Genomic DNA, 230,686 nt, shown 5'->3' with positions numbered 1-230,686 from the left:
GGCAGGTCGATATTGTTTTCAATACGTTCAATTTGTTCGATAGCGAGCCCTGAACGTTGTGCCAACTCTTCCATGCTAATGGATTGGCTTTCGCGGAGCGACTTGATCTTTTCTCCTACAATCTTACTTGTATCCATAATTTGATAGTATTTTCAGCCTAAAAGGTTATAATTAATAACAGTAAGTTGCAAAAATAAGATATTCTTTTACTTGGTGCAACATTCTGCGGCGAAAAGTTTGAGAAATAGCTATATCTTTGTACGGGAGAATAAGACAACTCCTTGCTTGGATCATGGTATATATTGAAACACCGCGTTTGTTGTTACGCGATTGGGAAGAAGAGGATTTCGTTGTTTTCTCAGAGATGAACAGCAGCCCCTCTGTGATGAAGTACTTTTTGCACCCTTTGTCCGAAGAAGAGTCACTCGTTCTTTTTGATGCTGTCAGGAGTGATTTTCTCCGATATGGTTATGGGGGATATGCTGTGGAACAAAAGTCGGACGGGGCTTTTGTCGGCTTTACGGGCTTTCATAATTTTTCGTTCGATGTTGATTTTGCTCCGGGAATTGAGATAGCGTGGAGGCTGAAGCAGGAATATTGGAACAGGGGGTATGCTACTGAAGCTGCAAAAGCCTGTTTGGACTATGCAAAGGAGAATCTTCCGTTTACTACGGTTTGGGCCTTTACCGCATTGCCCAATAAACCTTCACAGCGGGTTATGCAGAAAATAGGAATGGAGTTTGAGAAAAATTTTATGCATCCTTCCGTAACCGACGGGCATCCGTTGAAAGAACACGTACTCTATAAGTCATTGTTGTAGTCTTCCGCACAAGTAAAATCTTTCCACCACGAGGCAAGTTTCTTTCCACCACGATGGAAAGAAACTTGCCTCGTGGTGGAAAGAAACTTATCCCATGGTGGAACGGAATGGAAAAGGCAAGAAAAGTGCTTAAAAAGCAAAGCGGGGAAATCTCCTATTGAGACTTCCCCGCTTTAATAAGTTTACCGCAAGTAAATTACTTACGCAAGCCGAGCTCTTGAATGATGGCACGATATCTGTTGATGTCGCGGTCCTTCAGGTAGTTCAGCAGCGCGCGGCGCTTACCTACCAACATTGTCAAGGCTCTTTCTGTACTATAATCTTTTCTGTTGAGCTTCATGTGCTCAGTCAGGTGAGCAATACGGTATGAAAACAAAGCTATCTGGGCCTCAGCTGAGCCAGTATCAGAGTTAGACTTTCCGTATTTGCCGAAGATTTCTTGCTTTTTAGCAGCGTCTAAATACATAGTGTTTAATTAAAAAAGTTGATAAATTTTTCTCTTTCGAGCGTGCAAAGATAGGCATTATCTTTTATATTGCAATGATATTCAGCAAAAAAAACTTTTCTCTGTGATGTATATGCTGTAAAATTCGTACCTTTGCTACGCGAAAAGAGGCTGCACCTTAGCAAATTGCAAATTAATTTGCATCTGCTTTCGGTTTGCACTATCTTTGCAGCCAAATAATAGGTATTATATGCAAAATATTAGAAACATTGCAATTATTGCCCATGTCGATCATGGAAAAACGACGCTTGTCGATAAGATGCTTCTGGCCGGAAATCTTTTCCGCAATAACCAGAGCACAGGTGAATTAATGTTGGATAACAATGATTTGGAGCGTGAGCGAGGAATAACAATCCTTTCCAAAAACGTTTCTATCAATTATAAAGACACTAAGATTAATATTATCGACACTCCGGGGCACAGCGACTTCGGCGGTGAGGTGGAACGCGTATTGAACATGGCCGACGGATGTATCTTGTTGGTGGACGCTTTTGAGGGTCCGATGCCGCAGACGCGTTTTGTATTGCAGAAAGCTTTGCAGATCGGCCTGAAACCCATCGTTGTTGTGAACAAGGTGGACAAGCCGAACTGCCGTCCCGAAGAAGTCTATGAAATGGTATTCGACTTGATGTTCAGCCTGGAAGCAACGGAAGACCAGTTGGATTTCCCCGTTATTTACGGTTCGGCAAAAAATAACTGGATGAGCACCGACTGGCAGAAGCCGACGGATAATATTTATCCTTTGCTGGATTGTATCCTGGAGAATATCCCGGCTCCCACGCAGCTGGAAGGTACGCCGCAAATGCTGGTGACATCATTGGACTATTCCTCTTATACCGGTCGTATTGCCGTAGGCCGTGTGCATCGCGGCACTTTGAGAGAAGGCATGAACGTATCTTTGGCGAAACGCGACGGTTCGATCGTCAAGTCAAAGATTAAGGAACTGCATACTTTTGAAGGCATGGGGCGTGTGAAAGTTGCGGAAGTTTCTTCCGGTGACATTTGTGCGCTGGTAGGTATCGAAGGATTTGAGATCGGAGATACGATCTGCGACTATGAAAATCCTGAGGCATTGCCGCCTATCGCCATTGACGAGCCGACAATGAGCATGCTGTTCACCATAAACGATTCTCCGTTCTTTGGTAAGGAGGGCAAGTTCGTTACTTCCCGTCACATCCACGACCGTCTGATGAAGGAGCTGGATAAGAACCTCGCACTTCGCGTACGCAAAAGTGAGGAAGACGGTAAATGGGTGGTTTCCGGTCGCGGTGTCCTCCACCTCTCCGTATTGGTTGAGACGATGCGTCGTGAAGGATATGAATTGCAGGTGGGGCAGCCACAGGTGATTTTTAAGGAGATAGACGGCGTGAAGAACGAACCTATCGAAGAACTCACAGTCAACGTTCCCGAAGAATATGCCAGCAAGATCATTGATATGGTGACCCGCCGTAAGGGTGAAATGGTGAAAATGGAAAGTGCCGGAGAGCGCGTCAACCTTGAATTCAATATGCCGTCACGCGGTATCATCGGTCTGCGTACGAATGTGCTGACTGCATCTGCCGGTGAAGCTATCATGGCGCACCGCTTTAAGGAATACCAACCTTATAAAGGCGAAATTGAACGCCGCACTAACGGTTCTATCATAGCTATGGAGTCCGGTACGGCTTTTGCTTATGCCATAGACAAACTGCAGGACCGCGGAAAGTTCTTCATCTTCCCGCAGGAAGAGGTGTATGCCGGACAGGTTGTAGGCGAACACTCTCACGACAACGACCTTGTGGTGAACGTAACCAAATCCAAGAAACTGACCAATATGCGTGCTTCCGGTTCTGACGAAAAAGCACGCTTGATTCCACCGGTACAGTTCTCTTTGGAAGAAGCGCTGGAATATATCAAGGGAGATGAATACGTAGAGGTTACTCCCAAGTCCATGCGCATGCGTAAGGTTATTCTGGACGAAACGGAGCGTAAACGTGCCAATAAGAATTGATTCTAATATTTTAGTTGTTATATATGGAAAGGAGTGCTTCACTGAAAGGTGGGGCACTCCTTCTTTTGTTGTACGTCAATCTATGTATTTCACCTTGGCGGTATCTCTCGGTTTGGCGGCAGGCGCTTCGTCCGGATAGCCGAAAGCGATGCAATAGAGCAGCTTGTAGCCTTCGGGGAATTCCAGTCTTTTGAGGTATTCGGCAGCTTCGGGCGTGTCGGCGATGAAGCGTGTGGGGCTTGCCAGGCAACAGGAACCTATTCCCATAGACCAGGCTGCCAATACCATATTCTCACCCAGCAGCCCGCAGTCAATCTGGGAACAGTCATAGGAGGTGTCATGGCCGATGAACACCACAGTGGGCGCATTGCGGAACATATTCTTGAAATTGGGATCTCCCGCCGCTTGGGGGTTCTTCTGTTTGAACACTTCGCTCACTCCGTTGAGAAACTCCGGACTGTCCACCACGCGTACTGCCCAGGACTGTTTGTTCTGTCCGTTGGGGGCATTGATGCCACAGTTCAGGATGATTTTCATTGTGTCGCGATTTACTGCTTCCGGTTTGTACTTGCGGATGCTGCGGCGTGACATGATTGTTTCAATCACCGCGTCCGAGTTGCTTTTCTCTGTAACGGTGCTTTCGCTCTCTTTCTGTGCCTGCGGCCCGCATGCGGACAACATTAATAGGCCTGCGCCTAACAGCATAAACTTTAAACTCTTCATATTCTGTATTATATTGGTGATTCGCTTCGTCGCAAATCTAACAAAAAAAGCGGCTTCCGAAAACGGAAGCCGCCTTAAAAATATGTAATCCGGTTTTATTAGAGTTTCGGACCGGCAGCAACCAAAGCCTTACCGGCTTCGTTACCTGTGAACTTAGCGAAGTTCTTGATGAAGCGTCCTGCCAAGTCTTTTGCTTTTTCTTCCCACTTGCAAGCACATTCGTAAGTGTCGCGAGGATCGAGGATCTTCGGATCAACACCCGGCAATTCTGTCGGAACAACGAAGTCGAAGTAAGGGATAACCTTTGTCGGAGCCTTGTCGATGGAACCGTCAAGGATAGCGTCAATGATACCACGAGTATCTTTGATGGAGATACGCTTGCCGCTACCGTTCCAACCGGTGTTAACCAAGTAAGCCTTAGCGCCAACCTTGTTCATCTTCTTAACCAATTCTTCTGCATATTTAGTAGGATGCAAGCTCAAGAAAGCAGCACCGAAGCAAGCAGAGAATGTCGGAGTCGGTTCAGTGATACCGCGTTCTGTACCTGCCAACTTAGCAGTGAAACCAGACAGGAAGTAGTACTGAGCTTGTTCCGGGTTCAGGATAGATACCGGAGGCAATACACCGAAGGCATCAGCAGACAGGAAGATTACCTGATGAGCGTGAGGACCTTTGGATACCGGCTTAACGATGTTGTTGATGTGATAGATAGGATAAGAAACACGAGTGTTTTCAGTAGTGCTCTTATCTGCGAAGTCGATCTTACCGTTGGCATCAACTGTTACGTTCTCCAACAGAGCGTCACGTTTGATAGCATTGTAGATATCGGGTTCGCTGTCTTTGTCCAAGTTGATAACCTTAGCATAGCAACCGCCTTCGTAGTTGAATACGCCTTCGTCGTCCCAACCATGTTCGTCGTCACCGATCAGCAGACGTTTCGGGTCGGTAGACAAAGTAGTCTTACCTGTACCGGACAGACCGAAGAAGATAGCAGAGTCAGTGCCTTCCATGTTGGTGTTGGCAGAACAGTGCATAGAAGCGATGCCGCGAAGCGGGTTCTTGTAGTTCATGATAGAGAACATACCTTTCTTCATTTCACCACCATACCAAGTGTTCAGGATAACTTGCTCGTTGGTTTTCAAGTTGAATACAGTAGCTGTTTCAGAGTTCAGACCCAGTTCCTTGTAGTTGTCAACTTTTGCTTTGGAAGCGTTGAATGATACGAAATCAGGTTCTCCGTAGTTAGCAAGTTCTTCAGCAGTGGGGCGGATGAACATGTTAGTTACGAAGTGAGCCTGCCATGCTACTTCCATGATGAAACGTACTTTCATGCGGGTAGCTTCGTTGGCACCGCAGAAAGTATCGACAACGAACAGACGCTTGCCGCTCAACTGGTTTACAGCCTTAGCTTTCAGATCGGCCCATGCTTCTTCAGAGCAAGGTTTGTTATCGTTTTTGTATTCTTCGGAAGTCCACCATACAGAGTCCTTGCTGGCTTCGTTCATTACAAAGAATTTATCTTTAGGAGAACGTCCGGTATAGATACCTGTCATTACGTTCACAGCACCCAGTTCGGTTACTTGACCTTTTTCGAAGCCTTCCAGACCCGGTTTGGTCTCTTCAGCGAACAATACATCATAAGACGGGTTGTGGAGGATCTCCTTCACGTCTTTGATACCGTACTTGCTTAAATCTAAATTTGCCATTTCTTTTAAGATTTTAAAAATTGGTATTTGGTTTATAATTCGTTTCTTTTCGCCTTATCACAAGGGGGGAGGATTCATGAAAAACGCACCTTTTGGTAAGCCCCTTGTTTTTGCGACTACAAAAGTAATACTTTATTTTAAAAGAAACATCCAATTAGAGAAATTTTTCTGTAATAGGAAATCTTTTATAAAACCATAACAATATCTGCAAACTGAATGTTGCAAATTGGACAGAAATCATTTACTTTGCAATGAAATTGATGTCCTACTATGAGAGTTATAAACTTTGCCGAGACTAACTCGGTCTTGAACCAATACATGGCGGAGATACGTGACGTGCAAGTGCAGTCCGACCGTATGCGTTTCCGTCGCAACATCGAACGTATCGGAGAAATCATGGCGTATGAAATGAGTAAGGAACTGGCCTATTCCGAGAAACAAGTGCAAACGCCGTTGGGAATAGCTCCTGTCAGTACGTTCGACGATGATGTAGTGATTGCTACCGTTTTTCGCGCCGGACTTCCTTTGCATGCCGGTTTTCTGAATGTATTCGATCGTGCGGACAACGCTTTCGTTTCTGCTTACCGCTACTATAAGGATAAAGAGTGCCGCACCGTGGATGTGCATATCGAATACATCGCTACTCCCGACCTCACCGGCAAGACCCTGTTACTGGTGGACCCTATGCTTGCTACGGGCGAGAGTATGGAACTTGCCTGGAAGGCTTTCCTCACCAAAGGTACGCCTGCTAAATTGCAGATTGCTTGTGTTATTGCCAGCCGGCAAGGGGTGGAGCATTTGCAGAATCTGTTTCCCGGTGATGAGGTCTCTTTATGGTGCGGTGCCATTGATCCGGAGATGAACGAACATTCGTACATTGTTCCGGGATTGGGGGATGCCGGAGACTTGTCATTCGGAGATAAGTTGTAATCCGTATTGATGTCTTACCTTGCCCGGATGGGGAGCTTATGTCTCCCTATTTAGCCCAAAACAGTTTTTCCGTATAGGTGTCTTTGTCGGCTACGTCTTTATAGTAGGGATTATAATTCACCTCTGTGCTGGGATATCGCCAGCGGTTCGGTACGCGGGGGATGGTGCCCGATACTTCGGGAAATATTAGTCCTGAGGGATAACCTGTACGGCGGATGTCGCTCCATGCCTCGCGGCTGGTAAGAAAACCGAAGTGCAGCCATTTTTGCGTAATGATGGCATCCAACTTGTCCGCATACGCAGCACTGTTCCATTTTGCATCGGCAAAGTCTGCAATCTCTTCGGAGGCAGGGGCATCGTAGCGACGGCAGTTCTCTCCCGAACCGATTGAGTCATAGTAGTAATAGAGCGTGACGGACTGGCTGACAGCCGTCTTGAATTCTTCTTCTGCTTTCGACATGTCTTGTGTCACCCCATATCCCATGGCATAAGCCTCTGCTTTCAGAAAGTGTATCTCGGGTGAAGCCATTATCAGCATGTCGAATTTATCGTTTTCCCAAAAGAACCCTCTTTGAGTGATTTGTGAGAAGCCTTTGTTGGCTGTATTCACCTCATCCTGTGCCTGGGCATTGTAATACTCTGTCAGTTCATCTGCCACAGTGAGGTCTGTACCGAGATAGCGGTGCTCGTCTACTTGTCCGGTTTGGCGGTTGGTGATGCTTACGGGATTGTAGTTCAGCAAAATGCGGGGATCGTCTTCACCTTTGATATAAACACCGCTTTGCGGGTCGCTGCTGTTCATGTCATAGTTGCCATGGCTTAACATGCGGTCTATGATAGCGCCGGAAGCGAGGCGGTTCGTTGTCCAGTCGCCTAACCCGCTGCCGGCGGTAAAGTTCAGTTGTCCGGACTTTTGGTTGATGATGAAGATATTGTTTTCCTGCTCCTCTACCAATGGATAACCGGCAGGGTTTTCCAGCATTTCCTTGATGGCTGCACGTCCTTCTTCCTGTAAAGCCCCCTGTGTAGCTACACGCATGGCAAGGCGTAGACGCAGGGAGTTTGCATAGCGTTCCCATTTCTCCATATTCCCTAAATTGATGAAGTCCTGAGTGCTGAAATTTTTTGGTACGGTTACCAAACGGAAACGCGGGGCAATTTCTTTCAGTTCGCCAAGAATTGTTCTGTAAATATCTTCGGCTTTGTCGTAAGGGGCGTAGGAACCGTTAACGTCGTTGGTTAGCGGCAGGGTACATGCTTTGGAGAAGGGCATATCCCCGAAAATATCTACGGTAGCGGCAAAGAAATCATACAACTGCACTTTGGCTGCCAGCATGAACGCCTCGTCCTGCGCTTTTTGAGTGTCGTTTTCCTCATTATACAGTGACTCCATTTTGCGGTATTGAGTCAGTGCCGAATACAGGTTGTCCCATTGCCCGTCTATGGCAGGTGTATATCCCGGACTATACATGCCGCCGGAGTAACTGTAACCGAATGTTTGCGCATATTTGCCCACAAATTGTGAGTCGAAGCCGAAGAAACGTCCGTATTCATAGACATCATAATCTTTCACTTTCTGGAAGACTCCTACCATCAGATTGCTGATGGTGACTTGGTTGACCTTTGAAGGATCTTCATATTTGCTGTCAAAGTCGGACTCCGTACAGCCGGAAGCTGCCAATAACAACCCTCCCGATACTACGAAAGCCCCTATATTCATCTTTTTCATATCTATTTTCATTAACTTTCAATTTTTATTCTTCAATTCTCTATCCTTTATTTCCTAAAAGCTCGCCCGCAACGAAACACCGAAGTTACGTGTCGCAGTAGTAGAGCCGCCCACTACTGCCTGGCTTGCCCAGGATGTTCCTACGGAAGATTCTGCATCATAATTCTTCAGTGCCTTGTAGAAATAGAACAAGTTACGTCCGAATATGGAAACGCTCAGTCGGGTCATTCCCAATTTGGCTGTCAGCTTCTCCGGGAACTGGTAGCCGATAGTCAGTTCGCGCAGTTTGACATACGTATTGTCGAATACTGAGTGGCGGTATGTGAGTTGTTCAGACTGGGTACCCCAATTATAAGTTTGGTTGTAGTAGTAGCCGGCGGGGATGATGCGTGTGTTTTTTTCACCCGTAGAAGCCACCACACCCGGCAGAATAATGCCGTCATGATAAATAATCTCTCCGTTCGGACCGACGCCTGATGAAGGATCCACCTGTACAGGTGTGCCGCTGGCATTGTTGTTTCCCGGATAGTAATAAGACAAGCCTCCATGCTCTGTATCGCGGTATTGCAAGGATTCCGGTGTCAAACCCGATGCGGTGGAGTACTGGTACATTTCATTGATTACATCGCCTCCTATGCGGAAGTCGATGCTGAAATCCAGGAATATATTCTTATATGAGAATGAACTGAACAAACCGCCTACGCCGTCAGGATTGATATTACCCACTCTTTGCAGATCTGTCTGGTTCAGGTAAAGTCCTTTGTCCGATACAAGATAATCGCCGTTTTCGTTCATTTGAGGCATCTGTACATAGATATCACCCATTGGGCGGCCTTCTACGGCTTGTATCTTGGCACCTCCTCCGCCGATGTTGGATATTTCGAGGTATGGCACGCCTTCGGCAAGTTTCACAACCTTGTTGCGATAGATGCCGTAGTTGGCTGTCAAGTCCCAGCGGAAGTTTTTGGTCAGTACAGGAGTGGCGCTGACGGAGATGTCCCAACCTTCATTGGCTACTTCTCCCACATTCATCAGCACATACTTCACACCCGAGGATGAAGGCTGTGGAGTGGACAGTATCTGGTCTTTCACCCGGTTGTTGTAGTATGACACGTCAAAGCCCAGGCGGTTATTGAGGAACTTGCTTTCAAGACCGATTTCGTATTCGTACTTTTTTTCAGGGCGGATGTTGGCATTGCCCCATGAAGAAGGCACATAGTTCCATGTGAAGCCGTTGTCCGAGCCTTGCTCGTAGATGATATTGGCGGCATAGGTTTCCGGTGCGTTACCCACGATTCCGTATGAAAGGCGGAGCTTGCCATGATTCCACCATGCCGGCATGCGGAAAGCGTTCGAGAACAGGAAACTAAGGTTGGCGGAAGGATAGAAGAAACTTTTGTCTTTCAGTGTGGAGGAACGCTCTTGTCGTCCGGTCAGTTCGAGGAATAGGTAGTTGTCCCAGCCCAGACTCAGTGTACCCATGTAGCCTGTCTTCAACAGTTCCATACGTTGCAGTGTGCTGCTGGCGGTGTAACGGCTGGCGTTGAGGTCAAACCAGTTTTCCGTAACCAGACCGCCGTTGGTGGAAACGCGCATGTTATTCATGTTTTCGTAACGTCCTGTCCAGCCCAGCGTAGCGGCAATGTCGAAGCGGCGGATATTGTAGTTGAAATTCAACATTACATCACCGTATACGATGTCGTAACGGCGGTTGATGCTTTGGAAACTGCCGCTGGGGTCGTATAGTGAGTTAGGGCGTTCTGTTTCATATTCCAATGTCTGCTTGGTGTCTGTTATATCTGTGGCAAGTTGGGCGCGGAGACTCAACCAATTGGTAATCTGCCAGGTGGGGCGTACCATACCGATGAGGCGGTTCTCCGTTTCCTTGCTGTGATGATGGTACATGTTCCAAAGCATATTCGATACGCCATTCAAATATCCCGGATTGTATGCCCATGCCTCGTCCGGAGTGAGTGTGGCGTCACCACCTACGGCATAGGTGTTGCGATAGCCCAGGCTGGTGACATAGCTCTGTTTCAAATAAGGAATATCCATGAAAGAAGAGAACATATTGCTGAAACTGCCATATAGGTTCAATGATGTTTGAGGACGGTTTTTTACGTCTTGTATGATATAGTTCAGTGAGTATTCCAATGTCAGCGGTTTTGCCAGCTTGTAGGAACCGGTCAATTTGAAGTTGTGCTTTGTAAAACTGCCGGTCAGTGAATTGGGCATCTCGTCCATAAAGGTATATGAGAAGCGGTTACTGCTCGTCTCCGTACCTTGCGAAATGGCGAGGTTGTACGTTTGATTCCACCCTGTACGGAACAATTCTTTCCAGGGATTGTCCGTAGTCGGAAGATAGGGGCGAACCTTACCGTCCCAATATAACACGTCGCTTCCGTCATATTTCGGGCCGAAGGACATGGTTGTGCTATACAAGCTTTTGTAACTTTCACCATTCATTGTACGCTGGTAGAAACCGCCTGTCTGCTTCTCGTAATCGCTATATTCTGTGTTGTAACGTCCCGGACCGTATACGGTCTGCACTTTCGGCAGGTAGGCGGGCAGATTGGCGGTTACCTGTGCTGTGAAATCCACTGTCAGCTTACCGCTTTTGGCGCGTTTACTGGTGATGACTACTGCACCGTTTGCAGCTTCTGAACCGTAGAGCGCCGTAGCTGAAGCTCCCTTCAACACGCTCACGCTTTCGATGTCCTCTGGATTAATGTCTACCAAACCATTGGAACGTATCTGTCCGTCGTTACCGAATTCAGCGAAATCGGTGCTCTTGCCCGTTCCGCCGTTACGGATAGGTACGCCGTCCAGAATGATGAGCGGTTGATTGTTGCCTGTAATAGATGTCAGTCCGCGTACATTGATAGATACTGCGCCGGCAGCACCTCCTTGTGTCTGTGTAATGCGGATACCCGGCGCTTTGCCGTACATGGCGGATGCGAAGTTGGTTGCTCCGGCCTTTACTATTTCATCCGATTCGATGGTGCTGACGGCATAGCCTAATCGTTTGGTGTCTTTCTTGATGCCCATGGCTGTAACAACTACTTCTTTCAGCTGTTGCGAGTCTTCTCTCAACGTCACTTTCAGATCACCTTGTTTTTTTCGTTTTGCCAATCTGATTTCGCGGGTGGCATAGCCCATATAGGCAATGGATAATGTTGCGTCGGTGGGGACTGTCAGTATAAAACTCCCCTCCACATCCGTAATGACGCCGTTGTTAGTGCCTTTCTCTATGACACTGGCGCCGATAAGCGGCTCACCTGTCGCATCTCTTACAACACCTTTAATTGTCTTGCTTTCCTGTGCATTGGCATTTCCGGTCAATAGGAATGCCAATGCTACAATCATAATACCTAATACCTTTTGAAAATGTAGCTTGCAATGTGAAGCACAGCTCCATTTTTTTTTGATAGACTTCATATTTCCACAAATTATTGCTTGTATAATTAAAATCCGTTGGATTTTTTGCTGATATTATGGGACAAGCGGTATGCCAAAATGGTATGGGGCGTTTTTTTGATAGTTTATGTATGTGATATTCAGATGTTTATTTTTTTATAAATACTTATAATATGTGTATGCATGGTGTGGAATGTTGTGGAGAAAATCCACAGGATGCGCCGTCATTCCACAGCTATGTTTCTTCAGTTCCTGAGTTTCGTGTAAGGCATAAAAAATCCCCTTTCATCTTTCATATTCCCTTGTTTATAAGGGGATATGAAAGATGAAAGGGGAATGAATATAGGTTGAAAACTTGTATCGGGAAAGGCTATTTCACTTCCCAGGTGTCATTTGTCATCAGTAATTCCTCGAAATTATGATACTTCTTTTTGGCGGATACCTCTTCGATCTGTGTATGTACGGCATCGTCGTAGGTAGGGGCTTCCACATCGCGGATTACGCCGAGGGCTATCGGAAAATCAGGACCTTCCATTAGGGCAAGTTTCAGTTGCAAGGTATTATCTTCGCAATGAGCATCGTGGATAAGGATGTCCTTTTCAGTAATACCGTTTTCACCGAGTTTCACCACTTTCAGGCCGAAACCTTCTTGCATTAGTCCATATTCGTTGTTCTCGCCGAAAAGCATAGGCTTGCCATGCTCTAAGTAGATAGCGTTCTTGGCCCGGTCTTCTTTTTTGGCAACGGAATCGTGTGTTCCGTTATTAAAGATTACACAATTTTGGAGAATTTCGCAGACACTGGCGCCTTTATGGTTGTAGGCTGCTTTCAGAATCTCTATTGTTCCGGCTGCATCTGTCGCTACTGCACGCGCAAAAAAGTGTCCTCGTGCACCGAAGCAAAGCTCTGCCGGCTGGAACGGATCCTCTACCGTGCCGTAAGGGGATGACTTGCTGACGAAGCCGCGAGGAGATGTTGGGGAGTATTGTCCTTTCGTCAAACCGTAGATGCGGTTGTTTAGCAGAATCATATTCAGGTTGATGTTACGGCGGTTGGCATGGATAAAGTGATTACCGCCAATGGCAAGTCCGTCACCGTCTCCACTCACTTGCCATACGGCGAGCTCCGGATTGGTAACCTTGCAACCTGTGGCAATGGCTGCAGCTCGTCCATGAATGGTATTCATGCCATACGTATTCATATAGTGGGGTAGACGGCTGGAGCAACCTATACCTGAGATTACTGCTGTTTGGTGCGGTGGAACGCCAATTTCGGCCATTGCCTTATGCAGAGATGCGAGGAAAAAGTGGTCGCCGCAACCCGGACACCAACGGGGTTGCCCTTTCTTGAAGTCTTTTGCTGTATATTCGCACATAGTTCTTTTCGTTTTTAGTTTTTGATAATCTCCTCAAATGCTTGTACTAACTCATTTACCAGGAAAGGCTGACCTTTTACCTGATTGAACTGGTAGGGAACGAAACCATCTATTTTCATACGCAGGTATCCGGCAAACTGTCCCATGTTCTGCTCTGCCACCACTACTTTCTTGTAGCGTTTCATCACTTCTTCCGTATTCTTGGGCAACGGGTTGATGAATTTGAAGTGGGCGAGAGCCACTTTGTTGCCAGCTGCGCGAAGTTCGTCCATAGCCGCGTGCAGATGTCCGTAAGTACCGCCGAAACCAACGATCAGCAGGTCGGCGTCGTCTTTGTCGCCTTCCACTTCCACATCGGGAACTTCAATTTTGGCAATCTTTTCGGCGCGTAGTCGGGTCATCAAATCGTGGTTTTCGGGGTCGGTAGAGATGGCTCCTGTCTTGTTATCTTTCTCCAGACCACCGAGGACGTGAGTGAAACCTTCTGTTCCGGGGATAGCCCAATAGCGGCTGCCGGTCTTTTCGTCACGCTGGTAGGGAGTCCATGTACCCTGCATGTCGGGACGTACATAAGGTGGAACGATAGCGGGATAATCGGCAAGCTTGGGCAGTTTCCAGGCAGCTGAACCGTTGGCTACGAAAGCATCTGTAAGCAATACAACGGGAGTCATATGCTCCAAAGCTATTTTGGATGCCATATAGGCACATTCAAAGCAGTCTGTCGGTGAGGTAGCGGCAAGTACGGGCATGGGGCTTTCGCCATTGCGTCCGAAAAGTACTTGCAGAAGGTCGGTTTGTTCGGACTTGGTGGGCAGACCTGTTGCAGGACCACCGCGCTGTACATCAAGCACAACAAGTGGTAACTCCATAATAACAGCCAGATTCATCGCTTCCGATTTCAGACAGACACCCGGTCCGGAGGTGGAAGTGACAGCCAATGCCCCAGCAAAGGATGCACCGAGGGCAGATGCGCAGCCGGAAATCTCGTCTTCGCATTGTACAGTCATTACTCCCAGTGACTTATGCTTAGACAACTCATGCAATACATCGGTTGCCGGAGTAATGGGATAGGAACCCAGATAAAGTTTCAGACCCGCTTTTTCGGCAGCGGCAATGAAACCGTAAGCTGTGGCTTTGTTGCCGGTGATGTCCATATAGCGTCCGGGCGTTTTTACTTTACTTTCAATCTTATAAGTATGTGCAACGGATGCATGGGTGTTATGTCCGTAGTCGTATCCGGCGCGGATAACCTTGATATTGGCTTCTGCAATTTCGGGTTTCTTGGCAAATTTCTCGCGTATGAAGTCTTCGGCTATTTTCAAGTCGCGGTTGAACAGCCAACACACCAACCCCACTGCGAACATATTGCGGCATTTCAGCATGGATTTGTTGTCCATACCAGTGTCGGCAAGGCAGTCTTTTACCATTTTGGAGATAGGAGCGGCAATGACATCCTGCTTGATTCCCATTTCTTCAATGGGATCGTCTGTCTTGAAAGCCGCCTTTTCCAAATCCGACTTTTGGAATGCATCTGTATCAATGATGATACATGCGGTAGATTTGGCAAACTTATATTGCGTTTTCAATGCTGCAGCGTTCATAGCTACCAGCACATCGCATTTGTCACCGGGGGTATAGACTTTCTTTGCACCGATGTGCACCTGAAAACCGGATACGCCTGTCAGCGAACCTTGCGGTGCGCGGATGTCTGCCGGATAGTCAGGGAATGTGCTGATGTCATTACCTACCGTAGCCGAAACTGTTGAAAAGATGTTGCCGGCGAGCTGCATACCGTCGCCGGAGTCTCCGGAGAAGCGGACTACCACTTGCTCCAGTTCTTTGACCATCATGTCATTTGCCATAACTTACGAATTACTATATGTTACATTAAAAAATGTGATATTATCATTTTGTTGACGGACAAATTTCGTAAAGTTAATCGGATTAACAAAACTTTTTTCGGAAAATCGGCAGAATACACTATCTTTGTACCCGCATTCTATTGTTATATACAGAAAGTATGCATAAAGGCCTTGTAGTTCAACGGATAGAATAGAAGTTTCCTAAACTTTAGATAGGGGTTCGATTCCCCTCGAGGCTACGAAATGACTTGTTGATTGAGGTTGTTAAACAAATACTCCCCGGATATTCCTATTTTGGATAGGAGATACCCGGGGAGTTCCTTTTCAGAGTATAATAGTTGAGAGAATTATTTTATGGCACGTGTCCCGTTCATTATGTCTTCAGGAACTTTTTCGCATCGCACATAGACGGATACATCTTCGGCATCCTCTAAAACAGTCCATACCATACGGTCAGCTTCGAGCTCGCTAATCAGGTAAGAGTTATTCCAGAAGCCGGCAGCGTGGTCGTAGATGCCGCTGATAATCGAACCTAAGTCCTCGTTTTCTTCCAGTTCATACGTAGATGTCAGCAGATGAGATTTGTCGCTGTCTATGTTTGTATAAATTTCCAAAGCGCGTTTTCCGGTTTCTTCATCGGCTTTGCGTTTGATAACCAAATAGCAGTAACGTCCTTCGCTCATTTCAACTCCATTCCATTCCGCAAGTTGCCAAGTACCTGCAATGTTGGCATAGGTGACGGGAAGATACGATGGTTCTAACATCTTTTCGTCTTTATCGCAAGCTGACAACAGGAATGTAGCCGCAAGCATCAAGTAAACAAGTATATTTTTCATTTTATCGAATTATTTGTATAAATATTAATCTAACTTAATGACCAGTGTAATGGTCCGTTGTTCCGGAGCGCCTTCCAATCCTGTCAGTACTACGGGCAGGGTTATTGTGCCTTTTTCTTCTACCGGGAGTTTGGAACCGTCAAACAGAAATATCAAATCCGCTTCTTTGCCTGCTTCAATTACCGGATGACTGGTACGGAACGTCAGGTAGGGAGGCAGACCTGCTGCCGACAAAGATAAGGGAACTTTACCGCTGTTGCCGCAAGCTATAACTTCCGCTAACTTTGCCGAACGGTCTGTTACGCCGAAAGAGACAGTTCTCTGCCGGGTGCGCAGCGCTCCTAACTTGTGCGGATAGCCGCGCCATGCATCGGTGGAGGCAATCACTTCGCCGGTCAAGGTGAGCCTTACGGTGGGACGATCGGCCGACAGGGACGTATAGACGAGTACCTGACGGTAGATAGGTCCGGAATAACCTTTGGGCTTGAAAGAAACTTTGATTGTACCTTTTCCGCCGGCAGGAATAGGCAGCTTGTCATAATTTACAGCAATACAACCGCAGGAAGCTGTCACTTTATTTATGGTAAGCGGCTTATCACTTCGGTTGACGTAGCCGTATTCCACAGTGACCGGTTCATGCTCTTCAGGTATCTTCGGAAATTGCGCTTCTGTGATATTGAAGAACAAGGCTGATTGCTGTAAGGGCTCCGGTTCTGCCAACTCTTCTAAAGCACGACGGGAAATGCCTTCCTGCGCTTGTATCTTCCAGGGATACAGCGTGCAGAAAAGGCATAAGCAATAGAGGTTGTACAAGCATTTCATATTTCTGTTTTTTTGTATTACAGCCAGCCGTTGTCATTGGCTTTACGTCGCACAGTGATGTCGGCGGTTTGTTTTTCGCCGTTGGAAGCTGTTACCGTATAAGAGGTGCTGCCGATGGCAGTACCTCTTATAATTATCTTGTTTCCTTCGATGGCAACTGTCGCAATTTCTGGGTTGGCCGACTCTACTGTGAAAGTCATGCTCTCACCTCCGTCAAAAAAACGTGCCGGTTCCAAGGTCTGTCTGTTTTTTTCTCCGGTTGCAAGATAGATGTTGGGGAGTTCCTGTTTTACGCCGTTTCCTTCGACCAGCGTGAGCAGTTTGTTGGCGTCAATAAGTCCGCTACCCATTTGTCCCTGATAGTATTTGTTCATCTCCATTAAAACCGGTGTGGATTCCCCTGCCAGTGCATAATATTTATAGTAGAGCTTACTGCCCGACATATAAGGAGAAAGGTCTCGCGTAGATTGCAGGATTAACTCTTTGAATTGTTTGGCAGTGAAGTGCTTGTGCAGTTTGGCAGCATACGACAATCCTAAGGCTGCTACACCTGAAACGTGCGGACAGGCCATGGAAGTTCCGTCCATGTATCCGTATCCTACACCGTCGCTCAGCAGGGGAGGCATAGTGGAGTAAACGCTACCTTGTACGCTTTTATGGTAGTCGGAGTCGCCGCCCGGTGCTGTGATGTCTACTCCCCGACCATAGTTGGTGTAGGAAGAAGGCATGAAACTTGCATCCATGGCTGCCACACTGATAAAATCACCATAAGCACCGGGATATCCTGCTGCTGCAGCATATTCGTTGCCGGATGCAAAGATTATCAAGCCGCCTTCTATGGTGCCATTCGGCGAACCCGCATTGTGAATAAAGTAATCCATAGCTTCCTTTTCCAGCGGGCAATTTTGTGCCCATTCTTCATCGGTGGCAAAACCACGCATCGAAGTGGCGGCATCAGCCAGTGCGGAGTTGTAACCCCAACTGCATTGCAGGATAACCGCCCCGTTGTCGGCGGCATATTTGATGCCTTGCGCTTCGCTATATGGGCTGGTGCCATAGTTTCCTGAGAAGATTTGGATAGACATGATCTTTACACCGTCACCATTGCCGGAACCTCCGGCAATACCGCATACACCTTCGCCGTTGTTGTTTACGGCTGCAATGGTACCGGCTACGTGAGTGCCATGTCCTGTATCACCCTCGGACGACCAGTCTATGGTAGGAGTCTGCTGTGCAAAATTGTATCCGTAGACATCGCCCTTGTATCCGTTGCCGTCGTTGTCTTTGTCCGATTTATAGATTTCGTCCTCGTTTATCCACATATTGGCTTGCAAGTCGGGATGTGCCCACATTACACCTTCGTCCATTACGGCAACGATGATTGATGGGTCACCCGTACATTTTTTCCAGGCTTCGGCACAATTAACGTCAGCGCCTTGCTTGGAGTTAGGAACTAATGTTTGATCGCCGTCATTGATGTAGTGCCATTGTTTGCTGAGTCCCGGATCGTTGAATATGGAGGCTTTTTGCATCATACGTGTAGCAGCATCAGTTGGAGGAACTATTACGGCAGGACGTTGGTCATCACGACGTTTCAGTTCGCGGTTGTATTGAATTTTTGCAATTTCTCCTACTTGGGCCAACTCTTCGGCGGCCTTGCGTACGTCCGTTTTTTCGTCAAAGCGGACAATATACCATAGGTTGAGTCCCGCCTTACAGGTTAACTCTTCCTGGCGGTTGACAGGGAAAATACGTTCTATGTTGTAAGAACCGATAATTTCCAAGGCGCGGTCCATATCAGGAATACCCGAACGGGTGGCAGTTCCATAAGCATTGGTGCTTCTTGTCAATGCTCTGTTCAATAATTCTGTCACTTCCGGACGGAATTTAATCATCAATTCTCCGCTAATGGCCTCGTCGGGCGTATTTACGATAACTGCGCTTTTGGGAGTTTCCGGGGCTGTCGGTATCTCCACCGGCGAATAAGTGTCCGTACATGCTCCGAAGAGGAGTATGGCACCTACCAATATGATGAGATTCTTTAGTTTCATAAAATTCTGTTGTTTCATTGGTTTTAATATTTAGGCTTCAATATCGGATAAAGCTCGTAGAAATATTCAAATGATGTTGGAACATTACTGAATCCAGGCATTATCCCTTGGTCATCTTTGCCTCTGTTCTGATTGAATATACTGATTTCAGGTGACCAGAACATTAGGTAGGGGTGGTGTAAGAGCCAATCGGGAAGGTCTCCATGCAGGTAGTTTAAGCCGATACGTAAATCCTTGCAATGGGGCAATACTTTGGGTTTGCCTACCAATACACTTGCGGCGGTTTTCAGTGTATCGTTTGCTTCCACTTCCTCTTTTGTATATTTGGGTACGCCGTAAGCCATTTTAGGCAATGTCCCTTTGATAATATTATTGGAAAGCACCAGTGATTCCAGGTTTTCCCATTTGAAGAGTCTTTCCAACATCGGATTGGATAGATTAGAGTTATTATTATTGTTTGAACCATACAATCCTCCCCATTCTTCTTTGGGATATTTGTTTGTACCTGTCAAATCTATCTCATGACTGCGACGGTTGGTTGCCAGTGACAGGTGTCTCAGGTTCGGGAAGTTCTCTGGAGTAAGAATGGCAGGTACTTCCTGGAAATTGTTGCTACTCAAGTCCAGCGTCACTAAATTCTTCAGATTCACAAATTCGGGTGGCAATGTGGTAAGTCCGAATGAATAGATGCGCAGGTTCTTGAGTTTCGTCAGTTGGGTAATGGCGGTTCCCGTATCGAATGAATACATGAACTTGTTACCATTGGAGAAGAAACTTAAAGTTTCGAGCTCTGTAAGATAACGTATTTCATCGGGAATACCTTCTTTAGTAATAAATTGGCTGAATTCAACCGCGCGTACACGTCCGAGATTCTCCGGAGTACACCCCTTGTCCTGCTCTTCCCACAATTTTACCTGTGGCCAATTCATTAAGGACTCATTTTTATCCCACTTGACAGCTACGTTCAGCTTGCGTTCAATGATGACTAAAGCCAATGAGTCACCTTCGCGTGTAGGGGTTATTTCGGGTGCACGCTCCTGACTGATGAGTAGTGCATCATGCTTCATCATGTCTTCATTGCCTTCTGCTACGAGGAAGTTGATTTTGGCTTCTCGATTTGTAGCATCCGTATTTCCTTCCCAATTGAAACGGATAGTGGTTTTGCGGGGGCGGGCGCCACAGTCAAGCGTAAATTTATATTTATCGTAAGAAAGCCAAGTGGCTGCATCCTGTGGTATGTCCACTTTGAAGTCTACATTGGAAGTGACCTCTACATCAAAATAGCGTTTACCATAATCGGCGTAGTTCTCCAATTCAACAGAGGTGGTAGAAAGGGTTAAAGCCTTGTCAAACCCGGCTTGTACGATTTTAAGAGAACGTGTTTCGGCATCGTTACGGGTCTTGAAGTTTATTATGGCTTCGCGTTGTTTGTTGGCCAATATAGTGGTATCTACTTTGATGACACAAATCTCCGAACTTTTGCCGTTGGTGGGCGAAACCTGTACCCATGATTCGCTGGGGGTGGCTGTCCAGTTGCCCGGTACTGAGACGCGTACTTCACGCGTTCCGCCTACGGCTTCCATTTGGATCTCTTTCTCGTCCAAAGTAAACCCGGGTGTATTCTCATTGTCATCCGAACAGGAGGCACCTATCAGAAGTGCCATTATGCTAAGAATATATTTTGCTTTCATATATCTGTATCTATTAAGTTATCAGTATTTAGGAACTACTGCATCGCAGCCGCGTACGTCTTGTCCAGGATCAAACAGGAAACTTGCCAAACCGGCTGTTATGTATGGACAGGCTGTAGTCAGGTCTATCGAAATATTCGGATTATCTGTCAACTCGACACCGAAACGTATTTTATCCAGGGTGTAATCAACTACTCTGCGGATGTCGTTCGACCCCAAGTAAAGCACTCTCAGCCCTTGGTGTGCATAAACAGCGGTAGGCCATTCTTTCATGCAGCGGTATCCGTTGTCATCACGCTGACCGCGGAAGATAAACTGCTTCAGATTGGGAAGATCCAGTGCGCGATAGGCAAATCCATCGAAGGCATTGCCCGTTAAATCCAGTCCACTCATATAGGGGAACTTGAGGGCGTTGAAGTTCTTCGGCAATGTTTTGATTCTGTTCGCTGCCAGGTCGAGTGCCATTGTGTAGAAAACATAGTCTCCCTCCAATGCCTCTTCTGGAAATTCCCGGATATTGCAGGCACGCAGCACCAGGTAATTGACTTTGGTTCCGGATTCATAGATACATTCGGGGAAGCTGCCTAATGGATTGAACGACAGATTCAGAATCTCTACATTAAGACCATGGAACTTGTCACCGCCTCGTTTTTCAAACGAAGTAATTTTGTTCTGTGAGAAGTTAATGGTACCTATCAAGAAAGGAGAGTCTGCATCGAATATATCCGGGAACTCCGTAAATTCATTGCCGGCAAATGACCATGTCTCTACCGCTTCAAATCCGGCAAAATATCCTTGGTCATCGCGTGGAAGAGCTTTCAGGTGGTTGTTGCTTAAGTTTAGTGTTCCCAGGTTATGGTCTTTGCCGAATGGTGCTTCAAATTCTTCAATCTGATTGTTCTGCATATCGAGGAAGCCTAACTTCTTCATGGGCCTCAGGTCGGGTACTCTCTTCAGGTTGTTGTTCATGAAGTACAATCCCTGTAAGCTTTCTTTGGACGCGCTCTTTGTCCACTCTACCATTCCTTCATAGAGCTTATCGCTTGTGATACCGTTGTTGTTGACGAAATAGACCATTTGTAACTTGGGCATGTTCATAAAGCCTTTAGGAATTTCCTTCAGGTTGGGGCAGTTGTATATTTCTACATCCGTACAGTTTTCCAGCTGGGACAACTCATCGGGCAGAGAGGCTATCGGGCTGTTGGCGATGAAGAGACTTGTCAGTTTCTTTAATTTGCCGATACTTGCCGGTAATGAGTAGATGGCAGTATAGAAATTGTTGGGGTTGTTGGCATACATATTCAATCCGGTCGCGGAACGGTTACCGCAATTGTTAAAGTCCTTGATGTGCTCGTTTAACTTATCAGGCAGGACATTCCACATTTCGGGAGCCATTTCTGCCAGACTGCAGTCCAAAGTCATTTGCTTGAAGTCGGCGCGTTGGGCAGCTATCAGTTCGTCCGGATCGTCTATTTTATTGATAGGAGAGGAGTTGATGGCATCGTTGTGTGAACCGAGAATCAGGCTGCGCAGTTCACTCAGTTCTCCCAATTCTTCGGGCATATGACCGCGTGCACCGAATCCTCCCAAAGAGATAGAAGCTACGTGACCGTCGTCCAACACCATGACACCGGGTTGTGCAATCCATAAATCGATGTCCCGGTCAAATTCCCAGTTACAGCCTTTATTGAAAACAACACCGCGGAAGCTCCAGTTAGGACCGTCGAGCGCTTCCCATATTTTCTTCAGGATAATGCCGTCGTGAATACTGGGGGCTGTTTCCTGCATGGTGATAGGCACATCGGCAACGGTCTCTTTGTTGTCTGCTATGGAAAAACCGTTGGGGGCAGTTACCTTGGCTGCTTCCAGAATTTGGTCTTTTTGGTCTTTAACAATGAAAGAAGTGGCGATGTAATCGCCTGCTTTCAGAGCAAGAATTGTATCGCACACCAACTTGCTGTGATAGGTTTTTTCACTCTCGCTTTCATAGTAATACTCTATATTGGTGCGCATATTTTCGAAAGTGATTAATTCACCGGTCTGTTTGTGCTTCACAGTGATATTTGCTTTGGCTACCTTATCCATACGGTAGGCTTCAGCAGTACGTGTGATTGCTGAAAAGTCTTTCACAAGTTGAAATTTGACTGTTCCGCGTGGGCGGACGTTGACATTGATTGTTTCCACTACCATGCCGCCTGAAACCACTTCGAATGTTTTTTCTGATTCTACGTCATAAGTAAGCAGAGTGTTACCCAGATTGTCGAGCAGTTCGTAGCCTGCAATGTTGTAATGGTCTGCCAACAGTTGGCATTTCTCGCTCCACAGTCCCATTTCAGTATCTGAACCGTTGGTTGCCGAGAGTGCGAGTGTTTGCTCTATTACGTCGTAGGCCGACTTCAGGGTTATTTTGATCTTTTTTGCATCTGCCAGTGAATCGAGAATGTCGGCATTGGCGGCACGTGAAGTTATTTCTTTGTCGGCCGTTAATCCACCATTCTTCACCAGCTTGAATTGTACGAATCCATAGCCTTCTGCCGGAGCGTCATACGTATCGTCCGTACAACTGAAAGTGAGAGCCAAGAGTGCCAAGGCTCCTACCAGTTTGATTAAAATATTTGTAATTCTCATATAGCAGCGTTTATTTTATAGTGGCTTCATTGTTTTTGCGGATAACAAAGGTTCCTAAATCTTTGTCGTTATTGTCGCGGATTACGATGTACAGGCAATCGTCAGTGATATTGTCAAAGGGGATACGATTCTCAAATTTAATGGATGGATAAGCTTTGTAGGCTTCGTCATATACATTACCGTTGCCACAAGATGCCGCCCATTTTATAGCACTCGTTCCTAAAGATTTGTAATTCTCATCGAACAATTCAAATTTTCCATGCCATGAAATCATCCCAAGCGGTGTAATGTGAAGTCTTTCGGACATATCCCACTGTTCTTTGGTAAAAGAGTATTCAAAAATATTATCAGCATTTTCCAAACCTAAATTTTCTGCAATCGCCTCTGCATTTGCTGCCTTGGTCGCCTCTGCCATATATTCATATTTCATGGAATTGATTTGTTTCCATACCTTGAATGTAATGGCACCGTATTGGTTTAATTCTATTCCATAACCTTTTGTATTGAAATTGAAGGTACCGTTATATTTAGTGAAATGTGAATCATAGTCTACTTCCGTATTTTTAGGGACAAGGAACAGAACCATCTTACGTACATCTATGTTAGTGTTCTCTTTTGCTTTTAAGGTTAATACTCCTCCCTCTTTTTCTACTTCCACCCAGATATCTTCAGCCGGTATTTCTTTTGCTGTCCTTTCGATAGGGTCCCATTCCATAAATCGATACTCGAAGTCGTTGTCACGAATCACAACGTGGCATGCTGCCAATTCATCTGTAACGGAAATGACGTCTCCGCTTCCTGGATCCAGAATGAGTTTTTTCCCTTTATCATTCCAAGTAATTCCTCTGCGTAAATTTACAACTTGCCCTATCCACATTATCTGTCCGGCTTCTATACCCGGAGCGCTTACCGGAAATTGGCATGTGTAATCGCTTTCAATGTCACGAATGGTGATATATCCGCTAAGATCTTTATAGCGTTCTTCTAATTTTATGTCTATACTGCCCATTCTGTTGTGACTGATGGTTTGACCGGCTTCTCCACATAAATTCTCGATGAGACTGCTTTCTGCGCCTTCGCTGAGAATCCAGCCGGGTAAAGAAGCCATATCAATCTTCCAGTCGAAATTGGCTTCAAAGCCAATTTGTTCCGTACGGTTGAATGTTTTATCGACAAATTCATTAATCTCGATAATGTCAGATCCTTTTACAGTGTACATCTTCGCTACACGTTCTTTTGCAGCACGATTCATCTCGGCAATTGTTTGTGTTTTGCCGCCCATAGTCAGCTTCACTTGCGCTTTGTCATCTGTAAATCCAAGAGCACCGTTCGTTGCGGTTACTTTTACCGTTTGTTTTCCGGCTTTTCCTGTGAGCGACTGAAATTTACCTGTTTCATCTATAAACTTCAGCCACTGTTTGTCAGTAGTCACTCTCCATTCTGTGGAAGCTTCAAAGCTGATTTCGCATACCTGATCAGGTATGATTTCGTAGGATTGGCTTTCCGGGAAAACGGGGTCAACGACACCCGCATTCTCATCATCGGATGAGCAAGCTCCCATTGCGAAGCCCACTAATAGGCCTAAAAGTATATATTCTAATTTTTTCATATTCATCATCTGACTGGTTTAAAATCCACTATGCAAAATATCTTCTGCCTCAGCGTCGCTGATCCAGCGAATCACAGTGACATAAGCACCCAAAAGGCCTACATCTTTTACATAGACCATGGAGTAGAGTACAACTGTGTCGCGGCAGGGGAAAATGGTTGAGGGGACTGCCGTATAATCTGTGATGCGCAGCATGTTGTCATTGTACAAGCTGCCGAGGAATTCTTGTGTGGTACCGATAATATCTCCGGTATGTACACTGGCCGAGGGAACCATCGGGTCACTATGATCCAGCGTTACTTTCACATCGTAGCCGTCGCACAGGAAGTCGTGAAGCATTATGCTGTTGTCTTCGCCTTCTACCCGGTCGGTCATAATCAGACGCTTGTTGGTGCTATATGGTTTGAATTCGCTGAGGAAAGAGGACTGCACTACGGCATAACGCGTGAAGTTGTTGATGTCGAACGGGCACATTTTTTGCAGACGAACATTGGCGGTCACTCCATAGTAAGGCCATTCCACATCTTCGAGTGATACAATACGCATGCGGATGTTCAGTGAATCGTCGTCTGCTATGTTTTCATAGATACCGTTGATTTCGACGGATGTAGCCAGTTCTCCGGCAGGAATTGTTACGGTGTTCGACTTGATGGAATAGTGATAGCCTTCAATGGCATTACTTTCTGTTTGGAGGATTTCAATACCGAATTTCCGGTCGTAAGGGACACTTTTCGTTGCCGAAAGCGCCACTTTGTAGTCATTGTTCTCCTGGAATACAGGACAGACATTCAGCGAATCGGTAAACATTACGTAGGACGGGCCGTCATAGGTCTGCTCTTCGCTGCTGCACGCCGCCAGCAAGGCAAGGGAAAGCAGGGCGGTGGCAATTAATACATTATATATAGATAGATGTTTCATTATAACACGCATCAAAAATTAGTTATTACTATCATTAGGTTGCAATTCTGAACCTGGTGCATCAAGCTCATGTTGTGGGATGGGCCATACAAAGAGCGGATGGTCGGCTTCTATCTTCAACGAGTTGGCCGCCTCTACGGTGTTGGATTGCGGTTCGCGTTCGAAGCCTTTATGCCAGCGTTTGAGGTCGTGCAGGCGGAAACCTTCCATAAAGAGTTCTCGTACCCGTTCTTCGGAAATGGTTTCCAGCCAATTATCTTCACCTATGGCGGTGGTGCCGTAGGTCTTATAACGTGCCGAACGCAAGGTTGTTATGTCTTTCCCCGCTTTGGTGTACTCTTTCAGGTGGCAATAGGCTTCGGCTCTGATGAGGTATTGCTCGGAGAGACGGAATACTTTCGGCATGTTTACATGATAGATATTCAGCTTGATGAAATCTTCATTGCCATGATATTTGACGAGCAGAGGCCATGTGAGACCATGTGCATATCCTGTAGTCTTTTGTGCAAAGAAGCTTTCGGAACGCAAGTCGTTCTGATCATATAGGTTCAACGCCCAACTGGCGGGTACATAGTCCGGTTTATAGGAGATGTTGTCGTAATTCAGGAATACACGCCCCAGTGCGCCGCCGTAGGAAGTGGTATTGAAACCTACCTTCCAGATAATCTCGGATGCACTGTCGTACTTCCACATATATTGGTAGTGCGTCAGCTTGGAGGTGTATTTCGTTTTTGCACTCGACAGTTGTAAGTAGTCATCCTCAATGACTTGGGTGGCATAGTCGCGTGCTTTTTCCCAATCTTGCATGTAGAGGTAGACACGTGCCAGCAATGCTTTTACGGTACTCTTGGTGATGTACGGAGAGTTATTGGTTTCATCGAGGGTCACCAGGTCGAGTGCCTTTTCCAAATCGGAAATGACGAAAGCATAAGAGTCTTTCAGTGAAGAACGGATCATACGTTCGGGGTTGTAGTAGCTTGAAATCAGCGCTACGCCCAATTCGTTTTCGGCGGTGGCGGGTTCGTAGGCTTTGCAGAAACATTTGATGAGTTCCGAGTAGGCTAATGCACGTGCAAAGTATGCTTCTCCTTTCAAATCTTGCAGCTTGTCGAGTTGTTCGTCGTCTGTGAGTGTGTTTTCCAAATCGACAATGCTTTCGAAGAAATAATTGCACCGGCCTATTGTGGTATAAAGAGCGCTGTAAACTGCCTCTATTTCCCGGTTGGTGGCAAGGATGTCCCATCTCCATATATCACCGTAGGTGTTGCTGAAGCCTTCTACCGCATATACTAAGTCGGCTTGAATATCAGGGAGCAAAGTCAGATATCCGCTGTATAATGCAGAACTTTTGTAGCTGGCGTAGATACCGATAACCGCCTGATTTGCATCGGATACCGACTGGATGGCTTCCTTGTCGGGAATGGCGTTATCCGGGTATTTATCTAAACAACCGGTAAAGACGAGCGAAAGCATCGCCACCAGTCCTATTTTTGTAAATGATTTCATTATTGAATAATTAAACGTTAAAATGTGAATTCCAAACCAAATGTAAACTGACGTGTCATAGGATATTGCGCCTTATACACATTTGAACTTGATTCCGGATCCATGCCGGAGAAATCAGTAAACGTAAAGAGATTCTGCGCTTGCACATAAACGCGGGCAGACGATAAAACTTTTGTGCGCTCAAGTAGGGACGCAGGTAGTGTATAACCGAGCGACAAATTCTTCAGGCGCAGGAAAGATGCGTTCTCTAACAGGTGCGTATCAAACTGTGGCGTTACTCCATAGCGTGGAATGGAGGTAACGTCACCGGCTTGTTTCCAACGGTCGTAGAGCATACGGCGAGAGAGGTTGTAGTTGTCGAAGGTTGTGTTTTCCTCGAAATAGCGGTCGTTGTTTATCATCCAGCGGTCGGCCACCCAACTGAACTGTGCGCCGAGCGAAAGTCCTTTCCATGATACGACGGTACCGAAACCGCCCTGCCAAGGGGCGATATAGCTGTGTCCTACAAGCACTTTGTCGGACTCGTTCATTACAGGAGTTACTTCTCCGTTCTTGTCATACCACAAAGGGTCACCCGTTGCCGGATTGACGCCTGCGTAACGGTTCAGGTAGAACTCACCGTAAGAGTGACCTACTGCCAGCTTCATGCCGGTGGTGGCCATTACATATTCCTGCACTCCGTTATAGAGTTCGGTAATTTCATTCTTATTATAGGAAACATTGGTGTTGATGTTCCATGTGAAGTCTTTGGTACGGATGATGTCGGCACTCAAGTTCAGTTCCGCACCGCGGTTTATCATGCCGCCCACATTGTCCCAACGTGAACCGTAACCGGCATCTGCATAGGCCACAGGTACAGCCATAAGCATATTGGTTGTTTTCTTGTTGTAGAACTCGGCGTCTAAGTTGATGCGATTGAAGAAACCTAAGTGGATTGCGATATTTGTTGTCCACAACTTCTCCCATTTCAGCTCTTCGTTTCCTTTTGTCAAAGGTGCCAAACCGGCATCGCCGAGATAGTTGCCTCCACCGCCTACTAAAGCAAGGTGGTCGTAATTGGGGATTTCGGAGTTACCGGATGTTCCCGTACTAATTGCCAGTTGTGCAGTGGTCAGCCATTCACAGCCTTTCATGAATTTCTCATTAAGCAGGTTCCACATCAAACCCACTGACCAGAAGGTAGCCCACCGGCCTTTGACACCGAAGCGCGATGAACCGTCGGTGCGCAGAGAGAAGTCTGCGTAGTAGCGGTTGTCATAGTTATATTCGCCGCGGCCGAAGAACGAAACGTAAGAATAGGCCGTACTGCTGTTTCCCCAAGAGGTGGCACGTGTTCCGGTGGCTATGTCTGCCAGCTTGTCGTTGTTTTGTCCTGCAGTAGCCACCGAGAAACCTTCCGACTGATAGTCTATTCCTTCTTGTCCGATCAGGAAATTGAAGTCGTGGACGTGATTCAGGTTAAAACGGTATTCGGCAGTATTGGTGATAGACAAGTTATAGGCGTGACTGTTGGAACGAGCTGCCTTACCCTGATCCTGATTGGGGCGGTAGGAAGGCATGCTGAATGTTTCATCTCCTATATCAGTATAATTTAAGCCGGCTTGCGAACGTATTTTCAATCCCTCTATCGGAGTTACTTCAAAGAATATATTACCGATGAGTTTGTTTTTCTTGCTGCTGTATGGATTGTTCATAATCCATTCCAGTGGGTTTTGGTTGAGGCCTTTCCATGAACCGTCGTTCACCGAAGCCAGCGAACCGTCTTCTTTGTACGGATTCCAGTAAGGCAACATGAAACGTGCGGCCGAAATGGGAGTTACGGTAGAGTATGCGCCCTGGTCAGCTTGCTGTATTTTTTCATGGGTCATCATGATGTTGGTTCCTAACTTGAGCCATTTCTTGGCTTGTGCTTCCACATTGGCGCGGGCGTTGTAACGCTTGAAGTAGGACTCAATGGCAACGCCGTCCTGATCGTAAAAGTTACCGGAAACGTAATAGCGTATTTTGTCCGTAGCTCCGTTTACTTGTACTTCATAGTTCTGTAGCAGTGCAGATTTGTTGAACACTTCGTCAAACCAGTTTATGTTGATTTGTCTTAATTTGTCGTAATCTTTACCGGTGTCCAGACCCACTTCTTTTTCGTAAGCAATGCGTTCTTCGGTATTCATCAGGTTCCAATTTTCTTGGGCCAGCTGTGAGATGCCGAGTTGGGTACGGAAAGTAACCTTTGCATGTTGATTGCTTAGGGCTCCCCGTTTGGTTGTGATAACAATGACACCGTTGGCTGCACGTGCGCCATAGATAGAGGTGGAAGAAGCATCTTTCAGTACGGAAATGGATTCGATGTCCGACGGATTGATAGCGTTAAAGTCTCCACTGGAGATAGGCATGCCATCCATGATGAACAACGGAGTAGTACCGGAATTAATGGAGTTGGTTCCTCGAATGGAGAATACGGCAGGAGCGCTGGGCTCTCCCGATTGGGACAATACGGTCAATCCCGTTGCCTGGCCTTGCAGCGCTTGGTCAAAACTGGGAGCAGGCACATCTGCCAGCTTCTCGGATTTTACCGTAGATACTGAGCCGGCAATAGTACCTTTCTTACGCACACCGTAAGCCACTACCACTACTTCATCCATTACTTGCGCATCTGATTTCAGTGTGATGTTCAGCGTTTTAGTGCTTGCTGTTACTGTATGCTGCTGTTGCTGCATACCTACATATGAGAAAGTCAAGGTAGCTTGTTCAGCTCCTTTAATTTCAATGTTGTAATTCCCGTCAATATCGGTAATTACGCCATTCCCGCTGCCCTCTTGTACAATAGCTACACCAATCAACGGTTCGTTTCCTTCTTCGGAAATGACCTTACCTTTCACGCTGAAGTTCTGCGCAGAAAGTGATTGCATGCTGATAATTGCTACGAGGGAGAGGAATAAAAGAGTTACTCTTTTCATTTCTACTATTTTAAATGTTTGAATTTTACCGGAAATGGAATATTATCATACTTGATTGTGTTTGATGGGGACTGGATGAACCAATGAGGCTGAAGTATTTGTGCATCGTTTTGAGGTTTTAGTTAATATTCTGTTTATTTTATATGTGTTTAGACTTCTTTTTGCAAAGGAAATAAGTGTTTGTGAGAAAAAGTTTATACTATATTAAATTATGCTTTTTTTGTTTTCGCTTTAACAAAAAAGCACTGAATACAGTTTTATTTAGTTTTGAACTTCGTTTAGTACAGGATTTTTCTTTTCCGTTCTGTCTGCTGTTTGCGGTAAGGGGGAGATTGTATGTAACGGATAGGGTTTGACGTTTGTTGGAGAGGCTGGTTCTGCGAGGCCTTTTTTATTGAGGTATAGTCAGAATGTAGTGAAGCATCTGTTTTCCTAATCACAGGGAGAACAGATGCTTCACTACATTTCGTATGGCGGTATGATGTAGAGTTTTGCCTTTCGTTATATGTTCTTTAATTGCTTTTTTAGCAGGCTGAGATAGGGTTGTGTGATACCCAAATAGGAGGCAATGTGCTTCAAGGCCACTTTTTCTATGATCTCAGGACGTTTATGAATCAGGGATATGAATCGTTCTTTGGCATTGCCGTTTATCACAGAGTCTTTCTTTTCGAGATAGAAAAGCTGTCCTTGTGCATATCTCAATGCCCATTGAGCAAATTCGTGTGAGGATGAGACCAGATGGGCGTAGTGACTTTGGGGAACTTTAAATACGGTTGATTTGCAGCAGGCTTCGATTTGGTAGAAGGCAGGGAGATGGGCGTAATAAGAGTGCATGGCAATCATTACGCTACCCGGCAATGCAAAAGCGAAAGTAACCTCTCGTATTCCGTTCATATAACTGTATCGCATCACTCCACTTTTTACAATGTAGACATTAGGGTCGAGCCGGCCGCTCATAATCAAAACTTCATTCTTTTTCAGCTCTATGCTTTCTGCCGGTGCCAACAGTTCATCCAATAATTTACCGGATGGCCTGAATGAACATTCATTCGCTAATAACTCTTTTAATTTCTCCATTTGTCTATCCTTTTCATTCTAAGTAGCGTAACATCTACAAATATAATGCTTTTACATTAGAATTTTCTGAAAAAGGTTATCAATTATAGCTCTTTACCTATGGTAGGTATCCATATACATAAATCAGGCACATATTACAGGTCTCATGAAACTCAAAAGCCATGGAATTCCTATAATATGTGCCTGAAAAAGACTATAAGTGTTTGTCAAAACACTTTATAGTTTGTTTTATATTGTTGTTGCAGCAGCCGGCTCTTCGTCTTTGCTATGTTTCATCAACATGTAAGCGATAGGAGAGGCAACGAACAAAGAGGACAGTGTACCGAATACAACACCCAGAATCATTGCGAATGCAAAACTGCGGATAGAGTCACCACCGAGGATGAAGATACACAGCAATACAATTAATGTGCTCAGTGAAGTGTTGATAGTACGTGCCAGAGTAGTGTTCAGTGAATCGTTGAACAATACCTTCTTGTTTCGTTTCGGATACAAGCTGAAGAATTCACGCACACGATCGAAGATTACCACCTTATCATTGATTGAGTAACCGATAGCCGTCAGGATAGCGCCGATAAATGTCTGGTCGATTTCCAAAGAGAACGGCAGGACACCCCAGAACATGGAATATGCACCCAAAATGATAATAGTGTCACAAGCCAATGCGCATACAGAACCGATAGAATAGGCAATGTTACGGAAACGGAGTAGGATGTACAAGCCGATGGCAATCAAAGCCAGCACAACAGACCAAATGGCCGATACCTTGATGTCGTCTGCAATACTTGGACCTACTTTTTGTGAACTAATGATACTGCCGCCCGTATGGTTCTCGCGGTCGATGAATGTTTCCAGCGTGATATTCTGAGTCAGCAACGGTTTCAGTGTTTCATACAGGTAGGCTTCGATTTCTGAGTCGATGTTATTGCCTTCTTCTTCAATACGATAGTTGGTGCTGATACGCACAGTCTTGCCGTCTGCACCGATGGCGATAACACTGACGTTGGCGTCACCGAACTTGCTGGCAATCAGTTCGCGTACTTGTTCGGGCTCTACTTTGTTTTCGAACTGTACCTTAAAGTTACGTCCACCGGTAAAGTCGATACTTTGGCTTAAACCGCGCATGCTGAGGAATGCGATGCAAACTACAACACCTATACCCGTCAACGTCATCCAGAGTTTGTTTCTGCCCATGAAATCGAAGTGTACATTTGCCATCAGGTTTTTGGAAATACCCGTAGAGAATGTCAGGTTCAGCAATTTGTCTTTGCTCATGAAGTGCTCGTAGAACAAACGCGTCATGAACACTGCGGTAAAGAATGAAATCAGGATACCGATAATCAATGTAGTAGCGAAACCGCGGATAGGTCCGGTACCGAAGTTGAACAGGATAATACCTGTAATGATAGATGTCAAGTTGGAGTCGAAGATTGCAGAGAAGGCATTTGCATAACCATCGGCAAGTGCTTTCTTAACACCCTTACCCGCGCGTAATTCTTCTTTGGTGCGTTCGTAAATCAATACGTTGGCATCCACAGCCATACCCAGTGATAACACCATACCGGCAATACCGGACATTGTCAAAGCTGCCTGGAAAGATGAAAGGATACCCAATGTGAAGAACATGTTCAACACCAAAGCACCGTTGGCAACCATGCCAGGAATGAAACCGTACATGGAGCACATGTAAACCATTAACAGTATTAATGCCACAACGAATGACATGATACCGGCATTAATGGACGCTTGTCCCAAAGACGGACCTACAATGTCTTCCTGTACAATATGGGCAGGAGCCGGCATCTTACCCGATTTCAATACATTGGCTAAGTCTTTTGCCTGTTCGGGAGTAAAATGTCCGGTGATTTGTGAGTTACCGCCGGTGATTTCCTGATTTACGTTCGGTGCGGAATATACATAGCCGTCCAATACAATGGCAATGGCTTTACCTACATTCTGCTTGGTGAGCTGTGCCCAGCGACGTGCACCGTCCGTATTCATAGACATGCTTACGGCAGGTTTGCCATAGTGGTCAAATTCGTCTTTGGCATTTACAACTACGTCACCTTCCAGCGGAGCACGTCCGTTACGTTCGGTTGACTTGATTGCATACAATTCAAAAGTTTGAGCTTTCGGATCGTATTCATAAGGAGAAACACCCCACTTCAAACGCAGGTCTTTCGGCATTTCCGCCTGAACTTCCGGCATGGAGAGGTACTTGTTGATGTCTGCGGTATCTTTGTAGTTTGCATAACCTACAACAGGACCTTGACCGCTGGGGTTGACTTGCAGAACTGCCAATAACGGATGTTCTTTCTTGATTTGCTCCAGGTTGGCAGCTTGCGCCTGGCTTTCGCCTTTCAGTGCTGCGGCAAGGCTGTCGGCGGTGCTGGTAGCTTGTGCTACGGCAGGAGTCTCAGCGGCTGTACTGTCTGTTGCTTCCGTACTGTCTTCTGTGGTTGCCAAAATAGCACGCAATTTGGCATCAGCCGATTGCAGGTATGAAGCTACATCTTTTGCATTGTATGTTTCCCAGAATTCCAGATTGGCAGAGCCTTGTAATAATTTTCTTACACGTTCAGGCTCTTTGATACCCGGAAGCTCCACCATGATGCGTCCCATTTTGTCTTCCAGACTTTGGATGTTGGGCTGAACCACACCGAAACGGTCGATACGGGTACGGAGAACGTTGAATGAGTTGTCAACGGCTGCCTTTACTTCTTCGCGCAATACTTTTTCAACTTCTGCGTCGGAAGATTTCTGGTTTACTTTGTCTTTTAATTGTTGGGTTGCGAACAGTTGTGAAAGTGAAGCATCCGGAGCGAGCTTATGATACTCTCTGATGAACAGCGTGATTACGTCGTCCTGACTGGTAGTAGCCTGTTTGGCGGCTGTTGCCAGCGCTTGGTTGAATGTCTCGTCAGACTTGTTATCCGCCAATGCTTTGATAACATCGGGAACCGATACTTCAAGAATGACGTTCATACCGCCCTTTAAGTCCAAACCTAAACTGATCTCCATTTCACGACATTGTTTCAGCGTCCAATTGCCGAACCACACTTTCTCGTTTGACAGAGAATCGAGGTAGTCTTGTTCCACTTTCACATCACCTTTTGCGAACTCTTTTGCCTTGTTGGTATAGTGGCGAGTCACAAAAGAGAAGGAGAGATAGAACACACATACCAATGTGAGCAATATCGCAAAAACCCTTACAAATCCTTTGTTTTGCATGTTACTTTTAGTTTATTATGATTACTTTTTAATTGATTTCTATCGTATATAAGGCTGCAAATATAGCTTTTTTTTCACAATTCTTACTTCATACCGCGATTTTTTAACATCGGCTCTAATTGAGGTTCTGCTCCTCTGAAATTCTTGTAGAGGGTCATCGGGTCTTCACTGTCTCCTTTTTCCAGAACGTTGCGACGGAAAAGGTCTGCGGTTGTCTTGTCAAAGATGCCATGTTCCTTGAACGCTTCAAAAGCATCATTGTCCAAAACATTCGCCCATAGATAGCTGTAATAGCCTGCTGCATAGCCGCCTATGATATGGTTGAAGTAGGTAGTACGATAGCGAGGGGCTATTTCGGGAATTAAACCAAGCTTGTCCATTGCTTCTTTTTCGTAGGCCACTACATCGATATTTTCAGTGTCTGTCAGGTTGTGTAGATTCATATCGAGAATGGCTGCTGCGAGTAACTCAGTAGTCATAAAGCCTTGGTTGAAGGTTTTTTGTTTTAGAATTTTTTCAATGAGATTATCAGGAATGACCTCGCCGGTTTGATAATGTTTGGCATACATTTTCAGAACTTCAGGTTCTGTGGCCCAGTGTTCGTTAATTTGCGATGGAAGTTCTACGAAATCGCGCACGACATTCGTACCGGAAACGCCCAAATAATTGCATTTGGTCAGCAAACCATGCAGGGCATGGCCGAATTCATGGAACAGGGTTTCCACTTCATCAATCGTAAATAAAGAGGGAGTGTCACCGACAGGCTTGGTGAAGCTGGCTACGTTGCACACCAGGGGGCGGATATCACCTTTCTGTTCGCGGTAGTTACTCATCCATGCTCCACCACTTTTACCTGCACGTGGGAAGTAGTCTACATAAAAGATACCCAGTTGGGAACCGTCTGCATCTTTTACTTCAAAGACTTCTACATCGGGGTGATAAACAGGGACATTGTTGAGCTTTGTCAGGGTGATACCATAAAGTTTGTTGGCAACGGCAAATGCTCCTTCGCGTACGTTCTCTAATTTGAAGTAAGGCTTGATTTGATCCTCCTCAAGGTCATATTTCTCTTTGCGAAGTTTTTCAGTGTAATACCACCAGTCCCAAGCCTCCAGTTTCTCGCCTTTGCCTGCTTGATCCATTAGTTTTTGCAGTTCGGCTGCTTCGGCTTTAGCTTTGGGAAGGGCATATCCCCACAAGTTGTTCAGAAATTCCATTACTGTATTTGAGTTCTTTGCCATAGTGTTGTCCAATACGAAATTGGAATAGCAGTCGAAACCTAATAAACGGGCTTTTTCAAGACGCAAGCTCACGATGTCTGTAATGATTTTCTTGTTGTCGTTCTTGTCGTTGTTGTTGCCGCGGTTGATGTAGGCTTTATAAATCTTTTCACGTAACGAACGATTATCGGAGTATTGCAGGAATGGGATACGGCTTGCGTTATGCAATGTGAATAGCCATTTGCCTTCCTGGCCGGCAGCTTTGGCCTCTTCGGAAGCGCTTTGGCAGAACCATTCGGGGAGACCGGCAAGATCTTCTTGTTTGTCTACGAAGAGCATAAACTCGTTGTTCTCATTCAAGATATTATTGCTGAAAGTGATGCCCAGCGTAGAAAGTTGCTTGTTCACTTCACGCAGGCGGGCTTGTTTTTCGGCAGAAAGATTGGCTCCGGAACGTACGAAGTCTTTGTATGTTTTGTCCAAAAGCCTTTGCTGTTCAGTTGTCAACCCTAAAGAGTCCTTTTGCAGGTAGACGGCTTTTACTTTGTCGAACAGTTTCTGGTTGAGCGAGATATTGTCTTCATGTTCGGACAATACCGGAGCAAGCTTTATGGAAAGAGCGTTCAGAGAGTCATTGGTCTCGGCATCCGTCATATTGAAGAAAATGGCGCCTACCCGATTCAGTATGGGAGAGCTGTTGTCCAAAGCAACGATTACATTTTCAAAGCTCGGAACTTCAGTATTGTCAATAATGGCTTGAATATTGGCGTTTTGTTCTTCTATTCCTTTAAGGAATGCAGGTTCATAGTGTTCCAGCTTGATTTTATCGAAAGGTGGAACGCCGTTCGGGGTTTGAAACTCGGTGAGGAACGGATTACTTTCCGTCTGGTTAGCACAGGAGTACATCATACAACTTGCAGCTAAAATTAAAATACCTTTTTTAAACATAAATGTCAGAGTATTAGATATTGATAGTTTATAAATAGTTGTTCAACTTTAAAAAAGTGGATTATTGCCGTTTGGCTATATAACACCATATGGGGTAATGATCAGACTCTTTTATGGATTGGTCCACCGTACAGTTATAGGACTGTAGGTTCTTGCTGATTAATATGTTGTCTATTCGAAAATAGAATTTATTCTGGTTGTAGGAAACTCCCAAACCGCGTCCCGACTGGGTGAAGGCGTCATTTAGGTTTTGTGCAATGACGCGATGGGTGTATGAAATGGGAGTGTCGTTGAAGTCTCCGCAGACTATGATAGAAGGATGTCGGGAAGAAGCGATCTCCTTTGCAATAGTATCTGCCTGTGGGGCGCGGATAGCGGAGGCTTCTGCCAGTTTGCGCACCAATAATCGTGCACCGCTTTTTACCTTTTCCTTCTCAGGGGCTTTCAGCATATCCTCATAGATGTCTTTGTCGGTTTTTGTCAGCTTATTGGATTCCAAATGATTGTTGATAAGGGTAATTGTGTCTTCATCCAGCTTGAGTTCGTATAATACGGAGCCATTGTAGTTGCTCGTGTAGTTCAAGACCCGGGCGGATAGAATGGGAAACTTCGAATAGCATGCTATCTTGTTGCTATAACCGCTACCACTGCCCACAACATTGATGCGGTGGTAAGGATAGTCTTTCAATTCTCGTTCTATGTCTTTTTGGGTGAGATGCCGGTGAGATTCGTCGGAGGCATATTCTTGTAGACATAGGATGTCAGCATTGCTTTCTTTTAAGTAGGTGAGTATCGGATTCTTCCCGTTTCTTTTATTAGCCCCGTCAAATCCCATGATATTGTAAGAAAGGAATTTTATACTTTTTTCCGGGAGGTTGGAGGTATGGAAATTAAGGGGAAGATACGTCCGTAATTGCGAATAGCACAGCAAAAAGCCGACTAGAGGTAGTAGAGCAGTTTTGTATCGTTGTATAACGAGCCAGAAAATCAGGAAGCCTCCGTTGATTAACGCAAAAACAGGAAAAGCCAGTCCGAAACAAGATTGTACCGGGTGAGATGTCGGCTGGATATAAGGGCTGTATGCTACTAATAGCAAGAGACCTGTAAATAAAGCATTGACCGCTAAAATCAGGAGCGCGACAAAATTACCGAAATGCTTCATACGTACACCTCATCGTTTACTTGCATCGAACAAGCTCTTTTTCTCTTCTGTTGTCAGACTTTCATATCCGGACTTTTTCAATTTGTCGAGGATGCGGTCTATTTCATCGGATTGAGCTTTTTTCCGGGCATTGTAGTTATAATCTTTCTGCTTGTCAGTCCCATAATGGACTTTCATTTTAGGCTTTCGGGGCTTGAAACTGAATAAAGAAATAATGGAATCCAAAAATTTGTTGATCCATGAGGTAATATCCGTTCCTTTGCTAAGGCTGGCTGCAAACCATAGTCCCGCCAATGCTCCTCCTAAATGGGCTATATGTCCGCCGGCATTGCTGGAGGTGATGAACAATAAATCCATTCCGACAACAATCAATGCCAGATATTTCAAGCGTATCGTTCCGAAAAGGAAAAGGCGTATCGGGTAGTTGGGTTCCCGGTAGGCTGTTGCAGCAACGATCGCAAGAACAGATGCCGATGCCCCCAGCATGAAAGAATATTCTGTCATTGGTTGGAAATAAGGGAAGATATTATAGGCAGCCATGTAAAGAATTCCACCGCAAATGCCGCCTAAGATATATACTCCCCGTAGGTGTTTCGCAGAAAAGAAATTTAAGAACAGGGCGCCAAACCAATACAGCCAAAGCATGTTGAAAAGGATGTGCAATACTCCTGCATGCATAAACATATAAGTCAGGATAGACCAAGGCTGTACAATGAAGCGGGAAAGCGAAGCCGGCAGCTCCAGCCATTCGAACATTCCTCCAAGGCTCCGGTTGAATAATTGCAATATAACTTCTGTCAGTGTAGTCAGGACAAAGACCCCTACATTGATATAAATCAGCTGTATGTAAATGTTTCCTCTGCGGAACGATTCTTTTAAATCAGTTATAATAGTAGCCATTTCCTCTGTTCTTTTTTCTCCAGTACATTATTAGTATAAAACCGAATATCATGCCGCCCAAGTGCGCAAAGTGTGCGACGTTGTCGCCCGGATTGTTGGCAAAGCCGGAATATAATTCTATCAAGGCGTATCCGATGACAAAATATTTGGCTTTGATGGGGAAAGGCAGCGGGAAGATAAACATGGGTTGATTGGGGAATAGCATGCCGAACCCAAGTAATATGGCATATACGGATCCGGAAGCTCCGACAGTGGTCATCATGTTAAGGTATTCTTTCATCGGGATGACAGAATATCCGGTGTTAACACTGTCGTATGCTGAAAGTACCGTTTCATAATGGATATATTGCACGAGTTCCTGAATAAGTCCTGCGCCAATGCCGCATACAAGGTAATAGAACAGAAAACGCTTCGGCCCCCATACCTGTTCCAGAATACGGCCGAACATCCATACGGCGAACATATTGAAGAACAAATGGGTAAATCCTCCATGCATGAACATATAAGTAATCAGCTGTGCTGCATTGAAGTCTCCGGCAAGGAAGAAATGCAGGCCTAAATATTGGTTTAGGTCGATGCCATAGCTTTGGGCTACAACGGTGCCGAGAAACATCAGCACATTAATGATTAAAAGGTTTTTGGTTACTGTCGGTATAGCATTCATAATCTGATTTTTTCGCTTTATTTGGCAAAAATACGAATAAATTCTGTTCTATAACAGAAAAAGGAACTCCTATTCCTTTTTTTTCTCTATTTTCCAGCCTTTTTTTAATGTTTTTATTTGATATTCAGAATTATTGCTCTATTTTTGTAGGAAGTAGCATTAGAATTTTTCTTTTGTGTAACATATTAATTAATCATTTTGTATTATGAATAAGTCAGAACTTATTAGCGCAATGGCAGCTGAAGCCGGTTTGTCAAAGGCCGATTCAAAAAGAGCATTAGATGCATTTATCGCATCAGTAACAAAAGCGTTAAAGGCGGGTGATAAAGTGGCATTGGTTGGCTTCGGCACTTTTTCTGTAACGGAGAGAGCCGGACGCGTTGGTATAAATCCGGCAACGAAGAAGCCCATTCAGATTCCGGCAAAGAAGGTTGCCAAGTTTAGAGCAGGTTCAGAATTGACTATCGAATAAGTAGTTCATAAATAAAACTTGATAAAAGGAGACGCATACAACGTCTCCTTTTTTATGGAATTAAAAATAGTTCGTATCTTTGCACACCGAAGTTACGAAAAGAGTGTAATTTATTGGAAATGAGCGTAGGTTAATTGCTCTTGATAGTAATAGGTTACGATTTAGTTAGTTATCTACTGCATTATCCTTCTGCGCGTTGCGTAACCTTCAAAGAACTCTTCGTATGCAAAAGTAGCTATTTAATTCGAGATTTTGATATAAACTCCCGTTTTTTATCCCCTCATTCATAAGAATTTTCCGTAAAAGCGGTATTGTCCGTCGGCACACCATTGCCCAAAACGAGTTTGGAACAAACGTGTGCCGACTACCGCATAGCTGGAGAAAAGGGCATTGCCTCACGCCTAAACGATGTTTAGACAGATGAAGCAATGCCCCTTTCTTTTGCGCCTATGCCAAGAGGTGCTTTTACGGGTTTTCAAATGATTTTTCTTTTTTCGCTGTCTCTTTTGCCGGAAGCGGAAAGTGAATGCAGAGTGTGTCAGCCTGCCCCATGAATGAAACAGGCGCCCACACACAGCCGGACAAACCGGGAAGAATGATTGTTGCCACCCGGCTGAACAAGTTCCGTCGGATCGGAAACAATCATACTTCCTTTGTTGTGGTTTGCCCTTTTCACGCTTCCGGTGATGTCTTTTTCCTTTTGGTGATTCTTTTTTTTACGGATTTTCCCCTGAAGTTTTTTTCTACACAATCTGCCTCTGTTTTCGTTTACCTCCATTTTGCGCCTTTCAGTAAGCCGCATCAGTCAGTCATTTTCGTTCTGGGCGCAAAGGTAATTCCGGGATTGGACGGGAAAGCAAGGTCAAGCCTCCTGTTTTCGGTAAAAATCTCCAGCCCTGCGGGTAGTATTTTGACCGAAAAACCTTGCATTCCCTAATCCCTACCTTTTCAAGCACCCGAAACGAAAACGACCGATGCGACAGAAAGACGCATAAAAAAAATGTCGGATAAACGAGAGGCAGATAAGATAGTTTGAAACTCAACTCCCTCAGCTCTTGAATCCGCATTAAAAACAAAAAAATCAAAAACAGCGAAGATATGACGGCAACGGCAAATTTCAGACAAATGGCGCAACACATCGGGTTGGCGATATGCGGCTTGATGATGCGCACCGCCTTCGGGGTGTTCGGCATCCTTTGGGGCATCATCAGAGAGATTGTAAACGGAGTGTTCCGAGTGGCGATAGGTGTAATCGTGGCTATCCTTTCCACCATTGCCTTCTTTGGCTTCATCCTTTGGTTATTCACCCTTTAACCCTTACCGACATGGCAAAAAGAAACAGCAAGACGGCAGCGCAGCAGTGCAGATATTACGAGGTGGACAACATCTTCGTGTATATGGTGGAAACGTACATCAACGGCAATTTTGAAACTTTCCGAAGATTGTACCACGAACTGAACAAGGACGCACGGAGGGATTTCATGGACTTCCTTCTCAGCGAGGTAGAGCCGACCTATTGGAGAGAGATACTGAAACAGATAATCTAAAAATGACAGCGATATGAAAGGAACAGACCATTTCAAGAGAACGATATATATGTACTTGGAACAGCGTGCGGAGGAAGATGCGCTATTTGCAAAGAAGTACCGCAACCCTGCCAAGAACATGGACGAGTGCGTGACCCACATTCTGAACTATGTGCAGAAAAGCGGTTGCAACGGTTTCACGGACGGAGAGATATTCGGGCAAGCCATCCACTACTATGAGGAAAACGAGATAGAGGTGGGCAAACCGATGGACTGCCAAGTGGTTGTGAACCACGTTGTGAAACTCACGGCAGAGGAAAAGGCGGAGGCACGTCAGAACGCTGTCCGCAAATACCAAGAGGAGGAACTCCGCAAGTTGCAGAACCGCCACAGACCGTCAGCGAGAAAAGAAAACCAACCCCAACCCTCATTATTTGATTTAGGCTTATGAAACCGAAGACCAAGATACAGAAAGAGGTGGCAAGACTTTCCGCCAACCTTCGCCCCATATCAGCGACACAAATAGATTGGGCATACCGCCACTGCGTTGAGCATATCGGCTACCGCACCAAGAAAGGGAACATCACCTGTTCCGACTGCGGTCACGAGTGGCACAGCGACAGCGGACTATGCGACACCCTTGAAGGCTGCACCTGCCCCAAATGCCATGCCGAACTCAAAGTGCAGGACACACGCAGACGCATCTACAAGGAAACGCAGAATTTCAGCGTGATAACCACCTGCAAAGGGTATCAGGTAATCCGCGTGGCGCAGGTCAGATGCGAGAGCAGGAAAGGCGAACCGATGCGTTTCTACTGCCACGAGGTCGTGCAGCGTTGGATTTCACCCGACGGCAAGGTTACGGACATGGCGTTGCTCCGTGGCTTCCTTTTCTGCTATTGCGATGTGTGGGCATTAGGCAGCGATATGGAGGTAAGACCGCACAACAGCCTATACGATGATGTGGTGGCAAGAAGCTGTGCATATCCAAAGATGAGGATATTGCCCCAACTCAGACGTAACGGCTTCAAGGGCGATTTCCACGGCATCTCCCCCGTGCGTCTTTTCAAAGCCTTGCTTTCAGACCCAAGAATTGAAACCCTTATGAAAGGCGGTGAGATTGAGGTCATGAAACACTTTCTTTTCAATACCCGTACTGCCGATGAATGTTGGGCATCATATCTGATTGCCAAGCGTCACAAGTATCAGATAGACAACCTCTCAATGTGGTGCGACTATCTGCGTATGCTCAAAAAACTCGGTCAAGACCTCCGTAACCCGAAGAACATCTGTCCCGAAGATTTCATGGCGGCACACGACAACGCAACCCGAAAAATTGAAGCCATACACGAGAAGGAAAGAGCCGCAGAGCAACGCCGTTGGGAGATTGAAAGGCGTGAGCGTGAGCAACAGCGACAACTCCAACGAAAGAAAGATGCGGAGGATTTCATCGCCAACAAATCCAAATTCTTCGGCTTGGTAATCACGGACGAGGAAATAATCGTCAAGGTGCTTGAAAGCATAGACGAGTATTACAACGAGGGCAAGACGCAGGGCATCTGCGTGTTTGGCAGTGGATACTACAAGAAAGCCGACACCCTCATACTATCGGCAAGGATTGGCGATGAGATTATTGAAACCGTAGAGGTGGACTTGCGAACCCTCGAAGTGGTGCAGTGCCACGGCAAGCACAACCAGGACACCGAATATCACGAGCGCATCATAGACCTTGTGAACAAGAACGCCAACCTTATCCGTGAGCGGATGAAAGCGGCATAGCATAACCCCTAAAACAACATTGATATGGAAGTAAGAATTGAAAGTATGATTTGTGTGTGGGATGATGCAATCCCCACGATGTTCCTTGAATTTGTGAACCTCCTCACTCTCACAACGAGTGAGGGGGAATTGAGAAAGAGCGTAAAGGAGTTTGCCGAGAAGCACGAACTTGACAAGTTTTTCCTTTACGGCTTCGGCTCACACCATTTCTACCTGCACCAACGCTACACAAGCAACCCCGAAATGGTGATGAAGAACAGAGTTCTGTCAGTACATTTTTAACCATCTAAAAAGCAACATTATGACAACACGAATGACCATCAACGGAGTAAGCACCTGCGCGGAAGCAGGTACGGAGAAATACGAGCGTTTCCAATCGGGTATCGGAAGACGCAGGCGGACACTTGTGCAGTACGACTACCGCCACCCCATAGACAGAGAATTGTTCTCTTGTGTCAAACCCACGTTGGACGAGTGCCGAGCCGCACGGGACAAGTGGCTGAACGCAAAGAAGGGAAAGGAGGACAGACTATGAACACGACCTATCAAACGCTGATAGTCAAGTTCAGCGAACCTATCACGGCATTGGACGGTATCTTTGACGATACCGGAGCGTGGGGAACGGACACCCTCAAGGGGTGGATAGATGATTACGAAAGCACACGTTTCACCGCCACCGACAGCCATACGGCAGTCATCACGAGCGAGTACAATATGGAATGTGTGAAAGAGTGGCTACAACGGCAGACCCCCATTTCCGAAATGCGAGAATTTTGAACGGGATGGCGGTGTCCGCACCGCCAATACTTAAAACCCTAAAAACAAAAGATATGATAGCCAAGACGATATTACAGCAGATAGGCGGAAAACGCTTCACCGCCATGACAGGTAGCCGTGATTTCATAGATATGGGCAACGGCTTACGGATGAGCCTTGCAAGGAACAAAACAAGTGCCAACCGCCTTGACATCATCTATGACGAAGGGGCAGACCTCTACAATATGCGCTTCTACCGCAGGACGTTCAGCAAAAAGACCTTTGAGTGCAAGACAAAGGACATTGCCGTACACGAGGGTATCTATTTTGATATGCTGGAGGAAATGTTCACGATGGTGACGGGACTTTACACACGCTTTTGAGTGGCGGGGCGGCGAGAGCCGCCCTACTTTCTTTCAGTGAGCATGATGGCGGACAAAGAAAGTAGCAAAGAAACCTTTGTCCAATCTGCGATAACTAAAAAATCCGCAAGTAAAACTTGCGGAGGCTATATATTGGGTCGTTATTTTTTGGTGGAGGGGAATGATAATCTCGAACCGTTGAACTACACATTTCTGCTTCGTCTCCATTTCCCCCAACGATTTGATACGTTCAATCATTTTTGTTGTTCCTTTCTGAATTTTCCTAAATACTTTCTTCATAATTTCGCTATACTTTTTATGGTTAATAACTATGTTTTGTATTGCTCTCACAACACTTACAACTTGAAGTGTTATTTGGAAACCGATAGGCAAAAATGGCTCAACGATGTCAATTAACGAGAAAATCCTACGATAATCTATCAAGTGATAGAGCAAAAGACGTGCCAAGTTAAATATGGCACGTCTTTTGCCAGTTTTGTCAGTCCTTTTATGGGATATACAACAGCGCAAACTCCGCCTTTCTCCGTTTGAGCAGCATGGCGTGGCGTTTTCCTTTGTAGTTGCAGAAGGCTATATACTCACGGTAGATGTTCCTGTCACCAGCTTCCAGCTTCTTGATTAAGGTGCTTTTGGGGATTGTTTTGCTGCCTAACAGCTTCGCCGGTCCCACATTGTAAGCTAACGTGCCAAGCAAAATCGAATCAACCCCGAATTTACGGAACATGGCGACAAATTTGCGCAGGTCTTTCCGCAAAAGTTCATCCGCATCCCGTTTTGTCATGGTTCGTGCCGAATACTTCTCGTTTGGCAAAAGTTTGTGACCCCAACCGACGTATGGGTAGTGTTTTTCTGAGTGCCAGCCTTCAAAGTAGCGGCAGCATAAAAAAGCACGTTCCATAAGCGGCAGTCGGTAGATTGCCGCCTGCCCGTCCGTTCCCTCTTGGCGGCTGATCTGCGCGGACACAGAACAGACCGTCAGAAGTGAACAGAGCATTGTCATGAATACACGCATCATTTCAACAAGGGGCTGAAGTTGCCGATGGGAACGATGGTAAGATCGTCGTCCTTTACATTCCTGTTGTTGAAGTCAAATTCCAGTTCGTAGGAGTTGCTAAAGTTATCCTCCACCACCACGATGAAATTATGCGCCTCATCACCCGCCGCCGTGTAGTACAGGCGGAATTTTTCGTTCTCCAGCAGGTAGCGGTCGTTAGGCAGGAAGGTGATGCCGTTATCCATTTTGAGCGAGCCTTCCCCCTCGAACTGGAAATAGCGGATGGTATAGAGCGTACCCGAAAAGTCGCCCTCCTTTTTCAGTTCACAGCGGATTTCCACTGTCTGCCCCTTTACTACCTTGTTCGGCACGGGCATGACCTCCACCGTGAAGGGATAGGACTGCTGGATGTCCATGTCATCGTCACATGACACGAGGGTGAATGACATGGCGGCTATCAGGCATAACGCCACTGCCTTGAATATTGATGTTCTCTTGTTTCTGTTGTTCAGTATGTTCATTGTTCTTCGATTTTTAGATGGTTGTTTTTCTGTTTTTTCGTTGTCAGTTGCAGGTACTCGTTCAAGTCCTTGCAACCGTCATAGAGGGAGGAACGGTCGGTGACACGTTCCCCGTATCGCATGGTAAGTGCGGCAAGCGTCCGCCGTCCGGCTTCGTCACGGTCGAGGAAGCAGCCGATGCGCCCGTATCCGTCCAGCAATCCCGCCGCCTTCTCCACGTTGGCGACTGAGTTCAGCACAAGACAGTCAGCGTTACCGGTTACACCAAGCGTCACGGCAGAGAGAAAGTCCATGAAGCCCTCGAACACGAGGCACTCGTCAGCCGGGATGTCATTCGCCTTTACCAGTGATACAGACTTCGGAGGTATGCAACCCTTGAAATATCGGCTTCTGACTTCATAGCCACCTGCCATGTTCGGAAAGCCAACGGCAAAATACCGTTTCCCACGCACACCGTAGTTCAAGCGGCAGCAGTGACGGGATGCGATGGCGTAAGGGATGCCCCGTTCCTCTAAATACTCCGTCAGCAGTGAGCGGAGCAGCGGAGCGACCTCCACATCCTCAAAAACGGATTCGGTCGGCTTCGAGAGATAGACGGGCTTTTCCCATCCGGCAACCGTCATATTGGCGGCTTCCGCTATGAACTTCGCTTGCTTCATGAAGTCATCGCTTTGCAGAAACTCCCCGGCAAGCGTGAAGATGTCGCCGCCCTTGCCCAAACCGAAGTCGTACCAGAGCTGTTTCGCCACGTTCACACGGAAAGAGGATGTGCGCTCGCCCCTGTACGGGGCAAGATACCACAGCTCGTTACCGCTCCTTCTGACAGGCTCATGCCCCAGCCGTGCGAGAAAATCCGCAAGCGGCATCCTTCTGACAGCATCTATTTCCGTCCTTTCCATGCCCGTGTCAGTTGATGATGAACTTGATACCGACCCCGAACTGCGTGTGGAACTTCCGTGTGTCGCCACCCCAAAGGCAACGCTCCCGCAGGTTGGCAAGCAGGGCGATACGGTCTGCCACGTAACACTCCACATCGAGCGTCAGCGCACCGCCGTAGATGAAGGCGTCCCGGTCGTGCAGCGTGGAGCCGTCATGCAGCACCTTCTTCCCCCAATTTACCGCCTCATATCCGGCGAGAGCCGAAGCCCCGGCATAGACGAAAACAATCTTTCGGGCGTCCGACAGTATCTTGAAGTAATAGCCGCCCTCCGCCGTGAACTGCGCCACGGGTATCTTGGTGTCCTTGTAGGGATTGTTCTTCAACAGGTATTCGCCACCGAACACCCACTTGTTCCCCTTCTTCGTGTAGGTGGAGAGAGCCGCCCCGAAGCTGTACCCGCCGTCCTTGCCGCCGAGATTGAAGCCGTCCGCCATGTCCGCCCTCACCTCGATGCCCTGCATCTTCGGCAGACACCGCTGGGCGTGCGCCTGCCCTGTAAAAAGGGCAAGCGACGCGATGATTATTGCGATGTACTTTCTCATGGTCAGCGTACTTGAAGTTCGTTGATGGTACCCGCGCGTACCAAATCCTCGTTCTCAATCACGAAGGACTGGTGACGGCCGCCGTTCTTCTCGTTCAATTCCACCACGAGGCACTTGTCATCGGGGATGGTGAACTTCGCCATCGTGAAGACCGTGCGCTCGCTCTTTTTGCCCGGCACGAGGGTGGCGTAGTTCTGCGCGCGGAGCGGCAGAATAATCTGCTCCTGCACGGCAGTACGCTTCGCAACCTTCTTGTCCACGATTTTCCAAGTGATGTAGTCCACATCGAAAGGCACGTTGCTCTGGTTCTTTATCTCCGTGTGGAAATAAAGCAAGCCGTTGTGCGTGTAGATGCCTTTCAACAGGTATTGGATGCCGAAACGCTTGCAGCCGATATGCTTCACCTCGCGCTTGTTCTGTTTGTGGATGGACTTCATGATAAGGCGCACCAGCATCGGGCTTTCGCTGCCCAGCTCTTTCAGATAGATTTCCTGCGCGTTGTTCGGGCGGTTCACCGTGCTGCCGTCATGGATGAAGTCGCACATCTCCACGTTGAGCAACAGCGGTTCGGCGGCGTACTTCACGTTGAAGGTGTAGAAACTGCCGTCCTCCGTGATGACGGACATATTCGTTTCGTTGGGAAAATTCCTTACGGTAGCCTTCACACGGATGATGTTCTCCGCTCCGTCGGCTTTCCCGGCAATCAGGTCGGGCGAGCCTAAATCGACATAGCGCACCTCCGCCGGAAAAATGACGTGGACGGTCTTGTCGTAGGTCACTTCCAGACCGTGCGGCGGTATCATGCGGTCGAAGGTCAGCTTGCGTGACAGCCCGTGATATAGGTCGCCGTCCGCCTCCTTCTGCGGATAGACCTCCTTCGTCAAGGTCGGTTGTTCACTTCCGTTGGTCGTTTCAACGGTTACATTCTCCTGCGCGTTGGCAGTTATGATGCCCATAGCGAGGGCAAACATGATGATTACTTTTCTCATTACTTTTGGATTTTAGTGGTAATTTTTATTGTTTTCAATATTTTTCTTGGTAAAGCATGACCCTGTACCCGGCTTTCAGATGCACCTTGACGGTTCGCATCTTTTTGGCGATGTACTGGCTCGTGCCTTGTATCAGCCCCTTGCCCAAGTCGGAGGCGAGCTGCGCCCCGGCATTGGTGGAGATGTTGATGCTGCTTCCCAGCGAGCCGCCCATGTTGGCGGCGACCTCCCGGACGGCGTTCATCTCCATCGAGTTCGGGATGAAGATGCCGGGCTGTCCGTCCGTGTCATAGACCGCAAGCTCCACGGGGATAATCGTGCCGTCGTATTCCAGCGAGGTAATCTCGATGTCGAGCCGCTCACCCTGTATCTTGCCCGTGCCGACCACCACCGCACCCCGGGGTATTGTCCTGCCTGCCACCGCCATAGGCTCCAGCAGGCGCAGCCTTACCGTCTGCCCGTCCGTCACGCTCTGCGCCCCATGCACGCACGCCGGTATGGTGTTCCTGTCCAATACCTCCGCCGTGCCGACAGCCGTGTTGAAACCCCGGTTGCGTTCCTGCGATAAGGCGGCGACAAACTCCGCGTTACTCATAGGCTGTGAGAGTGAAGAAACTACTTGATGCTCCACCTGTCTGATAGGCATTGCCTTGTTCTTCTTCCCTTTCTGCACGGTAGTTGGCTCTGCCCTCTGTTCCGCCGATGGCTGTCCTCCGTTCTGACCGCCCATGTACTTTGCCGCCAGCTCGTAGGACTTCTCCATAAGAGCCACCTGCTCGTCCATAGAGGAAGCCTTGCCCCTCTCGCTTTCCAGTTCCGACTCCAGCGATGCGATGCGCTCCAACAATTCGTCCATCTCCGCATTGTCGTTTTTCGGCTGGTCGTAGAAGTTTCCGAGCGTGGCGTTCAGGTCACGGTAGGCGGCTGCGGAGGACTGGATGGTCTGCGGCGTGGCTGGCTTTGCCCTTTCTTCCTTGCCGCCCGGATTGGCGAGGTCGAAGTCCACTCCGTTCTCCGTTCCCGCTATCTCGCGGTCGAACATGTCGCCCAGCTGCCCGATGGCACGGTTGCGGCTCTCCTGACGCTCTTCCATCTCCCCATGCTCGTAGGCTTTCAGCTTGTCGCCGATAATCTGCCGGTTCGCCTTGTCAGCGTCGGGCATCTCGGTGTTGTATCCGTCCGTTCCCGGCGGTTGCTCCTTGCCGGAGGACGGGGCGAATATCAGCCACATCGCCCCGATGAACACCAACACCATAGCGGGCAGCACGATCATCTTCTGCCGTTTCAGCCGTTGCGCCTCTGTCAGCGGTTCGCGCTCCTTTTTCGGTTTCCCCGTTTCGGGAGCAGCTTTGTTCTCTTTCGTCGGTTCATTCTTTGTCTGTTCCATATAAATAAGGTGTTAAGTGATTGCCTGTTTCCGCCGGGGTCGGCAGTTCCACCCGTCCGGCGTGTCCCGTTTCCATATGTGAGCCGTCGTTCCTGCCGATGTCATAGACGGCTCTGCCGAAGGTGTAAAGGGCAAGCACCGCGAAGGCGGCGAACATCCCCAGCACGATGCGGCGGCGTGTTTCCGGCGGCAAGCCGTCCAGATACCCTTTGAGACTTGCCGCCAAGCGTTTCCGTTTGTCGTGGAGTTTCCAATACATGCCCCACATTGATTTTCTGATACTTTTCATGTCCTGTTACCGTTTGATAGTCTGTAAATCCTTGTTCTCAATGATGGTGAAACCCTCGATGGTAAAACCGTTCGGGTTGTCATCCGACCGCGATGCGTTCAGCAGGCGGCAGGTGGTCACGAGGCTGCGCTCGGTGACGTTGCTCTGCCGGATGATTTTCTGTGTGGCGTAGGTCACGGCACGGTAGGGATAGGCGTTGAAGTCGCACACCACGCTGTCCACCTTCAGCACTTGGTTGATGTTCCCGGCGATGATGCGGTTGTAGTACCCCTTCTCCGCGAAGTCCGAATAATAGTGGTACACGCTCTTGTCCGCCAGCAGCAAGGCACGTTTCACGTTGTGTTCAATCGCGCTTTTTTCAGGTGATAGCGTGAAGAACATCTCGTGGAAACGGCGCACATGTTCCCGTGCCTCCGCCGGGCGGTTCTGCGACAAATCCTGAGACAAGGCGAGCATCAGGCTCTTGCCGTTGTCCAGCACATAGATTTTCTCCCGTTGCTTCTCTGCGAAACGGTAGGAGTTCCACACGCTCCACACCGTCACCACGGCGCACAGCGAGAGGAAGACGATACCGAACAGGCGTATCTGCCTGAACGACGATTCGATGTTTCTAAGTGATTTGAATTCCATTTATATTTTCCAATTTATGATTGCACATTGATTATTTCAGCAATTTGCCGACACGTCCGACTGCGTTTCCTGCGGCTGCACCCGCCACGCTGCCCGCCATGCTTCCGGCTCGTCCCGCCATCTGGTTCACGTTGCGACCGTAACCGCCCATGCCTCCGGCTTGGATAATCCAGCCCGCAACGGTGGGAATGGTAAAGTAGCCGATGATGCCGATGCAGAGGAATACGATATACACCCCGTCGCTCGAATCCAGCGAGAAGTTCGGGTCTGCCTGCATCCGCTCGATGTCGTTTTGCAGCATCAGAACCTGTATCTTCGCCAGTATGGTGCTGAACATGTCCGATACCGGTAGCCACAGATAGACCTGTATATAGCGGCATATCCACTGCGTGAGCGTGTTTTGGAAACCGTCCCATACCGACAGGGCGAAGGCTATCGGACCGAGAATCGCCAGCACCACGAGAAAGAAGGTGCGGACGGTGTCTATCACGAGGGCGGCGGCTTGGAACAGCAGTTCGAGTATCTCGCGGAAGAAGTCGCGGATGCTCTTCTTCATGTTGTACATTCCCCGGTCGATATACATTCCCGCCATCGTCACCATGTCGGAGGGCGACCAGCCGAGTTCCTCCAGTTGCTTGTCAAATTCCTCGTTGGACACGAGGTAGGCGGTTTCGGGGTTGCGTACCATCGCCTCGTATTCCAGTTTGTCCTTCTGCTCCCGGTATCGGTTCATGTCCAGCGTTTCCGCCTCCAGCATCTTTGCCGTGCCCTGTACGACGGGTGAGAGGATGCTGTTTATCGTGCCCAGCACCACAGTCGGGAAGAACATGATGCACAGACCGATGGCAAAAGGACGGAGCATCGGGAATACGTCTATCGGTTCAGCTCTCGCCAGCGACTGCCATACCCGGTAGGCGACGTAGAACAGCGCACCCAGCCCGGCGATGCCTTTCGCCACACCAGCCATGTCCCCACACAGCGGCATCATCTGCTCATAAAGTGAACGTAAAATCTGATGAAGGTTGTCGAACTTCATAGGCTACCAGTATCTTTCGTTCATGTTCCCGTACAGCCCCATGATGCGGTCGAGGTCGTTCTTCTTTTTCGCACGCAGGTAACTCACGGAGATGTTCTTGTTCGTGTAGTAGCTCACGAGGTTGCGGTAACGCTTCATCTTCGAGTGGCAGCGTTCCACCACGTCCATGCGCTCCTTGTCGGTCATGGAGAGCGTGGTGATGTTCACCACGTTCCTGAGTTCCGTCAACACTTCGTTGCTTTCCTCCAGCAGTTTCGTGTAGCCGAAAGCGATTGCGGAAAGCTCTTCGGGTCTGAAATTCCCGTCACGGAGCATCCGTTGGAAACTGTTCACATAGATGTCTGTGATGTCGCCCACCATCAGGATGGTCTGCTGCACCTTGCGGGCGTCCTTGACCAGATTGTTCACCGATTTGAGGGCATCGTAATACTTCTTGCCCTGCTGATAGATTTTCACCGTCTCCTGAAAGTTGCTCACCATGTTCGTGGCGGTCTTGGAGGTATGGATGATGTTTTTGGAGGCATTGATGATGCCCTGCGCTAGATTGCCCGGATCGCTTACGACCCACTGTGCGCTTGCCCTGCCCGCGAAAAGCAGGCACAGGCAGATAATCATTGTTATTCTTGTTCTCATGTTACTTTGGATTTTAGTGGTTGTTATTCTTCGGTCGGATGTCCCGGCTGCGGCTTCACCCGCACATAGTCCCCGTTTGGCGAGAAAGTCAGCACATCCGTGGCCTCGTTGTAGGACACGTCGATGCGGAAGCCGGTGTTCATGAACAGGTTGCCGTTCTCCTCCTGCAAGAGATAGGTTTCCGGCTTGAGCTTGCGGCGCAGACCGCTACGACGGAACACCGTCACTTTGTAGGCTTCGCCCTCCTTGTAGATAAGCACGTCAGGTTTTCCCTCCACGCTCTCCCAGTTCCCGCACAGCATGTCGCGGCGGTTGTCGGCCACGTCGCAGGATTGCAGCATCATGACCGCCAATCCGATAAGGCACTTGCTGACTTGCAGCATTTTCACTTTTGGTAAATTCATACGCGTTTTTCTTTTTTGGTTGATACATTCTGTTTTTTAGTTATTCCTTGTTTCTCCGCCTTTCGGCAAGCTGCCGGATGGCGGCTTCGATGTCGTCGCCCAGCTTCTCCGCCAGACGGTAAACCTCCACTTTTTCCGTTTCCTCGGTGGTGTACGCCAGATACTCTTCCGCGCTGACCTCCGTGGCATAGACCGCCGACTGCGTGCCGCCCAAGCCTATCCACACCTCCTTGTAGAGCCGTGAAGGGTTGTTCGCCATGTTGATGGAGAGTATCTGCGACTTCTCCTTTTCCGTCAGTCCGAGCAACGCCTGTATCTGGTCGAACTTGTTCATATATTTCCTTTGGTCAAGCAGGATTTTACAATCCGAGTTGTTGATAATGCTCTCTTTGACCACCGGAGAACTGATAATGTCGTCCACCTCCTGCGTCACCACGATTGCCTCGCCGTAATATTTTCTGACCGTCTTATACATATAGCGCAGATATTCAGCCATGTTCGCCGATGAGAGGGCCTTCCAAGCCTCTTCCACGATAAGCTGTTTCCGCACGCCTTTCAGCCGCCGCATCTTGTTGATGAAGGCTTCCATGATGATGATGGTCACGACGGGGAACAGTTCGCGGTTTTCTTTAATCGAATCTATCTCGAAGACGATGAACCGCTTGCCGAGCAGGTCGATGTTCTCCGTGGAGTTGAGCAGGAAATCGTAACGCCCGCCCCGGTAATACTGCCGCATGGTGGTGAGCATGTTGTCGATGTTGAAGTCGGACTTCTCCACCTTGATGTCACGCTGTGCCAGTTCCTTGCGGTAGTCGTCACGCATATACTCGTAGAAGGTGTTGAACGACGGCACGATGCTACGGTCGGATTGGATGCGCTCAATATAGGCACTCACGGCACTGCCCAGCTCGCCGCTCTCCGTCTTTGTCACCTTGTCGTCCTCCGACTTCCAGAGCGTCAGCAACAGGGTCTTGATGCTGTCCTTCTTCTCCACGTCGAAGATGTAATCGTCGGTGTAGAACGGGTTGAAGCTGATGGGCTTATCTTCCGTGTAGGTGAAATACACACCGTCCGCTCCGCCTGTCTTGCGTCGGATCATGCCGCACAAGCCCTGATAGGAGTTTCCCGTGTCCACCAATACCACATGTGCGCCTTGCTCATAATATTGGCGCACGAGGTGGTTCATGAAGAAAGACTTGCCGCTGCCCGAAGGACCCAGCACGAACTTGTTGCGGTTGGTCGTGATACCTCGCTTCATGGGCAGGTCGGAGATGTCAAGGTGCAGCGGTTTTCCCGTGAGCCTGTCCACCATCTTGATGCCGAAGGGCGAGAGCGAGCTGCGGTAGTTGGTTTCCTCTGTGAACAGGCACACCGCCTGTTCGATGAAGGTGTGGAAACTCTCTTCCGCCGGGAAGTCCGCCGCATTGCCGGGTATCGCCGCCCAGTAGAGTGTCGGGCAGTCGATGGTGTTGTGGCGCGGCACGCATTCCATGCTTGCCAACTGGCTGCCCACGTCGTTCTTGATATGCTTCAGTTCCTCCGCATCGTCGCTCCACGCCATGACGTTGAAGTGTGCCCGTACCGAGGTCAGTCCGTAGGAATGGGCTTCGTTCAGGTATTGGTCTATCCACTCGCGGTTGATGCTGTTGCTCCTTGAATAGCGAGATAGCGACTGCATGTTACGGGCGGACTTCTCGAACTTCTGCAAGGTTTCCTCACTGTTGTCTATCAGCACATACTGGTTGTAGATATGGTTGCAGGAGAGCAGAAGCCCCACCGGGGAGGCGAATGACAGTCGGCAGTCACTCCGGTCGGTGGAGAGCTTCTCGTAACGGGTGTCGGTAGCCACCTTGCCCGGCAGGTCTTCCGCGTCGGAGAGGGTGTGCAGACACAGGCGGTTGTCGCCGATGCGCATCTCCCTTGCCGAAAGCTCGATGTCCTGCAAGGTGGTGTCACCTTCCGGCATGAGCGAGAAGTAGCGTTCAATAAGTCCCGTCTTTCCCTCAGTACCCACAATCTCATCGGTGGAGAGGCGGCGCAGCCTGACAAGCCCGCTGTCGTTCATGATGCGCTCGAACTGTTCGCAGGCTTCCAAGAACTTGGTCGTGGTTTCCCTGTCCAGCTCCTTCGGGATGATATGTCCCCGGCACAGCGTGCTGAAATTGCTCTGCATCCGGTTACGCTCCTTTGTTGTCTTGGTCAGGTAGAGGTAGCAGGTGTGTTTCAGGTACGGACGCTCGTTGAAGTGACGCTCGAAAGAGCGGCTTAAAAAGCTCATGTCGTCCTTCTGAAGCTCCGGTTTGTAGCGTTCCTTGATGAACCAGTCCTGTTTGTGGACGACGGAGTAGTCCGGCAGCACCTTGATAGCCTTGCACCAGCAACTGTGTATCGCCTCGTACTCCGCACCCGTCACGGTGTAAAGTTCCGGTAGTTCCACCTCGAAAGCCACCGTGATGTCGGCGTCCTTTGAGATGATGCAGCCATGCTCCACCGCTAAAAGTGGGAACCTGTTTTCCAGTGTTGTCATTTTCGATGTATTCCTCATTGTCTTTCTTCCTTTCGTTGTCGTTTGAACAGACGGGTTATCCGCCGCCGGTTGATAAGGTATCGGGGATGGCTCCGTGCCGCTCCTAATTTCATCAGCCCGTGTTCACCGTACCGGGCGTTCAGCGCGAAGGTCTGCCATACAAGGAGGGAGGACGATGCCGCGCCGAAGCCGATACATATCCACTGGTCGATACCGACCATGTAGAGGATGACGAACAGGACGAAGAGAGCCAGCAGACCTCCGCAGAAGATGAAGAGGTACTGTGCCTTCAAGCCCTTGAACTCTACCGGACGGCCGATACCCTTGTTGATTGGGTATTCAGCCATACATTATTTATTAAAGGAAGAATGAGCGCAGGATGGTGGCGGCAACAATCAGGAAGATGCACGCGCCGAACCACGAGGCGGCTGTCTTGCTGGTGTCGGGGTCGCCCGATGAAAACTTGCCGTACACTTTTACGCCCCCGATAAGCCCGACGACTGCACCGATGGCGTATATCAGTTTAGTTCCGGGGTCGAAATAAGAACTCACCATAGAGGTGGCTTCGTTGATGCCCGCGATGCCGTTTCCCTGCGCGAAAGCGGAGGCGGTTGCGGCGATGACAAGTGCCGCGGAGAGGATTGCTTTTCTGTTTTTCAAGATGTTCTTGTTCATAAACTGTTCTTGTTTTTTGCCGTCAAAAGGGTGGATGGTCCTTTGTCGGGCGGTTGATACTTTGTTTCTTTACTTTGGTTTTAGTGGATGCCCGTTTGTTTCCACGGACGTGGGCGTGTCCGTTGCGGATGGGGATGCGCCTTGCGTTTCCTCGCCGCGTGGGTTGATGTCATTCTTTCATGTTCATTTCTTTTATTGTTGTCATACATAGTTGCGAATGTCGAACTCCTCGATGTTGTCCGGCACGACGAACTCCTTTTCAGATTTCTTCAGCCGAATCTCGATAAGCCCCTTGATGCGGATGCCTATCTCCGAAGAGCCTTCCATCATTTTCTCGTACAACTCCGTGCCCTCCATGTCGGTGAACACCTTAGCCGCCTTTTCACGTTCCGCCTGTGTCGCGTCCGGGTTTTTGGCGGTCTTGCAGGCGTCGTCAATCTCGTCAAAGCTGCTGCCCGAAGCCCGTGGCGTGTCCGAGGCGTCCTCTTCCGGTTCGTCGTCCCCGTATCCCAGTTCCTCCGGCGGTATGCTCGTGAAGGTCTCATCGAGTTTTTCCTCCGGGACTTGTGCCGGGCGGGATGCGTTTCCCGTTTTTCCGTCGTCAAAAGTAGCCTCTTCCTCCGACAGCTCAATGCCTTTTTCAATAGTGGCGGCTTCTTGCGTCGGTATGGCAGCGGTTGTCCGGGTGGATGCCATCCTGAAACGGCTCTTGCCGATGATGTCCGCCTTTTCCGCAGGGACTTCCTCGTGTGCCGCTATGCGTTTAGCCTCATTCCCGTCCAGTGACCGCCATAATCCGACAATGCCCTTGAAGAAGCGGACAATCCGCGTGTCCATGATGCGCTCGTAAAGGAGCAGGAACAGGAACCAGAGGTTGCAGCCGACCGATACCGCCAGCAGAATGTCTGTCATGCTGATTGTGTAATTCATATCCTTCCGTTTTTGGTTAGAATACTGAATTGTAATTTCGGGCATAAAGGCTCTTTATCGCATCTTCGCACTGGTTGAAGTGGTGCGTCAGCACATGGTCGATGTAAGCGGACAGCGTAAGCCGGTCATGCCCGATTACACGGGTGATACGCATGATACGCTCGTGGTACTCCGGGCGCACATACGCCATCTTCCCCTCACGTGCCTTTACTTCCGGGTCGCGGATGAACAGGCGTTCATAGTCCTTCTCACTGCATTTGCCGCTTACCGGGACAGGCGACAGTATTTCCACACTCGCCTGCACTTGGGTAAACATACCTCCGCAGTCTTGCTGTGGTCTTTTTTCATTCGGTGTCATTTCTTTTTCCATTTTCAAATCAGATCTTCACGTTGTTTCTTGTACAGTTCGTTGATTCTCTCCTTGTGCTGTTCCAGATGCTGGCGCAGCACGGTATCCACATATCCGCCTACTGAGATTTCCCCTCCGGCGATGTCGTTCACGATTCTGAGGATCTTGCCGTGGACGTCACGGCTGATATAGACACATTGGCGGGTCTTTATCTCGTTGCGGCGCAGGAATAGCTCGTTGTAGTCCTCGTCCTGCCTTTTCCGGCGTCCACTTTCCCTCTGCGCTTTTTCCCGTGTTACGGGTTGCACAGGAGATGGTTCCGGTGCGGCGGTGTCCTCTTCGGTCGGTGCAGCTGCGGGTACTTCCTGTGCGGGGCGCAGTGTCCCGTCCTGTGTGCGCCGCCCGATGGAGGCTAACAGCAGTTCCTCGTCGATGCCTTCCGTGTTCACTTTCCTGCTGCCCATGCTCACTGCGGTCTGATGATGTCGCTTATCTCTTCGGAAAACTCCCGGATGCCACTCCCTTTCAGCAGTGCCGTGTCCATCGGGAAGATGGTGGAGCGGAAAACGCTCTTGCGCTCTTCCGAAAGGTCACGGCGGAACTTCTTGCTGTCGGGCAAGCGGGTGGAAAGTACCGGAAAGCCCATTTCGGCTATCACTTCCTCGTAGATGCCGTACAAGTCGTTCCTCTCCCTGCCGTCCACCATCGTCCAGAACAGATGCAGCCCCTTTGTTTTCGCCTGTCCGGTAGTCATCAGCCTGTCGCGGAACATCGTGACGAATTTCAGGGTACTCTCCACGACAAAGCGGTCGGCACTCAGCGGAGTGAAAATGTAGTCCATCTGCGAGAGCGTCTTTATCACGCCGTTGCTTCGGAGTGTGCCGGGCATGTCGAAGAACACCACGTCGGGTTTCACGTCCTCAGTGGCAATCATCCTCTCGGCATCGTCGAGGGCGTTCACCGCATTGCTTTTGACGATGGTGTAGGCGTTCTTTTTGATCCGGCGGAAATGGTCGCAAGCGAGAGCCTTGAAGTAGGTGCTGCTGTCGATAAGCCCCATTTCGTGTTCGCGCAGCCCGTGGATGCTGTGCTGCGGGTCGTCGCAGTCCACGACGGCGACATTGTAGCCTTTCACGTTGTGCAGGTAGCTGGCGGCAAGTGCCGTGACAGTGGATTTGCCGATGCCACCTTTCTGTGTTGCGAATGCAACGAAGATTTCCTTACTCATAGTTCCATTTATTTTAATTGTTGATGATTTGTTTTTCTGTTTCCATACGGATTTGGCTGTCGCACCATCCGCTTCCGTGACTACACACGCAGGCGGGTCGTCGCGTATCCGGTTCTGTGGTGAAGCGGTGCGTCGGACAAATGGTGATTGACGACATTGCGTCATGAAGTCATTGAATCCATACGTCACCGAATTGTCGGAGAACCGGGTTTCCGACGGTTCGGGTATCCGTTTCGGCAAGTATCCGAAGAAGCGGATTTCCGGGTATTTGAATGTTCCGTTTATCATATCTTCAAATCGTTCGTTTCTTGAATCATGCTGCAAATAAACAAGTATATTTTGGAACCTGTATCACTTCTCCGGCAAGTGGCGGCACGTTGCGCCGGTTGGCAGTCATTGACCGGGTCAAGCATCTGTCCGATACCGCTTTAAGGGCGTAACTTTGCACCCGGACAGCAGGGTTCGCCGATGACGCGCGGCCCGGAGTCCTGAAAGGTATTTTCCCAATCCGTCCCCTGACGGATTTTTATGTTCACCTGAACATAGCAAGATGTCTTTTCAGCCGCTCAAAATATTTTGAGCAGCCACGAAAAGCACTTGCCCTTGCAGGGGGCGGGCTTTCCCTCCGAAGTCGGGAAGCCTTTCAGAACTGCGGTGCTGTAATCCGAAGCGGCGGCTTATGCCGTCAATCCGCTAAATCCAAAGTAATATGAAAGAGAAAAGGAAAAGCAAATCAGGGAGAAATCCCAAACTTGATCCGGCGGTGTACCGGTACACCGTCCGTTTCAACGAGGAGGAACACAACCGTTTCCTCGCCATGTTCGGAAAATCGGGTGTCTATGCACGGTCTGTTTTCCTCAAAGCGCACTTCTTCGGGCAACCGTTCAAGGTGCTGAAGGTGGACAAGACGTTGGTGGACTATTACACCAAACTGTCGGATTTTCATGCACAATTCCGTGCCGTGGGTACGAATTACAACCAAGTCGTGAAGGAACTGAGGCTGCATTTTTCAGAGAAAAAGGCGATGGCGTTGCTCTACAAATTAGAGCAACACACCGTCGAACTCGTGAAACTGAGCCGCCGGATTGTGGAACTTTCAAGGGAAATGGAGGCAAAATGGTCGCAAAAATCAGTGTAGGAAGTTCGTTGTACGGCGCGATTGCCTACAACGGGGAGAAGATTAACGAGGCGCAGGGGCGGCTTCTCACCACCAACCGCATCTACAATGACGGTTCGGGAACGGTGGACATAGGCAAGGCGATGGAGGGTTTTCTCACCTTCCTGCCACCGCAGATGAAGATCGAGAAGCCGGTGGTGCATATCTCTCTCAACCCGCACCCGGAGGATGTGCTGACCGATATTGAGTTGCAGAATATCGCCCGCGAGTATCTGGAAAAACTCGGTTTCGGAAACCAGCCTTATCTTGTATTCAAGCACGAGGACATCGACCGCCACCACCTGCACATCGTGACGGTCAACGTGGACGAGAACGGGAAAAGGCTCAACCGGGATTTTCTCTACCGCCGCAGCGACCGTATCCGCAGGGAACTGGAACAGAAGTACGGATTGCATCCGGCAGAACGTAAAAATCAGAGATTGGATAATCCGTTGCGCAAGGTGGCCGCATCGGCAGGTGATGTGAAGAAGCAGGTAGGCAACACCGTGAAGGCTCTGAATGGGCAGTACCGTTTCCAGACGATGGGCGAATACCGTGCGCTCCTTTCCTTATATAATATGACGGTGGAGGAAGCGAGGGGCAACGTGCGCGGACGGGAGTATCACGGGCTGGTCTATTCCGTCACGGACGACAAGGGTAACAAGGTGGGCAACCCGTTCAAATCCTCGCTTTTCGGGAAGTCCGCAGGCTATGAAGCCGTACAGAAGAAGTTTGTCCGTTCCAAATCGGAAATCAAGGATAGGAAACTGGCAGACATGACGAAACGCACCGTCCTTTCCGTGCTGCAAGGCACTTATGACAAGGACAAATTTGTATCCCAACTCAAAGAGAAGGGCATCGACACCGTACTGCGCTACACAGAGGAAGGGCGCATCTATGGGGCTACCTTCATCGACCACCGCACGGGATGCGTGCTGAACGGTTCGCGCATGGGTAAGGAGCTTTCGGCGAATGCCTTGCAGGAACACTTCACCCTGCCATACGCCGGACAACCGCCGATACCGCTATCCATCCCTGTGGATGCTGCGGACAAGGCACACGGGCAGACCGCCTACGACAGTGAAGATATATCGGGCGGTATGGGCTTGCTCACTCCCGAAGGTCCGGCGGTAGATGCCGAGGAAGAGGCTTTCATCCGGGCGATGAAGCGCAAAAAGAAGAAAAAACGCAAGGGCTTGGGTATGTAATCAGAGTATCAACAATTAAAAAATCAATGTATGTCACAACAAGAAGACGATTTGAGGGCATTGGCGAAAATCATGGATTTTCTGCGTGCCGTGAGTATCATTTTAGTGGTCATGAACGTGTACTGGTTCTGCTACGAAGCCATCCGGCTGTGGGGCGTGAACATCGGCGTGGTGGACAAAATCCTTCTGAACTTCGACCGCACGGCGGGGCTGTTCCATTCCATTCTCTACACGAAGCTGTTTTCCGTCCTTTTGCTTGCCTTGTCCTGTCTGGGTACGAAGGGTGTCAAGGGTGAGAAAATCACTTGGGGGAGAATCTGGACAGCATTTGCCGTCGGGTTCGTGCTGTTTTTCCTGAACTGGTGGTTGCTGCCCCTGCCGCTGCCGCTTGAAGCGGTGACGGGACTGTATGTCCTTACCATTGGAACGGGCTATGTCTGCCTGTTGATGGGTGGTCTGTGGATGAGCCGCCTGTTGAAACACAATTTGATGGAGGATGTTTTCAACAACGAGAACGAGAGTTTCATGCAGGAAACGAGGCTTATCGAAAGCGAGTATTCGGTCAATCTGCCGACACGTTTCTATTACAGGAAACGCTGGAACAACGGTTGGATCAATGTAGTTAATCCCTTCCGTGCGTCCATCGTGTTGGGTACGCCGGGCAGCGGCAAGTCCTATGCCGTGGTAAACAATTTTATCAAGCAACAGATTGAAAAGGGCTTTAGTCAATACATCTACGATTTCAAGTATCCCGACCTATCTACTATTGCCTACAACCATTTGCTGAACCACCCGGACGGCTACAAGGTAAAGCCGAAGTTCTATGTGATCAACTTCGACGACCCGCGACGCTCTCATCGGTGCAATCCCATTCACCCGGATTTTATGGAAGATATTACGGATGCCTATGAGAGTGCCTACACAATAATGCTCAACCTCAATAAAACGTGGGTGCAAAAGCAGGGCGACTTCTTCGTGGAGTCACCTATCATTCTGTTTGCCAGTATTATCTGGTATCTCAAAATCTATCAGAACGGGAAGTTTTGCACGTTTCCCCATGCTATCGAGTTTCTGAACCGCCGTTACGAGGATATATTTCCGATACTGACCTCTTATCCGGAGCTGGAGAACTACCTTTCGCCGTTCATGGATGCGTGGCTTGGAGGGGCTGCGGAGCAGCTCATGGGTCAGATAGCGTCGGCAAAAATCCCGCTTTCGAGGATGATTTCACCGCAGCTCTACTGGGTGATGTCAGACAGCGAGTTTACGCTGGACATCAACAATCCCGAAGAGCCGAAAATCCTCTGCGTGGGTAACAATCCCGACCGTCAGAATATCTACGGTGCGGCACTCGGTCTGTATAATTCCCGTATCGTGAAGCTCATCAACAAGAAGGGGATGCTGAAGTCATCGGTCATCATCGACGAGTTGCCCACAATATACTTCAAAGGGTTGGACAATCTTATAGCTACCGCCCGAAGCAACAAGGTTGCCGTGTGTCTGGGCTTTCAGGATTTCAGCCAGTTAGTGCGTGACTACGGGGACAAAGAGGCGAAAGTGGTGATGAACACTGTCGGCAATATTTTCTCCGGTCAGGTGGTGGGGGAAACAGCCAAGACGCTCTCCGAGCGGTTCGGTAAGGTGTTGCAGAAACGGCAGTCCATCTCCATCAACCGGCAGGATGTTTCCACCTCCATCAACACGCAGATGGACGCGCTCATTCCACCGAGTAAGATTTCCGGGCTTACGCAGGGAATGTTTGTCGGTTCTGTATCCGACAACTTCAACGAGCGTATCGAGCAGAAGATTTTTCATTGCGAGATTGTGGTGGATGCCGAAAAGGTGAAACGGGAAGAAAGTGCCTACAAGAAAATTCCCGTCATTACAAACTTCACGGACGAGGACGGCAACGACCGCATGAAGGAAACGGTGCAGGCGAACTACCGGCGCATCAAGGAAGAGGTGAAGCAGATTGTGCAGGAGGAACTGGAGCGTATCAAAAACGATCCGGTGCTGTGTAAACTGCTACCAGATAATGAGACTGTCTAACAAGTCCCCAAAATTGAAAATTATCCCTATCGAAGTTTGAAGTGACCCCCAAAAGTTGGATACAATTTTTTTGGGGGGCACTTCAGTTCTGACGGGTAAAATCGTAAAATTCGGACTTGTTAGACAAATACTTACGCGGTTTCAACCTCAGGTACTGAATCTATCGAATTGACAAATTTAACCAATTGCGGATCTGAATCTTTTTGTATGAGGTTTCGGAGACTCTTTTTCAATTCATAAGCATCATCCCCTGCTGTATTTATTAAATCCATATAAAAATCTTTGTTTTGCAGAATCAATGAACGGCATGCCCCATCGGAAATTACAGGTTTCACTATTTTATCAATAACGTCTCCAGCTTGACTTTTCAAATTACCATGCGATCTAAGCCATGTTTCGAAAAATTGAAACTTTATTGCATTGATAGTCTTTTTACCGATGCAGAAATCATTTCTTATATCGGTAACTGTCGATTTAATTTTTCGTTTATCCAATCTTTCAACTATATTCTTGAAACAATTAGGGAAAGGATTCAAACTTTGAGTTCCAGAAGCAATATCCATCAGAATCTTTTTGCCAAATTCAGTCAAGTTATCTGGCAAGGATTTGATTTTAGCCAGTAAATGTTTTATTGCGACAAACCAATAATATGATGTATGTGCTGTTCTTTGGGCGTATAATGTATCAACACTTATTTCAGACAACGCTTCGAACGCTATTTTATTGATATGATCGGTCAGGACATTGCTTATTTTAGTGGTCAAATCGTAAAAAGATGCGTCAGGAATTACATCTTTAATATTGTTCTTAGTGATATACTTATCCAAATCGGTATTCCACTCTGCTAAATGCTCGATAAATACCTCATCCGTTACACCTATTCTGTTCTTAATATCTTCAAATTGGGGCAATATGTCTGAGAGCAATAATTTATAGCCAAGTTTATGATTTACCATGTATTGTAGTGTTTCATTTAATAGCGGTATATTCCATCCCACACTATTTACTAATAAGTCTCCATGATCCACATAATAGTCCATGAGTTCTGCAACATATTTTATATCTCCACCCTCTATTAAGGAAACGGAATGACCATGTGCCAATTGCATGGCGACTAAATCGTAATATCCAGACTCTTTAATGTTTCGGCCATCAGTTTCTAATTCAGAATGCAACTGATTTATGTAGGTTGAATCTAACGTTACAGGTAAAGGTCTTTCTTCGTCAGATGCCAATAAACGATAGGTTGTAAATATAGCCCCTATATTATCTTTATTTACATTCTGTTCATCAATGCAATTCGTGATCGCTTGCAAAAGCGTTGGAAACGTATAGGTAGAATTATCTTTTAACGTTTTTACAATATCTGCATGGTCGAAATTATCGGGTAGTAAGTTTGCCAAATAATTATCGAGCGCCTCCGAATTTGTTGCTACTTGATAATATTTATATGCTTTAGTTGTCGCGTTATCCCGATAGGCAGCATCTGTTGCATTTGCAGCTTGAATATAATCGATAAATGTATTTGGCTTGACTGTTTTTGCTTCAATCAATGACGTAAAATCGCACGCCAACTTATTTTGCGCAATAAACCTGTCTATTGCATCTAACGTTTTGAAATAGTCGCCGCCATTGAAGTCATTGAACCGAACTATCTTCTTATATAATTGAGCAATCACATGGTTTTGGCTTTCCGTGTCTAAATGCAACAGCAGTTCTTGGTATTCGACAGGGAACACCTGCTTCTCTATGGATTCTTTTAATTTCAATTGTGCTATTCTTTGCCATACACGCAGAATAACATCGCTCTTTCGAGTTAATTTATGCAAACAATGTATAATCTTATCGATAAGCGCATTGTCCATACATTGTATAACTTCTTCTAATACAGTGTCAAATTGTTTATTAGTCTCTGCATATTGATTTATGTCGTGGTCTTCTTCTCCGTTGATGCAGCCTTCAATATATTTTTTCAATGGAATTTGTCGAGCATCTTCAACATCGACACCATATACCAAAGCTGCAATTTCGCGTTGTGTTTGCAGATCATTGTTAATTATTGTTTGAATGCCATTCAGATAGTCGCCGGACAATATTTGTTCTACTGGATTTGCCAGAATATCCGTCTTCTTCAAACAGAACAATGCTATGTTTATCATCAAAATTTCGTTACACCACTCTTGTTTAAGAGCGACCATCTCATTGATATATGATATAATTTCCCTAACATTGGCATTAGGATTTACCAATCTGAATATCCGATTTATAGTTTCTTTCGCTTCATTTTCTGTTTCTCCAAATGCTTCAACAAACAGTTTGTTGAATATACTTCGATAGTCGGTAATAACAGGAGGAGCAACACGATAAACAATAGGGAAAGTTTTATTGATAAAATACTTGGTCAGTTGTTTCGTTTGTTCGTCGGTCTCATCTCCGAATGCACAAGCTAAATGTGTTTCATCGAAAGGAATAACAGCCCAAACATTTTCAAAACCGCTATCGGCGAAGAACGTATGGATAGAAGACCATAATTCTTTTACTTTTTCAGCGGGGAGACGATCCATGTTGTCAAAAACAAGGACTAATTTACGTTGTCCTTTTTCCTTGATAAAATCAGAAATGTCTTGCATCCATGTTTTGAACTCGTAAACCGTTGGTTCGTCTTCGCTCAAAGTCTCATAGCAAACGTCCTTTTCGACTTTATCTTGATAAATAGCTAACATATAACTCCATCCATATTTATGATCTTTGCTATATGCCCATTTCCAAACGCACAATGCAATAAGAACTGGCAGTGCAGCTATGATAATAGACAATAAAGAAAACCACCATGTTGTGGGTGTAGGTTTTACTGCATACGCAATAAATGTAAATATCGGAGTTAAAACTGCAACCAAAAATGCCGCAACCATACCATTACTGATAAGGGGATATTTTTCGGTTACGGTCTCCGTTTTACGGGCTAATAAATATTTCAGCTTTTCAGACCATGATACGGTTTTCGTACCTCCACCTTTGACTTTTATTGTTGCATTTCCAGATAGGATACCATCATCAATAAGTTTGCTTGTAAGCAATTCCAATATAGAGCGGCGTTGCAAGTCCTCTTGATGTCCCCATGCGTCATACTCAAAAAAGTAATAGTCGTCTGATAATTCACGTTCCAACATTTTAACCACGTTGGATTTTCCAGATCCCCAAATACCTTCGATGCCGATAATTCGAGGTAAAGTACATTCCTCATCCAATGAATCATTCTGACAAAAATGGCGAGCAATAGTTTTTGCCAACCTTTCTTGCGAACCTCCATCGAATTTGTCAATACCACACGGTTTATTTTGGATAAACCGCGGATATTGCTGTTTGGATTGTAGTTTTGTTTCCATATACGTAATTTATTGATTATACGAACTCCAAATAATTCTCCCGATTTACCACATGAAACTCGGCATAGGGATAGGCTTCTTGGAAGGCTTTCGGTGCGGCCGGCATTTTATTTCCCCACTTGAACTCCAAGGCGGTAAGACTGTCGGCACTCTCCTCAATCAGGTCGATTTCCTGTTTGTCGTAGGTGCGCCAGAAATAGAACTCCCTGTGCAGTCCCTCATTGAAGTTCGCTTTGCGCCGCTCTCCGATGATGTAGTTCTCCCACAGCGCACCGACATCCTGCCGAATGGCCAGCGGTGAGAAAGCCCCGATAATGGCATTGCGAATGCCGTTGTCGTAGAAGTACCACTTGCCAGCTTTTGTAACCTCCTTGCGTAGGTTACGCGAATAAGCCCCCAGACGATAGATAACGAAGACCTTTTCCAATAGGTCGAGGTATTTTTCAACGGTCGTCTTGCTCATGCCGAGTTGTTTACCTAACTCTTCGTAAGAAACTTCGCTGCCCAACTGAAAAGCTATCAATCGCAGTAGATCGCGCATCTTGCTCGAATTTTTTAAGCCGTCAATTGCTAAGATATCTTTAAGCAGGTATGCACCGACAATATCACGTAGGTAGTCTGTTTTACGTTCATAGTTCTCCATCATTACTACTTCGGGATAGGAACCGTAAATCAAGCGCGCTTCGAGGTTCTGGCGGGTTTCAAGTGCCGTTTCCGTCTGTGCGATTTCCCGTTGCGAGAATGGTGTAAGGAGAAATTGCGTACTGCGGCCGACCAACGGTTCACCAGTCTTATTCAGCAAATCGAATGACGAAGAACCACTTGCCAAGACACTTATTCCCGGTATTTCATCAACTATCAACTTCAGAATACTACCGATTTGTGGTATGTTCTGTGCCTCATCAATAGCCAGCAAATCAATACCATCCAATAAATGCCGATAATTGGCTATTGAGCGATTCTCCAATAGTGCTAATGTGTCGTAGTCTTCGCCGTTGAGCATCATCGTCCTACCTGAATAGTTGTCCACAATTTTACGCATCATTACCGTTTTACCAACACGGCGAGCACCAAAAATCAGTACTGCTTTATTGGGCGCGATTCGTGCTGTAATCTTCTCTTGAAGTATTCTATTTACTGTTTCCATACCTTATAAAATATAATGCAAAGATAATCATATTTTTTTAATTGGCGAATTTTACAAAAAAAACGGGCTATTAAATGGCGATTTTTACAACCACAATCTTATGGAAGTTGTTTCATTGTTTTTAGTAATGATATATGTTCATACTATGATGACTCAATAATTTACCAGACATACGTTTCTGAAATTTGTCCTTATAGGAATGAAAAACTCACATATATTGTGCTAATTAATATATAATTAAATGAAAATAAAAAGACAGGATACGAGTATTCCTGTCTTCTCATATGTAATGGATATTTTTTTATTTTCTCATCCGCTCCAACTCCTCATCACGCAACATTCTCTCGTTCAGTTTTTCCTGCATCCTGTCAATGAAATAGGTGCGGCTTTCGTTCTTCCGGCGTTTGATATCAGTGTAGAAGCGGTAGCAGTCTTTAGAATCAACCCCGAATATCTTATAGAGAAGTGGGGCGAGCTGTTTGAGCGGCATATTGCCGTTGTTGATGCAGCCCATCACGTCTATGCCGTAGATAAGTTCCACGAGGTCGATGGCATTGCCCGTCCATTGAAGAAGGCTGGCGGTGGTTTCTGTTGCGTTGTTGGCGGATATTAGTGGTGGCACTTGGGGCGTGGCAAGGAATTTCTGCATCTTTCTTACGAAAGACAGAGCCTTGCTGACGTAGGCGGCAATCTCTCTTTTTTCTTCTGACAGATTACGTACGGGATGGTGCTGCAACTCGATTTCGATGTAGGCAAGCGCGATGACGGTAAGGTTCATGTCCATGCCGCCGTTGCACAGTTCGATCACTTGGGTGGCGAAAGCCGTGTATGCCGTTTCCATATTGCAGTCGCCGGCTTCGTTTATCAGGCGGAAAAAGTCGGTTTCCGCCAGCAAGAAATAATTCATGGTTCTGTCAATTTTGAAAATTACACTTTGTTTTCTGCGTGCGCACATGAATATAATTGGCAAAAAACGCGGCAGAAAATAAAAAATCCAACACTCAATTTTACAAAGTGCTGGATTTCAGAGGTATAAAATTCAGTATTTTTTCACAAGGACAAATTATCTCCGACTTAAATTGTTTGTAATCGGAACATTTATTCTATTCCTGAAAATAGAAATGTATGCTTGCCGCACATTTTGGCTATCTTGCTTTTTTATCAAGGATATAGATAATGCGACATACACCGTTGGGATAGCTTTTCAAAGAGGAAAGCGTCCAGTGTTGCTCTGGCAGAGCCGACTTAAAAAAATGTCGTCCGCTTCCGGATATGAAAGGAACGGTGTATAGTATGATTTCATCCACAGCGTGCATCCGCAGCAGTCCGTTTATATAGTCTGCCGTGTCCGGTGTGGCTTCCGCGAGGTAACGGATGTTTGTGCAGTCTTTTCTCCATTCGTGCAGCATTGAAATGGAATAGTCCGGTGTCACACGGTAAAAGGCTTTCTTCCTGATTTCATCAAGACCGCAACGGTCAAGGCACAAATCCTGATGTGCTTTATCATATAACTCTGAAGAAAGACATCCGTCCATCGTCAGTACGGCGAGAATCTGAACTTTACCCATAATCGTTTCCTTTCGTTAGGCAAGGGTAAAAAAGTAGCGTGCAATTCACACTACCTTCAAGCGATGGCTCTGGTAAAGCCTTTACGGAGAGTACGTGAATGCACGCTATGCGTAAGCATAGCATAAGCATCACGCAATCGTCTCCGTAGTTCCAATTTACCAGATTTTCGCTTGAAACGCCTTGCGGTCTTATCCTATATGTTGGCGGCGAAAAGCTCCTGCCAATCGCCGTTTTTCTCAAATGTTATGCAAAGATAGCCAAATTCAGTGAATTACGGGCTATGATTGCTTGAATTTATATTTAAGTCCATACTCTTCAAGTTTGCTGTATAGTGTTGTCCTGCCTATGCCGAGCAGTTCTGCGGCGACACTCCGGTTGCCGTTTGCCTGTTTCAACGCACGCAATATCCGCTCCTTATCCTCCGCGTCATTGCGCAAGGCGAAGCTGACAGTAGAGGTCGGTTTCGTCACGGCAAGTTCCAGATGCTCTTTCATGACAACACCTTCCTGCGCCTGCAATACAGCACCCATAACTTTCTGCCGAAGTTCCCGCACGTTGCCCGGCCATGCGTGTGTCAGCAACGCTTTACGTGCTTCGGAACTGAACCCGCTCACGCTACACTCCAGCTCTCTGTTTGCCATATCACGGAAGAACTCTGCCAGCGGCATAATGTCTTCTTGACAGTCACGCAACGGAGGAACGGTTATCCCGAAGTCGTGCAGGCGGTACAGAAGATCCTGCCGAAAACGCTTTTCATTCACCGATACCTCCAAATCTTCATTGGTAGCAGCGATGATGCGGACATTGAAATTCCGGTCTGCCTTGTCTCCGACCGGGCGATACCGCCTCTCCTGTATGGCACGGAGCAACATCTGTTGGGTTTCCAACGCGAGGTTTCCTACCTCGTCCAGAAACAACGTGCCGCCTTCCGCCTCATGGAAATATCCTTTCTTGGCATTGTCCGCACCTGTAAATGCACCTTTGACGTGTCCGAAGAAAGCCGACGGTGCAAGCTCTTTGGAGAGTGAACCGCAGTCCACCGCCACAAATGGCTTGCCTGCACGTTTGCTCTTGTCATGCAACAGGTGGGCAATATGCTCCTTGCCCGTGCCGTTCTCACCAAATATCATCACGCTCATATCGGTGGCGGCTACCAGCCTTATGCGGTGCATGATTTTCTGAAAGGCGGAACCTTCACGGGCGAATATAGGCATACGGCGTTGTCCTGCCTGACGTTCTTTCAGTATGGAACGGATCAGGGGGACAAGTTTATCCTCCACAAGCTGTTTGGGAATATAGTCTATCGAGCCGAGTTTCATGCTTTCCACGGCGGTATTAACTTCGGCGTAGTCGGTCATAATGATGAAGGGCTGCATCTTTCCCTCCTTTCGCATCCAGCACAAAAGGTCTATGCCACTGCCGTCAGGCAGACGCAGGTCGGCAACCACGATATCATTATCTGTTGCCTGTTGCAGATGTTTCTTCGCGGTTGAGAGGTGGTAAGCCTTCATATTGCGGTAGCCCTCCCGTGACAGCATATTGCAGACATATTCGCAATACACGATGTTGTCTTCCACCACAATTATTTTTGTCTTATTCATCTTCGTATTTTCTCCTTTCCTCTTCTGCCAACCGTATTATTTCCACTCCCTTATCCAGCACGGCAGTCACGGCATGGCTTAACGCTTCACCATCCGGGAGAGCATCGCCACGAAGCAATCCGTAAAGTACATTCAGCGGTTGGTCGGCACGGAGCACCTCCCACGAACTGCGCAGGTGGTGGATCAGGGAATCCAGCTTTTGCAGGTCTTTTTCTTTTGCTGCATCCCGTACCGCCTGCATTTCCTTTTCTGTTTCAGTTATCAACTTTTCCAGCATGACGGCTTCATTGCCATAGGACAATAAGGCGGAAAAGTCCGGTTTCCCGTCCGGTGTCGCTTTTATGGCACACCTGTCGGAAACCTCCATCAGTTCCGATATGGAGAACGGTTTGAACAGGCATCCGGCAAAGCCTTTTGCCAATAGTTCCCCTTTGTTACAACTGCCCGAAGCGGTTGCCACAACCACCGGGATTGTTGGTGAATTGCCCACGTTGGACGAACGCAACAGTTCCAGCAATTCGAAACCGTTTATATCGGGCATATTCAAGTCTGTCAGCAACAGGCTGTATTCTTTCTGGCGTATCATTTCCATCAGTGCCGCAGCATCGGTGCAAGTGTCGCAGTGTATTCCTTCTTGGGAATACATCTCTTTCAGCATCAGAAGTAATACCTCATCATTGTCAATGGCGACAACATCATGGAATTTATTGTTATGATAAACAGGTGTATTGCTTGTATATCCAAGCTGTTCTTCAGCTTCCTGCATAGAAATTTCAACTGTGAAACGACTGCCTTTCCCTTTCTTGCTGTCTAAACGGATTGTTCCGCCAAGCATCGACACAATATTACGCATTATGGCAAGCCCAAGCCCGAAACCCTCCTTTGCGGCGGCATTTGATAGACGTTCAAACGCACCGAACGCTTGTTTCTGTTCCTCTTCTGTCATGCCTGTACCTGTATCTTCAACGACCAGTGTCAGAACTCCATTATCATATTCAGTAATCAAAGAAACACCGCCTTCTTCTGTGAACTTGACAGCGTTTGACAGCAGGTTATTCCCGATTTGTATTATTCGCTCTTTGTCGGTCAATACAATGGCATCGTGTCCAGTCTTCACGGACAAGGACAGCCCTTTGTTCACGGCAACAGGCATGAACTCCGTTTCAAGTGTGTGCGTGATTGCTGAAATCCGGCAGGGTGACAGACGGGGCTGTTCCTTGCCGTTGTCCAGGCGGAAGAAGTCAAGCAAAGTGTTAAGCATATCCCGCATACGGTCGGAGGATTGCAGTATGTTTTGGATATACTGCCCGGACTTATCCTCACACTGTTCTTTCCGTATCAGTCCGGCATAGCCTGTTATTGCTGTCAGCGGTGTGCGCAGTTCATGGGTGATAGTATGTACCGCCTTCTTCCTTGACGTTATCAGTGCCTCGTTCCGTTGTACGGATTGTTCCAGTTGCCTTATCAAATCAGTTGTCTTGTGCTTGTATTGTTTAATGCTTTTTGCATCACGATGTATGATGATGTAGGAAATTAACAACAATAGAAGAACGAATCCCATTAAACCGCCTACTTGCATAAATGACTTTTCACGCATGGCAACTATTTCGTTTTCCCGGCTTTGCAGTTCGGTTTGTACCTTTTCTTCTATTTGGCAAATCAATTCTTGCAGTTGTCTGTTAAGTTCTGCATTACGAGCTGCAAGGCTGTCGGCTTGTTCCGACAATTGGCGATCCTGCACTTTCTGTTCGCTGATTACGTTTCTATTGACCGAATGAAGGATAGTGGTTGATACTGCTGGAGTTACTTCCTTTTTTTTGCCGAATATGCCTAAGAAACCTTTTCGTTTTGGCTTTTTGGACTGTTCCTGCACACTTTTCTGTACAATAACCGGAATTTGATTGGCTATCTTCTTGTTAATAGATTGTTGTTCATCCATTAACCGGACTATCTGGAACATCTGTCGTTCCTTATCCTCTAAAAGACTGCGCACACTATCGATGCGCTCTGCTGGATAGGTGGCCTTGAAACGGCAGAGCATACTGTCCATTGCCATACGCCGTGCATGGTAATGCTCGATATCTTTATCGTTCCATTCCAGTATTGTTTCACCCAATAGAGAAAATTTTATCATTTGAATATTGATATTGTTTATTTCTTTTCGGAGCTCGTCTATTTTTTTATTGCCAAGTTCTAATGCTTCTATCTCCTGCCATTCATAGAGGCTATTATATGCCATACATCCGATAAGAATGGAGATAAGTATATATCCCAACCGTATTGCCTTATAGAAATTTCCTGACCGCTCCATTATTTTAATGACATTGATTTTTGGAACATGAATAAAAGTTTATCTTTTTCGTTCATGCGGATATTATCAGAATAACCGTCTTTTGTTATTTGATACCCACATGGCTTAACCATAAAAATGCCTAAGCCCTTAGTGTACGAACTTACTTCTGAGGCATAGTCTTTACTTGTATTTAATGGAACTTTCCCTTTAATATGACACCACTCATTATTACAACTGATGTCTTCAATCTCAGACATCAGTTTTTGCAAATCTGTAATAGCTTTGGAACTCGCTACTTGGGGTATCTGCAACTCAAAACAGAGCATCGGTTCGAGAATGTCCACACCTGACTGTTGCAAAGCCAGCCTGAAGACATAAGGGGTCAGCTGTCTGAAATCAGCAGGTGTACTTACCGGGCTATAATACTCGGCTTGAGTAAAAGTTACTTTCAGATCTGTCACTTCCCATCCATGTAAACCAGATTGGCAAGACATACGAATCCCTTCAAAAACGGCATTTTGAAAAGAATGGTTCAGATAACCATAGGAGATGTCACTTTCGATTTGCAACCCTGCCCCTAACGGTAAGGGTTCAAGAGTCAGCCCTATTGTGGCCCAGTAAGGGTTGGGTGGTACTTCGATCTGAATAATCTTATTGACCTTTTTTATAGGTCGTTCTTTGTAGATAGTCTTGATCTCATCAAAATGGACCTTTACGGAAAATCGTTCTTCCAGCAATGTCTGTATGATTTCCTTTTGGGTCAAACCATATAACGAGATTTCCAATTCATCACTATATGAGTTTATGGAAAAGGACAAAGACGGGTCTTCAATCCACAATGTATTCAGAGCGGATATCACCTTGCTTCTCTCTTCGGGCTTATTTGGCCGGACGGAGGATTTGAGAGCGGGATGCTGATGAGATAATCCTTGAATCAAACAAGGTTTAGCACCTAAATAATCTCCGATTCGAAAATCTTCTATATCTTCTACAATCGCGATATCATTGGCACCCACTTCATCAACATTTATCTCTCTGCCCTGATAAATAGTCTTTAGATTTTTAATCTTGATGAATTTTTCCGAATCGTTGATTCTTACAACGTCTCGAAGTCTCAGACTTCCGTCAATTATTTTAAGAAAACTTCTTTTATGCCCTTTGGGGTCATGCTCTATCTTATAGAGATAAGCTGAAAGTCTGTTTGAGACTGATGCCGGAGGAAGTATAAAAGAAGAAATGGCGTCCAACAACTCATTGATACCGATATTGAACATTGCTGATCCATGTAGCACCGGATAGACTTTGGCTTTTGCCACAAGAGCGATTATCGTATTCCAATAATCAGCCGGTGAAATTTCGCTATCCGCCAAATATCGTTCTAATATATCGTCGTCATGGTTGCATACAAATTCTTTGTATTCTTCCTTTATATATGTTTGGGAGCAAACCGGATAAACCGATCCATCGACAACAGTTTGCATAAACAGGACATCTTGCGACAGATTTGTTTTTATATCCATATACAAACGCTCCAAATTCACACCGGCACGGTCAATCTTATTGATAAATATAATTGTCGGGATTTGCAGCTTTTGTAAAGTACTGAACAGCAACTTTGTCTGCGCTTGTATGCCTTCCTTTGCGGATAAGATGAGGACTGCTCCATCAAGCATTTTGAATGTCCGCTCCACTTCCGCAATAAAATCCATGTGTCCCGGAGTGTCAATGATATTGCATTTCACTCCATTCCAGATAATAGATGTCGTAGAAGCCCGGACAGTAATTCCTCTACGTTTCTCTATATCCATAGAGTCCGTTATGGTGTCACCATTATCCACACGGCCGCACTTTTCCGTTGCTCCACTGGCAAACAGCAGATTCTCGGTTACGGAAGTTTTTCCTGCATCAATGTGAGCAAGAATTCCTAAATTTATAATATTCATTTGGATTAAGCAATAATATACTACAGTAGATGCATTGTCGAAACGCACCTTTTAATACCTCCTCGTAGCATATGAGAACTACAGGATTACTAACTCGTATTAATATGTATATTATTACTGCCGCATAACGATTACAAAATTACACAAAAAAATATATCTAACAAAAGTGGGAGGATTTTTTAACTTTTTACCATAGACATTTTATTAGGGAAGCGTAGGTTCAACTGGCAAGTACAAATAAGTAGAAATGTTTGAACAACACCGTTTTAGGAAGTTGAAAAATCAAGTTTCTCTCTCGGTATAGCGTTTATTTTGGCCAATATCTTCTTTAGTTTAGCATTTGTGTATTTCCCATTCGTGTTCTATTTAGCTCCTTATTATGAGTATGTAGCAAGTTACTTATCAAATTCAGCCTCTTTGAGGGTCAAATATGGTTTTGCAAATGGTGACTGACAAGACATAAACAAGGTCAGCAGGAATTTTTTACATAAATGGACATGAATGTATATAACCTAAAATAAGAATAAATTTTAATAAGGGCTGCCCAAAAAGAAAAAAATGCAGTTGCCATCCTATAGATACTTGCAGAAAGGATAAAATTTACTTTTAGACCTTTTGGGATAGCCCTTATTAATACTTCAGATAAAATTCCTTAGGTTATATTTTCAATCCTTTGGACCGGGTTTCCTCCTTGGCATACAGTCCCGGACGCCCGATTATGACATGGTTGGCAACGATACTATCCGCCGGACTGCGTATCTGCGGCGGTGCATTTTCGGGATATTGCGCCTGCCTGTTCCTCACATCTTCCGCTTCCGGCTTGAGCTGTTGCCCTTCATTCTCCTTTTCTGCGACTTCGGGCGTGGGTGGCGCAAGCTCCAGCTGAATTTTTCGGTCAAGGGCGGCAAGTTCGGACTTCAACTGCTTCAGCTCGTCCTCCTTCTTCCACACCTTACCCGCTATCTCCTGTAACTGCGGTATCTCCATCTCCAGCACCTCGTTCTTCGCCTTGTACTGGTCGATGATGGAGGGTATCCTCTCCATCGCGTTGAGGAAGTTGCGGGCGGCGGCCAACGGGTCAGCCATCGCCAGATGCCCGTTGTTGTAGGTGTACTTGTAGTTCCCCTCGACCACGAAGCGGTTGTCGGTGAACTCCAATCCCTCTTTGAGTATCCTTTCGCTCACCACCTTTATCGGAAAACCGTAAAGTTCACCGACCTGCGTGTACAACCCTCCGGTCGTGGCATTCTTGGCTATCTCCTGCAAACGCTTTCCGATGACCTTCTCATCGGCGGAATCCACTCCGTCCACCTTTATTATATTAAGGCGGTTGCCCTCCTTGTCGGTCTGCACCACCGACAGGAAGCGGTTCCAGTCCTCCGTCATGGCATCTATGAAAGCCGTGTTGTTGCGCAACTCGCCGGTCTTTGACTCCAGCTTGAACTCCGAATCACGCTTGCCCTTGTTGAACGACTTGCGTTCCCCTTCGAGCGATGCGATCCGCTTTTCCAGTTTCGCCTTGTCCAACAGGTCGGTATTGCCGGAGAGCAACGCCATGTATTCCGAGAAATTCATGCCCGATTTTTCGTCCATTGCCCCCTCGTCGATGGTACGCGCACCCATCGCACCGCTTTTGAGCTGGCTTATGAAAGTCTGCTTGCAGTGCAGGAGGTTGAACTTGTAGCTGTCCAGTGACTTCTCCACCGCGTAGATGATTACATCCACGTTGTTCCCGGCGAAATGTTTGGCAATCTCATTACCTGCCCTAACTCCGCGTCCGTCACGCTGTTGCAAGTCGGACGGTCGCCACGGCGTATCGAGATGATGGATAGCCACACACCGTTTCTGGGCGTTCACACCCGTTCCGAGCATAGAGGTAGAGCCGAACAGCACACGCACCGTCCCGGCGTTCATGGCGTCTATCACCGCCTTCCGCGCCTTGTCGGTCTTGCACTCCTGAATGAAGCGCACCTCGCTTGGCGGTATACCGTAGTCCTCCGTCAGTTTGCGCTTGATTTCCGAATAGACGTTCCACCCGTCGCCCGGCTGGTATGTCCCCAAATCAGAGAAAACGAACTGCGTGCCTTTCTGGGCGTCGTATTTTTGATAATACTCCGCGATCATCTTGGCACAGTGACTCGCTTTGTTGTCGGGATGATCTTCGTAATTCGGGTCTATCATGCGCATGTCGAGTGCCATTTTCCGGGCATAGTCCGTGGCGATGAGCATCTTCGCCTTTTCTTCCGTTTCCGAAAGCGGCAGCCTGCCCAACAAGGTGGCATCGCCCGTCTTGGCGAACTGCATCAGTTTCTGTATGAAGTCCTCCTGTTCCGGCGTGGGCGGTATATGGTGCAGTATCTCGTTCTTGGCAGGACGGTCAACGCCCACATCCTCCGCCGTGCGGTAGTCCGTGATTTCATTATAGAAGGCGGCAAGCTCCGGCACTTTGATGAAGTAGCGGAAACGCTCCTTCTGGACCACATTGTTCGTCACGTTAAATTCAAAATCCGTCGTCTTCTTGGCAAATATCGCCGCCCAAGCGTCGAAACACCTTATGTCCTGCCGTTCCAGCTCCTTCGGGCGCAGGTACTTGAACAGCAGGTACAATTCAGTCAGTGAGTTGCTGATAGTCGTGCCGGAGAGGAAGGTCGCACCCAAGTCTTTTCCTGTGCGCTCCTGTATGGTGCGTATGGCAAAGAGCATGTTAAGTGCCTTCTGGCTTCCCTCGCTGTTTCCCAATCCCGCCACACGGTCGTGGCGCGTGTTGAAAGTCAGATTCTTGAACTGGTGGCTCTCATCTATGAAGATGTGGTCGATGCCCATCTGCTTGAAATCCACCACGTCGTCCGTGCGTGACTTTATGGCGTGTTCCACCTTCTCCAGCTTCGCTTCAAGGTTGTGCTTGCGCTTCTCCAATCCTTTCAGCATCGCCCGCGACACGTTCTTTCCCTGCTGCCGTAGCACTTCGAGGTTTTCCTCCACCGTGTCAAGCTCTGCTTGCAGGATGCGCTGCTGCAATTCCGGCGACTGCGGTATCTTGCCGAACTGGTCGTGCGACATGATGACGCAATCGTAGTCGTTGTTCTTTATATTATTGAAGAAGCGCACACGGTTGGCGGTCGAAAAGTCCTTCTCCGAAGCGTACAGAATACGTGCGTTGGGATATGCCGCCTGATAGGTGGCTGCAATCTCCGCAACGTTGGCTTTCAGCCCGATAATCATCGGCTTGTGTGCCAAATTCAGACGCTTCATCTCATGCGCGGCGATGCACATTATCAGCGTCTTACCGGTTCCCACCTCGTGGTCGCAAATTCCGCCGCCGTTCTGTTTCAACATCCAGACGCAATCCATCTGTGAGGGATAGACGCTCTTGATACCCCGGCTTGCCAGCCCTTTCAGGTTGAGGTCGGGAAAGGTCTGATGGGAGCCGTCGTAGCGCGGGCGCACGAAACAGTTGAACTTGCGGTTATACATCGTCACAAGCCGCTCCTTGAACTGCGGCGACTGCTCTTCGAGCCATTCGGAGAAGCCGTTTCGTATCTCGTCAATCTTGGCGTTGGCGAGTTGTATTCCCTCGCTGTCGCGCATCTTGATGTCGTTGCCATGCTCGTCCTTGCCGATGGACTTCATCATGTCAGGGCAGGTGTTGTGCAGGGCGTGTTTTAGGAGGTGCATACCGTCATAGTTCCGGTAATACCCCTTCACCAGAAACTCGTCCGTGATTTTCATGGTGCGGTAGCCGCACACCACCGAAAACTCGTCCATGCTTGCGGAATAGGCGATTTTCACCTCCGTGTCGAACAGCCGGCTCATGTAGGCGGCATAGACACCCGTCGGAATCCAGCGTTCCCCGAAATTGAAGTCCAGATCCTCGAAGGCGATGCGCTGCGGCTCGGCATCTTTCAGAGCCTCCAACGCCTGCTTCACCTCCGGCATACGCTCATTTTCGGGATTGTCACCCATCCATGCCTCTATGCGTTCCGCTTTCTCTATGACATTTCCGGCGATGAAACGGTCTTTGATTTCGTAACCGGTCACGAGCGGATTGTAGTAGATGCGCCCTTGCAGGGCAGTGAGCAAATCCTCCGCCGTGCTGTCGGTTATCTCCCGCATATAGTCGAGATTGACCGTACCATATTTGTTGAGCGACGCAGACAGGGCTTCTTCGGGAGAGCCTACGTTGGCATGGCTCTCCACCGCGAAGGAAACAGGATGCTCGAAGATGTCCGCCTTGACGAACTTTCCGTTTTCCATCCGTTCCAGCGAAAGGATGTCGCGCCCGCCCGCATCCATCATCACTAACTTCACGTTCTGCTTGGCGTTGAGGTTGCCGTAGCGCATGACAAACTCATCGTAACAGGTATTCAGATGCTCTCGCCACGGAACATTTGCCTCGCGCCGGAGCGATTCATAACGGTACAGACGCTCGTAGGCGTCACGCAGCGACACATACAACAACGCCTTTTCCTTCTGGTATCCTTTCAGGTCGAGCGGCTGGAATGTCGCCCCGTATGGCGTGATGTCTTTCAGGTAGCCGATGTTATGACGCCCCCGGTCAGCCACCAGCGACCCTTCGCGCAGGTGCATCTCCGGCGTGCGGTGGTAGGCACGCGGAGAAAGGTCCACGACTTCCTCCTTCGGCTTTTCCGCTTCGATGTCGGGGAAAAGGAAAGTCCCCACCGCTTCCGATGGGGTATCTGTAACGGCAGGTGCGGCGACTGCCTCCGGCTGTGTTTCCTCCTGTCGTGGCTGCTCACGGGAAGTTTCCGGCACGGCTTTCACTTCCGTCTTTTCCGCCACTTGTTTCTCGTTATGCTGCCTTGCCAGTTCCCGAAGTTCTTTCCTACGCTCCGGCGTCAAACCCATCATCATTTCATAGAAACCGTTGATGGGAGGATTGGTATCCCAGTCCAGTGTGGCATAGATGTCGTCCGGGTCGGCAGGCTTGGCGGTGTTCTCCGCTTTCACCTCCTTATTCTCCATTGCGGGTTTTGCAGTTGGAGCTGTCGGTGTAACCGTGACTTTCGGTTTGGGCGGAGTGGACTTTGCCGTAACTGCCTTTTTCACCGTCTTTTTCTTTTTGGAGGTTTTCGGTTGGCTGACCTCTTCCGTCATCCCCCAGAGGTCAAGCAGGGTGAGCTGCACGCCTGCGGAATATTGCGGGCGCGGTTCTATCTCCGGCTTTTCATCTGCGGGTTGCGGCTTTTCTGTCGGAGTTTCCACCGTCTGCGCCGAGGATACTGTTTCCAATTTTATGGCAGGACGCTCTACTTTATTTTGAACGGCAACTTTTTCTTCCGTTCCTGCCTGCCGGATTGAACCCGAATACAAGCGCATGGCAAGCCTGTAATGGAAATCCTCGTCGAGCATACGGCGCAAATCCCCGGCGATGCCTGCTGCCTTGCCCTCGTGCAGATAAACCATAGCGGGCTTCCCGTAGGGGTCTGTGTCAAGTTTCGCCATCGTATGCACGATGCGTTCCGGGTGGTGGATGAAATAGGCGTTGTCGGTCAGGGCGGTTTTCGTGTCCGTCTGTATCACGGTCATCAGCCGCTCGTCCTGCGACATTTCCTTCTTGCTGAGGTTCTTTTGCAGGACAATCAGGTCACTGCCCACCTCCGTGCCCGCGTTGTCCGTGAACAGGTTGTTGGGCAGGCGTATCGCGGATACCAGATTGGCCTGACTGAACAGCTCGTTACGCACGGAGGTCTTGGTGCTATTCAATACCCCTTGCGAGGTGATGAACGCCACGATACCGCCGTCACGCACGGCATCCAGTCCTTTGAGAAAGAAATAGTTGTGGATGGTTTTCTGGGCGGAGCGTCTGCCGAAAGAGTCGCTCCGCTGAAACTCCGCGTCGAACACGGCAATGTCACCGAACGGAATGTTGGACACCGCCAAGTCGAAATAATTGTTGAACGGTCTTTCGATTTTCTCAAAACCGCAGGTGCGCATTTTCTGGTCGGGATAGAGATGCCTCAAGATTGTACCCGTGAGCAGATCCTTCTCGAAAGCCATCACATCCGCATTGGGGCTGTGCCGCAGCATGGAATCCACGAACACGCCGACACCTGCCGACGGTTCGAGCATACGGGCGGGGCGGACGCTGTAATCTGCCAGCACGTCCGCGATGGTGTCGGTTATCTCTTTGGGGGTGTAGAAAGCGGTCAGCACGGACGCTTTCAGCGAATCCACAAACCGCTTGTACTCTGTTTCGTCCTTGCTGTTCTCACGGATAAGCCTGTGCAGCTCCACCGTCGGGGCGAACAGTTCGAGGTCGGATTTCGCCCACCGGACGGCATCCGTCAGTTCCTTTGCAGGGTTGAGGATACATTTCAGACCGCCGAAACCGCAGTACCTTTGAAGTATGGCACGCTCTTCGGTTGTCGCTGTCCTATTTTCCCTGTCAAGGATGAATGCCGTCCGTATCGCCTCGATGTTGTCCCGCAGTTTCTGTTTGCGGTTAAACGCCATATTCGTCTAAGTAAAGGACGGTTGCTCCCGTCAGCTCCGTGTAGAGCAGGTCGTAATCGGAAGACAGGGCGAAATTGTCATCCGAGAGGTCATAGACGGAGAACACGTTGCCGACAAGCGGCAGCAGTTTCAGGACAAAGGCTTCACGCTTCTCTTCCGGCACTTCATCGGCAAACTCGTTTTCCACGACTTCGCGGAGGATGGCGTAACGGGAATAATGCAGCCCGCGCAGCAGCGTGTCCATCGCCAGTTCCTGCGCACCATCGGCGGGATAGCCTTCAAGCCGTGCCCTCTCATACGTTTCGGCGGCACGGTCGGCCCGTTCCCGTATGAAAGCGGTGTCGTCAGCCTGTTCAAACTTGTTCGTGCGGAGATAGTCCAGCAGGTACAGACCGTAATAGGAAAAGTCGGTCTGACCCTCGTTTTTCTTCTTGTTGTTCATTACTTTGGATTTAGCGGATTGATAATTAACGGGATAATCGGTTGGAAAAAGGAAGAAAAAGGCACTCGGTATCCCTCCGAGTGCCACCACTAAATCCAAAGTATGAGTGTAATCCGGTATCGAAGAACAATTCATTACTCTGAACAAGTGGCAAAGTTAATACTATTTCTTCCGTCCTGAAAATTTCTTGTCCTTTTTAGCCTCCGGGAACACAAAAGTCGTGTTATATTCCCCGTCAAAGGCGACAACAGCATCGAAACTCTTGCCCTGTTTGCTCTTGAACCCTTTGAGCAGCTTGGTATGCCCTTCGGTGAGCAGGTCTTTGATTTCATCGTCGGACAGGGTGCGTCCCGCTTTCAGCCGGAACACGGGCAGTCCGCACTCCGTGTTGTCGCAGCGTACCACCTTGCCGTAGAACCGCATCCTGCCCGTGCCACACTTGGGACACGCGCAGCCGGAGTCACGGCTGCCGAAGAGCTTGTCGCACGAGATCAGTTCGGAGGTTATCTCACGTGTGTACGCCTCTATCTCCTTGCGGAAGGTGTCGTCGGACAGTTCCCCGCGCTCGATACGCGCCAGCTCCTTTTCCCATTCGCCCGTCATGGCAACATCGGCGATGCGCATCGTCTTGACGACGGAATTGAGGGCAAGTCCTTTTTCGGTGGGAACAAGCGACTTCTTGCAGCGTTCCATGTAACCGCGCTTGAAAAGCGTTTCGATGATGGAGGCGCGTGTGGCGGGAGTACCGATGCCACAGTCCTTCATCGCCTGCCGCAGTGCGTCGTCCTCAATTTCCTTGCCCGCCGTTTCCATTGCCGAGAGCAGGGTGGCTTCGGTATGCAGCGGCTTGGGTTTGGTCTTTCCTTCGGTAATGGACGAGCCTTTCGGTGTCAGCGTGTCGCCTTCCTGCCAGCCGGGGATGGTAATTTCCTCTTTTTCCTCGCCATAGACGGCACGCCATCCGGTTTGCTTCACGACGCTGCCTTTTACGGTAAACTCCACTCCGGCACATTCCGCCGTGACAGTGGTCACATCCTTGACGCATTTCTCAGAGAATGCCTCGACCATGCGCCCGGCAATCATCTGATAGATGGTATTGTCCTCTTTGGAGAGGAAGAGCGGTTTCTCACCCGTGACGAGCAGGGCATGGTGGTCTGTCACCTTGCCGTCGTCCACGCTGCGGCGTGTCGGGGCGGCTTTTGCCCGCACCTTGTCTTTCCATTCGGGCTGTGTGCCGATGAAAGCGAGCAGTTTGGGAATTTCGGCAAACACGTCTTCGGGGATGTAGCGGCTTCCCGTTCTCGGATAGGTTATCAACTTCTTTTCGTAGAGTTTCTGCGCGATTTCAAGCGTCTGTTCCGCCGTGAAGCCGTGCTTGGCGTTGGCTTCTTTCTGGAGCGTGGTCAGGTCGTAGAGCAAGGGAGTTTCCTCCGTCTTCTCCTTGCGCTCGGCTTTCGTGACAGTGGCGCAACCTGCCGCCTTTACCTTATTATATAGTTCCATCGCCGGTTCTTTCTCTTTCCATTTCTCGGAGGATGAGAATTTCACGACTTCGCCGTCGCAACCGTCCGTTGCGATATGGAGCTGCCAGAATGCTTCGGACGTAAAGCGGCGGTTCTCCCAGTAGCGTTCACATACCATAGCCAACGTTGGTGTCTGCACCCGCCCCACGGAATACGTGCCGTGTCCGGCGGCGATGGATAACGCCTGTGTGCCGTTGATGCCCACGAGCCAGTCGGATTCGCTCCGCGCTTTGGCGGCGAGGTAGAGGTTGTCGTATTTGCTGCCGTCTTCGAGTTTCCGCAGTCCCTCGCGGATAGCTTTGTCGGTGAGAGAGCTGATCCACAGGCGCACGAAAGGAGTGGTGCAACCCGTATAGTGGTAGAGGTAGCGGAAGATAAGCTCTCCCTCGCGTCCGGCATCGGTCGCCACGATGATATGTTCGCTTGTGTCGAACAGTCTTTTGATGACTTTTATCTGCGACACCACGCCGCTGTCGGGCTTGTAACCTTTCTCCGTCCTGACCTGACGGGGGACGAGCGTGAATGTGTCGGGAATAATCGGGAGGTTGTCACGGACAAATCCGCGCACGCCGTAGCCGTCGGGCATGGCAAGCTGAACGAGGTGTCCGAATGCCCATGTCACGGCATAACCGCCTCCCTCGAAATATCCTTCCTCTCTCTTTGTCGCGCCCACGATGCGGGCGATTTCACGTGCCACGGAGGGCTTTTCTGCAATGATTGTCTTCATGTCTTCTTCTTTTTTGTTGATACTTTGGATTTTATTTTGGATTCAGTGGCGGACACGGGATTACATTTTCATGCCCTTGCCCGTTTTCTTCTGCGGCTTCTCCTGCTGCTGTTGCTGGCGGGCGTCCTTCGGGTTGGTCTGACCTTTCTGCAACGGCTCTCTCAGATTCTTTGTAGCCTCGTTGGTCTTGCCATCGTTGTTCACCGCCACCTGCGTGCGGCTCTCGTTGGACGGAGCAACCTGCTGTGCATTGTCAGGGTTCGTGTCGTAGCGGTACGGGCGTCCCTTCTCCGGGTTGAACTTGATATACATCGTGGCATGGAAGCCCTGCTTGTCGGTCACGTTCTCCAGCTTCACGGCTTTACCCGCCACATAGTCGGCTTTCTGCTGGTCGGTGAAGCTCACGCCGCTCCATTTGCTGATGGGGCGGATGCTGCCGTCCTCGTTCGTCCACGTGTTGCGGCGTTGCTCCTTCTTGGTCTGTGCGGCATTTTCCCCGCCCTGCGCCTGACTTTTCGATGTGTCGCCTTTGGTTTCCTGTGTCTGTGCGGTACGGGGCGACTTGCCGGTTCCCGGCACGAACTCCACGCCGCGCTGCTCCACGTTCACTTGCAGGGTGGTGACGAACTTTCTGCCGTCGTTGCGCTCGATGAGCTTGTCGCGTACGGGCAGTCCGGCGCGGAGCATGTCCCGCTCCTGCGTGGTGATTTCCGTCTTGCCGATGCGCTCCGGGATGCGCACCCTGCTTGCCGGAATGTCCGTGATTTCATTCGTCTTGCGGTCGATGCTGATGTAGGAGGGGATGATCTCGCCCGTTTCCCTGTCCACAATGTCCACGACCCTACCGAGATTGCCCGTTTCGCGGAGGTTCTTCCGGTCATTGTCGGAGAATTTGTGTTCCTTGTACTCATCCAGCTTCTGCTCCTTGCGGATGAAGTGCGGCACGAGGCTGATGTTTCCCTCACCGTCCTTCTTGAAGGAGAGGCGGGCGTCCAGCTCGAATGATTCGCCGCCGAAGGTCGGTTTGACCTTTACCAAGTCGGACTTGCCATAGTTGAGCATCTTCGTAAGGTCGCCGGACTTTTCAAGGTTGTCCCGCTTTACGCCCCATCTGTCCTCCAGCTCCTGCCAGTTGATTTTACTCTCGTCGATGGGCTGGTAGCCACGTTTGCCCTGCATCTGTTCGGATTTGTCCTGTTGCTGTTCTTTCCGTTGTTCCATGTTCTCCTGTTTTTGAGGTTCTTGTTTCTCTGTCTGTTGTGCTGCCATCTCTTCCTGCACCTTCTTCTCATAGTCGGAGGTGTCCACCTTGTGAGGGGCGAGCAGCTCCTTGTTCGCTTCGGGGTCTTTCAGCAGTTGCTTCATCACCTCTAAGAGATTTTCAGCTTGGTCTGCCGCAATGCGGTAGAAACCGAAGCGGCTGGGTTCCTTGCACTGCCGGAAGAAGTTCTTGAAGAAGTTGTCCAGCACGTCGCCATGTCGGTCGAATTGCAGGAAACTCTGCGCGTTCTCCGCTTTTGCGGGGGTGCGCTTGGGTGTGCCGTCCGCGTTCAGCCCGGCTACCACGCTGATCTCGCCTGTCTTCTCGTCACGGACTACCAGCACGTCCTTTTCGTCTTTTTTCTTTGCCATCTGAAAAATGTTTTAATGGGTTATTTATGAAAGAAATTATGGATACGAGCCTTGTAGAAGGCTATATCTTCCTTTTTGAAGTCCTTGATATGGTTGGAAAGGAATGTCAGCACGTCCTCCTCGCTGTAATAGGTCTTCTTGCCCAGCGTCTTGTAGGGCAATGCGCCTACGCTGCGGTAGCGTTGGAGGGTGCGTTTGCTTATCTGGAGCAACATGCACAAATCCTGATTGTCGAAAAGGCGGATGCTTTCCGTGATAGTGGGCTGTTTCCCCTCAGCCTTCATCGCCAGCAGCAGTTCGTCCTGACGGTCGAGCCGTTCCATCAGCTTCTGCATCCAGCCCTCGAAGTTGTTTCGTGTGAGCAGTTCCATGACCTATGTCCTCCTTCCTTTTGGTTTGCCGCCCGTGCGCAGCGTGTGGTTGTGGAACAGGGTGTCTATTGTCCCTTCCTCGTTCCTTACTGTGTTGTCCTCCAATAGCCGCAGTATCTCGGAAAGGCGGTAGCGGCAGCTTCCGCGTACCACCACATACTCGATACGGTGGTCGGTGCGCATACGCTGCATGGTGCGCTTGCTCACGTTGAGCATCTTCGCCGCCTGTGCCGTGTCAAGCAGCTTGTCTTCGGTTTCCCGCTTCCGTTTCTTCTCGTCCCTTGCCTCGCGGATGTACCCTGCGATGTTCGCAATCTGCGCCATCATCTCCTTGTAGGCGGAACTTTCCATTGTTATCACTTTCATGTTCAGTCCTTTCTTTTTGTTTCTGCGACAAAATTCGGCAATAAACAAAAGGGGCTTTAACAACTCACTACGTGACTCACGTAAGATTTTTGCGGAAGATGGCTCCGTAACCCGGTCAAACGGCGCAACAGGCAGCCTTTCAGCGGAAAACGATACGTCTTGTATGCCGTTTCGTTACCTTTGCGGCAAACTCTAAATGACATGAATATGGAAATAGTATCTATCGAGAAAAAGACTTTCGAGATGATGGTGGCGGCATTCGGCGCACTCTCGGAGAAGGTCGCCGCCCTGAGGCGCAAAAGCGACACGGGGCGCATGGAAAGATGGCTCACGGGCGAGGAGGTCTGCGGGCAGTTGAGAATAAGCCCGCGCACGTTGCAGACGCTGCGTGACAGGCGGCTTATCGGCTACTCGCAGATAAACCGCAGGTTCTATTACAAGCCAGAGGAGGTGAAGCGGCTGATACCGCTTGTCGGCACGCTCTATCCGCACGGCAGATGATTTGATTTATTCACCCACTGAATCCGAAGTTATGATGAACGAGAACAACGATGTTTTTACGATGGAAGACGAGCCGATAGCCTCTGTGGTGCAGGATATGCGCAAAGGCTCGAAATGGCTGTCCGCATTTCTGGAAAGCTACCGTCCTCCGCTGGACGGGGAACGTTACCTGACGGACGGCGAGGTGTCGGAACTGCTCCGTGTGAGCCGGCGCACCTTGCAGGAATACCGCAACAACCGCGTGTTGCCCTTCATACTTTTGGGAGGGAAGGTGCTTTACCCGGAAACGGGGCTGCGCGGGGTACTGGAAGCGAACTACCGCAAGCCGCTGGAGTGAGGCGGTTTCATGAAAAAGTAAACGGGTGACACCTTTTGTGGTGCTACCCGTTTACTTGTCTTATGGGGTATGTGCAATCAGCAATACCCGGCTTTTCCGTTCTGTATGAACATCACGTATGTCTGCCGTTTCTCTTGTGAGAGTGCCTTTCCCACCAGCCATGTGCGGAACAGGTGGGTGTTGTAGGTATTCACCCTGAAAGCGACCGGGATGATGATTTCAAGGGCGTACACGTCCGCGTGCAGCCCGTTTTCAAGCTGCATGTAGCGGCACACCTCGTAGTCGTTCAGCACGTCCGACTTGCGGACGGCTCTGATGGCGGCGTTCACTGCCGGGACGGTCGTATGGAACAATCCGGCTATTTCGGTGGCGGTCATCCACACGTCGTTACCGGTTACGCTGACTGCCTTGTCCTCGATGATGATTGTGTCACGTTTCATGGCTTTTCTTTTTAGATGGTGCAACCTGCAAATTCCTCGACGCCGTTCAATCTTGCGGCAAGGTTCTCCATGTCCTGATTGAGCTTCTCTTTGGTTATCTTTGCGTAAATCTGCGTCGTCTTTATGCTCTTGTGTCCGAGCATGGAGCTGACCGTTTCGATGGGAACACCGTTGGAGAGGAATATCGTCGTGGCTGCCGTGTGGCGGCTCTGATGCCACGTGATATGCTTGGTGATGCCGCAACGCTTGGCGACGGCACGGATACCGGCAAGGCACGTGTTATAATGCGGAACGGGAAATATCCTGCCGTCCCCGCACAGTCCCCGGTATTTGCCGATTATGCGGTTGGCGATGTCGAGCAGGCGGATGTTGGACACCACGCCCGTTTTCTGGCGGTTGATGTTTATCCACTCGTGTTCGTCGAAGTAGGTGCGGATATTCTCTTCCGTAAGGTTGCGCATATCCGCGAACGACAGCCCCGTGAAGGCGCAGAACAGGTAGAGGTCGCGGTACAATTCCTGTTTGGCGTTTTTCAGTTTCCCCTCCATCAGCAGGCGGATCTCATCTTTGGTCAGGAAACTGCGTGTTGTTTCCTCCTTCTTGATTTCATACTCGCGGAACGGGTCGCGCGTCAGCCACTCGTTGTTGATGGCGATGAATACCATCGTCCGTAACGGGCAGACGTACAGCCACACGGTATTGGTGCAGCAGTGCTTGTCCGTGCGCAGGAACATCTCGAAGTCGGAGATGAAAGCCGGGGTAAGCTCTTTTAGGGCGATGTCCTTCACATGGTAGCGGATGTCGAGGAACTCTTGCATGTGCTTGTAAACGGTGCGGTACTTCAGCAGCGTGCCTTTGGCTTTCATGCCTGCCTCCACCTGCTTCTCGTAGTCCTCGTTGTGCTGGCGGAACACCTGCATCAGCGTGTGGTAGCGGTGTTCCAGTCCGAGAAAGGCGTTCTTCACCTTCTCCGCCGTGACGAAGTTGTCACGCTCCATGATTTCCTGATAATGCCTGTTGATGCGTACCCGCATCTTGTCAAGCATACGGTTCGTTTCGAGTGCCGCCGTGCTTCTGCCCGTGACACGTCCACCTTTGGTGTCCCACAGTTTCGGATCGACAGTCAGTTTGCAGCTGAACTGTGTCTGGCTGCCGTCCACCGTGATGCGTCCCATGACGGGAACTGTCCCGTCCTTTTTCACTACCTGACGCTTGAGGTAGTAGATTACTGAAAATGTACTCTTCATTGTCCTTAATTTTTGGGTTTCAAAATTAGTTGGTGAAGAGTCCGGTGTTGGTACGCAAAACGGGGAGGAACGGCGCAATCTTTTTCCGTAACCTGATTTTTCGCATGAGTTATGGATAACTCACTATTCCTTAGAGCCTTGTTTCGCTATTCGTACCCGTTTGTCGCATTTTCGGGCATGGTTACGAACAAGTAACGTAGCGGCGTCAGGATTTGGCTTCGGCAGGGATTGTAATGGCTTCACGGATTATCGCCACTTCAACCAAAACCCTTGTAACTCAATTCTATCACTATATCTTTCCGCATTTCACTTTTTTGTAGTAACTTTGCACACAGAAAATACATTTGAATCATGAATATAGAACAGAAATTGGTAGCATCCGTAATTGGCGGATTGAAAGCGCTGTACGGACAGGATGTTCCGGCTGCACAGGTACAGTTGCAGAAGACCAAGAAAGAATTTGAGGGACACCTTACGTTGGTTGTTTTCCCTTTCCTCCGGATGTCTAAGAAAGGACCGGAGCAGACAGCACAGGAGATTGGCGAATATTTGCAGGCAAATGAGCCTTCGGTTTCGACATTCAATGTTATCAAAGGGTTTCTGAACCTGACAATTGCTTCTTCGGCATGGATTGAGTTACTGAACGGTATTCATGCGGATGCGCAATACGGCGTTGTTTCTGCTACTGACAAGTCTCCGTTGGTGATGATTGAGTATTCTTCACCCAATACGAATAAACCCCTCCATCTGGGCCATGTCCGCAATAACCTGTTGGGTAATGCATTGGCAAATATCATTGCAGCTAATGGTAACAAGGTGGTAAAGACGAATATTGTGAATGACCGCGGTATTCATATTTGTAAATCAATGCTGGCTTGGTTGAAGTATGGCAATGGTGAAACTCCCGAAACTTCCGGTAAGAAAGGTGATCATCTGATTGGTGATTACTATGTAGCTTTCGACAAGCATTATAAAGCCGAAGTGAAAGAGTTGATGGCGAAGTTTCAGGGTGAAGGCCTGAGTGAGGAAGAGGCGAAAGCTAAGGCGGAATCTGAATCTCCTTTGATGAAAGAGGCGCGTGAAATGTTGGTGAAGTGGGAAGCTAATGATCCCGAAGTGCGTGCTTTGTGGAAGAAGATGAATGATTGGGTATATGTAGGCTTCGATGAGACTTATCGTATGATGGGAGTTACTTTCGATAAAATTTATTACGAGTCGGAAACCTATCTGGAAGGGAAGGAGAAGGTTATGGAAGGCTTGGAGAAAGGTTTCTTCTACCGCAAAGAAGACGGTTCCGTATGGGCCGACCTCACAGGGGAAGGACTGGATCATAAGCTGCTTCTTCGGGCGGATGGAACTTCTGTCTATATGACGCAGGACATAGGTACGGCTAAATTGCGTTTTGCCGATTTCCCTATTGACAAGATGATTTATGTGGTAGGTAATGAACAGAACTATCACTTCCAGGTACTTTCTATCTTGCTTGATAAGCTGGGCTTTGACTGGGGGAAGGGACTGGTTCATTTCTCTTACGGTATGGTGGAACTACCCGAAGGAAAGATGAAGAGCCGTGAAGGTACCGTTGTGGATGCCGATGATTTGATGGCTGAAATGATTAATACCGCGAAGGAGACTTCCGGAGAATTAGGTAAGCTGGACGGCCTCACTCAGGAAGAAGCTGATAATATTGCCCGTATTGTCGGTTTGGGTGCTTTGAAATATTTTATATTGAAAGTAGATGCCCGTAAGAATATGACATTCAATCCAAAAGAGTCCATTGACTTTAACGGTAATACAGGGCCTTTTATCCAATATACGTACGCGCGTATCCAGTCCGTTCTGCGTAAGGCGAAGGAAGCAGGTATCACTGTTCCTGCACAGCTCCCCTTGGGCATTGAATTGAGTGAAAAAGAAGAAGGGCTGATACAGATGATTGCAGACTTTGCAACTGTTGTGAAACAGGCAGGTGAGGATTATAGTCCTTCTCTGATAGCCAATTATACTTATGACCTTGTAAAGGAATACAATCAGTTCTATCATGATTTCAGCATTCTGCGTGAGGAGAATGAGGCAGTGAAGATATTTCGTCTTGCCTTGTCCGAGAATGTGGCTAAGGTAGTGCGTTTGGGAATGGGGCTGCTTGGCATTGAAGTTCCCGACAGAATGTAATTAAGGATATTTTGTATATGAAAAGCCCTCTTTACGGTTCGGTAAAGAGGGCTTTTATTTTGATTACGGCTTTATTTTTTCTTCTTGGCGTATTTTCCGCGTCTGGCTTTCGGTGCATCCGGATCACTTTGCAGTTTGATGATTTCCCTGCATGCGTCCAGGCTCAGATCCTGCGGGATGATATCCTTTGGAATCTTATAGTTGCTGCCTTTATAAGTAATGTAGGGTCCGTAGCGGCCATTCAGAATCTCCAATTCAGGTTCCTCCTCAAATTTCTTAATATGTTTTTTGGCTTCGGCATCTTTTTTGTTCTGGATAAGCTCGATTGCTTCGTCCAATGTGATTTCCAACGGGTCTATTGTTTTAGGGAGTGAAGCGTAGATTCCGTTGTTGTGTATATAAGGCCCAAAGCGTCCGGTTCCTACGGTTACCGTCTTGCCTTCGTATTCGCCCAAAGTGCGGGGAAGCTTAAACAGATCCAAAGCCTCTTCCAACGTTATTGTCTCAATGGACATATCCTTTTTGAGTTGGGCAAAACGCGGTTTCTCGCTATCGCTGGCAGTACCGATTTGTACGACAGGGCCAAAGCGACCGATTTTTACGGATACCTGTTTACCACTGCCCGGTTCTTGGCCTAAGATGCGTTCACCTGCTTTATGGGCATTTTTGGTGGCGAGCGTATTTTCTACGGACGGGTGGAAACCCTGGTAGAAATTACTCAAAATAGCCGTCCATTTCTTCTCTCCTTCCGCTATTTCGTCGAATTGTTTCTCGACGCTGGCGGTGAAGTTATAGTCGAGGATATTGGGGAAGTACTCCATTAAGAAGTCATTGACCACCGTACCTATATCGGTAGGTATCAGTTTGGCTTTCTCTGCTCCTGTAATTTCCACTTGGGTGATATCTGTAATCTCGTTGTTCTGTAATGTAAGTACGTTGTAAGAACGCTCTTCTCCCGCTTTTTCACCTTTCTCCACATAGCCGCGTTGCTGTATGGTCGAGATGGTGGGGGCATACGTGGAAGGACGACCGATGCCCAACTCCTCCAGCTTGCGCACAAGGCTGGCCTCAGTGTAGCGGGGTGGATGTTGCGTGAAGCGTTCCGTAGCAATAATGTCCTGGTTCTGTAAAACTTGTCCTTTTTTCAAAGGGGGCAGCAGGCGGGTTTCATCTTCCAGTTCTGCTTCTTCATCGATAGACTCGCGGTAGACATGGAGGAAACCGTCAAACTTTACAACTTCTCCCGTTGCTGTGAACGTCTCCGATTCGTTGCTGATGCTGATATTTACGGTAGTCTTTTCAACTTCCGCATCTGCCATTTGGGAAGCTATTGTGCGCTTCCAGATCAAGTCGTATAGTTTTTTTTCCTGTGGGGTACCCTCTATTTTGGCATTTTCCATATAGGTGGGGCGGATAGCTTCGTGAGCTTCTTGGGCGCCTTTGGTTTTTGTGGCGAAATGGCGCGGATAAACATAACGCTCTCCCATAAGGTCGGCAATAACGACTTTGCTACTGTTCACCGCCAGTTCCGACAGATTGACTGAGTCGGTACGCATATAGGTGATTTTTCCCGATTCGTACAATCGTTGCGCAATCATCATGGTTTGTGCCACTGTGAACCCTAATTTACGGGCAGCTTCCTGTTGTAAGGTAGATGTCGTAAATGGGGCGGAAGGGCTCTTCTTCAACGGGCGGGTGGAGATGTCATTGATAGTAAAAGTGGCTGATTTGCAACTTTCCAGAAATTTCTGCGCTTCGGCTTTTGTTTTGATGCGGCGTGCCAGTTCGGCTTTCATTTCAACCAGCTTGCCGTCTGTATCGGGTACAAGGAAAACGGCGGTAACCCGGTAGGATGCCTCCGACTGGAAAGCCTGTACCTCGCGTTCGCGCTCTACGATGAGGCGGACGGCTACCGACTGCACACGTCCGGCAGAAAGAGCGGGTTTTACTTTTCTCCACAATACGGGTGAGAGTTCAAAACCTACAATGCGGTCCAAAATACGGCGTGCCTGCTGCGCATCCACCAAATTGATGTCAATATTACGTGGCTTCTCAATAGCCTTTAGAATGGCGCTTTTGGTGATTTCATGGAAAACGATACGCTTGGTATGTTCCGGTTTCAGCTTCAGCACTTCATATAAATGCCATGCAATTGCTTCTCCTTCGCGGTCCTCATCGGATGCCAGCCATACGGTTTCCGCTTCTTTGGCTTCGGCTTTCAGCTCTTCTACAACCTTTTTCTTATCTCCCGGAATTTCATAATGCGGTTTGAAGTTCTTATCGATATCAATACTGAACTCTTTTTTCTTCAAATCGCGTATATGGCCATAGCTGGAAAGTACTTTATAGTCCTTTCCGAGGAACTTCTCAATGGTTTTTGCTTTTGCCGGAGACTCGACAATGACAAGGTTTTTCTGCATAAATTTCTGTTTTATAGTGACTCCAGCCACTGATTTTGCCCGCAAAAGTAGGAAAAAACAAACTTACCACCTTATAATATAAGGAGAATTTAGCAAAAAAGGTCTTTTTTGTTCGTAATGTCTCTGATTCCGGCTATTAGAATTTGAAACTTACGCCACCGATGAAGTTGATGCCTTCGGTCGGGTATCCCCAATAATATTGGTAATCCCGGTTTAACAAATTGTTGATACGGGCATAGACGGATATTCCTTTCAGGAACTCGTAAGTACCGCCCAGATAAAGGTTATTAACTGCATCAACCTTGCTTTCTTCCACTTTCTCGCGTGAGACATGCTGATAACCGAGGCTGAGGAGTACAGAGGATATGGGACGTACATCTATATGCAGATTGGCCTCAAAAGCCGGTTTGTAGGCAAGTGCATAGTTCCCGGTGAGCTGGCTGTCATCTTTTGTATCCCAGCTGCGATAGACTCCGGCAGCGGAGAATGAAAATATATTTTTATAGTCGTAACGCAGTTCCGCGCCGGCATAAAAGTTACTTGTGTTCCACTGGTTGATGGAGAGCATCGGATAGGGCTCGCTTGCGGCAGGAGTGAGGATTGTCGGTTGGAAAAACAAATCATCCTTTAGGTTCTGGTATCCGCCGTATAAGTTTAGCCATAAACCTGCTGCCGGGCTGGCTTTGAAGCCGATGGCGGTATTCAGTTGTTCATAGGTGGCGTCCAGCTGCGGAGTTATCTGCCCGTACGGACAGAATGTTTCCAGACGGCGGAAGTCATTTTGCAGTTTTCCCCCTTTGGCCTGTGCATAGAGGATATAGCTGTCCGAGAAATTATATTCTACGGACACATCAGGTGCTGCCCGGAACTTCTTTCCGAAGCCGAAAGCCATATCAACTTGTGCGCCCAGACGTATTTTCCAGTCGTCATTTTCCAACCGGTAGTGCGGGTTCAGATTGAGCGATGTGTAGTTTTCAAAATCATTGTTCTTATAAAACACATTATCCATTGCAAAGGCGATGCCGATGATTTGTTCCTCCGAGATGCTTCCTGCGACCTGTGCTTTGGTGCGGATTATATTCTCCTGATTATCCGATATGCCGAGATCGTATTGGCGTTCGTAGAGCATCAAGTTCGTCTCCGCACTGAATTGGAGGGGCAGTTCCGTATCAGTGGATTTCACTCCGAAATGAATGTCTCCGGAGGTGAATTTCTGTTTTCTGACGGCTGCATCAGGCAGGAAATTGAAGTTGCTCAGTCCGAAGTTGCCTGCGATGTTCAGATCCACTTTCTTGAAACGATGCAGATAATCTATGTTGGCATGTGTACGATAATAATAAGAATTCCATTTGCCGCCATTTTCCGGTAAATCGAGTTTGCCGTCCCTGCCGTTCATGTGGAAATTCAGATTCAGGCGGTCTTTGCCGGATAGTGTAAACAGATAGTTGGCACGTGCATCTAAGTTGCCGTAATTGCCGTATCCTAACCTGACGTATCCGGGCTGTGCCTTGGCCTGTGTTTCTTTTCCGGTATACGCCTGCATGACGGTTGCAGGGATGGCATTGGCGGGCATGAGGGTTGCATCATATTCCACAACTCTTTTGCTGGCAGTTGGCGGCTCCACTTTGGGAAGCACATTTATTTTGGATGCATCCAGAATGTCGGGATTGTATTCCTGTTCCACAACGACTGTACGGTTCACTGTGGAATCTTTGGCCTGTTGCTGGGCGTGAATGCCCAAAGGTAAGGTCATCAGCGCTATTCCGCTGAAGATATATTGTATCTTTCTCATATTCATTATATTCTTTTTATTTCAGCTTTTCCAGTCTTTCTTGGATCATACCCTCAATGTCATCATCGTTATGATAGTTCTGTTGCAGGCTTAACAGATATTGGCGTGCATCCAGTTTTTTATCCATGGCGACATAAACGTCGGATAGGAGGATGAAGCTGCGTGCCAGCCAGTAAGCGTGCGGCGTACTTTGATCGATGAAGTTTAGGATTTCTTTTTCTGCGGCAGCATATTCACCGGCGTTGTACATCTGTTGTGCCACCAGGAATTTAGCTTCCGCACCGTATAGCGTACGGGTATCTTTTGCCAAAAGTTTGAGGTCGTCCGCTGCTTTTTTCACTGCTTTTTGGTTCAGATAGGCTTTGGCGCGATAGTACAGGGCTTCATTCTGTAATTCGGGAGTCAGTTTGGCTTCGGTGAGCAGGGTGGTTGCGGCTTGGATTACTTCTATGTCATCCTTCAGCAATGCACCGCAGCGCAGTACGCCTGTCGCACCCAGTTGTCTGCGTTCGGCGGTGGTGGCGCGTGCTTGCAGTTGTTTATAGTCGGCCATTGCCTGTTCGTACTCCTTGTGGTTGAACAGAATTTCTCCGCGCATCAGCAGTGCCTCTTCCGAGTACGGGCTGTCCGGATACTCCAGCAGTTTGCCTGCATGCTCCAGTACGGCGACTTCATCTTTTTGTTCTTTTCCGATAATGCTAAGATAATAATGTGCGTTCAGGCTGAAAGCTCCGTTCGGATAGCTTTGCAGATAACGGGTGAAACTTGCTTTTGCAGGAGTGAGTTCGCCTTTCATGTAAACCTTTTCTGCGGCAATGTATGTAAGTGAGTCTTGTTCGCTGGGTTCAAACCGGATAGCACCCGGCATTTGGGCAGCAAGCGCTGCGAACTCATCCACGCGGTTGGCTTCCACATAAATGGATTTGAGGTCGCGCATGGCAAGGCGGGCCTCCTCGCTACCCGGGTATTTGGTAATGACATGTTTATAGGCTTCGATAGCCCGGTCGTAATCATCATTCTGATAATACAGTAAGCCTATTTCTGCAGCGGCCTTACGGCTGACAGGACTTTCGGGATATTTGTTCAGCAGTTCCCGGAAAGTGGCGATAGCTTGGCTGTTGTTGCGGCTCTGCACATAAGAACGGCCTTTTTCGTAGAGCGCATTGATGGCGTATGGCGAATTGGGATATTTGTTTGCCAGTTGGTTCAGCAAGGCCACCTTGCCGTCATAGTTCTTTTGCAAGCCTGCCACCAGTGCCAATTGATAGTAGGAGTAGTCGCCTGCCGGTGTACCCAGATTCTCCGCCCGGGTATAATATTGCTTGGCTTCATCAAAGCGGCGTGCTTGCATGTGGCAGTCACCGATACGGTTGTATGCGTCGGCAAGAACGGTTGCATCTCCGCTTTTTTGCAGTTGGATGAACTTTTGGAAGCGGTCTTGCGCCGTTGCATAATCTTTTTTGTGGAAGGTTATGTAGGCAAGGTTATAGTAGGCAAGGGCATACATTTCCGTATTCTTCTGCGTGGTAAGCGACAGGTAATCGTTGAAGTTGCGGGCGGCCTCCTGCATGCGGTTCAGGCGGTAATAAGATTCACCCCGCCAATAAAGGGCATTCGCTTTGGTTTGCAGGTTATATTGGCCCAGGGCGATGCTTTGGTTGAAATAAAGGATTGCCCGTTCAAACTGCGTATTGGCAAAGTACTGGGTTCCCAGATGGAACAGGATTTTCTGTTTGGCTTCCAGAATGGCTCTGCTGGGATGTGCAATACGCTCAATGGATTTGAGCGCGGCGTCATAGCTGCGTGTATTCATGTACACCTCTACCAGATAGTTGCTCACCTTGTTGGCATAGGCGGAGTTGGGAAACTCGTTCAGGAAGTTTTCAAAGACCGTAACGGACTCGCCGAATGCGGAGTAGGATGTTTCGTGGATGCAGAGGGCATAATTATAGGATGCCTGTTCTTTTATTTTCAGGTTGGCGTTGGATGCGGCAGCCTGTTCAAAAGCCATACGGGCTTTGTTCTTGTCGGCAAGTTGCAGGTAAGCCAGTCCCATGTGCAGATAAGCGTTCTGCGTGAGCTCATCTTTGCCGGTAGTCACTTCGCCCAGGACGACGGGAACTTGCGAATAGACTCCCGTCCGGTAATAGGACATTCCCAGCATATAAAGTGCGTCCCTTCTTGCCGCGGGCTCTGCATTATCTTTCAGATAGTGCCCGAAGGCTTTTACGGCTTCGTGATACTTGCCGAAATGGTAGTCGGCCGTACCTTGTATGCGGTACATCTCTCCCGTATATTTCTGTCCGGGATAAGCGGAGAGGTAGTTTTGGGCAACGATTTCCGCTTTGTCATAATTCTTTTTTATGAGGTATATTTCCGCAATGTAATAAGGTACGAGCGCCTTGTATTTCGCATTGTCCTGCAGGCTGAGGAAGCCGCTGAGCGCATCGTCATAGCGTTGTTGGGAGTAGCGGATGTATGAAAGGTAATATGTGCAGTCCGCCGCATATTTGGAGCTGGTGCTACGCAATGTCTCAAACCAGATGGCGGCTTCTTTCACATTCCCGGTTTTCAGGTAGCAGGTTGCCAGACGGTAGGTCATGTCATCCCGTTCTTCATTGCCCAAAAGGTCGAGCCGGGCGGAGTTGAACATTGCCAGCGCATCATCATATTTTCCTTCGAAGAAATAGGCGGAAGCGATAAGGGCATAAATACGGTTGGCATGGGGAGTGTCGGGATACGTGTCAAGATACTCCCGCAGCAGTTCTATGCTGTTTGGACTTCTTAATTCATATTCGGCGCATACCAGCATGTATTCGGCTTCTTCTTTCTCTCCGGCAGTGGGGAGCGGGTTGCCTTCCGCGCCGGTTTGTTTTATGAAAGCCTGCAACGGAGACATGGCGGCGGCAAATGCTTTTTGCCGAAACAGGTTCTGGCCTTCCTCGTACAGCCGTTGCGGGGAGGTGGTTTTCTCGCTCGTCTGTGCTGTGGCGAGCAAAGGTGCGCAGCAGAGTGCGGTGCACAATATTCGGTAGATTTTATGTTTCATCTTTGGCTATGGAATAGATTCTTTTACAAAAATACGTGTTTTGGTTTGAAAATGTTTCAAATGTTTGGCTTTTTTAGGATATGCCGGTCAGGAACATTTGCAGGCCTTTGCGAATGGATGCCAGTCCGAAATCTTCCGGGCGTATTTCTTTCAGAGGCAGGAAGAACACTTCTGCGGCATCGTCCATTGCCTTGAGATGCAGGGTATCCGCTACCGTACAGCGGAAAAACATGTCCAGCGTATGTACGGGAAATCCTGAGTATATGTAAATGTTCGGCAACGAAAACAGATATTCGGCTTGTGTCACCGTCATGCCTGTTTCTTCTTTCACTTCACGCGCTACGCCTTCCTCGCCGGTTTCCGCCATGTCGATGAAGCCGCCAGGCAGGTCCAGTGTTCCTTTAGCCGGTTCTTTGGCGCGACGGCACACCAGCAATTCGTTTTGTTTGTTCAGTATCAGGGCTACGCTGGCGGAAGAAGGGTTGAAATAGTAGACGAATCCGCAATCCTTGCATTGCTTTGATTTCTCATTGTGAATGTCGAAATGCTCCGAACCACATTTCGGACAGTATCTGAATTGGGAAAGAGGATGTTCCATGTAATTTATAACTTTAGTGGTTGCAGTAGGCAAAGATAGGAAAATCTATTCATAAAAAAGACTGCATCCGGTGATACTCTGTTCATCGGGTGCAGTCTTGGTGGTTTATCCCGGCGGATCTTCCGCCGTTGTCGTTTAGCGTAGAAACTCGTAATGTCCGGCAGTGCCTTCAAAAGAAAGGATGCCGTCGTTTGAACGTACTTCCATGGCGGGGATATATACTTTCCCGTCTTTCTTGATTTGCCATGTGCCCGGAATGAGGTCGGTGATGACAAATTTCATGGAAGTGTTTCCGTCCACCTTCATGTCTATTTTGCCGGACAGGGGCAGGCTGTTCTTGCTGAAAGTCACGATCCGGTCGGCTATCTGTACGCCCACCACTTTCCCGGCATCGATACGTTTCACGTCATTCATCCGTTTGCAGGTGTTGTCTGCCACCTGCATCACGTTCAGAAAGTAGTTTTCGGCGGCGGGAACAGCGGGAGACACTTCTACGCGCCATGCTCCTCTTTCGTTGGCATCATCGGGACGGTTGGGCAGTGCGTCGTTCGGATAGTTGGTGCCGAACACCCAGAATTCTTTTCCTTTGCCGCCCACTTTTTCTATTTGGGCATTACCGGCTTCAGGCAGCAGCACTTGGTTCTGCAACATGCCCGTATCCCCGTTCTTGGTACGGCGGATGATGAAACGGTCGCCTTCTATTACGGGCTCTTCGATGCTGTGCAGCAACCAGAACTTCTTGAACTGCGGGTCGGAAGATACCACTTTGTCAAATACGATGAGCGCACCGGGCACTTCGGTGGAATGTAGGTTCAGGAATACGAAAGAACGCTTGGCCTCTTTTACCTTATCTGTATAGGCTTGCGTGATGTCACCTTTCAGGTAGGAGTAATCGGGTTTGCAGGCATCCGGTCCGAAGCCATGCGCCAGTGCTTTGCCGGTGGTGTAGTCCTTGCTCATCAATTGCTTGAAGGAACGGCAGGTTTCCCAGCGGTCGCCGGGCATGCGTTGTCCACCGTCATTGGCTGCAAACTCGGTCTTGCCGCCTCCGCCGTAGTTCCAGCAGGCGAATTTCTCGTCGGGGTTGTACACCAGCAGGGAGTTATGTGCGATGGTACGTTTGAAGAAATTCTTGTTGTGCGGGCTGTTGTAGCCGCCGGAACTTCCCTGATAGGCTCCTGCGTCGATGGCGAGAGGGCCTTTGTAATAGAGTTGGAAGGAACCGCCGTCCAGATGCTGGTGGTTGCCGACAAACTGTTCGTTTATTTTCATTTCGGCAATCACGCTGTTTTCGTCCCATGCCGTACGTGCTATCATCCAGCCGAACGGGCTTCCGGAGTAGCGTGTCAGCGGCAGGTCATCGGGGGCTTTGGCTTTCAGGTCCAGATCTCTCCACAGGATGTCGAAGATGAGGCAATGGCGCTCGATATTCGGTTTGCGCTCGTATTCGTAGGCCAGGTAGCTGTCTTTGTAGAAGCTGGAGGCCAGCATGGCGGGCAGCGAATAGGAGGGCGTGTTCTTTCTGATAGGGTTAGTGTCGCCGGCGGGCATTACTTGTCCGTCCGGGCGGCGGCGATACAGGAAGTCGTACAGCACGAACTGCTGTGCCGGGTTGTATATGGCTCCTGCTCCCATGCGTTGCAGGATCCAGAGGGAGAAGAGGTCATTGCTGAAACGTACGTTCACGTAGCTTGTCCCCTGATGATAGTTATGTCCGGAATAGATGTAGTTCCTTACAGGCAGGTAATCCTTGAACATCATCTTTATCACGTAGTTGTACATGTCCGGATATTCGTCATAGATGGCTATGCCGGCCGAAAGCATGTCTCTCAGTATCATCCATTCGCTGGAGTGTCCGGCAATCGGTTCGTTGTTGCGTGGAGGGTAGCCACATTCCATCGTCTTGGCTATGCGGATGAAAGATTCCACGTACGCTTTTTTCTCCGATTCTTTCATCTGGTCGTAGCACCAGTCATATACCATTGCGCCGCAGGTGAGCATCACACCACTGGCGCGTGACAGGTCCCCTTGGGTTCCATAGTTTACGTTCTGGAGCGTGTCCAGCATGGCGGTAATGGCGCGTCTTGCTTGTTTCTTGTCGCCGTATACGAGGTATTCGAGGGCTTGTACCTGTACGCGGCTGGTCACGCCGCGCATTTCGAAGTAATAGCGGAATCCTCTGTCCTTGACCTTTGCCTCTTCTTCCGGTGTGCGGTCTTTCCCTAATTTGTTCAGGGTGGCCAGAACCTCCTTTACGTGCGGGTGGTTCATCCGTTTCTTTAGGTCGGGCAGATCGGCGGAGCGTACGTAAAGCCGGGGGTGCACCTGTGGGGGAATGGGGACTGTGACATCTTCCATTTTTTCCCAAGTCACTTCTGTCCTGCTCTGTTGCGCATTGCTTTTCAGGCAGAAAATACAGAGGAAAAGGCTTGTGATAAATAGGATACTTTTTTTCATGTTTTTTCGTTTGGTATGTTAATAAATAGTTGTTCTTCTATCCGTTTTAGGGGGGAGGGGTGTGCTTAACCCTCTGTAAATGTAAGGCAAAAATTATAATCCGTACCGGCTTTGAACAGACAAAAAACGCTCTGTTTTGTATTTTTGAACATAAGTGATATATGCTGGGACATTATTAATATTATGTGCTTTTTGAGTTACCCGTTATATAGGATAAATCAGGTGCAAGATTTACAGGTTTTATTCGTTTCTCTTATATTTTGTGTATCTTTGAACATAAAAATTGAAAGGCATATGAATATAAAAACGATGACTGTGTGTCTGGTATGCGCCGGAGCGTTATTGGTAAGCTGTGGAAGCAACCGCGAGAAAAAGGCTGGGGATACCGATGAAATGGAAAAGCCGGAAATGATTGGGGGCGATAAAGATGAGCATGGATGTATTGCTTCGGCGGGATATACATGGAGTGAAGTACAGAAAGATTGCATCCGTTTGTGGGAGAAAGGTGTGCGTCTGACTTCTGTTAAAGATGAAAGGAACACATTATATATTGTGTTCAGTCCTGACTCCAGCCGGGTGGAATTGTTCTTCTCGGAAGAGGATATCCCGAATGAAATCCTTGACCGTCGTAGTTTGCCTTCCGGCGGGTATGTCTGGAATATGGAGGACGATGATACGAAGAACGTACGTTTGGAAAATGATAAATGGACCGTCAGCCGGCGTGGAGAGCTTGTCTACGAGTCGGTTGCCGATAAATGATTTATTTTAATGATTGCTTGAACAATGGATGATTTAAGAATCTTGACCGGTAAAGTCTGCGATGTGGCCCGTACGGCGGGGCGCTTCCTGAAAGAAGAGCGTAAGAGTTTCCGTAGGGAAGCGGTGGAGGAAAAGCATGCGCACGACTATGTGTCCTATGTGGACAAGGAGTCTGAAAAACGCATTGTCGCCGCACTGGGCGCTCTTCTGCCCGAAGCCGGTTTTATCGTGGAGGAGGGCTCGGCAGTCTACCGGGATGAGCCGTATTGTTGGGTGGTGGACCCGCTTGACGGTACTACCAATTATATTCATGGCAATGCCCCCTACTGTGTCAGTATCGCTTTGCGCAACAAGCACGAGTTGTTGCTGGGAGTTGTTTATGACCCTTGTCTGGACGAGTGTTTCTATGCTTGGAAGGGCGGTGGCGCATACCTTAATGGGCAGTCTCTACAAGTATCTTCCGTCCGTAGTATGGAAGCTTCGTTCGTGGTGACGGAGCTTCCGTATAATTCGGAACAATATGCCCGTACGGGAGAGTATCTGATACGCGAACTGTACGGCAGGGTGGCGGGTATCCGTATGAATGGTTCGGCGGCAATAGCCCTCTGCTATGTGGCGGCAGGACGTTTCGACGCTTGGCTGGAGGCTTTCCTCGGAAAATGGGATTTCTCGGCGGCGGCACTGATTGTGCAGGAAGCAGGCGGACGGGTGACAGATTTTTATGGAAACGCCGGTTTCATCGACGGGCATCATGTGGTCGCCACTAACGGGTGGCTGCACCCGTTCTTGCTGGAGCTGGTGCAGAAGGCGATGCCTTTAGGTATGTAACACCTATGAAAAACACATTTAAAACTTGGTTTCTATCTTTTCTTCATTTATTCTTTCCCCGGCAGTGCGCTGTGTGCGGCGAGCCTTTGCAGGAGGGAGAAGATGCTATTTGCCTGAAGTGTAATATGAGTCTGCCCCGTACGGGGTATCATCTTCGTGTGGACAATCCGGTGGAGCGTATGTTTTGGGGAAAATTTCCTTTGGAACATGCCACCTCCTACTTTTTTTATCAGAAAGGCAGCGACTTCCGCCGGATACTACATTTGCTGAAATATGGCGGGCGTAAGGATTTAGGTGAGATAATGGGACGCTTTATGGCAGCGGAGCTGCTGGAGTCGGGCTTCTTTCGCGGTATAGACGTTATAGTACCCGTTCCTTTGCATCCCCGTAAACAACGGATACGCGGGTACAACCAAAGCGAGTACATAGCCCGGGGGATTGCAGCGGTTACCGGTCTTTCCCTGGATACTTCTTCTGTGGTGCGCAAAAGGCATACGGAGACGCAGACAAGCAAGTCGGCGTATGAGCGGTGGGAGAATGTGGACGGCATGTTCCGCCTTGACTGTCCCGAACGCTTTGCCGGAAAGCATGTCTTGCTGGTGGATGATGTGCTGACTACCGGAGCCACCACTACGGCGTGCGCCGATGCGTTTCGGGATGTGGAAGGGATGTGTATCAGTGTGCTGACACTTGCTGTAACGGATTATTGAGAATGATCCTTGAGCCGGGATGTCAGATAGTTGATTCAAACAAAAAAGGTTCGCCTGCATGACGAACCTTTTGCTCTTCCTCTTGGACTTGAACCAAGGACCCTCTGATTAACAGTCAGATGCTCTAACCGACTGAGCTAAGGAAGAATGTTACATTCGAGTTTCTCTTTCGCTCTTCCTCTTGGACTTGAACCAAGGACCCTCTGATTAACAGTCAGATGCTCTAACCGACTGAGCTAAGGAAGAATGTTGTTTTTTCTCAAATGCGCTGCAAAAGTAATAGGATATTTTGAAATATGCAATATCTTTGCAAAAAAAATATCAAGAATGGACAAAATAATTGGATTGGGAAACGCATTGGTCGATGTGTTAGCAACCCTTGACAGTGATGAAATCTTAACGGAAATGGAGTTGCCTAAGGGTAGCATGACTCTTATTGACGAGGATAAATTGCTGAAAATCAATAAATACTTTAGCCGGATGAAGACGCATCAGGCCACCGGAGGGTCTGCCGGAAATGCCATCCGCGCCATGGCGCAGCTTGGGGCGGGCACCGGGTTCATAGGAAAGGTTAATAATGATTCTTACGGCCGCTTTTTTGGGGAAAGCCTGCTGAAGCATGGAACGGAAGCCAACTTGTTGGTTTCGGATACACTGCCTTCGGGAGTGGCGTCTACTTTTATATCTCCGGACGGAGAACGCACCTTCGGCACATATTTGGGGGCGGCGTCCACATTGAAAGCGGAAGAGCTGTCGCTGGAGATGTTCAAAGGATATACTTATCTGTTTATAGAGGGCTATCTGGTGCAGGAGCACGACATGATTCTCCGCGCTATCGAATTGGCAAAGGAAGCCGGCTTGCAGGTTTGTCTGGACATGGCAAGTTATAACATCGTGGCGGGTGACCATGAGTTTTTCTCCCTTTTGGTCAATAAATATGTGGATATTGTCTTTGCCAATGAGGAAGAGGCTAAGGCGTTCACAGGCAAAGAACCCGAAGAAGCGTTGGATATTATTGCCAAAATGTGTAGTATTGCCATTGTAAAGGTGGGAGCGCGTGGCTCATTGATTCGCAAGGGAACGGAAGAGGTGCACGTTGAGGCCGTACCGGTGAAGAATGTGGTGGATACCACAGGTGCCGGAGATTTCTTTGCGGCAGGTTTCCTTTACGGGCTGACTTGCGGCTATTCTTTGGAGAAGTGCGGAAATATAGGCTCCATCCTGTCGGGAGAGGTGATACAGGTGATTGGAACGGAGCTGCCGGATTCTAAATGGGAGAAGATAAAAGAAAAGATTATAATGATAAATTAGAACATATGAAATATTTAAAAATACGTTGGATAGCTGTCCTGTTGCTGGCAGTGGGTACGAGTTTCTTTTTCGGATTCAAGAGTGGTGATGGCCGTAGTTTTCAGGTAGCCAAAAATCTGGATATATTCAATTCTATTGTGAAAGAACTGGATATGTTCTATGTGGATACGATAGATCCGGACAAAACGATCCGTACCGGCATCGAGTCGATGCTCTACTCGCTCGATCCTTATACACAATATTTTCCGGAAGACGACCAGAGCGAGCTGGAGCAGATGTTGAAAAACTCGTATGGCGGTATCGGCTCGATCATAACCTGGAACACCAAGCTGAAGCGGTCTATGATAGCCGAGCCATACGAAAATATGCCGGCTGCCACCGTAGGTCTGAAGGCGGGTGACATCCTTATGGAGATTGACGGCAAAGACCTTGCGGGAAAGAACAATCAGGAAGTGAGCGAAATGCTTCGCGGACAGGTGGGCACAAGTTTCAAGCTGAAAGTGCAGCGTCCCGGAACGGAACAGCCGTTGGAGTTCGACATTGTCCGTCGTTCCATCCAGTTGCCTTTTATTCCTTATTATGCGATGCTGGACAATAACATCGGTTACATCAACTTGAGCACTTTCTCCGGCAATCCTTCCAAAGAGTTCAAGCAGGCGTTTCTTGATTTGAAGAAACAGGGAATCACTTCTTTGGTGATCGACCTGCGCAATAATGGCGGCGGTTTGCTGGATGAGGCGGTGGAAATAGCCAACTTCTTCCTGCCGAGGGGCAAAACGCTGGTGACTACGAAAGGAAAAATCAAACAGGCGAGCAATACGTATAAGACCTTGCGCGAGCCGTTGGATCTGGAAATCCCGTTGGCTGTATTGGTGAACAGCGCTACGGCTTCTGCATCGGAGATTCTGGCGGGTGCATTGCAGGATTACGATCGTGCAGTGGTGGTGGGCAACCGTACATTTGGAAAGGGGCTTGTGCAGACTACCCGTCCACTGCCTTATGGCGGTACAATGAAGCTGACCACTTCCAAATATTATATCCCAAGCGGTCGTTGCGTGCAGGCCATCGACTATAAGCACCGTAATGAAGACGGTAGTGTGGGACGTATTCCGGACAGCCTCACCACTGTATTCCACACTGCGGCAGGGCGCGAAGTGCGCGACGGTGGCGGGGTCACTCCCGATATTACCGTCAAGCAGGATAAATTGCCCAATATCCTGTTCTATCTGGTGAATGACAACCTGATATTTAATTATGCCACAGAGTATTGCTTGAAGCATCCTACGGTTCCGGAACCCAAGGATTTCAAAATCACCGATGCCGACTATGCCGACTTCAAAGCAATGGTGCAAAAGGCCGATTTCAAGTATGACCAGCAGACTGAGAAGATATTGAAAAACCTGAAGGAGATGGCCGAGTTTGAAGGCTATCTGGCAGATGCGTCGGGCGAGTTCGAAGCTTTGGAGAAGAAGTTGTCCCATAATTTGGAGCGCGACCTTGACCACTTCTCAAAAGATATCAAGGAAATGATTGCTGTGGAGATTATCAAACGCTATTATTATCAGCGCGGAAGCATTATCCAGCAATTAAAGGATGATGATGATTTGAAGGAAGCTGCCAAGATATTGACTGCTCCGGAGGAGTATAAGAAGATGCTCGGCGCCCCGCTTGCAAAATCGGACGAGAGCAAACGGTAGGTTTGCTGGTAGGGGTGTTCCGCCCCCCAAAAAATCATCATACAAAAGACGCAGAGTCCCACAGAGAGCTTTCATTATTCCTGGACCGTTCAAACCGGATTCCGGGAGAAGAAAATCTCTGTGGGACTCTGCGTCTTTTGTGAGGGAAAAGGAACTTATCTCTCAGTGTAATCCCCGTTCTTTTTGATTAGTTCTATCAGTTTTTCCACTGCTTCCTCTTCGGGGATATTCTTTTCAATACATTCTTTCTTTTTGTACAGGCTGATTTTGCCTCGTCCGGCGCCTACATACCCGTAGTCGGCATCGGCCATTTCACCGGGGCCATTGACTATACAGCCCATAATACCGATTTTAAGTCCTTTCAGGTGCGATGTTGCCTGCTTGATGCGGGCGATGGTGCTTTCAAGGTCATAGAGCGTACGGCCGCAACCCGGACAGGAGATGTATTCCGTTTTGCTGGTGCGGACACGTCCTGCCTGCAAAATGCCGAAAGCGGTGGCGTCTGTCACCTTGTCGCTTATCTTCTTGCCGCCCTTTTGTTTGCTTTGGTTGAAGAGGAGAATACCGTCGCAGAATCCGTCGATGATGAGCGCTCCCATGTCGGCAGCCGATTTGATTTGCAGGTTTTCCACCTCATCTTCGGCGTAGTGCTGGAAGAAAACAAGAGGATTTTTCAGTCCTTCATTCATCAGTTGGTGCGCCAAAGCGCGGTATTCGCCCAGTCGGTTGGGGTGGATGCTTTGTGCTACAAGGACTATTTCCGGATGATACTTCAGGCAGGCAATCGCTTCGTCGTCCAGTCCCATGTAACTGATGAACAGGAATTTCAATGATGCGTTGAATCCGCTGACAAACGGCAGCTGTTCGCTTTTGAAAGCGGGCCATGTATCGGGTTGGCCGTTCCAAAGGTCGGCGTCGATGATGTATTGCATGCCTTTGATGGGGTGTTCGGGCAACTGGCGTCCTGCGTACACGTAATCGGGCGTAAACTGCGGGTTGAAATCCATATTCCCGTCCAGACGCACAGCAATGACTACCGGAAGGCTTTCCCCGCCTATGTTATGCACAGCGGTCGTCGTTCTGCGTTCAGGAGAGAGATAATGGAACTCGGGAGCCACCGCACCCGGTATGTACGGATGATTGCGGCGTTGCGTCATATAGTCCACCAGTTTTCTTGCAACGGGAATTTCCGCTTCGGGAGCCTCGCTTAAGGATACGCGGACAGTGTCGCCTAAGCCGTCGGCCAATAAAGCACCGATGCCTAAGGCTGATTTGATGCGTCCGTCTTCTCCGTCTCCGGCTTCCGTTACGCCGAGATGTAGGGGGAAGTGCATGCCTTCTTTTTCCATTATGTGGGCAAGTAAACGTACGGTTTTCACCATGATTACCGTATTGGACGCTTTTATGGAGATAACCACATCCATGAATTTCTCCGCTACGCAGATCCGTAGGAATTCCATGCATGATTCCACCATGCCTTCGGGAGTATCGCCGTAGCGCGACATGATACGGTCGGATAACGAACCATGATTCACACCGATACGGATGGCGGTGTGATTGGCTTTACAGATGTTCAGGAAGGGAATGAAGCGGTCGCGTATCTTCCGGACCTCTTGCGCGTACTCCTCATCGGTATATTCCAGATGCTTGAAGGTGCGTGCGGCATCCACGTAGTTGCCCGGGTTGATGCGGACCTTTTCCGCATATTGCGCGGCAACGTCTGCTACTTTAGGGTTGAAATGTACGTCTGCCACCAGTGGCACCATGTAGCCGTCTTGGCGCAGGGCGGCATTGATGTTCATCAGGTTCTCCGCTTCCTTGACGCCCTGGGTGGTGAGGCGTACGTATTCTCCGCCGGCATCCACAATACGTTTGGCCTGTGCCACACACGCATCGGTATCTTGCGTGGAGGTATTGGTCATGCTTTGTATGCGGATAGGATTGGAGCCGCCCATAGGGGTGGCTCCGATATTCACTTCTGATGTTTCCCGTCGGGAGTAATTAAATATATCCACGTTGTTAGTGATTAATCAGTTTACTTTATACTCGTATTTCACTTCTTTCAGGTCTTCGTTTGCTTTCACGATTTTCTTTTTCAGACCTTCTTTGTAAGCGGTAAAAGCTTCTGCCAGTTCATCGTTGCTCAAAGCGAGCATTTGCACTGCAAGGATAGCAGCATTCATCGCTCCGTTGATGGCTACGGTGGCTACCGGGATGCCCGGAGGCATCTGGATAATGGAATAAAGGGCATCCACGCCATCGAGGACGGAGCCTTTTACGGGCACCCCGATTACGGGCAACGTGGTGTTGGCGGCAATGACACCGGGCAGAGCTGCGGCCATGCCGGCTGCGGCGATAATTACTTTAATACCGCGCTTACGGGCGCCTTTGGCAAATTCTTCTACTGCTTCCGGAGTGCGGTGGGCAGAGAGAGCGTTCATTTCGAACGGTACATGTAAATCATTGAGCAGTTGTGCGGCCTTTTCCATGACAGGAAGGTCGGAGGTGCTGCCCATAATGATACTGACAATTGGAGACATATTATTTAATTATTAGTGATTAGGGGCTAGTGATTAATCATTAATCAGTGCTTTGTATGCTTCTGCATCCAGCAGGCTGTCGAAGTCTGCGTCGGCGGCAGGTTTGATTTTGATGAGCCAGCCTTCGCCGTACGGGTCTTTATTTACCAGTTCCGGCTGTTCTTCCAAAGCCTCGTTTTGCTCTAACACTTCTCCGGCAACGGGCAAGAAGAGGTCGGAAATGGTTTTTACTACTTCGATAGTGCCGAATACCTCATCGGCTGCCAATGTTTCGCCTACTGTCTGGATGTCGACAAATACAATATCACCCAACTGTTCTTGGGCATAGTCGGTGATTCCTACATAAGCTACATCGCCTTCCTGGCGAATCCATTCATGCTCTTTTGTGTACTTTACATCATTAGGAAAATTCATAATCGTTAGTTTTAAGAGTTAATATTTAAAATAAGAATATGTTGAACAAACGGAATACTAATTTGCAGAACGGGTGCAGCACCAGCAGGGAGCAAATCAGCCCTACGGCGAAACCGCCCATTACCTCGCCCAGCGTATGGTGTTGGAGGATGATCCGCGCCGTACCCAACACGCCTGCGATGAGGATGAATATGCACAACCAACCCACCGGATTGTATCCGAACAGGGCGCTGAAAGCAACCAGTCCGCCTATTATGGCGCCGGCTCCTGCCATGTGTTCGCTGAGCTTCCACTTCAGGTTGACAATAACGCAGATTATCATCATGATGAGAGCGGCAAAAATAATTCCTGTCATATACCAGGGGATATTCAGCCGGTGCATCATGAGCAGGCAGAAGATGTAAGAGGTAATGGTCAGGATGAACGGTACATACCTTCGTTTCCGCTCTGCCAAATCGCCGGGGCCAAATCCGTTGATCTTACGGAAAAGGAAGATGGTCAGGGTAGGCATAAGGATTGTAAAGCAGTACACCACTCCCAGTACGATTAACTTGTATTGCAGCGGCATGATCCGCAGGTACGAAAACACGAATAGAATCAGGAATGCCACGAAGGGAATGGAGAACGGTGTGAATATCACCGAAACCGCCTTGGCTGCCCTGATGAGGGTTTTGTCAGTTATGATATGTTGTTGTTCTATGGCCATTTCTCTGGTTTTGCATTATCACTCTTTTGTCATTCCGCTGCCTTGTCCCTTTCTATCTCCTCAGCCTTGCCACCGGTATGTTTAGCTGCTGGCGGTACTTGGCTACGGTGCGGCGGGCAATCGGGTATCCTTTCTCTTTCAGGATTTCTGTCAGTTCATCGTCGGTATAGGGTTTTTTCTTATCTTCGCTGTCGATACATTCCTTAAGTATTTTCCGTATTTCCCGTACTGACATTTCTTCTCCGTCTTCCGTAACATATCCGTCATTGAAAAAGAACTTCAGCGGATAGATGCCGTAATTGGTCTGTACGTATTTGCTGTTGCTGACACGGGAGATTGTTGAAATGTCGAGTCCGGTGCGTTCTGCGACATCTTTCAATATCATGGGGCGGAGCAACGACTCGTCACCGTCGAGGAAGAAAGGGCGTTGCAGGTCGATAATGGCTTGCATGGTGGTCAGCAATGTGTTCTGACGTTGCTTGACGGCATCTATGAATCCTTGGGCGGCATCCATTTTCTGCTTCAGAAACATCATGGCCTCTTTGGACTCCTTGGACTGGTTGGCTTTGTTCCTGGTGTGTTCCTCTACCATTTCGGTGAAATCGCGGCTCATGCGCAGTTCGGGAACATTCCGGTTGTTGAGCGTAAGGTTTATGGTGCCGTCGTCATACGTATCCACAATAAAATCCGGTACGATTTGTTGCAGGTTTTTGCCGATGGCCTCGCCCAGCGATGCGCCCGGACGTGGATTCAGTTTGCAGATTTCGTTTATGGCTTGGCGGAAGGCTTCTTCTTCCAGTCCGAGCTTTTGTTGTATTTTGTCCCAATGTTTACGGGTGAAGTCTTCGTAACATTCGGAAATAATGGCTTCTTCGATAGAAAGCAACGGGTTGGGAGTGAAGTTTTGCTGCTCTATCTTGCGTCGTATCTGGATGAGGAGACACTCTTGCAGGTTGCGGGCTCCCAATCCGGCCGGGTCGAAATCCTGAATGATTTTCAGGGCTTCCTCCAACTCTCCGGTGGTGGCTTCAATGCCGGCGTAGATGGCAAGTTCGTCGCTGATGCTTTCCAGCGATTTACGTAACAGCCCGTCGTCATCCAATGATCCGATGAGGTATTCGGCCAGTTCACGCTGGTGTTCGGTGAGATTGCGTTCGCCCAGTTGTTCTTTCAGGGTTTCATAGAAAGAAGTGGTATCGGAGAAGGGAATCTCTTCGGCCTGCTCTCCTTTGCTGCGGTTGTTTTCCTGTAATTTGTAATCGGGTATATCATCTTCGGTGAGATAATCGCTCAAGGAGTCATAATCGGTGTCTCCGCCCTCTTCTGTACCGGAGTCTGCGTCGGGAGCATCGGAATACTCATCACCGGCAGTATCGTCCTTCCCCTCTTCCAGTGCGGGGTTTTCCAGAAGCTCGGCACGTACGCGATCTTCCAGCTCTATTGCCGGAAGCTCCAGTAGCTTTACTACCAGAATCTGCTGTGGTGACAGCGTCTGTATCTGCTGTTGCGCTTGAGTCTGTATCTGTCGGGAACCTTGTGCCATACTTTATACATTGTTTACTTGCTGCAAAGATAAGTTTTATCTCCGCACTTTTTGCAAAAATAGTGAATAGTTCGGGAACGAGAAATCTTCTCTTATTATATTTAACAAGAAAGACGCAGCTTGGTTGTGTCTTACTGCATATGAGTGGAGGTCACTTCGGGAGTGAAATAGCATTAAAAGGCTTCTAATATGATATTAAAAGGCTTTTAATGCTATATTAGAAGCCTTTTAATGTAATCTCATCCTAAGGAAGAGAGGGACAGGGCATTGAACGCAATTCCGGTGACTAAGTAGTTCTTCTTTATACATGTTCGGGTTTTATCTTATCCTTTCAAATATTCTTCTTATCTTTGTGGTATAACTATTAAAAAAACAGAAGATCATGTTTGCTAAAGAAACGTATGTACAGCGTCGGGCCCTACTGAAGAAAAATATAGGCTCAGGAGTGTTGCTGTTCTTAGGTAATGACGAGCAAGGGCTGCATTATGAAGATAACACTTTCCGTTACCGGCAGGATTCTACATTTTTGTATTATTTCGGTTTGTCCTTTGCCGGCTTGTCGGCGATTATCGACATTGACGAGGACAAGGAGATTATTTTTGGAGATGAACTGACGATTGACCATATTGTCTGGATGGGTACACAGCCTACCTTGAAAGAGAAGAGCGAACGTGTGGGCATAACGGATGTGATGCCTTCCTCCGAGATTGTGAATTATCTGCACAAAGCGGTGCGTAAAGGACAGACGGTGCATTATCTTCCTCCTTACCGGGCGGAACATAAATTGAAACTGATGGATTGGCTGGGTATTCCGCCGGCACGACAGGAAGGATCCGTCCCTTTTATCCGCGCAGTTGTGGCGCAGCGTAATTACAAATCCGCCGAAGAGGTAGCGGAAATAGAAAAAGCATGTAATGTGACGGCCGACATGCATATTACTGCCATGAAAGTACTCCGTCCGGGCATGTACGAATATGAAGTGGTGGCGGAAATGAACCGGGTGGCCGAATCCAATAATTGCGAACTTTCATTTGCCACGATTGCTACGATCAACGGTCAAACCCTGCATAATCATTATCATGGAAATAAAGTGAAACCGGGAGACTTGTTCCTGATTGACGCCGGTGCGGAAGTGGAATCGGGCTATGCCGGTGATATGTCTTCTACGATTCCTGCCGATAAGACATTCACTCCCCGCCAGCGTGCCGTTTATGAAATTCAGAATGCTATGCATCTGGAGTCGGTCAAGGCGCTCCGTCCGGGCATCCCTTATATGAGTGTTTACGAACTTTCGGCCCGCGTTATGGTGGAGGGGATGAAAGAGCTCGGCCTGATGAAGGGTAATGCGGAAGATGCTGTTCGTGAGGGTGCACATGCCTTGTTCTATCCTCATGGGTTGGGACACATGATGGGGCTGGATGTGCATGATATGGAAAACTTCGGTGAGATTTGGGTAGGTTACAACGGCCAGCCCAAAAGTACGCAGTTCGGCCGCAAAAGCCAGCGCCTCGCCATTCCTTTGGAGCCGGGCTTTGTGCATACCGTTGAACCCGGTATCTATTTTATCCCTGAACTGATAGACCTTTGGAAAGGCGAAAAGAAGTTTAAGGATTTCATCAATTATGATAAGGTGGAAGAATACCGCAACTTCGGCGGCATCCGCAATGAAGAAGATTATCTGATAACGGAAACCGGTGCGCGCCGTTTGGGCAAAAAAATACCGTTGACACCGGAGGAAGTGGAGGCTCTGAGGTAGTTGAAAGCTAAAGGAGCCGGATATTAAAAATTGAGAGTTGAAAGCCTGCCGCGCAATGATGCCGCATAGTAGCTTTCAACTCTCATTTTATTTAAGCGTGAAGCTCCAGTACAAATCGCGCCCCTTTGGTATAGCCGCTGTCCAGCGTGAGGCTGCCATTCATTTTGGTGGCAATGAGCGAACAGATAGGCAGGCCTAATCCGTCGCCTTGAGTCAGGTCTTTTACTTCGGTGAACGGCTTGAATATACTCTCGCGTTGTTCTTCGGGAATTCCGCAACCTGTGTCACTGATGATGAACTGATGTGTATGGGCACCGCGTTTTTTGAAATCCAACCATATCTTTCCGCCTGCCGGAGTGTATTCGGCGGAATTCTCCAGCAAATGTAGCAGGATACGTTCCAGATGCTCTGAATTGATTTTTACATTCAGTTTGGGAGCGTTTACAGTGAGGACCACATCTTCTTGTACTTTGCTTCTTATTTTGTCCATGACGCTCTCGCAGAAAGTTGAAATGTTCTGTTCCTGTACTTCATAGGGCTCTGACAAACTGTTTTCCAACTCGGACAACTCTTGGATGTGACCGGAGAAAGTGCGTAATGCCTGTACGCCGGGCAACTGTGAGTCGAGCGTATCCAAGGTCGGTTCCATTTGGGCGGAAATGTTCTGAATGAATTTGGTTTTCAGTTCATTGTGCTCATTGGCAATGGCAATCGCCTTTTTTTGCTTGCGCGTCAGCATGATAAAACGCAATAATACGATTGCTCCTATTACTAATGCTGCCGCTAAGATGGCTGCCAATACGCAGAGTCCGATAATAATGTACTGTTTGGCGGAAAGGGAGTCGTCTTTCTCTTGGATGGTAGTCAGGCTCTCGTCATATTTCTTTTTCAATATATTCAGTTCGTCTTGTGCGGTGAGCGCTTTGACCGAATCTGTCCAGACAATGTATTTGTCATAGGTGCGGGCCACCAGTCCTGCGTTGTTTGCTTTGCGGGCAATGCTTATGAGGGTTTTGTAACATTCGTCCACCTTGACATAATTCTTTTGCCGTTTGTACTGTTCTATCAGTTTCTTGAAGGCCGCATCTCCTTGTGAGTTCATGCCGAAAGTATAATAATAGTTGGCTTGGGTATATAGGAAATCGTTGTTCAAGGAGTCGCTTTTGGCGGCTTGGGCTGTTTCTTCCAGCTTTTTCAGTTGTTCTTTGGCGCGGGCAGGGTTTTTGATGTTGATGTACATCTGCAGCCGTTCTTTATTGATGCGGAAACGCAGGTCGGGGAGGTTCTTTTTAAGTTTTTGTTCGCCGTTTCCTATCAGTTGCTCTGCATTGCGCAGTAACTCGAATGCTTCTTTATAATAGTTCTCGCGGTGATAGAGGGCGCTGGCATTGACGCCACATTCCACTGCCTGGGTGTATTTCTCCTGTGAAGCAAAGGAATTATAGGCTTGTAGGAACAGGTAGCGAGCCTTGATATATTCTTTTTTGGCAAGACTTTCTTGTGCTTGTTTCATTAATTCATCGGCACGATTTTGTGCATACGTTTGGGCACACAGACAGAAAAGTGCCGCAAAAAGTACTGTAATGATTCTTTTCATTATGCGTAAGTTTGTTTTATTTGCTTACAAAGTTAAGACTTTCTTTGCTATGTTGTATGCAAAAGTCCATAATTTACCTCATTGGCGGATGGAATCTCCGGCATCGGTTTTAGTATTTAAAGCTGCTGCCGCCCAAGAACTCCCTCAGTAAGGATGTCGGTGGAATTTCCTTGTCCTGTACCGGTGTAAAATATTTGATGAATTTCATGAGACGATAGGCTTCGGCATATTCAGGGCAGTTGCGTGGCACACTGGTGAGTATGGGCTCTGCATGGCAGCGCAATACGGCAAACTCAAACAGCAAGGCCGAGTTGAACATGACATCGGCATTTTCCTGATAGGGGAAGATCCATTTGTCCTCGCCGGCACGTACACTGGGCCAACGTGAAATGGTTTCTTGAGCTGAATATCCCCGATAGTTGAAGTCGCGGATAATGCGGCGCAACAGGCGGTTGTCCGTTGTGGGAATCCAGTTGTGGTCGTCAAGTGAGATGGTTGTCAGCGCGGAAACATAAATCTTGTATTTATCCTCGGCGGATATTTGCGGGGTTAATTCCGGGTTCAGGGCATGGATGCCTTCCAATATAAGAATGGTATGCTTGTCGATGCGCAGTTTGTCTCCTTTATATTCTTTTTTGCCTAACGTGAAGTTGAACCGGGGCAGTTCCACTTCTTCTCCCCGAAGCAAGGCTTGCAACTGGCTGTTGAAAAGCTCAAGGTCGAGGGCGTAGAGAGATTCATAATCATAATTGCCGTTTTCGTCACGCGGAGTATCTTCACGATCTACAAAATAGTTGTCCAATGAAATGGGATAGGGGCGCAGTCCGTTGGTCATCAACTGTACGGAGAGCCGTTTGCTGAAGGTTGTTTTTCCGGAAGAGGAGGGGCCGGAGATCAGGACAAGCTTTACGCGGTTTCCGTTTTCTCCCCGGTGATAGATTTCGTCGGCAATTTGGGCTATCTTCTTTTCTTGTAAGGCTTCGGCCACCTTAATCAGGTCGGTTGCATGGCCTTCCTCGCAGGCAAGGTTGAAGTCGCCCACATTGCTCAGCCCCATGATATAGTTCCAGCGCAGATGTTCTTTGAATACATCAAGCATCTTCTCTTGTTTTACTACATCTTCGAGTACGGCAGGGTTCTCTTTGTTGGGAATACGCAGCAAGAGGCCGTCGTAATATTTCACGATGTCAAACAGCTTGATAAAGCCTGTGCTGGGGAGCAAATTGCCGTAATAGTAGTCCACCGTATCTCCCAATGTATAGTAATAGGTATATATGGAGCCGGATGTTTCCAGCAGTTTCACTTTGTCGTTCATGCCCCGTTCGCTGAATACGCGTACGGCTTCGGTGGTATGACATTCGGTGCGGCGGAATGGAATATCTTCCGCTATGATTTCCTGCATCCGTCTTTTTATGGCCGATACGTCTTCCAGCTCAATGGGACGCCCGATGCGGAGATTGCAGAAATAGCCTTTGGATACGGGATGCTCCACAAACAGTTTTCCGTCCGGAAACAATTCATTGACAGCCTTGTACAGGATAAAGCAAAGCGAACGGACATATGTACGCATACCGGAAGAATCCCGTACATCCAAAAATTCAACATCTTTATTGTTGTAGACCCGGAAATTGAGTCCTTCAGAACGGTTATTTACTTTGGCGCTGACTACCTGATAGGGAAAATTAAGATTAAAACCGTAATAAATATCCAAAAGTGAGCTTCCTATAGGGAATTCTTTATAAATATTATTATTTTTGCAACAAATTTGTAACATGTGTTTCATGATGTCTTTTTTTGAGGTGATTAACACGTTAAATATAGAGCATAATAACAAATGACACAAAGAAACACTTTAACTAATTAAAGATGGAATATTCTTTTTATGATTTTTTAAAGCTGCTTGGCTCATTGGCGTTGTTCCTCTACGGAATGAAAATTATGAGTGAGGGACTTCAGAAATTTGCCGGCGACCGTTTGCGGAAGATTCTAACCGCTATGACAACCAACCGGGTGACCGGCGTGCTGACAGGGGTGCTCATAACAGCGCTTATCCAATCCTCTTCGGCAACTACCGTAATGGTGGTGAGTTTTGTCAATGCCGGGTTGCTAACCTTATCACAGTCTATCGGTGTGATTATGGGTGCCAATATCGGTACTACCGTTACGGCATGGATCATTTCAGCATTAGGATTTAAAGTAGACATCGCAGCTTTCGCCCTTCCTCTTTTAGCTTTTGGTATTCCTCTCCTCTTCTCTCAGAAAAGTAATCGTAAGTCTATCGGTGAATTTATTTTTGGTTTCTCTTTCTTGTTTATGGGGCTTTCTTATTTGAAGAACAACGCGCCCGATTTGAGTCAGAACCCGGAAATGCTGGCTTTTGTGCAGGACTATACCGATATGGGATATATATCCGTACTGCTTTTTGTGCTTATAGGAACAGTCTTGACTATGATTGTGCAGGCTTCTGCGGCAACAATGGCCATTACTCTTATTATGTGTGCGAACGGTTGGATCAGCTTTGAGTTGGGGGCGGCCCTTGTTCTTGGTGAGAATATAGGAACGACTATAACGGCCAATCTTGCAGCACTTACCGGTAATACGCAGGCCAGGAGGGCTGCATTGGCGCATCTGGTATTTAATGTGTTTGGCGTTATATGGGTGTTGTGCCTGTTTATTCCTTTTACGCAGGGAGTGTCTTGGTTTGTGGATAATGTGATGGGCACTAAGGATCCTGCCGTTGCCGTCTCATTTAAACTGTCGGCTTTCCATACATGCTTCAATATATGTAATGTGTTAATCCTGATATGGTTCGTGAAGTTTATAGAACGTACGGTCTGTGCCATTATTCCGCAGAAAGAACAGGACGAAGAATATCGCTTGCGTTTTATTACGGGCGGTATGCTTTCCACAGCGGAACTTTCTATTCTGCAGGCAAGCAAAGAAATTCACTTGTTTGCCGAACGTACTCATCGTATGTTTGGCATGGTACGCGATTTGCTGCATACCGATAAGGATGATGATTTCAATAAGCTGTTTAGCCGGATAGAAAAATACGAGAACATCAGTGACAGTATGGAGCTGGAGATTGCGAACTACCTGAACCAAGTGTCGGAAGGACGTTTGAGCTCTGAGAGTAAACTGCAGATCAGGGCTATGCTGCGTGAAGTGACGGAGATAGAAAGTATCGGTGACAGCTGTTATAACTTGGCGCGTACCATCAATCGCAAGCGGCAGGCGAATTTGGAATTTACGGAAAAGCAATATGAACACATCCATTTTATGATGAAGCTGACCGATGATGCTCTTGGGCAGATGATCGTGGTAGTGGAGCGCTCGGATCATCAGGGCATCGATGTGAACAAGTCGTTCAATATTGAGAATGAAATCAATAATTACCGCAATCAGCTGAAAAACCAGAATATCCTTGATGTTAATAACAAGGAGTATGATTACCAGATGGGAGTTTATTATATGGACATTATTGCGGAATGTGAAAAGCTGGGAGATTACGTTGTCAACGTAGTGGAAGCCAGCAGTGATATAAAAGAAAAGAAAGCGTCTTAGGACGCTTTCTCAAATTCATCTTTGCCTACTCCGCATAAGGGGCATACCCAATCGTCGGGAAGATCTTCGAAGGCTGTTCCCGGTTCTATACCGTTTTCAGGATCGCCCTGCTCGGGGTCGTAAACGTATTCGCAAATGGTGCAGATGTACTTTTCCATAACTCTCTTTTGTTTAAATTTCTTCTTTGATAACAATTGAATTCATCTTTTTGTTTATTGTCCAAGTAAAAAAATAGTTTGGGAAAGGAATTTACCAAACCTATAAAAAGATTTAATAACATTTACTATATAAATTATTGTTGTACTTTTGCAATTCAATTTAAACCTAACGATTTGCATGACTGCAACAAAGGATGATTTTTATCACGTCGGGCTCACTGACGATGAAGTGCGGAAGAGCCGTACAGAGCATGGTGTAAACCTTTTGACGCCCCCGAAGCGTCCCTCTTTGTGGAAACTCTATTTGGAAAAGTTTGAAGACCCGGTAGTAAGAGTGCTGCTGGTGGCTGCTTTCTTTTCTTTGATTATTTCCATGGTCGAGAATGAATATGCCGAAACCATCGGTATCATAGCCGCTATTCTATTGGCTACCGGCATCGGTTTCTTCTTTGAATATGATGCCAACAAAAAGTTTGACCTGCTGAACGCTGTGAATGAGGAAACCTTAGTAAAGGTTATCCGTAATGGGCGTGTACAGGAGATTCCCCGTAAGGAGGTGGTAGTCGGTGATATTATAATTTTGGAAACCGGTGAGGAGATCCCGGCCGACGGTGAGTTGTTGGAAGCCATTTCCCTGCAAGTAAACGAATCCAATCTTACGGGTGAGCCTGTTATTGCCAAAACCATTGTAGAAGCCGATTTTGATGAAGAGGCTACGTACGCTTCCAATCGCGTGTTGCGTGGCACAACGGTAGTCGACGGGCATGGAATGATGCGTGTGGAAGCGGTTGGCGACGCTACGGAGATTGGGAAAGTGGCCCGTCAAAGTACGGAGCAAAGCACCGAGCCTACTCCCTTGAATATCCAACTTACAAAACTTGCCAACCTCATAGGAAAAATAGGTTTCTCGGTAGCAGGTTTGGCGTTTGCCATCTTCTTTATAAAGGATGTGGTTTTGGTCTATGATTTTGCTTCTTTCCATACGTTTGAGCAATGGTTGCCTGCTTTGAAAGCTACTTTGCAATATTTTATGATGGCGGTGACTTTGATTGTCGTGGCTGTTCCTGAGGGGTTGCCTATGAGTGTGACGCTCAGTCTGGCGCTGAATATGCGGCGCATGCTTTCTACCAATAATCTGGTGAGAAAGATGCACGCTTGCGAGACGATGGGAGCGATAACCGTTATCTGTACGGATAAGACGGGTACGTTGACGCAGAACCTGATGCAGGTGTATGAACCTGACTTTTACGGACTGAAAAACGGAAGGGAAGTAGGGGAGGATGATTTGAGTAAACTGGTAATAGAGGGTATCAGTGCCAATTCCACCGCTTTTCTGGAAGAAATGACACCGGGAGAGAAACCGAAGGGAGTGGGTAATCCTACCGAGGTGGCCTTGCTTTTGTGGCTTGATAGTCAGAAACGTAATTATCTGGAACTTAGGGAGGGCGCGAAGGTGCTTGACCAGCTGACCTTTTCTACGGAACGGAAATTCATGGCAACTTTGGTGGACTCTCCTCTGATCGGAAAGAAAGTCCTTTATGTGAAGGGAGCACCTGAAATCGTATTGGGAAAATGCCGGGATGTACTGCTGGACGGCAAGCGGGTGGATGCTGTGGAATATCGTTCTACTGTGGAGGCCCAGTTACTGAAATACCAGAATATGGCGATGCGTACGCTCGGTTTTGCCTATAAGATAGTAGATGATGATACGGCGAAAGATGACTGCGTGGCTTTGGTGGCAGGGAATGACCTGTCTTTTCTGGGTGTTGTGGCAATCAGCGATCCTATACGTCCGGATGTGCCTGCTGCTGTTGCAAAATGCCAGTCGGCAGGCATTGGCGTCAAGATAGTGACGGGAGATACACCGGGTACGGCTACTGAAATTGCGCGGCAGATTGGTTTGTGGAAGGAGGAAGATACTGAGCGGAACCGTATTACAGGTGCTGCTTTTGCCGAGTTGACGGATGAAGAGGCTCTTGACAGGGTATTGGATTTGAAGATTATGTCACGTGCCCGCCCTACCGACAAACAGCGTTTGGTCCAGCTGTTGCAGCAGAAAGGTGCGGTGGTGGCTGTGACGGGAGACGGTACTAATGATGCTCCGGCTTTGAACCATGCACAGGTAGGTCTGTCTATGGGAACAGGGACATCTGTTGCCAAGGAAGCAAGTGATATAACATTGCTGGATGACTCGTTCAACAGTATCGGTACGGCTGTGATGTGGGGACGTTCGTTGTATAAGAATATCCAACGTTTCATCGTATTCCAGCTGACAATTAATTTTGTGGCATTGTTCATTGTGCTGCTTGGCTCATTGGTGGGTACTGAACTGCCATTGACCGTAACACAGATGTTGTGGGTGAATCTGATTATGGACACATTTGCCGCTTTGGCTTTGGCATCTATCCCTCCCAGTGAAAGTGTGATGAAAGAGAAACCCCGCAAAAGCACTGATTTCATTATAACTAAATCCATGAGAAATTATATTCTTGGTATGGGAATGGCTTTCCTGATATTGCTCATGGGAATGTTATTCTGGTTTAATAATGAAGAGAATGGTATGACGCCGCAGCGCCTGACCATCTTCTTTACCTTCTTCGTCATGTTGCAATTCTGGAACCTTTTCAATGCAAGGGTATTCGGAACGTCGGATTCTGCCTTTAAAGGGATCTCCAGATCTTACGGCATGGAGTTGGTGGTACTTGCTATTTTGGGAGGCCAGTTCATTATTGTGCAGTTTGGTGGAGCGGTGTTCCGTACGGAACCACTTGATTTCACAACCTGGATGATAATTATAGCTTCTACTTCTTTGGTATTATGGGTGGGCGAAGGCATCCGTCTTGTCCGACGTTTCATGCAAAAATAGGGTGATGAAAAGAAAAGGAATCAAAAATCTTATAGTTGACTTTGGCGGTGTACTGATTGATTTGGACCGTCAGCGTTGTTTGGAGAATTTTAAGAAACTGGGATTGCCGGATGTGGAGCATGCTCTTGACATATATCATCAGCAGGACTTCTTCCAGCATTATGAGAAGGGGCTTATTTCCAGTGCCGATTTTCGGAATGTGATTCGGGGGAAGATAGGCAAGGACGTTGCTGATGCCCGGATTGATGCCGCATGGAACAGTTTCCTGGTGAATATACCGACCTGCAAATTGGATTTGTTATTGGCTTTGCGTAAGGATTATGTGGTATATCTGCTGAGCAATACTAATGAAATTCATTGGAAATGGTCTTGTGAGCATGCTTTTCCCTATAAGACATTTCGCGTAGAAGATTATTTTGAGCACATTTTCCTCTCCTACGAAATGAAAATGGCAAAGCCGGATGAAGAAATCTTCCGGAAAGTGCTGGATGAGGCGGGTTTGGATCCGAAAGAAACCTTCTTTATCGATGATTCGGAAGCCAACTGTATAACGGCCCGGTCATTGGGCATCTCCACCTATACTCCAAAAGCCGGCGAGGATTGGAGTCATTTATTTAAGTAAACCGACAGGATAGGGTGAGCATGCAGTTACACACTGAAATATCCGGTAAGGAGCTCCTGCCGAATGTAGCTACCATTGGCTTTTTTGACGGAGTGCATCGGGGGCATAGGTTCCTGATAGAACAGGTATGCGAGGCTGCGGCTGTACGTGGGCTTGCCTCATCGGTTATTACTTTTCCGGTGCATCCCCGCAAAGTAATGCACCCTGACTTTCACTCCGAGTTGCTCACCACTTGTGACGAGAAGACCGCTCTGCTTGCCGATACCGGCATAGATTATTGCATCATGCTTGATTTCACACCAGATTTAGCCCGTCTTTCGGCCAAACAATTTATGGCTGTATTGAAAGGTGACTATCAGGTGCAGGCTTTAGTGATAGGTTACGACCACCGTTTTGGGCATAACCGCAGCGAAGATTTTGATGATTATGTGCGTTACGGGCAGGAATTGGGAATGGAGGTGATATTGGCGCAGGCCTATTCCAATAATGAGATGACCGTCAGTTCCTCGGCTATTCGCCACCTTTTGCTGGAGGGAGATGTTTCGGAAGCAGCCAACTGTCTGGGCTATCATTTTTTTCTGAACGGTACGGTTGTAAACGGTTATCATGTGGGGCGTAAGATAGGTTTCCCGACTGCCAATCTATGTGTCAATGATCCTGAGAAGCTGGTTCCTGCCGACGGGGTGTATGCTGTTAATGTCTTTCTCGGCGAGGCGAAGCATACAGGAATGTTGAGTATTGGTTACCGGCCTACATTGAATAATGGTCTGGACCGTAGCATTGAGGTGCATATTTTCCATTTTGATGCTGATATTTATGATCAGCCCATGCGGATATCTTTCATCCGCCGTACCCGGTCTGAATTGAAATTTGATTCCATTGAGGAATTGATCGAACAGCTTCATAAGGATGAAGCGGAAATCACTGCCATTCTTTCATTACAATAATACTCCCTGCTGTTTCATTTTTTAGGATACTCTTTGTATGTTTATTGAAGAACATGCCTTTTTTATTGTTTTTCGATAAATATATCTCGTTTTTCTTTGTACTTTCAAAAAAAGCTTTTTTATTTGCATATCGAAAAACGATAAATTCTTATTGAAAAACAAGATTTGAGATAAGAATAAATATGGATTACAAAAGAGCATACGGTTATGAAAAAAGCATTTATGAGTATTACGTTGTTGGTGTTGTCGCTTTCCATGGTGATGATGTTGTTAATGGGAGTTGTTACGGACGCTTAACGGGTTCGCAGGAAAATGTGTATCTTTACACGCTTTTTGAAAAGAAAGGAACGATGAAGACAGCGATAAAATTAGTTTTGGTTTATTTTGTGATGCAAATTCTGGCTGCATTGCTGGCGATGCCTTTCGCCATGCTTTATTCTTATGCGGTCAGTGGAACGATAGATGGGGCAAATACCATTGCTTTGGCTCCGAGTATGTTATTGGGATTTGTCGGCATGGGGGGCTATCTATGGAAGAAGGGCTATCTGAAAGATGACGGAAAGATGTGGTCTCCGGTATCAGTACCTTATCTGGGTTGGAGCATCATTATCGGTTTCGCCACTATTTTCTTGATTGATTTTGTAATGTCCAAGTTGTCTTTCCTTCCGGATTGGCTGGGCAATACGTTTGACCTGCTGCAATCGGGCTGGTTGGGAATCCTCTGTATATCGGTGTTGGGCCCTATTCTGGAGGAGATGTTGTTTCGCGGGGCAATCACGAAAGTGCTGCTGCGGAAGTACAATCCGGTAAAGGCTATTATATTGTCGGCGCTTATCTTCGGGATTTTTCATATTAATCCGGCACAGGTAGTGGGCGCCACGTTGTCGGGCATCTTGTTTGCCTGGCTATATTATAAAACGGGCAGTCTTGTTCCCGGAATTTTAATACATATCTTGAACAATGGTTTGTCGGTATTTCTCAGCTTGCATTATCCTGATGTGGAATACACGTCCGATTTATTGGGAGAACCCGCTTACTGGATATGTCTGGCAGGGGCGGTAGTGTTGTTTGCAGTCTCTTATAGAGTGATGAATTCTTATCGGTTACCGGACTAATACAACTTTTGAAATATGAAAAGAAGGCTGAACATTCTTTGTGTGATCGTAGTACTTGTATTAAGTTATTCGATTTTTGAAACCGCCTACTATTTTGTTGTAGGGGTGAAGGCCGGCTTGGAAGCCGGTATAGAGAGTGACACTTCCGCAGAAAACCAGAGAGAACTGATAAACATGAAGTATATCAGTCTCTTGCCGGAACATCTTTCTGCGACGGGTGAGAACGGTTTTTTCCAGGATTCTGTCTATAATGAGAAGAGCGGAAAGTATGTGCCTGTTTCTTTCAATTCAATGGTGGTCAGCGTAGATACGCAGTCTGCTGCTTGGAGTCAGGTAACATTTACCCTATTGAATTTAGCGCATATTTGTATTTGCGTTTGGGCGATTATACTTTTTGTCCGTCTGGTGGTTTCCATTAATAAGTCCGATATATTTAATTGGAGGAATGTCCGTCGCCTGCGTTTTCTGGGGCTGGCATTAATCATCAGTTTCTGTACGGAGGTTCTTCCGGCTTATCTCACTTATAGGAATGTGGGGGAAGTCTTTTCTGTTCGCGGTTATGAGTTAGGTCTTTCGGATATGGTGAATACCACGACGCTGGTATTGGGAATTTCTACCTTGATTGTGGCCGAGGTGTTTGCTATCGGCCTGAAGATGAAAGAAGAGCAGGAGTTGACTATTTAACCTGATATTGAGGAAAAGAAGATGATTATAGTAAACCTTGACATAATGATGGCCCGAAGAAAAATATCTTTGGGAGAGCTGGCGGAGAAGATTGATATTACACCGGCAAACCTTTCTATTCTGAAGACCGGTAAAGCGAAAGCCATTCGTTTTTCTACGTTAGAGGCAATCTGCAGGGCGCTGGACTGCCAACCGGGGGACATATTGGAATATGTGGAGGGAGAGGAAAAGTGATTGGACATAGGCAGAAGAACAAAAGGGCAAACCTGTGATTTCCTTACACCTATTTATATATATAGAATGTGGCCTTCTGTTCTTCTGTCCGGGAGATTGCAGGTTGCTCAGGCATTAGCATTTTTTGCCTTGAACGCCAGCGCATACATCCGCATCTGCTTCACCATGGAAAGCAATCCGTTGCTGCGTGTGGGCGAGAGATGCTCTTTCAATCCTATCTTGTCTATAAAGTAAAGGTCTGCATCCAGAATCTCGTCCGGGGTATGTCCGGAAAGTACTTTGATGAGAAGCGAAATAATCCCTTTCACTATTAGCGCATCGCTTTCGGCTTGGAAAATGATCCTGCCGTCCTTCTCATCCGCTTGCAGCCAAACGCGGCTTTGGCAGCCTTCAATCAGATTTTGCTCTGTCTTGTATTTATCATCAAGCGGTTCCTGTTCATTTCCTAAATCGATGAGGAGCTGATAGCGGTCCATCCAATCGTCGAAATCACTGAATTCGGCAATTACTTCATCTTGTACTTCATTGATACTCATAATAATTTATCTTTAGTATTTATTTCTCTTTATAGATAACTTCCATAATGGTCTGGCCCACCGCTTTCAGGGTGTTGCGGTCGATTCCGTCCATATCATCCTTCAAGGTGTGCCAGTTTTCGTAAAATCCGGTTTCCTCGCTGCATTGGATGATGTCGATAGTGGGAATACGTGCACTGCGGTTAACAAAAAGGTGGTCGTCCGTTACGGTGCTCCCTCTTTCTTTTACGAAATACCGTCCGTAACCCAGGTTGTTGGCTGTGTTCCATACTTTCCGGTTGATGCCTTTGGCAAATTCTTCGGAATAGCCTTCGTAGAGGAAAGTGGCGTCTTTGGCCCCCACCATGTCAAGAAGAATACCAAAACGTGCGTTATATCCTTGCACATGAGGATTCTGGGCCCAATACTGCGAACCAAGAGCCCATTGCTCCTCCTTATGTGTGCCCTCATAAGACTGGTGAGGGCCGTAGTCTTCGGCATCCACCAATACGATATCAATGCCCAGTTCCGGTTGTTGCTTGTGAAGCTGGCGGGCAATTTCGAGCAATACGCCTACGCCGCTTGCACCGTCGTTGGCGCCGAGGATGGGTGTGTGCCGGTTCTTTTCATCGGGGTCGGCATCTGCCCAGGGGCGGCTGTCCCAGTGCGAGAGAAGCAAGATGCGTTTTTTCGTTTCGGGTTTGTAGCTGCCGATGATGTTGCGGGCTTTCAGCAATGTGCCGTCATAGGCTATTAAATCTACTTGCTGGCTGTATACGGTGGCTCCGAACTGCTCCAGCTTCTTTACGAGATACTCTCCGCAGGCTCTATGCGCTGCCGTATTGGGTACGCGCGGGCCGAAATCCACCTGTGCCTTGACATACTGATAAGCGCTGTCCGCATCAAACTGGGGGACGTTGACTGTGCTTTGGGGCTGTTTGCCTTCGCTGTCTGCGTTGTTTCTGCTTTTATTGCTGCATGCCACCATAGCTACGAACAACAGTAGGAATAGTGGGATAATTGTATAATTCCGTTTCATTCTTTGTGAGTGTTAAAACTTAGTTTCACTTCTTTTTTCCCGACTTCCAGCGTGACCTGTGCGCCGTTGATCATCGGCACATTCATTGTGACGTGTCCCACCGGAAAGCCGAAGCATATGGGGTAATCATATTCTTTTACCAGATCGGCCAGTGCGCCATACAAGTCTTTGCCTAAAGACATATTCTCCTCGTATTCGGTGAACTGTCCGATGATCAGTCCGGACAACTTCTCAAGTATGCCGCCCAGCTTCAGGTTGTACATCATGCGCTCCACTGCATGGGGGCGCTCGCCTATGTCCTCGATGAAGAGTATCGTGCCTTCTGCCGGAATGTCATAAGGTGTGCCTCGCAGACCGTAAAAGACGGATATGTTTCCTCCCCGGAGTATTCCCGTTCCCTCGCCTTTGTGGTTGAGCTTATGGGCAGGGCAGGTGTAGCCGAACGCTATCTCTTCTTGCAGCTTGTTGCCGAACAGAATATCTTTCAGAGCCAGGGTGCAGAAATCATCTTCCGGTTCTACGGTAAGATGACGCGCCATTGGAGCATGCAGCGAGGCAAAGCCGTTATGCTGGAATACATTATGCAGGGCTGTGATGTCGCTGAAGCCGATGAGCCATTTGGGGTGCTGGCGAAACTTGGTGAAGTCGAGCTTCCCTGCCAGATGCACAGCGCCGTATCCGCCGCGGCTGCAAAGGATGATTTTGGCTTTCTCGTCGTCCATAGCTTCTTGCAGGTCTTTCAGTCGCTGCTGTATGCTTCCTGCATAGGTTCCATGTGCACTTCCTGCATGTTTGGCGATGACCACTTCCAGTCCCCATGACTTCAGCCGTTTCTTGGCCCCTTTCAGGAAGGACTTGTCTATCTTGCTGGAAGGAGAGAGGATTATCACCCGGTCTCCCTCATGCACGTATGGCGGAAAAATGAGGCTGTTCATATTGTATATCTCTGTATTTATGGCAAAAGTACATAATTCACCACAGAGGACACAGTGTTTCACAGAGTTTTTTTCTTTTATATCATATTCAGGCATAAGGACGAAAGAGCAAATATCTGTTGTGTTGCATAATCGGTATCTGTCTGCATGGTTTATGTCCTTATGCTCCTTTGTCTCAAAGGAAACGCTGCTCTTTTGTCTCGATTCTGTCAAAATGATATTAAACATAGAAAATAAAATAAGGTGTAACGTTTATTTTCTCGGCATTTTTTTAGATATTTGCTAAAAATCTAACGTTATGGAACCTATTCGGAACTTTGATCAACTGACCTCCCACCTGAAAACCTTGAATAAGAGGAAGCGCATTGCCGTAGTTTGTGCTGATGACCCCAATACTGAATATGCCATATCCCGCGCTTTGGATGAAGGTATTGCGGAGTTTCTGATGATTGGCGATTCGGCTATTCTGGAAAAATATCCTACCTTGAAGAAGTATCCTGAGTATGTGCGGACTTTGCATATCGAGGACAAAGATGAAGCCGCACGCGAAGCGGTGCGCATCGTGCGTGAGGGTGGCGCGGACATTTTGATGAAAGGCATAATCAATACAGACAACCTGCTCCATGCCATTCTCGACAAAGAGAAGGGCCTGCTGCCCAAAGGAAAGATTCTGACGCACCTTGCTGTAATGCAGATTCCCACCTATGATAAACTGCTGTTTTTTTCGGATGCCGCTGTCATTCCCCGGCCCACTCTGCAGCAGCGGATAGAGATGATTTGGTACGCCATTCATACCTGTCGCCATTTTGGTATCGGGCAACCGCGCATCGCCCTTATCCATTGTACGGAGAAAGTGAGCGCCAAGTTTCCCCATTCGTTGGACTACGTCAACATTGTAGAACTGGCCGAAGCCGGCGAATTCGGGAATGTCATTATCGACGGCCCGCTGGACGTAAAGACATCCTGCGAGAAGACGAGCGGTGACATTAAGGGCATCGTGTCTCCCATCAATGGGGAGGCTGATGTATTGATTTTCCCGAATATAGAATCGGGCAATGCCTTTTATAAGGCCGTTTCCCTTTTCTCCCATGCCGATATGGCAGGTTTGCTTCAGGGGCCTGTCTGCCCGGTGGTGCTGCCGTCGCGCAGTGACTCCGGCTTGTCCAAATATTACAGTATCGCCATGGCATGCCTCACCTGCTCCGGTGTTGCAGATGAAGGACACGCCATGACCGTAGGAAACAAATAGCAGATATATAAATGAAAATACTCGTCATCAACCCCGGTTCCACTTCGACCAAGATTGCCGTATACGAGAACGATACCCCCCGTCTGGTGCGTAACATCCGCCATACGGTGGACGAACTGTCCTCTTTCTCACACATCATCGACCAGTTTGAGTTCCGCAAGAACCTGGTGCTGAAAGAGCTGGAGGCTGATAATATTCCTTTTGAGTTTGACGCCATAGTGGGACGCGGCGGACTGCTGAAACCGATACCGGGCGGCGTATATGAGGTGAATGATGCCATGCTGGATGATATTCTGCATGCCATGCGCACCCACGCCTGCAACTTGGGATGCCTCATAGCTTCCGAACTTGCCACACTGCTTCCCGGTTGTCGTGCGTTCATAGCCGATCCGGGCGTTGTGGATGAGCTGGATGAGATAGCCCGTATCACAGGATCTCCTCTGATGCCCCGCATCACTATCTGGCATGCGCTGAACCAACGCGCCATTGCCCGCAGATATGCGGCCGCACAGCATGTCAGGTATGAAGATCTGGATCTGATTGTTTGTCACTTGGGCGGTGGCATATCTGTCGGTGTCCATCATCATGGCAAGGCTGTCGACGTTAATAATGCGCTTGACGGCGAAGGACCGTTTTCGCCGGAGCGTGCGGGGACACTTCCGGCAGGACAGTTGATCGACCTTTGTTGCTCCGGCCGCTACACAAAAGACGAACTTAAAAAGCGTATCTCCGGGCGTGCCGGTCTGACGGCCCATCTGGGCACGACAGATGTTCCTGCCATCGTCCGCCGGATAGAAGAGGGGGACAGGCATGCCGGACTGGTACTGGATGCCATGATCTATCAAATCGCTAAAAGCATCGGCGCGGCTTCAGTTGTGTTGTACGGCAAGATAGACGCCATTCTTCTGACGGGTGGCATGGCACATTCCGATTATATCATTTCCCGGCTGAAAGAACGTATCTCGTTCCTTGCACCGGTGCATGTTTATCCGGGTGAGGACGAAATGGAGGCATTGGCATTGAATGTGCTTGGAGCATTGAGGGGGGAACTGCCGATACAGGTATACAAATAGATTTATACTGCCCATGATTTGAATGAGATACCTATACCAAATTTATACCCTCCTTTGGTATGAGTTGTTCCACCCTTTGGTACTTGTCCTACCAACCTAAGGAACACGTTGTACCTACGGTTGGTACATTCCGTACCAACCGTAGGTATTCTCCAAACCCTCCGAGCTTATCTGCATAGCTCCCGGAGCGTAAGAAAACGAGCCCCTTGACTATCATCATATCTCCTTTTGCTCACTTCATAAAAAGAAGGAGCAAAGTCCCCCCGACTTTGCTCCTTACAATCTTTTTACCGTAATAACTAATACAAAGAAAACGTCATTAATCAAAGAATATACCTTTGTATCATTTAGAAGTTATTCCCTCCGGCATCCCACCAAAGGCGCGTGCCACCGTTGTCTGCACCGCCCAGCTTGCTGACTAAGGCGTCATATAGAGCTTTGTTGTCCGTCTTGTAGTCTTGGTTGAAAAAGACACGGCGAATCATATCGTCGGTGCTGATGGTGTTGCCGCTGTTGTTCACTGCAACCTTGATGAGCTGGGGATAACCGGTGCGGCGTTGTTCCGCCCATGCTTCACAACCTTCCGGATAGATAGCCAGCCACTTTTGGGTGATGATTCTTTCCAGTTTCAGTTCCAGTGGGGCGCTTTCATCCCATTTCGGAGTGATGCTTGTCGGTGCGTCCGCATCGAATTTCTTATCGAATGCGTCTACATAAGCCGCCGGAGTTTCTTCGCTTTCCAGATATTCACTGACGCCGCTGGCATCCCATTGTGCGAAAGAGACGGTGATGCCCTGCTTATAGCAGTTTTCTACATTCTCGGACGTGTAATTCCTCAGGGCTGCTTCTGCACGCAGGAACCATACTTCGGCAGCACTCATGACGATGATTTTACTGCCGGTTGTGATGGCGGTCTGAGAGTGGGTGGAGTAGCGGTTGTCGGCTACGCCTGTTCCCTGGCGGACGCCTTTGTATTCACCTTCGATGCTGTTTAGCTGTTTCACACCGGCAACTTCCTTAATAATGTTTCCCTCTTTGTCCCTGCCGTCTTGTGCGAGGTTGAAGTAGGATTTGATGCGAGGGTCGTTATAGCCTTTCAGGTACGACTCCAAACTTGCATTCATATATACTTCGCTCCAGCCGGCAACACCACCCAGCGGGTTGCGGATGCCGTATTGCCCCACTGTTTCGTTAGCAGTTTCCAGTACGCCGCCGTTCTTGGAGTCCAAAGCTGCCTTGGCTTGTTCTTCTGCCAGCGCGGGAGCCACATTGGATACACGCATGGCAAGACGCAAGCGCAGGGAGTTGGCAAATTTCAGCCATTGTGCGGGAGTGCGTTTGCCTTCAGGCATCATGAAGTCGGCGCTTTCAAAAGACACGCCGCCCTTATAGTCTTTCAATATATTCACCGCTGTGGCGAGGTCTTCAAAGAAACGTTTGTAAACTTCTTCTTGTGACTGTGGCTTTTGGTCGGCGGTTCCGAATCCGTCGTAAAGGATTGGACCGTAATAGTCGCTTACCCGGTGAAGGGTTGCCACTTTAAGGATTTTGGTAATGGCGTGGTACAGAGGCCATTCCTTTTCTGTGTTCAGTTTCTCGGCATCGGCGATGGAAGGCATGACATATCCGTAGGTGTACACCCACATGGCACTTGTCCAACCGTTATTCAGGTTGTAGGTGGAGTTGTTTGCATTGAACGCGCCGTTCATGTCGTGGAAATATCCGCAGAACATATCGGCAGCCAAGTTCTGTATGATTTGATATTGCCAGTCGGTTCCGTTTACACCGGTCTGGTAGATGATGCCTTTCTGAATGGTGGAGAAAGGTACGAGGTTGGTTTGATTGTCGTACTTCTGTAATTCGTCTGTATAGGCTCCGTCGGTGCTGTTGAAGTCGGTAAAGTTATCGGTACAGGATGAGAAACTCAGGAGTCCGCCGAGGAGTAATGCGGTTGTATATTTTATCTTATTCATATCGTTCGGGTATTTAGAAAGTGAATTTAATGTTGAATCCGATGTTTCTTGTTGAAGGCATGCCGAAGGTGTCCAGACCTTGGTTGTCATTGCCCACTGACATTGTTGCATCCGGATCGAACGGGGCGTCTTTGTAAATGAAGAACAGGTTGCGTGCCACCAACGAAAGGTCTACGCCTTTGATGAATCCGGTCTTTTCGAGCATCCGTTGCGGGAAGGAATAACCCAATGAGACTTCACGCAGGCGGATGTTCGTTCCGTCGTAGCGGTAAAATTCGGTTGTGCCGTTGCCGCGGTCGCCCACCATTTGATAGAACTTCTGCACATCGCTGATCTTGTGTCCTTCCAGCATATAATGACCTGCGTTGCGGGCGTCACCGGTTGCTTTGCTTACCCCTGCATAGTCCAGTCCGGCTTGTGTCAGTGAAATAACGTCGCCGCCTACGCGTGTGTCAATCAGGAAGTAAAGGGAGAAGCCTTTGTAGGTCAGAGTGTTGCTCCACCCCAGCGTCCAGTCGGGATTGAAATTACCGATCTTGGCGGCCTTGTCCGTAGTGACCTGTGGCAGTCCGGCCTTTGCATTGGGTTTGCCGTCTTTGTCTGTTTCGGGTTCCAGCAGGATTTTGCCGCTTTCGTCGCGTACAAATACGTTGCCGTAAATATCGCCCAGCGAACCGCCTTCTACGACCATCATCTTATAAGGCATGCTTACGTTGCCCGATGCGTATTGGAAGTTGGGGGTGCCACCCAGGGAAACAATCTTATTCTTGTTGGTGGCGAAGTTGAACTGTGTTTTCCAACGGAAGTCATCGTTCATCAACGGAGTTGCGCCTAAAGTGATTTCAACGCCTGTGTTGCGGATTTTACCTGCATTTATCCAGCGGTAAGGACGTTGCTCGGCTGTGGTGTTGACGCGAATCAACTGGTTCTTGGTATCGGTGCGGTAGAACGTGAAATCAAAGTCCAAACGGCTGTTGAAGAATTTCCATTCGGTACCTACTTCGATGGAGTTACTGATTTCCGGTTTCAGGTCTTCCGCAAAGTAATAGTCGATAGGCTGCACCACACCGCCTGCCGTAATTGTCTGTGCCGGACTGGTGATGCCGATAGGAAGGTCGTTACCTACTTGTGCCCAGGAAGCGCGCACTTTGCCGAAGCTGATCCATTCCGGCAGGTTGAGAGTCTTGTTGATAATCCATGAAAGGCCGACTGACGGATAGAAGAATCCGGAATTTTCACTCTTGGTATTGGCAAGCGTGGAGGACCAGTCGTTGCGTGCGGTAACATCCAGGTAGATACTCTCTTTCCAACCGATCTGAGCCGTTGCGAATAAGGATTGGATGGTACGCCTTTGGTTGGCTGTCTCATCAATGAATGAAGTGCCTGCACCGCCCAGGTTCATGTTGGGGACTGTGAATACATTGGCTTTGTATAAACCGGACTTACCGGAATCAAGGCTTAAGGAATTCACTTTTGTGGTATTGATGCTGCTGCCTATGGCTGCATTCAAAGTCCAGTCATTCCATGTCTTGTTGAACATAGCCATAACGTCACCGTAAATCATGAAATCCTGACGGTTCATTTTGATGTAACGTCCGTTTTGATGTGCCACATCGGCTGCTGTGCCGGCATACATCTTCTGTTCGTAATTGTCATTGATATAGTCCACGTTGCCACGAGCCTGAATGCTAAACCAGTCGTTTATTTTCAGGTTGGCGCTTAATGCGGCCAATGTGCGGAAACGCTTGTCATTGCTGGTAACCCTGTTGGTCAGCCAATAAGGGTTCTGGTTGAACCCGTTGATGTCCGTATACCAGTTTTGCAAGGGCATGGCTCTGTTTTCATCATATTTTTCGAATCCGTTGTTGTCACGATAGGCGCTGAGGTCTTCGCCGCGCGGGAAAGTGTACAACCCTACCAATGGGTTCATGTAGTAACCACCGGAAGTGGGGCGGTTCTTGATTTTCTGAGTCATCAGGTTTACGTTGGCGTCCAAGGTCAGGCGGTCATTGAACAGAGAAGCCGTTTCGCGGAAAGTGATATTGTGCTTTTGCAGCTTATTCACATCGACTATGCCTTTGGCGGTCGTGTTGGCGTAAGAGAAGTAGGTTTGCATTTTCTCTTTGCCTGTCATGATAGATAATGAGTTGGTTGCAGTAACTCCATTGCTGAAATAGTCGTCTACATTATTGTAGGCCTTCAAATTCTTATCTTCGGTTCCCCAACTGGTTGCACCGCTTGCACCGTATCTGTCTTGGAATTCGGGCAGGCAGATGGCATGGTCTACGGTGAGGTTGGAGTTGAATACGATGCGCTGCATACCGGCTTTTCCTTTTTTGGTAGTAATCAGGATTACACCGTTGGCGGCTTGAGACCCGTAGAGGGCTGCTGCGGAAGCGCCTTTCAAGATGCTCATGCTTTCAATATCGTCCGGGTTTAAGTTGGAAATACCGTCGCCGGAGTCGCGGTTGCCGGCGTCGTTGTTGCCACCCATGGCGGAGTACGCCTGTTCGGCCACGCTGTTCAGCATGGGTACACCGTCGATGACGTATAGCGGTTGGTTGTTTCCGTCGGCGTTGGCAGAACGGATACCGCGGATGGAAACTTTGGCAGAGCCGCCTAAACCGGAGGCGTTGCGGGTGATAGACACACCTGCTGTTTTGCCTGCCAGTGCGTTAATCATGTTGGGATCTTTGGCGCGGGTCAGCTCATCACCGCCTACCTGCTGGGTGGAATAAGTAAGGGAGGCTTCCTTTTTCTTGATACCCATAGCTGTTACAACAACGGTCTCCAATGCCAGAGCTTCCTCTTTCATTTGTACTTTCAGCGATGTCCGGCCGTTAAGTGCAATGCTTATGGGCTCATAGCCGATATAGGAAATGACTAAAGTGGCATTGGCTGGTGCATTGAGGGTGAATTCACCGTCCAGATTGGTAATGATGCCGTTGGTTGTTCCTTTCTCCAGAATGTTTGCGCCGATGATCGGTTCGCCTTTAGAGTCTGTGACGACACCTTTTACGGTGACTCTCTCTTGTTGCACTCCGTCAGTGTTTTCGGTGTTTTCGCTTTTCTTGGTCAGAACGATGTTTTTGCCTTCCATTACATATTTGATGCTTGTTCCTGCAAAGACTTCATCCAGAAGTTCGGCTACCGACTTGCCTTCTGCTTCTACATTGACAGTGCGGCGTACATCTACGCTTTTTTTGTTGTACACAAATAAATACTCTGTTTGAGATTCAATTTTGGAAAGCACCTGTCCCACTCTCAACTGGGAGCTGGGGATATTTACTTTGGCATTTTGAGAGTAACTATTCCCGCAGTATGCTTGGAATGTTACAAACAGAAGAAGGAATAGTGTGATCTTCATAGCGCGCAATAATTGCTTAATTTCAAAACTTTTTGGACAAAAAAGCCCATTCAAAGAAATTTTTCTCATATCTTTGTCACTGTGTTAAGTTAATAAATTGATTAAGGTCGATTTTTGACTGTTTCGGATCGGAAAGTATGGGGGTACTTTCCGATCTTTTTTATCAAAAAAAGGGGAAGTAATTCTCAGACTGTTTCTGCTATGGTTTCATAATCTTTATTTTTAAGGGGTTAGTACTAAATTTAAAGGTTCTTTATCTATTCATATATGATTATCGAGTCTTTGTTTTCATTAATGCGGAATTTGAACGGGTGCTCTTTGGAGATGGTCCGTAGGATATGCTCAATGCCGTCTTGTTCCCTGAACTTGCCGGTCAGACCTTCGTGGGTCAGCAGTCTGGGGCTGGTAACGGCTATTTTTACATTGTAGTATTTTTCAAGTTTGTCTAAGATGACGCTGAACGGGACATCGTCGAAACAGTACAAGCCTTCTTTCCAACGGAGGTATTGGTATGAGGGGAGTATCGTTTTCTTGCAATGACCGTCATAATTGGCAAAGAACTCATCTTTTTGCAGGCGGGTAATCACTTGGTCGTTACAGCTCGGATAGATATCTACAATGCCTTCTACCAGAGTCGTCTCAAATTCCTTACTGCCCTTGTATGCGCAGACATTGAAGCTGGTTCCGACTACCCGCACCTTATTCATCTCCGTATGTACGTAAAATGGTAACTTTTTGTTCTTGGCAACTTCAAAGTAGGCTTCACCGTCTAATTCCACATTACGTTCGCTGCGACCGAAGTTGGAAGCGTATGTCAATGTCGACTTGGCGTTCAGCCATACGCGTGTACCGTCGGCAAGCGTAATCTGGGCACGTTGTCCGGCAGGGACGGTAATGGTTTGGGGCTGTGCGCCTTTGTTGTATATATAGTCTGCGGTCATGTAGTAGGCGGATACGGCTATGATGATAGCAGCTGCGATACGCGCCGTCCAGCGGAAGAGGGGAATGAGATGCGCTGCTCTTTTCTTGCCGTCTTGTTTGGTGGAGAATAGGGATACGTCGAACAGCATACGTTCTTTCAGGAAGGTTTCCCGGTTTTCTTCGGAGGTTTCAACCCAGTTCAATATCTGCTTCTCTTCTTCAATGGAAGCTGTTCCTCTAAAATATCTGTATAGTAATTCCTGGTTCATCATAAACGAATTGCTTGGTTATAAGGAGGTCCTCTGTGGCCCCTCTGCATATATAACCGACGAGACGGCGGCAACCCTATCGGAAAATGGAACTTTTTTTGAATAAAAGTGATTTTAACGTTTACAGGAGTATGGAAGCCAGGTAATCCTTTAGCTCCAGACGTAGTATGCGCAAGGCTTTGGTGATATGTGCCTCTACGGTTTTCAGGGAGATGTGCAGTTGCTCTGCTATCTGCCTGTTGGGAAGGTTTTGATAACGGCTCAGCATGAAGATAGTCCGGCTTTGCTGAGGCATGTGTTCTAACGCCTTGTGGACAATGTGCTGTATCTCATTGTCGAATATTTGTTCGGGTTCACAGGCCTTCAGGGTCGATATGCGTAAATTCAATTCCCGTTGGCTATGGCTGTTGATATCTTCTTCTGCCCGCAGGCGTATTTGTTTGTGCTCTAAAATATTCAGGGATTTGTTTTTGATGATTGTCAGCAACAGGGCGTGAAGGTTGCTGTCTTTTTCCCAGTGGTCGCGATTTTCCCATAGAGTAATCATGGATTCCATTAATACATCTTCGGCTTCAACTCTGTCTCTGAGGTAGGAGTAAGCAAAAGTCAGGAACTTTTCTCGATTCTCTTGGAAAAAGCGGGAGAAAAGATCCATTGTATGTAATCTGGTAAGATCGGACATTCAGTTTGATGTTTTTCGGACAATTTAAGGTTTTGCATGACAAAACAACGCAATCTTTTTGTAATATGCAAATATATCTGTTGTTTTTATAACTGCCGTCGGTGCATTGGGACAAAAAGAAAGCCCGACAGCAGATTGCTGTCGGGCTTGTCGCATCCTGATTGTATTTAATGAGGATTATTTTCTTTCTTTTCCGGTCTTTCTTGTCTTTCCGGTCTTGGAAGCAATACTTTACGGGACAGTTTGAACTTACCGGTTTTAGGATCGATATCGAGTAGTTTCACGTCGATTTCATCACCTTCCTTGATTCCGGCTTCTTCTACTGTTTCCAGACGTTTCCAATCAATTTCGGAAATATGAAGCAAACCGTCCTTGCCCGGAAGGAACTCAACGAATGCACCGTAAGGCATGATGGAACGTACTTTTCCTTTGTAGACTTCACCTACTTCCGGTACGGCTACGATACCCTTGATGATACGCATTGCATCTTCAATGCACTTCTTGTTGGTTCCGGCAATTTCAATTCTGCCGATGTTGTCTATTTCTTCAATAGTGATTGTTGCACCGGTCTCTTCCTGCATACCCTGGATGATCTTTCCGCCCGGGCCGATTACGGCGCCGATGAATTCTTTAGGAATAGTCATGGTTTCGATGCGGGGAGCATGAGGCTTCAGGTCATCATGCGGCTCTGCAATACATTCGGTGATTTTGCTCAGGATGTATTCGCGACCTTCTTTGGCCTGCAGCAATGCTTTCTCCAAAATCTCGTAAGACAGACCGTCTACCTTGATGTCCATTTGGGTAGCAGTGATACCGTCTTTTGTACCGGTTACTTTGAAGTCCATATCGCCGAGGTGGTCTTCATCGCCGAGGATGTCCGACAATACGGCATATTTCTCTTCACCTGCGTTCTTAATCAATCCCATTGCGATACCTGATACCGGTTTTTTGATTTTTACACCGGCATCCATCAGGGCCAATGTTCCGGCACATACGGTAGCCATAGAAGAAGAACCGTTTGATTCGAGAATATCGGATACTACGCGTACTACATAAGGATAGTCTGCCGGAATTTGTCCTTTCAATGCACGCCATGCCAAATGACCATGACCGATTTCGCGACGGCCTACACCGCGCTGTGCTTTGGCTTCACCCGTAGAGAACGGAGGGAAGTTGTAGTGCAGTAAGAAACGTTCTTTTCCATGTTCCAGAACATCGTCGATAATCTTCTCATCCAGTTTTGTACCTAAAGTAACGGTGGACAAAGACTGGGTCTCACCACGTGTGAAGATGGCAGAGCCATGAGGTCCGGGCAAATAACCGATCTCACACCAAATAGGACGGATTTCGGTAGTCTTACGTCCGTCAAGGCGTTTGCCTTCGTCCAAGATGGAACGGCGCATGGCTTCTTTCTCAACGTCGTGATAGTAACGGTCGATAAGCGGAGCCTTTTCTTCCAACTCCTCTTCGCTGAACTGTGCTTTGAATTCTTCACGAATAGCATCGAAAGCATCCATGCGTTCGTGTTTGTTTTTGTTACCGGAAGCGGCGATAGCGTAAGCCTTGTCATAGCAAGCGTCGTGAACAGCCTTGCGGAGTTCTTCGTCGTTTACTTCATGGCAATATTCGCGTTTTACGGTAGAGCCAACCTCTTCGGCCAGTTCCATTTGGGCTTTACATTGTATCTTGATTGCTTCATGGGCGGCTTTCATGGCTTCCAGCAAGTCTTTTTCGGAAACCTCGTTCATTTCACCTTCCACCATCATGATATTCTCATAAGTAGCGCCTACCATGAGATCCATGTCTGCCTTTTCCAACTGGTCGAAAGTCGGGTTGATGACGAACTCGCCATTGATACGTGCTACGCGCACTTCGGAAATCGGTCCGTTGAAAGGAATATCTGATACGGCAAGCGCTGCTGATGCTGCAAGTCCTGCCAGCGCATCCGGCATATCAACGCCGTCTGCAGAAAAGAGGATGATATTTACATATACCTCTGCATGGAAATTATCGGGGAATAGGGGGCGGAGAGCGCGGTCTACAAGTCGGCAAGTAAGGATCTCGTAATCAGAGGCACGACCTTCACGTTTTGTGAAACCTCCGGGGAAACGTCCGAATGCAGAAAATTTTTCTTTGTACTCTACCTGTAACGGCATGAAATCTGTTCCGGGAACTGCGTCCTTGGCGGCACAAACAGTAGCTAAAAGCATGGTGTTGCCCATACGAAGCATTACAGAACCGTCTGCCTGTTTTGCCAGCTTTCCCGTTTCGAGCGTGATGGTTCTGCCATCAGGAAGCTCGATCGTCTTAACAATTGGGTTAATCATAAAAAATGTTTTATATCTATTTTCTTTCAAAATTCTCGCAAAGATACATATTTTATTCATGTAATGCGGTGGGAATGAGATAAAAAGTTTGTATTTAGTTGTTTTTTGCACTTTTATAAGTGTAAGAAGCGGGAAAATGCTTTGACTAAACATGAAAAGAAGTATATTTGCACGTTCTTTTAGAAAAATACACGAAATATGAAAAAGATTCTTTTTGTTGCGTTGGCTGCTTTGGGGTTAAGCGCATGTAATTCCGAACCGAAATTTAAAGTGGAAGGTGAAATCTCCGGTGCAGACGGTAAGATGCTTTATCTGGAAGCTTCGGCTTTGGAAGGTATTGTTCCTTTAGACTCTGTCAAGTTGAAGGGTAACGGTACGTTTGCTTTCAAACAGGTACGCCCGGTTTCTCCGGAGTTTTACCGTTTACGGGTAGATGATAAGGTTATCAACTTTTCCATAGATTCTACGGAAACGGTTCGACTGGATGCACCATATGCGGATTTTTCTACGGCTTATACAGTAGAGGGGTCGGCAAATAGTGTTAAGATAAAAGAACTTACATTGAAGCAAATGCAACTTCAGAATAATGTGAATGCATTGATTCAAAGTATGCAGGCCCGTCAGATTGGAGCGGATGTGTTTGAAGATAGTCTTGCTGCATTAATGAAGGACTACAAGGACGAAGTGAAAATAAATTATATTTTTGCAGCTCCAAATACGGCATCCGCTTATTTTGCTTTGTTCCAGAAATTGAATAATTACTTGATATTTGATCCGTTGAACAATAAAGATGATGTCAAGTGTTTTGCTGCTGTGGCAACGAGCCTGAATAACTATTATCCGCATGCCGACCGTTCGAAAAATCTTTATAATATCGTAATAAAGGGAATGAAGAATACTCGTGCCCCGCAGCAGAAAGTTATGGAACTCCCGACAGAGGCCGTTTCAGAAATCGGTATCATCGATATTAACTTGCGCGACATGAAAGGCAATATGCATAAGCTAAGCGACCTGAAAGGTAAAGTTGTCATTCTGGATTTCACTATTTATCAGAGTGCGGTTTCTCCTACACATAATTATATGTTGCGCGATCTGTACGATAAGTATGCCGCTCAGGGATTGGAAATTTATCAGGTTTCTTTGGATGCGGACGAACATTATTGGAAAACAACAGCTGATAACTTGCCTTGGGTATGTGTGCGCGATGCCAATGGGGTATATTCCAGTGTAGCTGCTGCCTATAATGTGCAGTCGCTTCCTGCTGTCTTCCTCATTAATAGAAGAAGCGAATTGAGCGCTCGCGGTGAGACTATAAAAGACTTGGATGCAGCGGTGAAGGCTTTGCTGTAACGTGTTATAAATAAGAAGATTTCATTTAAATATGTTACAAAGCAGTACTTTTTGCTTGACACGCATTATTTAAAAGTCTATCTTTGCAAAGGAAATAGGAAAGAGGGTTCCAGCATGCTGACCATGTTGGAATTCTTTTTTGTTTATAGCACCATTAAAAACAATATAAAAATAAGGAGGAAAAAAGTATGGCTTATATGTCAGAAGAAGGCTACAATAAGTTGTTAGCCGATTTGAAACAGCTGGAAACGGTAGAACGCCCCAAAATTGTGGCTGCTATCGCCGAAGCACGCGACAAGGGCGACTTGTCTGAAAATGCAGAATATGATGCTGCAAAAGAAGCGCAAGGGTTGCTTGAGATGAAAATCAATAAATTGAAGCAAGTGATTGCCGATGCCAAGATTATTGATGAGTCCAAGTTAAAGACTGACAGCGTACAGATATTGAATAAAGTGGAACTAAAGAACGTGAAGAATGGAATGAAAATGACATATACCATCGTTTCTGAAAGTGAAGCTAACCTGAAAGAGGGAAAAATTTCTGTAAATACTCCGATTGCACAAGGTTTGCTTGGCAAGAAGGTAGGTGATGTAGCTGAAATTAAAGTACCGCAGGGTATCATCAATTTGGAAGTAGTGAACATATCATTTTAAAGAAAAGGCAGGTCCGTTATACGGGCTTGCCTTATTTTATACATAATATTACAGTTATGGCAACAATATTCAGCAGAATTATCGCAGGTGAGATACCTTGCTACAAGGTGGCGGAGAATGATAAATTCTTTGCTTTCCTTGATATTAACCCATTGGTGAAAGGTCATACGTTGGTCATTCCAAAGCAGGAGGTGGATTATATTTTTGATTTAAACGATGAGGATTTGGCTGCAATGCATGTCTTTGCGAAGAAAGTGGCATTGGCTATTGGCAAAGCTTTTCCTTGTAAGAAAGTGGGCGAAGCGGTTCTGGGTTTGGAAGTGCCTCATGCACACATCCATCTGATTCCTATGCAGAATGAAAAGGATATGCTTTTTTCTAATCCGAAACTGAAATTGACAGATGAAGAATTTAAGGCAGTAGCCGAGTCTATTCGTATGGCTCTCTAAAAGATTTGATTTCCTCCCCGATATAAAAATGAAAGCGGTAGTTGCTATTTCCAACTACCGCTTTTTTATTTGCTCTTTATGAAGTTAACTTTATTCGGCAGATGATGTTAACTTTGTGTTTTTATGAAGTTAACATCCTGTATACCCGAAGTTAACTTCTTTTTGGGGAAGAATATACAGCTTGCGGATGTTTGGCCCGATGCTGTTAAATGTAATCTTCACCCAGTTTGATTTGTGCATCATTTACATACTTACGGATAGAATGTTCTTCATCTTTCTTGCAGATCAGCAACACATTATCCGATTCGGCAATTAGGTAGCCTTCCAGACCGTCAATGACAGCAAGTTTGTTTTGAGGAAGAACAACGATATTGTCTTTGCTGTTGTATAATAATGACTGGCACTTCAGCGTAACATTGCCTGTTTCATCCTTTTGAGAAAGGTCATATAGAGATCCCCATGTTCCTAAATCAGACCAGCCGAAATCGCCTAATGATACATATACATTGTCCGCTTTTTCCATAATGCCGAAGTCGATAGATACGTTGGGGCATGCAGGGAAGTTTTCGTCTATGAATTTCTTTTCTTCCGGGGTTCCGTATACGTCCTTCCCGGTTGCCAGCTTAGAGGCTAATTCGGGTAAAAGCTGTTCTCCGGCTTTAATGATGCTGTTTACGTTCCACATAAAAAGACCGGAATTCCAATAAAATTCTCCGCTTTCTACGAATACCTTAGCCAGTTCCAGTTCCGGTTTTTCTGTAAAAGTTTTTACTTTATAGAAGTTGTCTTCAGTCTGTTCGGCAATTTGTATATAGCCATAACCTGTTTCGGGGCGGTTGGGCTTAATGCCGAGAGTCAGTAATTTGTCTGATTTCGCAACAAAGGCCAGACCTTTCTCAATGGCTGTGAGGAATTCGCTTTCTTTCAGGATGAGGTGGTCCGAGGGTGCTACTACGATATTGGCATTGGGATTCAGCGCGCGAATATGATAGGCTGCCCATGCAATGCAGGGAGCTGTGTTTCTACGTGTAGGCTCTAATAAAATCTGTTTGGGCTGCAACTCAGGGAGCTGTTCTTTTACCAAGTCTGCATATAGGTCATTGGTTACGACCAGTATGTTCTCTGTGGGGATTACTTTACTGAACCGGTCGAATGTCTGTTGCAATAATGAACGCCCTGTGCCGAAAAAATCCAAAAACTGTTTCGGAAGAGTTTTGCGGCTGAAAGGCCAGAAACGACTACCGATTCCGCCACCCATGATTACACAGAAATTATCCTTATTGGTCATCATATTAAATGTTTTAAAAGTTTCTGCTAAAGTACTGCATATTTTACAAATGAGGAATGGTTCGTAGATATTTTATTACTTTTTTCGCCTTTTTTTGTAGAAAGTATTGCAGGTTTCAAAAAAAGCCGTATCTTTGCACCGCATTTGAGAAATCAAATATGCCCAGATGGCGGAATCGGTAGACGCGCTGGTCTCAAACACCAGTGGATTCACTTCCATCCCGGTTCGACCCCGGGTCTGGGTACAAGAAAGAAAGCTAAGTATTTGATAGTTCAATACTTAGCTTTTTCTTTTGCTTGAATTTTCCCCACATTTTCCCCACACGTGCAAAAAATATAGCAGTAAGTCATTATTTCTTTTGGTTGAACGTAGTAAATAAGTTACCTTTGAAAAGAAATAAAGCCTATTAAATAAAAGTAATGGAACAAGGTGTTTGGCAAGAAATAGAACTGTTGTACCAGAAGTTTCAAAAACTTGGTATCAGTGAAGCGGTGGACTATGACAAGTACTACCTTTATTCTCTCATTACCCATTCCACAGCCATAGAAGGCTCAACGTTGACCGAACTTGATACGCAGCTTCTCTTTGACGAGGGAGTAACAGCGAAAGGGAAACCGCTTGTACATCATCTGATGAATGAAGATTTGAAGCAAGCGTATGAACTTGCCAAAACTGAATCAGGCAGTCTTGTACCTATAACTCCTGCTTTTCTGAAAAGGTTGAATGCAATGTTGATGCGTACTACTGGCAGCGTTCACAGTGTGTTGGGCGGCTCTTTTGATTCTTCTAAAGGAGAGTTCCGTCTATGTGGTGTTACGGCTGGTGTTGGTGGACATTCTTATATGAACTATTTGAAAGTTCCTGCTAAGGTGGATGAACTTTGTGCGATTCTTCAAGAGAAGCAAAAAAAAATGGGAACACTTCGAGAACAATACGAATTGAGCTTTAATGCCCACCTTAATTTAGTAACTATTCATCCGTGGGTGGATGGCAACGGAAGAACGGCTCGATTACTGATGAACTACATCCAATTTTGTTATCACCTTTTTCCGACCAAAATATTTAAAGAAGATAGAGAAGAATATATTCTTTCCCTGCGCCAATGTCAGAATGAAGAAACTAATCAGCCGTTTTTGGACTTTATGGCAAGGCAGTTGAAGAAATCACTTTCTATAGAAATTGAACGATTCAATGTATCACGAAAGAAAGGGTTTAGTTTTATGTTCTGATACTATATAAAACAAGGATTGCTATTTATGAGTTTATGGTAAACTTGCATGTGGGAAAGTTTGAACATCCATAGAAAGTGCCGTACTTGCCTTTCCTCAAAATGAGATGTCCTCCGCATTGAGGACAAACACCTTGATTTATTAGGCGTGAACTTCTGTATTGCCGAGCCTTTGCGTTATGCTTATGCTGTTTTAGTTTCTCTTTATCAGCGATTATGCGATTCTGGTTAATTGTCTGTATTATCCAATTTATGGTCTCCTGATTAAGAACAGCAGTTCTGTATTGTAATATAGCACGTTTTAGATTATATCTGTTTACAACTATGTTATTGTCAGCATGCACTTTTAATTCCGCACTGTTATTGAAAACGACAATTGGAATAAAAAGTATATCCGTTGAACATTTGAGCAAATGATGCAAAAATCTTACATGTCCAGCGTTTTGTTTTATCGGATTGTAAAATTGATGTTTACTTTTATAGATGGTTTGCGTCCAGTATTCACCGTTCTCTCTGCCCAAAATCCAACCTTTATATCCCTTTGTTTCAATTACAAAGACACCATAAGGTGAAACTACAATATGGTCAATTTGTGTTGAATATCCGTTACTTTCGAATAGTAAATCATTAAAAACAACATACTCTTCTGGTAACTCTTGAATCTTGTTATTCACAAGTTTTTCAGAATACTTGCCTTTCCACATTGGCATCTTCAATTTAATAAAGATTACCACTGCAAAAAAGATAACGGTGATGGCAATATGCATATTACTGATTTAATAGATTCTTTTTATCCATCTTTTACTTGATTCAAATCCCCATTGAACATGCCATCTTCTTCCTGTTACTTTATCTAACAAAAGAAATTGATATATATTTTTTGTTGGATATAATTCAAATGTTCCACAGCCTGTACCAAGAGATAGGTCTTCGTTATTAAGGGTTGCAGAACCTTCTTTATCATCATCCAAAGACCATTGTACAATTTCTATTTTCCCTGTCATTGTATCTAATTGCAGAAAATTATATATATTTTCTGTTGGATATAGCTTGTATCTATCAAGTCCATGCATACGAAAATCTATATCTTCTACAATAGCATGTATTTTAATCAAAGTAGAATCATTAACTGTTTTGGTATGTGAAATGGAACTTTCATTTTGTGCAAAAACACATAATGGAATTAAAAATAAATAAAAAATAATCGTAAGTTTCTTCATAGGTAAATCATTTAAGTGATTAAAATTAAGGGTAATAGTATAGCTATTACTGTATTTATTTCTTCCTATTTACATCCCATTTGAAAGTATAAATATAATCTCCGATGGGAATGTTTACAATCAAAATCTTACCTTTTTCCCTTTTAATATTCATATAGCCAATAATAGCTTCATCGGGATAAATAGTTGTGGTTTTTAAATATCCTTGTTCACGTATAGTTCGGTCATTATCCATCATTTGTCCTAATGTAAGCATTTGATTGGTAGATGCGACATTTGCTTGGTATGCTGCATTAGCGTCATAATGATTGGTTATGGTAGTGTAAGCATAACCATTAGAAGAATAAGACGTAGAATAGGATGTTGAATATCCTGCTGTTCCTGCATTAATGCCGGCAGAGATTCCATATAATGCCATAGCCCATGCTTGTGAGCGTTTTATTTTTTTTTGATATTCTTCATTTGTATATACTTCAAGTTTTAAAGTATCATCTTTTTTTGTTAGTAGATTAGAGTGTACGCTATCAGGTTGGAATACAATTGGGGTTTCACTTAAATTCTTGATAAAAATATCCAAGTGATAGTATTTTCCATAATCATCTTTTTCCTCAAAGCATGAAAGACCTACAACAAAATCATTTTTGTTTAAATAAGCCCAAAATTTTCCATCATTATATTCTGTCAGGATAGAATCGTTTTGGGGGTATATGAATGTTTGGGCTTTACATATGGTTGAAAGCAATAAAAATATTACCACGCATATATTCTGTTTCATATCAACTAACTGTTTTAATTATACACCTCCAGCTGCCACAAGGACTTTATAATATCACGAAGCGTGGAACTGTAATGCCACGTCTTTGAATGAAGGTCCTGAGAAAACCTTTGTGTACAGATGTAACAATAGCAGCCCACGCTATAGCGTGAGAACCACTATGCTATTCTTGTACACGTTTGAAAGTTTCTCAGGTTTTCATTCGCAAGAAATAAGCATAACGCTTCTTCTAAATTCTAATATGTCTTGGATAGAGTAGCCTCAATCCGCTTACAAAGATATTTAATTTTATTGAGATACAATCAAATACTATCATAATTACATTCTGAATCCTCTACTTTTTCTTGGTTCTTCTGCTAATTGTCGCAAACCTTGCCTTAATTTTTCCCATTGCTCCTTAAACCATTCGCCTATCGGCTGTCTGTTTATGGTCAGTATCAGTTTGCTATCATCGGTTGGATTCTTTTCCACCTTGAAAATATCATTCTTGATGTCAAACTTACGTTTGTGTTCTTCGGAATAAATCCTACCATTGCATCTGATAGCTTCCTTTTTTGTCAAAAGACTGTTTATCATATCTTTGGTAAATCCGATGGCATAGCAGAGCTTTTCCATTCTCAACATTTCTTTGAGCAATGGGAACCAGTTGAACGCTTTTTCAAGAATGGCGTTCAATCGTGAAATTTCCTTGTCTTTGGCTTCAAGTTCTTGATTATGTATTCCTTGCAGGTTACGAATCTGCTTACTATGCTGTTCCTGCATTTGTTGCATCTTGGCTTTTAATTCATCAATGCCCTTGTCACGTTTGGCAATTTCATGACGTAAATTCTCGTTAGATTGTTCTAAATCTTTCAACTTTCCACTTCCGAAAAGAGAACCTACACCACTGGTTATGGCAGTGGCTACATCGGTAGCTGCACTTTTGAGTTTGTCCGTGCGTATCTCTGCTTTTACTTGTTTGAGTTCTTGCTCGGCAAGGCTTACCTGTTGCTCCTTGTGTCGTTTGGTTTCCTCTATACGTTGCAGTTCGGCTTTCTGTTTTTTTATGATGAAATCGTTTCGCTCCAAGTGCTCCTTACCAGTGACAGCTTTTGCCTGCCCACGTTCCATCAGAAGTATATTGGAAGCCAAGGTCTGCATGGCTGCCATATCCTCGTCATTGAGCTTTCTGCTCTTTCCGGTTTCGTGGTTCATCCAGTCGAAAACGATATGGGCATGATAGTTCGGCTTGAACCATCTGTTCCCGACCTTGAAGCTTTCCCTGTCTTCCGCTTCCGGTTGACCGTTCAGCCAATGCCCTTCATCCTTGTGCAGGAAGATTTGCAACGGTGTGATGCCCCAGCGTCTTTGACACTCTTCACCGAATTTGCGTACATCAGCCAGTGTGGTATCCGGTCTGATGAGCAATACTCCTTCACGAATGGGTGAACATCCCGCCACCTTGATAATTTTTCCATTCTTTCCCTTGCGTTCCCTTTCCTTTTCCTGCATGGCACGTCCGGTCTTTTCCTTGACCATTTGCTTGATATTGTCATAATGAGTTCGCAGTTCGGGAGTGCCGAAGTCGGGATTTATCCACTGTTCGTTGTTGGTGGAGAGTTCGGGAACGACATAGATTCTGGACTCCCCGATGTTACGCATATATTCGGCAGTCCTTCGGTTGTGTACCTCGCTCGATGCGATGTTGCAAGGCTTGATGTGTATGCTTGATTTTGTTGCCATAGCTTCTTTTCTTTGTTTACAATTGATTTACTTTGCTCGCTTTCGCAGAGGGGTTCTTAGGGGTAACCCATAAGCGGAGATTGCAAAGAGAGGGTCACTCTTTGCTCGGGGTTCTCAGGGGTGAAACGCCCTGAGTGGGTTATTAGGGCAAAGTCCTAATCCCCTCGGGAGAGCCCACAACTACGAAAGCGGAGCGTGTAGTTATAGTGGGCTATAACCGAAAGCCGTTTTTCTTTTTCGGTGACTGGCTGCTCATCCCTTTGACGGATTGGACTTGCCTTTTTCTTTCAACCTGTTTCTGTAAGTATTCGTTCAAGTCCTTGCATCCGCTGTAAATCTGTGAAGCGTCACGGATGTATCGGTCTCTGCTGTATTCCTTGCGGATTTGTTGGAGAGCTTCTATGCCTGCATGGTCGTTGTCAAAAAAGCAGTGGATGCGTTCGTAATTGCCCAACGGATAGAGAGCCTTGTTTACATTCGATACGGAGTTTAATACGATGTAGTCCTGTCCGTCCAACTCCGGATAATTCGGGCAGCTCTCCTGTCTCAATGTCAGAAAGGAAAGGTAGTCCATGAAACCCTCGAACACATAACAAGTGTTCCTCGCTTTCCCCGATTGTCTGATGTGGGAGATTTCCTTTGGGGCGATGCAGCCCTTGAAATAGCGGTTGCGAACCTCAAACCCACCAGAACCATTGGGAAAGGCGATGGCAAAGTATCGCTTGCCGTTGTGGGTGAAACGTGCTTCACTACATTCTCTTTTCGCCAGTTCTATGTTAATTCCTCTACCTTGCAAGTAGGCAAGCAGGGCAGGAGATGACAGCGGAACAATCTCCAACTGTTGGAAGCTCGGCTCAGAAGAGCTTTGCTTTCCAAAAGAGAAAGATACCGGGCGCACGTGCGGTGTCTGCTCTGCTATCCGTTTCAAGATGTAAGGTACATGGTCGGTAGCGTACAGATGTGCAGCCAGTGCAATGATGTTTCCGCCCTTTCCCAAACCGAAGTCATACCATTGTTCACGTTCGGTATTCACTTTGAACGATGCTTCACTCTCTTCCCGAAACGGAGATTTGTACCAAAGGTTGATACCTTGTTGTTTTACTGGTGAATAACCCAAGCTGTGCAGGTAGTCGGCTATTCGTATGCTTTTAGCTTCTTCTATTGTCATTTTCTTGCGGATTTGTTGGTGAATGAAAAATGATGATTTGATGAATTTGGAATTTAACACACTGTTAAACAGCGTTATATCGGCTCATCTTTTTCTCATCAGATTGCTTGCCAAAAGAGAAATGATGTTTTCTTTTTTCATCAGCAATCGTTGTTGATGAGTGTTTGATGAATACATATCTATCTGTAAGGCAATATATTACTTCCCTTATTCATCATTTCATCAAAATAATTAGATAGCGGTCAGTTGTTCTTTCGTTACCGTATAAAACCGACCAGTTTTCCTTTTCGGCTCATAGTGGCACTCACGATGGGGTGCGAACTCATAAGCGGTGTAGGATAGCGAATTGTGTGCAGAAGTAAGTTTCCATACTTCCTGCACAACTTTCCTCACTTGATACTTTTCAACCTTGACCTGTGAATAGAGTAGCAAGGTTACAAGGTCGTTCAGGCAGAATGATACGCTTTCCACGTTCATGTTCGACATGATGTCAAGCAACAACTCGGTCATTTCTATTTCCAGTCGGTTGCGGTTGCTTCGGATTATTTTCTGCAAGGCTGCGGTATGTGTCAGTCTTGGGTTGAACCACATACGGCTTTCCTGTGTTGTGGATAGTTCCCTTTGGGTCAGGAAATAAAGAAATGCGGGTATTTCCGCTTTTAGCTTTTGCAGAAAGTTGGTATCATCACTCTGCAACGGCATTATCTTCCGCACCCAGTAGCGTGTTTCTCCTGCGTCTATGAGTATAGGCAGATATTCGTTGTTGGAACATAGCACGAACTTGGCGAAGAAAGCAATCTCCGTTCGGTCTTTGCCTTTGGCTTCCACCTTGTAGGTGAAAGTGGTGCTCAGGTTTTTCAACCGTTCGCTGTCTTCCCTGCGGTTGAGCAAAACTTCGTCCACAACGATTAGTAGCTTTCCTGCCCAGTCGGAATTGAACTGGCTGCGGAAATCTTCGTTGGTGTTGAAAGTCACGTTGTTCTCAAACACGGCTTTCAGGAAGTTCAAGAACGTGCTTTTGCCTGTGTTGCGTTCTTCTGAAACAAGTAGGACAATAGGCAGCTTCTGTGTCGGCTGTAGATACAGCAGTTGCATATAGTCCATACCCAGCTCGTATTGTTCCCCGAAGATGTGCCGCATCAAGGATTGGATGTGGGAGAAGTCCCCCTGCTGCGGTTTATGCTCTATAGGCTCGTAAAGGTTCAGAAATCCCTCAATCTCCTTTTGGTAGTTCAAATGGTTGGGAACGGTGCAAAAGCCGTCATACTTGGGGACGGTGGCAAGATAATTCTTTCCATAGTCCTGCCGTAATGTGCTGTTGTTCCATACGACACGTTTCTTCTCATAACCGCCATTGGCGCATGGCTGATTGACCACCTTGTACAAAGTTGTTCCTACGCGCATATATTCTTCCTCCTTCATAGGCTTAGATTAAAGGATTGTGTTCACCTAAAATTCTCTGAATGTCGGATTGTCGGTATCTGACCTTGTTTCCAACCTTTACAGGCTTCAGATAGTTTTTCTTAGACCAGTGCCAGAGTGTGGTATCACAAACACCGCACATCTTTTTCACTTCCTCTTTGGTTAGATACTTCTCCTTTCTTGCTTCCGCAATGGCGGTAGAAAGTTCATGCTTCGCACGGCTGATTAACTGGTTGGAGAATAATAGCAAATCTTCTCCTGTTACTTCCAACTTGATGTTGCCGTTTCCGTTTTGGATAATTGCCAATATGTCTGTCATAGGCTTCTTGAAACTGCCGGTTGTAAGACTTCCCGTTTCGGCAGTATTATAAACGAAAAGCCACTACCCCGATTAGGATAGTGGCGCAAATATATAATGAAAATCAATCGTAAAACAATGATATTCAATTCGTTAAATTCGTAAAAACGAAAAGCGAATTAAACGAACTTCAATTGGATAGATAGGCTTTCAATTCCTCGATGGCTTCATGGTCTTCACCAATGTCTTTTACCAGTTTCTTGCTGTTTCCAAACGGAGAAGTGAGATTTCTGTATGCTTTCTGGATGCCTCTTTCGTGGACGATTTCTTGTTCCTTGAACTGCTCGTACAGTGCGTTTCTGAAAGTCTTGATGGGACACTTCCGCATGAATCGGTATTCCACCAGTGCGATAAACAGTCGTGCTATATCTGTTTCCGTAGCATGGGTTTTCAATCGTGTGCCAATTCTTTCAATCAGTATGTCATGCCTTTCTATCAGAAGTTCTGGCAACGTGCGTGTGTCGGCTTTGCGTCCTGCGGTCTTTGGCTGTTCTTCCTGCAGCATATCTGTTTCTTCCTCGTCCATGTCTTCATCTTCTTCTATTGCCCATTCCACGAGAGAGTTTTCCTCAATGGCTTTCTGTTGCTTCCTGAATACTTGCCAGTCCTCTTTGGTTCTCATGCCATTGGCGATGCTTTTTCTGATAATGAATTTGACCATGCCGGAAACAAGCCATTTGTATAAGGTGGGAATATCCTTTCTTTTGGTCAGTTCCTCACCCTGTTCCACCATGCACTCATAGCTTCGTCCGTAATAGAGCCATGCAAGCATGGCAGGAACAATACTTCTCTTGTTCGGGGTATGAAACTCATTCACTATCTTCTCGGCAAGGTCTGATTGTAAAAGAACATTTTCCAGTTCCTCGAAATCAGGGTTTCTATCATCGCCTATTCTCTTGCGTGCTGCTTCTTTATATTTCGGAACAAGCCTTACAGCCGTATTGAAAATATTGAAGAACCCTTTGAACTTCTTGTCGTTCATTTCTTCTACAAAATCGGCATATTCATTCGGATGGCTGTCGAGCCATTCCTTTATCAGTCTTTTGAAATTATCATATTCCTGTTGTCCCATACAAGTATCAGTCTAATAGTTTTACAAGGTCTTTCTTCATTTCTTCGTCAATATCCCTGTATCGTCTGAAAGCTTTGCTTCCCTCCTTGTGTCCCGACAGTGCGGAAACAAGGTTCGGGTCTTTCACTTTTTTATAGATATTGCCGATAAACGTACGTCTTGCCAGATGGCTGCTTGCCACTTCATAAATAGGTCGTTTGATTTCGTTGTGCGTCAACGGGTCTAAGATTGTTACGATGCGGTCAACTCCAGCTAATTTGAATATCTTTTTTATGGCATCATTGTACTTTTGCTCGGATATGAACGGCAACAGTTTTCCCTCATATTCTTTGTAGCGTTCAAGGATTTCTTTCGCTTTGTCGTTAAGTGGAACACGTACCGTAACCGGATTCCCCTCTTTGGTTTTCTTGGGAATATATTCTATGGCTTCATTGACCACATTTAGTTTGGTCATTCGGTACAGGTCGCTCACCCTGCATCCTATCAGTGTCTGAAATATGAATATATCCCTCTGTATTGCCAGTTGTGGGGTGGCAGAAAGGTCTGCATTAAAAATCCTGTCCCTTTCTTCGAGTGTTATATAATAAGGTGTACCATATGTACACTCCTCTATCGGAAACTTGTCGAAAGGTCTGTTTGTGGTGCGTTTGTTATCGAAGCACCACAGGAAGAATGTGCGTATTCTTGAAAAACAGTCTATCAGCGTGTTTTTGCTTCTGGGCTGTGGTGTCCTCTTTTCGGGAATGGCTTCATAAATGCTCGGGTAAAGTTCATAATACTGGTATTCGTTCTGAAAGAAATCCCACATATCCCGAAGCGTGTCAGGTGTTACCAAATCCACATCAAGGATAAAGCCCTTTTGTCCTCTCTTTGTAGCCCTTACATATAGTTCATAACGCAGTAAGGCTCTTTTGACAACCCGGAAATTTTTCTTTCGTACTTCCGACAAAGGGTGCTTGTTTAGAAATTCATCGAATAGTTCTCCAATGGTAGGCTTGATAACCACTTCCTCCGGCAAAAAATATTTTTCAGGATGGTAAAATTTATCAAGTGTTGTTTTTAGCCATTCTTTGTCTATTGCTTCCTTTTCTTGTTGATATACCTTCTCGATATAGGTTTTCAACTGGCGTATCTCTTCATTTATATGGGTACGCATTTCTTCATTGCAGACAGCTTTCGTTTTTACACATTCGTCTTTATCATCCCATAGATTGGGATTGATGGCTAACTGAGTAGGAGCAACGGAGTCTAACTGCCTTCCGTTTCTAAAACGGACATAGATTGTAGCCATGGATTCTGTATCATATCGTTTGGCTGCTTTTTTAATGATAAAGGTTACTTTCATAGACTTTCAGGTTGAATTTTACTCTGCTGCAAATATAAATATTTTCCCCACATTTTCCCCACATCTGCTAAATATTTTGCAATTCGATTAACTTGGATTAAAATTTAATAGGATTATAACATATTGAAATACAGTGTAATTGTGGCGTTTTTCCGCATTTTTCTTTTTACCCACATTTTCCCCACTTTAATTATTTCAAATGCGGGTCTGGGTACAAGAAGATGAAGATAAACCCTTGTAAATAAAAAATTTGCAAGGGTTTTCTATTTTCCAGCTGAAACATGGCTGAAACATTTTTTTGGGAGATTATCTTTATACGGTCATTCAATAAATAACTTTGTTTGTCACGTATATCTACCTTACTCTTAAAAGCAATATTGGCCCGTTCCAGTTCTTTCAATTTTTTCGCTGCCGAAAAGGATGCTGACACCGCTGGCTGTGGCTGGTCAGCTGCAGATAAATTCTCTTCAGATCATGACCCTGTGGAGCGGATATTTGAAAATTACCGCTGTCTATTCTTGCATTGACCTGTGGGGCAGTTATAACTGTATCATTAAACACAAACCCAATGCGTTTTCCTATGCTCTTTTCAGTGGCATCAGTCCATTTGCCCAGTTTGGATTTGCTGACTCTCCCGGAAATAACCGGTTGACCAAAAGAGTCATAAACCAACCTTAAATCGGTGAAATCTGCAACTGTAACGATTGGCTCACAAGAAATACTATCTTGTTGTCCGTCTATAATATGATACCAGCCGTTTTCTTTTTGAGGTGTATATGTTTGGCTGTATGATATTAAGGCGAGAGATAATCCTACCAGCGATAAATAAATTGTTTTCATATCATTCTATTGTTAAGTTTAGTACAAAGGAACGAATAAAAATGAAAAGATTGTAGTCCGGAGCAAAAATCTAAGCCAATATATCTCTCCGTATGTTTCAGCCGGCGGAGATTTTATGGTTTCCGCACTAGTATTATGAAGGGGATGCCAAAACTCTGATCGGTATATCGTTTTGCACATCCCCTTGTTTATCGTTATTCAGACCCGATGTTCTTTTGTACGTAATGGATCAGCGTACCAGGTCTCTGAAAGCATGGCCGAAAATTACATAGCTTGTGTTTCCTGCAATAGTGCCTTCGTTTTGTCCCCAAAGAAATGGCCAGTCATCATAGTTCTCGAAGTGGTCGGGTTGTCTGAACAATACACCGGGAGCCATGTTACCGGGGATGGCGGAGAAATCGGCCCGGTTGTTGCCGTAGAAGACAGCTTTGGGACGGGTAGCTCCAACGGTTGCCACAAATGAGTAGTTGTGATAGGGATGACAACCATATAGCCAGTTGGCAACTTTGAATGCATAACTGCTGTCGATGATGTCTGGGAAATATTTGCTGGCAAAGCAGACTGTGGTGCCGAAATTGACCATGCCGCCATTTCCTGCCCAGTTACCGCGTCCGATTGGCAATCCGTAGGGGTTGTCGTGGTTCAGGCTGTCGAGATATTCCTTGTATTTAAGGACGTATGGGCGCAGTTTCTCTTTATATGAAGCATCCATATAAGGAATAGCGTCCATAGCAGTCATGATATTATAGTTGACATTGCCTTCCAATGACTGCCATATTTCCTGTGTGAAGCGTTTCAAATAATTCTTCTCTCCGGTAGAAACGTATAGTTGCAGATTCGCAGCCATGTCTTCAGTAACTTTTTGTCTTTTATTTTTAGGAGAGCTTTCCGGCATCAGTTCCGTAGCCTCTTTCAGCAATCTTTTCGACTGTTTCAAGGCTCTTGCCGAAAGGTCGTCATTGTAACCCTTCAAAGCGCGACTTGCAGCAGCAAACATGGTGGCTGCCCGGAAGTCCAGACTTGGGTTACGGCTTGTAAAGGCCCACATGTCATCCGGAGTACCGCTGGATTTTCCATCGGCAGATTTCTCATAGGGAGCCAATTTGGGGTCATAGTGGAGTCCGTCGGTGATGGATGCAGCATCTCCCAGGTGGTGATAGTTGTCGAGTACGGAATTGGAAAGAGTCTGTGACATGTGCCCGATATTTTCGGCTTGTGCCACAAGGTTCAATACGCCATGCTCTATGTATTGGATAATGTCGGGAATACTGTCCGGGCGGTGGAGATCTACGTAGCGTTGTTTTTCGCTGACGAATGTTTCGTCGCGTAACGGCTTGAAGAGCTCCCAGGTTCTGACAAAATTCTGGACAACATTGATGTTGGCGCCAGTCTCTATATCAAAGTCGCCTGCATCAAAGTAGCCGCCTACGTTTAATCCGGGAATTAGTTCCAGCGCCTTATACTTGGTGTCGGTAGTTGGACCTTGGCTGTGCAGGTCGAAATGGTCTGTGCTGGGGGGAGCTTGCAGATAGCCTTCTTTGAAAGGTTCGCCATGCCAGATGCGGTATCCTTCATTCACTGTCACATGATTCATGTGGATGGGAATCCATACATCGGTGGTGGCGTCGGTGATATGGTTGTACACAGTTTTGTCGATGAGGAAATTGTTTGTTTTCACATTGCCGTACTTGATGTAGTATATGCCCGGATCCTTCACTTCGGAAAAGTCGAATTTTGCATAGTTGTACTTGAAGTAAGCCCCCCACATAGAGGTCTTTCCGGTAAATACTTCTACTTCTGAACCGTCTTCTTTTACTTGATAGACAGAAGCGCTGGAGATTATTTTATCTTTTTTGTCCAGTTCTATGATAGCTTCTTTGGGCTGTGAGGGAAGGTAACCCACTTGAGAGAAACCAATATTAGGTTCTCTTATCCAGTCTTTGATGGCATTCGGTTCCACAGTCCAGGTCAATACTTTGCCGGTTTTGCCGGGAGGCAGAATGCTTCGCAGCACGAACCATCCGTTCTGGGCCAGCATGCGTCCATCGAATAGCATCAGATCAGCATCTTGGGAGGTTACTTTTACGGTACGTTCGGGAGCATCGGGCGCCAATATCATGGTACGTCCGGTGGACAATGGCAGCGGGTCTACGAATCGGCCTGTTCCCCGGTCGTCATAAGTTTTGTATCCTTTAAATTGTTTGATCTTCTCGGAATTGGGACGGGTGATGGTGTTGCTTACGGCATAGCGTGGGAACCGGTCGGGCTGTCCGTCCATGATGTAAGCTTTTCCCCAATATTGTGAAGGCAGGAACTCAAGGTTGAATCCTGCGTCTCCTTCCAGTTCCTGTGGGAGGGGCTTATCCAGATAAACGGAGATTTCAACGGCTTTACCTTTTCCTGTCACTACTATGCGGGAGTCGAAGTCGAAATCGTCATAGCGGAGGGCTACTTCGATGGAGTTGTCCTCAATGTTCACTTTTCTTGATGGGGTAGAAGGAACCAAATCCCATTGTTCGGGAGTATTGGAAAGCCTGATGGCCCCACCTTGTGCAGTGCGTACACCATGGTGGATGAGCTCGATGCCGGAGTTCTTCTCGTCATTGAAGCCACCGGAGAAGAGGTTGCTGTAAACCAATACGTTGACTCCTTGAGTTTCAAAGTACTCAAGTTCATTCAGCTTCAGGTTCTGGTCGGGGCTATTGCCGCATGCTGTGGCTAATAGTACGGAACATGCCAATAATACTTTTTTCATTTTGTGTGTTTTTAGTAATTTGTATGAATTCTGTATGAGTTTTTGTTGTGCGTTTTTTCTGAGCTCATCAAAAAAAGATGCTGTATGTACATCGGAGAAAAGATGCAAAATGCATATAAGAGGACTGGTAAACATGTTTTCATAATATAGTCCTTAATGTATTCCTGATAAGTAAACATGATGTCCGTATCTGTCTAAGTATCATCGGTATAACAATAAAAGTGTCTTATTCTTTGTGTCCGGTTGTGCCATTTGGGCATCTCTTTGCTTGTCTAAGTTATGAAAAAGATTCCTTATTAACAAGCAGTTACCGTTTTTTAAGTAGATTTGCCTCAAATGATTTTTTGTGAGGTATGCATCTGACTCCCTTTCCCAAACGGGTGTATAGGGTGAAATATTTCATTGGACAAAGAGGACTTCTGAAGAATGTCGAAGTAAAAGCAGCGTAATTGGCTTCTGTTTCCGGTTTTTCCGTATTTTTGCGATGTAATTAAAGAATAATTTGTAATGAACCGTATATTGCTTGCGTTGAAACGTCCTTTCATTTGGTTGTATCGCTTCCGCCACCGTTGCGGTTATGGAGTACATTCGCCTTTTGCGTTCAATCTGATTACACACGTCATCTATGAAACAACTCCTTATTATAAATATAGGGAGTTGGCTGCCGAGCAAAAGAAACTTGCGCCGCAGAAAGACCGGATGTGGAGTTACGAGTCTGTAAAGGTGAAGCGGTTGCTATTCCGTCTGGTGAACTATGCGCAGCCCGCTACAATTGTAGATGCGGGTATACCGGCTGCTTCTTCCCTTTATTTGAAAGCCGCTAAGGAAGGAGCGGACTATACTGCGGCGGCTGATCTGTCCGGGCTCTTCTTGGAAAGTGATACATCTGTCGATTTTCTATATTTGCATGATTACCGCCGACCGGAGTTTGTGGAAGAAGTGCTGCGCATCTGCATTGCCCGCACTGCAAAAAAATCTGTTTTTGTAATTGAGGGTATCCGTTATACATCGCAGATGCATGCTGTTTGGAAGCGTATCAGGCAACACGAAAAGACTGGCATCACCTTTGACCTCTACGACCTCGGCATTATTTTCTTTGATAAAACAAAGATAAAACAAGACTATATTGTCAACTTTTGACTATCTTTAGGCGTCTTCTATGTTGGACCCGATAAAAACGATTGTTTATGAAGAAAAGCCTTGTATATACAAAGACCGGAGACAGAGGAACCACTTCCCTGGTAGGGGGGACTCGTGTTTCTAAAACCCATATCCGCCTCGAAGCCTATGGTACGGTGGATGAATTGAATTCCCATTTGGGATTTCTCATTACTTTCCTTTCTGATGAGCACGACAAGCTGTTTCTGCAAAAGGTGCAGGACAGGCTGTTTGCGGTAGGCTCTTATCTTGCAACAGATCGCGAAAGGACCAGACTCAAGGAAGCGAGCATCATTACTCCGGAACAAGTGGAAACGATAGAGCATGAAATTGACCGGTTGGATGACACGCTTCCTCCCTTATCCGCTTTCGTGCTTCCGGGCGGATGTCGGGGAGCGGCTGTTTGCCATATTTGCCGCACCGTTTGCCGTCGTGCCGAACGCCGTATTCTTACTTTGGCAGAGCAGGCAGATATTTCTTCGGAGTTGTTGGCTTACGTCAATCGTTTGTCTGACTATTTGTTTGTTCTTTCGCGTAAAATGAATCAAGACGAGAAAAAAGAAGAAATATTTTGGAATAATAGTTGCAAGTGAAATATTTTGTTATACTTTTGCCGAAAAATAAAAATAGGAATTAATATTCACAATTTTAATACTTAGAAACTATGTATTGGACATTGGAATTAGCATCTAAATTGGAAGATGCCCCTTGGCCGGCAACTAAGGACGAGCTGATAGATTATGCCATGCGTTCGGGTGCTCCGCTTGAGGTTATTGAAAACCTGCAGGAAATGGAAGATGAAGGCGAGATTTATGAAAGTATTGAAGATATTTGGCCCGATTATCCCAGCAAAGAAGATTTCTTCTTCAACGAGGAGGAGTATTAATACGCTTTGATTGAATTTTATCCGCCGATTTGAGGATAAGACAAATTATAGGAAGAGGTAGTACGAAGGCCTTTGCTATGGCTGGGATACTATCTCTTTTCTTTTTTTCATAGCATTAATGATGACACAAACAGGAGAGGCACCCCGTTTGCCCGAATTGAAAGAACGCCATTTGCCCGAGAACTGCCGGCAAGGCGTAACGGAACTTTTGAAAGATACGTATGGTTACGACCACTTCCGTAACCTTGAGATTTACGCAGACTTGTTTAGGAGCAGAGAGACGCTTTGTATCTCTCAGGGGCAACTGATTGAGAATGTGATCCGGGAAGCGGAAAAGGCGCAGAAAAGAGAGGCAGAGCCGGAGAACATTCTGCTGACTGCTCCGACTGGTTCGGGAAAATCCTTATTGTTCCAGCTTCCGGCTATTTATTTGGGGAAAGAATATAATCTGCTGACCATTGTTGTTTCTCCTTTAAAGGCTTTGATAGTCGATCAGGTAGAGGGCTTGCAGGATTTGGGCTATCAGCGTGTGGCGTATGCATCTTCCGACCTTTCGCCGGAGCAGAAAATGGAAGTTTACCGGGCAGTGCGTGAAGGTGAAGTCGATTTGTTTTATCTCTCTCCTGAACTGTTGCTTTCTTATGATATAAAACACTTCGTAGGCAACCGCCGTATTGGTATGGTTGTTATTGATGAGGCGCATACGGTAACCACCTGGGGCAAAGAGTTTCGTGTGGACTACTGGTTTTTGGGGCGTTATCTGAGTGCCTTGAAGCAGAATCTCGGTTATACATTTCCTTTGTTTGCGTTGACTGCCACTGCCGTATGGAATCCCAAGGGTGGCAATGATATGGTATTCGAAACTATCCGTTCGTTGCAAATGGAGCCTTGTGTGCTTTATGTTGGTACGGTGAAGCGTAAGAATATCGGTTTTGATATCCGGCAGCTTACGCTGGAGGAGGGAGAAACTTACGACAAAGGAAAACAGCGTGTCATATCCGAACGTGTGGAAAACTTTCTCGACGGACATAAAACACTGCTCTACTATCCCTTTGCAGGTGGCATAGACATGCGTATAAAAACCTGGGTACGTTCTGCCGACTGGCGTTTGGTGGCTTCTTATTATGGCAAGAAAGACAAAGAACAGAAAGCCGCTATTGTACAAGAATTTAAGGAAGGCATGAAACGGATGATTGTTGCCACAAAAGCTTTCGGTATGGGAGTAGATATCAGTGATATCGACCGCGTCTACCATGTGGCGCCTTCCAGTACTTTCGTCGATTATATTCAGGAAATAGGTCGTGCTGCTCGTGATGCGGATGTTCAGGGTGTTGCTGCCACCGACTATCATGAACGCGACTTTTATTATATGAAACGCTTGCATCAAACCGGCAATATTGCGCAGGACCAGTTGGCGTTGATCTTGAAAAAACTCATGGAAGTATACCGGATGAAGGGGGAGAAAGAAGAAATTCTCGTATCGCTGTCTGACTTTGAGTTTGTGGTAAAGCTGCCGCGTACAAAAAACAAGCTGGAGTATGAATCCGAGTTGGGGCAACTCATCAAAACCGCCCTGTTATGGTTGGAGGATGATCTGTCACAACGTTACGGAAGGCGTCTGCTGGAGGTGAGCCCGCAAAATCTGCTGACGGAGGGATACATCCAAGATAAAACAGGTGATACCTTTGTGCGCGAATTCCGGGCCTATCTGACGAAAGTGGAAGATGAAGAAGGCGTTTATCGTGCACGCTTGGATAGTCTTTGGGAGGAACGTTTTCCTGAATTGGGGTATAGGGAGTTCAAACAGAAGCTGAATAACGGAACGTTATGGGAAGGCTCTCGTGCCGTTTCCGTTGGCAAGCACGAGGTGTTGCTGAAAGAGGATACGGCGGTGATCCGCCAGCGTATGGATTCACTGTTCAAAAGTTTGGTGACGATGCTGAAAACCGCTTTGTTGAAAACGAAAGGCCGTTTCGATGAAGAAGAGCTGCGCGCGGTGTTTGCCGAGCATGGCATGGATGTTCCCTCTGCCAAACGTTTCATTGGTTCGTTGCTGGAGAGCCGTACTGAAGAAGGGCGCAGCGTGAGCTACATCAGCAGTGTCAAGAAGAAAGAATCAAATGAGCTTTCGTTTACGGTTACCAAAGGTTTCGACCTGCTCTTGTCGCGTTATCAAAAGCTGTTTACTCAGCGCATTGCAGGCACTAAAGGCGAGCGTTTGCAGTTCTATTGCACTCCGTTTTCCGATTTGAATATGCTGCTCAATCTTCTTTCTATGCTCGACTGTCTTTCGTTCAGCGTAGAAGGTGGTGGAACGCCTTGTGTGCATGTCCGGTTCAATGACCCCGGTCTTCTGCAACAGTTGGCAGATTCCAATGAATACCATAATCTTATTTTGGACACGAACGAACGTATTTTTGAAGAACAGATAGACTTGTTTTCTTCTTTCTTTGGCACTGACATCTTGACGGACGATCAGCGTTGGGATTTTGTAGAGGAGTATTTCACCGGAACGAGTGTGGAGGAGTTGAAAAAGAAATACATAGGTGAATGAGTGTTCTATTTCTGCCTTTACAGTTTTTGGAAAGCCAGTCGTTCATCTCCATTTAGCAGGTAGATGATGCCGCAGTATTGGAAGCCGTATTTTTTGAGGATATATTGCAGGATGTGGTTGTCACGATGTGTGTCTGCACGTAGGTTGGGTATTTGGCGGTAGCACCATTGCAGGCAGGCAGATGCTACGCCTTTGCTGTCTTCCGTACTGGCCAGACGGTGGATAACGCCGTAAGGTTGTTTGTCATCTATCCATGCACCGTCATAGATGTGCGCATAGGTAGGGTCATCTCCTTGTATGAAGGCGAAGGTTCCCACTATTTTCTGTTCTTCATCAAGGCATACATAGCTGTTCCCGTTTTCAATATCTTTTTTGATAATCTCTTCGGTAGGGTAGCCGCCGGTCCATTGTTTGGTGTTCCCGTTCTTGCGCATGATGCGCTTTCCCTGTTCAAAGATATCCATAAGGATGGCAAGTTCTGTGATTTCGGCTTTTCTGATTTCTATCATAATCTGTAATAAAAAGGAATGTGATCCTGATAAAGAATGTTTCTGCAAAGGTAGTCAATCTATGTTTTCCGGCAATGCGTCGGGCTATTTTCGGTTACTTTACATATAAATTTTGAACTCAAGGCCGGCTGGTAAAAGACATGCGGTATAATCGGTTTCTACAAGCGGTATATTTGCTTTATGCGTAGAATAATCACTGCAACAACAGGCAGGTAAATAAGAGAATTTAAACCGAAGTCCGGGCAGGATATACAAAGGCAATGTGTTTGAAGTTTTGCCGCTACTATGAACAATTTGGGATACTCATTGTTCTTTTTAGGGATATTTTACATATATTTGTCCCGAAAATTTAAACATATTGAATTATGAAAAAGATTTTTAGTGCTTTTATGATAGCTATATGCTGTTTGGCAATGGCTATGCCTGCCCAGGCTCAACTTATTAAGTTTGGTGTGAAAGGCGGTTTGAATTTGTCAAAACTGAGTTTCTCCAAAGAGGCGAAGGATAATTTGAATAGTGATAATACTACCGGTTTCTTTTTCGGTCCGATGGCGGAAGTTACAATTCCTGTTGTTGGTTTGGGAGTGGATGGTGCTTTGCTATACTCGCAGCGAGGAGAAAATGATTGGAAGCAGCAAGGTATTGAGATCCCTGTCAATTTGAAGTATACAATTGGTCTGGGTAGCATGCTGGGCGTGTTTGTAGCAGCCGGTCCTGACTTCTTCTTTAATTTTAAGGATATGAATAAGGAAGGTATTGATAAGAAAAGTACGCAGGTTGGTTTGAATCTTGGTGCAGGTGTAAAATTGATAAAACACTTACAGATTGGTGTTAATTATCAGATTCCGTTAGGTGACAGTTTTGATTTGAAAAAGCTGAAGGATGCCGGGGTGAAAACTAAGACCTGGCAGATTTCCGCTGCTTATATCTTCTAAAGAGGGTTAACGACTATATAGACTCTATGGCGCTACCGATTTTGATTGGTAGCGCCATTTTTTTGTTTTATCTTTGCCGCTATAATGGAAAAGTTCGTTGATGTCATATTGCCCCTTCCCCTGCATAGTAGCTTTACGTATTCTCTCCCGGAAGAGATGGCGGGAGATGTACAGATTGGTTGCCGGGTGATAGTGCCTTTCGGGCGGAAGAAGTATTATACTGCGATTGTGCGGAATATACATTATTCTGCGCCGACAGAGTATGAGGTGAAAGAGGTGAGTGCCTTGCTGGATGCGCATCCGATCCTGTTGCCCGCACAATTCAAGTTTTGGGAATGGCTGGCTGATTATTACCTCTGCACTCAGGGGGATGTTTACAAGGCGGCTCTTCCTTCGGGATTGAAGTTGGAAAGCGAAACAATGGTGGAATACAATCCCGACTTCGAGCCGGATGTGCAATTGTCGGATAAGGAACTGAAAATCTTGGATCTACTCTCTGCAGAACCCGAACAATGTGTTACGAAGCTGGAAAAAGAGAGTGGCGTCAAAAATATTCTGTCTGTTATAAAATCCTTATTGGACAAAGAAGCCATTTTCGTAAAAGAAGAATTGAAGCGCACTTACAAGCCCAGAACGGAAACTCGCGTGCGTCTGACGAAAGCGGCAAGTAATGAGCATCGTTTGCATTTCTTCTTTGATGAATTGCAGCGTCGTGCTCCCAAACAATTGGATCTGTTGATGAAGTACATAGAGCTATCCGGCTGTTTGGGAAAGGTGCAGAAGGAGGTAGCGAAGAAAGAACTTTTGCAACGGGCTTCCGCTACTCCTGCCGTATTTAACGGATTGGTGGAACGGGGAGTTTTTGAGGTCTATCAGCAGGAGATTGGCCGATTGAATACAGCTTTTGCCGGAAACACATTCTCCCTGAATCCCTTGAATGGACATCAACAGCGTGCACACGATGAGATCGTGGATAGTTTCCGGACTAAAAATGTTTGCCTGTTGCATGGAGTTACATCCAGTGGAAAGACTGAGATTTACATTCATCTGATAGAGGAGGTCATCCGGCAGGGGAAACAAGTGTTGTATCTGTTACCGGAAATAGCATTGACTACACAAATCACCGAACGGCTGAAACGGGTATTCGGTTCGCGCCTCGGCATCTATCATTCCAAGTTTCCCGATGCCGAACGGGTGGAGATTTGGCAGAAACAACTATCGGATAGCGGATACGACATTATTTTGGGGGTGCGTTCTTCGGTCTTTTTGCCTTTCCGCAATTTGGGGCTGATTATTGTAGACGAGGAACATGAGAATACTTATAAGCAACAAGATCCGGCACCCCGTTATCATGCACGTAATGCAGCTATTGTGCTGGCTGCATTGTATGGCGCCAAAACTCTGTTGGGTACGGCGACTCCGTCAGTGGAAACCTGGTACAATGCTACCTCCGGCAAGTACGGACTGGTGGAATTGAAAGAAAGATATAAAGAGATACAGATGCCGGAAATTATTCCGGTGGATATTAAAGAATTACAGCGCAAGAAGCGGATGAACGGCCCGTTCTCTCCTTTGCTGTTGCAGTATGTCCGTGAGGCTTTGGAGCAGAAAGAGCAGGTTATACTGTTTCAGAACCGCAGAGGGTTTGCACCGATGATAGAGTGCCATACGTGCGGATGGGTGCCTAAATGCAAGAACTGTGATGTGAGTTTGACATATCACAAGGGACTGAACCAATTGACATGCCACTATTGCGGATACACCTACCAACTGCCCCGCATCTGTCCGGCCTGTGAAGGGGTGGATTTACGCAATCGCGGTTTTGGTACGGAGAAGATAGAGGATGACGTCAAGCGCCTGTTTCCTGAGGCGGCCGTTGCCCGTATGGACTTGGACACAACCCGCACGCGTTCTGCTTACGAGCGTATAATTGCGGATTTCGAACAGGGAAAAACGGATATTCTTATCGGGACGCAAATGGTTTCTAAGGGATTGGACTTCGACCACGTGAGTGTGGTGGGCATCCTTAATGCCGATACAATGCTGAATTATCCGGATTTTCGCGCCTATGAGCGTGCCTTTCAACTGATGGCTCAGGTGGCAGGGCGTGCAGGGCGGAAGAACAAACGGGGAAGGGTGGTGCTGCAAACCAAGAGTATCGAGCATTCCATTATCCCTCAAGTGATTGGTAACGACTATGAAGGCATGGTGAACGGACAGCTTGCCGAACGGCAAATCTTTCATTATCCGCCTTACTATCGGTTGGTATATGTGTATCTGAAGAATCGCAATGAAACCTTACTCGATTTAATGGCGCAGACTATGGCGGGCAAGTTGAGTGCTATTTTCGGAAACCGGGTGCTGGGGCCGGACAAACCGCCGGTGGCGCGTGTGCAAACGTTGTTTATCCGTAAAATCGTGGTGAAGATTGAAACGAAAGCACCTATGGCGCGTGTTCGCGAACTGTTGTTGCAAGTGCAAAAAGACATGGTTATGGAAGACCGTTTCAAGTCATTGATTGTGTATTATGACGTGGATCCGATGTAGGAAACTATAAATAGCAAACATGTTTGATTATGAAAGATAAGAAAAAAATACTGTTTGTCTGCCTCGGCAACATCTGCCGTTCTTCTTCGGCAGAAGGGGTGATGAAGCATCTAATAGAGCAGGCAGGGCGTGAAGACGAGTTTGTCATTGATTCGGCGGGTATCCTTTCCTACCACCAGGGAGAACTGCCCGATAGCAGAATGTGTGCCCACGCTGCACGCCGCGGTTACAACCTGACACATCGTTCCCGTCCGGTACGTACGGATGATTTCTACAATTTCGATTTAATCATCGGAATGGACGACCGTAATATTGATGATTTGAAGGAGCGGGCGCCTTCCACCGAAGAGTGGAAAAAGATACACCGCATGACAGAGTATTGTACCAAGTTCACCCATGCCGACCATGTTCCCGATCCCTACTACGGAGGAGCCGAGGGCTTTGAATATGTGCTTGACGTCTTGGAGGATGCGTGCGCAGGGCTGCTTGAAGCCATTAATGATTAGTTGTCACTTCCTGATTCACAGCTCGCCATTTCCTCTTTTGTCCTGATAGAAGCGTTTGTTGTCGTTGAGGCTGCATGTTGCATCCACTCCGGCTTGTTGTAACCGTTCGGCAATTTCGTTCAGCCTCTTTCTCGAAACCCTCCCGATATAAAAAAGACGGTAGCGATAGTCTTTGTCGAGCAATTCCATGATGTGCGTGAACGTCTGTTCGCGGGCAAAATCGAAATTTACTTTTCGCAGGTCCGTATAGGGGTAACGGATTGTTCTTCCTACGCTGTGCACAGTAAGGGCATCATTGTCCAATGTCAGGTAGCAGAACCGGGTCATCAGCATGCAGATGAAGAAGAGGCTCAGCCCGAACGATAGTATGGCGGGAATGAATCCCCACCAGGCATCGCCGCTAATGGAATAGTATCCCAATATCAGAAACGTGAGGAATAATATAAAGAACCAGAACATATACAGAGAAGGGCGCTGATAGGTTTCTGCCGGAAGCGTGCTTTCACTCCGGTTGCATGGAGAGTAGTTGGCGAAAGGTATTCCTTGCGACACAAGAAAGCGGACGAGTGATGACGGATGTTTGAAAGGCGGCATATGCAGGATTCTGTCCTGTTTTTCTTTTAGATGAAAGACGAATATCCCCGGACCATACCGGTCTTTTCCTCCCGCGATATTTTCGTGAGGGTCCCGGCGATACCGTTTCATAAAACTGAAACTTTCAATCTGGTGCAATTGGATCCGTTGGCTTTGCAACAGATGTTCTGCTCTTTGGCGTTCTTTGGCGCTGACTTCCATAGGTTCTACTTTTTAAGTTCGGGATAACTGATGCGGGTGTGGTAGATCGTTTTCAACTTCTCTTTGAAGACGGTTTTCACTGTCGCTATGTCTTTGAAAGTGATGGGACATTCCTTGAAATAACCTTCCTCTACCTGCGAATCGATTATTTTGTCTACCAGATTGCTGATGCTTGCCTCCGTATATTCGGGCAGGCTGCGTGATGCCGCTTCTACGGAGTCTGCCATCATCAGGATAGCTTGCTCCTTGGTGAACGGATTGGGACCCGGATAGGTGAATAACTCGTCGTTGGGCTCTTCGTCGGGATGTTCGTTCTTCCAGGATATATAGAAATATTTTGTTTTTCCACGACCATGATGGGTTGTGATGAAGTCTTTGATGACTTTGGGAAGATTGCTCTTTTCCGCCAACTTCAATCCGTCCGTTACGTGGCTGATCACGACCTGTGCGCTCTGTTCGTAGCTGAGGTTCTTGTGTGGGTTGACGCTGCCCGACTGGTTCTCGGTGAAGAACACCGGGTTCTCCATTTTGCCGATGTCATGGTATAGGGCTCCCGTACGCACCAACTGGCTTTTCGCTCCGATGCGGTTGGCGGCTTCGGCGGCAAGGTTGGCCACCTGCATGGAGTGCTGGAACGTGCCCGGTACAGTTTCCGACATGCGCCGCAATAGGCTGTTGTTGATGTTGGACAGTTCCACTAAAGTGACGTTCGATGTGAAGCCGAAAGTCTTTTCCACCAGGAAAAGCAGCGGATAGGTAAAGAGCAGCAACACGCCGTTTATTATGAAGTAGGTGTACATGCTGCCATTCAGTTTCGACAGATCGTTCTCGGTTATCAGTTCAAAAGCAAAGTAAACGGCCATATAGGTCAGGATTACCAGAATGGCTGTGCGGAACAACTGTGAGCGTTGCGACAGCTCTCTCAGACTGAAAATGGCGATCAGGCCTGCCGTAAGTTGCAGCAGGATAAACTCATGCGGATAGCGCAGGCAGATGGAGCAAATCAGTATGGTGACGACTTGCGTGAGGAAAGCGGTTCTTGAGTCGAGGAACACGCGTATTATGATAGGTAGCATGGCATAAGGAATGATGTAGACATTGAATATGTTGTTGGCTACCATAATGGCCGTTACCACACAATAAAACATGATAAGGGCGAAAAGCAGCGAGAGGCTGCCCTTGCGGTTGTAATAGTCCTTGCGGAAAAGGTCGAGATAGAGCATAAAGCAGAGCATGAAGATACTTACGTACAGCACCTGCCCGGCCAGCATCAACCGCTTCTGGCCGATGGATTCACTGCGCTGGATGGATTCTTTACGCAGGCTTTCGAGGATGTTGTAAGTTTCTTGGTTGACTATCTCGCCCCGGTCGATGATTTTCTGCCCGCTCAAGACGATGCCGTTGGCCCATGAGTAGTTGTCGAGGACTTCTTTCTTTGCGGTCTCTGTTCGCTGGACGTCGTAGGTGAGGTTGGGCGACAGGTATTCGTTGAGGGAGCATTGCCGGAGTATGTTCGGCTGGTAATGCATGGTGTCGGCGGTGAGGAGATAGGCATACGCCTGCTTGACGGAATAAAGTTTGTCGATGTCCCGTTGGCTGGCGAGCTTGTCGTTTATCACCATGATGGCGGATGTGCTGTCCTTGTGCAGTTGCCCCAGTTCTTCGGTGGAGAGTATCCCTGCCCGGTACACCTCGGAGAGTATTTTCTCTATATGGCGGATGTAATCGGTAGAAGGCAGGACATCCCGCAAATGCGTCTGGTAATCGTTTTTCAGCTTCTTGATCACTTCTTTTTCTGTGTTCTTGTCCAGTTGGAAATAGGGTTGGAAAGAAGCCAAGATGCTGTCCTGCTCTCTTTTCACAACTTGGTCGTCTTTGTAGATGGGGAAGTCGAAGGTGGCCATCAGTTGTCCGTACTTCCAGGGTTTGTCAATGTCGAACTGGTAGTTGAACTTGCCGTCCCTTGGCAGAAAATAGACAATAACCCCGACGGTGCCTATGAAAATAAGCGCCTTATATATCAAATCTCTGAACGAGAACTCTTTGTTTTTTCCTTTGAAATAACTCATATCGGTTGAAATTTTTGCGAAAAGTACAAAAAAAAACAATAGTATGGAAAAAAAGGTTTAATTTTGCCGTCTAATTTATTCATAAGTAAGATAGATTATGACAGAAAGAAAAGTCAGAGTCCGTTTTGCCCCAAGTCCTACCGGGGCGTTGCACATCGGCGGTGTGCGTACTGCGTTATATAATTATCTCTTTGCGCGTCAGCATGGAGGAGATTTGATTTTCCGTATTGAAGATACTGATTCTAACCGGTTCGTACCGGGGGCGGAAGAATATATATTGGAGTCTTTCAAATGGTTGGGCATTCCTTTTGATGAAGGTGTCAGCTTTGGAGGAGAACATGGGCCGTACCGACAGTCCGAACGTCGTGAGATATACAAGAAGTATGTACAGGTGCTACTGGATGCAGGCAAGGCTTACATCGCCTTCGATACTCCTGAAGAGCTGGATGCCAAGCGTGCGGAGATAGCCAATTTCCAGTATGATGCCTCTACGCGTATGCAAATGCGCAATTCGCTGACGCTTTCCAAAGAAGAGGTGGACGCGTTGATTGCCGAAGGCAGGCAGTATGTGGTTCGTTTCAAGATAGAGCCCGATGAGAATGTGCATGTGAACGACCTGATTCGCGGCGAAGTGGTGATCAATTCATCTATCCTTGATGATAAAGTTCTTTATAAATCGGCAGACGAACTGCCCACTTACCATTTGGCAAACATTGTGGACGACCATCTGATGGAGGTTTCCCATGTGATTCGCGGTGAGGAGTGGTTGCCTTCGGCTCCGTTGCACGTTCTGCTGTATCGTGCTTTCGGCTGGGAAGATACGATGCCGGCTTTTGCCCACCTGCCGTTGTTGCTGAAGCCCGAAGGTAACGGTAAGCTCAGCAAGCGCGACGGTGACCGTCTTGGCTTTCCGGTGTTCCCGCTGGAATGGCACGACCCTAAAACGGGTGAGGTGTCTTCCGGTTACCGCGAGTCGGGATATCTGCCCGAAGCTGTTATCAACTTCCTTGCTTTGCTGGGCTGGAACCCGGGCAATGACCAGGAATTGATGTCGATGGACGATCTTGTGCGGCTTTTCAATTTGAGCCATTGCAGCAAATCGGGAGCTAAGTTCGATTATAAGAAAGGTATGTGGTTCAACCATGAATATATTCTTCAAAAATCGGATGAGGAACTTGCGGAACTTTTCAAACCGGTGTTGAAAGAGAACGGCGTCAATCCGGACGCATACAGCGATACATTCCTCACTACGGTGGTGTCCTTAGTGAAAGGGCGCGTCAACTTCGTGAAAGAGTTGTGGGATCAAGCCCGCTTCTTCTTCACCGCTCCCCGGCAGTATGCCGAGAAGGACGTGAAGAAGCGCTGGTCGGAGGATACCCCGCGCATCATGGAAGAGTTGATGGAAGTGCTCCGCGGCATTGAGGACTTCTCGTCAAAACCGTCTGAGGATATAGTGATCGGCTGGATTACGGAGAAAGGGTATCACATGGGCAATGTGATGAATGCTTTCCGTCTGGCGGTGGTGGGTGAGTGCAAGGGCCCGCACATGTTTGATATTACTGCCTTGTTGGGTAAGGAAGAGACACTGGCCCGCATACAGCGTGCTATCGAAACGTTGAAATAAATAATCAAGAATGAGGGATCTCTTGTCATACCGTTTTCATTCTTCATTATTCATTCTTAATTAAGATAGTATGCTTTATAACTTAGCGATAATAATCTACGATATTGCGGTGCATCTGGCTGCCCCTTTCAGCCGTAAGCCACGAAAGATGATGAAAGGGCACTGGGTGGTGTATGAGCTGCTCCGGCAACAGTTGGAGAAGGATGCACGCTACATTTGGTTCCATGCGGCTTCCTTGGGCGAGTTTGAACAGGGGCGTCCGCTGATTGAGAAGATTCGTGCCAAATATCCTGATTATCGTATTCTGCTGACATTCTTTTCGCCGTCGGGCTACGAAGTACGCAAAAACTACCGGGGGGCGGATATTGTGTGTTACCTGCCTTTCGACAAGCCGCGCAATGTGAAGAAGTTCCTTGATTTGGTGAACCCCTGCATGGCGTTCTTCATCAAATATGAGTTTTGGAAGAACTATTTGGATGAGCTGCATAAGCGCCGTATTCCTGTTTACAGTGTGTCTTCCATCTTCCGTCGCGGACAGATATTCTTTAAATGGTATGGCGGTACGTACCGAAACGTGCTGCGTAACTTTGACCATCTGTTTGTGCAGAATGAACGTTCCAAACGTTACCTGGCCAAGATTGGCATCAACCGGGTGACGGTAGTGGGCGACACCCGGTTCGACCGCGTGCTTCAGATCCGGGAGGAGGCTAAGGACTTGCCTTTGGTTGAGTTGTTCAAGAACAATACGATGACTTTTGTCGCCGGAAGTTCCTGGCAGCCCGATGAGGACTTGTTTATTGAATATTTCAATCAGCATCCGGAGGTGAAACTGATAATTGCTCCGCACGTTATCGATGAAAATCATTTGGTGGAGATAATCCGTAAGCTGAAGCGCCCGTATGTGCGTTACACTCGTGCGGATGAAAAGAATGTCCGTAAGGCGGATTGCCTGATAATAGACTGCTTCGGGCTGCTTTCCTCGATCTACCGCTATGGAGAGATCGCTTATATCGGTGGGGGATTCGGGGTAGGCATTCACAATACATTGGAGGCTGCTGTATATGGAATTCCGGTAATCTTCGGACCGAAATATCAGAAGTTCCAAGAGGCTATCCGGCTTTTGGAGGCGAAGGGCGGCTTCTCCATCAAGAGCTATGAGGAATTGAAAGCGCTGCTCGACCGTATGCTGGAAGATGAGGAGTTCCTGCGTGAGAGCGGGATGAATGCCGGGCTCTACGTTACCGACAATGCCGGTGCAACGGATAGGGTGCTGAATATGATAAACTTTTAAACCGGTTTTTGCTTTCTCTTTCCCTGCTTGAAATCTTCCGGTAAATCCTTTTCAAAGATTTACTAAAACTCCGCCGACGATTTACTAAATCGTCGGCGGAGTTTTAGTAAACGGCCGGATGCCTTTATTCCTTATACCAACTTGAGTACATCAGGTAGTTGTGTGCAATCTTCTGATTCAATTCTTTCGCCTGTTCCGGATCCACCTTTTTGATGAACTTGGCAGGTACGCCTCCCCAGATGCTTCCCGGTTCTATTATGGTATTGCTAAGTACCAATGAACCGGCGGCTACTATGGCGCCTTCACCCACTACGGCGTGGTCCAGAATGGTGGAGCCCATGCCTATTAGCGCATAATCCCTGATTGCAGCTCCATGAATGGTTACGTTATGTCCCACAGAAACATGGTCGCCTATCTCAATTGTGGATTTCTCATATAAGGTGTGCAGCACGCTTCCGTCTTGGATGTTCACGCCATTTCCGATGCGGATGGAGTTGACATCCCCGCGTAGTACGGTGCTGAACCAGATGCTGCAGTCCCGCCCCATCTTTACATCACCGATGATAACGGCGTTGTCTGCCAAAAAACAGTTCTCTCCAATTTCGGGAGTGAAACCTCGTACTGATTTTATTAGTGCCATCTTAATTAGTGATTAATAATTAGCGATTAGTAATTAGTGATTAATAATTAGCGATTAGTAATTAATGATTAATGCTTAGTGATTAAAGATTAATAATTAGAGATTAGTAATTAATGATTAATGACTGAGGGTTGATGATTGGGGCAGCGCTTGGCAATTAAGGTTAATCGCGAATCACTGCCTTGCATGCTTCTTTCAACCATTCTCTTTCGTCATTGTTCAGGTCCGGCGACAATTTCTCGTATACAGTCCGGTGATAGTCGTTCAGCCATCCTATCTCTTCTGCTGTCAGCAACTCCTTGATGATGCCTTTCCGGCAGATGGGGCAGAGGGTGAGTGTCTCGAATTTTAGGTACTTGCCGAACATCCCTTCACCAGCAGGAACGGTCAGCACTAAATTCTCGGTGCGGATGCCATGACTTCCGGCTTTGTACACGCCCGGTTCATTGGACGTAACCATGCCCGGTTGCAAGGCAACGGGATTTTCGTTCATCCGGATGCTTTGGGGACCTTCGTGTACATTGAGGAAATGTCCCACTCCATGGCCGGTGCCATGCAGGTAGTTCATGCGTTCTTTCCATATCGGCATGCGTGCCAATACATCCAGTTGCGCTCCGCGGGTTCCTTCGGGAAATACTGCCATTGCCAATGCGATATGTCCTTTCAGTATTAAAGTGTAGTCGGTCTTTTCCTCTTCTGTCAGGGGGCCCAGTGCGATGGTGCGGGTTATGTCCGTTGTGCCGTCCAGGTATTGCGCCCCGGAGTCCAGCAGCAGAAAACCTTCCGATTTCAGTGTGACGTCCGTTTCGGGGGTGGCTTCGTAATGGACAATAGCTCCATGCTCCTTATAGCCGGCGATCGTGTCGAAACTTTCTCCCATATACAGCGGTTGCGCGGCCCGGAATGTGTGCAGCTTTTTGTCTACGCTGATTTCCGTTTCTTTTCCTGCGGGAACTGCTTCGTCCAGCCACTTTAGGAACTTGACTAATGCCACGCCGTCTCTCTGCATGGCTGCATGGATTCCGGCTATTTCCTGTTTGTTGCGAATGGCTTTCAGCAGGGCTACGGGTGATGCGCCGTTGATTATCAGGCATCCGGGGCGGATTGCCGAGTAGATGGCGTAATTGGTTTTTGCGGGATTCATCAGGATGCTATGGGCATTGAAGCTGTTGAGGTAATCGCCTATCTCTTCATACGGGTGCACAGAGATGCCGTTTGCGCTGAAGTATTCGGCCAGTTCGGGTGTAACCTTTTGTGGCTGAACGAAATAATTCACTTTGTCTTTCTCAATCAGCAGGTAGCTCACGACAACCGGATTGCAGTGCACGTCATTCCCCCGGATGTTGAGCAGCCAGGCTATCTCATCCAAAGCCGACAGCAACAAGGAGTCTGCCCCGGTTGCTTCCATGGCCTGCCGGACGGCGGGCAACTTTTCTGTAAAGCTCATTCCGGCATACTTTGTGTCGTAAACAAAGGCCGGCGCTAAAGGCATTGCAGGTCGGTCGGTCCACAACAGTTGCATCGGATCGGCGATGCTTTTTATGCAGATGCCGCTTTTCTTCAGTTCCTTTTGCAGGTGTTCCACCTCTTCGGCAGAAAACATTTTCCCGTCTATTCCCACGCAGTCTCCTTCCTGCAAATGCGCACTCAGGAATTCGGGAATGTTTGGTGTTTCGGGAAGCATCTCTTTATATAATGTGATGCAGGTACCCTCTAACTGCCGGGCGGCTTGCAGGAAGTAGCGGGAGTCTGTCCACAGTCCGGCGTCTTTGGCTGTGACGACTACCGTACCGGCAGAACCCGTAAAGCCGGATATCCATTCTCTCGACTGCCAGTGGGGTGCAACGTATTCACTGAGGTGAGGGTCGGTGCTGGGGATGATAAAAGCCTGTATCTGCTCTTGGGCAATGTGCGCCCGTAAGGCGGCGATACGATTGTTTATTGTTGAATTCATACTATATAAGGTATTGATAAGCGCTTTCAAATATACTCACTTTACTCCAATTACGGAGCAGATTCCGCTATTTTATCAGTGTTGCTGCCATAAGCGGAGACTTCTGTGCGGAAATTTGGGTAACTGCCAGTAAGAAAGGCAAGTATTTTGTGTTGCGATTATCGTTTTTTTTGCCGAAAGTTTTGTGGATAAAGAAAGTATGTGTAATTTTGCCGCTCAATTTGATCGTGAGATTTTATAAACCATTAAATTTTAAAAACAAAAAAATGATTGTAGTACCTGTAAAAGAAGGCGAAAACATTGAAAAAGCGCTGAAGAAATTTAAAAGAAAATTTGAAAAGACTGGTATCGTTAAAGAGTTGAGAAGCAGACAGCAGTTTGATAAACCGTCTGTGACTAAAAGACTTAAGAAAGAGCGTGCAGTTTACGTTCAGCAACTTCAACAAGTAGAAGATTAATAATTCGTAATTTCCTTTGAATTATTGGATTCTTTTTCATACATTCGTTGCATGATTTAGATGTAACGATATGTTGTTGACAGATTCTTTTCTTGACTATCTTCTGTATGAGAGGAATTATTCCAAAGGTACCGTAAGGTACTATCAGGCAGATATTCTTGAGCTGCAGAAGTTCGGTGAGGAGCTGTTGGGAGATCTGACTCCGTCGGATGTGGATGCGGGACTTATTCGTGAATGGATTACTTCCTTGATGGATAGGGGTTGCGCGCCAAATACGGTAAATCGAAAGTTGAGTTCTGTCCGGTCGTATTATAAATATCTTTTGCGAAAAGGAATGGTTGCGGCGGATCCGTTACAGAAAATAACGGGCCCGAAGAAAAAGAAGCCGCTTCCTGTTTTTTTGAGAGAAGGTGATGTGAATAGACTGCTGGACGATGTAGACTTTGGAGAAGGATTTGAAGGGTGTCGCGACCGTTTGATTATCGAAATGTTTTATGCCACCGGCATGCGGCTTTCGGAATTGATCGGGTTGGATGACAAGGACATAGATTTTTCCGCTTCCCTCATTAAGGTGACGGGAAAACGAAACAAACAGCGTCTGCTGCCCTTTGATGAGGAGTTAAGGTGTTCTATGCAAGAATATGTCAATGTGCGGAATCAGGCATTGCCGGTTCGTTCGGATGCTTTTTTCATCCGGAAGACCGGAGAGAGGCTCAACCGCAGTATCGTAGCATATATTGTGAAGCGAAACCTGTCAAAGGTAGTAACTGTAAAAAAAAGAAGTCCCCATGTATTGAGGCATACCTTTGCAACGGCTATGCTGAATAACGGCGCTGATTTGGGCTCGATAAAAGAGTTGCTCGGTCACGAAAGTTTGGCGACTACGGAAGTTTATACGCATACTACTTTTGAAGAACTTAAAAAAGTGTATAATCAGGCTCATCCTCGGGCCTAAAGAAAAGGAGGTAAGTATGATAGTTAGAATTCAATCAATTCACTTTGATGCGTCAGAGCAGTTGCAGGCTTTTATCCAGAAGAAAGCTGCCAAGTTGGAGAAATTTTACGACGATATAGAGAAAGTAGAGGTGTCATTAAAGGTAGTTAAACCAGAAACAGCCGAAAATAAAGAAGCCGGGGTGAAAGTATTGGTTCCCAATGGCGAGCTTTATGCAAATAAGGTTTGTGATACGTTTGAAGAAGCAGTGGATCTTTGTCTGGAAGCTTTGGGCAAACAACTGGTTAAATACAAGGAAAAACAACGGAGCAAATAAAATTCCGCTTAAAATTTTGCGGGTAAAAAATAAATGTCTAAATTTGCAGCCGTTTCGCTCGCACTGGAACGTTACGGTTGCATTTTTTAAGCCTGCCTCTTTAGCTCAGTTGGCCAGAGCACGTGATTTGTAATCTCGGGGTCGTTGGTTCGAATCCGACAAGAGGCTCAAAAGAAAGTGGATTATCGTCAAAAGGCAGCAATGCCTGCGGAAATTCAGTTAAAGGGAAAAAAGAGTTCTATATAATTGGGGCAAATACCAGAGTGGCCAAATGGGGCAGACTGTAAATCTGCTGGCTTACGCCTTCGGTGGTTCGAATCCATCTTTGCCCACAACTCCGGTTTCCCTGCTGTTATAGCTCAGCGGTAGAGCACTTCCTTGGTAAGGAAGAGGTCCCGGGTTCAAGTCCCGGTAACAGCTCATAAAGATGTAAAAGCTGATTATTAATCAAATAAATAACAAGTAAAGCTATGGCTAAAGAGAAATTCGAACGTACCAAACCGCACGTAAACATTGGTACAATTGGTCACGTAGACCACGGTAAAACCACGTTGACTGCTGCTATCACTACAGTGTTAGGCAAAAAAGGTTTTTCTGAAGTAAAATCATTCGATCAGATCGACAACGCTCCTGAAGAAAAGGAAAGAGGTATTACTATCAATACTTCACACGTTGAGTATGAAACTGCCAACCGTCACTATGCTCACGTAGACTGTCCGGGTCACGCCGACTACGTAAAGAACATGGTAACTGGTGCTGCTCAGATGGACGGTGCTATCATCGTAGTTGCTGCAACTGATGGTCCGATGCCTCAGACTCGCGAACACATCCTGTTGGCTCGCCAGGTAAACGTTCCTCGTTTGGTTGTATTCATGAACAAGTGCGATATGGTAGACGATGCCGAAATGTTGGAACTTGTTGAAATGGAAATGCGTGAACTGCTTTCAGCTTACGAATTCGATGGCGACAACACTCCTTTCATCCAGGGTTCTGCTCTTGGCGCATTGAACGGTGTTGAAAAGTGGGAAGAAAAAGTTATGGAATTGATGGACGCTTGCGACAACTGGATTCCATTGCCTCCGCGTGACGTTGATAAACCGTTCTTGATGCCGGTTGAAGACGTATTCTCAATCACTGGTCGTGGTACTGTAGCTACTGGTCGTATCGAAGCTGGTGTTATCCATGTAGGTGACGAAGTTGAAATCCTCGGTTTGGGTGAAGATAAGAAATCAGTTGTAACTGGTGTTGAAATGTTCCGTAAGCTGTTGGATCAGGGTGAAGCTGGTGACAACGTAGGTTTGTTGCTCCGCGGTATCGATAAGAACGAAATCAAACGTGGTATGGTTCTTTGTAAGCCGGGTCAGATTAAACCTCACTCTAAATTCAAAGCATCTATCTACGTTTTGAAGAAAGAAGAAGGTGGTCGTCACACTCCGTTCCACAACAAATACCGTCCTCAGTTCTATCTGCGTACTATGGACTGTACAGGTGAAATCACTCTTCCGGAAGGAACTGAAATGGTAATGCCTGGTGATAACGTAGAAATCACTGTAGAATTGATCTACCCGGTAGCATTGAACGTAGGTTTGCGTTTCGCTATTCGTGAAGGTGGCCGTACAGTAGGTTCTGGTCAGATTACTGAAATCATCGACTAATAACCAAATATCTTAATCAGTTCCCGGTCAAGACACCGGGAACTGATTATGTTCAAACGGGAGTAGCTCAGTTGGTAGAGCACCGGTCTCCAAAACCGGGTGTCGGGAGTTCGAGCCTCTCCTCCCGTGCTAATATTATTGAAATGAAGAAGATAGTAGCTTATTTTAAAGAAACTTACGACGAACTTGTTCATAAAGTGTCGTGGCCTACGTATTCTGAACTTACTAACAGTGCAGTAGTTGTTTTATATGCTTCCCTGCTTATTGCATTGGTAGTGTTTGCGATGGACTTCTGTTTCCAACATTTAATGGAATTTGTTTATCCACATTAAAAAGAAGGAGAAATGTCTGAGATTGAAAAGAAATGGTACGTTCTGCGTGCTATTAGCGGAAAAGAAGCTAAGGTAAAGGAATACCTTGAAGCTGACATTAAAAACAGCGACCTTGGTGATTATGTGTCTCAGGTATTGATTCCTACCGAAAAGGTATATCAGGTTCGCAATGGTAAGAAAATTGTGAAAGAGAGAAGTTATCTCCCTGGTTACGTTTTGGTGGAGGCTGCTTTGGTAGGTGAGGTTGCTCACCATCTGAGAAATACTCCTAATGTGATAGGGTTCTTGGGTGGATCGGAAAAACCCGTTCCTCTGAGACAGTCGGAAGTGAATCGTATACTTGGTACAGTCGATGAATTGCAGGATGCCGGCGAAGAGCTGAATATCCCGTATGTAGTCGGCGAGACTGTAAAGGTGAATTACGGTCCGTTCAGTGGATTCAGTGGAATCATTGAAGAAGTGAACACCGAGAAGAAGAAGCTGAAGGTCATGGTAAAGATATTCGGTCGGAAAACTCCGCTCGAATTGGGCTTTATGCAAGTAGAAAAAGAATAGTACAGGTGTTACGCTGTAATGTTCTTTATTAATGTTTATATATAAATCAATTAAAAAATGGCTAAAGAAGTTGCTGGACTAATCAAATTACAGATTAAAGGAGGCGCGGCAAATCCATCACCTCCCGTTGGACCTGCTCTGGGTTCTAAGGGAATCAACATCATGGAGTTTTGCAAGCAATTCAACGCCAGAACCCAAGACAAAGCAGGAAAGATTCTTCCTGTGATTATCACTTACTACGCAGATAAGTCTTTCGATTTTGTAATCAAGACTCCTCCCGTTGCTATTCAATTGCTTGAAGTGGCTAAGGTAAAGAGTGGTTCTGCTGAGCCTAACCGTAAGAAAGTTGCCGAGATTACTTGGGAACAGGTTCGTACGATTGCTCAGGACAAGATGGTTGACTTAAACTGTTTCACTGTCGAGGCTGCCATGAAGATGGTTGCCGGTACAGCTCGTAGTATGGGTATCGCTGTAAAAGGGGAGTTCCCGGTTAATAACTAATAAACTTCAATTAGAATGAGTAAACTGACAAAAAATCAAAAGTTGGCTGCAGAAAAAATTGAAGCAGGGAAAGCATACTCTCTCAAGGAAGCTGCTCAGTTGGTAAAGGAAATCTCTTTTACTAAGTTTGACGCTTCTCTGGATATCGACGTACGTTTGGGCGTTGACCCGCGTAAGGCTAACCAGATGGTGAGAGGTGTTGTATCACTTCCTCATGGCACTGGTAAAGTTACACGCGTTTTGGTGCTTTGTACACCGGATGCTGAAGCTGCTGCAAAAGAAGCCGGAGCTGACTATGTTGGTCTTGACGAATATATTGAAAAGATCAAAGGTGGATGGACTGATATTGATGTAATCATCACTATGCCGTCTATCATGGGTAAGATTGGTGCACTCGGTCGTGTACTCGGTCCTCGTGGATTGATGCCGAACCCGAAGAGTGGCACTGTAACTATGGATGTTGCTAAAGCTGTAAAAGAAGTAAAACAAGGTAAGATCGACTTCAAGGTTGACAAGAGTGGTATTGTTCATACTTCAATCGGTAAAGTTTCATTTAGTGCTGATCAAATTCGCGACAATGCGAAAGAATTCATCTCTACTTTGAATAAATTGAAACCGACCGCAGCCAAGGGTACATATATCAAGAGTATTTATCTTTCTAGCACGATGAGTGCGGGTATCAAGATTGACCCGAAATCTGTAGAAGAAATCTAATAAAACGGAGTAATAATGAGAAAGGAAGATAAAAGTACGATTATTGAGCAGATTGCTGCTACAGTTAAGGAATACGGTCACTTCTACTTGGTAGATACCACTGCTATGAACGCTGCTGACACAAGCGCGTTGAGAGCATTATGCTTCAAGGCTGACATCAAATTGATGGTAGTTAAGAACACATTGCTTCACAAGGCATTGGAAAGCCTGGAAGAGGATTATTCTCCGCTTTACGGATGCATGAAGGGTACAACCGCTGTAATGTTTTGCAACACAGCCAACGCACCTGCAAAATTGCTGAAAGATAAGGCTAAGAACGGTATTCCCGGATTGAAGGCTGCATATGCAGAAGAAAGCTTCTATGTTGGTGCTGACCAGTTGGATGCTCTCGTAAGTATCAAGAGTAAGAATGAAGTTATTGCTGAGATCGTTGCCTTGCTGCAATCACCGGCCAAGAATGTTATTTCTGCTCTGCAATCAGGTGGTAACACCATTCACGGAGTTCTCAAGACTCTCGGTGAACGTCCCGAAGCGTAACTTCGGAAACAAAAAAACATCAATTTATTTTAGTATTTAAACAATTAAAATCATACAAAAATGGCAGATTTGAAAGCTTTTGCAGAACAATTAGTTAACTTGACAGTAAAAGAAGTTAATGAACTTGCAACTATCCTGAAAGAAGAATACGGTATTGAACCTGCTGCTGCAGCTGTTGCTGTTGCTGCTGGCCCTGCAGCTGGTGGTGCTGCTGCCGCTGAAGAAAAGACTTCTTTCGATGTAGTATTGAAGAGCGCTGGCTCAGCTAAACTTCAAGTAGTTAAAGCCGTTAAGGAAGCTTGCGGTCTTGGTTTGAAGGAAGCTAAAGACATGGTAGACGGTGCTCCTAGCGTAGTAAAAGAAGGTTTGGCTAAAGACGAAGCAGAATCATTGAAGAAAACATTGGAAGAAGCTGGAGCTGAAGTTGAACTTAAATAACATTAGCCTGTAAATCAGGTAATTCGGTAAGGAACCCTTCGCGAAAAGGGTTCTTTACCTTTTTGTGTATATATTTAAAATTAAGTTCTACAAATCCATTAACAGATGTCTTCAACTACTGTAAATCAAAGAGTTAATTTTGCTTCGACTAAGAATCCGCTGGAATACCCGGATTTCCTGGAAGTACAATTGAAGTCATTCAAAGACTTTTTACAACTGGACACCCCACCCGAGAAACGTAAGAACGAGGGACTGTATAAAGTATTTGCTGAAAACTTCCCCATTGCCGATACAAGAAATAATTTTGTTCTTGAGTTTTTGGACTACTATATTGATCCGCCGCGTTATACCATAGACGAATGTATAGAGCGAGGGCTTACTTATAGTGTACCCTTAAAGGCAAAATTAAAATTATACTGTACCGATCCCGACCACGAAGATTTTGATACGGTTATTCAGGATGTGTTCCTGGGCCCTATCCCTTATATGACGGACAAAGCTACGTTCGTCATCAACGGTGCGGAGCGTGTTGTTGTGTCACAGCTTCACCGTTCGCCGGGTGTGTTCTTCGGTCAGAGCGTACATGCCAACGGTACTAAGTTGTACTCAGCCCGTATCATCCCTTTCAAGGGTTCTTGGATTGAGTTTGCTACCGACATCAACAATGTCATGTATGCCTACATCGACCGTAAGAAGAAGTTGCCGGTAACCACATTGCTGAGAGCCATCGGTTTTGAGAATGACAAGGACATTCTTGAAATCTTCAACTTGGCAGAGGATGTGAAGGTGAACAAGACGAATCTCAAGAAGATTGTAGGTCGTAAGTTGGCGGCGCGTGTATTGAAAACATGGATTGAGGATTTTGTAGACGAAGATACCGGTGAAGTTGTTTCCATCGAGCGTAACGAAGTCGTTATCGACCGCGAGACAATAATCGAGCCGGAGCATGTTGACATTATATTAGAGTCAGGTGTTCAGAATATCCTCGTACACAAGGAAGAGCCGAACCAGTCTGACTACTCTATCATATATAACACCCTTCAGAAAGACCCGAGTAACTCGGAGAAGGAAGCAGTGCTTTACATCTACCGCCAGTTGCGTAATGCAGATCCTGCCGATGATGCCAGTGCACGCGAGGTTATCAACAACCTGTTCTTCTCAGAAAAGAGATATGACTTGGGTGATGTAGGCCGTTATCGTATCAACAAGAAGTTGAACCTGACGACCGACATGGACGTTCGCGTCCTCACGAAGGAAGACATTATTGAGATTATCAAATATCTGATCGAGTTGATTAACTCGAAGGCGGATGTCGATGATATTGACCACTTGAGCAACCGTCGCGTACGTACGGTAGGCGAGCAGTTGTCCAACCAGTTCGCTATCGGTCTGGCACGTATGTCACGTACCATCCGCGAGCGCATGAACGTTCGTGACAATGAGGTATTCACTCCGATCGACCTGATCAACGCCAAGACAATATCTTCCGTTATCAACTCGTTCTTCGGAACGAACGCCCTGTCCCAGTTCATGGACCAGACCAACCCGCTTGCCGAGATTACCCACAAGCGCCGTATGTCTGCGCTGGGTCCCGGTGGTTTGTCGCGTGAGCGTGCCGGTTTCGAGGTGCGTGACGTGCACTACACCCACTACGGTCGTCTTTGTCCGATCGAGACTCCTGAAGGTCCTAACATCGGTTTGATTTCTTCACTTTGCGTGTTTGCCAAGATCAACCAGCTTGGTTTCATCGAGACGCCCTACCGCAAGGTGGCCAACGGAAAGGTAGACCTTTCGGACGAAGGTCTGGTTTACCTCACAGCCGAGGAAGAAGAAGAAAAGATTATCGCTCAGGGTAATGCACCGCTGAACGATGACGGAACTTTCGTTCGCGACAGGGTAAAATCCCGTCAGGATGCCGACTATCCGGTTGTTGCTCCTGATGAAGTCGAATTGATGGACGTATCTCCCCAGCAGATTGCTTCTATTGCGGCATCTTTGATTCCGTTCTTGGAGCATGACGATGCCAACCGCGCATTGATGGGATCTAACATGATGCGTCAGGCAGTTCCTTTGTTGAAGAGTGAAGCTCCGATTGTAGGTACAGGTATCGAGCGTCAGCTCGCACGCGATTCACGCACGCAGATTACTGCCGAGGGTGAAGGTGTGGTTGACTTCGTGGATGCTACCACGATCCGTATTCTGTACGACCGTACGGAAGAGGAAGAGTTCGTAAGTTTCGAATCTGCACTGAAAGAATATACTATCCCCAAATGGCGTCGCACCAATCAGAACATGACAATCGACCTCCGTCCTATTTGCGAGAAAGGTCAGCGTGTGACGAAGGGGCAGATCCTTACCGAGGGTTACTCAACCGAGCAGGGCGAGCTTGCTTTGGGTAAGAACCTGTTGGTGGCATACATGCCTTGGAAGGGATACAACTATGAGGATGCCATCGTGTTGAACGAACGCGTGGTGCGCGAAGACCTTCTGACTTCCGTACACGTCGAAGAGTACTCTTTGGAAGTTCGTGAGACGAAGCGTGGTATGGAAGAGTTGACTTCCGACATTCCTAACGTGAGCGAAGAAGCCACCAAAGACCTCGACGAGAACGGTATTGTCCGCGTGGGTGCACGTATCGAGCCGGGTGACATCCTGATTGGTAAGATCACTCCGAAGGGAGAGTCCGATCCTTCTCCGGAAGAGAAGTTGCTTCGTGCTATCTTCGGTGACAAGGCAGGCGATGTGAAGGATGCTTCCTTGAAGGCTTCTCCTTCTTTGAAGGGTGTGATTATCGGCAAGCGTCTGTTCTCCCGCGTCATCAAGACCCGTAGTTCCAAATTGGCGGACAAAGCGTTGCTGCCGAAGATTGACGACGAGTTCGACGGCAAGGTGGCAGACCTGAAGAAGATATTGGTGAACAAGCTCCTGAAGCTCACCGAACGTTACACGTCGGAGGGCGTGAAGGACTACATGGGAGCCGAAGTGATCAGCAAGGGCGCCAAGTTCTCCGCTTCCGATTTCAGCGACATGGACTTTACTGCCATTCAGTTGAGCAACTGGACAAAAGACGAGCACACCAACGGACTGATACGTGCATTGGTGATGAACTTCATCAAGAAATATAAAGAGCTCGATGCAGAGTTGAAGCGTAAGAAATTCGCTATCACTATCGGTGACGAGCTGCCTGCGGGCATCATCCAGATGGCTAAGGTCTACATTGCCAAGAAGCGTAAGATCGGTGTCGGTGACAAGATGGCCGGACGTCATGGTAACAAGGGTATCGTTTCCCGCGTGGTGCGTCAGGAAGATATGCCGTTCTTGGCAGACGGTACTCCGGTGGATATCGTGTTGAACCCGTTGGGTGTGCCTTCACGTATGAACATCGGTCAGATATTCGAGGCTGTTTTGGGACGTGCCGGTAAGAATCTGGGAGTGAAGTTTGCTACTCCTATCTTCGACGGTGCCACGTTGGACGACCTGAACGAGTGGACCGACAAAGCAGGGCTTCCCCGTTACGGCAAGACCACTTTGTACGACGGTGGTACGGGTGAGGCATTCGAGCAGCAGGCTACGGTGGGTGTGACCTACATGTTGAAACTCGGCCACATGGTTGAGGACAAGATGCACGCACGTTCCATCGGTCCGTACTCACTTATTACGCAACAGCCGTTGGGTGGTAAGGCACAGTTCGGTGGCCAGCGTTTCGGAGAAATGGAGGTTTGGGCGCTCGAGGCATTCGGTGCGGCGCACATTCTGCAGGAAATCCTGACTATCAAGTCTGATGATGTCGTAGGGCGCTCCAAGGCTTACGAAGCAATCGTTAAGGGCGAGCCGATGCCGGCTCCGGGTATCCCCGAATCACTGAACGTATTGCTGCACGAGTTGAGAGGTTTGGGCTTAAGCATCAACTTAGAATAAATTGAAATTTTGAGGATTGGGGATTGGGAAGCGGATGCTTCCCGGTTTCCGGTTCCCGACTTATCAACATTTATTTTTCAATTTTTAATTCTCAATTATCAATTATATATAAAAGTATGGCTTTTAGAAAAGATAACAAGATAAAGAGTAATTTCTCGAAAATCTCTATCGGTTTGGCTTCTCCCGAAGAAATCCTTGAGAATTCGAGTGGTGAAGTTTTAAAGCCTGAAACCATCAACTATCGTACGTATAAGCCGGAGCGTGACGGTTTGTTCTGCGAACGCATTTTCGGTCCTATCAAGGACTACGAATGTCATTGCGGCAAGTACAAGCGTATCCGTTACAAAGGCATTGTCTGCGACCGTTGTGGTGTGGAAGTGACAGAAAAGAAAGTACGTCGTGAGCGTATGGGACACATCCAGTTGGTTGTGCCGGTGGCTCACATCTGGTATTTCCGTTCGCTTCCCAATAAGATCGGTTATTTGCTGGGCCTGCCCACCAAGAAACTCGATGCCATTATCTATTACGAGCGTTATGTAGTTATCCAGCCGGGTATATTGGAAGGCGAGGTAGCACAGTTCGACCTGCTCGAAGAAGGAGAATACCTGGATCTGTTGGAAAAGTTGCCAAGCGACAACCAGTACCTCGAAGATTCAGACCCCAATAAGTTCGTTGCCAAGATGGGGGCGGAGGCCATTTATGACCTGCTGTCGCGCATCGACCTCGACTCATTGTCTTACGAACTGCGTAATCGTGCAGGCAGCGATGCTTCACAGCAGCGCAAGACGGAGGCATTGAAGCGTCTTCAGGTTGTTGAGTCTTTCCGCGCGTCACGCGGACGCAACAAGCCCGAATGGATGATTGTGCGCATTGTGCCGGTTATCCCGCCTGAGCTTCGTCCGTTGGTTCCGTTGGACGGCGGCCGTTTCGCCACTTCCGACCTGAACGACCTCTACCGTCGCGTCATCATCCGTAACAACCGCTTGAAGAGACTGATTGAGATCAAGGCTCCCGAAGTGATTCTGCGTAATGAGAAGCGTATGTTGCAGGAATCTGTCGACTCATTGTTCGACAACTCCCGTAAGTCGAGCGCAGTGAAGACTGACGCCAACCGTCCTTTGAAGTCACTTTCGGACAGTCTGAAAGGTAAGCAGGGACGTTTCCGTCAGAATTTGCTGGGTAAGCGTGTCGACTATTCCGCACGTTCCGTAATCGTTGTGGGTCCGGAGTTGAAGATGGGCGAGTGCGGTATTCCTAAACTCATGGCAGCCGAGCTCTACAAGCCGTTCATCATCCGTAAGCTCATCGAGCGCGGCATCGTGAAGACGGTGAAGAGTGCCAAGAAGATTGTGGACCGTAAGGAACCTGTCATCTGGGACATTCTGGAACACGTAATGAAGGGACATCCGGTGTTGCTGAACCGCGCCCCGACGCTTCACCGTCTGGGTATCCAGGCGTTCCAGCCGAAGATGATCGAAGGCAAGGCAATCCAGCTCCACCCGTTGGCATGTACGGCATTCAACGCCGACTTCGACGGTGACCAGATGGCCGTTCACTTGCCTTTGAGCAATGAAGCCATTCTGGAGGCACAGATGCTGATGCTCCAGTCGCATAACATCTTGAACCCTGCCAACGGTGCGCCTATTACGGTGCCTGCACAGGACATGGTACTCGGTTTGTACTACATCACCAAGCTGCGCAAGGGAGCCAAAGGCGAAGGTCTTACTTTCTACGGTCCCGAAGAGGCGCTTATTGCCTACAACGAAGGCAAGTGCGACATTCACGCGCCTATCAGCGTCATCGTGAAGGACGTTGACGAAAACGGCAACGTGGTGGACAAGATGATGCACGACACTTCGGTGGGACGTGTCATTGTAAACGAAATTGTTCCTGCCAAAGCAGGTTACATCAATACGATTATCTCCAAGAAATCACTTCGCGACATCATCAGCCACGTAATCAAGGTTTGTGGTGTGGCAGAAGCAGCCGAATTCCTTGACGGAATCAAGAACCTCGGTTACCAGATGGCCTTCAAGGGCGGTCTTTCGTTCAACTTGGGCGACATCATCATCCCTGAGGAGAAGGAAGCGCTGGTGCAGAGAGGTTACGAAGAGGTGGAGCAGGTAATCAACAACTATAACATGGGTTTCATCACCAACAACGAGCGTTACAACCAGGTGATCGACATCTGGACACACGTAAACTCCGAGTTGTCGAACATCCTGATGAAGACCATTTCGAGCGACGACCAAGGGTTCAACTCCGTATATATGATGTTGGATTCCGGTGCTCGTGGTTCTAAGGAGCAGATCCGCCAGCTTTCAGGTATGCGTGGTTTGATGGCGAAGCCTCAGAAGGCGGGTGCCGAAGGCGGTCAGATCATCGAGAACCCGATTCTTTCCAACTTTAAGGAAGGTTTGTCGGTGTTGGAGTACTTCATCTCCACCCATGGTGCCCGTAAGGGTCTTGCCGATACCGCTTTGAAGACGGCGGATGCCGGATACCTCACCCGTCGTCTGGTGGACGTGTCGCACGATGTGATTATCAATGAAGAAGACTGCGGCACACTCCGCGGGCTAGTTTGTACGGCTTTGAAGAACAACGATGAAACCATCGCTACGCTGTACGAACGTATCCTGGGACGTGTATCCGTACATGATATTGTTCATCCCACAACCGGCGAGCTGCTTGTTGCGGGCGGTGAGGAAATCACCGAAGCCATTGCGCAGAAGATTGAGGACTCTCCGATTGAGAGTGTTGAAATCCGTTCCGTATTGACCTGTGAATCCAAGAAGGGCGTGTGTGCCAAATGTTACGGACGTAACCTTGCCACCAGCCGTATGGTTCAGAAGGGTGAGGCTGTGGGCGTGATTGCCGCGCAGTCCATCGGTGAGCCGGGTACACAGTTGACGTTGCGTACGTTCCACGCCGGTGGTACGGCAGCCAATATCGCTGCCAACGCAAGCATCGTGGCTAAGAATCCTTCCCGTCTGGAATTTGAGGAACTCCGTACGGTAGACATCATCGACGAAGCGGGCGAACCTGCGAAGGTGGTGGTGGGCCGTCTGGCGGAAGTGCGTTTCGTGGATGTCAATACGGGCATCATACTCTCCACGCACAACGTGCCTTACGGTTCCACGCTCTATGCAGCCGACGGTGAAGTGGTGGAAAAAGGAAAGCTCATTGCCCGTTGGGACCCGTTCAACGCGGTCATCATCACCGAAGCTACGGGTAAGATTGAGTTTGAAGGCGTCATCGAGAACGTCACCTATAAAGTGGAATCCGACGAATCCACCGGTTTGCGCGAAATCATCATCATCGAGTCCAAGGACAAGACGAAGGTGCCTACTGCGCATATCATGACCGAGGACGGCGAGCTGATCCGTACATACAACCTCCCTGTGGGTGGTCACGTGGTAGTGGAAGACGGCCAGAAGGTGAAAGCCGGCGAAGTAATCGTGAAGATTCCGCGTGCCGTTGGTAAGGCGGGTGATATCACCGGTGGTTTGCCTCGTGTCACCGAGCTGTTCGAGGCGCGTAACCCGTCCAACCCTGCTGTGGTTTCCGAAATTGATGGCGAGGTTACAATGGGTAAGGTGAAACGCGGTAATCGTGAAATCATCGTTACCTCCAAGACCGGGGAAGTGAAGAAATACCTCGTGCCGTTGTCCAAGCAGATACTGGTGCAGGAAAACGACTACGTGCGTGCCGGTACTCCGTTGTCCGACGGAGCCACTACGCCTGCCGACATCCTTGCCATTAAAGGTCCTACGGCCGTACAGGAATATATCGTGAACGAGGTGCAGGACGTTTACCGCCTGCAGGGTGTGAAGATCAACGACAAGCACTTTGAAATCATCGTTCGCCAGATGATGCGTAAGGTTGAAATCGACGAGCCGGGCGATACGCGCTTCCTTGAGCAGCAGGTAGTGGACAAGCTGGAGTTCATGGAAGAGAACGACCGCATCTGGGGCAAGAAGGTGGTGGTAGATGCAGGAGACTCCCAGAACCTGCAGCCGGGACAGATTGTCACTGCCCGCAAGCTGCGTGATGAGAACTCCATGCTGAAGCGCCGCGACTTGAAACCCGTTGCAGTGCGTGATGCGGTTCCCGCCACTTCTACGCAGATTCTTCAGGGTATCACCCGCGCTGCTTTGCAGACTTCGAGCTTCATGTCGGCCGCTTCCTTCCAGGAGACGACGAAGGTGCTCAACGAAGCTGCCATCAACGGCAAGGTGGACCGTCTGGAAGGTATGAAGGAGAACGTGATTTGCGGTCACCTGATTCCTGCCGGTACAGGCCAGCGCGAGTATGAAAAGATTATTGTCGGTTCAAAAGAAGAGTACGACCGCATGCTTGCCAACAAGAAGACGGTGCTCGACTATGCTGTCGATGAAAAAGCGGAAGAGTAATATATAACGCTGATACAATCACTGATTTTGATAATGAAAGAAGAGGGCTCCGCCGGACGGGGTTCTCTTCTTTCTTTTTTTTGAAAAAAAATGCGGCGGGCGGATTCGGATTGCATCCTCAGGGGAAATTCCGGTATCCTGCGGGGATAATCGGGTTTGTTGGGATTTTATGCATCCGGCGCTTTCGGGAGAATCAAAAAAAACAAGAAAATGGACCTGTATCTATTTTGGTTATTTCTTTTATATTGGTTTCACAAAGTGTTTCACCTGCTGTTCCAGTTTTGTCTGTAAGGGGCTGGGAGATAGCGTGTAAACTGTTTCACTTGCTGTGTCATGAACTGTTTCAGTTTTATGTGGTGATTTTTTATCGAAAAGAGGCTTGTTTCAGGGTTCGCCCAGCACCGCCACGATGAGTGACACTTGCCGGGGGGTGTAGGAGTGGTCGCGCTTGTTCTCTCCGGTTGCGGTGAGTGCGTCGGTGAGCTGGCGGTTGCGCCGTATCCACGCACGCAGCTTCCGCATGGCGGAGACGAGGGGCATGTTGGGGTTGTAGAGGTGTGCAAGTTCTGCTTTCTCGTAGGTGCGGATGATGAATCTTTCGTCTTTTTCCATTTCTTCTTTCATGTTTTTGTATGCTTTTAAGTTTATGTAAATATACTGATTATTAGCGAGATATGCAAGTTTTTTGTGTGATTAAAGTCTGAATAAATACAAATAAGGCTCTCGGCGACGCGGGGCGGTCTGCCTTGCGGGCGGCATGCCCTATCTTTGCAGGGTGAGGAAATGACAGATGTTTAACTTAAGAAAAAGCAGGAGAGAGTAGACTATGGCTTGTAGAGAAATTGATTTGATTGTGATTCACTGTTCGGCCACGCGTGCCGACCGTTGTTTTACGGAGCACGACCTTGAGGCGGCCCACCGCCGCCGGGGATTCAACGGATGCGGCTATCACTTTTATATCCGCAAGAACGGGGATATAAAAACCATGCGCCCCGTCGGGCGGATTGGGGCGCATGCACGAGGCTGCAACGCACGTTCCATCGGCATCTGCTATGAGGGCGGATTGGACGAAAAAGGGAGGCCTGCCGATACGCGTACCGGGTGGCAGCGCCATTCGCTGCGCGTGCTGGTGCGCACGTTGCTGCTGGACTATCCGGGCTGCCGCATCTGCGGACATCGGGACCTTAGCCCCGACTTGAACGGGAACGGAGAGATTGAACCCGAAGAATGGGTGAAGCAATGCCCTTGCTTTGAGGTGTCGAAAGAGCAGTGGTAAAAATGGGGTGGGGTGTTTTTTAAACGTTCGTTTGAAAACACAAAGATAATAACATGAAGATAGAACCGCAAATTTTATTCAAAATATTTTAATTATAATTTATTGAAACAGAATTATAATCCTTATTACCAATTGATTAAACAGTCTATGAAGTGTGAAAAAATCTTTTTCAAATAACCGGTGACAGCATGCGTGACAGAATGCTGAAAGGGTGTTCTTTAAACGAACGTTTAAAAAACAGACCACATGAAACAACTCGCTGTAATACTGCTGTTTATGGCATGCTTTGTAGAAAGTAGGGCGAGTGGCGCTCTTGCTGACGATTCTCTGTATTGTTTTCGTTTTGTTCGGGGCAAAGGCATGTTCTACGTACCCTACAAGGGGAACGGGCAAGCGTTGGAGCGCCTTATGGTCTTGATAGGCATGCATCGGGAAGACATCCTTTCGGGCAACATTCCGGTATTTGTGGAGGGTTTTTGCCCCGACCGCAAGACTGCCCGCGAGCGCAGCAACCGCGTGAAGAGCGAAATGATACTGCGGGGCGGTTTGCACGAAGCATGCTTCCGCACCGTCAACCATGTGCAGGAAGGCGATTATGTGGAAGTGCGTCTGAGGCTTCCCGCCGCACCGCAGGCTTCGGAGCAGGCGGATGATGCAGACGCGGTTTCCGAAACGGAGAATATGCCCCATGACATAGATACCACTCATTGCGCTGCAGATACGGCGATTGTTCCGGCAGCCTCCTTGTCTGCGTCGCCGCTTGGCTCGCAGCCGGACAAAGACGGACGGCACGACTTCGGGTCGGCCTTTGCGCTCCGCACCAACCTCTTGCGCCTTGCCACCCTCACCGCCGATTTCGGCTTGGAATATCGCATGGCGGATGCCCGCATCGCCATTCTCCTGAACGGCACTTATGCCGACTGGGGCTGGAAAGAGAAACAACGCCGCTACAAAATCTGGCGTGTCTCCCCCGAAGCACGCTGTTATCTCGGCACCCGCCGCCGCGGCTTTCTGGGAGCCATGTACCACCGGGGCGGTTTCCACTACAAACTGGATGCTACGGGCAAGGCCGGCGACTATCAGGGCGGAGGCATTACGGGCGGTTACCGCCTGCCCCTCACCCGTCATTGGGCTTTCGACTTCCATGCCGCCGCAGGCTATACTCGTGCCGAATACGACGAATACACCCGCATCGGGACGGTCAACGTCCTCCGCAACAAAAGCGGAAAACTCGTGAAAGATTATTGGGGCATCAATCAGCTGGGCGTTTCCCTGCTGTACGATTTCTGAAAACAAAGAACAGTAACCGATGAACTTATGAAGAACCCTATATTTTCAAAATCATGTCTTGGGTGGCTTGCCCTGTGGGTGGCGTTTGCCGCCTGCGAGCGCGACGACACTTTCTGCAACACGCCGCATCCCGCCGAAGGCGCCTTGCTGCTGCACACCGGCTATGCCGGCAACTACTACATGAAGGTGCAGGACTACCACACGAGCGTTCCCGCGGCCGATTTTCCCTGTCCGCAGGTCTTTGCTCCCGGCAGCTATACGCTCTCCGTATTCAACCTGCCCGAAGGCATGGAGCGTGCGGACAACCGGGTGGGCGTGGCATCCCTGCCGGACGGCACGCTGCTTCCGCAACCCGGAGTGCTCTATGGCAATGCCGCAACCATAGGCATTGCGGCGGACGACACCCTTGCGGTGACTCTTCCGATGAAGCAGCTCACCCGCCGCCTGACGCTGAAGATGAAGCTGGCGGGCGGCAACCCCGGCATTCTGGCAGGAACCGAAGCCTCCATAACCGGCATTGCCCCTGCATTGGACATCGCTGCTTTGAAGCTGCAGGGCGATCCTGCTACGGTGCGTCCTGTCTTTGTGCGCGAAGGCGATGTGCTGACGGCGGAGCTCAACTTGCTGGGTACGGCTGCGGATGTGCGGCAGGAGTTCATCATCGTGCTCATTGCCACCGACGGACAGCGGCAGACGCTGGCGCGTGACATGACCGGGGCGCTCTCCGACTTCAACCGGGGAACAGACCCCATGACGCTGGACGCCACGCTGGAGCTGATGAACGATGCGCTGCCCGATGCGGACATCACCGACTGGGTGCCCTCCGGAAGCGAGGAGGGGGATGCTGTGTGAAACGGACAGACGGATGGATAATAACATTTTTAAAATAGCGAATAACAATGAAAGCGAACGTATTTATGGTTTTGGCTGCGGGGCTGTTGCTCGGTGCTTGCAGTAACGACAATGAGCCGACAGACAACGCCAACGGCGTGGCGGCAGTATTCACCACCAATCTGGACGGACGCGTGCAGACACGTATGGCGGACGAAGAGTGGGCGGAGGACGATGCCATCGGTATCTTCTCGCTGAATAATGAAATGCAGGGGGTGATGATAGACGGTGTGGAGCAGAGCAACAATGCGGTCAACCTGAAATACACCCGTACCCCGGCAGGCACTTGGGACGGCGGGACTACCGCTTTCCGCTTCAAAAATCAGACAGATGTTACGGTGAACTTCATGGCGTACTATCCGTATACGGCGGATGCCGATATTACGGACGGCGCAGGAGGAAAGAAAGAAGGGACAATCGCTTTCGAAGCCACCGACCAGAGCCTTGCAGGACAGGCGAAGTTCGACTTCCTGTTTGCGGATAAGGATGGGGAAGGAAATGCACCCGCCGGAAGCAAGAACAGCCCCAATGTGAATTTCCAGTTTGCACATTCCATGACGAAAATTATTATTGTGCTAAAGGCCGACGGCAGTTCTGTGAAGGACTTGGGCACAATGGCGCCTACGCTGAAAGGCCTGAAGGCCAAAGGTACGTTCAGCCTGGCTAATGGTGTGGCGGCTCTTGCCGGTGATGCCAAGGTTGTAGACCTTCTCCTGTCCAACCAGACGGAGACTACTAATACTGATACCCAACAGTCTTTCGTGGCAATCGTTCCTCCCCAAACGGCTTCTGCGGATGTCTTTCTGACGATTGCATCGGGCAGCGACAGCTATCTGAGTGCCAGAATCCTGTCGAAAAAAGAACTGACGGCAGGCAATTGCTATACCGTAACTGTCACTGTGAAGAAACGGGAGTTGGTGGTGGACAGCAGCGATATTACGCCTTGGGCACCGGGGGAGGATAGCAACTCTGACGCAATCCTGCAATAAAAAAAGACGCATGTATGAAAACCGCAATCTTTAGATTTTTCAGTTTCTGTTTCGCACTCCTGCTGCTTGCCGCCTGTTCGCGCGACGGGCAGCCGTTCCTGCCGGACGACACCGGCAAGGACGACGGGGATATCCCCGTAGACATCGTGGTGTCCAGAAGCACGTTTACCGGAGCAGGCGACGGTGGAGAAACCGATACGAAATTCACTCCCGGCTGCCACATCGGTGTGTCGGTGGATGGCAGTGCGGCCTATCAGAACGTGCAGTACAAATACCCTGCAAGCGGTTCGGTATTGGTGGCGGTAGGCGAAAAAATCTATTGCGGGGAGCACTCTGCTTCGACAGTGAAAGCCTATTATCCTTACCAGAGTAACGGAGCCTATTCCACCGCTTTTGTGGAAGCCGACCAAAGCATCAGCGATAATTACTATAAGAGCGATGCCCTTGTAGCCGACGGAACAATCAGCAATGGCGCACTGAGGCTGCGGTTCGCTCACCGCATGGCAAAAGTGATCTTTACATTCAATGAAGATGTAACGGATGTAACCATTCTCAATCAATCACTGAATACAAGTGCCGTTACGGGGAGTTCCTCAATCAAGGCATATGGAGAGAATGCGCGGAAGTGGAAGGCTTGCATTGTGCCGGGACAGACGCAACTGAAGGTGGCGGGTAGGAAAGATGGAAGAGATTTTGCGACCACGTTTAATACAGACAGTGGCTTGCTGTCGGGGGAGCAATATGATTTTAATGTTGTTTCTTTTATAGATAAGGCAGGAAAAGAATTGTGGGATTTATCAACAGGTCCTCTATCTATTGGAGATGACAGATCTTATTATGTTACACAAAGTTCCGGGGTTACCGGTAATAATATCACTGTTACAAATGGCGCTCCAACCATATATATTGATGGCTTAAATGTGTCTGCCGGGATAGCATTACATATTCAAAATGGTAACCCTACTGTTAGGGTAGTAAATAAAAACACCTTGAAAAGTAATGATTTTGGTGCCTCGGGTATTCAATTGGGAAATAGTGGCACAAGTGGAAGCATTAAGATTGTAGGTTTCGGGAAATTGACGGCAATAGGTGGGCGTTTAGGATGTGGAATAGGTACGATATATAGCGCTACCGGTGGCTGGCATATTAATATTGAAGATTGTACGGTTATAGCACAAGCGAATGAAGATGAACCGGCAGGTATTGGCTCGCGTGGAGGAGCGTGGTGCGGCGACATTACCATTAAAAATGCAATGATAACTTCGACCGGCACCCAATTTGGAGCCGGGATTGGCAGCGGGAAAGGAGGAAAGTGCGGCAATATAACTATTACTCTGAAGCAAGGAGATACTAAAGAAAAATTTTTGGGAAGAATGAAAGGATATACAAAAGTTGGTGCCGGATCTAACAATGCTCAATGTGGAACTATCACCTGGCATGAATAAATGAAATAACCAGTTGGAATAAACGATGTGCGGTCGGATGCTTGTGCATCCGTCTCGTAGCAGCAGATGTGGTAATCTGTGACAATCAGTTGTGCTTGGGGCTGTCCGAAAGAGGATGGCCCCTTCTTGCATCTAAGGACTTTATAAATACATCCGGATACATGGGCGACGTTCGGCGGCGCCCGGCGGTCGGTGTTGCCTCCGCTCGGTGTTATCTTTGTTTCACCAATCCGGCAGAACCGGTAGCCGGGATGGTGGAGAAACCAAAGACAATATTCACTTAAAAAAGTAAAAAGGAGACAAGAGTATGGCTATTGTATTTAAAAAAGCATTGCGTAAGAATGTGGCGGACCAAACGGCAGCGGCGAAGTATTATCCGCAACTGCTTACCTTGGGACAGAGCGTGGGCATCGACAAGATTGCGTACCAGATGAAAGAGAACAGTTCGCTCTCCAAAGGTGATATTCTCAGCGTGATTGCCAACTTCGTGGAGTGCATGCGCAAGAACCTGTACAACGGACATTCGGTGAACATCCGCGATTTCGGGGTGTTCAGCCTCTCGGCGCGTACCGAGGGCTCGGAAACGGAGAAGGACTGTACGGCAAAGAAGATACGGACAGTGCGCATCAACTTCCGCCCTTCGACCGGCGTGCGCCCCGATTTGGCCTCTACACGCGCCGAAGACGCAATGGAGTTCGTGGATCTGCAAACCTACCTGAACGGGCAGAAAGAAGAGGAGGATGCAGGCGGCAGCGTGCCGGGCGGCGGCGAGGAGCAGGACCCGTTGGGATGATGCGCATCTGTGGTTATGAACAAAAAGAAAGGAGTGAAAGATGAAAGCGATTATTGAAAAAATGCTGGAATGCCTGCTGGCGTTCCTCCCGTTCCTCTCCAAACGGAGCAAGAAGAAAGTGGAGAAGATGAAAGAGTTCAGCGAGCTGGTGAGGGAACAGTATGGCTTCCTCGTCGGGCAGCTGGAGAAGGTGTTGCAGGACTACTTCGGGCTGAGTGCACGCGTGAAGGAGATGCACACCGAAATCTTCTCGCTGAAAGCGGAGCTGGCGAAAGCGTTGACTTGCCGCTGCATGCGGGAGAATTGCGACAGGCGGCTGGCGGTGGACGGCACTGCGGCTGTGTAAAGATTTCGCCCTTGCAGGCCGGCCGGCTTGCAGGGGCGGAACTTTTTTTTGTGCTTTATGGGGGCAGTGGCTTTTTTTACACCGGAGTATGTTGTGTGTTCCCGATGAAAAGAAGTATATTTGCCCCTATCTATATAAATAATAATGATGTATAAACAATTATGGAAAATCAGGAGAATAATAACGGACAATTGCAGATTGAACTGAAAGAGGAAGTAGCGCAAGGCACGTATGCCAATCTTGCCATTATCACCCACTCCAGCTCGGAGTTTATCGTGGATTTTGTGCGGGTGATGCCGGGGATGCCCAAAGCCGGAGTGCAGTCGCGCATCGTGCTGGCGCCCGAACATGCCAAACGCCTGCTGCGCGCGCTCGAAGAGAATATAGGCAAATATGAACGCGCTTTTGGCCCCATTCGCATGCCGGACGAACAGCCCCTCCCGCCGCTGCCCAACATCAAGGGGGAAGCATAAAATCAAAAAAAAACTTGTAGTGCATTGATTATTCAAAACTTATTAGTATCTTTGCAGCCCAAAAGTGTATAGTTTTGAATTAATATAAACAATAATATATAACTAAAAACAATTAAAATGCCTACAATTCAGCAATTAGTAAGAAAAGGACGCGAGGTTTTGGTAGAGAAAAGTAAGTCTCCCGCCTTGGATTCTTGTCCTCAAAGACGTGGCGTTTGCGTGAGAGTGTACACTACCACTCCGAAGAAACCGAATTCAGCTATGCGTAAAGTAGCTCGTGTACGTTTGACCAACGGTAAAGAGGTGAACTCTTACATTCCGGGAGAAGGTCACAACTTGCAGGAACACTCAATCGTATTGGTGCGCGGCGGTCGTGTGAAAGACCTTCCGGGTGTACGTTATCACATCGTTCGTGGTACTTTGGATACCGCAGGCGTTGCCAACCGTACCCAAAGACGTTCCAAATACGGTGCTAAGCGTCCGAAACCGGGACAGGCTGCTCCCGCCAAGAAGAAATAATCAAGCGGCCGAAACTGATAAGCAGTAAAAATTAAAAGTAATAACTTACGTTTTAGTTTGTTGGAAATGCTAAAGGTTGAGTAAATTCTCCGGTGGGAGAGTTGAAGAAAACAGAAGTAAACAACCAAGAACGAAAAACATTATTCTTTCAGACAAATGAGAAAAGCAAAACCTAAAAAACGCGTTATCCTTCCGGATCCCGTTTTTAATGATGTGAAAGTTTCCAAATTCGTAAACCACCTGATGTACGACGGAAAGAAGAATACCTCTTACGAAATCTTCTACGCCGCTCTGGAAACAGTGAAGAACAAAATGCAGAACGAAGAGAAATCAGCTCTTGAAATCTGGAAAAAAGCATTGGACAACGTAACTCCTCAAGTGGAAGTGAAGTCTCGCCGCGTAGGTGGTGCCACTTTCCAAGTTCCTACTGAAATCCGTCCCGACCGTAAAGAGTCTATCTCTATGAAGAATCTGATTATCTTTGCACGCAAACGTGGCGGTAAGTCTATGGCTGATAAGCTGGCTGCTGAAATCATGGATGCTTTCAACGAACAAGGCGGTGCTTACAAACGTAAAGAAGATATGCACAGAATGGCTGAAGCCAACCGCGCATTTGCTCATTTCAGATTCTAATATACTATAAGAGACTGACAATCGAAGATTAAAAAACTTAAAGTAAAAGGAATTAGAAAATGGCAAAGAATGATTTACATTTGACACGCAATATCGGTATCATGGCTCACATCGATGCCGGAAAAACCACAACCTCTGAACGTATTTTGTTTTATACGGGTTTGACCCACAAAATCGGTGAGGTGCATGACGGTGCCGCTACAATGGACTGGATGGAGCAAGAGCAGGAACGTGGTATCACTATCACCTCCGCAGCCACCACTACCCGTTGGAAATATGCCGGTAATACGTACAAGATCAACTTGATTGATACTCCGGGACACGTTGACTTTACCGCTGAGGTGGAACGTTCTTTGCGTATTCTTGACGGCGCCGTTGCTGCTTACTGTGCAGTAGGTGGCGTTGAGCCGCAATCCGAAACCGTTTGGCGTCAGGCCGACAAATACAACGTTCCGCGTATCGCATACGTTAATAAAATGGACCGTTCGGGCGCCGACTTCTTCGAAGTTGTCCGCCAGATGAAGGACGTTTTGGGAGCAAACCCTTGTCCTATCGTTGTGCCTATCGGTGCCGAAGAGTCTTTCAAAGGTCTGGTGGACCTTATCAAGATGAAAGCTATCTACTGGCATGATGAAACAATGGGCGCTGACTACACAGTGGAGGAAATTCCTGCCGACCTGGTGGACGAAGCCAACGAATGGAGAGATAAAATGCTCGAAAAAGTAGCTGAGTTTGACGATGCCCTGATGGAGAAATATTTCGATGATCCTTCCACTATCACAGAAGAGGAAGTGTTGAGAGCCCTCCGTAACGCTACCGTAAAAATGGCTGTCGTTCCTATGTTGTGCGGTTCTTCATTCAAGAACAAAGGTGTGCAGACATTGCTCGACTACGTTTGCGCATTCCTGCCTTCTCCGCTGGATACAGAGAACGTTATCGGTACAAATCCTGAAACCGGTGCCGAAGAGGATCGTAAGCCGAGCGAAGATGAAAAGACTTCTGCTTTGGCGTTCAAGATCGCAACCGACCCGTATGTAGGCCGTCTGACTTTCTTCCGCGTTTACTCCGGTAAGATCGAAGCCGGTTCTTATATCTACAACTCTCGCTCCGGTAAGAAGGAACGTGTTTCACGTCTGTTCCAGATGCACTCAAACAAGCAGAATCCTGTTGAGGTGATCGGTGCCGGTGATATCGGCGCTGGTGTAGGCTTCAAGGATATACATACCGGTGATACGCTGTGCGACGAGACTGCACCGATCGTATTGGAATCTATGGACTTCCCCGAACCGGTAATCGGTATCGCCGTTGAGCCTAAGACTCAGAAGGATATGGATAAGCTGTCTAATGGCTTGGCCAAGTTGGCCGAAGAAGACCCGACGTTCACAGTGAAGACTGACGAACAGACAGGCCAGACGGTTATCTCCGGTATGGGTGAGCTTCACTTGGATATCATCATCGACCGTCTGAAACGTGAGTTCAAGGTTGAATGTAATCAGGGTAAGCCTCAGGTTAACTATAAGGAAGCTATCACGAAGACTGTTAACTTGCGTGAAGTTTACAAGAAGCAGTCGGGTGGTCGTGGTAAGTTTGCGGACATCATCGTGAATATCGGCCCGGTTGATGAGGATTTCACTCAAGGCGGCTTGCAGTTTGTTGACGAAGTGAAGGGTGGTAACATTCCTAAGGAATTCATCCCGTCCGTACAGAAAGGTTTCACAACTGCAATGAAGAACGGTGTATTGGCAGGCTATCCGCTGGATTCACTGAAGGTGACTTTGGTCGACGGTTCTTTCCACCCGGTAGACTCCGACCAGCTGTCATTCGAAATCTGTGCCATCCAAGCCTACAAGAATGCTTGCGCCAAGGCAGGTCCGGTATTGATGGAGCCTATCATGAAACTGGAAGTTGTTACTCCGGAAGAAAACATGGGTGACGTTATCGGTGACTTGAACAAGCGCCGCGGCCAGGTAGAAGGTATGGAATCAAGCCGTTCGGGTGCCCGCATCGTGAAAGCAATGGTTCCGCTGGCAGAAATGTTCGGTTACGTAACTGCGTTGCGTACCATCACTTCGGGTCGTGCAACTTCTTCAATGGTATACTCTCACCATGCACAGGTTTCCAACTCTATCGCCAAGGCAGTATTGGAAGAAGTGAAAGGTCGTGCAGACTTGCTCTAAATAATAAACTGAAAAAGTCCGTAGGTTAGCGAATGACTCTTAACCTACGGAACTTTCTTGTATAAATAACACTATTAATAATTAAGACAGTAATGAGTCAAAAAATTAGAATCAAACTGAAATCTTACGACCACAACTTGGTTGACAAATCAGCTGAGAAAATTGTAAGAACGGTGAAGACAACGGGCGCAATCGTTAGCGGTCCTATTCCTCTTCCTACGCATAAGCGTATCTTTACCGTAAACCGTTCGACTTTCGTTAACAAGAAGTCGCGTGAACAATTCGAACTCTCTTCTTATAAGAGACTGATCGACATCTATAGCTCAACAGCTAAGACCGTAGATGCTCTGATGAAGTTGGAGTTGCCGAGTGGTGTGGAAGTAGAAATCAAAGTGTAAGTATTAAAAATTAAGTGAAATGCCAGGATTATTAGGAAAAAAAATCGGAATGACATCCGTTTTCAGTGCCGAGGGTAAGAATGTACCATGCACTGTTATCGAAGCAGGTCCTTGTGTTGTTACTCAAGTGAAAACTGTAGAAAAGGACGGCTATCAGGCTGTTCAGTTGGGTTTCCAGGACAAAAAGGAAAAACACACTACAAAGCCCCTGATGGGCCACTTCAAGAAAGCTGGAGTAACTCCCAAGAAACACTTGGCTGAGTTCAAGGAATTTGAGACAGAATTGAATCTGGGTGATACTGTTACCGTAGAATTGTTTGAAGGCGCTGACTTCGTTGACGTTGTCGGAACTTCTAAGGGTAAAGGTTTCCAGGGTGTTGTGAAACGTCATGGTTTCGGCGGTGTGGGTCAGACTACTCATGGTCAGCACAATCGCGCCCGTAAGCCGGGTTCTATCGGTGCTTGTTCTTACCCTGCAAAAGTATTCAAAGGAATGCGCATGGGCGGACAGCTTGGTGGAGACAGGGTAACTGTTCAAAATCTGCAAGTATTAAAAGTAATCGCGGAACACAATCTTCTTTTGATTAAGGGTTCTGTTCCTGGTTGCAAAGGTTCAATCGTAATAATTGAGAAATAATGGAAGTTAACGTATATAACATTAAAGGTGAAGACACTGGGAGAAAGATTACGTTAAACGAGTCTATCTTCGGAATTGAGCCCAACGACCACGCTATCTACCTGGACGTTAAGCAGTTTATGGCTAACCAGCGTCAAGGTACACACAAGTCAAAGGAAAGAAGCGAAATCAGCGGTTCTACCCGCAAAATCGGTCGCCAGAAAGGTGGCGGTGGTGCACGTCGTGGTGACATGAACTCACCGGTTCTCGTTGGTGGTGGACGTGTATTCGGTCCGAAACCGAGAGATTACTTCTTCAAACTGAATAAGAAAGTAAAGGCTCTGGCACGCAAGTCGGCTTTGTCTTACAAGGCACAGAACAATGGCATCATTGTAGTGGAAGACTTCAACTTTGAAGCTCCTAAGACTAAAGATTTTGTTGTTATGACAAAAAATCTTAAAGTTTCTGACAAAAAGCTGCTTGTAATTTTACCGGAAGCAAATAAAAACGTATATTTGTCGGCTCGTAACGTGAAGGGCGCTAATGTGCAGACTGTCTCAGGGTTAAATACTTACAGAGTATTGGACGCTGGAGTTGTTGTGTTTGCTGAAAGCGCACTTTCTGCTATCGACAATATCTTAATGTAAAAAGGAGGCTTAAATAATGGGAATTATTATTAAACCGTTAGTGACAGAAAAAATGACAGCAATTACTGATAAGGCGAACAATCGTTTCGGCTTTATCGTGCGTCCTGAAGCTAATAAACTGGAAATTAAGAACGAAGTAGAAGCCCTTTACAACGTTACCGTAGTTGATGTGAATACAATCCGTTATGCCGGCAAGAACAAGAGCCGTTATACACGCGCAGGTATCATCAACGGACGTACAAACGCTTACAAAAAAGCGGTTGTTACGTTGAAAGAAGGAGATACTATTGATTTTTATAGCAATATTTAAAAGAAATGGCAGTACGTAAATTTAAGCCCACAACACCGGGGCAAAGACATAAAATTATTGGTACTTTCGAAGAGATTACTGCACGAGTACCAGAAAAGTCTCTTGTATTTGGTAAGAAATCTACTGGTGGTCGTAACAATACTGGTAAAATGACCATGCGCTACATCGGTGGCGGCAGTAAGAAGATTATCCGTATCATTGATTTCAAGAGAAATAAAGACGGTGTACCTGCAGTGGTTAAAACAATCGAATACGATCCGAACCGTTCGGCACGTATCGCTCTGTTGTTTTATGCAGATGGTGAAAAAAGATATATTATTGCTCCCAATGGATTGCAAGTTGGCGCGACTTTGATGTCAGGTGAAACAGCTGCTCCGGAAATCGGTAATGCTCTTCCGCTTCAGAATATTCCCGTCGGTACTGTAATTCACAACATCGAATTACGTCCGGGTCAAGGCGCTGCTTTGGTTCGCTCGGCTGGTAACTTCGCTCAGTTGACTTCAAGAGAAGGTAAATACTGCGTTATTAAGTTGCCTTCTGGTGAGGTTCGTCAGATCCTCAGCACATGTAAGGCTACTGTGGGTAGCGTTGGTAACTCAGATCATGGATTGGAAAGTTCAGGTAAAGCTGGACGTTCTCGTTGGTTAGGACGTCGTCCGCGTAACCGTGGTGTTGTTATGAACCCGGTTGATCACCCGATGGGTGGTGGTGAAGGACGTGCTTCAGGAGGACACCCGAGATCTCGTAAGGGATTGTACGCTAAGGGTCTTAAGACAAGAGCTCCGAAGAAACAATCGTCTAAGTATATTATTGAGAGAAGAAAGAAGTAATCTGATTAATTGAGTAAATTATGAGTCGTTCATTAAAAAAAGGTCCGTATATTAACGTAAAGCTTGAGAAAAAAGTGCTTGCCATGAATGAATCGGGCAAGAAAGTGGTAGTTAAGACCTGGGCCAGAGCTTCAATGATTTCGCCTGATTTCGTAGGCCATACTGTTGCAGTTCACAATGGAAATAAATTTATTCCTGTTTATGTTACCGAAAATATGGTAGGACACAAGTTGGGCGAGTTCGCTCCAACTCGTACATTCAGAGGACACGCTGGTAACAAGAAAAAATAAAACAGGATTTATCTGAAATAATAAAGTAATAATATAATGGGAGCAAGAAAAAAAATATCGGCTGAAAAAAGAAAAGAAGCCCTTAAGACCATGTATTTTGCGAAATTGCAAAATGTTCCTACTTCCCCCCGTAAAATGCGTCTCGTGGCTGACATGATTCGTGGGATGGAAGTGAACAGAGCACTCGGCGTTTTGAAGTTCTCCTCAAAGGAGGCTGCAGCCAGAGTGGAGAAATTGCTGCGCTCTGCAATTGCTAACTGGGAGCAGAAAAACGAACGTAAAGCTGAAAGTGGCGAGCTGTTCGTAACCAAGATTTTTGTTGATGGTGGTGCTACACTCAAAAGAATGAGACCGGCTCCGCAGGGTAGAGGTTACAGAATCCGCAAACGTTCAAACCACGTAACGTTGTTCGTTGGTTCTAAAAGTAATAACGAAGATCAAAATTAAGGTAAATGGGACAAAAAGTTAATCCAATAAGCAACCGTTTAGGAATTATCAGAGGATGGGATTCCAATTGGTATGGTGGAAAGAATTACGGCGACTCTTTGCTGGAAGATAGCAAGATTCGTAAATATTTGAACGCTCGTCTTGCTAAAGCAAGCGTTTCAAGAATTGTAATCGAACGTACACTGAAACTCGTGACTATTACCGTTTGTACAGCACGTCCGGGTATCATTATCGGTAAAGGTGGCCAAGAAGTTGACAAGTTGAAGGAAGAGTTGAAGAAGGTCACTGATAAAGATATCCAGATCAATATCTTCGAAGTTAAAAGACCTGAGCTGGACGCTGTTATCGTGGCTAACAACATCGCTCGTCAGGTAGAAGGTAAAATTGCCTACCGCCGCGCTATCAAAATGGCTATCGCTAACACTATGCGTATGGGTGCGGAAGGTATCAAAATTCAGATTTCAGGACGTTTGAATGGCGCAGAAATGGCCCGTTCTGAAATGTATAAGGAAGGAAGAACTCCGTTGCACACTTTCAGAGCAGACATTGACTACTGTCATGCAGAAGCATTGACGAAGGTTGGTCTTCTCGGTATTAAAGTTTGGATTTGTAGAGGTGAAGTTTATGGTAAGAAGGAGTTGGCTCCGAACTTTACGCAAAGCAAAGAAAGTGGTCGTGGAAGCAATAGCGGAAACAATGGCGGAAAGAACTTCAAAAGAAAGAAAAATAATCGCTAACGAATTTGATTTTTAGGAATTATGTTACAACCGAAAAAGACAAAATTCAGAAGACAACAAAAAGGCCGTCAAAAAGGTAATGCCCAAAGAGGAAACCAGTTGGCTTTCGGTTCTTTTGGTATTAAGGCCTTGGAGACGAAGTGGATTACAGGCCGTCAGATTGAAGCTGCGCGTATTGCAGTGACAAGATATATGCAACGTCAAGGACAGATTTGGATTCGTATTTTCCCGGATAAACCTATTACAAGAAAACCTGCTGATGTACGTATGGGTAAAGGTAAGGGTGCGCCGGAAGGATTCGTTGCTCCTGTTACACCGGGTAGAATTATTATCGAAGCTGAAGGAGTATCTTATGAAATCGCAAAAGAAGCTTTGCGCTTAGCTGCACAGAAGCTCCCTATCACAACTAAGTTTGTGGTTAGACGTGATTATGATATCCAAAATCAAAATGCGTAAGAAGTATGAAAATTGCAGAAATTAAAGAAATGACTACCAGTGACTTGGTAGAAAGAGTAGAAGCAGAAGTGGCTAATTATAGCCAAATGGTTTTAAATCATTCTATTTCTCCTTTGGATAATCCTGCTCAGATCAAACAATTACGCAGGACTATTGCGCGTATGAAAACTGAATTACGCCAAAGAGAACTTAACAATAAATGATGAGCTTGATGGAAGCAAGAAATTTAAGAAAAGAAAGAACTGGGATTGTGCTGAGCAATAAGATGGATAAGACCATCACCGTTGCAGCTAAGTTTAAGGAAAAACATCCCATATATGGTAAGTTCGTTAGTAAGACGAAAAAGTACCATGCTCATGATGAAAAGAATGAGTGCAATATCGGCGATACTGTACACATCATGGAAACTCGTCCTTTGAGCAAGACTAAGAGATGGAGATTGGTTGAAATAATTGAAAGAGCTAAGTAATTATGATACAAGTAGAATCCAGACTTACAGTATGTGATAATAGTGGAGCAAAAGAGGCTCTCTGTATCCGCGTTTTAGGCGGTACAGGCCGTCGCTATGCTTCAGTAGGGGACGTGATTGTTGTTTCTGTAAAGAGCGTTATCCCTTCAAGTGATGTTAAAAAAGGTGCAGTGTCTAAAGCTTTGATCGTACGTACTAAGAAAGAAATCCGTCGTGCTGATGGTTCTTATATACGTTTTGATGATAATGCTTGCGTGTTGCTGAACAATGCAGGTGAAATTAGAGGTAGTCGTATTTTCGGTCCGGTAGCTCGTGAACTTCGTGCTACTAACATGAAAGTTGTGTCACTCGCTCCTGAAGTACTTTAATTTTGTAAAAGATTTAAGTAATGAGTAAATTACATATTAAAAAAGGCGATACAGTTTACGTAAATTCTGGTGAAGACAAAGGTAAGACTGGTCGTGTATTGAAGGTTCTTGTTGATAAAAAACGTGCAATCGTTGAAGGTATCAACATGGTGTCTAAGAGCACAAAACCGAATGCAAAGAACCCGCAAGGTGGTATCGTGAAGCAAGAAGCTTCTATCCACATTTCAAACTTGAACCCGGTTGATCCAAAAACTGGTAAAGCAACGCGTGTTGGTAGAAAAGAGAGTGCTGATGGCACTTTAGTGCGTTATTCTAAAAAATCAGGAGAGGAGATTAAGTAATGAGTAATACTGCTAGCCTTAAGAAAGAATATGCAGAGCGTATTGCGCCTGCATTGAAATCACAGTTCCAGTATTCTTCTTCAATGCAGGTACCCGTACTTAAGAAGATTGTTATCAATCAGGGTTTAGGTATGGCCGTTGCTGATAAGAAGATTATCGAAGTGGCAATTAATGAAATGACTGCTATCACCGGCCAAAAAGCTGTTGCAACCATTTCTCGTAAAGATATCGCTAACTTTAAGTTGCGTAAGAAAATGCCGATTGGTGTTATGGTAACTTTGCGTCGTGAGAGAATGTACGAATTTCTTGAAAAATTAGTTCGTGTAGCTCTGCCGCGTATCCGCGACTTCAAGGGCATTGAAAGTAAGTTCGATGGTAAGGGTAACTATACCCTTGGTATTCAGGAACAAATCATTTTCCCTGAAATTAATATCGATAGTATTACCAGAATTCTCGGAATGAATATTACCTTTGTAACCTCTGCGCAAACAGATGAAGAAGGTTATGCCTTGTTGAAAGAATTCGGTTTACCGTTTAAGAACGCTAAAAAAGATTGATAATATGGCAAAGGAATCAATGAAAGCACGTGAAGTAAAGCGTGCTAAATTAGTAGCCAAATATGCCGAGAAAAGAGCTGCATTGAAGCAAATCGTTAGAACAGGTGATCCTGCTGAAGCTTTTGAAGCTGCACAGAAATTACAGGAGTTGCCGAAGAATTCTAACCCGATTCGTATGCACAACCGTTGCAAACTGACTGGCCGTCCTAAAGGATATATCCGTCAGTTCGGTATCTCCAGAATTCAGTTCCGTGAGATGGCATCCAACGGTCTTATTCCAGGTGTAAAGAAAGCAAGCTGGTAATTTTTGTTTTTTAAATATTGTCAGGGTAGTCCTGATTAATTTAATTTATTTTTATATGACTGATCCAATAGCAGATTATTTGACGAGGTTGCGGAACGCTATTCAAGCAAAGCACAGAGTTGTTGAAGTTCCCGCTTCAAATTTGAAAAAAGAAATCACAAAGATTCTTTTTGAGAAAGGCTACATCCTTAATTATAAGTTTGTAGAAGATGGTCCTCAAGGTACTATTAAGGTTGCCTTGAAGTATGATCCGGTTAACAAAGTGAACGCTATCAAAAAACTGGAAAGAATTTCTTCTCCGGGTTTGCGTCAATATACCGGTTATAAAGATATGCCGCGAGTTATTAATGGTTTGGGTATTGCTATAATATCTACTTCCAAAGGTGTAATGACCAACAAAGAAGCCGCTGAATTGAAGATCGGTGGTGAAGTTTTGTGTTATGTATATTAATAGGAGGAATTAGCAATGTCAAGAATAGGAAAATTACCCATTAGTATTCCCGCTGGAGTAACAGTTACTCTGAAGGATGATATGGTTACCGTAAAGGGACCAAAAGGCGAAATGAGCCAATACGTAAATCCTGCTATCAATGTTGCCATCGAAGAAGGCCATGTCGTTATGACAGAGAATGAAAATGCAATGCTGGATAATCCGAAGCAGAAGCATGCATTCCACGGTCTGTACCGTTCATTGGTTCACAACATGGTTGTCGGTGTATCAGAAGGATATAAGAAAGAGTTGGAACTTGTCGGTGTAGGTTACCGCGCTTCTAATCAAGGCAATATTATTGAACTGAACTTGGGCTATACGCACAGTATCTTTATTCAGTTACCTGCTGAGATCAAAGTAGAAACTAAGTCTGAAAGAAATAAGAATCCTCTTATCATTTTGGAATCTTGTGACAAACAATTGCTTGGTCAAGTTTGCTCTAAAATACGTTCTTTCCGTAAGCCTGAACCGTATAAAGGTAAAGGTATTAAGTTTGTTGGCGAAGAAATTCGTAGAAAGTCTGGTAAATCAGCCGGTGCTAAATAATCATTTAAATTGATAGTATTATGACAACAAAAATAGAAAGACGTATTAAGATTAAATATAGAGTACGCAATAAGGTTTCAGGTACAACTGAATGTCCGCGTATGAGTGTGTTTAGAAGCAATAAGCAAATCTATGTTCAGATTATCGACGATTTGTCCGGTAAGACTCTGGCTGCCGCTTCTTCTTTGGGTATGACTGAAAAAATGCCTAAGAAAGAACAAGCTGCCAAAGTAGGTGAACTGATTGCTAAGAAAGCTCAGGAAGCAGGTATAACTACTGTTGTTTTCGACCGTAATGGTTACTTGTATCATGGGAGAGTAAAAGAAGTAGCTGATGCTGCTCGTAACGGTGGACTTAAATTTTAATCATTATGGCAGGACTTAATAATAGAGTTAAGATTACAAACGATATAGAACTGAAAGACAGATTGGTTGCTATTAATCGTGTAACCAAAGTAACCAAAGGTGGTAGAACTTTTAGTTTCTCTGCTATTGTGGTAGTAGGAAATGAAGAAGGTATCATCGGTTGGGGCCTTGGCAAAGCCGGCGAAGTAACTGCCGCTATTGCCAAAGGTGTTGAAGCTGCAAAGAAGAATCTGACTAAAGTACCTGTATTGAAAGGTACGGTTCCTCATGAGCAGTCTGCTAAGTTCGGTGGTGCTGAGGTATTCATTAAGCCGGCTTCTCATGGTACTGGTGTTGTGGCAGGTGGTGCAATGCGTGCAGTGCTTGAAAGTGTTGGTGTAACGGACGTTTTGGCCAAGTCAAAAGGTTCTTCCAACCCGCACAACTTGGTAAAAGCTACTATCCTGGCATTAAGCGAAATGCGCGATGCACGTATGGTGGCTCAGAACAGAGGAGTTAGTATGGAAAAAGTATTTAGAGGATAAGGAGGAAGAATATGTCGACTATAAAGATTAAACAAGTTAAAAGTAGAATTGGTGCTCCTGCTGATCAGAAGAGAACTCTCGATGCACTGGGACTTCATAAGTTGAATCGTGTGGTTGAACACGAATGTACTCCTTCAATTCTTGGAATGGTGGATAAGGTTAAACACTTGGTTACCATTGTTAAGTAATTATTTGTTGAATATAAAACGAATTACAATATGAACTTAAGTAATTTAAAACCTGCAGAAGGATCTACTAAAACAAGAAAGAGAATCGGACGTGGTCCGGGTTCTGGCTTGGGAGGTACTTCTACCAGAGGTCATAAAGGAGCTAAATCAAGATCTGGATACTCTAAGAAAATCGGTTTTGAAGGTGGTCAGATGCCTCTTCAACGTCGTGTTCCTAAGTTTGGCTTTAAAAATATCAATCGTGTAGAGTATAAAGCTATCAACTTGGATACAATTCAGAAACTGGCAGAAGCTAAGAATTTGCAGACTGTAGGCATCAATGACTTCATCGCTGCAGGTTTCATCTCTTCAAGCCAGTTGGTAAAAGTATTAGGTAACGGAACTTTGACTGCTAAGTTGGATGTACAAGCACATGCATTCTCTAAGACTGCTGTTGCTGCCATCGAAGCTGCTGGTGGACAAGTAGTAAAACTCTAATTCGATGAGAAAAGCTATTGAAACATTAAAGAATATATGGAAAATTGAGGATCTGAGACAACGGATCCTCATTACCATATTGTTTGTGGCAATTTACCGTTTCGGTTCGTATGTTGTATTACCGGGTATTAATCCGGCAATGTTGACACAATTGCATCAACAAACAAGCGAGGGTCTTTTAGCCTTGTTAAACATGTTTTCCGGAGGAGCATTCTCTAATGCATCTATCTTTGCATTAGGTATCATGCCGTATATCTCCGCTTCCATTGTGATTCAGTTGCTGGGTATTGCGGTACCTTATTTCCAAAAATTGCAACGTGAAGGTGAGAGTGGTAGAAGAAAAATGAATCAGTATACTCGTTATTTGACGATTATCATTCTGTTGGTTCAGGCTCCTTCTTATTTGCTCAATCTTAAAATGCAGGCTGGTCCTTCCTTAAATGCTTCATTAGATTGGACTCTGTTTATGCTTACTTCTACCATTATTTTGGCGGCTGGAAGTATGTTTATTTTGTGGCTTGGTGAGAGAATTACAGACAAAGGAATTGGTAATGGTATCTCCTTGATTATCATGGTGGGTATTATTGCACGTTTGCCGCAGTCTTTGTTCCAGGAGTTGATTTCTCGTATGACTGATAAGACTGGTGGTTTGGTTATGTTCTTGATTGAACTTGTAGTCTTGTTGCTTGTCATTGCTTTTGCCATTCTTTTGGTACAAGGTACAAGAAAGATTCCTGTTCAATATGCAAAGAAAATTGTTGGTAACAAACAATACGGTGGTGCAAGACAGTACATCCCTTTGAAAGTAAATGCAGCTAACGTGATGCCTATCATTTTTGCTCAGGCAATCATGTTCATTCCTATTACTCTCGTTGGATTTTCAAATGTAAATAATGCGAGCGGTTTCATACATGCATTAACTGATCATACAAGCTTTTGGTATAATTTGATTTTTGCAGTGTTGATTATATTGTTTACGTATTTCTATACTGCAATTACCATTAACCCGACTCAGATGGCTGAGGATATGAAGAGAAACAATGGTTTCATTCCAGGTATCAAACCGGGAAAGCAAACCGCAGAGTACATTGATGTGATTATGTCACGTATCACTTTGCCGGGTTCTTTCTTTTTGGCTTTGGTTGCTATTATGCCTGCATTTGCCGGTATATTCGGTGTGAAAGCAGAGTTTGCTCAGTTCTTCGGCGGCACATCTTTGTTAATTCTTGTAGGTGTGGTTCTTGATACTCTCCAGCAGGTTGAAAGTCATTTGTTGATGAGACATTATGATGGTTTGCTGAAATCTGGACGTATTAAAGGCCGTAGCGGTACAGTAGCTGCGTATTAATCTTATTTGAAGAATGATATTTCTTAAAACTGACGATGAAATAGAGCTGCTCCGTAAGAGTAATTTGCTTGTGGGGAAAACGTTGGCTGAGATAGCTAAGGTTATAAAGCCCGGAGTTACTACAAAGGAGTTGGATAAAGTGGCGGAAGAGTTCATTAGAGATAATGGTGCTGTCCCTACTTTTAAAGGTTTTCCCAATCAATATGGTGAACCGTTTCCAGCTTCAATTTGTACTTCTGTGAATGAACAGGTTGTACATGGTATTCCGAGTGATGATGTGGTACTGAAAGAAGGGGATGTTGTTTCTGTTGATTGTGGTACTTACATGAACGGCTTTTGCGGTGACTCTGCTTATACGTTTTGTGTGGGAGAAGTTGATGAAGAAGTTCGCAAATTACTGAAAGTTACTAAGGAGGCATTATATATAGGAATACAGAATGCAGTTCAAGGCAAGCGGTTGGGTGATATAGGATATGCTATACAACAACATTGTGAGTCTAATTCTTATGGTGTAGTGCGCGAGTTTGTCGGTCATGGAATCGGTAAGGAAATGCACGAAGATCCTCAAGTTCCTAATTACGGTAAACGTGGTTATGGAACTATGCTGAAAAAAGGATTGTGCATTGCAATCGAACCGATGATTACCTTGGGTAATCGGCAAATTGTAATGGAACGTGACGGTTGGACAGTGAGAACCAAGGACTGCAAATATGCTGCTCATTTTGAACATACCATAGCAGTTGGAAGCGGTGAGGCTGATATATTGTCATCATTCAAATTCATTGAAGAAGTATTAGGAGATAAAGCAATTTAAGAAGTTAATATGGCAAAGCAATCTGCAATAGAACAAGATGGAGTTATAGTTGAAGCATTGTCTAATGCAATGTTTCGTGTTGAATTAGAAAACGGACATGAGATTACTGCACATATTTCCGGTAAGATGAGGATGCATTACATCAAAATCCTGCCGGGTGATAAAGTAAGAGTCGAAATGTCTCCTTACGATTTATCGAAAGGAAGAATTGTATTTAGATATAAATAAAATTAAGATATGAAAGTAAGAGCATCCTTAAAGAAACGTACGCCAGAGTGTAAGATCGTTAGACGTAATGGCCGTTTGTATGTTATTAACAAGAAAAATCCTAAGTATAAACAACGTCAAGGATAATATTATTATTTTTGCAAAAAAAATAATTTAGTATATGGCTATAAGAATAGTTGGTGTCGATTTGCCTCAAAACAAGAGAGGTGAAGTTGCGTTGACCTATGTATATGGAATAGGTCGTAGTAGTTCAGCAAAGATTTTGGATAAAGCAGGTGTTGACAGAGACCTGAAAGTAAAAGACTGGACGGATGATCAGGCTGCCAAGATTCGTGAGATCATTGGTGCAGAGTATAAAGTAGAAGGTGATCTTCGCTCTGAAGTTCAATTGAACATCAAGCGTTTAATGGATATCGGTTGCTACCGTGGTGTACGTCACCGTATCGGTCTCCCTGTTAGAGGCCAGAGTACAAAGAACAACGCTCGTACTCGTAAGGGAAGAAAGAAAACCGTTGCTAATAAGAAAAAAGCTACTAAATAATAATTGTTGATATGGCAAAAAAAACAGTTGCAGCAAAAAAGAGAAATGTAAAGGTAGATGCTAATGGACAGTTGCATGTTCATTCATCTTTCAACAACATTATTGTTTCTCTGGCTAATAGTGAAGGTCAGATTATTTCTTGGTCTTCTGCCGGAAAGATGGGATTTAGAGGTTCTAAGAAGAACACTCCTTATGCAGCACAAATGGCTGCTCAAGACTGTGCTAAGATAGCATATGATCTTGGCTTGAGAAAGGTAAAAGCATATGTGAAGGGTCCAGGTAACGGACGTGAGTCTGCTATTAGAACTATCCACGGTGCAGGTATCGAAGTTACTGAGATCATTGACGTAACTCCGCTTCCACATAATGGTTGTCGTCCTCCGAAAAGACGTAGAGTTTAAGATTTACCTTTAATAAAAATGAAACTTGATATTGTTATTGGATTGTAATTTCTTCTCTACAATCGCGGCTGCAACAAATTAAGTTCATGAATAACAATTAAATATTTAAAAAGAAATGGCTAGATATACTGGACCAAAATCAAGAATAGCCCGTAAATTCGGTGAAGGTATCTTTGGAGCAGATAAAGTATTGTCAAAGAAAAACTATCCTCCCGGACAGCATGGTAATTCAAGAAAGAGAAAGACTTCTGAATATGGTGTTCAACTTCGTGAGAAACAGAAAGCCAAATACACCTATGGAGTTTTGGAAAAACAATTCCGCAACCTGTTTGAGAAGGCAGCTACCGCTAAAGGTATTACCGGTGAGGTGCTTCTTCAATTATTGGAAGGTCGTCTTGACAATGTAGTATTCCGTTTGGGTATTGCTCCGACTCGTGCAGCTGCTCGTCAGTTGGTTAGTCACAAGCATATCACTGTAGATGGTGAAGTGGTAAACATTCCTTCATATGCAGTAAAACCGGGTCAGGTTATTGGCGTTCGTGAAAGATCTAAATCTTTGGAAGTTATCGCTAACTCATTGGCTGGCTTTAATCACAGCAAGTATCCTTGGTTGGAATGGGATGACAATGCTAAAGTAGGTAAGTTGTTGCACATACCTGAAAGAGCAGACATTCCTGAAAACATTAAAGAGCATTTGATTGTAGAATTGTATTCTAAATAATAATTAATTTCATGGCGATATTAGCATTTCAAAAACCTGATAAAGTATTAATGTTGGAAGCGGACTCTAAATTCGGGAAATTCGAATTTCGTCCGTTGGAGCCTGGTTTCGGTATTACCGTAGGTAATGCACTGCGCCGCATCCTGCTTTCTTCATTGGAAGGTTTTGCCATCACTACTATCAAAATAGACGGTGTTGAGCATGAATTCTCCAGTGTTCCAGGAGTAAAAGAGGATGTTACTAACATTATCTTGAATCTGAAACAAGTGAGATTCAAGCAAGTAGTTGAAGAATTCGAGAGCGAGAAAGTAAGTATTACAATCGAGAATTCAAGTGAATTTAAAGCAGGTGACATAGGTAAGTATTTGACTGGATTTGAAGTGTTAAATCCTGAATTAGTTATTTGTCATTTAGATTCAAAATCAACTATGCAGATAGATATTACGATCAACAAAGGTCGTGGTTATGTTCCTGCTGACGAAAACCGCGAATATTGCACCGACGTGAACGTAATTCCTATCGATTCTATTTATACTCCGATACGTAATGTTAAGTATCAGGTAGAGAACTTCCGTGTTGAGCAGAAGACTGACTACGAAAAGCTGGTGCTTGAGATTACTACGGATGGTTCCATTCACCCGAAAGAAGCTCTGAAAGAAGCTGCTAAAATTCTGATTTATCACTTCATGCTCTTCTCTGATGAGAAGATTACGCTGGAAACTAATGATGTTGACGGTAATGAAGAGTTTGATGAGGAAGTATTGCACATGCGTCAGTTGCTGAAGACCAAGCTTGTTGATATGGATCTCTCGGTTCGTGCTCTCAACTGTTTGAAGGCTGCGGATGTAGAGACTTTGGGCGACTTGGTACAATTCAACAAGACCGATCTGCTGAAATTCAGAAATTTCGGAAAGAAATCGCTTACCGAGCTTGATGATTTGCTGGAAAGTCTGAATCTGTCGTTTGGAACTGATATTTCTAAATATAAATTAGATAAAGAATAAAAAATGAGACATAATAAAAAATTCAACCATTTGGGTCGTACTGCCTCTCATAGAAACGCTATGTTGGCTAATATGGCGTGTTCTTTGATCAAGCACAAAAGAATCACTACGACCGTTGCAAAGGCTAAAGCTTTGAAGAAGTTCGTTGAGCCTTTGATTACAAGAGCTAAGGATGATACGACAAACTCTCGTCGTGTTGTATTTAGCAATTTGCAAGACAAGTATGCTGTAACTGAGTTGTTCAAAGAAATCTCTGTGAAGATTGCTGATCGTCCGGGTGGTTACACTCGCATCATCAAGACTGGTAACCGTTTGGGTGACAATGCAGAAATGTGCTTCATTGAACTCGTTGACTACAACGAAAACATGGCTAAGGAAAAAGTTGCTAAGAAAGCTACCCGTACCCGCCGTTCAAAGAAGACTGCTGCTGAAGCTGCTCCCGCTGCTGAAACTGCGCCGGTTGCTGAAGCTCCTGCTGCTGAAGAAGCAAAAGCAGAATAATTCAACTATTCTTTTTATATATAGAAAGCCGTCCCAGCGATTGGGGCGGCTTTTTTGTTTATACTTTTATTTACATGAACAAACATTAAAAGATGTATGAGCAAAACAAATCTATGAAATAAACTGTTATATTTGCAGGTGTTTATGGGCAGATATTTAAAATTCATAGGTTTTCTGGTGCTTGCGTTTATTGTATGGCAAACATCGGGTGCTGCATTTGCCGACGGTAGTTCGGCAGGTGTGGAGGAGTCTGTGGATATCCGAACAGCGCCTGTTGCTGCACATCATCAGGAGGAGGCATGCTTCACTTCGCCCCGTTTGCCATATTTGCCGGTTGCGGAGTTGGCAAGCAACAACGGGCATGTGCAGTTGCTTACCATGTCCCGTATCCAGCGTTCTTATATTACCGAATATATCTTTTCCTTAAAGGACTGGGTGGACAAGATTGCCCAGCGTGAAGCGGTTCTATCGTTGCATAGAGAGAAGCTTTTTGATGCTACCGCTTACTATCGTTGCCAGCCTGTGTGCGAGTATTACATTTTCGCACTGCGGCGGATTCTGATTTAATGTATTATTGTCATTGTTTTTTCCCTTGAGTACGGGCATATAATGCTTGTATGGGGGGGGAGATTGTACTCATTATTCACTATTTCAATATTCATTAATTCATAAAACTATTTATATTATGGCAACTCAAACTATCGACGCGACTCTTTTTGCGTCTTCACATCCTGATATTGCAAAGCGTACAAGTGTTTCCGGACTTATTATTTCTGTGGGGATGATGCTGGTGGGCATTCTTATTTTCGCATCTATTTTTGAGATGAGCGATAAGTCCTCTACTTTGAGTATGGGGCTGATGGTGCTGGGTACGGCATTGATTCTGTTGGGGGTGTTCCGTTTGTTCTGGAAATCAAAAGAAATCGTTTATCTGCCGACGGGAAGTGTGGCGAAGGAACGCAGTCTGTTTTTCGATTTGAAGCATATAGGAAAACTGACCGAGATGCTCGAAAGCGGTAAGCTCGACGGTGAAGCCGGTGTCAAGAGTGAGTCGAGTGGTAATGTACGTCTGGACGTTATGATTTCGCAAGACAATAAATTTGCTGCACTTCAATTGTTTCAGTTTGTGCCTTACACTTACACTCCGGTGACCTCAGTGTGCTACTTTACGGGTAATGAAGCTGCGGCGGTTTCGGCATTCTTGTCCAGATGCAAGGCGATGTAAGCGGATGCTGCGGGTAAGGAACCGTTAGGATATGGAGTGGGGATTAGTCGGTGACGGCAATCCCCATTTTTTTCATAAGGAAGCACGCATTCATGTTCTGCGCTACGCCAGGGCGGAGGCGGTAAGAGAATGTCAGCTCGTTGTCGGTGATATCAGCTTCGAAGCGGTAGTTGCAGATATTTTCGGGGAAGAGGTCGATGAGGGTGCCCAGCAATAAGTCGTGCGTGGCGATGATGCCGTTTGCCTGTAAGGCCATGAACTGCTTGATGAGTGCGAAAGACCCTTTCTGCTTATCCATTGAGTTTGTTCCTTTCAGTATTTCGTCGAGGATGATGAAGAGTTCCTCGCCCGATTGCAGCTTGTCGATGATGAGTTTCAGGCGTTTGAGTTCGGCAAAGAAGTAGGACTCGTTGTCGGTCAGGGAGTCGCTGGTGCGCAGGCTGGTGATGAGACGGGCGGGATACGCCTCCATCTCTTCCGCGCAGACGGGCATGCCGGTGCAGGCAAGCAGGTAGTTGATGCCTATCGTGCGCAGATAGGTGCTCTTTCCTGCCATGTTGGCGCCGGTGATGATGATGAAGAAAGGGCGTTTCTCCATGTCGATGTCGTTGCGGACACAGCGGTCGCGGTGCATCAGGGGATGTCCCAGGGCTTTTGCGCGAAGCATGAAACGGGTGTTGTTGCCGGTGTTTTCCGTATCAGCTTTCTTCGTATTGGAAGAGATGTTGACTTTGGCGGCAATCATATCGGCCTTGTCGAGCAGGGTGGGATAAGAATAGTCCGGATGATTATAGGCGAAGGTTGCCAGTGAGTTGAGGGCATCCATCTGTCCGAGGGCGCTGAGCCAATGCGGCAGTTCGCGGGAATATTGCTCTTTCCAGGTTTCGATGCGCATTATCTGTCGCAGTTCCCAGAAAAACAGACCGTTGAGAATGACGTACATGAATACGTTGTTGCGTTGGTCCAGCTCGTTCATCAGTTTGCTCAGCCGGCTGATGGCGAGGGAGGCTTTCCGTTGTTCGCCGCCAATTTCTTCTTTGATGCGTTTCAGCAGGTTGCATTGCATGGGTTGGGCTTCCATCAGTTTGAGCAGTCCGGCATACGTACCGAGGATTTGTAGCTTCTTGCCGTACACAGCCTGTATTTTGGTGATCTTTCCGGTAAAGGCGAATCCGGCGGTGACAAAGAGCGTCCAGATCACTCCCCACATGCTTGCGGGCAGATAACCGGTAAGCATAAGGAGCAGACAGATGCCGTTGATGCCGGTGACGGTTGCCGGCAGAAGTCGTAAGAACTTATTCTTGCGGAATACGCCGGGGCTTGCCGCCCATGCTTTCAGTTCGGTTTCGTCGGCTGCTGTGCCTTTGTGCAGCATGCCGAGGATGCGGAAGTGCTGGCGGAATTGCAGTTCGGGAGCCAGTTCGCGTACGGCTGCCTGTCGTTCCAGTATATCCTCTTTCTTTTCGAGATGCTGTCCCAGCCAGTTTGCCAACAGGCGTTTTCCCGGTTCGGTGCAGGTGCGGTTGACGTACTGGAACAATGAATGTGTGCCGAATACGTCCAGATCGTAGGCATACAGGTGGGCGGGGTCGACAAACTCCTCGCCGGCATCGAAGCAGGACGTATCGTAATCCAGCGCGGCCAACTCCTGCCGGTTCACCTCTGCTCTCTTTTCCTGATAGTCTTTGCGGCGAAACAGGTTGTTGTGGTACTTTATCAGAAGGATGAACGGCAGCAGGGTGACGAGTGCGATTCCTGCCAGTATCGTCCAACTTTCCTCCCGGAAGTAGATAATCCCTGCGATTCCTGCCACGAACAGCAGCAACCGTAAGGAGCCGGTATGGTAAATTGCTTGCTGTATTTTGTTCGACTCTTGTTGTGCTTCCTCCGCAATGCGGCTGTATGTTGATTTTATTTTTTCAATGCTTTCCATTTATTCCCATGCTTTATAGATTGGCAAAGGTAAGTAAATATATGGTTTTCTTCTCCTAAGAAGATGTGAAATGCCAACGGTTGGTATTCAAAATACCACAGTTTGGTATTCGAAGTACCACAGTTTGGTACGAGGGCTACCACAGCTTGGTACAAGGACTACCACAGTTTGGTACGGCGTGTACCAAAGGTTGGTATTCGATTGGTATCTGTATCTCGTTTGTAATCAGTAGTGTATCCCGGCAGTTCCAACAAGGGGGTCCCGCATTTCTGCTTTAGATGTTTTTGTCTGCGACAGAGAGGGTTGGGCAAGGCCGGTGCAGACATACGGAAATCATTTTATGGGCGATACGATGTTTTTTTCCTCTCTATGTTTGCTGAATAAGGATAAAAAATGTACCTTTCGCCTGGGTAAGTAAAGTTTCAGAAAGAAAGGGAAATGATATGAAAGTACGTTGGTTGTTAGGGATATTGGCATTATTGGGCTTGCCTTGTTCGGCTCAGCAGATAATGTATTCCAACTTGAAAGCGTTGGTGGAAGGCCGCGGAGATACGGTCACGATATTGAAAGTGGAGAAGCGTTCCAAGAACCAGATTTATCTGATGGGCGGTGCGGATTATCGTATAGAGGCGGAAGACAACTCCGGCTTGTGCCGTTATTTGAAATCACGTTGTTATGCGGTGCGGATGGATACGTCGCTCTACGTCAACTGCAAGAAGATGCGCTATAAGCGTTACCGTTTCGGCGGTTGGTATGCGCCTGCCATGTGGGTGAAAGGTAAGATTTATTTCTGTGCGCAACCTGTGGGGCAGGTCGCTGCAAGCACCGCAACCCCGCCCGATGCAACGAAGCTGGGCGGTGAAGTGGGGGATGCCATCAATGCTTCGGGGCTGGTCTTTGCGCGTGTGTATTATGAGTTGAATCCGGAAACGGGACGCTCGGAGTTTGTGGGCAGGGAGAAGATGCTGGAACTGCTGGCGGACTATCCTGCGCTGCAAGAAGCATTTGAAAAAGAAACGAGCGAGTCGGCGGAGGTCATCGGGAGATATTTGAGACAGCTCGAGTCTGAACCGACTTGTTCCACCGAATCAGCCCAAGCCCTTATCGAACTGACCAAGAAAGCGAGAAACGGTCATCTGCCTTCACAACAGGAGTGGGAAATATTGTTTGCCACCGATGGATATAAGCAGTTTTTTGACCGCCCTGTGGGGAAATCGCTGAAAAAAACTTTTAAGGCTTCTTATGAAATTGTTTTCGACCGGAATTTAAAGGCTGTTAAGGATAGTATCTTGTCCGTTCCCCTTCAGACGATGAAGAACAATGAAGATATCGTACGTTATTTTTGTATTCAAAATCTCAGCCGGTTTGGCGATGACCTTGATAGGCTCGATGACTATTTGGCAGGTTCTGCCCTCTCCGGCGCTTTTGTCCGTGGCAACAAGCAAGCCTTGAAATACTTACCGGACAGTTTTGCGATGTGACATCCCGATCACAGTAAATTCTACATTCTCTTGTTTACCCCCGAAGCCTGGTCGCTCAGCGGCAATGTATTTATGGATTTGAATTGTGTTTATAGTCAGGATGAAGAATCCCTGGCCAATCTGATAGGTCACGAACTGCATCACAGCTATCGTTGGGGCTATCTTCGAGAGAAATACAAAGACAGTGGAAGTCCTGTTGCGGCCGCGTTGAGCATGATGCAGTCGGAGGGTTGCGCTGATATTCTGAACAAGTTCGAGGGTCCTTATTCTATGAAAGACGCCGGGCTTTTCGGTGAAGATGTGTTGAAACAGATGAACGAAAACTACTACAATACGCCGAAGCTACTGCAAAAGATAGATTCTTTGACGGTGGGTTACTCGAAAGGAACAGTGGACGCCGATGTCTATGGGCAGGTTGCCAAGTTACCGGTTAACGGCGGACATCCGAATGGCTTTTATATGGCGACGCTCATCAAGCACCAACTCGGATTGCAGGCGATTGTCGACAATTCTGTGGAGCCGGTGATGTTTGTGGAAACCTATAACAAGGCTGCACGGAAAGCAGGTGATGAATATGTCTTTACTGATGAATTTGTGGCTTATGTAAAACAACAGTATAAGTTAATGGAGAAGTAATTTTTCTGACTTTATGATAAATAATCCCGGTGTTCTATTGTGAATACCGGGATTTATTTTTATATTGCGGCAGATACAGAGTCGCATCTGCTGACAATTTGTAACTATTCACCTTATTATACTATGGAGATTACCTTAAGCAAAACACTGCCCCCTTATCCCGCCTTCGTAGAAGGCATCCGGCGGGCTCCCGACCGCGGCTACACCCTCGACCCGGCACAAACGGCTACGGCATTGAAGAATGCCCTGCGCTACATCCCTAAAGAACTGCACGAAACGCTTGCACCGGAGTTCATGGAAGAACTCCGCACGCGCGGACGCATCTACGGTTACCGTTACCGTCCGCAAGGCGACCTCAAGGCAAAGCCCATTGACGAATACAAAGGACGCTGCATCGAGGGCAAGGCCTTTCAGGTGATGATAGACAATAACCTCTGTTTCGACATCGCCCTCTATCCCTACGAACTCGTCACCTATGGCGAAACGGGACAGGTGTGCCAAAACTGGATGCAATACCGCCTGATAAAACAATACCTCGAAGTCCTCACCTGCGACCAGACGCTCGTCATCGAAAGCGGGCATCCGCTGGGGCTCTTCAAGTCGAAGCCCGAAGCGCCGCGCGTCATCATTACGAACGCCATCATGGTGGGGCTTTATGACAACCAGCAGGACTGGCACACAGCCATGCAGATGGGCGTTGCCAATTACGGGCAGATGACTGCCGGCGGGTGGATGTACATCGGTCCGCAGGGCATCGTGCATGGCACTTTCAATACCCTCCTGAACGCCGGGCGATTGAAACTCGGCATTCCGCAAGACGGCGACTTGCGCGGACGGCTTTTTGTATCCTCCGGTCTGGGCGGCATGAGTGGCGCCCAACCCAAAGCTGCCGAAATGTCGGGAGCTGCCGCTATCATAGCCGAAGTGGACGCTTCACGTATCGACACCCGTCATCGTCAGGGATGGGTGGGGCACGTGACGGATTCGCTGCCGCATGCCTTCTCACTGGCCAAAGAGGCCATGGACAGTCGCACCCCCATTTCCATTGCCTATCATGGCAATGTGGTGGATCTCTTGGAATATGCCGCAAAAGAACAGGTACACATAGATCTGCTATCCGACCAGACATCCTGCCATGCCGCCTACGACGGCGGCTACTGTCCCGCAGGGCTGACCTTTGAGGAGCGCACCCGGATGCTGCACGAGAACCCGGCGGAATTCCGCCGTAAGGTGGATGCTACGCTGAAACGCCATTTCCTTGCCATAAAAGAGCTCGTGGGGCGGGGCACGTACTTCTTCGATTACGGCAACTCCTTTATGAAAGCCGTCTACGATGCCGGCGTCACCGAAATAGCGCGCAACGGCAGTGATAAGAACGGGTTCATCTTCCCCAGCTATGTGGAGGACATCATGGGGCCCGAACTCTTTGATTACGGTTACGGACCTTTCCGCTGGGTATGTCTCAGTGGCAGGCACGAAGACCTGGTGAAGACCGACCGGGCGGCCATGGAGTGTATCGATCCCACGCGCCGCGGACAGGACTTGGATAATTACAATTGGATTCGCGATGCCGAAAAGAATAATCTGGTGGTGGGCACGCAGGCGCGTATCCTCTATCAGGATGCCGAAGGACGCATGAAGATTGCACTCCGCTTCAACGAGATGGTGCGCCGGGGCGAGGTAGGCCCGATTATGCTGGGACGCGACCACCACGATGTCAGCGGTACGGATTCCCCTTTCCGCGAGACATCCAACATCAAGGACGGCAGCAACGTAATGGCGGACATGGCTGTGCAATGCTTTGCCGGTAACTGTGCGCGGGGCATGAGCCTTGTGGCGCTGCACAATGGCGGCGGAGTGGGCATAGGCAAAGCCATCAACGGCGGCTTCGGCATGGTGTGCGACGGCTCCGAAAGGGTGGACGAAATTCTGCGTTCCGCCATGCTTTGGGATGTTATGGGCGGCGTGGCACGCCGTTCGTGGGCACGCAACGAGCATGCAATGGAAACCAGCGAGGAGTTCAACCGCACCCATTCGGATGGCTACCACATCACGATTCCTTACGTGGCGGATGAAGAACTGATTGATAGATATATAAAACAATAATAACAGGCTTGTTATAGGGGAAATAAGGGTATAAGAGATTGGGTCTGTTCTTTTGTTCTTATGTCTGAGAGAAAGAATATGCCAATCTAAAAATAATATATCTGTATCCTCGTGTTAGCAAACTAAAAACATAACCATTATGAACCGAATCGTAGAATGTGTCCCCAATTTCAGTGAGGGACGCGACTTGCAGAAAATAGACCGGATTGTAGCCCCGTTTCGTGGCAGGCAGGGTGTCAAGTTGTTGGATTACAGTAACGATGAAGACCACAACCGCCTCGTCGTCACCGTAGTGGGCGAGCCCGAACCGCTGCGCGATGCTGTGCTTGAGGCCATCGGCGTGGCAGTGGAGCTCATCGACCTGAACAAGCATCAGGGACAGCATCCCCGTATGGGTGCGGTGGACGTTGTGCCCTTCATTCCTATTAAGAATGTAACGATGGAAGAAGCCGTTGCGCTCTCCAAGGAAGTGGGCGGGGAAGTGGCGAAACGTTATAACCTGCCTGTGTTCCTTTACGAGAAATCCGCATCAGCCCCTCACCGGGAAAACCTTGCGGCTGTCCGGAAAGGTGAGTTCGAGGGTATGGCGGAGAAAATAAAACTCCCCGAATGGCAGCCCGACTTCGGCCCCGCCGAGCGGCATCCCACTGCGGGAACGGTGGCGGTTGGCGCGCGTATGCCGCTGGTGGCCTATAACATCAACCTGAATACGCCGAGTCTGGAGATTGCGCACGATATTGCCAAGAAGATACGCTTCATCGGCGGCGGCCTGCGCTATTGCAAGGCCATGGGAGTGGAGTTGAAAGATCGGGGAATCACGCAGGTGTCTATCAATATGACCGACTATACCCGTACCGCCCTTTATCGCGCCTTCGAACTGGTACGCATCGAAGCGCGGCGCTACGGTGTCAGCATCGTGGGCAGTGAGATTATCGGCCTTGTGCCCATGGAAGCGCTGATTGATACGGCTTCCTATTACCTCGGACTGGAGAACTTCTCGATGCAGCAGGTGCTCGAAGCCCGGATAATGGAGTGAGTGCCCGACGTGTGAATAGCACACAACTGTCTTTCAGTGATCAATGTTCTGAACTTTAAATGAAACAGAAACAAATATGACGGAGAATCTTATCATCTTCAACGCTCGTGTCGTCACTCCCATCGGCTTTTCCGCCCGTTGTGGCAGGGAAATGGAAGAGATCTGCATCATGGATGACGCTACGGTGGAAGTCACCGGCGGCGTCATCACCTACGTAGGCCCTAATCGTGGCGAGGACCGCGACGGATACTATCAGCGCTACTGGCACTACAACGCCCGGGGCAAATGCCTTCTGCCCGGCTTTGTGGACTCGCATACGCACTTCGTTTTTGGCGGAGAGCGTGCCGAGGAGTTCTCATGGCGCTTGAAGGGCGAAAGCTACATGTCCATTATGGAGCGCGGAGGAGGCATTGTCAGCACAGTGGCTGCCACCCGCAACAGCAACTTCATCCAGTTGCGCGGCAAGGCGGAGGGCTTCTTGAAGCAGATGAGCGTCATGGGAGTGACCACCGTCGAGGGAAAAAGCGGTTACGGCTTGGACAAGGAGACCGAGCTGCTGCAACTCCGCGTCATGCGCAGCCTGAACAATGACGAGCACAAGCGGGTGGACATCGTTTCCACTTTTCTTGGCGCACATGCAGTGCCGCAGGAGTATGTCGGGCGTACGGACGATTATGTGGATTTCATCATTCGCGAAGTGATGCCCGCCGTCGTTCAGAACCGGTTGGCAGAGTTTTGCGATGTCTTTTGCGAGCAGGGCGTGTTCTCCATCGGGCAGTCCCGCCGCCTGCTGACTGCCGCTCGTGATATGGGATTGGCGCTGAAGCTCCATGCCGATGAAATAGTGCCGCTGGGCGGTGCGGGACTGGCTGCGGAACTTTCCGCCGTATCCGCCGACCACCTGCTGCATGCTTCCGATGCCGACATCCATGCCATGGCGGACAAAGGCGTGGTTGCCACCTTGCTCCCTCTTACCGCCTTTGCCCTGAAAGAACCTTATGCCCGCGGGCGTGAGATGATTGACGCCGGCTGTGCCGTAGCACTGGCCACCGACCTTAATCCCGGCAGTTGCTTCTCCGGTTCCATCCCGCTCACTATCGCACTGGCTTGCATCTATATGAAGATGAGTGTCGAGGAGAGCATTACCGCCCTTACCCTGAACGGCGCCGCCGCCTTGAATCGTGCCGGCAGCATCGGCAGCATAGAGGTGGGAAAGAAAGGGGACTTCGTGGTGCTGAATACGGATAATTATCATTTCCTGCCCTATTATGTGGGCATGAATTGTGTGCACGCTACGGTGAAGGAGGGCGTACTCCACCCGGTGCTTTAGCGGTGCGTTAATAGCGAATTGATACCTAATTGTGTAATACCTAATAATAATTTAATCCCATGTTAGTCGATTTAACAGTCAAAGAGTTTTTGAATAAAGTGGCGGGCAGCGACCCCGTCCCCGGCGGCGGAAGCATTGCCGCATTGAATGGCGCCATTGCTTCGGCTTTGGCGGCAATGGTAGCCAATCTCACTGTCGGCAAGAAAGGCTATGAGGCGCACGAGGAGCTGATGCAGCATATTGCGGGAGTGGCATCGCAGGAGAAAGACACCTTCATCGAAGACATTGACCGCGACTCCGAAGCGTACGACAGTGTATTTGCCTGCTTCAAGATGCCGAAAGCCACCGACGAGGAGAAAGCCGCCCGCAGCGCCGCCATTCAGGAAGCCACCAAGTTTGCAGCCCTCGTGCCCATGCAGGTGGCACGTAATGCCTACGAGCTGATGACTGTCATCATGGATGTGGCACGCCTGGGCAACCGTAATGCCGTAACCGATGCCTGCGTGGCGATGATGTCCGCCCGCTCTGCCGTATTGGGGGCGTTGATGAATGTGCGCATCAACCTCGGTTCGCTCAAAGATAAAGAGTTCGTTGCCAAGCTGCAGGCCGAAGCCTGTGAGCTGGAACGCCTTGCCTGTGCCAAAGAGAAAGAATTGTTGGACGAAATCAATGAGGAGCTCAAAGTATGAAGAATGTCTACTATGTCGGTTCGGGCGAGCTGACCTTCGACCTTATCGAACGCATCATCAACGAGAACCTGAAACTTGAGTTGGCTCCCGAAGCCAAAGAACGCATACAGAAATGCCGCGACTATCTGGATAAGAAAACCGCCGAATCCGCCGAACCTCTCTACGGGATCACCACCGGCTTCGGCTCCCTGTGCAGCAAAAGCATCTCGCCCGACGAACTGGGCACCTTGCAGGAGAACCTCATCAAAAGCCATGCTTGCAGCGTGGGCGAGGAGATCCGTCCCGTCATCATCAAACTGATGATGCTGCTCAAGGCGCATGCACTTTCATTGGGGCACAGCGGCGTGCAGGTCATTACCGTACAGCGCATCCTCGACTTCTTCAACAACGATGTGATGCCTATTGTCTACGACCGCGGCTCCTTGGGAGCATCGGGCGACCTTGCTCCGCTTGCCAATCTTTTCCTGCCTCTTATCGGTGTGGGTGACGTGTACTATAAAGGTCGGAAGCGCGAGGCTATCAGCGTACTCGATGAATTCGGCTGGGAGCCCGTCAAACTGATGAGCAAGGAAGGCCTTGCCTTGCTGAACGGTACGCAATTCATGAGCGCCAACGGTGTCTTTGCCATTCTTAAAGCTTTCCGCCTCTCCAAGAAAGCCGACCTGATAGCCGCCCTCTCCCTGGAAGCCTTTGACGGTCGCATCGACCCGTTCATGGATTGCATCCAGCAAATCCGTCCCCACAAAGGACAAATCGAAACGGGCGAGAACTTCCGCAAACTGCTGGAGGGCAGCGAACTCATCGCCCGCCCCGGCAAGCATGTGCAGGATCCGTATTCTTTCCGTTGCATTCCGCAGGTGCATGGCGCAACGAAGGATGCTATCCGGTATGTCTCTTCGGTTTTGCTGACGGAGATTAATTCTGTGACGGACAATCCTACCATCTTTCCGGATGAAGACCGTATCATCTCCGGCGGAAACTTTCATGGGCAGCCGTTGGCTATCTCGTACGATTTCTTAGGGATCGCCCTTGCCGAACTGGGAAACATCTCCGAACGCCGTATCGCCCAGCTCATCATGGGACTGCGGGGACTGCCGGAGTTTCTGGTTGCCAATCCCGGCCTGAACTCCGGGTTTATGATTCCTCAATATGCCGCCGCCTCTATGGTGAGCCAGAACAAGATGTACTGCTATGCTGCCAGCAGCGACTCTATCGTGTCCAGCAACGGACAGGAGGACCATGTCAGTATGGGAGCCAACGCAGCCACGAAGCTCTACCGTATCATGGACAACTTGGAACACATCCTTGCCATCGAACTGATGAATGCTGCACAGGGCATTGATTTCCGCCGCCCGCAAAAAACCTCGCCGCTCTTGGAAGGCTTCCTGCGCGAATACCGCAAAGAGGTTCCTTTTGTGAAAGACGACATTGTGATGTACAAGGAAATTCATAAAACAGTGGCGTTCCTGAGCCGGACCAAGTTTGATTATTAGGAATCTTCCCAATAAATCTGCGAGAACACTAATTTTTATTAATCGTTTAACAAAAGAAAGAAAACTTAATTGGTGAATTAAGTTTTCTTTCTATATTTGCTTCGTTTTATTTCCAAAATGAATAAAAAGAGTTTTTGAAATTTAAAAGGAAGAGAAATGAGCGAATATACCAAGCACCTTACTCCTCGTCCGGAACTGAGAGAACGGATCATTGAAACTGCGGTGAAGGCCTTTGCTGCGCAAGGTATCAAAAGTATTACGATGGATGACATCGCAACTTCGTTGGGCATCTCCAAGCGTACTCTGTATGAGGTGTTTCCTGATAAGGAGACCTTGCTGGAAGAGTGTATCCTGAGAGGTCAGAAAGAGGGGGATGAATATCTGAAGAATGTGCTTGCTACATCCGAGAATGTATTGGAAGTCCTGTTGAAATGCTACCAGCGCAGTATCGAAAAGTTCCATGCCACCAACAAGAAGTTTTTTGAGGACATCAAGAAGTATCCCAAAGCCTATAAGCTGATGACCAAACGGCATGATCAGGACTCGGAAGAAACGGTGAACTTTTTCAAGGAAGGCGTGAAGCAGGGCATCTTCCGCGATGATGTGAATTTTGCCATTATCAATCTGTTGGTAAGGGAGCAGATTGACTTGCTGATGAATACGGATATTTGCAAGGAGTATTCGTTCCTTGAAGTTTATGAGTCTATCATGTTCACTTTCCTCCGGGGAATTTCTACGGAGAAAGGGGCGCATGAGTTGGAGGTGTTCATCCGGGAATACCGCAAAAAGATAATCTCCGGAAATAGCGAGACAGAGAACAAATAGAAAACGATTAATTCTTTTATGAAGATGCAGAGATTTTTTGAGGGTAAGAAATGGGTATTGGCCGTTGCCATAGTGTTGGTTGGTGCTTATGCACGAGCACAAGGGACGAAAGATACTTTGACCCTGAACCTTGCCAAAGCCATAGAGATTGCTTTGAGCGACAATCCTACTATTAAAGTGGCGGAAGAGGAGATTGCACTGAAAAAGGTGAGCCATAAGGAAACCTGGCAAAACCTGTTGCCCGAAGCGAGCATTTCGGGAAGTATGAGCCACACTATTACGGCGCCGCAGTTCAGTATCGGCGACCAGACTGTGAAAATGGGTAAAGACAAGGCGAACACAGCCACAGGAGCGTTGAACATAAGTCTGCCCCTGTTTGCACCGGCAGTGTATCGCGCCATGTCGATGACAAAAACGGACATTGAGCTGGCGGTAGAGAAGTCACGTGCCTCCAAACAGGATTTGGTGAATCAGGTGACCAAGGCCTACTATCAGTTGATGTTGTCGCAGGACTCATACGATGTTCTGCAAAAAAGCTATAAGCTGGCAGAAGACAATTATAACATAGTCAACGCTAAATACCGGCAGGGTGCGGTGAGTGAATTTGACAAAATCAGCGCCGAGGTACAGATGCGCAGCGTGAAGCCGAGTGTCATTTCGGCCGGAAACGCTGTGACGCTCTCCAAATTGCAACTCAAAGTATTGATGGGTATAACGGCCGATCTGGATATTAAGATAGACGACAGTCTGGCGGCTTATGAGGGAGTTGTGTTTGCCAATCAATTGGATAATGCGACGCACGAAGGCTTGGTGAACAATACCACGATGAAGCAACTGGAGTTGAACCGCCTGATGCTTCAGAAGAACATCAAGTCCTTGCGCACCAACTTCATGCCGACACTGGCTTTGGGCTATTCTTATCAGTATCAGTCCATGAACAACGACAGTTGGAATGTATTCAACTACAACTACGGAAGCAGTTCTTCGCTGGTGTTCAGTTTGAGTATTCCTTTATACAAGGCAAGCAACTTTACAAAACTGAAATCCAACCGCATCCAGATGCGCCAGTTGGACCAGAACCGCATCGATACGGAACGCAAGCTGAATATGCAGATTACCAGCTATCAGGATAATATGGCAGCCAGCTCGGAACAGGTGTCCAGCAACAAGGAGAATGTGATGCAGGCCGAAAAGGCGGTGCAGATTGCCGGCAAACGCTACGAGGTGGGCAAAGGAACTGTGCTTGAACTGAACACCTCGCAAGTGCAGCTCACTGAGGCCGAGTTGACTTACAACCAATCCATATACGATTATTTGGTGGCTAAAGCCGATCTTGACCAAGTGTTGGGAAGAGATTACATAAGCAAAGATCAGAAATAAAAATCAGAACAACGATATGAAGAAAAGTTTTCAAATGATTGCCCTGCTTGCAGTAGCACTGTTGGGCGCTTGCAGCGGCGGGAAGGACAAGGCTGTCGCTGAACATGTGGATGAAAAGCCGAGAGTGAAGCTGGCGGATGTGAAAGCGCGTCCGGTAGAACAGATCCATGAATACACCGCTACTGTCGAAGCAGAGGTGAAGAACAATATAGCTCCTTCGTCTCCGGTGCGTATAGACAGGATATTGGTGGAAGTGGGCGACCGCGTATCCAAAGGCCAGAAGCTGGTCAGCATGGATGAGGCCAACCTGAAACAAACCAAGTTCCAGTTGGATAACCAGGAGATTGAGTTCAAGCGTATGGACGAACTGTACAAAGTGGGCGGTGCATCCAAGTCGGAATGGGATGCAGCCAAAATGGCTTTGGACATAAAGGAGACGGCCTATCGCAACCTATTGGAAAACACCTCGTTGCTCAGCCCTATAAACGGTGTTGTAACAGCCCGTAATTATGACAACGGCGACATGTACAGCGGCGGGGAACCTGTGTTGGTGGTGGAACAGATCACTCCGGTGAAACTGCTCATCAACGTTTCCGAAACCTATTTCACCCAAGTGAAGAAAGGCGCTCCCGTAGCAGTGAAGCTGGATGTCTATGGCGACGAACCGTTTGAAGGCTACATCAGCTTGGTTTATCCTACGGTAGACCCGAATACACGCACCTTCCCTGTAGAGATTAAACTCTCCAATAAGGACCAGCGCGTGCGTCCCGGAATGTTTGCCCGCGCCACACTTAATTTCGGCTCCAAGGACAATGTGGTTGTGCCCGACTTGGCCATCGTGAAACAATCCGGTTCGGGCGACCGCTACGTGTATGTCTACAAAGACGGCAAAGTAACCTATAATAAGGTGGAACTCGGACGCCGCATGGGTGCTGAATACGAGTTGATTTCCGGTGTGCCCGACAATTCACAGGTAGTTATAGCCGGACAGACCAAGCTGGTGAACGGCATGGAAGTAGAAGTAGAGAAATAATCACTAAACACTAATAACATGAGTTTATACGAAGGTGCGGTTAAGAAACCGATTATGACTTCGCTCTGCTTTCTGGCAGTGGTGATATTTGGTCTGTTCTCTTTGTCCAAATTGCCTATCGACTTGTATCCGGACATTGATACGAATACGATTATGGTGATGACGGCCTATCCGGGAGCCAGTGCTTCGGATATCGAGAACAATGTGACCCGTCCGTTGGAGAATGTTTTGAACTCTGTCAGTGATTTGAAGCACATCACTTCCCGTTCTTCGGAGAATATGTCGCTGATTACACTGGAGTTT

Annotated in this window: 208 protein-coding genes, 8 tRNA genes and 2 pseudogenes (2 of these 218 running past the window's edge); 118 read left to right on the top strand and 100 right to left on the bottom strand. The window is 47.1% G+C overall.

Going from position 1 to position 230,686, the window contains the following annotated elements:
• A protein-coding gene (locus tag NQ546_RS02025; protein ID WP_004291603.1) for a helix-turn-helix domain-containing protein crosses the window boundary here: on the bottom strand, positions 1-137 show its beginning. It extends 439 nt beyond the left edge of the window; only the first 137 of its 576 coding nucleotides appear in the window; the start codon lies at positions 135-137; its stop codon lies beyond the left edge, outside the window.
• A 155-nt stretch (positions 138-292) separates the two neighbouring features.
• Here NQ546_RS02025 and NQ546_RS02020 point away from each other — a divergent pair, with 155 nt between their 5' ends.
• The gene (locus NQ546_RS02020) at positions 293-820 is read left to right on the top strand and encodes a GNAT family N-acetyltransferase (protein ID WP_004291602.1); all 528 of its coding nucleotides are present in this window, start codon (positions 293-295) and stop codon (positions 818-820) included.
• 196 nt (positions 821-1,016) lie between these two features.
• Here NQ546_RS02020 and rpsO read toward each other — a convergent pair whose 3' ends face one another.
• On the bottom strand, positions 1,017-1,286 hold the full coding sequence (gene rpsO / locus NQ546_RS02015) for a 30S ribosomal protein S15 (protein WP_004291601.1): 270 nt from the start codon (positions 1,284-1,286) through the stop codon (positions 1,017-1,019).
• A 229-nt stretch (positions 1,287-1,515) separates the two neighbouring features.
• On the opposite strand from rpsO, the gene typA reads away from it, so the two are divergent.
• Complete coding sequence (typA, locus tag NQ546_RS02010) at positions 1,516-3,315, top strand: translational GTPase TypA (protein WP_004291599.1); 1,800 nt, start codon at positions 1,516-1,518, stop codon at positions 3,313-3,315.
• Between the two features lie 75 nt (positions 3,316-3,390).
• Here the strand turns inward: typA and NQ546_RS02005 are convergent, their stop codons facing one another.
• Positions 3,391-4,038, bottom strand: a complete 648-nt coding sequence (locus tag NQ546_RS02005) for a nitroreductase family protein (RefSeq protein WP_004291598.1) — start codon at positions 4,036-4,038, stop codon at positions 3,391-3,393.
• 98 nt (positions 4,039-4,136) lie between these two features.
• A complete protein-coding gene (gene pckA, locus NQ546_RS02000; RefSeq protein ID WP_004291597.1) occupies positions 4,137-5,744 on the bottom strand; it encodes a phosphoenolpyruvate carboxykinase (ATP) in 1,608 nt (535 codons plus the stop codon).
• 270 nt (positions 5,745-6,014) lie between these two features.
• Here pckA and upp point away from each other — a divergent pair, with 270 nt between their 5' ends.
• Complete coding sequence (gene upp, locus NQ546_RS01995; RefSeq protein ID WP_004291595.1) at positions 6,015-6,674, top strand: uracil phosphoribosyltransferase; 660 nt, start codon at positions 6,015-6,017, stop codon at positions 6,672-6,674.
• Between the two features lie 46 nt (positions 6,675-6,720).
• On the opposite strand, the gene NQ546_RS01990 is transcribed toward upp, so the two are convergent.
• The 4 genes from NQ546_RS01990 to NQ546_RS01975 all read right to left on the bottom strand — a co-directional run bounded on the left by NQ546_RS01990 (position 6,721) and on the right by NQ546_RS01975 (position 15,057).
• Positions 6,721-8,415, bottom strand: a complete 1,695-nt coding sequence (locus NQ546_RS01990; protein ID WP_004291594.1) for a SusD/RagB family nutrient-binding outer membrane lipoprotein — start codon at positions 8,413-8,415, stop codon at positions 6,721-6,723.
• 42 nt (positions 8,416-8,457) lie between these two features.
• A complete protein-coding gene (locus tag NQ546_RS01985) occupies positions 8,458-11,841 on the bottom strand; it encodes a SusC/RagA family TonB-linked outer membrane protein (protein ID WP_004291592.1) in 3,384 nt (1,127 codons plus the stop codon).
• 349 nt (positions 11,842-12,190) lie between these two features.
• Complete coding sequence (locus NQ546_RS01980) at positions 12,191-13,195, bottom strand: 2-oxoacid:ferredoxin oxidoreductase subunit beta (RefSeq protein ID WP_004291588.1); 1,005 nt, start codon at positions 13,193-13,195, stop codon at positions 12,191-12,193.
• Between the two features lie 14 nt (positions 13,196-13,209).
• Entirely contained in the window at positions 13,210-15,057 is a 1,848-nt protein-coding gene (locus NQ546_RS01975; protein WP_004291586.1) for a 2-oxoacid:acceptor oxidoreductase subunit alpha, read from the bottom strand.
• A gap of 167 nt (positions 15,058-15,224) precedes the next feature.
• Here NQ546_RS01975 and NQ546_RS01970 point away from each other — a divergent pair.
• A tRNA-Arg gene (locus NQ546_RS01970) sits at positions 15,225-15,296 on the top strand.
• Between the two features lie 108 nt (positions 15,297-15,404).
• Here the strand turns inward: NQ546_RS01970 and NQ546_RS01965 are convergent.
• The 15 genes from NQ546_RS01965 to NQ546_RS01895 form a co-directional block, all read right to left on the bottom strand.
• Positions 15,405-15,893 (bottom strand): lipocalin family protein, encoded by a 489-nt coding sequence (locus NQ546_RS01965; RefSeq protein ID WP_004291584.1) that lies wholly within the window; start codon positions 15,891-15,893, stop codon positions 15,405-15,407.
• Between the two features lie 24 nt (positions 15,894-15,917).
• Entirely contained in the window at positions 15,918-16,715 is a 798-nt protein-coding gene (locus tag NQ546_RS01960) for a DUF1573 domain-containing protein (protein ID WP_004291580.1), read from the bottom strand.
• Positions 16,716-16,732: 17 nt separating this feature from the next.
• Positions 16,733-18,766, bottom strand: a complete 2,034-nt coding sequence (locus tag NQ546_RS01955) for a S8 family serine peptidase (protein WP_039953522.1) — start codon at positions 18,764-18,766, stop codon at positions 16,733-16,735.
• Positions 18,767-18,789: 23 nt separating this feature from the next.
• Positions 18,790-20,457, bottom strand: coding sequence for a BACON domain-containing protein (locus tag NQ546_RS01950; protein ID WP_004291572.1), 1,668 nt, complete (start codon positions 20,455-20,457; stop codon positions 18,790-18,792).
• A gap of 21 nt (positions 20,458-20,478) precedes the next feature.
• On the bottom strand, positions 20,479-23,085 hold the full coding sequence (locus tag NQ546_RS01945) for a DUF4458 domain-containing protein (protein WP_004291568.1): 2,607 nt from the start codon (positions 23,083-23,085) through the stop codon (positions 20,479-20,481).
• Between the two features lie 10 nt (positions 23,086-23,095).
• Positions 23,096-24,694: a hypothetical protein gene (locus tag NQ546_RS01940; RefSeq protein ID WP_229074286.1), complete on the bottom strand. Its 1,599-nt coding sequence runs from the start codon at positions 24,692-24,694 to the stop codon at positions 23,096-23,098.
• Between the two features lie 18 nt (positions 24,695-24,712).
• Positions 24,713-25,612 (bottom strand): DUF4984 domain-containing protein, encoded by a 900-nt coding sequence (locus NQ546_RS01935; protein ID WP_229074284.1) that lies wholly within the window; start codon positions 25,610-25,612, stop codon positions 24,713-24,715.
• An 18-nt stretch (positions 25,613-25,630) separates the two neighbouring features.
• Positions 25,631-27,118: a RagB/SusD family nutrient uptake outer membrane protein gene (locus NQ546_RS01930; protein ID WP_004291560.1), complete on the bottom strand. Its 1,488-nt coding sequence runs from the start codon at positions 27,116-27,118 to the stop codon at positions 25,631-25,633.
• A 17-nt stretch (positions 27,119-27,135) separates the two neighbouring features.
• Complete coding sequence (locus tag NQ546_RS01925) at positions 27,136-30,072, bottom strand: SusC/RagA family TonB-linked outer membrane protein (RefSeq protein WP_004291558.1); 2,937 nt, start codon at positions 30,070-30,072, stop codon at positions 27,136-27,138.
• Between the two features lie 501 nt (positions 30,073-30,573).
• A complete protein-coding gene (locus tag NQ546_RS01920) occupies positions 30,574-31,149 on the bottom strand; it encodes a Crp/Fnr family transcriptional regulator (RefSeq protein WP_004291553.1) in 576 nt (191 codons plus the stop codon).
• A 228-nt stretch (positions 31,150-31,377) separates the two neighbouring features.
• Positions 31,378-34,380 carry a protein translocase subunit SecDF gene (secDF, locus tag NQ546_RS01915; RefSeq protein ID WP_004291551.1) on the bottom strand — a complete coding sequence of 1,001 codons (3,003 nt, stop codon included), beginning with the start codon at positions 34,378-34,380 and terminating at the stop codon, positions 31,378-31,380.
• Positions 34,381-34,463: 83 nt separating this feature from the next.
• Positions 34,464-36,548, bottom strand: a complete 2,085-nt coding sequence (locus tag NQ546_RS01910) for a M3 family metallopeptidase (RefSeq protein ID WP_004291549.1) — start codon at positions 36,546-36,548, stop codon at positions 34,464-34,466.
• Between the two features lie 61 nt (positions 36,549-36,609).
• The gene (locus NQ546_RS01905) at positions 36,610-37,710 is read right to left on the bottom strand and encodes an endonuclease/exonuclease/phosphatase family protein (RefSeq protein WP_004291547.1); all 1,101 of its coding nucleotides are present in this window, start codon (positions 37,708-37,710) and stop codon (positions 36,610-36,612) included.
• 9 nt (positions 37,711-37,719) lie between these two features.
• Entirely contained in the window at positions 37,720-38,610 is an 891-nt protein-coding gene (locus NQ546_RS01900; RefSeq protein ID WP_004291545.1) for a rhomboid family protein, read from the bottom strand.
• Entirely contained in the window at positions 38,591-39,274 is a 684-nt protein-coding gene (locus NQ546_RS01895; RefSeq protein WP_004291542.1) for a rhomboid family intramembrane serine protease, read from the bottom strand. Before NQ546_RS01895 ends, NQ546_RS01900 begins: the two co-directional genes overlap by 20 nt.
• A gap of 205 nt (positions 39,275-39,479) precedes the next feature.
• On the opposite strand from NQ546_RS01895, the gene NQ546_RS01890 reads away from it, so the two are divergent.
• Positions 39,480-39,746 carry an HU family DNA-binding protein gene (locus tag NQ546_RS01890; protein WP_004291540.1) on the top strand — a complete coding sequence of 89 codons (267 nt, stop codon included), beginning with the start codon at positions 39,480-39,482 and terminating at the stop codon, positions 39,744-39,746.
• 538 nt (positions 39,747-40,284) lie between these two features.
• On the opposite strand, the gene NQ546_RS17440 is transcribed toward NQ546_RS01890, so the two are convergent.
• Positions 40,285-40,497 carry a hypothetical protein gene (locus tag NQ546_RS17440; protein ID WP_171031146.1) on the bottom strand — a complete coding sequence of 71 codons (213 nt, stop codon included), beginning with the start codon at positions 40,495-40,497 and terminating at the stop codon, positions 40,285-40,287.
• A 347-nt stretch (positions 40,498-40,844) separates the two neighbouring features.
• Between NQ546_RS17440 and NQ546_RS01880 the strand changes: the two genes are divergently transcribed.
• Genes NQ546_RS01880 through NQ546_RS01845 form a run of 8 tightly spaced genes read left to right on the top strand, consistent with a single transcriptional unit; the run spans position 40,845 to position 44,190 of the window.
• Positions 40,845-41,060: a hypothetical protein gene (locus tag NQ546_RS01880; RefSeq protein ID WP_004291535.1), complete on the top strand. Its 216-nt coding sequence runs from the start codon at positions 40,845-40,847 to the stop codon at positions 41,058-41,060.
• Between the two features lie 11 nt (positions 41,061-41,071).
• On the top strand, positions 41,072-41,293 hold the full coding sequence (locus NQ546_RS01875; protein WP_004291534.1) for a hypothetical protein: 222 nt from the start codon (positions 41,072-41,074) through the stop codon (positions 41,291-41,293).
• A 13-nt stretch (positions 41,294-41,306) separates the two neighbouring features.
• On the top strand, positions 41,307-41,723 hold the full coding sequence (locus NQ546_RS01870; RefSeq protein WP_004291533.1) for a PcfK-like family protein: 417 nt from the start codon (positions 41,307-41,309) through the stop codon (positions 41,721-41,723).
• A complete protein-coding gene (locus tag NQ546_RS01865; RefSeq protein WP_004291532.1) occupies positions 41,720-43,051 on the top strand; it encodes a PcfJ domain-containing protein in 1,332 nt (443 codons plus the stop codon). The genes NQ546_RS01870 and NQ546_RS01865 overlap by 4 nt, the downstream gene beginning before the upstream one ends.
• 24 nt (positions 43,052-43,075) lie before the next feature.
• Positions 43,076-43,333 (top strand): hypothetical protein, encoded by a 258-nt coding sequence (locus NQ546_RS01860; RefSeq protein WP_004291531.1) that lies wholly within the window; start codon positions 43,076-43,078, stop codon positions 43,331-43,333.
• Between the two features lie 19 nt (positions 43,334-43,352).
• Positions 43,353-43,586, top strand: a complete 234-nt coding sequence (locus NQ546_RS01855; protein WP_004304291.1) for a DUF3873 domain-containing protein — start codon at positions 43,353-43,355, stop codon at positions 43,584-43,586.
• Complete coding sequence (locus NQ546_RS01850; protein ID WP_004291529.1) at positions 43,583-43,828, top strand: DUF6956 domain-containing protein; 246 nt, start codon at positions 43,583-43,585, stop codon at positions 43,826-43,828. Before NQ546_RS01855 ends, NQ546_RS01850 begins: the two co-directional genes overlap by 4 nt.
• Positions 43,829-43,881: 53 nt before the next feature.
• The gene (locus NQ546_RS01845) at positions 43,882-44,190 is read left to right on the top strand and encodes a hypothetical protein (RefSeq protein WP_004304290.1); all 309 of its coding nucleotides are present in this window, start codon (positions 43,882-43,884) and stop codon (positions 44,188-44,190) included.
• A 33-nt stretch (positions 44,191-44,223) separates the two neighbouring features.
• Here the strand turns inward: NQ546_RS01845 and NQ546_RS17325 are convergent, their stop codons facing one another.
• The 19 genes from NQ546_RS17325 to NQ546_RS01750 all read right to left on the bottom strand — a co-directional run bounded on the left by NQ546_RS17325 (position 44,224) and on the right by NQ546_RS01750 (position 58,552).
• Positions 44,224-44,613 (bottom strand): hypothetical protein, encoded by a 390-nt coding sequence (locus NQ546_RS17325; protein ID WP_004291527.1) that lies wholly within the window; start codon positions 44,611-44,613, stop codon positions 44,224-44,226.
• A 64-nt stretch (positions 44,614-44,677) separates the two neighbouring features.
• Positions 44,678-45,205, bottom strand: a complete 528-nt coding sequence (locus NQ546_RS01835) for a glycoside hydrolase family protein (protein ID WP_004291526.1) — start codon at positions 45,203-45,205, stop codon at positions 44,678-44,680.
• Positions 45,202-45,705 carry a DUF3872 domain-containing protein gene (locus tag NQ546_RS01830; RefSeq protein WP_004291525.1) on the bottom strand — a complete coding sequence of 168 codons (504 nt, stop codon included), beginning with the start codon at positions 45,703-45,705 and terminating at the stop codon, positions 45,202-45,204. The genes NQ546_RS01835 and NQ546_RS01830 overlap by 4 nt, the downstream gene beginning before the upstream one ends.
• Positions 45,702-46,604, bottom strand: coding sequence for a toprim domain-containing protein (locus tag NQ546_RS01825; RefSeq protein WP_004291524.1), 903 nt, complete (start codon positions 46,602-46,604; stop codon positions 45,702-45,704). Before NQ546_RS01825 ends, NQ546_RS01830 begins: the two co-directional genes overlap by 4 nt.
• A gap of 7 nt (positions 46,605-46,611) precedes the next feature.
• Positions 46,612-47,187, bottom strand: coding sequence for a conjugal transfer protein TraO (locus tag NQ546_RS01820; protein WP_004291523.1), 576 nt, complete (start codon positions 47,185-47,187; stop codon positions 46,612-46,614).
• A gap of 2 nt (positions 47,188-47,189) precedes the next feature.
• Positions 47,190-48,176, bottom strand: a complete 987-nt coding sequence (gene traN, locus NQ546_RS01815) for a conjugative transposon protein TraN (RefSeq protein WP_004291522.1) — start codon at positions 48,174-48,176, stop codon at positions 47,190-47,192.
• Between the two features lie 34 nt (positions 48,177-48,210).
• Positions 48,211-49,563, bottom strand: coding sequence for a conjugative transposon protein TraM (gene traM / locus NQ546_RS01810; RefSeq protein WP_004291521.1), 1,353 nt, complete (start codon positions 49,561-49,563; stop codon positions 48,211-48,213).
• Positions 49,544-49,831 carry a TraL conjugative transposon family protein gene (locus tag NQ546_RS01805; protein WP_018697145.1) on the bottom strand — a complete coding sequence of 96 codons (288 nt, stop codon included), beginning with the start codon at positions 49,829-49,831 and terminating at the stop codon, positions 49,544-49,546. Before NQ546_RS01805 ends, traM begins: the two co-directional genes overlap by 20 nt.
• Positions 49,832-49,858: 27 nt before the next feature.
• Entirely contained in the window at positions 49,859-50,482 is a 624-nt protein-coding gene (gene traK, locus NQ546_RS01800) for a conjugative transposon protein TraK (protein ID WP_004291519.1), read from the bottom strand.
• Between the two features lie 31 nt (positions 50,483-50,513).
• A complete protein-coding gene (gene traJ / locus NQ546_RS01795; protein WP_004291518.1) occupies positions 50,514-51,518 on the bottom strand; it encodes a conjugative transposon protein TraJ in 1,005 nt (334 codons plus the stop codon).
• Between the two features lie 3 nt (positions 51,519-51,521).
• Positions 51,522-52,151: a DUF4141 domain-containing protein gene (locus NQ546_RS01790; RefSeq protein ID WP_004304283.1), complete on the bottom strand. Its 630-nt coding sequence runs from the start codon at positions 52,149-52,151 to the stop codon at positions 51,522-51,524.
• A gap of 23 nt (positions 52,152-52,174) precedes the next feature.
• The gene (locus NQ546_RS01785) at positions 52,175-52,555 is read right to left on the bottom strand and encodes a DUF3876 domain-containing protein (RefSeq protein WP_004291516.1); all 381 of its coding nucleotides are present in this window, start codon (positions 52,553-52,555) and stop codon (positions 52,175-52,177) included.
• A 40-nt stretch (positions 52,556-52,595) separates the two neighbouring features.
• Positions 52,596-55,100 (bottom strand): TraG family conjugative transposon ATPase, encoded by a 2,505-nt coding sequence (locus NQ546_RS01780; protein ID WP_004291515.1) that lies wholly within the window; start codon positions 55,098-55,100, stop codon positions 52,596-52,598.
• Complete coding sequence (locus NQ546_RS01775) at positions 55,097-55,429, bottom strand: DUF4133 domain-containing protein (RefSeq protein ID WP_004291514.1); 333 nt, start codon at positions 55,427-55,429, stop codon at positions 55,097-55,099. Before NQ546_RS01775 ends, NQ546_RS01780 begins: the two co-directional genes overlap by 4 nt.
• Positions 55,430-55,439: 10 nt before the next feature.
• Positions 55,440-55,757, bottom strand: a complete 318-nt coding sequence (locus NQ546_RS01770) for a DUF4134 domain-containing protein (RefSeq protein ID WP_002560983.1) — start codon at positions 55,755-55,757, stop codon at positions 55,440-55,442.
• A 201-nt stretch (positions 55,758-55,958) separates the two neighbouring features.
• On the bottom strand, positions 55,959-56,687 hold the full coding sequence (locus tag NQ546_RS01765) for a hypothetical protein (RefSeq protein WP_004304280.1): 729 nt from the start codon (positions 56,685-56,687) through the stop codon (positions 55,959-55,961).
• Positions 56,688-56,703: 16 nt separating this feature from the next.
• The gene (locus NQ546_RS01760) at positions 56,704-57,057 is read right to left on the bottom strand and encodes a DUF3408 domain-containing protein (RefSeq protein ID WP_004291505.1); all 354 of its coding nucleotides are present in this window, start codon (positions 57,055-57,057) and stop codon (positions 56,704-56,706) included.
• 2 nt (positions 57,058-57,059) lie between these two features.
• Entirely contained in the window at positions 57,060-57,500 is a 441-nt protein-coding gene (locus NQ546_RS01755; protein ID WP_004291503.1) for a DUF3408 domain-containing protein, read from the bottom strand.
• Between the two features lie 2 nt (positions 57,501-57,502).
• Positions 57,503-58,552, bottom strand: coding sequence for a ParA family protein (locus NQ546_RS01750; protein ID WP_004291492.1), 1,050 nt, complete (start codon positions 58,550-58,552; stop codon positions 57,503-57,505).
• Positions 58,553-58,973: 421 nt separating this feature from the next.
• Between NQ546_RS01750 and mobA the strand changes: the two genes are divergently transcribed.
• The 3 genes from mobA to mobC are packed head-to-tail and all read left to right on the top strand — an operon-like array spanning position 58,974 to position 62,677.
• Positions 58,974-59,402 (top strand): conjugal transfer protein MobA, encoded by a 429-nt coding sequence (gene mobA / locus NQ546_RS01745; protein ID WP_004291488.1) that lies wholly within the window; start codon positions 58,974-58,976, stop codon positions 59,400-59,402.
• Positions 59,381-60,628 (top strand): conjugal transfer protein MobB, encoded by a 1,248-nt coding sequence (gene mobB / locus NQ546_RS01740; protein ID WP_004291483.1) that lies wholly within the window; start codon positions 59,381-59,383, stop codon positions 60,626-60,628. The genes mobA and mobB overlap by 22 nt, the downstream gene beginning before the upstream one ends.
• A 30-nt stretch (positions 60,629-60,658) precedes the next feature.
• Positions 60,659-62,677 carry a conjugal transfer protein MobC gene (mobC, locus tag NQ546_RS01735; RefSeq protein ID WP_004291482.1) on the top strand — a complete coding sequence of 673 codons (2,019 nt, stop codon included), beginning with the start codon at positions 60,659-60,661 and terminating at the stop codon, positions 62,675-62,677.
• Positions 62,678-62,808: 131 nt separating this feature from the next.
• Here the strand turns inward: mobC and NQ546_RS01730 are convergent, their stop codons facing one another.
• From NQ546_RS01730 to NQ546_RS01670, 13 genes are all read right to left on the bottom strand, one after another.
• Complete coding sequence (locus NQ546_RS01730) at positions 62,809-66,063, bottom strand: P-loop NTPase fold protein (RefSeq protein WP_004291481.1); 3,255 nt, start codon at positions 66,061-66,063, stop codon at positions 62,809-62,811.
• Positions 66,064-66,079: 16 nt separating this feature from the next.
• Positions 66,080-67,210, bottom strand: coding sequence for an ATP-binding protein (locus tag NQ546_RS01725; protein ID WP_004291480.1), 1,131 nt, complete (start codon positions 67,208-67,210; stop codon positions 66,080-66,082).
• Between the two features lie 301 nt (positions 67,211-67,511).
• Complete coding sequence (locus NQ546_RS01720) at positions 67,512-68,117, bottom strand: RteC domain-containing protein (protein WP_004304269.1); 606 nt, start codon at positions 68,115-68,117, stop codon at positions 67,512-67,514.
• A gap of 238 nt (positions 68,118-68,355) precedes the next feature.
• Positions 68,356-68,778 carry a dihydrofolate reductase family protein gene (locus NQ546_RS01715; RefSeq protein WP_004291474.1) on the bottom strand — a complete coding sequence of 141 codons (423 nt, stop codon included), beginning with the start codon at positions 68,776-68,778 and terminating at the stop codon, positions 68,356-68,358.
• A gap of 279 nt (positions 68,779-69,057) precedes the next feature.
• Positions 69,058-70,380, bottom strand: a complete 1,323-nt coding sequence (locus tag NQ546_RS01710) for a sigma-54-dependent transcriptional regulator (protein ID WP_004291471.1) — start codon at positions 70,378-70,380, stop codon at positions 69,058-69,060.
• A complete protein-coding gene (locus tag NQ546_RS01705; RefSeq protein ID WP_004291467.1) occupies positions 70,373-72,691 on the bottom strand; it encodes a hybrid sensor histidine kinase/response regulator in 2,319 nt (772 codons plus the stop codon). The genes NQ546_RS01710 and NQ546_RS01705 overlap by 8 nt, the downstream gene beginning before the upstream one ends.
• Positions 72,691-74,616, bottom strand: a complete 1,926-nt coding sequence (gene tet(Q), locus NQ546_RS01700; protein WP_004291466.1) for a tetracycline resistance ribosomal protection protein Tet(Q) — start codon at positions 74,614-74,616, stop codon at positions 72,691-72,693. Before tet(Q) ends, NQ546_RS01705 begins: the two co-directional genes overlap by 1 nt.
• 657 nt (positions 74,617-75,273) lie before the next feature.
• A complete protein-coding gene (locus NQ546_RS01695) occupies positions 75,274-81,090 on the bottom strand; it encodes an N-6 DNA methylase (protein WP_004291462.1) in 5,817 nt (1,938 codons plus the stop codon).
• Positions 81,080-81,667, bottom strand: a complete 588-nt coding sequence (locus tag NQ546_RS01690) for a DUF1896 domain-containing protein (protein ID WP_004291461.1) — start codon at positions 81,665-81,667, stop codon at positions 81,080-81,082. Before NQ546_RS01690 ends, NQ546_RS01695 begins: the two co-directional genes overlap by 11 nt.
• Before the next feature lie 27 nt (positions 81,668-81,694).
• The gene (locus tag NQ546_RS01685) at positions 81,695-83,782 is read right to left on the bottom strand and encodes a type IA DNA topoisomerase (protein WP_004291456.1); all 2,088 of its coding nucleotides are present in this window, start codon (positions 83,780-83,782) and stop codon (positions 81,695-81,697) included.
• Between the two features lie 60 nt (positions 83,783-83,842).
• A complete protein-coding gene (locus tag NQ546_RS01680) occupies positions 83,843-85,414 on the bottom strand; it encodes a DUF3945 domain-containing protein (RefSeq protein ID WP_004291455.1) in 1,572 nt (523 codons plus the stop codon).
• 20 nt (positions 85,415-85,434) lie between these two features.
• Positions 85,435-85,785: a helix-turn-helix domain-containing protein gene (locus NQ546_RS01675; RefSeq protein WP_004291454.1), complete on the bottom strand. Its 351-nt coding sequence runs from the start codon at positions 85,783-85,785 to the stop codon at positions 85,435-85,437.
• 3 nt (positions 85,786-85,788) lie between these two features.
• Positions 85,789-86,214 (bottom strand): helix-turn-helix domain-containing protein, encoded by a 426-nt coding sequence (locus NQ546_RS01670; protein WP_004291432.1) that lies wholly within the window; start codon positions 86,212-86,214, stop codon positions 85,789-85,791.
• Between the two features lie 138 nt (positions 86,215-86,352).
• On the opposite strand from NQ546_RS01670, the gene NQ546_RS01665 reads away from it, so the two are divergent.
• On the top strand, positions 86,353-86,652 hold the full coding sequence (locus NQ546_RS01665) for a helix-turn-helix domain-containing protein (protein WP_004291426.1): 300 nt from the start codon (positions 86,353-86,355) through the stop codon (positions 86,650-86,652).
• Between the two features lie 31 nt (positions 86,653-86,683).
• Complete coding sequence (locus tag NQ546_RS01660; RefSeq protein WP_004291424.1) at positions 86,684-86,989, top strand: helix-turn-helix domain-containing protein; 306 nt, start codon at positions 86,684-86,686, stop codon at positions 86,987-86,989.
• Positions 86,990-87,066: 77 nt separating this feature from the next.
• Here the strand turns inward: NQ546_RS01660 and NQ546_RS01655 are convergent, their stop codons facing one another.
• A complete protein-coding gene (locus NQ546_RS01655) occupies positions 87,067-87,429 on the bottom strand; it encodes a hypothetical protein (RefSeq protein WP_004291423.1) in 363 nt (120 codons plus the stop codon).
• An 11-nt stretch (positions 87,430-87,440) separates the two neighbouring features.
• Positions 87,441-88,676: a site-specific integrase gene (locus NQ546_RS01650; RefSeq protein WP_004291422.1), complete on the bottom strand. Its 1,236-nt coding sequence runs from the start codon at positions 88,674-88,676 to the stop codon at positions 87,441-87,443.
• A 351-nt stretch (positions 88,677-89,027) separates the two neighbouring features.
• On the opposite strand from NQ546_RS01650, the gene argS reads away from it, so the two are divergent.
• Positions 89,028-90,845 carry an arginine--tRNA ligase gene (gene argS, locus NQ546_RS01645; RefSeq protein ID WP_004291395.1) on the top strand — a complete coding sequence of 606 codons (1,818 nt, stop codon included), beginning with the start codon at positions 89,028-89,030 and terminating at the stop codon, positions 90,843-90,845.
• Positions 90,846-90,916: 71 nt separating this feature from the next.
• Here the strand turns inward: argS and topA are convergent, their stop codons facing one another.
• From topA to hepB, 5 genes are all read right to left on the bottom strand, one after another.
• A complete protein-coding gene (gene topA / locus NQ546_RS01640; RefSeq protein WP_039953520.1) occupies positions 90,917-93,265 on the bottom strand; it encodes a type I DNA topoisomerase in 2,349 nt (782 codons plus the stop codon).
• 136 nt (positions 93,266-93,401) lie between these two features.
• A complete protein-coding gene (locus NQ546_RS01635) occupies positions 93,402-95,057 on the bottom strand; it encodes a TonB-dependent receptor (RefSeq protein ID WP_039953425.1) in 1,656 nt (551 codons plus the stop codon).
• A gap of 16 nt (positions 95,058-95,073) precedes the next feature.
• Positions 95,074-98,106 carry a tetratricopeptide repeat protein gene (locus tag NQ546_RS01630; protein WP_004291392.1) on the bottom strand — a complete coding sequence of 1,011 codons (3,033 nt, stop codon included), beginning with the start codon at positions 98,104-98,106 and terminating at the stop codon, positions 95,074-95,076.
• Positions 98,107-98,179: 73 nt separating this feature from the next.
• On the bottom strand, positions 98,180-98,704 hold the full coding sequence (locus NQ546_RS01625; RefSeq protein WP_004291391.1) for an NUDIX domain-containing protein: 525 nt from the start codon (positions 98,702-98,704) through the stop codon (positions 98,180-98,182).
• A 135-nt stretch (positions 98,705-98,839) separates the two neighbouring features.
• Complete coding sequence (gene hepB / locus NQ546_RS01620) at positions 98,840-101,161, bottom strand: heparin/heparin-sulfate lyase HepB (RefSeq protein WP_004291390.1); 2,322 nt, start codon at positions 101,159-101,161, stop codon at positions 98,840-98,842.
• 294 nt (positions 101,162-101,455) lie between these two features.
• Between hepB and NQ546_RS01615 the strand changes: the two genes are divergently transcribed.
• The 3 genes from NQ546_RS01615 to NQ546_RS01605 are packed head-to-tail and all read left to right on the top strand — an operon-like array spanning position 101,456 to position 103,458.
• A complete protein-coding gene (locus NQ546_RS01615; protein WP_017141351.1) occupies positions 101,456-101,920 on the top strand; it encodes a hypothetical protein in 465 nt (154 codons plus the stop codon).
• Between the two features lie 24 nt (positions 101,921-101,944).
• Positions 101,945-102,748 carry an inositol monophosphatase family protein gene (locus tag NQ546_RS01610; RefSeq protein WP_004291388.1) on the top strand — a complete coding sequence of 268 codons (804 nt, stop codon included), beginning with the start codon at positions 101,945-101,947 and terminating at the stop codon, positions 102,746-102,748.
• 5 nt (positions 102,749-102,753) lie between these two features.
• On the top strand, positions 102,754-103,458 hold the full coding sequence (locus tag NQ546_RS01605; protein ID WP_004291387.1) for a ComF family protein: 705 nt from the start codon (positions 102,754-102,756) through the stop codon (positions 103,456-103,458).
• Positions 103,459-103,531: 73 nt separating this feature from the next.
• On the opposite strand, the gene NQ546_RS01600 is transcribed toward NQ546_RS01605, so the two are convergent.
• Together NQ546_RS01600 and NQ546_RS01595 are read right to left on the bottom strand one after the other, a co-directional pair.
• Positions 103,532-103,605, bottom strand: a tRNA-Asn gene (locus NQ546_RS01600).
• A gap of 25 nt (positions 103,606-103,630) precedes the next feature.
• A tRNA-Asn gene (locus NQ546_RS01595) sits at positions 103,631-103,704 on the bottom strand.
• An 81-nt stretch (positions 103,705-103,785) separates the two neighbouring features.
• Here NQ546_RS01595 and NQ546_RS01590 point away from each other — a divergent pair.
• Entirely contained in the window at positions 103,786-104,769 is a 984-nt protein-coding gene (locus NQ546_RS01590) for an adenosine kinase (RefSeq protein ID WP_004294600.1), read from the top strand.
• Positions 104,770-104,774: 5 nt separating this feature from the next.
• The gene (locus NQ546_RS01585; RefSeq protein WP_172556403.1) at positions 104,775-106,466 is read left to right on the top strand and encodes a S41 family peptidase; all 1,692 of its coding nucleotides are present in this window, start codon (positions 104,775-104,777) and stop codon (positions 106,464-106,466) included.
• A gap of 155 nt (positions 106,467-106,621) precedes the next feature.
• On the opposite strand, the gene NQ546_RS01580 is transcribed toward NQ546_RS01585, so the two are convergent.
• The 5 genes from NQ546_RS01580 to rpoN all read right to left on the bottom strand — a co-directional run bounded on the left by NQ546_RS01580 (position 106,622) and on the right by rpoN (position 111,669).
• Entirely contained in the window at positions 106,622-108,421 is a 1,800-nt protein-coding gene (locus NQ546_RS01580; protein ID WP_004291384.1) for a 4-hydroxy-3-methylbut-2-en-1-yl diphosphate synthase, read from the bottom strand.
• Between the two features lie 75 nt (positions 108,422-108,496).
• Entirely contained in the window at positions 108,497-109,006 is a 510-nt protein-coding gene (gene purE / locus NQ546_RS01575) for a 5-(carboxyamino)imidazole ribonucleotide mutase (RefSeq protein WP_004291383.1), read from the bottom strand.
• A 33-nt stretch (positions 109,007-109,039) separates the two neighbouring features.
• On the bottom strand, positions 109,040-109,420 hold the full coding sequence (gene gcvH, locus NQ546_RS01570; protein WP_004291382.1) for a glycine cleavage system protein GcvH: 381 nt from the start codon (positions 109,418-109,420) through the stop codon (positions 109,040-109,042).
• Positions 109,421-109,445: 25 nt separating this feature from the next.
• Positions 109,446-110,126: a hypothetical protein gene (locus tag NQ546_RS01565; protein WP_004291381.1), complete on the bottom strand. Its 681-nt coding sequence runs from the start codon at positions 110,124-110,126 to the stop codon at positions 109,446-109,448.
• A 52-nt stretch (positions 110,127-110,178) separates the two neighbouring features.
• A complete protein-coding gene (rpoN, locus tag NQ546_RS01560; RefSeq protein ID WP_004291380.1) occupies positions 110,179-111,669 on the bottom strand; it encodes an RNA polymerase factor sigma-54 in 1,491 nt (496 codons plus the stop codon).
• A gap of 382 nt (positions 111,670-112,051) precedes the next feature.
• Between rpoN and NQ546_RS01555 the strand changes: the two genes are divergently transcribed.
• Positions 112,052-113,425, top strand: coding sequence for an aminopeptidase P family protein (locus NQ546_RS01555; protein ID WP_004291379.1), 1,374 nt, complete (start codon positions 112,052-112,054; stop codon positions 113,423-113,425).
• A gap of 91 nt (positions 113,426-113,516) precedes the next feature.
• On the opposite strand, the gene NQ546_RS01550 is transcribed toward NQ546_RS01555, so the two are convergent.
• On the bottom strand, positions 113,517-115,022 hold the full coding sequence (locus NQ546_RS01550) for a sensor histidine kinase (protein WP_004291378.1): 1,506 nt from the start codon (positions 115,020-115,022) through the stop codon (positions 113,517-113,519).
• Positions 115,023-115,131: 109 nt separating this feature from the next.
• Positions 115,132-116,805, bottom strand: a complete 1,674-nt coding sequence (locus NQ546_RS01545) for a nucleoside kinase (protein ID WP_004294593.1) — start codon at positions 116,803-116,805, stop codon at positions 115,132-115,134.
• A gap of 83 nt (positions 116,806-116,888) precedes the next feature.
• On the opposite strand from NQ546_RS01545, the gene NQ546_RS01540 reads away from it, so the two are divergent.
• The gene (locus tag NQ546_RS01540; protein WP_004291375.1) at positions 116,889-118,586 is read left to right on the top strand and encodes a Na/Pi cotransporter family protein; all 1,698 of its coding nucleotides are present in this window, start codon (positions 116,889-116,891) and stop codon (positions 118,584-118,586) included.
• Here the strand turns inward: NQ546_RS01540 and rd are convergent.
• Entirely contained in the window at positions 118,583-118,744 is a 162-nt protein-coding gene (rd, locus tag NQ546_RS01535; RefSeq protein ID WP_004294592.1) for a rubredoxin, read from the bottom strand. The genes NQ546_RS01540 and rd overlap by 4 nt on opposite strands.
• Positions 118,745-118,922: 178 nt before the next feature.
• On the opposite strand from rd, the gene NQ546_RS01530 reads away from it, so the two are divergent.
• From NQ546_RS01530 to NQ546_RS01505, 6 genes are all read left to right on the top strand, one after another.
• Entirely contained in the window at positions 118,923-121,610 is a 2,688-nt protein-coding gene (locus NQ546_RS01530) for a calcium-translocating P-type ATPase, PMCA-type (RefSeq protein ID WP_004291372.1), read from the top strand.
• A gap of 4 nt (positions 121,611-121,614) precedes the next feature.
• Positions 121,615-122,232 carry an HAD family hydrolase gene (locus NQ546_RS01525; RefSeq protein WP_004291371.1) on the top strand — a complete coding sequence of 206 codons (618 nt, stop codon included), beginning with the start codon at positions 121,615-121,617 and terminating at the stop codon, positions 122,230-122,232.
• 20 nt (positions 122,233-122,252) lie between these two features.
• Complete coding sequence (locus NQ546_RS01520) at positions 122,253-123,179, top strand: bifunctional riboflavin kinase/FAD synthetase (RefSeq protein WP_004291370.1); 927 nt, start codon at positions 122,253-122,255, stop codon at positions 123,177-123,179.
• A gap of 350 nt (positions 123,180-123,529) precedes the next feature.
• The gene (locus tag NQ546_RS01515) at positions 123,530-124,294 is read left to right on the top strand and encodes a CPBP family intramembrane glutamic endopeptidase (RefSeq protein WP_373176256.1); all 765 of its coding nucleotides are present in this window, start codon (positions 123,530-123,532) and stop codon (positions 124,292-124,294) included.
• Positions 124,295-124,309: 15 nt separating this feature from the next.
• The gene (locus tag NQ546_RS01510) at positions 124,310-124,978 is read left to right on the top strand and encodes a DUF2975 domain-containing protein (protein ID WP_004291367.1); all 669 of its coding nucleotides are present in this window, start codon (positions 124,310-124,312) and stop codon (positions 124,976-124,978) included.
• Between the two features lie 21 nt (positions 124,979-124,999).
• Positions 125,000-125,212: a helix-turn-helix domain-containing protein gene (locus tag NQ546_RS01505; RefSeq protein ID WP_004291366.1), complete on the top strand. Its 213-nt coding sequence runs from the start codon at positions 125,000-125,002 to the stop codon at positions 125,210-125,212.
• Positions 125,213-125,319: 107 nt separating this feature from the next.
• On the opposite strand, the gene NQ546_RS01500 is transcribed toward NQ546_RS01505, so the two are convergent.
• Genes NQ546_RS01500 through NQ546_RS01490 form a run of 3 tightly spaced genes read right to left on the bottom strand, consistent with a single transcriptional unit; the run spans position 125,320 to position 127,701 of the window.
• Positions 125,320-125,748, bottom strand: coding sequence for a SufE family protein (locus tag NQ546_RS01500; RefSeq protein ID WP_004291365.1), 429 nt, complete (start codon positions 125,746-125,748; stop codon positions 125,320-125,322).
• Between the two features lie 19 nt (positions 125,749-125,767).
• Positions 125,768-126,766: a M20 family metallopeptidase gene (locus NQ546_RS01495; protein WP_004291364.1), complete on the bottom strand. Its 999-nt coding sequence runs from the start codon at positions 126,764-126,766 to the stop codon at positions 125,768-125,770.
• Entirely contained in the window at positions 126,763-127,701 is a 939-nt protein-coding gene (locus NQ546_RS01490; RefSeq protein ID WP_039953519.1) for a S66 peptidase family protein, read from the bottom strand. The genes NQ546_RS01495 and NQ546_RS01490 overlap by 4 nt, the downstream gene beginning before the upstream one ends.
• A 298-nt stretch (positions 127,702-127,999) precedes the next feature.
• Here NQ546_RS01490 and NQ546_RS01485 point away from each other — a divergent pair, with 298 nt between their 5' ends.
• Positions 128,000-128,950 (top strand): phosphate acyltransferase, encoded by a 951-nt coding sequence (locus tag NQ546_RS01485; RefSeq protein ID WP_004291362.1) that lies wholly within the window; start codon positions 128,000-128,002, stop codon positions 128,948-128,950.
• A gap of 11 nt (positions 128,951-128,961) precedes the next feature.
• Positions 128,962-130,023, top strand: a complete 1,062-nt coding sequence (gene buk / locus NQ546_RS01480; protein ID WP_004291361.1) for a butyrate kinase — start codon at positions 128,962-128,964, stop codon at positions 130,021-130,023.
• A 347-nt stretch (positions 130,024-130,370) separates the two neighbouring features.
• On the opposite strand, the gene NQ546_RS01475 is transcribed toward buk, so the two are convergent.
• The 5 genes from NQ546_RS01475 to pnp all read right to left on the bottom strand — a co-directional run bounded on the left by NQ546_RS01475 (position 130,371) and on the right by pnp (position 139,562).
• Positions 130,371-131,996 (bottom strand): SusD/RagB family nutrient-binding outer membrane lipoprotein, encoded by a 1,626-nt coding sequence (locus NQ546_RS01475; RefSeq protein WP_004291360.1) that lies wholly within the window; start codon positions 131,994-131,996, stop codon positions 130,371-130,373.
• Positions 131,997-132,009: 13 nt separating this feature from the next.
• Positions 132,010-135,432, bottom strand: coding sequence for a TonB-dependent receptor (locus NQ546_RS01470; RefSeq protein ID WP_004291359.1), 3,423 nt, complete (start codon positions 135,430-135,432; stop codon positions 132,010-132,012).
• A 188-nt stretch (positions 135,433-135,620) separates the two neighbouring features.
• The gene (locus NQ546_RS01465) at positions 135,621-136,553 is read right to left on the bottom strand and encodes a FecR family protein (protein WP_039953518.1); all 933 of its coding nucleotides are present in this window, start codon (positions 136,551-136,553) and stop codon (positions 135,621-135,623) included.
• Positions 136,554-136,674: 121 nt separating this feature from the next.
• Positions 136,675-137,235: an RNA polymerase sigma-70 factor gene (locus NQ546_RS01460; RefSeq protein WP_039953419.1), complete on the bottom strand. Its 561-nt coding sequence runs from the start codon at positions 137,233-137,235 to the stop codon at positions 136,675-136,677.
• 167 nt (positions 137,236-137,402) lie between these two features.
• A complete protein-coding gene (pnp, locus tag NQ546_RS01455) occupies positions 137,403-139,562 on the bottom strand; it encodes a polyribonucleotide nucleotidyltransferase (protein WP_039953517.1) in 2,160 nt (719 codons plus the stop codon).
• Between the two features lie 198 nt (positions 139,563-139,760).
• Here pnp and NQ546_RS01450 point away from each other — a divergent pair, with 198 nt between their 5' ends.
• The 3 genes from NQ546_RS01450 to NQ546_RS01440 all read left to right on the top strand — a co-directional run bounded on the left by NQ546_RS01450 (position 139,761) and on the right by NQ546_RS01440 (position 142,014).
• Positions 139,761-140,912, top strand: a complete 1,152-nt coding sequence (locus NQ546_RS01450) for a redoxin domain-containing protein (RefSeq protein ID WP_004291354.1) — start codon at positions 139,761-139,763, stop codon at positions 140,910-140,912.
• A 188-nt stretch (positions 140,913-141,100) separates the two neighbouring features.
• Positions 141,101-141,565, top strand: a complete 465-nt coding sequence (gene greA, locus NQ546_RS01445) for a transcription elongation factor GreA (RefSeq protein WP_004291353.1) — start codon at positions 141,101-141,103, stop codon at positions 141,563-141,565.
• 56 nt (positions 141,566-141,621) lie between these two features.
• Positions 141,622-142,014 (top strand): HIT family protein, encoded by a 393-nt coding sequence (locus tag NQ546_RS01440; RefSeq protein WP_004291352.1) that lies wholly within the window; start codon positions 141,622-141,624, stop codon positions 142,012-142,014.
• Between the two features lie 205 nt (positions 142,015-142,219).
• On the opposite strand, the gene NQ546_RS01435 is transcribed toward NQ546_RS01440, so the two are convergent.
• Positions 142,220-143,305, bottom strand: a complete 1,086-nt coding sequence (locus NQ546_RS01435) for a mannose-1-phosphate guanylyltransferase (protein ID WP_004291351.1) — start codon at positions 143,303-143,305, stop codon at positions 142,220-142,222.
• Between the two features lie 157 nt (positions 143,306-143,462).
• On the opposite strand from NQ546_RS01435, the gene NQ546_RS01430 reads away from it, so the two are divergent.
• Positions 143,463-143,546 (top strand) — tRNA-Leu (locus NQ546_RS01430).
• 175 nt (positions 143,547-143,721) lie between these two features.
• Positions 143,722-144,531 (top strand): Fic family protein, encoded by an 810-nt coding sequence (locus NQ546_RS01425; RefSeq protein WP_004291350.1) that lies wholly within the window; start codon positions 143,722-143,724, stop codon positions 144,529-144,531.
• A gap of 25 nt (positions 144,532-144,556) precedes the next feature.
• Here NQ546_RS01425 and NQ546_RS01420 read toward each other — a convergent pair whose 3' ends face one another.
• From NQ546_RS01420 to NQ546_RS01370, 11 genes are all read right to left on the bottom strand, one after another.
• The gene (locus tag NQ546_RS01420; RefSeq protein ID WP_004291349.1) at positions 144,557-145,297 is read right to left on the bottom strand and encodes an NERD domain-containing protein; all 741 of its coding nucleotides are present in this window, start codon (positions 145,295-145,297) and stop codon (positions 144,557-144,559) included.
• Positions 145,298-145,306: 9 nt separating this feature from the next.
• Positions 145,307-145,750, bottom strand: coding sequence for a hypothetical protein (locus tag NQ546_RS01415; protein WP_004291348.1), 444 nt, complete (start codon positions 145,748-145,750; stop codon positions 145,307-145,309).
• A 55-nt stretch (positions 145,751-145,805) separates the two neighbouring features.
• Complete coding sequence (locus NQ546_RS01410) at positions 145,806-146,525, bottom strand: hypothetical protein (protein ID WP_004291347.1); 720 nt, start codon at positions 146,523-146,525, stop codon at positions 145,806-145,808.
• A 318-nt stretch (positions 146,526-146,843) separates the two neighbouring features.
• Positions 146,844-148,247, bottom strand: a complete 1,404-nt coding sequence (locus tag NQ546_RS01405; RefSeq protein ID WP_005649590.1) for a coiled-coil domain-containing protein — start codon at positions 148,245-148,247, stop codon at positions 146,844-146,846.
• 211 nt (positions 148,248-148,458) lie between these two features.
• Entirely contained in the window at positions 148,459-149,415 is a 957-nt protein-coding gene (locus NQ546_RS01400) for a toprim domain-containing protein (RefSeq protein ID WP_004291345.1), read from the bottom strand.
• Between the two features lie 231 nt (positions 149,416-149,646).
• Positions 149,647-150,837, bottom strand: coding sequence for a primase-helicase family protein (locus tag NQ546_RS01395; protein WP_004291344.1), 1,191 nt, complete (start codon positions 150,835-150,837; stop codon positions 149,647-149,649).
• Positions 150,838-150,841: 4 nt separating this feature from the next.
• On the bottom strand, positions 150,842-151,156 hold the full coding sequence (locus NQ546_RS01390) for a helix-turn-helix transcriptional regulator (protein WP_004291341.1): 315 nt from the start codon (positions 151,154-151,156) through the stop codon (positions 150,842-150,844).
• 169 nt (positions 151,157-151,325) lie between these two features.
• Positions 151,326-152,267, bottom strand: coding sequence for a DUF6043 family protein (locus NQ546_RS01385; protein WP_004291334.1), 942 nt, complete (start codon positions 152,265-152,267; stop codon positions 151,326-151,328).
• 7 nt (positions 152,268-152,274) lie between these two features.
• Positions 152,275-153,612, bottom strand: a complete 1,338-nt coding sequence (locus tag NQ546_RS01380) for a site-specific integrase (protein ID WP_004291332.1) — start codon at positions 153,610-153,612, stop codon at positions 152,275-152,277.
• A gap of 396 nt (positions 153,613-154,008) precedes the next feature.
• Entirely contained in the window at positions 154,009-154,452 is a 444-nt protein-coding gene (locus NQ546_RS01375) for a SecDF P1 head subdomain-containing protein (RefSeq protein ID WP_004291322.1), read from the bottom strand.
• Between the two features lie 229 nt (positions 154,453-154,681).
• Entirely contained in the window at positions 154,682-157,207 is a 2,526-nt protein-coding gene (locus NQ546_RS01370; protein WP_229074282.1) for a cellulase N-terminal Ig-like domain-containing protein, read from the bottom strand.
• A 507-nt stretch (positions 157,208-157,714) separates the two neighbouring features.
• Between NQ546_RS01370 and NQ546_RS01365 the strand changes: the two genes are divergently transcribed.
• The 4 genes from NQ546_RS01365 to NQ546_RS01350 all read left to right on the top strand — a co-directional run bounded on the left by NQ546_RS01365 (position 157,715) and on the right by NQ546_RS01350 (position 161,805).
• Entirely contained in the window at positions 157,715-158,347 is a 633-nt protein-coding gene (locus NQ546_RS01365) for a hypothetical protein (RefSeq protein WP_004291314.1), read from the top strand.
• A gap of 47 nt (positions 158,348-158,394) precedes the next feature.
• Entirely contained in the window at positions 158,395-158,958 is a 564-nt protein-coding gene (locus NQ546_RS01360) for a cob(I)yrinic acid a,c-diamide adenosyltransferase (protein WP_004291312.1), read from the top strand.
• Between the two features lie 71 nt (positions 158,959-159,029).
• Entirely contained in the window at positions 159,030-159,251 is a 222-nt protein-coding gene (locus tag NQ546_RS01355; protein WP_002558131.1) for a DUF2795 domain-containing protein, read from the top strand.
• A gap of 118 nt (positions 159,252-159,369) precedes the next feature.
• Positions 159,370-161,805, top strand: a complete 2,436-nt coding sequence (locus NQ546_RS01350; protein ID WP_004291304.1) for a DEAD/DEAH box helicase — start codon at positions 159,370-159,372, stop codon at positions 161,803-161,805.
• 17 nt (positions 161,806-161,822) lie between these two features.
• Here NQ546_RS01350 and NQ546_RS01345 read toward each other — a convergent pair whose 3' ends face one another.
• Positions 161,823-162,314, bottom strand: coding sequence for an N-acetyltransferase (locus tag NQ546_RS01345; RefSeq protein WP_004291303.1), 492 nt, complete (start codon positions 162,312-162,314; stop codon positions 161,823-161,825).
• 365 nt (positions 162,315-162,679) lie between these two features.
• Between NQ546_RS01345 and NQ546_RS01340 the strand changes: the two genes are divergently transcribed.
• The 3 genes from NQ546_RS01340 (at position 162,680) to NQ546_RS01330 (ending at position 166,302) form a co-directional block, all read left to right on the top strand.
• Complete coding sequence (locus NQ546_RS01340) at positions 162,680-163,249, top strand: porin family protein (protein WP_004291301.1); 570 nt, start codon at positions 162,680-162,682, stop codon at positions 163,247-163,249.
• Between the two features lie 84 nt (positions 163,250-163,333).
• Positions 163,334-165,796, top strand: coding sequence for a replication restart helicase PriA (gene priA / locus NQ546_RS01335; RefSeq protein WP_004291300.1), 2,463 nt, complete (start codon positions 163,334-163,336; stop codon positions 165,794-165,796).
• Between the two features lie 29 nt (positions 165,797-165,825).
• Positions 165,826-166,302 carry a low molecular weight protein-tyrosine-phosphatase gene (locus NQ546_RS01330; RefSeq protein WP_004291299.1) on the top strand — a complete coding sequence of 159 codons (477 nt, stop codon included), beginning with the start codon at positions 165,826-165,828 and terminating at the stop codon, positions 166,300-166,302.
• Between the two features lie 15 nt (positions 166,303-166,317).
• Here NQ546_RS01330 and NQ546_RS01325 read toward each other — a convergent pair whose 3' ends face one another.
• Together NQ546_RS01325 and NQ546_RS01320 are read right to left on the bottom strand one after the other, a co-directional pair.
• The gene (locus tag NQ546_RS01325) at positions 166,318-167,097 is read right to left on the bottom strand and encodes a hypothetical protein (protein WP_004291298.1); all 780 of its coding nucleotides are present in this window, start codon (positions 167,095-167,097) and stop codon (positions 166,318-166,320) included.
• Between the two features lie 5 nt (positions 167,098-167,102).
• Positions 167,103-169,166, bottom strand: a complete 2,064-nt coding sequence (locus tag NQ546_RS01320; RefSeq protein WP_004291297.1) for an HD family phosphohydrolase — start codon at positions 169,164-169,166, stop codon at positions 167,103-167,105.
• A 97-nt stretch (positions 169,167-169,263) separates the two neighbouring features.
• Here NQ546_RS01320 and gltX point away from each other — a divergent pair, with 97 nt between their 5' ends.
• Positions 169,264-170,790, top strand: a complete 1,527-nt coding sequence (gltX, locus tag NQ546_RS01315) for a glutamate--tRNA ligase (RefSeq protein ID WP_004291296.1) — start codon at positions 169,264-169,266, stop codon at positions 170,788-170,790.
• A 70-nt stretch (positions 170,791-170,860) separates the two neighbouring features.
• On the top strand, positions 170,861-172,081 hold the full coding sequence (locus NQ546_RS01310; RefSeq protein ID WP_004291295.1) for a 3-deoxy-D-manno-octulosonic acid transferase: 1,221 nt from the start codon (positions 170,861-170,863) through the stop codon (positions 172,079-172,081).
• A gap of 124 nt (positions 172,082-172,205) precedes the next feature.
• Here the strand turns inward: NQ546_RS01310 and NQ546_RS01305 are convergent, their stop codons facing one another.
• On the bottom strand, positions 172,206-172,721 hold the full coding sequence (locus NQ546_RS01305; protein ID WP_004291294.1) for a gamma carbonic anhydrase family protein: 516 nt from the start codon (positions 172,719-172,721) through the stop codon (positions 172,206-172,208).
• 163 nt (positions 172,722-172,884) lie between these two features.
• A complete protein-coding gene (locus NQ546_RS01300; RefSeq protein ID WP_004291293.1) occupies positions 172,885-174,675 on the bottom strand; it encodes an aminopeptidase P family protein in 1,791 nt (596 codons plus the stop codon).
• 266 nt (positions 174,676-174,941) lie between these two features.
• Between NQ546_RS01300 and rpsU the strand changes: the two genes are divergently transcribed.
• From rpsU to rpoC, 16 genes are all read left to right on the top strand, one after another.
• On the top strand, positions 174,942-175,133 hold the full coding sequence (gene rpsU / locus NQ546_RS01295) for a 30S ribosomal protein S21 (RefSeq protein WP_002558090.1): 192 nt from the start codon (positions 174,942-174,944) through the stop codon (positions 175,131-175,133).
• Positions 175,134-175,203: 70 nt separating this feature from the next.
• Entirely contained in the window at positions 175,204-176,088 is an 885-nt protein-coding gene (locus NQ546_RS01290) for a tyrosine recombinase XerC (protein ID WP_004291291.1), read from the top strand.
• 16 nt (positions 176,089-176,104) lie between these two features.
• Entirely contained in the window at positions 176,105-176,404 is a 300-nt protein-coding gene (gene hpf, locus NQ546_RS01285; RefSeq protein WP_004291290.1) for a ribosome hibernation-promoting factor, HPF/YfiA family, read from the top strand.
• A gap of 94 nt (positions 176,405-176,498) precedes the next feature.
• A tRNA-Thr gene (locus NQ546_RS01280) sits at positions 176,499-176,572 on the top strand.
• A gap of 81 nt (positions 176,573-176,653) precedes the next feature.
• Positions 176,654-176,736: transfer RNA gene (locus NQ546_RS01275), tRNA-Tyr, on the top strand.
• A 16-nt stretch (positions 176,737-176,752) separates the two neighbouring features.
• Positions 176,753-176,824: transfer RNA gene (locus NQ546_RS01270), tRNA-Thr, on the top strand.
• 50 nt (positions 176,825-176,874) lie between these two features.
• Positions 176,875-178,059 carry an elongation factor Tu gene (gene tuf / locus NQ546_RS01265; protein ID WP_004291289.1) on the top strand — a complete coding sequence of 395 codons (1,185 nt, stop codon included), beginning with the start codon at positions 176,875-176,877 and terminating at the stop codon, positions 178,057-178,059.
• Between the two features lie 56 nt (positions 178,060-178,115).
• A tRNA-Trp gene (locus NQ546_RS01260) sits at positions 178,116-178,188 on the top strand.
• A gap of 14 nt (positions 178,189-178,202) precedes the next feature.
• Complete coding sequence (secE, locus tag NQ546_RS17365; protein WP_004291288.1) at positions 178,203-178,391, top strand: preprotein translocase subunit SecE; 189 nt, start codon at positions 178,203-178,205, stop codon at positions 178,389-178,391.
• Between the two features lie 12 nt (positions 178,392-178,403).
• Positions 178,404-178,946: a transcription termination/antitermination protein NusG gene (gene nusG / locus NQ546_RS01255; RefSeq protein ID WP_004291287.1), complete on the top strand. Its 543-nt coding sequence runs from the start codon at positions 178,404-178,406 to the stop codon at positions 178,944-178,946.
• A 57-nt stretch (positions 178,947-179,003) separates the two neighbouring features.
• Entirely contained in the window at positions 179,004-179,447 is a 444-nt protein-coding gene (rplK, locus tag NQ546_RS01250) for a 50S ribosomal protein L11 (RefSeq protein WP_004291286.1), read from the top strand.
• A gap of 15 nt (positions 179,448-179,462) precedes the next feature.
• The gene (gene rplA / locus NQ546_RS01245; RefSeq protein ID WP_004291284.1) at positions 179,463-180,161 is read left to right on the top strand and encodes a 50S ribosomal protein L1; all 699 of its coding nucleotides are present in this window, start codon (positions 179,463-179,465) and stop codon (positions 180,159-180,161) included.
• A gap of 15 nt (positions 180,162-180,176) precedes the next feature.
• Positions 180,177-180,698 (top strand): 50S ribosomal protein L10, encoded by a 522-nt coding sequence (rplJ, locus tag NQ546_RS01240; RefSeq protein WP_004291281.1) that lies wholly within the window; start codon positions 180,177-180,179, stop codon positions 180,696-180,698.
• Positions 180,699-180,758: 60 nt separating this feature from the next.
• Positions 180,759-181,136, top strand: coding sequence for a 50S ribosomal protein L7/L12 (gene rplL / locus NQ546_RS01235; protein WP_004291279.1), 378 nt, complete (start codon positions 180,759-180,761; stop codon positions 181,134-181,136).
• A 105-nt stretch (positions 181,137-181,241) separates the two neighbouring features.
• Positions 181,242-185,054 carry a DNA-directed RNA polymerase subunit beta gene (gene rpoB, locus NQ546_RS01230; protein WP_004291274.1) on the top strand — a complete coding sequence of 1,271 codons (3,813 nt, stop codon included), beginning with the start codon at positions 181,242-181,244 and terminating at the stop codon, positions 185,052-185,054.
• A 116-nt stretch (positions 185,055-185,170) separates the two neighbouring features.
• Positions 185,171-189,466: a DNA-directed RNA polymerase subunit beta' gene (gene rpoC / locus NQ546_RS01225; protein ID WP_004291272.1), complete on the top strand. Its 4,296-nt coding sequence runs from the start codon at positions 185,171-185,173 to the stop codon at positions 189,464-189,466.
• A 384-nt stretch (positions 189,467-189,850) separates the two neighbouring features.
• On the opposite strand, the gene NQ546_RS01220 is transcribed toward rpoC, so the two are convergent.
• The gene (locus NQ546_RS01220; protein WP_004291268.1) at positions 189,851-190,090 is read right to left on the bottom strand and encodes a DUF4248 domain-containing protein; all 240 of its coding nucleotides are present in this window, start codon (positions 190,088-190,090) and stop codon (positions 189,851-189,853) included.
• A 202-nt stretch (positions 190,091-190,292) separates the two neighbouring features.
• Between NQ546_RS01220 and NQ546_RS01215 the strand changes: the two genes are divergently transcribed.
• From NQ546_RS01215 to NQ546_RS01005, 43 genes are all read left to right on the top strand, one after another.
• A complete protein-coding gene (locus tag NQ546_RS01215; protein ID WP_004291266.1) occupies positions 190,293-190,742 on the top strand; it encodes an N-acetylmuramoyl-L-alanine amidase in 450 nt (149 codons plus the stop codon).
• 246 nt (positions 190,743-190,988) lie between these two features.
• Positions 190,989-192,032 (top strand): DUF3575 domain-containing protein, encoded by a 1,044-nt coding sequence (locus NQ546_RS01210; RefSeq protein ID WP_004291265.1) that lies wholly within the window; start codon positions 190,989-190,991, stop codon positions 192,030-192,032.
• Between the two features lie 27 nt (positions 192,033-192,059).
• Positions 192,060-192,884 (top strand): FimB/Mfa2 family fimbrial subunit, encoded by an 825-nt coding sequence (locus tag NQ546_RS01205; protein ID WP_004291263.1) that lies wholly within the window; start codon positions 192,060-192,062, stop codon positions 192,882-192,884.
• A 47-nt stretch (positions 192,885-192,931) separates the two neighbouring features.
• Positions 192,932-193,912, top strand: coding sequence for a fimbrillin family protein (locus NQ546_RS01200; RefSeq protein ID WP_004291261.1), 981 nt, complete (start codon positions 192,932-192,934; stop codon positions 193,910-193,912).
• Between the two features lie 14 nt (positions 193,913-193,926).
• Positions 193,927-195,357: a fimbrillin family protein gene (locus NQ546_RS01195; protein WP_004291260.1), complete on the top strand. Its 1,431-nt coding sequence runs from the start codon at positions 193,927-193,929 to the stop codon at positions 195,355-195,357.
• 307 nt (positions 195,358-195,664) lie between these two features.
• Positions 195,665-196,150, top strand: coding sequence for an HU family DNA-binding protein (locus NQ546_RS01190; protein ID WP_004291258.1), 486 nt, complete (start codon positions 195,665-195,667; stop codon positions 196,148-196,150).
• Positions 196,151-196,190: 40 nt separating this feature from the next.
• Positions 196,191-196,496, top strand: a complete 306-nt coding sequence (locus NQ546_RS01185; RefSeq protein ID WP_004291255.1) for a hypothetical protein — start codon at positions 196,191-196,193, stop codon at positions 196,494-196,496.
• 161 nt (positions 196,497-196,657) lie between these two features.
• Positions 196,658-196,969 carry a DUF3467 domain-containing protein gene (locus NQ546_RS01180; protein ID WP_004291252.1) on the top strand — a complete coding sequence of 104 codons (312 nt, stop codon included), beginning with the start codon at positions 196,658-196,660 and terminating at the stop codon, positions 196,967-196,969.
• Positions 196,970-197,086: 117 nt separating this feature from the next.
• Positions 197,087-197,488 carry a 30S ribosomal protein S12 gene (gene rpsL / locus NQ546_RS01175; protein WP_004291249.1) on the top strand — a complete coding sequence of 134 codons (402 nt, stop codon included), beginning with the start codon at positions 197,087-197,089 and terminating at the stop codon, positions 197,486-197,488.
• Between the two features lie 156 nt (positions 197,489-197,644).
• Complete coding sequence (rpsG, locus tag NQ546_RS01170) at positions 197,645-198,121, top strand: 30S ribosomal protein S7 (RefSeq protein WP_004291247.1); 477 nt, start codon at positions 197,645-197,647, stop codon at positions 198,119-198,121.
• Positions 198,122-198,180: 59 nt separating this feature from the next.
• A complete protein-coding gene (gene fusA / locus NQ546_RS01165) occupies positions 198,181-200,298 on the top strand; it encodes an elongation factor G (protein ID WP_004291245.1) in 2,118 nt (705 codons plus the stop codon).
• Between the two features lie 92 nt (positions 200,299-200,390).
• Complete coding sequence (gene rpsJ / locus NQ546_RS01160) at positions 200,391-200,696, top strand: 30S ribosomal protein S10 (protein ID WP_004291244.1); 306 nt, start codon at positions 200,391-200,393, stop codon at positions 200,694-200,696.
• Positions 200,697-200,715: 19 nt separating this feature from the next.
• Positions 200,716-201,333, top strand: coding sequence for a 50S ribosomal protein L3 (gene rplC, locus NQ546_RS01155; protein ID WP_004291241.1), 618 nt, complete (start codon positions 200,716-200,718; stop codon positions 201,331-201,333).
• The gene (gene rplD, locus NQ546_RS01150; RefSeq protein WP_004291239.1) at positions 201,333-201,959 is read left to right on the top strand and encodes a 50S ribosomal protein L4; all 627 of its coding nucleotides are present in this window, start codon (positions 201,333-201,335) and stop codon (positions 201,957-201,959) included. Before rplC ends, rplD begins: the two co-directional genes overlap by 1 nt.
• A gap of 16 nt (positions 201,960-201,975) precedes the next feature.
• Positions 201,976-202,269 carry a 50S ribosomal protein L23 gene (rplW, locus tag NQ546_RS01145; protein ID WP_004291238.1) on the top strand — a complete coding sequence of 98 codons (294 nt, stop codon included), beginning with the start codon at positions 201,976-201,978 and terminating at the stop codon, positions 202,267-202,269.
• A gap of 5 nt (positions 202,270-202,274) precedes the next feature.
• Complete coding sequence (rplB, locus tag NQ546_RS01140) at positions 202,275-203,099, top strand: 50S ribosomal protein L2 (RefSeq protein ID WP_004291237.1); 825 nt, start codon at positions 202,275-202,277, stop codon at positions 203,097-203,099.
• A 20-nt stretch (positions 203,100-203,119) separates the two neighbouring features.
• Positions 203,120-203,389: a 30S ribosomal protein S19 gene (gene rpsS, locus NQ546_RS01135; protein ID WP_002558070.1), complete on the top strand. Its 270-nt coding sequence runs from the start codon at positions 203,120-203,122 to the stop codon at positions 203,387-203,389.
• Positions 203,390-203,425: 36 nt separating this feature from the next.
• Entirely contained in the window at positions 203,426-203,836 is a 411-nt protein-coding gene (rplV, locus tag NQ546_RS01130; RefSeq protein ID WP_004291236.1) for a 50S ribosomal protein L22, read from the top strand.
• Between the two features lie 5 nt (positions 203,837-203,841).
• Entirely contained in the window at positions 203,842-204,573 is a 732-nt protein-coding gene (gene rpsC, locus NQ546_RS01125; protein ID WP_004291235.1) for a 30S ribosomal protein S3, read from the top strand.
• A 21-nt stretch (positions 204,574-204,594) separates the two neighbouring features.
• Entirely contained in the window at positions 204,595-205,029 is a 435-nt protein-coding gene (gene rplP / locus NQ546_RS01120; RefSeq protein ID WP_004291234.1) for a 50S ribosomal protein L16, read from the top strand.
• Between the two features lie 5 nt (positions 205,030-205,034).
• Positions 205,035-205,232 (top strand): 50S ribosomal protein L29, encoded by a 198-nt coding sequence (rpmC, locus tag NQ546_RS01115; RefSeq protein ID WP_004291233.1) that lies wholly within the window; start codon positions 205,035-205,037, stop codon positions 205,230-205,232.
• Complete coding sequence (gene rpsQ, locus NQ546_RS01110; protein ID WP_004291232.1) at positions 205,229-205,498, top strand: 30S ribosomal protein S17; 270 nt, start codon at positions 205,229-205,231, stop codon at positions 205,496-205,498. Before rpmC ends, rpsQ begins: the two co-directional genes overlap by 4 nt.
• 2 nt (positions 205,499-205,500) lie before the next feature.
• Positions 205,501-205,866 (top strand): 50S ribosomal protein L14, encoded by a 366-nt coding sequence (gene rplN, locus NQ546_RS01105; RefSeq protein WP_004291231.1) that lies wholly within the window; start codon positions 205,501-205,503, stop codon positions 205,864-205,866.
• 20 nt (positions 205,867-205,886) lie between these two features.
• On the top strand, positions 205,887-206,207 hold the full coding sequence (rplX, locus tag NQ546_RS01100; RefSeq protein WP_004291230.1) for a 50S ribosomal protein L24: 321 nt from the start codon (positions 205,887-205,889) through the stop codon (positions 206,205-206,207).
• Positions 206,207-206,764: a 50S ribosomal protein L5 gene (gene rplE / locus NQ546_RS01095; protein WP_004294559.1), complete on the top strand. Its 558-nt coding sequence runs from the start codon at positions 206,207-206,209 to the stop codon at positions 206,762-206,764. Before rplX ends, rplE begins: the two co-directional genes overlap by 1 nt.
• Before the next feature lie 4 nt (positions 206,765-206,768).
• The gene (gene rpsN, locus NQ546_RS01090; RefSeq protein WP_004291227.1) at positions 206,769-207,068 is read left to right on the top strand and encodes a 30S ribosomal protein S14; all 300 of its coding nucleotides are present in this window, start codon (positions 206,769-206,771) and stop codon (positions 207,066-207,068) included.
• Between the two features lie 55 nt (positions 207,069-207,123).
• Positions 207,124-207,519 carry a 30S ribosomal protein S8 gene (rpsH, locus tag NQ546_RS01085; RefSeq protein WP_004291226.1) on the top strand — a complete coding sequence of 132 codons (396 nt, stop codon included), beginning with the start codon at positions 207,124-207,126 and terminating at the stop codon, positions 207,517-207,519.
• 15 nt (positions 207,520-207,534) lie between these two features.
• The gene (gene rplF / locus NQ546_RS01080) at positions 207,535-208,104 is read left to right on the top strand and encodes a 50S ribosomal protein L6 (RefSeq protein ID WP_004291225.1); all 570 of its coding nucleotides are present in this window, start codon (positions 207,535-207,537) and stop codon (positions 208,102-208,104) included.
• Between the two features lie 20 nt (positions 208,105-208,124).
• Positions 208,125-208,469 carry a 50S ribosomal protein L18 gene (rplR, locus tag NQ546_RS01075; RefSeq protein ID WP_004291224.1) on the top strand — a complete coding sequence of 115 codons (345 nt, stop codon included), beginning with the start codon at positions 208,125-208,127 and terminating at the stop codon, positions 208,467-208,469.
• 5 nt (positions 208,470-208,474) lie between these two features.
• A complete protein-coding gene (gene rpsE, locus NQ546_RS01070) occupies positions 208,475-208,993 on the top strand; it encodes a 30S ribosomal protein S5 (RefSeq protein ID WP_004291223.1) in 519 nt (172 codons plus the stop codon).
• Between the two features lie 11 nt (positions 208,994-209,004).
• On the top strand, positions 209,005-209,181 hold the full coding sequence (gene rpmD / locus NQ546_RS01065; RefSeq protein ID WP_004291222.1) for a 50S ribosomal protein L30: 177 nt from the start codon (positions 209,005-209,007) through the stop codon (positions 209,179-209,181).
• 30 nt (positions 209,182-209,211) lie between these two features.
• On the top strand, positions 209,212-209,658 hold the full coding sequence (gene rplO / locus NQ546_RS01060; protein WP_004291221.1) for a 50S ribosomal protein L15: 447 nt from the start codon (positions 209,212-209,214) through the stop codon (positions 209,656-209,658).
• Positions 209,659-209,662: 4 nt separating this feature from the next.
• On the top strand, positions 209,663-211,006 hold the full coding sequence (secY, locus tag NQ546_RS01055; protein ID WP_004291220.1) for a preprotein translocase subunit SecY: 1,344 nt from the start codon (positions 209,663-209,665) through the stop codon (positions 211,004-211,006).
• A 13-nt stretch (positions 211,007-211,019) separates the two neighbouring features.
• On the top strand, positions 211,020-211,820 hold the full coding sequence (gene map, locus NQ546_RS01050) for a type I methionyl aminopeptidase (protein WP_004291219.1): 801 nt from the start codon (positions 211,020-211,022) through the stop codon (positions 211,818-211,820).
• 9 nt (positions 211,821-211,829) lie between these two features.
• On the top strand, positions 211,830-212,048 hold the full coding sequence (gene infA / locus NQ546_RS01045) for a translation initiation factor IF-1 (RefSeq protein ID WP_002558052.1): 219 nt from the start codon (positions 211,830-211,832) through the stop codon (positions 212,046-212,048).
• Between the two features lie 9 nt (positions 212,049-212,057).
• Positions 212,058-212,174 (top strand): type B 50S ribosomal protein L36, encoded by a 117-nt coding sequence (ykgO, locus tag NQ546_RS01040; RefSeq protein WP_002558051.1) that lies wholly within the window; start codon positions 212,058-212,060, stop codon positions 212,172-212,174.
• Between the two features lie 34 nt (positions 212,175-212,208).
• Positions 212,209-212,589: a 30S ribosomal protein S13 gene (gene rpsM, locus NQ546_RS01035; RefSeq protein ID WP_004291218.1), complete on the top strand. Its 381-nt coding sequence runs from the start codon at positions 212,209-212,211 to the stop codon at positions 212,587-212,589.
• Positions 212,590-212,600: 11 nt separating this feature from the next.
• On the top strand, positions 212,601-212,990 hold the full coding sequence (rpsK, locus tag NQ546_RS01030) for a 30S ribosomal protein S11 (protein WP_002558049.1): 390 nt from the start codon (positions 212,601-212,603) through the stop codon (positions 212,988-212,990).
• A gap of 115 nt (positions 212,991-213,105) precedes the next feature.
• Positions 213,106-213,711, top strand: coding sequence for a 30S ribosomal protein S4 (gene rpsD, locus NQ546_RS01025; RefSeq protein WP_004291217.1), 606 nt, complete (start codon positions 213,106-213,108; stop codon positions 213,709-213,711).
• Between the two features lie 11 nt (positions 213,712-213,722).
• Entirely contained in the window at positions 213,723-214,715 is a 993-nt protein-coding gene (locus tag NQ546_RS01020; protein WP_004291216.1) for a DNA-directed RNA polymerase subunit alpha, read from the top strand.
• Between the two features lie 3 nt (positions 214,716-214,718).
• The gene (rplQ, locus tag NQ546_RS01015) at positions 214,719-215,216 is read left to right on the top strand and encodes a 50S ribosomal protein L17 (RefSeq protein ID WP_004291215.1); all 498 of its coding nucleotides are present in this window, start codon (positions 214,719-214,721) and stop codon (positions 215,214-215,216) included.
• A 144-nt stretch (positions 215,217-215,360) separates the two neighbouring features.
• Positions 215,361-215,783, top strand: coding sequence for a hypothetical protein (locus NQ546_RS01010; protein ID WP_004291214.1), 423 nt, complete (start codon positions 215,361-215,363; stop codon positions 215,781-215,783).
• A 118-nt stretch (positions 215,784-215,901) separates the two neighbouring features.
• Entirely contained in the window at positions 215,902-216,441 is a 540-nt protein-coding gene (locus NQ546_RS01005; protein ID WP_004291213.1) for a hypothetical protein, read from the top strand.
• A gap of 43 nt (positions 216,442-216,484) precedes the next feature.
• Here NQ546_RS01005 and NQ546_RS01000 read toward each other — a convergent pair whose 3' ends face one another.
• Positions 216,485-218,374 carry a MutS family DNA mismatch repair protein gene (locus NQ546_RS01000; RefSeq protein WP_004291212.1) on the bottom strand — a complete coding sequence of 630 codons (1,890 nt, stop codon included), beginning with the start codon at positions 218,372-218,374 and terminating at the stop codon, positions 216,485-216,487.
• Between the two features lie 443 nt (positions 218,375-218,817).
• Between NQ546_RS01000 and NQ546_RS00995 the strand changes: the two are divergent.
• The 11 genes and pseudogenes from NQ546_RS00995 to NQ546_RS00945 form a co-directional block, all read left to right on the top strand.
• Positions 218,818-219,444, top strand: a pseudogene (locus tag NQ546_RS00995) (DUF6563 family protein); the annotation flags it as partial.
• Positions 219,424-220,491 (top strand): annotated as a pseudogene (locus NQ546_RS00990) (DUF5700 domain-containing putative Zn-dependent protease). The pseudogenes NQ546_RS00995 and NQ546_RS00990, both read left to right, overlap by 21 nt.
• A gap of 123 nt (positions 220,492-220,614) precedes the next feature.
• Positions 220,615-222,597: a urocanate hydratase gene (locus tag NQ546_RS00985; RefSeq protein WP_004291208.1), complete on the top strand. Its 1,983-nt coding sequence runs from the start codon at positions 220,615-220,617 to the stop codon at positions 222,595-222,597.
• 139 nt (positions 222,598-222,736) lie between these two features.
• Positions 222,737-223,633 (top strand): glutamate formimidoyltransferase, encoded by an 897-nt coding sequence (gene ftcD / locus NQ546_RS00980; RefSeq protein WP_004291207.1) that lies wholly within the window; start codon positions 222,737-222,739, stop codon positions 223,631-223,633.
• A gap of 76 nt (positions 223,634-223,709) precedes the next feature.
• A complete protein-coding gene (gene hutI / locus NQ546_RS00975; RefSeq protein ID WP_004291206.1) occupies positions 223,710-224,963 on the top strand; it encodes an imidazolonepropionase in 1,254 nt (417 codons plus the stop codon).
• Positions 224,964-225,022: 59 nt separating this feature from the next.
• The gene (locus NQ546_RS00970; RefSeq protein ID WP_004291205.1) at positions 225,023-225,652 is read left to right on the top strand and encodes a cyclodeaminase/cyclohydrolase family protein; all 630 of its coding nucleotides are present in this window, start codon (positions 225,023-225,025) and stop codon (positions 225,650-225,652) included.
• Positions 225,649-227,145: a histidine ammonia-lyase gene (gene hutH / locus NQ546_RS00965; protein WP_004291204.1), complete on the top strand. Its 1,497-nt coding sequence runs from the start codon at positions 225,649-225,651 to the stop codon at positions 227,143-227,145. The genes NQ546_RS00970 and hutH overlap by 4 nt, the downstream gene beginning before the upstream one ends.
• A gap of 156 nt (positions 227,146-227,301) precedes the next feature.
• Positions 227,302-227,970, top strand: a complete 669-nt coding sequence (locus NQ546_RS00960) for a TetR/AcrR family transcriptional regulator (RefSeq protein WP_004291203.1) — start codon at positions 227,302-227,304, stop codon at positions 227,968-227,970.
• An 18-nt stretch (positions 227,971-227,988) separates the two neighbouring features.
• Positions 227,989-229,350, top strand: coding sequence for a TolC family protein (locus NQ546_RS00955; RefSeq protein WP_004291201.1), 1,362 nt, complete (start codon positions 227,989-227,991; stop codon positions 229,348-229,350).
• A 16-nt stretch (positions 229,351-229,366) separates the two neighbouring features.
• On the top strand, positions 229,367-230,383 hold the full coding sequence (locus NQ546_RS00950) for an efflux RND transporter periplasmic adaptor subunit (protein WP_004291200.1): 1,017 nt from the start codon (positions 229,367-229,369) through the stop codon (positions 230,381-230,383).
• 18 nt (positions 230,384-230,401) lie between these two features.
• Positions 230,402-230,686, top strand: partial view of an efflux RND transporter permease subunit gene (locus NQ546_RS00945; protein WP_004291199.1) — the 5' end (the start) only. It continues 2,862 nt past the right edge of the window; the window shows 285 of its 3,147 coding nt (coding positions 1-285); the start codon lies at positions 230,402-230,404; its stop codon lies off the right edge, out of view.

The organism is Bacteroides eggerthii (genome assembly GCF_025146565.1).
Lineage (GTDB): Bacteria > Bacteroidota > Bacteroidia > Bacteroidales > Bacteroidaceae > Bacteroides > Bacteroides eggerthii.
This window is presented reverse-complemented; position numbering and strand designations above follow the sequence as displayed.

What these genes read in the sequence shown, in the direction of transcription:
- NQ546_RS02020 (WP_004291602.1), top strand. Translation starts at nt 293, where the DNA reads ATGGTATATATTGAAACACCGCGTTTGTTGTTACGCGATTGGGAAGAA.
- rpsO (WP_004291601.1), bottom strand. Translation starts at nt 1,286, where the DNA reads ATGTATTTAGACGCTGCTAAAAAGCAAGAAATCTTCGGCAAATACGGA.
- typA (WP_004291599.1), top strand. Translation starts at nt 1,516, where the DNA reads ATGCAAAATATTAGAAACATTGCAATTATTGCCCATGTCGATCATGGA.
- NQ546_RS02005 (WP_004291598.1), bottom strand. Translation starts at nt 4,038, where the DNA reads ATGAAGAGTTTAAAGTTTATGCTGTTAGGCGCAGGCCTATTAATGTTG.
- pckA (WP_004291597.1), bottom strand. Translation starts at nt 5,744, where the DNA reads ATGGCAAATTTAGATTTAAGCAAGTACGGTATCAAAGACGTGAAGGAG.
- upp (WP_004291595.1), top strand. Translation starts at nt 6,015, where the DNA reads ATGAGAGTTATAAACTTTGCCGAGACTAACTCGGTCTTGAACCAATAC.
- NQ546_RS01990 (WP_004291594.1), bottom strand. Translation starts at nt 8,415, where the DNA reads ATGAAAATAGATATGAAAAAGATGAATATAGGGGCTTTCGTAGTATCG.
- NQ546_RS01985 (WP_004291592.1), bottom strand. Translation starts at nt 11,841, where the DNA reads ATGAAGTCTATCAAAAAAAAATGGAGCTGTGCTTCACATTGCAAGCTA.
- NQ546_RS01980 (WP_004291588.1), bottom strand. Translation starts at nt 13,195, where the DNA reads ATGTGCGAATATACAGCAAAAGACTTCAAGAAAGGGCAACCCCGTTGG.
- NQ546_RS01975 (WP_004291586.1), bottom strand. Translation starts at nt 15,057, where the DNA reads ATGGCAAATGACATGATGGTCAAAGAACTGGAGCAAGTGGTAGTCCGC.
- NQ546_RS01965 (WP_004291584.1), bottom strand. Translation starts at nt 15,893, where the DNA reads ATGAAAAATATACTTGTTTACTTGATGCTTGCGGCTACATTCCTGTTG.
- NQ546_RS01960 (WP_004291580.1), bottom strand. Translation starts at nt 16,715, where the DNA reads ATGAAATGCTTGTACAACCTCTATTGCTTATGCCTTTTCTGCACGCTG.
- NQ546_RS01955 (WP_039953522.1), bottom strand. Translation starts at nt 18,766, where the DNA reads ATGAAACTAAAGAATCTCATCATATTGGTAGGTGCCATACTCCTCTTC.
- NQ546_RS01950 (WP_004291572.1), bottom strand. Translation starts at nt 20,457, where the DNA reads ATGAAAGCAAAATATATTCTTAGCATAATGGCACTTCTGATAGGTGCC.
- NQ546_RS01945 (WP_004291568.1), bottom strand. Translation starts at nt 23,085, where the DNA reads ATGAGAATTACAAATATTTTAATCAAACTGGTAGGAGCCTTGGCACTC.
- NQ546_RS01940 (WP_229074286.1), bottom strand. Translation starts at nt 24,694, where the DNA reads ATGAAAAAATTAGAATATATACTTTTAGGCCTATTAGTGGGCTTCGCA.
- NQ546_RS01935 (WP_229074284.1), bottom strand. Translation starts at nt 25,612, where the DNA reads ATGAAACATCTATCTATATATAATGTATTAATTGCCACCGCCCTGCTT.
- NQ546_RS01930 (WP_004291560.1), bottom strand. Translation starts at nt 27,118, where the DNA reads ATGAAATCATTTACAAAAATAGGACTGGTGGCGATGCTTTCGCTCGTC.
- NQ546_RS01925 (WP_004291558.1), bottom strand. Translation starts at nt 30,072, where the DNA reads ATGAAAAGAGTAACTCTTTTATTCCTCTCCCTCGTAGCAATTATCAGC.
- NQ546_RS01920 (WP_004291553.1), bottom strand. Translation starts at nt 31,149, where the DNA reads ATGGAGAAATTAAAAGAGTTATTAGCGAATGAATGTTCATTCAGGCCA.
- secDF (WP_004291551.1), bottom strand. Translation starts at nt 34,380, where the DNA reads ATGCAAAACAAAGGATTTGTAAGGGTTTTTGCGATATTGCTCACATTG.
- NQ546_RS01910 (WP_004291549.1), bottom strand. Translation starts at nt 36,548, where the DNA reads ATGTTTAAAAAAGGTATTTTAATTTTAGCTGCAAGTTGTATGATGTAC.
- NQ546_RS01905 (WP_004291547.1), bottom strand. Translation starts at nt 37,710, where the DNA reads ATGAAGCATTTCGGTAATTTTGTCGCGCTCCTGATTTTAGCGGTCAAT.
- NQ546_RS01900 (WP_004291545.1), bottom strand. Translation starts at nt 38,610, where the DNA reads ATGGCTACTATTATAACTGATTTAAAAGAATCGTTCCGCAGAGGAAAC.
- NQ546_RS01895 (WP_004291542.1), bottom strand. Translation starts at nt 39,274, where the DNA reads ATGAATGCTATACCGACAGTAACCAAAAACCTTTTAATCATTAATGTG.
- NQ546_RS01890 (WP_004291540.1), top strand. Translation starts at nt 39,480, where the DNA reads ATGAATAAGTCAGAACTTATTAGCGCAATGGCAGCTGAAGCCGGTTTG.
- NQ546_RS01880 (WP_004291535.1), top strand. Translation starts at nt 40,845, where the DNA reads ATGACGGCAACGGCAAATTTCAGACAAATGGCGCAACACATCGGGTTG.
- NQ546_RS01875 (WP_004291534.1), top strand. Translation starts at nt 41,072, where the DNA reads ATGGCAAAAAGAAACAGCAAGACGGCAGCGCAGCAGTGCAGATATTAC.
- NQ546_RS01870 (WP_004291533.1), top strand. Translation starts at nt 41,307, where the DNA reads ATGAAAGGAACAGACCATTTCAAGAGAACGATATATATGTACTTGGAA.
- NQ546_RS01865 (WP_004291532.1), top strand. Translation starts at nt 41,720, where the DNA reads ATGAAACCGAAGACCAAGATACAGAAAGAGGTGGCAAGACTTTCCGCC.
- NQ546_RS01860 (WP_004291531.1), top strand. Translation starts at nt 43,076, where the DNA reads ATGGAAGTAAGAATTGAAAGTATGATTTGTGTGTGGGATGATGCAATC.
- NQ546_RS01855 (WP_004304291.1), top strand. Translation starts at nt 43,353, where the DNA reads ATGACAACACGAATGACCATCAACGGAGTAAGCACCTGCGCGGAAGCA.
- NQ546_RS01850 (WP_004291529.1), top strand. Translation starts at nt 43,583, where the DNA reads ATGAACACGACCTATCAAACGCTGATAGTCAAGTTCAGCGAACCTATC.
- NQ546_RS01845 (WP_004304290.1), top strand. Translation starts at nt 43,882, where the DNA reads ATGATAGCCAAGACGATATTACAGCAGATAGGCGGAAAACGCTTCACC.
- NQ546_RS01835 (WP_004291526.1), bottom strand. Translation starts at nt 45,205, where the DNA reads ATGATGCGTGTATTCATGACAATGCTCTGTTCACTTCTGACGGTCTGT.
- NQ546_RS01830 (WP_004291525.1), bottom strand. Translation starts at nt 45,705, where the DNA reads ATGAACATACTGAACAACAGAAACAAGAGAACATCAATATTCAAGGCA.
- NQ546_RS01825 (WP_004291524.1), bottom strand. Translation starts at nt 46,604, where the DNA reads ATGGAAAGGACGGAAATAGATGCTGTCAGAAGGATGCCGCTTGCGGAT.
- NQ546_RS01820 (WP_004291523.1), bottom strand. Translation starts at nt 47,187, where the DNA reads ATGAGAAAGTACATCGCAATAATCATCGCGTCGCTTGCCCTTTTTACA.
- traN (WP_004291522.1), bottom strand. Translation starts at nt 48,176, where the DNA reads ATGAGAAAAGTAATCATCATGTTTGCCCTCGCTATGGGCATCATAACT.
- traM (WP_004291521.1), bottom strand. Translation starts at nt 49,563, where the DNA reads ATGGAACAGACAAAGAATGAACCGACGAAAGAGAACAAAGCTGCTCCC.
- NQ546_RS01805 (WP_018697145.1), bottom strand. Translation starts at nt 49,831, where the DNA reads ATGTGGGGCATGTATTGGAAACTCCACGACAAACGGAAACGCTTGGCG.
- traK (WP_004291519.1), bottom strand. Translation starts at nt 50,482, where the DNA reads ATGGAATTCAAATCACTTAGAAACATCGAATCGTCGTTCAGGCAGATA.
- traJ (WP_004291518.1), bottom strand. Translation starts at nt 51,518, where the DNA reads ATGAAGTTCGACAACCTTCATCAGATTTTACGTTCACTTTATGAGCAG.
- NQ546_RS01790 (WP_004304283.1), bottom strand. Translation starts at nt 52,151, where the DNA reads ATGAGAACAAGAATAACAATGATTATCTGCCTGTGCCTGCTTTTCGCG.
- NQ546_RS01785 (WP_004291516.1), bottom strand. Translation starts at nt 52,555, where the DNA reads ATGAATTTACCAAAAGTGAAAATGCTGCAAGTCAGCAAGTGCCTTATC.
- NQ546_RS01780 (WP_004291515.1), bottom strand. Translation starts at nt 55,100, where the DNA reads ATGAGGAATACATCGAAAATGACAACACTGGAAAACAGGTTCCCACTT.
- NQ546_RS01775 (WP_004291514.1), bottom strand. Translation starts at nt 55,429, where the DNA reads ATGGCTGAATACCCAATCAACAAGGGTATCGGCCGTCCGGTAGAGTTC.
- NQ546_RS01770 (WP_002560983.1), bottom strand. Translation starts at nt 55,757, where the DNA reads ATGAACAAGAACATCTTGAAAAACAGAAAAGCAATCCTCTCCGCGGCA.
- NQ546_RS01765 (WP_004304280.1), bottom strand. Translation starts at nt 56,687, where the DNA reads ATGAATTACACAATCAGCATGACAGACATTCTGCTGGCGGTATCGGTC.
- NQ546_RS01760 (WP_004291505.1), bottom strand. Translation starts at nt 57,057, where the DNA reads ATGGAAAAAGAAATGACACCGAATGAAAAAAGACCACAGCAAGACTGC.
- NQ546_RS01755 (WP_004291503.1), bottom strand. Translation starts at nt 57,500, where the DNA reads ATGGGCAGCAGGAAAGTGAACACGGAAGGCATCGACGAGGAACTGCTG.
- NQ546_RS01750 (WP_004291492.1), bottom strand. Translation starts at nt 58,552, where the DNA reads ATGATAAACGGAACATTCAAATACCCGGAAATCCGCTTCTTCGGATAC.
- mobA (WP_004291488.1), top strand. Translation starts at nt 58,974, where the DNA reads ATGAAAGAGAAAAGGAAAAGCAAATCAGGGAGAAATCCCAAACTTGAT.
- mobB (WP_004291483.1), top strand. Translation starts at nt 59,381, where the DNA reads ATGGTCGCAAAAATCAGTGTAGGAAGTTCGTTGTACGGCGCGATTGCC.
- mobC (WP_004291482.1), top strand. Translation starts at nt 60,659, where the DNA reads ATGTCACAACAAGAAGACGATTTGAGGGCATTGGCGAAAATCATGGAT.
- NQ546_RS01730 (WP_004291481.1), bottom strand. Translation starts at nt 66,063, where the DNA reads ATGGAAACAAAACTACAATCCAAACAGCAATATCCGCGGTTTATCCAA.
- NQ546_RS01725 (WP_004291480.1), bottom strand. Translation starts at nt 67,210, where the DNA reads ATGGAAACAGTAAATAGAATACTTCAAGAGAAGATTACAGCACGAATC.
- NQ546_RS01720 (WP_004304269.1), bottom strand. Translation starts at nt 68,117, where the DNA reads ATGAATTATTTCTTGCTGGCGGAAACCGACTTTTTCCGCCTGATAAAC.
- NQ546_RS01715 (WP_004291474.1), bottom strand. Translation starts at nt 68,778, where the DNA reads ATGGGTAAAGTTCAGATTCTCGCCGTACTGACGATGGACGGATGTCTT.
- NQ546_RS01710 (WP_004291471.1), bottom strand. Translation starts at nt 70,380, where the DNA reads ATGAATAAGACAAAAATAATTGTGGTGGAAGACAACATCGTGTATTGC.
- NQ546_RS01705 (WP_004291467.1), bottom strand. Translation starts at nt 72,691, where the DNA reads ATGGAGCGGTCAGGAAATTTCTATAAGGCAATACGGTTGGGATATATA.
- NQ546_RS01695 (WP_004291462.1), bottom strand. Translation starts at nt 81,090, where the DNA reads ATGGCGTTTAACCGCAAACAGAAACTGCGGGACAACATCGAGGCGATA.
- NQ546_RS01690 (WP_004291461.1), bottom strand. Translation starts at nt 81,667, where the DNA reads ATGAATTGTTCTTCGATACCGGATTACACTCATACTTTGGATTTAGTG.
- NQ546_RS01685 (WP_004291456.1), bottom strand. Translation starts at nt 83,782, where the DNA reads ATGAAGACAATCATTGCAGAAAAGCCCTCCGTGGCACGTGAAATCGCC.
- NQ546_RS01680 (WP_004291455.1), bottom strand. Translation starts at nt 85,414, where the DNA reads ATGGCAAAGAAAAAAGACGAAAAGGACGTGCTGGTAGTCCGTGACGAG.
- NQ546_RS01675 (WP_004291454.1), bottom strand. Translation starts at nt 85,785, where the DNA reads ATGGAACTGCTCACACGAAACAACTTCGAGGGCTGGATGCAGAAGCTG.
- NQ546_RS01665 (WP_004291426.1), top strand. Translation starts at nt 86,353, where the DNA reads ATGAATATGGAAATAGTATCTATCGAGAAAAAGACTTTCGAGATGATG.
- NQ546_RS01660 (WP_004291424.1), top strand. Translation starts at nt 86,684, where the DNA reads ATGATGAACGAGAACAACGATGTTTTTACGATGGAAGACGAGCCGATA.
- NQ546_RS01655 (WP_004291423.1), bottom strand. Translation starts at nt 87,429, where the DNA reads ATGAAACGTGACACAATCATCATCGAGGACAAGGCAGTCAGCGTAACC.
- NQ546_RS01650 (WP_004291422.1), bottom strand. Translation starts at nt 88,676, where the DNA reads ATGAAGAGTACATTTTCAGTAATCTACTACCTCAAGCGTCAGGTAGTG.
- argS (WP_004291395.1), top strand. Translation starts at nt 89,028, where the DNA reads ATGAATATAGAACAGAAATTGGTAGCATCCGTAATTGGCGGATTGAAA.
- topA (WP_039953520.1), bottom strand. Translation starts at nt 93,265, where the DNA reads ATGCAGAAAAACCTTGTCATTGTCGAGTCTCCGGCAAAAGCAAAAACC.
- NQ546_RS01635 (WP_039953425.1), bottom strand. Translation starts at nt 95,057, where the DNA reads ATGAGAAAGATACAATATATCTTCAGCGGAATAGCGCTGATGACCTTA.
- NQ546_RS01630 (WP_004291392.1), bottom strand. Translation starts at nt 98,106, where the DNA reads ATGAAACATAAAATCTACCGAATATTGTGCACCGCACTCTGCTGCGCA.
- NQ546_RS01625 (WP_004291391.1), bottom strand. Translation starts at nt 98,704, where the DNA reads ATGGAACATCCTCTTTCCCAATTCAGATACTGTCCGAAATGTGGTTCG.
- hepB (WP_004291390.1), bottom strand. Translation starts at nt 101,161, where the DNA reads ATGAAAAAAAGTATCCTATTTATCACAAGCCTTTTCCTCTGTATTTTC.
- NQ546_RS01615 (WP_017141351.1), top strand. Translation starts at nt 101,456, where the DNA reads ATGAATATAAAAACGATGACTGTGTGTCTGGTATGCGCCGGAGCGTTA.
- NQ546_RS01610 (WP_004291388.1), top strand. Translation starts at nt 101,945, where the DNA reads ATGGATGATTTAAGAATCTTGACCGGTAAAGTCTGCGATGTGGCCCGT.
- NQ546_RS01605 (WP_004291387.1), top strand. Translation starts at nt 102,754, where the DNA reads ATGAAAAACACATTTAAAACTTGGTTTCTATCTTTTCTTCATTTATTC.
- NQ546_RS01590 (WP_004294600.1), top strand. Translation starts at nt 103,786, where the DNA reads ATGGACAAAATAATTGGATTGGGAAACGCATTGGTCGATGTGTTAGCA.
- NQ546_RS01585 (WP_172556403.1), top strand. Translation starts at nt 104,775, where the DNA reads ATGAAATATTTAAAAATACGTTGGATAGCTGTCCTGTTGCTGGCAGTG.
- NQ546_RS01580 (WP_004291384.1), bottom strand. Translation starts at nt 108,421, where the DNA reads ATGGGCGGCTCCAATCCTATCCGCATACAAAGCATGACCAATACCTCC.
- purE (WP_004291383.1), bottom strand. Translation starts at nt 109,006, where the DNA reads ATGTCTCCAATTGTCAGTATCATTATGGGCAGCACCTCCGACCTTCCT.
- gcvH (WP_004291382.1), bottom strand. Translation starts at nt 109,420, where the DNA reads ATGAATTTTCCTAATGATGTAAAGTACACAAAAGAGCATGAATGGATT.
- NQ546_RS01565 (WP_004291381.1), bottom strand. Translation starts at nt 110,126, where the DNA reads ATGGCCATAGAACAACAACATATCATAACTGACAAAACCCTCATCAGG.
- rpoN (WP_004291380.1), bottom strand. Translation starts at nt 111,669, where the DNA reads ATGGCACAAGGTTCCCGACAGATACAGACTCAAGCGCAACAGCAGATA.
- NQ546_RS01555 (WP_004291379.1), top strand. Translation starts at nt 112,052, where the DNA reads ATGTTTGCTAAAGAAACGTATGTACAGCGTCGGGCCCTACTGAAGAAA.
- NQ546_RS01550 (WP_004291378.1), bottom strand. Translation starts at nt 115,022, where the DNA reads ATGAAAAGAATCATTACAGTACTTTTTGCGGCACTTTTCTGTCTGTGT.
- NQ546_RS01545 (WP_004294593.1), bottom strand. Translation starts at nt 116,805, where the DNA reads ATGAAACACATGTTACAAATTTGTTGCAAAAATAATAATATTTATAAA.
- NQ546_RS01540 (WP_004291375.1), top strand. Translation starts at nt 116,889, where the DNA reads ATGGAATATTCTTTTTATGATTTTTTAAAGCTGCTTGGCTCATTGGCG.
- rd (WP_004294592.1), bottom strand. Translation starts at nt 118,744, where the DNA reads ATGGAAAAGTACATCTGCACCATTTGCGAATACGTTTACGACCCCGAG.
- NQ546_RS01530 (WP_004291372.1), top strand. Translation starts at nt 118,923, where the DNA reads ATGACTGCAACAAAGGATGATTTTTATCACGTCGGGCTCACTGACGAT.
- NQ546_RS01525 (WP_004291371.1), top strand. Translation starts at nt 121,615, where the DNA reads ATGAAAAGAAAAGGAATCAAAAATCTTATAGTTGACTTTGGCGGTGTA.
- NQ546_RS01520 (WP_004291370.1), top strand. Translation starts at nt 122,253, where the DNA reads ATGCAGTTACACACTGAAATATCCGGTAAGGAGCTCCTGCCGAATGTA.
- NQ546_RS01515 (WP_373176256.1), top strand. Translation starts at nt 123,530, where the DNA reads ATGAAGACAGCGATAAAATTAGTTTTGGTTTATTTTGTGATGCAAATT.
- NQ546_RS01510 (WP_004291367.1), top strand. Translation starts at nt 124,310, where the DNA reads ATGAAAAGAAGGCTGAACATTCTTTGTGTGATCGTAGTACTTGTATTA.
- NQ546_RS01505 (WP_004291366.1), top strand. Translation starts at nt 125,000, where the DNA reads ATGATTATAGTAAACCTTGACATAATGATGGCCCGAAGAAAAATATCT.
- NQ546_RS01500 (WP_004291365.1), bottom strand. Translation starts at nt 125,748, where the DNA reads ATGAGTATCAATGAAGTACAAGATGAAGTAATTGCCGAATTCAGTGAT.
- NQ546_RS01495 (WP_004291364.1), bottom strand. Translation starts at nt 126,766, where the DNA reads ATGAAACGGAATTATACAATTATCCCACTATTCCTACTGTTGTTCGTA.
- NQ546_RS01490 (WP_039953519.1), bottom strand. Translation starts at nt 127,701, where the DNA reads ATGAACAGCCTCATTTTTCCGCCATACGTGCATGAGGGAGACCGGGTG.
- NQ546_RS01485 (WP_004291362.1), top strand. Translation starts at nt 128,000, where the DNA reads ATGGAACCTATTCGGAACTTTGATCAACTGACCTCCCACCTGAAAACC.
- buk (WP_004291361.1), top strand. Translation starts at nt 128,962, where the DNA reads ATGAAAATACTCGTCATCAACCCCGGTTCCACTTCGACCAAGATTGCC.
- NQ546_RS01475 (WP_004291360.1), bottom strand. Translation starts at nt 131,996, where the DNA reads ATGAATAAGATAAAATATACAACCGCATTACTCCTCGGCGGACTCCTG.
- NQ546_RS01470 (WP_004291359.1), bottom strand. Translation starts at nt 135,432, where the DNA reads ATGAGAAAAATTTCTTTGAATGGGCTTTTTTGTCCAAAAAGTTTTGAA.
- NQ546_RS01465 (WP_039953518.1), bottom strand. Translation starts at nt 136,553, where the DNA reads ATGAACCAGGAATTACTATACAGATATTTTAGAGGAACAGCTTCCATT.
- NQ546_RS01460 (WP_039953419.1), bottom strand. Translation starts at nt 137,235, where the DNA reads ATGTCCGATCTTACCAGATTACATACAATGGATCTTTTCTCCCGCTTT.
- pnp (WP_039953517.1), bottom strand. Translation starts at nt 139,562, where the DNA reads ATGATTAACCCAATTGTTAAGACGATCGAGCTTCCTGATGGCAGAACC.
- NQ546_RS01450 (WP_004291354.1), top strand. Translation starts at nt 139,761, where the DNA reads ATGAAAAAGATTCTTTTTGTTGCGTTGGCTGCTTTGGGGTTAAGCGCA.
- greA (WP_004291353.1), top strand. Translation starts at nt 141,101, where the DNA reads ATGGCTTATATGTCAGAAGAAGGCTACAATAAGTTGTTAGCCGATTTG.
- NQ546_RS01440 (WP_004291352.1), top strand. Translation starts at nt 141,622, where the DNA reads ATGGCAACAATATTCAGCAGAATTATCGCAGGTGAGATACCTTGCTAC.
- NQ546_RS01435 (WP_004291351.1), bottom strand. Translation starts at nt 143,305, where the DNA reads ATGATGACCAATAAGGATAATTTCTGTGTAATCATGGGTGGCGGAATC.
- NQ546_RS01425 (WP_004291350.1), top strand. Translation starts at nt 143,722, where the DNA reads ATGGAACAAGGTGTTTGGCAAGAAATAGAACTGTTGTACCAGAAGTTT.
- NQ546_RS01420 (WP_004291349.1), bottom strand. Translation starts at nt 145,297, where the DNA reads ATGCATATTGCCATCACCGTTATCTTTTTTGCAGTGGTAATCTTTATT.
- NQ546_RS01415 (WP_004291348.1), bottom strand. Translation starts at nt 145,750, where the DNA reads ATGAAGAAACTTACGATTATTTTTTATTTATTTTTAATTCCATTATGT.
- NQ546_RS01410 (WP_004291347.1), bottom strand. Translation starts at nt 146,525, where the DNA reads ATGAAACAGAATATATGCGTGGTAATATTTTTATTGCTTTCAACCATA.
- NQ546_RS01405 (WP_005649590.1), bottom strand. Translation starts at nt 148,247, where the DNA reads ATGGCAACAAAATCAAGCATACACATCAAGCCTTGCAACATCGCATCG.
- NQ546_RS01400 (WP_004291345.1), bottom strand. Translation starts at nt 149,415, where the DNA reads ATGACAATAGAAGAAGCTAAAAGCATACGAATAGCCGACTACCTGCAC.
- NQ546_RS01395 (WP_004291344.1), bottom strand. Translation starts at nt 150,837, where the DNA reads ATGAAGGAGGAAGAATATATGCGCGTAGGAACAACTTTGTACAAGGTG.
- NQ546_RS01390 (WP_004291341.1), bottom strand. Translation starts at nt 151,156, where the DNA reads ATGACAGACATATTGGCAATTATCCAAAACGGAAACGGCAACATCAAG.
- NQ546_RS01385 (WP_004291334.1), bottom strand. Translation starts at nt 152,267, where the DNA reads ATGGGACAACAGGAATATGATAATTTCAAAAGACTGATAAAGGAATGG.
- NQ546_RS01380 (WP_004291332.1), bottom strand. Translation starts at nt 153,612, where the DNA reads ATGAAAGTAACCTTTATCATTAAAAAAGCAGCCAAACGATATGATACA.
- NQ546_RS01375 (WP_004291322.1), bottom strand. Translation starts at nt 154,452, where the DNA reads ATGAAAACAATTTATTTATCGCTGGTAGGATTATCTCTCGCCTTAATA.
- NQ546_RS01370 (WP_229074282.1), bottom strand. Translation starts at nt 157,207, where the DNA reads ATGAAAAAAGTATTATTGGCATGTTCCGTACTATTAGCCACAGCATGC.
- NQ546_RS01365 (WP_004291314.1), top strand. Translation starts at nt 157,715, where the DNA reads ATGAACCGTATATTGCTTGCGTTGAAACGTCCTTTCATTTGGTTGTAT.
- NQ546_RS01360 (WP_004291312.1), top strand. Translation starts at nt 158,395, where the DNA reads ATGAAGAAAAGCCTTGTATATACAAAGACCGGAGACAGAGGAACCACT.
- NQ546_RS01355 (WP_002558131.1), top strand. Translation starts at nt 159,030, where the DNA reads ATGTATTGGACATTGGAATTAGCATCTAAATTGGAAGATGCCCCTTGG.
- NQ546_RS01350 (WP_004291304.1), top strand. Translation starts at nt 159,370, where the DNA reads ATGATGACACAAACAGGAGAGGCACCCCGTTTGCCCGAATTGAAAGAA.
- NQ546_RS01345 (WP_004291303.1), bottom strand. Translation starts at nt 162,314, where the DNA reads ATGATAGAAATCAGAAAAGCCGAAATCACAGAACTTGCCATCCTTATG.
- NQ546_RS01340 (WP_004291301.1), top strand. Translation starts at nt 162,680, where the DNA reads ATGAAAAAGATTTTTAGTGCTTTTATGATAGCTATATGCTGTTTGGCA.
- priA (WP_004291300.1), top strand. Translation starts at nt 163,334, where the DNA reads ATGGAAAAGTTCGTTGATGTCATATTGCCCCTTCCCCTGCATAGTAGC.
- NQ546_RS01330 (WP_004291299.1), top strand. Translation starts at nt 165,826, where the DNA reads ATGAAAGATAAGAAAAAAATACTGTTTGTCTGCCTCGGCAACATCTGC.
- NQ546_RS01325 (WP_004291298.1), bottom strand. Translation starts at nt 167,097, where the DNA reads ATGGAAGTCAGCGCCAAAGAACGCCAAAGAGCAGAACATCTGTTGCAA.
- NQ546_RS01320 (WP_004291297.1), bottom strand. Translation starts at nt 169,166, where the DNA reads ATGAGTTATTTCAAAGGAAAAAACAAAGAGTTCTCGTTCAGAGATTTG.
- gltX (WP_004291296.1), top strand. Translation starts at nt 169,264, where the DNA reads ATGACAGAAAGAAAAGTCAGAGTCCGTTTTGCCCCAAGTCCTACCGGG.
- NQ546_RS01310 (WP_004291295.1), top strand. Translation starts at nt 170,861, where the DNA reads ATGCTTTATAACTTAGCGATAATAATCTACGATATTGCGGTGCATCTG.
- NQ546_RS01305 (WP_004291294.1), bottom strand. Translation starts at nt 172,721, where the DNA reads ATGGCACTAATAAAATCAGTACGAGGTTTCACTCCCGAAATTGGAGAG.
- NQ546_RS01300 (WP_004291293.1), bottom strand. Translation starts at nt 174,675, where the DNA reads ATGAATTCAACAATAAACAATCGTATCGCCGCCTTACGGGCGCACATT.
- rpsU (WP_002558090.1), top strand. Translation starts at nt 174,942, where the DNA reads ATGATTGTAGTACCTGTAAAAGAAGGCGAAAACATTGAAAAAGCGCTG.
- NQ546_RS01290 (WP_004291291.1), top strand. Translation starts at nt 175,204, where the DNA reads ATGTTGTTGACAGATTCTTTTCTTGACTATCTTCTGTATGAGAGGAAT.
- hpf (WP_004291290.1), top strand. Translation starts at nt 176,105, where the DNA reads ATGATAGTTAGAATTCAATCAATTCACTTTGATGCGTCAGAGCAGTTG.
- tuf (WP_004291289.1), top strand. Translation starts at nt 176,875, where the DNA reads ATGGCTAAAGAGAAATTCGAACGTACCAAACCGCACGTAAACATTGGT.
- secE (WP_004291288.1), top strand. Translation starts at nt 178,203, where the DNA reads ATGAAGAAGATAGTAGCTTATTTTAAAGAAACTTACGACGAACTTGTT.
- nusG (WP_004291287.1), top strand. Translation starts at nt 178,404, where the DNA reads ATGTCTGAGATTGAAAAGAAATGGTACGTTCTGCGTGCTATTAGCGGA.
- rplK (WP_004291286.1), top strand. Translation starts at nt 179,004, where the DNA reads ATGGCTAAAGAAGTTGCTGGACTAATCAAATTACAGATTAAAGGAGGC.
- rplA (WP_004291284.1), top strand. Translation starts at nt 179,463, where the DNA reads ATGAGTAAACTGACAAAAAATCAAAAGTTGGCTGCAGAAAAAATTGAA.
- rplJ (WP_004291281.1), top strand. Translation starts at nt 180,177, where the DNA reads ATGAGAAAGGAAGATAAAAGTACGATTATTGAGCAGATTGCTGCTACA.
- rplL (WP_004291279.1), top strand. Translation starts at nt 180,759, where the DNA reads ATGGCAGATTTGAAAGCTTTTGCAGAACAATTAGTTAACTTGACAGTA.
- rpoB (WP_004291274.1), top strand. Translation starts at nt 181,242, where the DNA reads ATGTCTTCAACTACTGTAAATCAAAGAGTTAATTTTGCTTCGACTAAG.
- rpoC (WP_004291272.1), top strand. Translation starts at nt 185,171, where the DNA reads ATGGCTTTTAGAAAAGATAACAAGATAAAGAGTAATTTCTCGAAAATC.
- NQ546_RS01220 (WP_004291268.1), bottom strand. Translation starts at nt 190,090, where the DNA reads ATGAAAGAAGAAATGGAAAAAGACGAAAGATTCATCATCCGCACCTAC.
- NQ546_RS01215 (WP_004291266.1), top strand. Translation starts at nt 190,293, where the DNA reads ATGGCTTGTAGAGAAATTGATTTGATTGTGATTCACTGTTCGGCCACG.
- NQ546_RS01210 (WP_004291265.1), top strand. Translation starts at nt 190,989, where the DNA reads ATGAAACAACTCGCTGTAATACTGCTGTTTATGGCATGCTTTGTAGAA.
- NQ546_RS01205 (WP_004291263.1), top strand. Translation starts at nt 192,060, where the DNA reads ATGAAGAACCCTATATTTTCAAAATCATGTCTTGGGTGGCTTGCCCTG.
- NQ546_RS01200 (WP_004291261.1), top strand. Translation starts at nt 192,932, where the DNA reads ATGAAAGCGAACGTATTTATGGTTTTGGCTGCGGGGCTGTTGCTCGGT.
- NQ546_RS01195 (WP_004291260.1), top strand. Translation starts at nt 193,927, where the DNA reads ATGAAAACCGCAATCTTTAGATTTTTCAGTTTCTGTTTCGCACTCCTG.
- NQ546_RS01190 (WP_004291258.1), top strand. Translation starts at nt 195,665, where the DNA reads ATGGCTATTGTATTTAAAAAAGCATTGCGTAAGAATGTGGCGGACCAA.
- NQ546_RS01185 (WP_004291255.1), top strand. Translation starts at nt 196,191, where the DNA reads ATGAAAGCGATTATTGAAAAAATGCTGGAATGCCTGCTGGCGTTCCTC.
- NQ546_RS01180 (WP_004291252.1), top strand. Translation starts at nt 196,658, where the DNA reads ATGGAAAATCAGGAGAATAATAACGGACAATTGCAGATTGAACTGAAA.
- rpsL (WP_004291249.1), top strand. Translation starts at nt 197,087, where the DNA reads ATGCCTACAATTCAGCAATTAGTAAGAAAAGGACGCGAGGTTTTGGTA.
- rpsG (WP_004291247.1), top strand. Translation starts at nt 197,645, where the DNA reads ATGAGAAAAGCAAAACCTAAAAAACGCGTTATCCTTCCGGATCCCGTT.
- fusA (WP_004291245.1), top strand. Translation starts at nt 198,181, where the DNA reads ATGGCAAAGAATGATTTACATTTGACACGCAATATCGGTATCATGGCT.
- rpsJ (WP_004291244.1), top strand. Translation starts at nt 200,391, where the DNA reads ATGAGTCAAAAAATTAGAATCAAACTGAAATCTTACGACCACAACTTG.
- rplC (WP_004291241.1), top strand. Translation starts at nt 200,716, where the DNA reads ATGCCAGGATTATTAGGAAAAAAAATCGGAATGACATCCGTTTTCAGT.
- rplD (WP_004291239.1), top strand. Translation starts at nt 201,333, where the DNA reads ATGGAAGTTAACGTATATAACATTAAAGGTGAAGACACTGGGAGAAAG.
- rplW (WP_004291238.1), top strand. Translation starts at nt 201,976, where the DNA reads ATGGGAATTATTATTAAACCGTTAGTGACAGAAAAAATGACAGCAATT.
- rplB (WP_004291237.1), top strand. Translation starts at nt 202,275, where the DNA reads ATGGCAGTACGTAAATTTAAGCCCACAACACCGGGGCAAAGACATAAA.
- rpsS (WP_002558070.1), top strand. Translation starts at nt 203,120, where the DNA reads ATGAGTCGTTCATTAAAAAAAGGTCCGTATATTAACGTAAAGCTTGAG.
- rplV (WP_004291236.1), top strand. Translation starts at nt 203,426, where the DNA reads ATGGGAGCAAGAAAAAAAATATCGGCTGAAAAAAGAAAAGAAGCCCTT.
- rpsC (WP_004291235.1), top strand. Translation starts at nt 203,842, where the DNA reads ATGGGACAAAAAGTTAATCCAATAAGCAACCGTTTAGGAATTATCAGA.
- rplP (WP_004291234.1), top strand. Translation starts at nt 204,595, where the DNA reads ATGTTACAACCGAAAAAGACAAAATTCAGAAGACAACAAAAAGGCCGT.
- rpmC (WP_004291233.1), top strand. Translation starts at nt 205,035, where the DNA reads ATGAAAATTGCAGAAATTAAAGAAATGACTACCAGTGACTTGGTAGAA.
- rpsQ (WP_004291232.1), top strand. Translation starts at nt 205,229, where the DNA reads ATGATGAGCTTGATGGAAGCAAGAAATTTAAGAAAAGAAAGAACTGGG.
- rplN (WP_004291231.1), top strand. Translation starts at nt 205,501, where the DNA reads ATGATACAAGTAGAATCCAGACTTACAGTATGTGATAATAGTGGAGCA.
- rplX (WP_004291230.1), top strand. Translation starts at nt 205,887, where the DNA reads ATGAGTAAATTACATATTAAAAAAGGCGATACAGTTTACGTAAATTCT.
- rplE (WP_004294559.1), top strand. Translation starts at nt 206,207, where the DNA reads ATGAGTAATACTGCTAGCCTTAAGAAAGAATATGCAGAGCGTATTGCG.
- rpsN (WP_004291227.1), top strand. Translation starts at nt 206,769, where the DNA reads ATGGCAAAGGAATCAATGAAAGCACGTGAAGTAAAGCGTGCTAAATTA.
- rpsH (WP_004291226.1), top strand. Translation starts at nt 207,124, where the DNA reads ATGACTGATCCAATAGCAGATTATTTGACGAGGTTGCGGAACGCTATT.
- rplF (WP_004291225.1), top strand. Translation starts at nt 207,535, where the DNA reads ATGTCAAGAATAGGAAAATTACCCATTAGTATTCCCGCTGGAGTAACA.
- rplR (WP_004291224.1), top strand. Translation starts at nt 208,125, where the DNA reads ATGACAACAAAAATAGAAAGACGTATTAAGATTAAATATAGAGTACGC.
- rpsE (WP_004291223.1), top strand. Translation starts at nt 208,475, where the DNA reads ATGGCAGGACTTAATAATAGAGTTAAGATTACAAACGATATAGAACTG.
- rpmD (WP_004291222.1), top strand. Translation starts at nt 209,005, where the DNA reads ATGTCGACTATAAAGATTAAACAAGTTAAAAGTAGAATTGGTGCTCCT.
- rplO (WP_004291221.1), top strand. Translation starts at nt 209,212, where the DNA reads ATGAACTTAAGTAATTTAAAACCTGCAGAAGGATCTACTAAAACAAGA.
- secY (WP_004291220.1), top strand. Translation starts at nt 209,663, where the DNA reads ATGAGAAAAGCTATTGAAACATTAAAGAATATATGGAAAATTGAGGAT.
- map (WP_004291219.1), top strand. Translation starts at nt 211,020, where the DNA reads ATGATATTTCTTAAAACTGACGATGAAATAGAGCTGCTCCGTAAGAGT.
- infA (WP_002558052.1), top strand. Translation starts at nt 211,830, where the DNA reads ATGGCAAAGCAATCTGCAATAGAACAAGATGGAGTTATAGTTGAAGCA.
- ykgO (WP_002558051.1), top strand. Translation starts at nt 212,058, where the DNA reads ATGAAAGTAAGAGCATCCTTAAAGAAACGTACGCCAGAGTGTAAGATC.
- rpsM (WP_004291218.1), top strand. Translation starts at nt 212,209, where the DNA reads ATGGCTATAAGAATAGTTGGTGTCGATTTGCCTCAAAACAAGAGAGGT.
- rpsK (WP_002558049.1), top strand. Translation starts at nt 212,601, where the DNA reads ATGGCAAAAAAAACAGTTGCAGCAAAAAAGAGAAATGTAAAGGTAGAT.
- rpsD (WP_004291217.1), top strand. Translation starts at nt 213,106, where the DNA reads ATGGCTAGATATACTGGACCAAAATCAAGAATAGCCCGTAAATTCGGT.
- NQ546_RS01020 (WP_004291216.1), top strand. Translation starts at nt 213,723, where the DNA reads ATGGCGATATTAGCATTTCAAAAACCTGATAAAGTATTAATGTTGGAA.
- rplQ (WP_004291215.1), top strand. Translation starts at nt 214,719, where the DNA reads ATGAGACATAATAAAAAATTCAACCATTTGGGTCGTACTGCCTCTCAT.
- NQ546_RS01010 (WP_004291214.1), top strand. Translation starts at nt 215,361, where the DNA reads ATGGGCAGATATTTAAAATTCATAGGTTTTCTGGTGCTTGCGTTTATT.
- NQ546_RS01005 (WP_004291213.1), top strand. Translation starts at nt 215,902, where the DNA reads ATGGCAACTCAAACTATCGACGCGACTCTTTTTGCGTCTTCACATCCT.
- NQ546_RS01000 (WP_004291212.1), bottom strand. Translation starts at nt 218,374, where the DNA reads ATGGAAAGCATTGAAAAAATAAAATCAACATACAGCCGCATTGCGGAG.
- NQ546_RS00985 (WP_004291208.1), top strand. Translation starts at nt 220,615, where the DNA reads ATGGAGATTACCTTAAGCAAAACACTGCCCCCTTATCCCGCCTTCGTA.
- ftcD (WP_004291207.1), top strand. Translation starts at nt 222,737, where the DNA reads ATGAACCGAATCGTAGAATGTGTCCCCAATTTCAGTGAGGGACGCGAC.
- hutI (WP_004291206.1), top strand. Translation starts at nt 223,710, where the DNA reads ATGACGGAGAATCTTATCATCTTCAACGCTCGTGTCGTCACTCCCATC.
- NQ546_RS00970 (WP_004291205.1), top strand. Translation starts at nt 225,023, where the DNA reads ATGTTAGTCGATTTAACAGTCAAAGAGTTTTTGAATAAAGTGGCGGGC.
- hutH (WP_004291204.1), top strand. Translation starts at nt 225,649, where the DNA reads ATGAAGAATGTCTACTATGTCGGTTCGGGCGAGCTGACCTTCGACCTT.
- NQ546_RS00960 (WP_004291203.1), top strand. Translation starts at nt 227,302, where the DNA reads ATGAGCGAATATACCAAGCACCTTACTCCTCGTCCGGAACTGAGAGAA.
- NQ546_RS00955 (WP_004291201.1), top strand. Translation starts at nt 227,989, where the DNA reads ATGAAGATGCAGAGATTTTTTGAGGGTAAGAAATGGGTATTGGCCGTT.
- NQ546_RS00950 (WP_004291200.1), top strand. Translation starts at nt 229,367, where the DNA reads ATGAAGAAAAGTTTTCAAATGATTGCCCTGCTTGCAGTAGCACTGTTG.